The following is a 230,686-nucleotide window of genomic DNA, read 5'->3' as shown; positions in this document are numbered from 1 at the left end:
AAATTGAGCCATTGCAACTTCAATGCCTAATTTTAAGTGAGATAAATCATTATCAAATACCGCTAAAGTGCTATCAGGTTGCGAAACGAATAAGCTTTTTAAAGCGTAACTTAGTATTTCATTATCCTCTCCACAATTTCCTTTATGTGCAAATTTCTGCACTAAACTACCCGCTTGACAAGCCCCTGCGACTGCCACTGAAATATCAAAATAATTCGCCATTGTTTCATCTTCAAATTAAATAAACATAGCCTAAGAATATAGCATTTTTTATGCTTTTTTAGAATGGATGATTTGGTTTATTGGAAAAAATATACAAAATACACAAAATTAGTTAATACTTTTCTAAAAAGTGTCGCCTAGTATATTTATAAAACAAATGTCTTATGCTTAAGCATAATTTTAAGAAATGATCTCTGTTTATTTTGGAAAGGGCTCAAAGATAAATTTGAGCCCTACTTTTAACCTAACGCCGTTTTGAAGAGACAATATTTTCTGTTTACGGCTATTTACGACTTATTCTGCTTTCTCTTTCTCTGTTTCAACAAGAGGTTCTATAACCGTTTCTACCTCTTTAGGTTGTAACGCTTCTTTATTGTCTTCTAACTGAAGTTGTTCAAAAAGATCGATACTGTGAGTTTCAGGTAATAATTTTTCAGAACCATCCGCTAAGTGCGTGTATAATTTTTTATAATCTTTTGCAAGGGTTGATAATAACACTGCACTTTCAGAAAAATGCGTTTCCAACTGTTTTTTCTGTACTTCTTTTTCTGCTTTTACTTTTTTAAATTCTTTTTCAAGTTTAACATGTTGTTTTACATTTCCCTTAGTAAAATACATAACGAAGTAACCTAAAATTAAACCAATGACAAAAGCAATTACAACGGCTGTCCACATTTCATTTGTCCAGTTTTGCATAATATTCTCCTAAATTTAAGTATAAAAAATTAATAATCATCCCTCTATAATAACACTATTTACTTCCCTTATATATGCTTTATCTTTAATTCTATGATACAAATCACAAAAATCAAATGATATCACTTCTCTTTTTACATTTTGTTTACTTATCGGTTTATATCTTTTTGTTATTTCATATAAAAAAATTTTCCTAGTGAATAATTTAAGAAAAACGTATTATCTTTTGAAATTAAATAAAAAAAGGAACCACAATGAAAATCTACGAAGATAATTCTCTAACAATAGGAAATACGCCTCTTATTCGCTTAAAACACTTCGGAAATCAAGGTAATATCTTAGTTAAAGTAGAATCTCGTAATCCGAGTTTTAGTGTAAAATGCCGTATCGGAGCAAATATGGTATGGCAGGCTGAAGAGGATGGTATATTAACTTCAGATAAAGAAATTATTGATGCAACCAGTGGGAATACAGGTATTGCACTTGCTTATGTTGCAGCAGCAAGAGGGTATAAATTAACGTTAACAATGCCCGAAACAATGAGTCTTGAGCGTAAACGATTATTACGAGGGTTGGGAGTAAATTTAATCTTAACTGATGGTTCAAAAGGAATGAAAGGGGCAATAACAAAAGCGGAAGAAATTTTAGCTAGCGATCCTGCACATTATGTAATGTTAAGACAATTTGATAATCCTGCTAACCCCGATATTCACCAAAAAACAACCGCCCCTGAAATTTGGGATGCCACACAAGGCAATGTTGATGTGATTGTAGCTGGCGTAGGAACAGGTGGCACAATTACAGGCATTTCTCGTTATTTCAAACAAGATAAACACAAACAGATTATAAGTGTTGCTGTTGAGCCAAAAGAATCCCCAGTCATTACACAAACTTTAAATCATCAAGAAATTAAACCTGCTCCGCATAAAATTCAAGGTATTGGAGCAGGGTTTATTCCTAAAAATTTAGATTTAACATTAATTGATCGAGTTGAACAAGTGGACAGTGAAACTGCGATTGAAACTGCGCGTCAATTAATGGAAAAAGAAGGTATATTGGTAGGTATTTCATCAGGTGCAGCGGTTGCTGTAGCGGATCTTTTAGCAAAATTACCCGAATTTAAGGATAAGATAATAGTTGCTATTCTTCCTTCTGCTTCTGAGCGTTATTTAAGTACACCTCTTTTTGATGACGTGGATATTTAATTCAACAAAAAAGAAAGAGAGACAGAATATATTCTGTCTCTCTCGTGTCAATTAAATAATAATTATGCTGTAACTAATTTTACTAATTCTTTATCAATGTAATATAGACCTTTACTGTCTTGACCTAATAAATTCAATTTATCTAAAATGCCACCGAATAACGTTTCTTCTTCGTGTTGTTCGCTCACATACCATTGCAAGAAGTTAAATGATGCAAAATCTTTTTCTGCCAAGGTAATCTCTACTAATTCGTTGATTTTCTTAGTAATTAGTTTTTCGTGTTCAAAAGTAAGTTCTAATACTTCTTTCAATGATGAAAATTCTGATTTAGGTGCTTCAATTTCAGCAATGGTCGTATATGCCCCAGTTTCATTCAAATAAGTAAATAGCTTTCTCATATGTACCATTTCTTCTGTTGCGTGTTCACGTAAGAAAATAGCCGCACCCTCATAACCTTTATTTGTACACCACGCACTCATCTGAAGATATAAATTTGATGAATAAAGCTCCAAGTTTAACTGTTCATTTAACATTGTAATAATTTTATTTGATAACATATTTTTTTCCTCTTTGTAAATGGATTAATGGTTTGCACCAAGTGTTGCTAATTCACGATCAATTAAGTAAAGACCTAATTTATCACCACCAATCATATTAAATTTATCGACAATACCATTGAATAAAGTTTCTTCTTCGTGCTGCTCACTGACATACCATTGTAAGAAATTGAATGCAGAATTATCTTTACTATCAAAAGTCACCTCGACTAATTCATTAATTTTACTCGTAACAAATTTTTCGTGCTCTAACGTAATTTCAAAGATTTGTTGTAATGATTCAAACTCGGTACGAGGTGCTTCAATTGTACCTAGCAATGGTAAACCACCCGTTTCGCTCACATAATCAAAAAGTTTTTGCATATGCTCAAGCTCTTCATCCGCATGACGTAATAAAAATTCAGCCGCTCCTTCATATCCGTGATAAGCACACCACGAACTCATTTGTAAGTAAATATTTGAAGAGGCAAATTCTAAATTTATTTGCTCATTTAATTTGTTGATAATTGATTGTTTTAACATTTTGGTTTCTCCATTTGTTCTATTCAATAGGTTGTAACGTTGAATACATTGTAAACCAAATTCTCAATAACATCCACATTGTTGATAATCAAATAAGAACCATTATTACCTAACTCTTTGATTTATTATAATAAATTCAATCTATTCGCATTAGTATATGTTGATATATAAAGCATAAAGATAGGAAATAAAAGGCTTCAAACGAATAAAGATTATCCTTAAAAAGACATTTTGATAGGTTTTGATTATTGATTTAATAGTTAAATATAATGTAAATAATATTTTAAGGAGACAACAAGCGGTATGATTTTGTCTATTTTTTGCAAAATTTATAGTTTCTCTATTGATAGTAACGCAAGTTATTATATAATAAGTAACTAAATTATGACCAACAGGATTTATATTTTGAATAATAAATTTGATAAACAACTACAAAATATGCGAACAATGATCAATGCAAGTAATAAATATGCACCCATTGATGAGATTGTGCTATCTCGATTAATGCTACATACAAATCAACTTTTTTTGGATAATCGTAATCGTTTATTAAAAGAATTTGGTTTAAACCATACGCAATTTTTAGCACTGGTCATTATTTATTACCAACCCAATCAGGAAATTCAGCCCTCTAAATTAAGTGCAATATTAGGTTCTTCTCGAACCAATATTACTCGTATTTCAGATGAGTTGGAGAAAAAAGATTGGCTATTTCGTCAATTGATAAAAGAAGATCGCCGCGCTTTCTCACTAAAATTAACAGAGTTAGGTAATCAATTTATAGCGGATTTTTTACCTAGTCAGTGGAAACTGATTAGTGAAACATTTTCTATTTTAAATGAACAAGAGCGGTCAGATTTAATGAAAATTTTGCAAAAATTGGCTATGCATATTGAAAATCAAGCAAAAGAGTAAGGATAAAAAAGATGTCAGAAACAGGATCAGATTTATCAAAGAAAAAGCAAAGAACAAAAGCATTTAGTCTGTTCTTTGGGCTATTGTTTATTATCATCGTTATTGTTTCAATATGTTGGTTGTTCTTTTTTAAAGGCTATGAAACCACTGATGACGCTTATGTAGTCGGTAATCAAGTGATGATCACCCCTAAAGTTGCAGGTAATGTAGTACAAATTAATGTTGAAGATATGGATTTTATACACAAAGGTGATGTTTTAGTGGTATTGGATAACAGTGATAAAAAATTGGCATTAAAACAGGCAGAAACTGCATTAGCAAGTGCAGTACGCAATATTCAGCAACTCAACTACAGTGTAAAACAGTTACAAGAAACGGTGAAAGGCAAACAAATCGCCCTTGCTCAAGCTAAAAGTGATTTGGCTCGTCGCCAAAAATTAGCCAAAACCCATTCTATCGATCAAGAAAGCGTACAACACGCTAAAGATAAAATGACAATGGCGTATGCGAATTTACAGCTTGCTAAACTAAAACTTGCTTCTAGCAAAGCTTTATTGCAACAAACTCCCCTAATCGAACAGCCAAGTATTCAAAATGCCATAGCTTCTATTAAACAAGCGTGGTTAAAATTAAAACGTACTAAAATTTTAAGCCCTGTAGAAGGATATGTAGCGAAACGCAATGTACAACTTGGAGCAAGTGTGGGTACAAACTCACCATTAATGGCAATTATTCCACCACATCAGTTTTGGATTGACGCTAATTTTAAAGAAACACAATTAAAAAATATACGGCTAGGACAACCTGTTAAAGTCACTGTTGATATGTATGGCGATGATATTGAGTTTGATGGAAAAGTCACAGGTATTGCACTTGGTACTGGCAGTGCGTTTTCTCTATTACCTGCTCAAAATGCCACTGGAAACTGGATTAAAATCACCCAACGAGTACCTGTAAGAGTTGAATTAGATCCAAAACAGTTAGAAAAATATCCTCTGAGAATGGGCTTATCCGCCAGTGTAAAAATAGATATAACCAATAAAAAAGGAGACGTATTATTGCAACAAAAACGTTCAACACCTCTTTATACAACAGATGCACTTGAATACGAACAATCTGAAATTGAACAACGTATTTCACACATTATTAAACAGAATATAAATGAACACTAGTATGCTAAAAGGCGTAACATTAGTTATCCTCACCTTTGCATTGGGGTTTGCCACTTTTATGCAGGTGTTAGATTCTACCATTGCTAATGTGGCTATTCCCACTATTGTCGGTGATTTGGGTTCTTCAAGTTCACAAGGCACGTGGATCATCACTTCTTTTGGCGTTTCAAATGCGATTTCTATTCCGATTACAGGTTGGCTTGCAAAACTAGTGGGGGAAGTAAAATTATTTTTAATTTCAGTGTCACTTTTTACCTTTGCCTCTTGGTTATGCGGAATCTCAAATAGCTTAGAAATGCTCTTAGTTTTTCGTGTTTTTCAAGGGCTGGTTTCTGGTCCATTAATTCCACTTTCTCAAAGTTTATTACTTAATAATTATCCCCCTGAAAAAAAATCAATGGCATTAGCGTTTTGGTCTATGATTTTAGTGATTGCTCCTGTTTTGGGTCCTATTTTAGGCGGTTGGATCAGTGATAATTTTCACTGGGGGTGGATTTTCTTTATCAACGTTCCTATTGGAATTTTTGTTGTTTTGACCTCAAAAACACTGCTTGCTAATAGAGAAAGTAAAATCGTCCAGCAGCCGTTAGATACCATTGGTTTAGTGTTATTAGTGTTGGGTGTTAGTTGTTTTCAGTTAATGTTAGATCAAGGTAGAGAGCAAGATTGGTTTAATTCAAATTTAATTATTTTATTAGCCGTTCTAGCGGTCACATTCTTTATTATTTTTGCAATTTGGGAATTTACCGAAAGCAACCCGATTATTGATATTACGCTATTCCGCTCACGTAATTTTACTATCGGCTGTTTAACCACCTGTATGGCGTATTTGCTTTATATTGGCTCAGTGGTACTTATGCCTATTTTACTGCAAACTGTCTATGGTTACTCCGCCACTTGGGCAGGTCTTGCCGCCGCCCCAATTGGGCTATTACCTATTTTAGTCACCCCAATTATTGGAAAATTTGGTTATAAAATTGATATTCGCTACTTGGTAACATTTAGCTTTATTATGTACTCTTTTACATTTGGCTGGCGAGCCTTAACCTTTCAACCTGAAATGGATTTCAGCAATGTGGCATTTCCTCAATTTGTGCAAGGTTTAGCCGTAGCCTGCTTTTTTATCTCACTCACCACCATTACTCTATCAGGCTTACCCGCTGAAAAGATAGCCTCTGCTACCAGTTTATTTAATTTTCTTAGAACGCTAGCAGGCTCAATAGGAACCTCTATCAATATTACAATGTGGTATAACCGAGAAGCCCTGCATCACGAACGTTTTGTTGAAGCAATCACACCTTATACCCCAAATGCTCAGCAATATTATCAACAAATGGCTGAAATTGGACTTAATGAAATGGCTGCTTCAGGGCAACTTGCAAGGGAAATCACCAAACAGGGATTAATTATTGCCGCCAATGAAGTCTTTTGGTTATCTGCAGTTATTTTCTTAGGATTAACGGTAATTATTTGGTTTGCAAAGCCGCCTTTTAGTTATAGGCGGTAATGTGTAGTTATTAAAAAAAGTAAGCATAAAAATGGTAAATTTTGAACTGGATGTAACCGCTATATTTTGATGAGGGAATAATCGGACGTTATGAATAATATAATTGTTCAAAATACATAGAAATCAAATAAGCGGTATGATGTGACAAAAAATTTGCAAATTTCGATCAACATCGCACCGCTATTAAATGTTATTTGTTAGCTAAAATCTAATCTAACTGCCCAGTCAAATTCAGTTTCATTTAAGCGATATTTACCTTTTAAATTTGGTCCACAAGAATTTGAGCCAATACCACTCATTTTATAATCAATATATAAATGATTAAATGGTGATTCTTTCAAATCATAGTTATGTGCTTTACTCGTTAATTCTTCAAGGGAATAAGGCGAGTAGTTAAAGCTAAATGGTTGATTAGCACTAATCAATAGATTATCGGTTTTCACATAATGACACCCATAGTGGCTACCATTTTCTTGTGGTTTGAAATAATCCGTATGATTTTGAGTTGCAGTGGTTGTATAACGCCCGAGCTTTGTTGAATAGTGCTTATCAATATAGCTTTCTCCTTCGCCATAACCAAAAAATTCCACATTTTCACTTTGTTTATTCAAGCTAAATGCGAGTCCAAAACGTGGTAAATAAGGTAAGTGGGCTTTTCGCTCTGCAAGTACCACTATCTCAACGTAATCAGGGTGAATATGATATTGCACGTTAAAGGTGACAATTCTTTCTCGTGCCGTTGCTACGATTGCACAATCAGCAAAAACCACTACTTTATCACTAAATTGTTCTACTGAAACTTGATAAGCTCGACTATCAGCATTGTGATAGCCTGCATTTTGCCATAATTCTCGGACAAGGCGATCGTTATCCGTTGGGGCTCGCCATACATTGAAATTGAGTGGTTGCTCGATAATGGCTTTGCCTTGATGTTGTAACTGAGCCAAAATCCCTTTATTTTTATCAAATTCACAATAAAGCTGGTCATTTTTAATGACAAGGTTTTTTGTGGTTTCTGTAATCGTAAAATCATTCGGCTGATGTTTATTAAAAATCGGTGTGACCATAACGTCATCAAAAAGTGAAATTTGATCGAAGCCTAATTCGTGATTACAAGCGGTTAATTCTGTTGCATTTTTTGTAAAATAAGTAATATCCAACAGCCATACATTACCATTGCGTTTTGGTAACACGAAAGGCACACAAGTGGATTGATGAGGCTCACAATTAAGTTCAAATTCCCCTTGTTTAATCGCATAACCATTTTCTGAGAGACAATATTTAACTGTAATTTCAGAAAGATTAGTAAAATCAAAATGGTTGGTAAATTCAATTTTTCCGTCTCTCAAACAGGCTCGCACAGGACGATTGACGTTTTTCAGTTCAAGCAAATTACTGTGTGGAACACGTGTTGGCGACACTAAACCGTCCACACAGAAATTACCATCGTGCATTGTTTCTTTGAAATCGCCACCATAACCTAATTTTTGTGGCTCATTTGGTAGCTGATTGGCGTGATCGCACCATTCCCAAATAAAGCCACCGCAAGCCGTGTCATATTTTTGGAAGGTTTGCCAGTAGTCTTCAAGATCGCCGTTGGAATTGCCCATTGCGTGGCTATATTCACAGATTAAAAATGGTTTGCTTTGTGGTTTTGAGCAATACTCTTCGACCACGTCGGTGTCGCTGTACATTTCACTGTAAAAATCTAAATTTGTGAGATCATTTTTATGCTGTGAATGTTGGTAGATTGAGCTTTCATAATGTACTAGGCGTTCAGGATCACGATCTTTTACCCATTTTGCGGCCTCTTCAAAGTTTTCACCATAACCACTTTCATTACCAAGTGACCAAACGAGGATCGAGGTGCGGTTTTTATCTCGTTCAATATTGGCAAAAGTACGATCTAAAATCGCCGCTTTAAAGCTTGGATCCCTTGCAAAATAGCAGAAATTATCGATCGTATCTTGTTCAATTTGTTTATCCCAGTTTTCATTCGACACATTTAAGAAAATACTATTTTCAGGTTGTGGCACAGGCAACATTACTGGTCCGTGACTTTCAATGTCACTTTCACTGATCACATAAAATCCGTATTTATCACAAAGCTCGGTAAACCAAGGGGCGTTAGGGTAATGAGCGGTGCGGATCGCATTGATATTATGTTGTTTCATCAAAGTAAGATCTTTGATCGCTTGTTCATAACTAATGCTATAACCTGTTTTTGGATCACTGTTGTGGCGGTTAACCCCTTTGAATTTAATCGGTTGGTTGTTGAATAGTAACACGCCATTTTCAACGGCAATTTTTCTAAATCCGATTTTTTGCTCAATCCATTCGTTCGCATAGTGCAATCTTAGGCTGTATAACGCGGGATTTTCTGCATTCCAGAGTTGTACATCAGCAATCTGAAAATTTGCAAATTCTTCTAATAAATAGACCGCTTGCTGTTCAAGAATTAGTTCGCCCTGTGGGTTAAATATCTGAAAATCAATAGACTGAGCTTGTTCTAAGAAAGAAGTCTCAACCGTTAAAGTAGCAGATGAAAGATCATCTGATAATTTTGTTTTAATAAAAAAATCTTGTAGATAATTTTGTTCACGCTCTAAGAGGTAAACATCACGGAAGATCCCCGACATTCTGAATTTATCCTGATCTTCTAAATAGCTTCCGTCACACCATTTTAGTACTAAAACGGCGATATGGTTTGTGCCATTTTGTAGCACGTCACTAATGTCAAATTCACTTGTTGCGTGGCTAACTTGGCTGTATCCAACAAATTTTTGGTTAACATATAAGAAGAAACAGCTATCGACCCCTTCAAAGTTAATCAAATAACGCTTATCCGATTTGAGGTTAAGATCAAATTCTCGTTGATATAATCCACAAGGATTTTGCGTTGGTACATAAGGTGGATCAAACGGGAACGGGTAATTGATATTGGTGTATTGATGTTGATCATAACCGTGATTCTGCCAGTTTGATGGCACGGGAATGCTTGCCTGTGCTGGCTGTGCTAAAAAGTTTTCAGGCAAATCTTGATAGCTTTCAAAATAGCTAAATCCCCAGTCGCATTGGCTTAATAAAGTTACATAAGCGGACGAATTTCTATCACTTTTTGCACATTTTTGCCCATTTTCAAAAGGAATAAAATAAGCGTGATGTGGCGTGGTATTGATATGAATCACTTCGGGATCTTGAAAATTATTTGTGAGTAACATTGTAATAATTCCTTATTTGTTCATTTATACTAAGCTTGTTCTGGTGTTAATTTTTTTCCTGTTAAAGCAAACAGAGAAAGAACAGTAAAACCAAAAGCGATACAACCAAGAATGAAATAGGTATCTTGGTAGCCGTGTATGTCATATAATTTGCCCACAATTGGCGATTCCACCATACTTACCACTTCTTTGATAAACTGACAAGCCACTAAGTACACGGTTGCTGAAAAATGCACTTCAAACACATTCGAAATATATTTGAATAAGCCCACTAAATAGAAGGGTACTTCAAACATATGTAAGGTTTTTAATACCACGACGTGCCACGCTTCCGTTGCATAAGACGAGCCTGTGATACGAATACTCATAATTACCCCCGCAATCAATAACGCATTTTTTGCACCGATAAAGCGGTTAATAATCACAGGCACGAAGAACATAATAATGGCGTTTAATGTTTCCCCAAGCGTTGTGACGTAGCCAAACATTTCAATCCCTTTTTCTTTTGATTCAAAGAAAGTATTAAAGAAATTACCAAACTGTTGGTCAAAAATATCATAGGTACAAGCCACACCCACAACATAAGCAATTAAAGCCCAAAATTGTGGACGTTTTAATAAAGCAAAAGCCTGCTTTAAGCTTACAGGATTTTTGTTCTCGCCTAATTTATCAATAACAGCAGAAGTTGAACTATTTGAAGGTTTCATCATTGCGACTAAAACTAATAATACAAGAGCGGCAATAGAGCCTAACCAAAAAACAGAATTAGGATTTGAACTATACAAGTTGCCTGCCAAAGAGGCACAAATTCCCCAACCAAACATACCAAACATTCTCGCACGTCCATATTCAAAACGACTTAAACGGCTAATACGTTCAATATAAGCTTCGGAAGCTGGTGCCCCACTTTTAAACACAAAGCCCATATAAGCCCCACCAGATAATGCCCCTAAAAAGACATTGACTTTTAAGAGTGGTGCAAAAATATAGATGAAGAAAGGGGCATAGAAAAGCAAGGTAACCGCAAGCACCCACAACATATGTTTTTTAATACCGAGTTTATCAGTTAAGTAACCAAAAATAGGTTGGAAACAGATAGCTGAAAATGACATTGATGAAAAAACTAAACCGATGTCTTCGCCAGATAAACCGTTGATATCGCCCAACCAAATCCCAAGAAAAGGAAAACAGGTTGCCATAATAAAAAAGTATGTGAAGAAATAAGCACCTGATACCCAATAATTTCTATTGGTAAGATAATAGTGCTGTTGACCTTGATTAGATAGTGTTTCTGACATAGAAAACTCCTTATTTAAAATATATAAATTTCGCCAAATGTTAACGTTATCAAAAAACTTATCAAGCCATAAATACTTATAAATGTGATCTGTCTCACAAATGTTAAGGTTATCATTTTAATTTTGTGAACCAGATCACACTTTTTGCGGTTAACGTTAACAAAAAAGAGAGTATTACAGGTAAAATAGAAAAAAATAAGAAGGATAATAAAAATGGCATCATTAAAACAAGTCGCAGAATTGGCAGGGGTTTCTTTAATGACCGTATCTAGAGCATTAAATAATCCTGAGAAATTATCTGCAAAAACTTATAAACACGTAAAAAAAGCAATTGATGAACTGAATTATGTGCCTAATTTTTCTGCAAAAAACATTCGAGGATCAACTGGTAAGACGATCGGTGTGCTATCTTTAGGTACAGCAACGACGCCTTTTTCTGTTGAAATCATTCTTGCAATTGAAAAAACGGTACGACAACACGGCTGGCACTCTTTTGTGATCAATACCTTTGAAGACGATAAACAAGAAATGGAACAGGCGGCTGAGCGTTTGTTATCTTATCGTCCAGCGGGAATTATTGTGGCAAGAAATGGTTTAAAAGAAGTAAAAATTCCTCAAAATTACATAATATTCCGATGGTGTTATCAAATTGTGTGACGAATGATATTGATGTAGCAAGCTATATTCCTAATGATTTTCAAGGGCAGTTTGATTTAACTGAACTATTGGTTAAAAAAGGCTATAAAAAGCCCCTTTGTATGTATATTCCAGAAAAAGCCATCGCAGCCAAAGAGCGTAAAAATGGTTTTGAAAAGGCGTGGTTTAATCAATTAAGCCCGCAGATTCCTGAACAACATTTTATGATTGGTACACCTCATACTTACGAAAATGGGGCAAAACCGCTTGAAAAGTTGTTAGAGAATAATCCTAATAAATTAGATTTTGATATTATAGTGTGTGGTAATGACCGTATTGCATTTCTCGCTTATCAACTCTTATTAAGTAGAGGTTTTCGTATCCCAGAAGATGTGGCAGTGGTTGGTTACGATAATATGGTTGGTGTTACACACTTATTTCAACCGTCACTCACCACTGTACAACTCCCCCATTATGAAATGGGAAAACAGGCTGCACTACATTTTATTGAGGGAATAAATTCGATAGGAGAAAATTTGATTACTTGTCCATTAATTATTGGACAGTCTTGTTAAGAAAAAATAAGCGGTATGATCTAATCAAAAATTTGCAAATTTCGATCAACATCATACCGCTTTAATTCTTATAAATTATTTCAATCCAGCGTCAACACGCAGAATATCTGCTTTATCTGTTTTTTCCCAAGGGAAATGTTCACGTCCGAAGTGTCCGTAAGCGGCAGTTTCACGATAAATGGGTTTAATCAGATCTAACATTTGAATTAAGCCATAAGGACGTAAATCAAAATGCTGACGCACTAAGCGAACTAACACTTCATTACTTACTTTACCTGTTCCAAAGGTTTCTACCATTATTGAGGTTGGATCTGCGACACCTATTGCATAAGAAAGCTGAATTTCACAACGATCTGCTAAACCAGCGGCTACAATATTTTTTGCCACATAACGAGCGGCATAAGCAGCACTGCGATCAACTTTTGATGGATCTTTACCAGAGAATGCACCGCCACCGTGACGAGCCGCACCACCGTAAGTATCAACAATAATTTTACGTCCTGTTAAGCCACAATCTCCCATTGGACCGCCAATAACAAAACGCCCTGTTGGATTAATAAAATATTTGGTATCTTTACTTAACCATTCACTTGGCAAAATAGGTTTGATAATTTCTTCCATTACCCCTTCGTGAAGATCTTTTTGAGAAACGGTGTCTGAGTGCTGAGTTGAAAGTACTACGGCATCAATGCCTTTAATTTTGTTATCTTCATAAATAAAGGTTATTTGGCTTTTTGCATCAGGACGTAACCAATTTAATTTACCACTTTTACGTACTTCTGCTTGTTTTTGCATTAATAAGTGAGCATAGGTAATTGGTGCTGGCATTAATACGTCAGTTTCATTGGTCGCATAGCCAAACATAATGCCTTGATCTCCTGCTCCTTGTTCAAAAGGATCGGTTCTATCAACACCTTGATTAATATCAGGAGATTGTTTACCAATTGCATTTAATACAGCACAAGAATGAGCATCAAAGCCCATATCAGAATGGGTATAACCAATATCACAAATCACTTCTCGAGTTAGATTTTCAATATCGACCCAAGCCGTTGTGGTAATTTCACCGCCCACTAATGCCATACCTGTCTTTACGTAAGTTTCACAAGCTACACGTGCTTTTGGATCTTGTTTTAATATTTCATCTAAAACTGCATCAGAGATTTGATCTGCAATTTTATCAGGGTGTCCTTCTGAAACAGATTCTGAAGTAAATAAATTTATCGCCATTAAGTTTTTCCTTAATATCAAGTAGGTTTACAAAATACCTAAGCGGTAACATTTTGCAAAATTTTTACAATATCTTACCGCTTATTTATAATTTTTAGAGGTTTAAACATCTAGACGTCTATAATATATTTTTTTACCCAAAATCACAATCTATTTTTTAATCTATTTTAAATATTGTCCACTGTTTATATTTTTCACCTGCTTTTATAATCCCACCATATTTCTGCCATTCAGGATGATTAGGTGTATCTGGTAATGCTTGATTTTCTAGTGCAATTCCTGAATAATCATTATATTTTTCATTACCACGATTCGGTGTTCCCGCAAGATAATTTCCAGTATAAACTTGTAATGCAGGTTGTGAGGTGAATACTTGTAATTGCAATGAGTTATCTGAAGCCGTTAAAATCGCACAAGGTTGCTCGTCTTGATGATTTAATAAAAAAGAGTGATCGTAACCTTTTGTTAGCTGTTGCTCTTCTTTTAGAAAATCTTTACCAATGCTTTTTTCATTACGAAAATCAAAACTGGTATTTTCAAGGGCTTTTAGCGGTGCATTTGGGATACCTTCATTATCCACAGGTAAAAAATAATCCGCATTCAGCTGTAATTTATGATCACGAACATCACTACCAATTTCAGCATTATCTAAATTAAAATAACTATGATTGGTTAAATTCAATGGCGTATCTTGATCAGACTCACCTTCAAATTCGATTTTGACTTCATTGTTTTCTGTTAAATGATAGGTCACAAAAACCGTTACATTTCCGCCAAACCCTTGATCACCATCTTCTGAAAAGAGTGAAAAGGTCACCCTATTGTCAGTTTTTTGTTTAATGTTCCAACGTCTATGGCTAAATCCGTTTCCGCCGTGTATATGATGCTCACCTTGGTTTGCAACTAATTGATATTCTTTGTCATTTAATTGAAAACTGGCATTAGCAATACGATTAGCATAACGCCCCACCGTTGCCCCTAAATAAACCTGTTGAAGTGGATAATCCTGTATTTTACAACCTAATAACACTTCTTTTAGTTGATGATTAACTGGCACTTTGCACGATACCCACGTTGCTCCCCAATCCATTACTTGAATGGACATTCCATTGCCATTCGTTAAGATAAAGAGATGAAAAGGTTGGTTATCAGGTGCTATGCCCGTTACGGTTTCCGTTAGCATACTGATACCCCTTGTGACGCAGTGCAAACATAGAAAGTCTCTTTTAAGCCTGTTTGTTTTTGATAGTTATCTGCAATAATTTTACGTACTTCTTCTACTTTTTCAACAGGTGCAACTGCAACAATACATCCACCAAAGCCACCACCTGTCATTCTCGCACCACCACTTGAACCGATAACGACTTGAGCAAGTTCTACTAAGTAATCTATTTCAGGTGTGGTAATTTCAAAGTCATCACGCATTGAATCGTGAGAGGCATACATCAATTTACCCAATAAGGTTAAATCACCCTGCTCTAAGGCTTTTACTGCATCAAGTACACGTTGATTTTCAGTCACTACGTGTCTGGCTCGTCTCATCATTTCAGGATCACAAGCGGTAAGATCTTTCTCTTTTTTTGCAAATTCTTCAATAGACACATCTCGCAATGCTTTTACGCCGAAAAATTCCGCTGCTTTTTCACATTGTTGGCGACGAGTATTGTATTCCCCTGTCACTAAATCGTGTTTCACATTTGAGTTTACAATCATCACGGCAACATCTTTTGGCACGGGTGTTGGCTTGGTTTCTAAACTACGGCAATCAATCATCAATAAATTATCTTTTTGCCCTAATGCTGAAATTAACTGATCCATATTGCCACAATTTGCACCCACAAATTTATTCTCGGCTTTCTGCCCGATTAACGCAATTTCAGTATGAGAAAGTGAAAGATTGCCTAATTGCTGACAGAATTTTCCTACCGCCACTTCTAATGATGCCGAAGAACTCAAACCAGAAGATAAAGGCACATTGCCACTAATCACTAAATCTGCCCCTTGTTTAAATTCAGGGCAACGCTCTTGAATAAATTTAACTACTCCACGCACATAGCCCGTCCATTTAGCCTCGCTGTTTTTTGTGATCGGTTGGCTTAAATCAAATTTATCAAACTGATCTAAATCTGCCGCATAGACGTTAAAAATACTATCACTACGTTTAGTACCACTGATTGCTGTTCCATAGTTGATCGCACAAGGCATCACAAAACCGTCATTATAATCGGTATGTTCGCCAATCACATTGACTCGCCCTGGAGCATAAACACATAAGGTTGGTTTTTGATTAAATTTTTCAACAAATAACTGTTTCGCTTTTTCGATTGGTTGCATAATATTTCCTTTTTTGTAAATTTTAACTCACAAGTAACCGCTATATTCAATATCACTTCATTTTATAATGTGTATCTGACAACTCTCTTAAACGTATTGCAGCTTGCTCTGCGGTTAGATCTCTCTGGCTCTCCCCTAACATCTCATAGCCAACCATAAATTTACGCACGGTGGCAGAACGTAGTAAAGGTGGATAGAAATGAGCGTGTAATTGCCAATGTTCATTCTCTTTGCCATTAAAAGGTGCAGCGTGAAAGCCCATTGAATAAGGGAATGATGTATTAAATAAATTATCATATTTTGTTGTTAATTTTTTTATTGCTAAAGCAAGATCTTTTTCTTGTTCTGTATTTAAATCCGTTAAGCGTTTAATATGCTGTTTTGGAAGTAGCAAGGTTTCAAATGGCCATACCGCCCAATAAGGCACAACCGCTACCCAATATTCTGTTTCTACCACAATGCGTTCTTTAAGTTCTAATTCTTTATTGACATAGTCCATTAAAAGCACCGAATTATGTTTTTTAAAATATTCAGCTTGTGCTTTATCTACTTGGGCAACTTCATTTGGTAAGAAATTGCTTGCCCAAATTTGACCGTGTGGATGTGGATTTGAACAGCCCATTGCCGCCCCTTTATTCTCAAAAATTTGCACCCATTGATATTTTTGACCTAATTCTTGTAATTGTTCTTGCCACGTTTTGATCACTTCGGTGATTTCTTCAACGGTCAATAAAGGTAAGGTTTTACTGTGATCAGGTGAAAAACAAACTACTCGGCTCTCGCCCTGTGCCTGAGAACTTTGAAAGAGAGGATCTTGTTGTTCTTGTGGAGCTGGTGTATCTTCTAAAAGGGCGGAAAAATCATTTTTAAACACGAAAGGTTGAGTATACGCTGGATTTTGTTCACCAGTAATGCGTTTATTACTTGGACACAAATAACAACTTGGATCGTAACTTGGTTTATTTTCTTCCACTACTTTTTCTTGTTGACCTTGCCAAGGACGTTTTGCTCGATGTGGGGAAACCAAAACCCATTGTTCGGTTAATGGATTATAACGTCGATGTGGATGCTCAGTTGGATCAAATACATTATTCATTTTTCCTCTCCTTTTTATTTCTTTTTAAAAATGTAAACGATTACACCCCTATTTTAACCCAGCAAAATACAATTACTGTGATCTACATCACAAATTTAAAATAATCATAGTAAATTACATTATTTTTTGTGAGCTAGGTATCATTTTTAAAAGTAACCGCTTTCAAAAAAATATATTTTTTATATGATGTTTAATGTCAAAACAGATCAATTAAAAGGAAAATTATGATTACAATTCGTGATGTTGCTACTCTCGCAGGCGTTTCAGTTGCTACCGTTTCTCGAGTTTTAAATAATGCTTCCTCTAGTAATAAGTCTCGCCAATCTGTTTTACACGCTGTAGAAACATTAGGTTATTGCCCTAATGCTAATGCTCAAGCTCTCGCACTAAAAAATACAGATACTGTTGGCGTTGTGGTCACAGATGTAACTGATCCTTTTTTTGCTATTTTAGTGAAAACTGTCGATCAAGTTGCCACTGAATATGGTAAAAGTATCTTAATTGGTATCGGTTACCATAACGCAGAAAAAGAACTTAATGCCATTGAGAGTTTATTACGTAAACGTTGTAATTGCTTAATTGTTCATAGTAAAGCGCTTGATGATGAAATATTAAAACATTACCTAGAAAGTGTTCCTAGTATGGTGATCATTAACCGTGTCATTGAAGGCTATGAGCATCGTTGCGTTGATCTTGATAATGAAAAGGGCACTTTTTTAGCCACTGAAACATTAATTAAATTAGGGCATAAACATATAGGTTACATTGGTTCTAATCATTATATTACCGATGAGTTTGATCGTAAAAATGGCTATTTAAAAGCATTAAAAAAACATCAACTTTCACAATTAAAACACGCTATTGTACACACCTCTCCCGATTTTGAAGGCGGTGAAGAAGCAATGATAGAACTGCTTAGCTATCACTCTGATTTAACAGCTATTGTCGCATATAATGATAATATTGCAGCAGGTGCATTATCGGTTTTAAATGAAAACAATATTAAAGTTCCTGAGCAATTTTCAATTATCGGATTTGATGATGTTCCTATTGCAAAATATTTAGTACCAAAACTCACTACAATCAGATATCCTATTGATTTAATGGCAAGTTATGCAACCAAATTAGCATTAAACTTAGCAAATAAAGAAATTGAGCGTCCCACTTATGTACAATTTAAACCTACTCTAGTTAAACGATTTTCAACTAAAAGCGTGTTTACTAAATAATAAAAAATGATATTTTAACCAAAGCACAAAATCACTTAAAATATTATAAAATACATTAATTTTTCCCCTATATAATAATTATTCTTTATTTCTAAAAATCAGTGAGTAAAAGTTTACGGTTACCTACTACATAAATTCTTTCTTAATTTACCTTTCAAGCTACATTTTTTTAATAATTTATGAAACCGTTTTCATAATTGTGAAATAGATCACAGAATTATATTGTAAATTTCTGTATGATCGTCACGATTATCCAATATGCTATATATGGATAAATTCAATTATTGATAATAAATTTTACTATCAATAAAAACTCAATATACTTTGTTTTACAAAGATTTTTCAATGGAGAAACACATTATGAAAAAAACGCTTTTAAGTGCTGTGGCATTAGCAGTTGGTTTTGGTGCAGTAGCAACAGCATCTGCGAAAGATATTCCAATCGGTGTAACAATTTACAAATACGACGATAACTTTATGGCATTAATGCGTCAAGAGATTGAAAAAGAAGCACAAGCTCTTGGTAGTATTAAATTAAGTATGAATGACTCTCAAAATCAACAATCGATCCAAAACGACCAAATTGATGGTTTGCTTTCAAGAGATCCTATTGTTAAAGCATTAGCAATCAACTTAGTTGATCCAGGTGCTGCAAAAACAGTTATCCGTAAAGCAAAAGGTGATAATGTACCAATCGTATTCTTTAACCGTGATCCAGGTAATAAAGCACTTGCCACTTATGATAAAGCTTATTTTGTGGGAACAGATCCTAAAGAATCTGGTGTAATGCAAGGTCAATTAATTGCTAAACAATGGAAAGCACACCCTGAATTTGACTTAAATAAAGATGGTAAAATCCAATATGCTTTATTAAAAGGTGAACCAGGACACCCAGATGCAGAAGCTCGTACTAAATTTGTAATTAAACAGTTAAACGATCAAGGTTTTAAAACTGATGAGTTGTTTATCGATACAGGTATGTGGGATGCTTCAATGGCGAAAGACAAAATGCAATCTTGGTTATCTAACCCTAAAGGCAAAAACATTGAAGTTGTTATCTGTAACAATGACGGTATGGCAATGGGTGCATTCAATGCAATCAAAGCAGCAGGTAAAAAATTACCAATCTTTGGTGTAGATGCTCTTCCTGAAGTTTTACAAATGGTTAAAAAAGGTGAAATTCTTGGTACCGTACTTAACGATGGGGTAAATCAAGGTAAAGCAGTTGTACAACTTTCTAAAAACTTAGCAGAAGGTAAAGCACCAACTGAAGGAATGACTTATAAACTTAATGGTAAAAGAATCAATGTTCCTTATGTTGCTGTTGATGCAGATAACTTAAACGAATTTTTAAAATAAATCGTAATATGTTAAGGGGGATTTCTCCCCCTTTTTTTGATAGAGGTTGAATATGACAGCACAAAATATAGCATCAAAACCTAAAGGTGAAGTGCTACTAGAAATGACAAATGTCAGCAAAACCTTTCCCGGAGTAAAAGCACTTGATCGAGCAAATTTAACTGTCCGTTCTTATTCTGTTCACGCATTAATGGGTGAAAACGGGGCAGGAAAATCCACTTTGTTAAAGTGTTTGTTTGGTATTTATGCCAAAGATGAAGGGGAAATTCTCTTTTTAGGAAAACCTGTAAATTTTGCAACATCGAAAGAAGCCCTTGAAAATGGGATTTCGATGGTTCACCAAGAATTAAACTTAGTTCGTCAACAAAGCGTTATGGATAATATATGGCTGGGACGTTACCCTACCAAAAGTGGCTTTATCGATCATACCAAAATGTATAACGATACGAAAGTTATTTTTGATGAGTTGGATATTGATGTTGATCCAAAGGAAAAAGTAGGTAAATTATCTGTTTCACAAATGCAGATGGTTGAAATTGCCAAAGCGTTCTCCTACAACGCTAAAATCGTTATTATGGACGAACCCACATCGTCTCTTTCTGAAAAAGAAGTGGATCACTTATTTAAAATTATTAAAAAATTACAAGATCGTGGCTGCGGTATTATTTATATTTCTCACAAAATGGATGAAATTTTTAGAATTTGTGATGAAGTCACCGTTTTACGAGATGGTAAATGGATAAATAGTGTGTCTGTAGCAGATTCTACTATTGATGATATTGTTGCAATGATGGTTGGACGTGAATTAACTCAACGTTTTCCTCCAAAAACAAATATACCAAAAGAAGTTATTTTAGAAGTAGAAGGACTCACTGCGACCAATCAACCATCAATTCAAGATGTCAGTTTTAACCTTCATAAAGGTGAAATTTTAGGTATTGCTGGCTTAGTGGGAGCGAGACGAACAGATATTGTAGAAACTATTTTTGGGGTTCGTCACCGTCAAAGTGGCACAATTAAATTACACGATAAAGTCGTCAAAAATAACACAGCCCTTGAGGCAATCAATCACGGATTTGCTCTTGTAACAGAAGAACGTCGTGCGACTGGTATTTACGCAAATTTAAGTATTGAGTTTAATTCATTGATCTCAAATATGAAATCCTATTTAGGTAAGTTTGGACTACTAAGTAATCAAAAAATGAAAAGTGATACTCAGTGGGTCATTGATTCAATGAATGTTAAAACGCCTTCTCATCAAACGAATATTGGTTCATTATCTGGTGGTAACCAACAAAAAGTCGTTATTGGCCGTTGGTTATTAACTCAACCTGAAATTTTAATGCTTGATGAACCTACTCGAGGTATCGATATTGGGGCAAAATTTGAAATTTATCAACTTATTATGGATCTCGCTAATAAAGACAAAGGTATTATTATGATTTCATCAGAAATGCCTGAACTTTTAGGAGTCACAGATCGCATATTAGTAATGAGTAACGGAACGGTTGCGGGGATTGTCAATACAGCAGAAACCTCGCAAGAAGAAATTTTACAATTAGCGGCTAAATATCTATAAAAGGAACAGTATTATGTCAGCCTTAAAAAAAATAAATCACTTGATTTTTTAAAACAAAACGCCATTTACTTTGTCTTGTTAGTATTACTTTCTGTTATTATTACACAAGATTCAAGTTTCTTAAGTTTGCGTAACTTTAGTAATATTTTAACGCAATCATCGGTACGTTTAATTATCGCACTTGGAGTTGCAGGTTTACTTGTAACACAAGGTACAGACTTATCAGCGGGTCGCCAAGTAGGTCTTACTGCGGTGGTTTCTGCCACACTTTTACAATCACTGGATAATGTAAACCGAGTATTTCCTAATTTAGGTGAAATTCCAATTCCTGTTGTTATCTTAATTGTATGTGCAATCGGTGCAATTATTGGATTATTAAATGGTTTTATTATCGCAATCCTAAATGTAACGCCATTTATTGCTACATTAGGGACAATGATCATCGTTTATGGTATCAACTCTCTATATTATGATGCCGTCGGTGCTTCTCCAATTGCTGGATTTAGTGATGCATTCTTAGATTTCACACAAAACTTCTTTAGAATTGGATCCTTTAAACTCTCCTACATTACCATTTATGCTGCAATTATTACGGTCTTAGTATGGATTATGTGGAATAAAACTCGCTTTGGTAAAAATATCTTTGCTATCGGTGGAAACCCAGAAGCAGCACGTGTATCTGGTGTAAACGTCACTCGTAACTTAATTGTTATCTATATGATTGCAGGAATGTTATATGCTTTCGCAGGTATGCTTGAAGGTGGACGTGTAGGAAGTGCAACTAATAACCTTGGTTTTATGTACGAACTTGATGCAATCGCAGCCTGTGTGGTTGGGGGTGTATCCTTCGCTGGTGGTGTTGGTACTGTTGCTGGTGTTGTGACTGGGGTATTAATCTTTACTCTTATCAACTACGGTTTAACTTATATCGGTGTAAACCCATATTGGCAATATATAATCAAAGGTAGTATTATCATTTTCGCTGTTGCAATTGATAGCTTGAAATATGCGAAGAAAAAATAACGCATAAAAAAGAAACTACTCAAAATTACTAGAAATAAAGTAACCGCTTATTGATTAAAATAAGCGGTTACTTTTTACGCAAAATTTACAAATGTTAACATAATGTAAATAACAAGTTCATTTTTAATTCTATTTTAGATAGAATAATGAAATTATACTAAATTAAATTGAAATCAGTACTGGACATTTACATAAATAGTTATTTGGATCGTAGGGGTGGCATTAGCAAACGTTAGTTTGCGTATATCCACCCGTTGCTCGAGATAAAATAATCTAAAGTCTAAAAGAGAGCGGTCAAATAAAATGAATAATTTGCAAAATATGTTATCCCGTGCATTTGGGAGCATATACGTAAACTACGTTTACTAATGCTCCTCTACAAAATCATAGTACTAATTTAAGTTTAATTTACTATATTTATATAAAATTTAAATTATGCAATACAACAAGGAATTTATATGTCTAGTACAATTTTAGAATCTATACCATTTGGTAAAAAAGTGGGAATCGCATTTTCAGGCGGTTTAGATACCAGTGCCGCGTTACTTTGGATGCGTCAAAAAGGAACGGTACCCTATGCTTACACAGCAAATTTAGGTCAACCAGATGAAGAAGATTATGATGAAATCCCTCAAAAAGCAATAGAATATGGTGCAGAAAAAGCTCGATTAATTGATTGCCGTAGCCAACTTGCTCACGAAGGTATTGTTGCCATTCAATGTGGTGCATTTCACATTTCTACAGGTGGAATGCCTTATTTTAATACCACGCCTTTAGGACGTGCAGTTACAGGAACAATGCTTGTTGCCTCAATGCAACAAGATGGTGTAAATATTTGGGGAGATGGTAGCACTTATAAAGGAAATGATATTGAACGTTTTTATCGCTATGGTCTAATCACTAATCCTGATCTCAAAATATACAAACCTTGGTTAGATGAACTGTTTATTAACGAATTAGGTGGACGTTCTGAAATGTCACAATTTTTAATCAAAAATGGTTTTGATTATAAAATGTCCGTTGAAAAAGCCTATTCCACAGATTCTAATATGCTTGGAGCCACTCACGAAGCAAAAGATTTAGAAGATTTAGACACCAATATCAAAATTGTAAAACCTATTATGGGTGTTGCGTTCTGGGATGAAAATATAAAAATTGAAACAGAAGAAGTAAAAATTAGTTTCGAAGAAGGCATTCCCGTTGCATTAAATGGTAAACGTTTTGATGATTTGGTTGAATTATTTTTAGAAGCAAATCGTATTGGGGGTAGACACGAATTAGGAATGTCAGATCAAATTGAAAACCGTATTATTGAAGCAAAATCTCGTGGCATTTATGAAGCGCCAGGAATGGCATTATTACATATCGCTTATGAACGTTTAGTGACTGGTATTCATAATGAAGATACCATTGAGCAATATCGTATCAATGGTTTACGTCTAGGACGTTTACTCTATCAAGGTCGCTGGTTTGATTCACAAGCATTAATGTTGCGAGAAACCGCACAACGTTGGGTTGCCAAAGCAATTACTGGTGACGTCACATTGGAATTACGTCGTGGTAACGATTATTTAATATTAGACACTCAATCACCAAACCTAACCTATCAAGCAGAACATTTAAGTATGGAAAAAGTAGTGGATGCACCCTTTACAGCGACAGATCGTATTGGTCAATTAACTATGCGTAATCTTGATATTAAAGATACTCGTGACAAACTCAGGCTTTATACCCAAACAGGATTAATTTCCAGAAAAGATAATGTTATTCCACTTTTAGATTAGAACGAAATTAATTGATGTAATACAGAAATAAAGGCTGAATAGTTTCAGCCTTTATTTATTTTTTCTTTAATTGCATATTCTTGATAATTTTGTATGTAGTCGATTAAATGTATCTGCAAACATTTTTTTATCTTTATCAGAAAATGGTTTTTGTTTACCCATTTGAGAAGGTTCAAGCACGCCCGTACTACGCATCATATCCATAAAATCACGCATCCCTAGATTTTGCTTAATATTATCCTTATTGTACTCTAGTCCTTTAAAATTAATTACCGCCACACCTTTGTTAATAAGATCATTCGCCAAAGGAATATCACTGGTTATCGCTAAATCATTTTTCTTAGCTTGTTCGACAATATAGTTATCCGCAATATCAAAGCCTTTTTCAACTACTTTAATGCTAATAAAAGGCGAACGTGGTAAATTGATAAAACTATTACTTACAAATATTGCAGTGGTTTTAGTTCGTACCACAGATTTGCAAATAAAATCTCGTAATGTTTTCGGGCAAGCGTCAGCGTCTATGTAAATTTTCATTGTTTTATTTTTCTAATATGTAATTATTAATACAGGGTAACAGTAAAATTTTACCCATTGATGTTTATGTTTAAAAATCAACAATTATTATGTAGATACTATTAAGAAAAGCAAGCATAAGAATTGTAAATTCTGAACTAAATGTCACCGCTATATTTATGCCTAATAATGTTTTGTGAAGATTTCTATATCAAGTAACGGGCGAATATACGCAAACTACGTTAATAATATAGTTTATTGATTTTAAGTACTATCTTACTCTAATTAAAGTATGATCTTGCTCTATATCCTAACTACAGTTAAAATCTCTTCCAAATTAATTTTGAATAAAAAGATGTAATATAAGGAAACTATGAGTATAAATGTAACAGAAATTGTTCTCCACCAATTGACACAAACTGAAAGCGAAACACCTGAATTAAAAACAATTTTAAGAGAAAAATTATTAGAGGTTACGCCTGAAGTTGAGCAGATGATGTTACAACTTCATCAAGCCTATCAAGGAAAAGCCAAAGGCTATGGCTTATTTCAAGAGAATTCAAATTTTGCTCAGGAGTTAAATCGTTTATTAGAACAAGAAAATTATTTTTTACCCTTTAGTTATAGCTGTACCAAAATGTTAGCAACGGAATTGGTAAAATATCCATTTGCCAGTGGTGGTTCTTTTATTTTGTGTCGTTATAATTTTTTAGCAACTGATTATCTATTTATTGCATTAATTGATAACCGAACCTCTATGTTAGTGGATGAACAATTAGAAATTAAACGTACTCAATATTTAGAAATGGCACAATATGACATTGCTTGTCGTATTAATTTAACAGAATTAAAGCTAGATGCACAATCTAACCGCTATTTAACCTTTATCAAAGGACGTGTGGGACGAAAAGTAGCAGATTTCTTTATGGATTTTTTAGGCGCAGAAGCAGGGCTTGATCCGAAAGTACAAAACCAAACCTTGTTACAAGCAGTTCACGATTATTGCGATCAAGGTGAACTAAGTGCAGATCAAACCAAAGCAGTAAAAACACAAGTTTTTGATTATTGTAAAGGTCAAATTAACAGTGGTGAAGAAATCGCTATTCAAGAATTAGCCAATGAAATTCCTACCTTAAATGATCAAAATTTTGCACAATTTACTCAAACTCAAGATTATGATTTAGAAGACTCTATTCCCCCTATTCGCAATACATTAAAAGCCTTAACTAAATATTCAGGTTCAGGAAAAGGGGTTACTCTCAGTTTTGATGCTCAATTATTAAACGAGCGAGTGATTTGGGACGAACTAAATGACACTTTAACAATCAAAGAAATACCCGCAAATTTGCGAGATCAACTTCAACGCAATAAATAATGGTATTTAAGTGTAAGTTTAGGTATTATTTACCCAATATTATAAAATGAAAGGTTTAAAAAATTATGAAAATAAAATCACTTTTAGCAACAATCTTACTTATGATGGGCGTAACAGCTTGTTCAACATTAGAAAAAGTCGTGTATCGTATTGATGTACCTCAAGGTAATTATTTAGAGCAAGAAAAGGTCGATCAATTAAAGGTAGGAATGAATCAAGAACAAGTACTCTATTTACTTGGCACACCACTATTAAAAGATATATTTGCACAAAACCGCTGGGATTATGTTTTTATCAAACGTAAAGGACATCAAGACCCTGTTCAACGTACTTTATTTATTTACTTTGATCATAGTGGACTGGTAAGCGATATCCAGCTAGATAAACCACTTGAAGAGAAATAAATACTAACCCGCTATACTTCAAAATAGAAATTGATGAATAAAAATAAGCGGTCATATTTTTTTAGAAATTTACATATTAGCTATTATAAATACATAATAGCTCTAAAATATGTTACTAGAAATGCAATTTAACTATTTCAACATACATCAATAAAGTTTGTCACCAAATCAGAACTTCTGCTTTATTATTTTTCCCGTCTCAAGATAGGTTTACATAAAAGAGACCTGTTCATAAAAATACAAAAAAATAGCGAGGAAAATCATTAAAAAAATAGTGATTATATGGTCTAATATGAAAAAATCCCCTTATAAAAGGGGATTTTTGAAAATCTATTTAATTGCTAAAAGCGAATTAGATAATTTTTACATCTACTGCTGATGGACCACGTTGACTATCTTGAACTTCAAATTCAACGTTATCATTTTCGTTTAATGTTCTGTAGTTGTCACCAACGATTCCAGAAAAGTGAACGAAAACATCTTTTCCACCATTAGATGGAGTGATGAAACCAAAACCTTTTTCAGAATTGAACCATTTTACGATACCAGTTAATTTAGACATATGTCTTCCTTATTTTAAAAATTTATTTGAATGCTTGAAAATTCAAGCGGTAACGCTAATCACTTTATAAATAGAGATGGATATTAACAGGACTTTCAAGATATAAAGTAAAAACTTTGTAACAATGAGGAAGAACTATAATAACTAACTTCTTAAACTGCTCTTAGTTAGGGCTTCATTAGAACATAATATTTTAATTAAAGCAAATACTTTCTATTATTTAGAATAATTATCACTACTATTTATTTAAGAACATCAAAATGCCACTATGGTAGCTTAAATTACATACCTTTTAAGTGGTGAGATTTTTTTACACATCTATGCGTAGCGTAAATCTTGGTTTCACAGGCATTCTCTCTAAAATTCTTGCTCTATTTACTTCAATCGCATTCACCGTTGGAATATAATCTAGCCATAAATTTTCATCTTCTGGTAAGTTTTCTGACCAGATATATTTCACATTAAATTGTCTTGCTTTGCATTCTTCATATAAATCTTGATAACGTTTTTTTAAAAACATCAATTTATTAAAGAAAAAGCGAACGTGTCCTGTTCCAAGCTTATAATCATCAGGCATTCCAACTAAATTGTATTTCCCTTTTGCAACCGCATTAGGAATTCGAGTAAGTTCTCTAAACTCTGCGAGTAGGTGTTGATCGCAGAGCTCTTTTGGGGGGATTAGGTTTATTCTTGTCATAGTTAATATTTTTTTATTCAAATAGTTTTTAAGCGGTCATATTTTTATAAAATTTTACGATTCGTAAATTATTTGGCGGATTCAAGTTTGAAGTGCAACGCACCCAAATCTAGATTTTACCTCAAGAGGTGTTTGATAGCCTAATACTTTTCTTGGTCTATTGTTTAAATTATCTTCAATAGCTTTAATCTCATCATCAGTTACTTTATCTAAAGTGGCTGATTTTGGTAAAAATTGCCGAATAAGCCCATTCGTATTTTCATTTGTTCCACGCTCCCAAGAGTGATATGGTTTTGCAAAATAAATCGTTGTCTTTAATGACTTTGCAATCTCTTCGTGTTGTGCAAACTCTTTACCATTATCAAAGGTAATACTTAATGGATTTTCACCTAAAAGCATTTCAATACAAGCTTCTTTAACTCGTTCAGCCTTACGGTTAGGTAAACATTTTATTTTAGTTTCTCGACTTACCCTATCAACCAAGGTAACTAGCACTCCACGATGATGTTTACCTACAACGGTATCACCTTCATAATCCCCTAAGCGTTCTCTATTATCAACAGAAGCAGGACGTTCTGTAATATCAATTCTATTTGCTATTTGACCACGTCTATCTTGATTAGCGTAACCTCGTTTTCTGTAGGTTTTCTGACAACGTAGGTGCTGATACAGCTTTCCTCCTGCTTGTTTATCCGCATAAATATATTGATAGATTCTTTCGTGACTAGGCACATTAGTCCACCCAAGAAAACGTAGTCTCCCTGTAATTTGTTCAGGAGAGTATTTCCTTGATAATAACTCCTCTATATATGCCCAGCCAAAATCACTAATTGTTTGAGCATTATTTGCTTTTCTAGAGACAGCGAGGTTATTTGCTTGTTTAGGGCGGTAACCTCGTTGTCCAGTATTACGTTTTAGTTCACGGTATATCGTTGCTTTGTGAACGCCAATGATTCGAGAAATTTCACTTTTTGAGATTCCTGTTTTCATTAGAGCAGAAATTTGATATCTTTGTTCTTGTGTAAGATGTTTGTAGTGTTTCATAACGTTTTGATATGTGGTAGTTGAAAATCGAAGTGCAACACTGCACATCTTACATTTCAATTACTATTTTTCAAACGTTGCACTTCGTTTTTGAATCTAAGTTTAATAAAAATAACCGCTTTATCCATTAAGAACTAATAACCTGTTTAGTTAATGCTCTTTTCTGTTCTGAATATAAAACAACATCTTTTATTACAAGTTTTTGAATGGCTTTGATAAAGATTTCCATTATTTGATAGTTTGGTTCATTATTTAATAATGGTAACTTCATTTTAAAATTTAAACTTTGCGAACTTCTTAATTTCTTACCATAAGAAAATTTACCACTTAAAGATCTAGCCATTGAAGTTGCAAAAAATAGCATCTCTTCTTTGACATAATCTTTTTTATCATTCCAATAAGCACCTGTATCATCACCTGCACCATAAGAAAAACTTCTATAAAAAGTATTACCAAAAATATCTATGGTTATTGAATTTTCAGGAAATATAGAAATAGGATTAGATATGTAATTGACCACACCTGTATTAGTTATACCTGACATCACAAATGGAATATTACCATCTAATTGATCATCTTTTTTCAACCTTCTTCCTTGCTTTATATTATTGAAAATATCTCTATATTTAAACTCACCCCACTTAATTTCATTTTGCTCAAAAGATCGTAAAACATCTTTTTCTTCTTCGGTTAAGTGATAATCTTTTAAATTTGTAACGCTTAGGTAAGCCTCTAGCTCCGCTAGATGGCTCGCCTCTAGCTCCGCGATAAATTTTTCCATAAAGGAAAAATTTATCAATCCATTACTAGTAATGGGAAGTGTAATTTTCTGCTCACTAATAATACTCACATTAAAACTTGAACTTCCCCAAGAAAAACAACTAAATGCTTTACCCATCACAGATATAAAAAATTGAGCATTATTCTTACTAAATTCATCATATTTAGATTTTAATATTTTTATTTTATCTCCTGTAAAATAAGGTTTTTCTTGATAGAACATTGTAGCTGTATCTTGACCAAAAGAAATTGTATTCCCATCATTTAGATACTGCTTATCTTCATTTATATAACCTTTGAGTCCATTATTTAATGCTGTTCTAACTATATAAGGATAGCCTGTTTCTAATAAAGTAACTTTATTTGCATCAAATCTTTTTTTATAAGATTTTATTTCAAACAAATCCCCAATCCTAAACTCGCCCCACTCAACACTTTCTAACATAGCATTCAGTGGGGCATTTATTTTCCCAAACTGTCATTTCCCTGATTTTTCAATAAGTTCGATACTTCCCACGCTAAATAATCACTTACCGTCTTTTTAAAATCTTCAAGGGTTGGCTTGGTGTCAATAGGGGCTGATTTATTCCAATCTGCTCCATTTTCTGGGTCAATAGTATCTTCATAATATTCTTGCTCGGTAAAAATATTTAATTTAGATTTACCAAATCGCACAAGATTAACTAATTCTGCATAACGCTCTTTTGCTCTATCCGTATCTTTTAAATTATTACTTGCTTTTTTGCGGTTCGTTCTTGTGTATCCATCATTTGAAAAATCAATAAATTTAACCATTTCATCTTTATTGTGCTTTTCATTGACTCTAAACACATAAATATAAGTTTGAACACTAGATTTACCTACGAATAAATCGATCGGCATTTTGATACTTGCTAATAAAGTATTTCTTTGTAAAATTCTCTTGTTAAATTCAGCCGCTTTACCACTTCCTGCACTGCCTTGAATAATAATTGACGCATAGCCTTTGTTCATCATTGAAAGAGCCTTTTCCACAAAATTCATACCATTTCCACTTGCAGAATAAGGTGGGTTTAGAATAAACGCATCAGCAGGGAATGCAGTGTCTGTTTTACCAAAGCCATATTTTCCGTCAAAGTCAATTAAAGAGTCTTTATTAAGAATGTTTGAACTGCCATCGTCCATTAAAATCATATTTAATATCGCAAGCATATAAACGCTAGAAAGTAGTTCTAGCCCTAATAACTGCTCTGCTTTTATCATCGCTTCTTTTTTTATGAGTTCATTTGGTGAAGTAATGGTATTTTTTGCATCAATAAGCATTTCATTCATCGCAGCAACTAATAAACCTGCTGAACCTGTCGCAAAATCCCACACATAAGAATCTTTATTTACTCGTGCAAGTTTCACCAAAAGTGTGGCAACATAAGATGGCGTTAAAACAACATCATTAAGTTTATCTTGTGAAAAGCCAAGCCAGCCATACATTTCATTGAATAATTTTCCTGTAAAATCAGTTGTTAAACCAATTTTGTAATAAATGCCTAAATCATCAACAATTTTAGAGAATACACGTTTAAGCTGAGTTTCTCCATCTTTAACTTTGTTGATATTATCTGTTAAAAGTGTATTTGATAATGTTCTAACAATGAGATCTTTTTTATCTTTTGGAATATTCTTTTCATTTAAGAAAGCGTTAATTTTTCGCATAATAATGTCGCCATCAGTATTACCTTCCTCGCTTGATGATTTTAAATCAGCCTTTTCAAGCGGTGCAACTTTCCCCGCTACACCTAAAGTTGCGATAATAGATGCGGCAACTAAATAAACACGATCATTTTCGCCTAATCCTTTTTCTTGTTGGTAAATGTCATTATTAAGCTTTACTAAACTTGCATCAATTTCTTTTTCACGCTGTGATTTTAATAATTCAAGCTCTTCATTTGAAAGCGTAAGTTTTTTTACTTGTTCAATAAAGGCATCAAAATTATTATCAGCTAAAAAAGATAAATCTGAAAATTCACCAACTTTTTGTCCAATCCCTAAATTAGATTTAGATACATAGTACACGCCAATTTGATGAATAATCTTACCGCTTTCATCTTTGTAGCCTGTCATACCAATTGAAATAATATCAGTATAACTTGTATGATGTAAAAGAGCGTTAGCATAATGAACCGCACCATTGACCGCATAATCTTTAATATTTTTAAAGTTAGGCTGATTTTTAGCGGTCATATTATCAACTTGACCATTTGCATTTAATTTTTCAAGTTTATCTTTATACCCTTTATATTCGATTAAAATAGGATAGAAATCTAAGTTTTTATCTTGTTTAAGAAGTTTTGCATCAGGGCGATTTCCGCCTTTTCCACCATTTTTTGAATGATAATCATCAAGAGCATTATCTATTTCTGTATTTAAACTTTCTTGTTCTAATTTATAATCTAAACCGTATTCTTTTAACCACCCATTTGCTAAATCTGCAATGTTTGGTTCTATTGATTGTGCTTTCTTTGTCATTCTATTTTTCCTTAAAATTTGTAAATTCTTAATAAGACCGCTTTAATGTGCTTCGTCCCAATTACTCCCAACCCCAACATCTGCAATCAAAGGTACTTTCAACTCAAACGCTTTTTCCATTTCGGCTTTAATTAACTGGCTGTAATGCTCTACTTTGTCAGCTTTGACTTCAAACACTAATTCATCGTGGACTTGCATAATCATTAGAATATCATCGCAATCACGGATTTGTTTATCAATGCTGATCATTGCAACTTTGATAATATCTGCGGCTGTACCTTGCATTGGGGCGTTGATGGCGACACGTTCGGCAGCTTTTTTACGCATTTGGTTGCTTGATTGAATTTCTGGCAAGTATAAACGGCGACCTAACAAGGTTTCAACATACCCCTGCTCTGCGGCTTTTTGTTTAATATCTAACATAAATTGTTGGACGTTTGGATAGCGTTTGAAATAGAGATCCATATAGTTTTGGGCATCATTTCGTGAAATACCAAGTTGATTTGACAGTCCAAAGGCTGACATTCCGTAGATTAAGCCGAAATTAATCGCTTTGGCACTGCGACGTTGCTCGCCTGTGACTTCATCAAGTGGCACACCAAAAATCTCACTTGCGGTTGCTTTGTGAATATCTTTGCCCTCTGCAAAAGCGGTAATCATTCCTTGATCGTTCGATAAATGCGCCATAATTCTTAATTCAACTTGCGAATAGTCAGCAGCTAAAATGACATAACCCTCACGAGCAATAAAGGCTTTACGAATACGTCTGCCTTCTTCGTTTCTAATTGGGATATTTTGCAAGTTTGGATCGCTTGATGAAAGGCGTCCTGTTGCGGTGACCGCTTGATGATACGAAGTATGAATACGCCCTGTTGTTGGGTTAATCATTTGTGGCAATTTGTCGGTATAAGTCGATTTTAATTTGCTTAAACCACGATGTTCGATAATCAATTTTGGTACGTTATGCCCCATATTTGCTAGGGTTTCTAATACTTCTTCATTGGTTGAAGGCACACCTTTTGGCGTTTTTTTGATAACAGGTAAGTTTAATTTATTAAATAAAATTTCTTGTAACTGTTTTGGTGAGGCGAGGTTAAACACTTCGCCCGCTTCGTTATGCACCTGCTCTTCTAACTCGATCAAACGTGCTGAAATTTCGCCCGATTGCTCTAATAAAAGATGATCATAAACCAACACGCCGTTACGCTCAATGTGTGAAAGCACATTAACCAATGGCATTTCTACTTCATTGAATAATTTGACTAATTCAGGAGATGTTTGCAATTCAGCGGATAATACTTGATGCAATTTCATTGTAATATCAGCATCTTCCGCTGCATATTGCGTTGCTTGTTCTAGCTCAATTTTATCAAAAGTAAGTTGATTTTTACCTTTGCCTGCGATTTCTTCAAAGCTAATAGTTTTATGCCCTAAATAACGATCCGCCAATGCGTCCATATTGTGTCGCCCTGTGCTGTTTAGGGTGTAAGATTCTAGCATTGTATCAAAGGCAACACCTTGTAATTCAATGTTATTTTGAGCAAAAACTGTTAAGTCATATTTAATATTTTGCCCTATTTTTAGAATTGCTGGATTTTCTAAAATTGGTTTTAATTGAGTTAAAACCTGTTGTTTTTCCAACTGTTGTGGCACGCCTAAATAGTTGTGTTCAAGTGGAATATAACAGGCTTCGCCATTTTCTAAACCAAATGAAATCCCGACTAAATTTGCCGTCATTACATCAAGGCTATCCGTTTCGGTATCAACCGCAAACACATTCACTTTTTGTAGTTTTTTAAGCCATTGTTGTAACAATTCTTCGCTATCCACTTGCTGATAAGCGGTACGATTTATTTCTATTTTTGCAAATTTTTGCTCTGATGTAACCGCTTGGTTTGACGTTATTTGATAATTATTTGGTACATTTTCTTTTTGTTGTTGAGTAACAGGATTGGCATTGCCTTGTACTTCACTTAACCAACGTTTGAATTGATAACGTTCAAATAACTCAACTAATAAAGATTGATTTTGTGGTTCAGTAACCAGTTGATCGTGGGTTACATCAAGCTCCACATCAGTTTTAATAGTCGCAAGGGTATAAGAAAGCTCCGCCATTTCTTTTTCAGCTTCCATTTTTGGTGCTAAGGTTTTTGCTCCACGAAAGCCTAATTCAGCGATTTTATCTAAATTTTGATAAATTTCTTTCAGCGAGCCAATGCCTTGCAATAAACCTAATGCGGTTTTCTCGCCCACACCTTTTACGCCCGGAATACCGTCCGACGCATCGCCACGCAATGCAAGATAATCAATAATTAATTCAGGTGGAATACCATATTTTTCAACCACGCCATCACGATCTAATAAGGTATTACTCATCGTATTGATCAGCATTATATGATTATCAACCAGCTGTGCCATATCCTTATCACCCGTACTGATCAAAACATCTTTACCCTCTTTTGAAGCTTGCAAAGCTAATGTTCCAATCACATCATCAGCTTCTACGCCTTCAACTGAAATCAACGGAATGCCCAACGCTTTGATAATAGTGTGAAGTGGTTCAATTTGAGTGCGTAAATCATCAGGCATTGGTGGGCGGTGGGCTTTATATTGCTCAAAAAGTGCATCACGAAATGTCTTACCTTTGGCGTCAAATACTACGGCAATATGGCTTGGTTCAACCTGTGCGATTAAACTTTTTAACATATTCAACACGCCATACATCGCCCCTGTTGGCTGACCGTCTTTGTTGGTTAACGGTGGAAAGGCGTGAAATGCACGATAAAGATAAGATGAACCGTCCACTAAAACGAACGGATTTTTTGCGATTGTTGTCATTGAAATCTCTTAATTTAGTTTAAAAATCTGTGAGGGATTATACCTTATATTCGGCTATTTCGCATTGAGAAAAGAGTAAATAACTAGCTGTATTATAGTATGGTTATAGCGGTATGATTTTAATAAAAATTTACAATTCTAAAAATAGCAAAATTGATAATTATTATTTGCGATCTTTTAAAATTTCATTAATATAAAGAAAAGTATAATTATTTTATATCTATGGAGTATTATTGTGTCAAATAAATTTAAAAATTTTTCTAATATAAGAACATTACGTGCAATTGCTCGTGAAACTTCGTTATCTCAACTTGAATTACTATTACAAAAATTAACTCAAGTCATTGAAGAAAAGAAAGAAGAAGTAGCAAAGCAAGAAGCTAAACATCAAAAATATCTTGAGAATTTAAATAAATACAAACAGATGTTAGAACAAGACGGTATCAATCCTGAAGATTTAGTTACCGCTTTACAACCAACAATAAAAAATAAACAACGTAAAACCACAAAACTCCGTCCTGCTAAATATAAATATATTGATGAAAACGGAAATGAAAAAAAATGGACTGGACAAGGTCGTACACCCAAAATAATTCAAAAAGCTTTAGATAAAGGACAATCACTTTCTGAATTTAAAATTTAATATTTTGTCTATTTTTGTAAGCCTATTAACCCCTTAAATTAATAGGCTTTTCTATTTTATAACCTTGGAAATTAATAATGATTGAAAATAAGATTTTATTAACAGAATGTCCTGATGCAAAAGGATTAGTCTCTAAAATTACCAATATTTGCTATAAATACCAATTCAATATTATAAAAAATAATGAATTTGTAGATAATAATGAAAAATACTTTTTTATGCGGACAGAATTACAAGGTATTTTTAATGATGACGATTTTCTTACAGAATTAAAAGATAGTCTTCCTGAAGGCGGTTTTTATCAATTAATTCCTAAGAAGAAAAAGCGAATTGTTATTTTAGTCACAAAAGAAGCACATTGTTTAGGTGATATCTTAATGAAAAATTATTACGGAGGCTTAGATATGGAGATTGCCGCGGTAATCGGCAATCACGATACTTTGCGAGATCTCGTAGAACGTTTTGATATTCCTTTTCATTTTATTAGTCATCTTAATTTAACTCGTGAACAACACGATAAACAACTTGCAGATAAAATTGATGAATACTCTCCAGATTATATTGTACTGGCAAAATATATGAGAGTGTTAAATCCACAATTTGTAGAACGCTATCCTAATAGAGTTATCAATATTCATCACTCTTTCCTACCTGCATTTATAGGTGCAAAACCTTACCAGCAAGCCTACGAGCGTGGAGTGAAAATTATTGGTGCAACGGCACATTTTATTAATAATGAACTGGATCAAGGTCCGATCATTATGCAAAATGTGATTAATGTCGATCATAGTTACACGGCTGAATTAATGCAAAAAGCAGGTAGAGATGTTGAAAAAAATGTCTTAACGCAAGCCTTAGAATATGTACTAGATGATCGAATATTCGTACATAATAATAAAACAGTGATAATGTAATTTTAATAATATGAGAATATAGCGATGACATTGTTATGAGAATTTACAAATTTTAGCTTAAATGTCACCGCTTAATTATCTGCAAATAATTTATGCCAACATTTCGACAGGAACTTTCACCACAATTTTTTATTTCCATTAACTGAATTTACTGGTTTATGAGGTTCATTCGGCATAAAAATAGCAAAAGAATTTGGCGTTAAGAAAAGTTGGTTCTTATCTTCAATAACCGCTGAAATTTGATAATCATCTGCTTCATTATATTCGTTATACAAACTTAAATCAGGTGAAATCAGACCATATTCAATCATCTCTTCACCTTCAATTAAAAGATGAACATCAATCATTTTTCGATGAATTTCCGCTACTTTCCCCTCTGCTGGTGTACTTTCTAATTCCATTACATTCATTCGAATGCCCTCTTCAAGATCTTGCCAACCTAAAGGTAGGTTGACTAAATCTAAAGATTTTAATTTCCCACACAAACGTGCAAACACAGAAGGTAAACCTACTGCGTAATCATCACGACCTAAATGCCCAAATAACATAATCACTCCTTAAAGTTAAAAACTTGAATAAATAATAAATTTTTCTTTCATAAACCTCAAGAAAAAATAAAGTTTTATTTCAAATAATTCACACAAAATTGATTTAGTTAAAAAATAAGGATAAAATCCCCTCCTCTTTCAACACATTAAAGCATTATGAATACTTTTGAGCAACAAGTAAAAGCAGTATTAGAAGCAAATAAAGGACAACGAATAACTTCTTTTGAATTTGAAGGTAATCGCTATTGGCTGAAGCAAACCGAAAAATTACAAGGTGTTGAACATTTTTTAAAACCTTTTCCTCAAAAAGCATTACAACGTGAAATTGAGCAATTAACCTATCTCAATAAGCACAGTGTTTCTACAGCTAAATTAATAATGACAGGAGAGGATTACTTTGTCACAAATGATGTTGGCAGATCTATCAGCTCATTAATAAATGACAAAGATATTACCCCTGAAAAAACGCAATTTTTAGTAACATTAGCCGCCACCGAATTACAAAAAATACATCAACAGGGGTTTGTACACGGTCGTCCTGCAGTACGAGATATCACATTATTAGAGGATAAAATTTATTTTATTGATTTTGAAAATAAAGTTTCCAATAAGGCTCTTGAACATCGTCAAGTTCGAGATTTACTGATTTTTATCCATAGTTTATACCGTGAAAAATTATCTCAACAATGTGTTGAACAAGCAGTAGAAAGTTATGTTCAAGCAGGAGGTAATGAGATTTGGAAAGCCACTATTGACTATATAAAAAATAAACGTTGGTTATATTGGCTATTGTCTCCTTTTAAACCGATTGCAAGAACAGACTTAATCGCCGCTTTCTGTATTTTTGAATATATTTTAAATATCAAGTAATTATGCGTAAATTAGTGATTGTTACTACACCATTTTCTGCTCAACCTTTAGGTGGAAATGGCGTATTTTTAAGTGAAACCGTCACTGATTTAAACCTGAATATTGCCACTCTTTCTTTTAAAAATGCCAAAAAATTATTGGGTCAAACCCTTGATTATGCTATTTACGATATGCAAGCTAAAGAGGGGGTTTGCTTTAATTTAGATGCATTAGCAATCGCTACAGGTACTATTATAGATAACGGTTATCTTATTATTATTTGTCCTCAATGGTATCATTTAACGCAACAAATAGATCAGGATGCGATCCGTTGGAGTGAACAAGGAAAGATAAAAAGCCCGAACTTTTTTAATTATTTTCAACAACTTGTTGAACAGTTTCAATTTGAGATTGTAGAAAAATTTGATTTTAATAAATTCAAAAGCGGTACGATCTTTTCAAAAATTTGCAATTTTTCATCACTTACCATACAGCAACAAAATATTTTTGAAGAACTTCCACAACATTCAGCTGATATTCATTTAATTACCGCACCAAGAGGACGTGGAAAATCTACATTATTAGGAAAATTAGCACAATATATTCAACAAAAACAAAAGGTTATTATTACCGCTCGGAGCCACTCTGCTCTACCCACTTTTTGGCAAAATGTAGATAAAGACAAAATATTATTTTTTTCTCCCGATCAACTTATTCAACAAATTGAAAATCAACAGTTAACTAATGATTATTGGCTTTTTATTGATGAAGCGGCAAGCCTGCCTTTACCAATGTTACAGCAATTTTCACATTATTTTAAAAAAGTCATATTGGCTACTACAACTCAAAATTATGAAGGGACAGGACGAGGCTTTAGTCTTAAGTTTTTGCCTCAATTAAAACGTCCTTACCAACAATGGAAATTAACAAAAGCCCTACGCTGGAAAAATAATGATTCATTAGAAAATTTTGTTAACCAACTGCTTATTTTAGATAATGTTGAAAATAGTGACCCAAATAGCAACCAAGCCTTTTACCAACTTTTAGCCAATGCTCATTATAAAACTACACCGACGGATCTACGCCGTTTGTTTGATGCACCTCATCAATATTATTTAAAACATATTGAAAATCATCAACTTATTGGTGGTATTTGGGCAATCTTTGAAGGCGGATTAGATAAAGGTTTAGCCGAGGAAATTTGGCAAGGAAAACGCCGTCCACAAGGTAATTTAGTGGCTCAATATCTCTGTTTTCAAGGAAACCTGATCGAAGCTTGTCTATTACGTTCAATTCGTATTTCTCGCATTGCCGTGACTCCTGAAAAACAGCAACAAGGTATCGGTAAGCGGTTAGTTTCTCAATTAATTTTGCAAATACGAACTCAACAAAATGTGGATTTTATTTCAGTGAGTTTTGGATTAAATGAAAAGCTTTTTAATTTTTGGAAAAGCTGTGGTTTCCAATTGGTTCAAATTAGCCCGTCCAAAGAAGCCAGTAGTGGTTACCACAGTGCAATGATGTTATATCCAATCAGCGAAAAGGGGCTAACTTTTGTAAAGCAAGCCCAAATGCAATTTCAACGAGACTTCCCTCTTTTGCCTTTTTTACAAAATTTGCAAAAAATAGTAAAAATCGTACCGCTTGAACATCAACTTGTATTTATGGAGAACGACCATAAAAACCTACAGGGTTTTGCTTATTATCATCGTTCTTTAACTTCGTGTTATGCAAGTTTAAAGCGTTTACAGAAACGCTACGCCATAGAACTAGAACAATTAAAAAATATGCCAAATTCAGATAATTTACAACTCCCCAATCATAAAAAATTGTGGTTGAAACAGTTTAGAATAAGTGTTGCAAATATTTTAAATTACCATTCAAATACATAAAATAAATTTTATACTACTTATTGAATGTGTATATATTCACCTGCTAGCGATCCACCACCACGACAATAAGTCATCATTCTAAAACGCTCTTCAAAATTTAATGTAAATACATCAACGGCAGTATTATTTTTAATGGGTTTAATATACATTAAAACTTCTTTTTGCTCTTCTGGTAAACGAATATCTAACCATAGTTGATTGTCTTTTAATTTGGCGACACCAGAAAAAGAACAATTTGCTCGTCCTCGAATTTCTGAGGCAGAAAAAGTCACAAAATAATGATTATTTTGAGGCTTAATAGATAAGGTTTGTTTATATCCTCCTTCCATATTTGAGACTGTTGCGTAATCTCCAACATAATCAAATGTTGAAGTGTTCACTTGAAAAGCGGTTAATGTAATTGCTGATAAAAATAGTATAGATTTCTTCATTCTTTACTCTGGAATAATTGGCATTAAAAGCCGTGTTAAAAAGGTAATTATCAATAAAATAATTACTACATATTTTGAGGGAATAAAGTGTTCAGGTATAAATACACAAAGAATCGAAAAACAAAAGATCACAATTAATTCTATTAAATTTGCTAAACTCTGTGATCCAAACCCCATTCCTGCTAAGAGCAACCAAAATACTGAGGGTAATAGTAAAAATATCTTCATATCATAAATCACTTGTGTTGTTAGTTTGTGTATTCTTATTTCCTAAAACACTCTTACCTAACTCTACTATTTTAACTGCAATATAACCTACAACTAAAGCCAACAAAATATCTAATACAAAAGCTGAAAAAGGAATATTCTCAATAGTATGGTTGAAAGCGGCAAATAAATGTGTTTGATGTGAAATAATATTACCTCCAACGGCTAGCATTGCAATGGTTCCTATAATACCAATGCCTTTTATAAGTACAGGCATTGCTTTTATTAATATATCGCCAAGAGATTGAGATGATTGACTTTTTTTCTTTTTAAGATAAAAACCAATATCGTCTAACTTAATAATCAAACCGACAATACCATAAACCACAATAGTAGAGATCATTCCTATTAAAGTTAAAACAAATAGTTTTATCAGAAAATCACTTTCTTGCACCAAGCCTAACGTAATAACGATAATTTCAAACGATAAAATAAAATCCGTTTTAATGGCACCAGCAATTTTCTTTTTTTCAAACTTTTCAGATGTTAAGTTAAGATTTTGTGGCTGTGCATTATGCTTCTTATGGTGTAATCCTAATTTTGCTAAAATACTTTCAACACCTTCATACGCTAAATATATTCCCCCAATAATCAGAATTGGAGATATCAGCCAAGGAGTAAAGGCACTCATTAGTAACACTAAGGGAATAATAATAAATTTGTTTTTAAAACTGCCTTTAGCAATTTTATAAATGATGGGAATTTCTCGCTTTGCCGCATTTTCTGTGGCTTTTTGTATTGCTTTTTGTCTTAAATGAGTGAGTTCAGCCAATACTTCTCTTTTTTCATTTTCGGGTAATGTTTCAATATGTTGCTTTAATTCTTGACTACTTTTAACTTGAGATAATTCCTTTTTTAGAATTTCAGAGGTGGTATCATTCGTCATACTGGCAATGGCTGCCAAATCATCCACAATTAGACCTGTTGATTTTATACTTGCTACTTTTGTATAAGTAACTATATCATCAAATAAGAGAGCAACATCATCAAAAGAGGTTGCGATAGTTTTTGTTGTAGTTGCGACTGCTTTACTTGCTAAACTGCCGATATCATCTGCTAAAAGAGATAAATATCCTAGTAATCCTGCCATAAAATAAATTCCTTAAAATATGTTATATCAATGTAATAATTTTATTTCTAATACGATAGGTGATTTACTCACCCTCATACTTTTGATGCTGGAAATTTTACAAGATAATAATCTGTTTGAGTAAGGATAGATAATGTTTTTTTATATCCATTAATTCCTATTTCATACTTTCCAGCATAATCAAAATATGATATACCAATTGGCAAGAAATTATACTAAATTAAACTGAAATCAGCACTTAAAAATTTACATAAAGAGTGATTTGGATTGTAGAGGCGAGATTAACAAGCTTGCTTGCGTATATTCGCCCGTTGCTCGATATAAATAGTCCAATATATTATAAAATCTAAAGGATAGCGGTCAAATAAAATGAATAATTTTCAAAATATTTTATCCTGTGCATTCGGGAGTATATACATAAAATACGTTTACGAATACTCCTCTACAAAATTATATAGTGCTAATTTCAACTTAATTTACTATAATAAAAATACTGCTAACAAAAAAGTCATTTTTTTATTTTTATTCTGGAATAATTGGCATTAAAAGCCGTGTTAAAAAGGTAATTATCAATAAAATAATTACTACATATTTTGAGGAAATAAAATGTTCAGGTATAAATACACAAAGAATTGAAAGACAAAAAATAACAACTAATTCTATTAAATTAGCTAAACTTTGGGCACCAAAATTTAATGCTGTTAATCCAATCCAGAATAGTGAAGGCAATAAGACAATGCCTAGTTTTTTAAAAAATATTTCCATAAAAGCCTCTTAGATTTGGGTATTTTACTTAAGTAATAACGCATCTTTCTTTTCAGATGTCGTACTCCAAACTCTATATTTCACGCCATATCCTTTTGGAGAATAAACAACAAGCGGTAACTTACTGTTATAATTTTGCAAATATCCTTGTGAAAGTACTTCGCCTTTTTTCGCTTTACTTTCAGGGCAAGCCATCATCGTACTTCTGATATTACCATCTGTTGCTACTTGATAATAAGAATAGCCCCAACCCTTAACATCTTTTTTTACAAAAGTGGCAGGTAGTGAATGATAATTACAATCTAGCATCATTTCTTTGGCTAAAAAGAGTTCCACTTTGTAATTTTCTTCATTCTTTAATGGTTCAAGTGTTATGGTATGTTGAATTTGATTTTTCTCCGCTTTAGGATACATACTAATATCTAAATTATTAGGTTGAGAAACGCCGCAACCACTGATACCTAAAACGATAAAAGCCATTATTTTTTCATTATATTCTCCGTTACTAATTATTTCATTACATTGCTTTGACTAATGTTTTTATTAATGCAATGCGTTCACAATGTAGTCCTGTTAACACATTCCAAATACTATCTTCATCTAACATTGCATAATCTCGATCAAAGGTATTTTGATTATCAAAATCTTGCATATATTGTGAGTTATAATATTTGTCTAGTTTTTTACAATTTAATTCAATTTTTTTAATCTCTTTATGGATATTTTGTAATCGTTTTAAATCTTCTTCACATTGAAACAGTAATTGTTCTATCTCTTCAAGCCTTTTTGTCATTTCTTAGACTCCTCTTCCCATTGATTTACTTTATCTAAAAATACTTTTCCTAATGCTAAAGCATTACCTGTAAATAAGGTATTTAATCCATTTTGCTCAATTATTTTTCTACGTAAATTTAATCTTTCTTGATGATTTTCTGCTAAACGTAAGGTGCAATCAATATACTCTTCAATAGTATGAGTAACCAACCAATCAGGCAAACCTAAACGTTTAAATAATCCTTCATCAATATGCTCGTGAACCTCATTTCCTGTTTTACATACACCCACTAGTCCAAGTGTTACCATATCAATAATTCCATTCGTATTACCAAAAGGAAAAGGATTGATCATCATATCGCAATGTCTTAGATTTTCTAAATATTGAGTATAAGGTGCATAAAAATACATCGTAGCATTATTTCCTAGATAACTTTTAATAAAGCGTTCTACATAAGGTGTATTTACACCTGATACGATACCAAACGCAAAATGAAAATGAATTTTCACTTTTGAGCGCTCTAAAATAGTTTGCAAAGTTTCTAAGAAGTGATAATTAAGCTTCATTCCTGTCGTTGCAATACCTATATTTACTACTTCAGGATTTTCATTCAATATATAATCCACTTTTTCAGGCGCTAAAGAAGAAGGAACATAAGGAAGTGCATCTTTTGGTAATCGAATTAATGTTTCGCTAAAACAATCTTCACTTCCCACATAATCGTCCTCGACTACAACATATTCAATAAATTTAGAATGAGTTGTAGCAGGGTGACCTAATGCGATAGCTTGAATAGGCGCCATTCGAGTATTACTGGCTAAAATAGTAAGTTTTTCCATTCCAATACTTGGCATATAAAATATAGCTGCTTGATGTTCTTCACAAATTTGTTTAATTTTATCTAATTGTTTTAACAGCGTATTTTGATTTAAAACGTGAAACTCATCAAATACGGCTCGACCTACTGCATCCACTTTTTCATAGCCTAAACCGATAATGTGAAAATGTTGTTTCGCTGCAATTAAAGAGGTAGAGTGAGTACGATAAATCGAATGAAATGCGTGAAAATGTTCCAATAACACCACCATTACTGGTTTATTGTTGGTTTTTTCAATTTGTTTAATATTTCGATCTTCCCAGCCAATTCTTTCTAAGAAGTTTCTCATCACCTCATTAATAGCACCTTTGATATCGTGTTTGTTTTTAGCCATGTCATAACTACAGTGCATATAAACATCAAGGAATAAACTATAAGCAAAATTATCTAAATATTTAATTTCTTTTAACTTCTCAGGAAACCATTGTAAAAGGAATGCTCGTTTTGAAAATGCTTTTGGAGTAGCAATAAATCTTGGCGTTTGTAGTGCAAAACATAATGAAGCACATAAACTAGGATTTAAAGCCCAAAAAGCATCAAAGTTTAAATCTATATTTGATTCTAGCGAGTACAAAAGACAAAATTTAATCAGTATATTGGTATCATTTGGTAATAATAATTCATCACGTTTTTCAGCGTCTTTATTTAAATTATAAGAATACAATATATGATCAGTATTAATATAGGGAGAACTAGCAAAAATAAAGCTTATCCAACGATGATATTCAAAAAATTGATCAATTTTATCTTCTGGCACAATAAAATTAGGATCTTGAAATAATGTAGCAATCAAGTTCGCCATTTTAGTGCAAAAATAGAGCACCTTTTCATTTGGAATATCATCTAATTGAATAGGATAACGTCCTAATTCTACACCTTCTATCATTCCATAATCACCATCAACTCTTCTTAAAATAAGAAATAGTTCATCACAAGCAAGCTGATAATTTTTATTTTCAACCGCTTGTTCAAATCTTGCTAAATGTGGAGTCGATTTTTCTTGCAACATAATATTCTCTCGTATAATAAAAAGTTATTCTTTATATAAAAAACAATCTGTTTGATGATCATTTACCATTCCAACTGCCTGCATAAAAGCATAAATAATAGTTGAACCAACAAAACTCATTCCTCGTTTTTTTAGGTCTCTGGATATTTTATCAGAAAGTGGTGTCATTGCAGGGGCTTGAGCATAATCTTGTATATGATTTTTGCTTGGTTTATGGTCAACAAAAACCCAAATATAATTAGAAAAACTGCCAAACTCTTGTTGGATATCTAAAAAAACTTTCGCATTTTTAACGGCTGAATTGATTTTGAGTTTATTTCTTACAATTCCTGAGTTTTGTAAAAGTTCTGCAATTTTCTTTTCATCATATTTTGCGATTTTTTGAGGATCGAAATAATCAAAAGCGATCCGATAATTTTCTCTTTTATTTAGAATCGTATTCCAAGATAATCCTGCTTGAGCCCCTTCTAATATTAACATTTCAAATAACTTGCGATCATCAAATTCAGGCTTACCCCATTCTGTATCGTGATACTGGACTGATAATGAATTATCTAAGTTCACCCAAGAACATCGTCTTTTAGTTTTCATTATTGAATAGCCCTCGCTCTTGTTCTAGCTTCAACAAACGCTTTTTAACGGGCAAACCACCACCATAGCCCCCTAAATTTCCATTGGACTCAATTACTCGATGGCAAGGTACAATCAATGCAATCGCATTAGCTCCGTTTGCTGAAGCTACCGCTCTCACAGCTTTAGGATGATTAATTTTTGTTGCCACATCTAAATATGAAACCATTTTCCCATAAGGGATAGTCATTAAAGCATTCCAAACTTGCTTTTGAAAGTCGGTTCCTAAAAATAATAATGGAACATCAAATGCGGTTCTTTGCCCTTGTAAATATTCATCAATTTGTTTTTTTGTTTGAGAAATAACATCATTTTCCTGCTCGACAAAATCAGCATTAAGGTATTTTTTTATTCTATTGTCAACAGTCTGTCTCATTTTGCGATAACAAAAATCTAAAATACAAATTTTATCCTCAAAAGAACCAATAATCAGTTCACCTATTTTAGTTTTATGGTATGAAATATTAACTGTATTTTTCATCTAATTTCCTTCTAAGTTAGTTTCTAAGCTTTATTATCTGAAGTAATATTCCCTTTTTCAGATAATAAAATTGCCACTTTTTGTGTTGATTTAAATTGAGATAAAATAATAATCATAATAACGGTAATTGGCACACTTAATAACATTCCAACCACTCCCCATAATTTTCCCCAAATAGCTAATGCAATAATAGTGACTAACGGACTAATATTTAAACTTTTTCCCATCAATTTTGGTTCAATTAAATTACCGACAATTTGTTGAATGGCTCCAATAGATAATAAAATAGCAATAAAAGGAATAAAGCTACCAAATTGTAATAGGCTAAATACTGCAGGAAAAACCGTTGCAATCAGTGAGCCAATGGTTGGAATATAATTCAGTAAGAAAATTAAAAAAGCCCAAAATATAGGAGAGTCAACCTCTATAATAGATAACACAATAAAACCTAAAAATCCTGTTAATAAGCTCATTAATGTTTTGACTCGGAAATAACTTGAAAGGGATAATTCAATTTTAAGCAATGTATCAATAAACTTCGCTCTCCCCTCTTCCTCTGGAAATAATGCACTGATTTTTAACTTAAAACTATCGGTTTCTAAAAAGATAAAGAGTAAATAAATCAATATCATCATAGAGTTAGATAAAATACTGGATAAACTTGTCGCTAACTGGGCTAAGATATTTTTAATATCTAATGAACTCAGCATAGCACTAATTTCAGCTTGTAAATCAATATGAAATAATGTCTCAATTTTCACTGCGATAGCGGTTACATTCTTTTCATAATTTGCAAAAGAGGTTAACAAATTAGATAAATTACCTATTACGGCATCCAGTACTAAATACACGATAAATAAAAGTAAGGTTAACACTGCAATGGATTGTAATTTTTAAGGAACAACACGGCTAAATAGGGGGATTTTATTGGCTGTTTTTTTCAACTGCATTGTGGCAAACCACAGAAGGGAGGCAATAATAAATTGCACTAACATACTTTGACCATAAATTAACGTTAATATTGTGCCGATTGCGACGACAAAAAAATAGGCAATATTTCTCATACTAAAAACCTTTGTCAGTTTGTTTGATGGTTATTATATAGCATTTATAGAGTAAAATGGTAAAGTATTAAATTTGCAAATTTTAAAGAAGATGTTACCGCTATAACAGGGTAACCGTAAACTTTTAGTTATTGATTTAAAAATTAAATGCCCCCACCCTAGCCCTCCCCCGCAAGCGGAGGAGGGAATTTGGGGTTTAGTTATTCTTTTTTTAAGTGGAGGAGGAGTTTAGGTTGTACACCACTTGCGGGGGGAGGCTAGGAGGGGGAAAATTTCAAATACGACCTTGACCTAACGACTATAAAAATTAAACAACCTTAAATCAAATATTTCTTACTCTAATATACAAATTTAGTTATAATTCCTCTTACTTTTTAGAGCCATTTATTTCAAAAATAGAGAATAAAAATAATGTTAAAACAAAATATCGTGAAATTTTCTTTACTATATAAATACAATTTCTTTTTAACTACTCTGATATTTCTTAGCTTTCTTATTTTTAATAGCAACTATACTGCTCTTTCCCTTACATTAAGTATTTTAGGGGCAATTTCTAGTGCTGCTATTTTATATGCGTTGTTATACCTTGCTCTTTTTCTTTTTCAATTTTTAGGGAAAAAAGGGCTCTATTTTATTGCGTTATGCTTCTTAATTGTTGATATTGCATTAGTTACTGACTTCTTTATTTATCGTTTATATCATTTTCATATTAATGCAATGGTATTAAATATTTTAATGAGTCCAAAGGCGTTTGATTCTATTCAGTTGGGAATGATGCCTATCATCTTTTCTATATTGTGTGTAGGAATAGGCATTCTATTTGAAATTTACTTAGTCAATAAACTATCAAATAATACTCAATCACTAGAAAAATTACGCACCAAAAATAAAAAAATTAATAAATTTATTTTATTACCATTGCTATTAATTATTCTTACTGAAAAAATTTCTTATGGTTTTGCTTCACTTTCATCAAAAAATGAATTGATACAGCCATTTAAAGCCATTCCTCTATATCAACCTTTAACATTTAAATCTTTTGCTCATCGCTATTTAGGATTTAAAGTAGTAAAACAAGCGGAGAATTATATATCTCAAACAACAAGTTTGAATTATCCAAAATCACCTCTAATTTCTACAGACAAATTAAATAAAGTGAATATCTTTATTATTGCGAGTGATTCAATTAATGCTCAATATATTACTCCAGAAATTACACCAAATTTGGTTCAATTTCAGCAAGATTCATTGGTTTATAATCAACATTTTTCAGGTGGGAATTCAACAAGATTTGGAATTTTTTCATTACTTTACGGTTTAAATTCAAGCTATTGGTTTTCTTTTTATCCAGCAAGAAAAGGTACCGTTCTATTCGACTATTTAAAATCACAAAATTACAACATTAATATTGTTTCAAGTACCAACACTTCCTGGCCAGAATTTTTAAAAACGGCTTATGTTAATATTCAACAAAGTGTTTATGATAAATTTGATGGTGAACCTTGGGAAAAAGATCAACAAAGTTCAACTAAACTACTTGAATTGATTGATAAAATTGACCCGAAACAACCACAATTTGCATTTTTATTTATGGATGCACCACACGGAAATTCTTTTCCTGAAGAAAGTCATAAATTCCCAACAAAAGGGGAAATCAATTATTTAACATTAAATAAAGATAGTAAAGATTTACCTTTTGTTATCAATGGCTATAAAAACTCTATTTACTATAATGATATGCTCTTTGCAAAGATTGTTGATAAACTGAAAGAAAAAGGGCTATATGATAATTCAATTATCATATACACCAGTGATCACGGACAAGAATTTTTTAGCCACGGAAATTTTGGACATAACTCCAGTTTCTCTACCGCACAAACACAGGTTCCTTTTATTGTAAAGATGCCAACGAAAGAGCATAAAGAAATTAATAAACTCACTTCTCACTTAGATGTTGTCCCAACATTATTAAGTTATATTGGCGTAAAAAATGATCCGAAAGATTATTCAAATGGCTATAATTTATTTGCTAACGATTTTCATCGAAACAGTGTGTTTATTTCTAATTGGAATAATAATGCTATTTTAACAAAATCATATACTTATGTTTTTTCAAACTTACCAAATAAAATGTTTCAAAATGAAGTTCGTCAAAATAGTGATTATAGTTTAGTTGAGGATCACGAAGTTGATCATAAAGAATTGATGAAAACTATCGAGCAAAATGCTTGGTTTCATCAATAACTGATTGATTAATAAAATAACTAAAAATAGACAGGATATGTGAACGGCCCCAAATTTTGGACGGTTTATAATTAAGAAGCTAAACATAAGGGACTGAGTTCTGTATTCAACAGGTGTCAGTCCTTTTAGTTAAACCTAGATTCTTTGCTAATTATCCAACAACTTTTGGTAAATAACCTGCTTGAATTAAGAATGGTACACTCATAATCAATAAACCTAAAATCAGAGCTATGACTAATGAAATATTTCCACCAAATACTCGATATGGTAGATCTGGATAAAGTTTTCTCATTCTCCATACCATTCCGATTGGTAATACCAACCCATAGAAAGTAAACATTTGTCCTGCGTAACCCAATGCCATAATAAAGCCTTCTGGATAAAATAATGCAAACGCAAGTGGTGGCAAGAATGTTAATAGACTTAATATGGTTTGACCTGCTTCAATATTTACTCGTTTCAACAGATCATCTAAACAATGTAATAAACTTAATGCAACGCCTAAAAATGAAGTGACTAATGCTAATGTGGAAAATAAACGTACCGCTTCACCAATAAAATTACTGCCTGTAATATGTTTAGTGGCATTTACTAAACCATTTAATGTTGGTTCATTGGTTAAAATTTTCACAAATTCTGCTTGGCTTAACGCTCCGTGAGTCGCCATTTGCCATAAAATATAGGCGACCAATGGAATACCGGTACCAATAATAATCGCGGAACGTAAACGCTTTACATTTCCCTCAAGATAGCGATTTAAACTTGGAATAACCACGTGAAAGCCAAAAGAGGTGAAAAATACAGGGCTTGCGGAAATAATGACAAAATCTTTTAATGGCATTGCACTTAAATTTTCTGTTGTCACTTTTGGCAACATCATTAATAATACAAAAAAGAAGGCAATTAATTTTATAATAAATAGCACACGAGTAAGAAAATCAACGCTTCTAGTTCCAATACTGACAAATAAGCCTAAAATGATGGTAAATACCACAATTGCAACAGGTGTTGCTTTATCCCCTAAAAAAGGCAATAAGCCTGAAAGAAGTGAGCCTCCACCAGAGACGTAGGCGGCAATAATTGCATACATAAAAACCACTAATGCAATAGTTGCGATCACACGACCTGCTATACCAAAATACTGTTCTGCAAGAGTCGCAATTCCTGCATTTGTTCTGGGTGCTTTTTGATACACTTCCACAAAAAGTAAGCCACTATAAGAGAGTAAACCCCATAACAAAAAAAGTAAAATAAGCGTATAGCTAAATCCCATTTCAGCAGAGGTGAGTGGCATTGCCAACATTCCTGCTCCTATTGTGGTGCCTGCAACAATTAAGGCACTTCCAAATGTATTGCTCTTCATAAATTCTCCCGAAAAACACAAAATATGTAAGTTTTTAACCCTAGCAGAAAATTTTATTTCTCGCAATACTCTGACTGCAACAATTTTTTATTTTTATTGATTAAATTTACAATAAACACAAAATTGTACTTGAATTAAATAATTTCACCCTTATTATTAGAGAATAACTTTAGAAAAAGAAGAAATAATTAATGAGTAAAAAACGAAGTGCAAGTTCATCACGATGGCTTGCTGAACATTTTAAAGATCGATTTGTCCAAAAAGCACATAAACAAAAGTTGCGTTCACGTGCTTATTTTAAAATTGACGAAATTCAACAAACCGACCATTTATTCAAACAAGGAATGACTATTGTTGATTTAGGAGCAGCACCTGGTGGCTGGTCACAGTATGCGGTTTCTCAAATTGGAGGAAAAGGGCGTGTCATTGCCTGTGATATTTTAGATATGAACCCTATTGCAGGTGTTGATTTTCTACAAGGTGATTTTCGAGAAGAAAGTGTCCTCCACGCATTACTTGAAAGAGTAGGTGCAAAGAAAGTCGATGTAGTAATGTCTGATATGGCACCTAATTTTAGTGGCTTACCATCAGTGGATATTCCCCGTTCAATGTATTTAGTCGAACTTGCCCTAGATATGTGTCGTCAAGTTTTAACTAAAAACGGAAGTTTTGTTGTGAAAGTGTTTCAAGGAGAAGGCTTTGATGAATATTTAAAAGAAATTCGGACAATGTTTACGAAAGTTAAAGTACGTAAACCTGAGGCTTCTCGTGGACGATCTCGTGAAGTTTATATTGTCGCAATGGGATACAAAGGATAGATTTTGCAAATTTTTAAATAAATCTGACCGCTTAGCATAGTTTAAATATGCATTTTGTAGTACCCTTATACATAATTTATTACATATAGAGGAAATTAACCTTGAACGATATGGTTAAAAACGTTTTACTTTGGGTGGTAGTCGCCGTTGTTTTGATGACTGCTTTTGAAGGATTTAATTCTATTAATACTTCTGCCAATACGGTGGAATATTCTACCTTTATCAAGGATTTAGACAATCATCACTTAAAAGGTGTTGATTTTAAATCAAGCGATGAAACTATTTTAGTCACGAAAAAAGACGGCACTAAATATCAAACTGTAATGCCTCTTCCTGATCGTGATCTATTAAATGAACTTCTTAAAAAAGATGTTGTTGTTTCAGGGCAACCACAAGAGCAAAGAAGTTTCTTATCTCAAATCTTTATTTCTTGGTTCCCAATGATGTTGTTGATCGGCTTTTGGCTATTTTATATGCGTCAAATGCAAGGCGGTGGTGGTAAAGCAATGGGCTTTGGAAAGAGCAAAGCTAAAATGCTATCTCCTGATCAAGTAAAAACAACTTTTGCAGATGTAGCAGGTTGCGATGAAGCAAAAGAAGAAGTCAGTGAAGTCGTTGATTTTTTAAGTGATCCTTCTAAATTCCAAAAGCTGGGTGGACGAATTCCAAAAGGTATTTTAATGGTTGGTCCACCGGGAACAGGTAAAACCCTTCTAGCAAAAGCTATCGCAGGTGAAGCGAAAGTGCCATTCTTTACTATGGCAGGTTCTGACTTTGTCGAAATGTTTGTTGGTGTAGGGGCGTCTCGTGTTCGTGATTTATTTGAACAAGCGAAGAAAAATGCACCTTGTATCATCTTTATTGATGAAATTGATGCAGTAGGTCGTAAACGTGGTGGAGCGGGCTTTAGTGGTGGACACGATGAACGTGAACAAACCTTAAACCAGATGTTAGTTGAAATGGATGGTTTTGAAGGAAATGAAGGCGTCATTGTTATTGCTGCCACCAACCGTTCTGATGTGTTAGATAATGCATTAACTCGTCCTGGTCGTTTCGACCGCCAAGTGATGGTTGGGTTACCTGATGTACGTGGTCGTGAGCATATCTTAAAAGTACATATGAGAAAAGTGCCAATCGCTGCTGATGTTGATCCAATGATTATTGCTCGTGGTACTCCAGGTTATTCTGGGGCTGACCTAGCAAACCTTGTAAATGAGGCGGCTCTTTTTTCTGCTCGATCAAATCAAAAAACTGTGACAATGGAAAATTTTGAAAAAGCAAAAGATAAGATCAATATGGGTCCTGAACGTCGTTCAATGATTATGACGGAAGAACAAAAAGAATCGACGGCCTATCACGAAGCTGGACACGCTATTGTTGGGTATTTGATGCCTGAACACGACCCTGTTCATAAAGTAACTATCATCCCGCGTGGACAAGCCTTAGGAGTAACCTTCTTCTTGCCTGAAGGTGATCGTATAAGTATGAGCCATAAACAAATTGAAAGTAAACTTGCAAGTGTTTACGGTGGACGTTTAGCGGAAGAAATTATTTATGGTAAAGAAAATATCTCAACGGGTGCATCTAGTGATATTCAGGTCGCCTCTGGTTTAGCTCGTAGAATGGTGACTGAATGGGGATTTTCAGAAAATCTTGGTCCTATTCTCTATAAAGATGATGAAGGTTTTGGTGCTCCAAAAGTCGTCTCAGAAGAAACGGCTAAACTTATTGATGAAGAAGTCCGTAAAATTGTTGAACGTAGCTACGAACGAGCGAGAAAATGTCTATCTGATAATATGGATATTCTTCACTCAATGAAAGATGCATTAATGAAATATGAGACGATTGATATGCCACAAATTAAGGCATTAATGGAACGTCGTCCAGTTGAAGATCCTGAAGGTTGGAATGATGATAATAATTCCACATCATCAAATAATGATTCCGATGAAAAAGGACAATTAAAAGATATAGAAGCAGAAGAAAGTTCAGATAATTCTGTACCTAATATGTTATAAGATAATGGTTTTAAAGCCCTAACTAAGTAATTAGTATAGGGTTTTTTATAAAAATTAATCACTTAAACATAATTTTCAGATCTAAATAAACTTTTAGCTGAAAAGGTAAACTAATTCGATTATAATCCGTAATCATCATCAAACTAAGGAAAAAATTATGTCTGTTGAAATTCTTGATCAATTAGAGAAAAAAATTAGAGAAACGGTTGAAACCATTCAACTGTTACAACTTGAAGTTGAAGAGTTCAAAGGAAAGAACAACGAACTAAATTCAATCAAAGAAAAACTCACTCAAGAAAATGAAGCGTTAAAAGCAGAGCAAGACAAATGGCAAGATCGTGTACGCTCTCTACTTGGGCAAATTGATAATATCTAATATTATTTACTATTAAACGGCTGATTATTATTAGCCGTTTTTTTACATACAACTCTTTTTTACATATAAATTATTATGGCAAAACTCTATTTTTACTATTCATCAATGAATGCAGGAAAATCAACGACCCTGCTACAATCATCTTACAACTATCAAGAAAGAGGAATGAGTACCCTTGTTTATACTGCTGCGATTGACGATCGCTTTGGAGTGGGAAAAGTCTCTTCTCGTATTGGTATTTCACAAGAGGCGTTATTATTTAGATCAGACTCTGATTTATTTGAAGAAATCGCTCAATATATTAAAGAAAATCCACTACATTGTGTACTCATTGATGAAGCACAATTTCTAAGTAAAGCACAAGTTTATCAGTTAACAGAAGTGGTAGATAAACTCAAAATTCCTGTTCTTTGCTATGGCTTACGCACCGATTTTCAATCTGAATTATTTGAAGGAAGTCGTTATCTCCTTTCTTGGGCGGATCAACTTAAAGAGTTAAAAACAATTTGTTATTGCGGTTCAAAAGCAAATTTTGTTATCCGAATGAATGAGAAAGGGGAAGCTATTACCCAAGGCGCTCAGATCCAAATTGGTGGTAATGATAGCTATTTAGCGGTCTGTCGTCGTCATTATAAAGAGAAAACAGGTCAGTTATAAAAGTCAATTATACTTTTTATTAAATAGGGCATTTATGCCCTATTTTGCAAATTCTTAAAGTAATGTAACCGCTCTTTTAATCTCTAAATCCAGCGTCTTACTCTTTTTTTGTATTGGCGATACATTTCACCAAATTGTTTTTCTAAATAACGTTCTTCAGGGTAAATCTGAAAATAGGTAATATAAAGGCAAAACAATACAATACCAACTAAGCTTACACTATTTCCAAGCCACAATCCCCAAGCAAATAAATACATTGCAAGGCTTAAATACATTGGATTTCGAGTAACACCATAAATACCATAAGTAACTAAAGTTGAGGTTTTATTTGGATTAAAAGGACTCGCCGTTGTTTTTTCTTTGAAAAAGACCCATAAACTCATCATATCAATAATGATAGCAACACAAATAACCACAATAATTATGCTGATATGACAATTAAACACCCCTAATTTAGGCATAAACTTCATTAATAATGCACAACTTAAAAATATCACTGGTGGTGGGAGTTTTAATTCCATTTGTTTCCTTAAAATAATTGTTTTACAAAACGAAAAGGGATTATGTGAACTCCCTTTCTCCAATACTATTGTTGTAATGCTTTATCTATTTTTTCAAAAAGTGCATCAGATAAGTTATCTATATCCAATAAACGTTTTAAGCCTCGACGCATTAATGTTTGACGTTGAGTATCGTAACGAGAAAACTTAATTAACGGTTCAATCAAACGAGCCCCCACTTGTGGATTAATTTCATTTAGTTTAATTAAAATTTCCACAAGGAAACGATAACCAGAACCATCAATTTTATGGAATGCTTTTAAGTTGTGTGAACACAAGGTTCCAATAAGCGATCTCACTCGATTTGGATTTTTAAAATTAAAACTACGATGTTCCAGTAAATCTTGAACAATCTCTAATACATTATCATCTGGACGGCTTCCTTGAATAGTAAACCATTTATCCATTACCAAACCATCGTGATGCCATTTTTCTTCAAAATCATTTAATAATTGATCTCTACAATCAAGTTGAGCTTTCGCACTTAAACTTAATGCGGCTAATGTATCCGTCATATTATTGGCTGATTGATAATGCGATAAAACTAGCTTATTTCCCTCTGAAGTAAAGGCTAAATAAGACAAGCACGTATTACGCAATGCTCGTTTTGCAATATCTTGAACAGTAACTTGATAAGTCTCTGTTCTGTTTTGGTGATAAGTATTGATTAATTCATTTCTTAAGTTTTTAGCAATAGTACGCTGCATAAATTGGTGTACCGCTGCAATTCCTTCAGGATCAATTACCGTAAATAACTCAGCAAATTCTGTTTCTTTTGGTAAAGTGAGCATTAAAGCAGTAAGCATCGTATCTTTTTGATCGGCTAAAACTAAATTTAATGCGTCTAATATTGTTTCAGATAGAACTAATTCTTCATCCTGTTGGTAACGAATTAAGTTTTGATGTAATTCATTATTAAACAATGTTTGTATCGTATTCCAACGCACAAAATCATTTTCTGTATATTTTAGCAATGTAATAAGCTGTTCATCAGAATAATTATACTCTAATCGTACAGGTGCTGAAAAATCACAAAGTAGTGCTGGAACTGGCTGATGTTTTACATTATGAAACTCAAATACTTGATGATCTTGAGTGATATCTAATACATCATTTACCCTTTTCCCATTATACTGTAATTTAATTTTTTTCCCTTTTTCTTGGGAGTATAACTGTATTTTAAGTGGAATATGTAAACACACTTTATCCAATTGATCCGCTGTTGCAGGTGTTTTTTGTGTCACTTTAAGGCGATAAATATAATTTCTTTCATCATACTCATCACTAATCGTTAATTCTGGGGTACCAGATTGACTATACCAACGTCGGAATTGTGTTAAATCGATACCTGATGCTCGTTCCATTGCAGAAACAAAATCTTCACAAGTTGCCGCAGTACCATCATTTTCGCTCACATAAAGTTGCATTCCTTTTTGAAATAATTCTTCACCTAATAACGTATGGAGCATTCGAATTACTTCTGCCCCTTTTTCATACACAGTCACGGTGTAGAAATTATTCATTTCAATTACTTTTTCAGGGCGAATTGGATGAGACATTGGGCTAGCATCTTCAGCAAATTGGACTAAGCGTAATAAACGCACATCTTCAATACGTTTCACAGGGCGAGACCATAAATCTGAGGTAAACTCCTGATCTCTAAATACGGTTAATCCTTCTTTTAGACTAAGCTGGAACCAGTCACGGCAGGTAATACGATTGCCCGTCCAGTTATGAAAATATTCGTGAGCAATCACACTTTCAATATCAATATAATCAGTATCCGTCGCAGTTTGCGAATTAGCCAACACGTATTTAGAGTTAAAAACATTTAAGCCTTTGTTTTCCATCGCACCCATATTGAAAAAATCGACGGCTACAATCATATAGATATCTAAATCATATTCTAGTCCAAAACGTTCTTCATCCCATTTCATTGCACGTTTTAAACTTTCCATTGCCCAAGAGGCTCGATCTAAATTGCCACGATCCACATAAATTTCTAATGCAACCTCTCGTCCACTCATTGTGGTAAAAGTATCTTGAAGTAAATCAAAATCCCCCGCCACTAAAGCAAAAAGATAACTTGGTTTTGGATAAGGGTCTTGCCATTCAACCCAATGACGCCCATTCTCTAACTCACCCTGTGCAACACGATTCCCATTTGAAAGTAGGAAAGGAAATTGTGATTTTGAAGCGGTTACTTTTGTCGTATATTTTGCAAGTACATCAGGGCGATCAAGCATATAAGTAATTTGACGAAAACCTTCAGCTTCACATTGTGTACAAATGCCATCACCAGATTGATATAGCCCCTGTAAAGACGTATTTTGTGCAGGGTTAAGTTTGGTTTTAATTTCTAGTTTAAATTCCCGATTTGGGTAATCGGCTAAATCTAATGTAAGAGATTCTTTATCTTGTGTAAACTGTTTAAATTCAGCATCATTATATTTTAATGATAAAAATTCAAAACTATGACCATCTAAACGTAGCTGTATTGCCTGTGGATTTTTACGCTCAACAGTTAAAGTAGAGGTCACGACAGTCTCAATAGAATCAAGTTGAAAATCAAGATAGATTTCATTAATAGTAAAATCTGGATATTGATAATCCTTTCTATGTTTCGCTTTAGGTTGCATACAATTTCCTTAGAAAATTAGATTATATGCCTAGTTTAAATATATTTGAGGTAAATTACAAAAAATTTAATAAAAGTGACCGCTTATTTTTGTTTTTCTCTTTCATCATTCGCTCCGATAGAATAGAATATAGTCAATACTGGTTCCACTTGACTATTGAGCAAAAAATGAAGTTAAACTTACCGACCTACTTAACTATTTTTAGAGTGATTTTAATCCCTCTTTTTATTATTACGTTTTATTTGCCATTCAAATATGCCCCTGAAATTACGACATTACTCTTTTTTATTGCAGGGCTTACAGATTGGTTTGATGGATATTTAGCTCGAAAATGGAGTCAGGTGACTCGTCTGGGGGCTTTTTTAGATCCTGTTGCAGATAAAGTATTAGTTGCTGCAGCACTAGTGTGTGTGGTTGAACATTATCATACTTGGTGGATTACTATTCCTGCGATTGTGATGATTTCCCGTGAAATTATTATTTCAGCATTACGTGAATGGATGGCTGAAATTGGAGAGCGAGCAAATGTTGCAGTCTCTTGGATGGGTAAAGTCAAAACGACGGCTCAAATGCTCTCTTTAGGCGGATTATTATGGCGATACAATTTTGCAATGGAAGTCGCTGCTTTTATTGCTCTGTATATAGCCTCTATTTTAACAATATGGTCAATGATGCAATATCTAAAAGCATCAAAAAATAGTTTAATCCAATAAAAATAAAACGGTGGTCAAATAAGCCACCGTTTTTTTATTCTTCAAACAACCCATTTCGAACTATTCAGAAATTAATCCTCTCATCACTTTATACTGTTCATTAATTAACGGCATTATATCTGCCCAATGTAATATCAGTTCTTTTTGTCCGTCTGCATACGAACCAATTTCATAAACAGGATAGACTAAATTAAGTCCCACTCCTGAAAAATAGAAATTTTCAGGTAAATATAATTTCTGCTTAGTGGTAAAGAAAAAGCCCATATTCCCATCTGCTTTACGATACTGTGGTTCATAACGTTCCCATAGCATTTCTTTTAATTTAGTTTGATTTTCTTTATTAAATAAATCATCAAGAGAAAGAACTTTTTTACTGTTTAAGTCAAAATTGAGATAGGTCACATTATGTATGCCATGAGCACCACCAATATAATTAAAATCATATAAAGTGAAAGTAGCAATATTTTCTCTTTGTCCAACATAATCAATATTAGAATGATATATCGCACTAAAATAAGTACCGCTAATTTTATCTTGTGGTGTATCTGCAAAAATATCTTTAGCTTCTGTTAATTCACTTTGATATTTTTGTGTAAATTCATCTATTAATTGCTGTTTCGGATTATTTATTTTTAATGTGTCTTTGTTTTTTGAATGATGTTTTAACAACGCAACCAAAAGCTGGTTGTTTAGCCATTCTTTATTGGTTTTAAGTGTAAAGATAGAAAAATCAAGAGGATATTTGGTATCTTTTTTATCAAACACCACTTCATTTTCTACCTTGATCATTTGTGACTTTTCTAACAATTTAATTTGAGATTTAAGATCTTTAATTTCTTGCATTGTTTGTTCATCATTACATCCAACTAAAAAGAATGCCAGTATAAGTAAAGGACTTAAAAATATTTTTTTCATTTATATCTTCCTTATTTGAATTTAAAAGAAAAACGTTCTAATTCTAACCAAATTTCATCACTAAAATCTTTTTTGATTTTACGCTCAAGTTCGGCTAATTGCTGACATAAGTGAAATAATTGATAATAAGTTAATCGACTTATTGCACTTTGATAAAAACTTCTCTTATTTTGCCATATCTTTAAACGATCAAATTCCATACGCAAATTATCACTTATAAGCGGTTGGTTTAAAGCAACATTTTGCAAATTTGTTCCAGTAAGATCAAGTAAAATTAATAATTCTTTTTGAATAATACGCAATAAAATAATAGGAGAAACATCTTCATTTTTTAAATGTGACAGAATACGTAAAGCTCGACTTATTTTTCCTTCCAATAGTGCATCAATCCATTGAAATGGCGTAAATTGAGCAGACTGCTCTATCACTTCTTTGACTTTATTAAAACTAATTTTTCCCTCAGGAAAACGAAGCTGTAATAACTGTAATGCCTGTTTTAATGCTAATAAATTTCCTTCATAGCTATAACACAGCAATTGATTAGCCTCACTATCTAACTGCAAATTCATCACTTTTGCTCGTTGAGTCAGCCACGCTGATAATTTTGTGCCATCAGGCGTTTGACAATTAATCGCAAGAGGAGAAATTTGTGCTATCCACGGCTGTTTCTCAATTGTTTTCGTAAATCGAGGAAAATGAAAAATAATCAATAAATCAGAATGAATTAAAGAAACAAATTCCTGTAATTTTTTTTGATAAGCTGCATTGATATTTTCAGGCAAATTTAAAATAACAATTTGACGATTAAAAAATAGTCCGATTGATTGCATTTTTTCAAATAAATCTTCCCAATTTGTTTCATTAGAGACCGTCATTTCAATTTGCTCGTCAAAATCATTTTTTCGAGCAAATTGAATAATTAACTCTTTTGTTTCATTTACCAATAGAAGATCTTGACCTATCAAAAAATAAACAGGTCTTAATTCTTTATTTAATATAACCTCTAACGCTTCAGGTAAGATTTTTTGCATATTTTTAACTTATTTTATGCTTTTATGTAATGCAACCATTTTTATAGTAATACGACGAGCCGCCTGCTTATACATATCGGTAACCATCATCTCTTGTTCAGCTGATTTTGCAAGCGCTGCACGTGAGTCATCAAAAAAGGTTCTGTGAACAACCACCTCAAGTGGATAAACTCCTTTATTTGGGATATTCAGACTTGCAGAAACTTTTACACTTAAAATCTTCTCAGCTTCACGAGCGTGCTTAAAAACAGAAGCAACGTGAGAACTATTTGAGGTAGAATTCAAGCGTAATACTGGAATATTTTTTTGTAACGAAACTAAATTAACATTCTGTAATAATAACTCATTACGTAATGCTCTTGCCATATCCCCATAAGGATCACTAGTAGCAAACGTAAGCGTTTGTAATTCTTTTGGCAGTACTTCGGTATTTTTAAAGTGCCAACCACAAGCAGTGAGCATTGTTGCCATAAAAAATACAACAATAAACGAAAGTTTTTTATACATAATTTTACCTATTTTTAATCCATAATATAGCGACAGGGTTATACCCTGTCGTATATAAATTTACAAAATTATCTTATGGTTTCACAACCACATTTAATAATTTACCTCGTACATAAATGACTTTGACAATGTTCATTCCGTCAATAAAGCGTTTTACATTTTCATCACTTAAACCGATTTCTTTTACAGTGTCTTCATCCGCATCGGCAGCAACAGTGACTTTACCACGTACTTTACCGTTTACCTGAACCACAACCAATTTTTCATCTTCCACCATTGCAGATTCATCAAAAGTTACCCACTCTGCATTATCAATGGTGGTTTCATTACCTAAAACTTTCCATAATTCAAAACAGATATGAGGTGTGATTGGGTAAAGCATACGCACCACAGCGCTTAATGCCTCACCCATAATCGCTTTATCTTGCTCATTTTCAAGGGATGCTTTGGTTAATTTATTCATCAACTCCATTACTGCGGCAATGGCAGTATTGAATGTTTGACGGCGACCAATATCATCACTCACTTTTGCAATGGTTTTATGAACTTCACGACGTAATGCTTTTTGTTCTGCATTAAAGGTAGCAGGATCTAATTCTACCGTTGCAGGCGATTGTTGATAGCTAAAGACTAAATTCCAAATACGCCCTAAGAAACGTTTCGCCCCTTCCACTCCAGATTCTTGCCATTCCAGTGTCATTTCAGCAGGAGCTGCAAACATCATAAATAAACGTACCGTATCTGCACCGTATTTTTCTACCATCTCTTGTGGATCGATACCATTATTCTTAGATTTTGACATTTTTGTCATACCAGTATGAACTAATTCACGTCCTTCTTTATCAACAGCTTTAGTTATACGCCCTTTTTCATCACGTTCAACCGTTACTTCTGTTGGGGAAACCCAAATGCGTTCATTATTTGTTCCTGTATAATAAAAAGCGTCCGCCAATACCATACCTTGACATAATAATTTCTCTGCAGGTTCATCACTGGTTACAAAGCCTGCATCACGTAATAATTTATGGAAGAAACGGAAATACAATAAGTGCATTATTGCGTGTTCAATTCCACCAATATATTGATCCACTGGTAACCAGTAATCCGCCTCATCAGGATCAAGCATTCCACTTTCATAATGTGCAGAAGTATAACGAGCGTAATACCAAGAGGATTCCATAAAGGTATCAAAGGTATCCGTTTCACGTGTCGCCGCTTGCCCATTAATGGTCATTTTAGCCCATTCTGGATCGGCTTTAATTGGGCTTTTTACACCGTCCATTACAACATCTTCAGGTAATTCTACTGGCAAATCTTCCATTGGAATAGTGACCGTTTCACCATTTTCTAAGGTTGCCATTGGAATAGGTGCACCCCAATAACGTTGACGAGATACACCCCAGTCTCGTAAGCGGTAGTTTACTTGGCGTTTTCCACAGCCCAAATGTTCTAATTTATCTGCAATGGCATTAAATGCAGCCTCAAATTCTAACCCATCAAACTCACCTGAATTAACCAGTTTGCCGTGTTCAACAAAGGCGTCATTATTTAAGTCAATTTCAGTGCCATCAAGCGGTGCGATAACTTGATTTATTTGCAAATCATATTTTTTAGCAAACTCAAAATCACGCTGATCGTGTGCGGGTACTGCCATTACCGCTCCTGTACCGTAGTGCATTAACACAAAATTTGCCACCCAAATTGGTACTTCTTTTCCTGTTAAAGGGTGAATAGCATATAAACCCGTTGCCATTCCTTTCTTTTCCATTGTAGCAAGTTCAGCTTCTGCCACTTTGGTATTTTTAATATCATCCACAAATTTTGCAAGTTTTGGATTAGATCCTACCGCTTGTTGTACTAATGGATGTGCTGCCGCTACGGCAACATAACTGACACCAAAGAAAGTATCAGGACGAGTGGTATAAACAGGTAATTCTTCATCACTGTCTTTTACTTTAAAGGTAATTTCAACCCCTTCTGAACGCCCAATCCAGTTACGTTGCATAGTTTTAACCATATCTGGCCATTGTGGAAGATTGTCTAATCCACCGAGTAACTGCTCTGCATAATCTGTAATTTTAATAAACCACTGTGGAATTTCTTTTTGTTCTACAGGGCTATCACAACGCCAACAACAACCATCGTGTACCTGCTCATTTGCGAGTACAGTTTCATCATTTGGACACCAGTTTACTGTTGAGGTTTTTTTATACACTAAGCCTTTTTTATATAATTCTGTGAAAAACCACTGCTCCCATTTGTAATATTCAGGACGACAAGTGGCAATTTCACGATCCCAATCATACCCAAAACCTAACATCTTAAGTTGGTTTTTCATATATTCAATATTGCTATATGTCCACGCTGCTGGAGCTGTTTTATTTTTAATTGCCGCCCCTTCAGCAGGTAAACCGAAAGCATCCCAACCAATAGGCTGTAACACATTTTTACCTTGCATTCGTTGATAACGAGCGATGACATCACCAATGGTATAATTACGCACGTGTCCCATATGTAGACGACCAGATGGATAGGCAAACATTGAAAGACAGTAATACTTTTCTTTTGATGCATCTTTCACTGCTTTAAATACTTTATTTTCTGCCCAGTAATGCTGAACATTTTTTTCAATTTCTTTTGGGTTATATTGTTGTTGCATAATGATTTACTACCTTAAAAATTTAATAGAAAAAATTATCTGATAGAATAGCTTAAATTTCGTTTTTTTTAAATAAAAAGCAATGAGTTTTACTTAATTTTGCAAAATCTTATTAATAACTTACCGCTATAATTTACATAAAATTATATAAATATCTATTCATCACTACTACGCGCTTTACACTTCTCAATATTTTTTTTCATTTGGATATTCAAGAGCTCTACGATGACCGAGAATCCCATTGCAGTATAAACCGCTATTTTAGGGATATGAGTCTCAAATCCTTCACCGATCAGAGCCAATCCAATTAAGATTAAGAAGGCTAAAGCTAAGTTTTTAATGGTTGGATGACGATCAACAAAATCACCAATGCTATTTGCCGCTAACATCATTATTCCCACAGCAATCATTATTGCTAACACCATTACAGGAATATCGTTTGCCATTCCAATTGCAGTAATGACGGAGTCAAGAGAGAATACAATATCAATAATCGCAATTTGAATAAGGGTCATTATATAATTAGCTTTTTTAGCCTTATAGGAAACATTACTATGAATTTTACCACTAACTGCCTCTTTCAATTCACTCCCACTTTTTATAATTAAGAAAAATCCACCTAAAATTAAAATGAGATCTCGCCCTGAAATATCTATATTTAAAAATGAGAATAAAGGATCAACTAAACGAGCCATCCAAGCTAATGAAAGCAATAATAAAATTCGGGTAATCATTGCTAATCCCAAACCTAAAATACGAGCTGAGCGATGCTGGTGTTGAGGTAATCTTGATACCAAAATGGTAATAACAATAATATTATCAATGCCTAATACTATTTCTAACGCTGAAAGTGTTAATAATGCAATCCACGCTTCTGGATTAGCCATCCATTCAAACATATCTATTCCTTTTAATTAAAAAATTGTTGTAAAATTTTTGAGGTAAATTCTTTTCGTAAATAAAAACCTAAGGGTAAGGATTGTACCTGTTCTCCCCTTTGATTAAAAGCATTTGCGAGAGAACGACTATTTTTTCCTTTTGGACGTAATTGTAATACTTCCCCTATTTTTGCATTTATTTCATTTAATCGTCCTAATACGATTAATTCCATTAGTTCTTCCCAATCTTGTTTCAGTTGTTTTTCTTGTTCTGGCGTGGGTGACCATAGAATAGGTTGTCCAATACGACGTTGTGATAATGGTATTTGTCGCTCCCCTTCAATTGGGATCCACAATACACGTTGTAATTTATGACAAACGTGGGAACTTTGCCAAGTGATACCACTATTATGTGTCAAAGGAGCAAGGCTCACAAAAGTGGTTTCTAATGGTTTACCTTGTGAATTGATGGGGATTGTTTTTAATTCAATCCCTAAATGTGCAAAATCCTGCTCTGCCTTACTGCCCGCTTTTGCCCCCAATGCTGTTTCAATTAACATTCCAACCCAACCTTTATCACGTCGTAAATCAGGAGGAACAATGATATTTAAAAGTTCAGCAACTTCACCCAAGCTAAAGCCTGACAACCATTGTGCTTTTGCTAATAGTTCTTCTTCTGTGTTGGAAAATTTTGTTAAGCTCATAATGTATTTTGATCTGTAATATAGAGAATATCCAATAACTAATTAAAGAGAATTCTACTAAAATTCTTCTATTTATGGTATCTTTATACATAACTTTATCTTACAACAAGCGGTAAGATTTTATTTAAAATTTACAAATTTGAGAAACATAATGTCAAAACACCTTACAGAACAACAATTTAAAGATCTTTCTATTCATCAAGATGTGCTCACAGCACTTGATAATAAAGGTTTTAATTTCTGCACACCCATTCAAGCACAAACCCTTCCTCATACTCTTTTAGGTAAAGATATTGCAGGGCAAGCTCAAACTGGTACAGGTAAAACTATTGCTTTTTTAGTTGCCACTTTTCATCATTTATTAAACAATAATGTTGAAGCAAAACCCAATCAACCCAAAGCATTAATTTTAGCCCCAACTCGTGAACTTGCTGTTCAAATTGGTGCTGATGCAGAAATTTTCGTACAAAATTGTAATTTAAATGTTGCTCTTGCTTATGGTGGTGACGGTTATGATAAACAATTAAAAGCTATTGAAAATGGTGTTGATATTTTAGTAGGAACAACAGGACGTGTCATTGATTATGTAAAACAAGGCATAATTAATTTAGAGCAAATTCAAGTGGTCGTGCTGGATGAAGCAGATCGTATGTTTGATTTAGGTTTTATTAAAGATATTCGCTATTTAATGCGTCAATGTCCTGCTCCATCAAACCGTTTAACAATGCTATTTTCTGCCACTCTTTCAGAGCGTGTAAGAGAACTCGCTTATGAAGATATGAATGAAGCTACCTATATTGAGATTGAACCTTTACAACGCACGGGGCATCGTATTAAAGAAGAACTTTTCTATCCTTCTAATAAAGATAAAATGGCGCTGCTTTTAACTTTAATGGAAGAAGAATGGCCAGACCGTTGTATTGTTTTTGCAAATACAAAACAAAAGTGTGAAGATGTATGGCGTTTCCTAAAAGCAGATAAACATCGAGTAGGTATCTTAACTGGCGATATTGCTCAGAAAAAACGTTTAGCATTGCTAGAAAGCTTTACCAAAGGTGATTTAGATATTTTAGTTGCAACGGATGTTGCCGCTCGTGGTTTACATATTCCACAAGTTACACACGTCTTTAACTATGATTTACCTGATGATTGTGAAGATTATGTACACCGTATTGGACGAACAGGTCGTGCGGGTGAAAGTGGGCATTCAATCAGTTTTGCCTGTGAGCGTTATGCTACTAATTTAACGGCAATTGAAGAGTATATTGGGCATCAAATTCCAGTCAGTCAATATGACCCTGAAGCGTTATTGCCTTTACCAAAACGCCCAAGAACTCAACGTTACAATAATAAAAATCGTAGAAGATAATTTATTCTCATTTTTTAAAATGTCCTAAATGTTTTAGGGCATTGCACACGACGAATAAATATTTTTTATTTTGATTGTCTGATCATTCGCTAGAAAAACAAAACCCCACAAAAATGTGGGGTTTATCATATAAAACTAAATTATTTCTTTCCGCCTAATACAGCAAAACGTTTGTTAAAGCGTTCTACTCGACCACCAGTATCAACAACACGTTGTTTACCAGTATAGAATGGGTGACATTTACCACACACATCTAAGTTTAAGTCTTTGCCCGCAGTTGAACGAACTTTAATAACATTACCACAAGAACAGTTTGCAGTAATTTCTTCATAATTAGGATGAATACCTTGTTTCATTATAGAAAACCTCTGTTGAGACCGTATCGCCATTGAGCCATACAAATATATTTGTACCTCAACACCATACGTATTAAAAAACACTGAGAATATCTCAGCACCAAAGAAGTCGGAATTTTACCGAAAATAGTGCTAGATAACAAGTTATTTATTTACTCAAAAAAAATGTTTTATTATTATCAAAAGAGACTCCAAAGTGATTTATTTTGATTATTTGTGATTTTATAATCATTGATGAATAATTGATGTGATTTAGATCACACTTTATTTGAATATAATGATAAATTTATTATCAAAAATAGTGTAAAATTACGCTATTATACGTTAAATTCTAATGGTTAATTCAAATTATCAAAAAGGAGTAATAAATATGACTGATCGTAAACAACTAGCAAACGCAATTCGTGTGCTAAGTATGGATGCCGTTCAAAAGGCAAATTCAGGTCACCCTGGAGCACCAATGGGAATGGCCGATATTGCAGAAGTATTATGGCGTAAATTTTTATCTCATAATCCAACTAACCCCAAATGGGCAAACCGTGATCGTTTCGTTCTTTCTAACGGACACGGTTCAATGCTTATTTATAGCTTATTACATTTAACTGGTTATGATCTTTCAATTGAAGATTTAAAACAGTTCCGTCAATTACATTCTAAAACCCCTGGACACCCAGAGTATGGTTATGCACCAGGTGTAGAAACCACAACAGGTCCATTAGGTCAAGGTATCACTAATGCGGTGGGTATGGCAATTGCTGAGAAAACCTTAGCTGGTCAATTTAACCGTGAAGGTCACGATATTGTTGATCACTATACTTACACTTTCTTAGGCGATGGCTGTTTAATGGAAGGGATTTCACACGAAGCTTGTTCATTAGCGGGAACATTAGGATTAGGAAAACTGATCGCATTCTATGATGACAATAACATTTCTATTGATGGTCACGTTGATGGTTGGTTCTCTGATGATACTGCACAACGCTTTGAGGCTTATGGCTGGCAAGTTATTCGTAATGTTGATGGACACGATGCAGAACAAATTCAATTTGCAATTGAAAATGCAAAAGAAGAAAAAGATCGCCCAACCTTAATTATTTGTAAAACAATTATCGGTTATGGTTCACCAAATAAATCAAACTCTCACGACTGTCACGGTGCACCATTAGGCGAAGCTGAAATTCAAGCAACACGTGAATTTTTAAACTGGGGGCATAAACCTTTTGAAATCCCTGCTGATATTTACGCACAATGGGATGCAAAAGCAAAAGGCGAAATGGCAGAAAAAGAATGGAATGCAAAATTTGCAGCTTATGAAGTGGCATACCCTGAATTAGCAAAAGAATTCAAACGTCGTGTGAATGGCGATTTACCAGAAAACTGGGCAAAAGATTCACAAGCATTTATTGAACAATTACAAGCTAACCCTGCAAGTATTGCAAGCCGTAAAGCATCTCAAAATGCAATTGAAGCTTATGCTCATATCTTACCTGAATTCTTAGGTGGTTCAGCAGACTTAGCAAGCTCAAACTTAACATTATGGTCTGGTTCAAAACCAATTCGTGCGGATAAAAATATTGATGGTAACTACATCAACTACGGAGTACGTGAATTTGGTATGTCAGCAATGATGAACGGTATTGCATTACACGGCGGTTTCATTCCTTACGGTGCAACCTTCTTAATGTTTATGGAATATGCTCATAATGCAATCCGTATGGCTGCATTAATGAAACAGCGTGCATTATTCGTTTATACCCACGATTCTATCGGTTTAGGAGAAGACGGTCCAACCCACCAACCAGTTGAACAAACAACTGCATTACGTTTAATTCCAAACTTAGATACTTGGAGACCTTGTGACCAAGTGGAATCTGCAGTTTCTTGGAAATGTGCAGTTGAACGTAAAGATGGTCCAAGTGCGTTGATCTTTACTCGTCAAAACTTAGAGCAAATGGATCGTAATACTCAACAGTTAGCGAACGTTTCTCGTGGTGGTTATGTATTAAAAGAGTGTGAAGGTACACCTGAGCTAATCTTAATCGCAACAGGTTCAGAAGTTGAATTAGCAGTGAAAGCAGCAGAACAATTAACAGCAGAAGGTAAAAAAGTACGTGTGGTTTCAATGCCTTGTACTAATATCTTTGATCGTCAAGATGAAGCATACCGTGAAAGCGTATTACTAAGCTCAGTAACTAAACGTGTTGCGATTGAAGCGGGTATTGCAGATTTCTGGTACAAATATGTTGGCTTCGGTGGACGTATTGTTGGAATGAACAGCTTTGGTGAATCTGCACCAGCAGGCGAATTATTTAAACTATTCGGTTTCACTGTTGAAAATGTAGTAGCAAAAGCAAAAGAGATTTTGTAATTTTTTACTAAATAGCGACATACAAAAAAGAGAGTAATTAAATTACTCTCTTTTTATTATCTTTAGATAAAACTAAATTATTAATTAAAGTTTAACAATTTCAACGCTTACACGACGGTTAGGCGCTAAACATTTCACTAAACCTGCTTTTGGTGTTTTAGCACATTGCTTAACTGGTTGTTTTTCACCCATCCCTAAAGTTGTGATATTAGATAATTTCACCCCTTTCATCACTAAATAACGACCAACACTACTTGCACGTTTTTCAGATAATTTTTGATTATATGAATCACTGCCAATATAATCTGTATGTCCAACTAAACGTACTTTAGCTTTATTACCAAAACTTGTGATGTGTGTTGCTAATTTATCTAATTTTTGCTTACCTGCAAGTTTAATATCTTTTACTCCACTACGATCGAATGGGAATAATGCATCTGCAGCTAAATCAAATTTCTCTGTTAAACAATCTTTTGGTAACCAATAGAAGCGTTGAGCCACCATATTATTATCGAATAATACTTTATATTGACAAATTTTTACACTACGATCTGCTTGACGGAATTTCATAATATAGTTCCACTCTCTTACTCCGTGAGTTTCAGAGAAATGAGGACGTTCAATCAGATAATATAAATCTTTCTTCGTCACTCCAGGACCAATATGATCTAAATTTTCTAAATTAGGAAAAATCCCTTCTGGTTGTGTTGCATCATCGATCTCTGGCCAAACAAGATCTGCAACATTAGTATTCTCTAAAGCACCTGTATCATTAATATTATTTAATGTGCTTGTACATGCCATTAAAGATAGCACACCTACGGTTAAACCCGCATATTTTAGTAGTTTCATTTTTTAAACCTCTTATTAAAAATTGATTACATTATAGCTAACTGGTATATTTAGTCAACCAACAATTATTAAAAGTTGAGCTTCTTTGAAGCTCAACTTAACAACAGAATCTCTGATTACCACTGATAATTCACACTTGCTCCTGCACCTGTGTGATTTTGTGTATCGTGAGTTACCATTCCTTTTAAAATCCATTTACCATTATCAGAAATCGTTGAAATACCCAATGATAATGCAGATTCTCCTTGGAAATTACCTACTGCCACACCCACCGAGCTAGCACCAGGATCGTGTGGTTGTCCTAAAGCAGCGGCGGCATAAGCACCAGCAACTCCAGCACTCATTCCAGATTTTATATTTCCTAATTTATTGGAAAGTTTAGCAACTTCTCCATTAGTTGCGTGAAGTTGGCTACCATTAATGGCATCTGTTGAAGTTTTAGATATTTCACCTGCAGCAACATTTTGAATACGTCGTTCATTTCCCGAGGCTCCCACAGAAACAACGCCATTTGCTTGAGCACCTGCAAAACCACCATAAGTAATACCATTTACTGTAGCTGTTTCAACTTTACCTTTATCACCAGCTGTAGTTGTTTTTCCTTTTTTACCTTGTTTATCTAAGTTTTGTGTACCTGCGCTATTTCCTTTAGTTGCAGTAGTTTGATTACCTAAATAAACAGAATTTTCAACAGTATCACCTTGAGCAATCGGTTTTCCATCAACATCTTTCTTTCCTGAATTATTGACGTTATTACCTAATACAGAAGTATTTTAACTATTAATAACATTATTATTACCAATAGAGTAACTTCCTTCTACATCATCACCCTTACCATCTTTACCTGCTTTTGCACTGATATAGCTTGGGTCGCCAAATGTACCTGATTTTTTAGCATTAACAATATTACCCGTACCTATGGCAATTGAATTTTCAGCTGTTGCTTGAGAACCATGACCAAAGGCAATCGTATTTTCGGCTGTTGCTGAAGCTTGACGACCAATTGCTGTAGAATTTTTCCCTGAAGCACTTGAATCTTCAGTATTAGCTACTACACCATCAATTTTTTGACCACTATCATCATTTGTATGGAAGTATTTAATGCCACCTTCATTCATATTTTTGATAGCTGAAACAACCGTATTATTGGTTGCAGTTTGCCCTTCTACATCATACGTTTTTAAATCATCAGCAACATCAATAGGTTGTCCATTAGCATCTGTTCCACCAACAATTTTATTAAGATTATTAATGTTTGCAATATTATCATTTACATCATCCTGAACATTAGCCAAATCACCTGCATTTACAGCATTTGTTGCTACGGCTTTACGTGGTTCTGTAACAGTTTTCCCATCTTTATCAACTAATCCACTAGCCACATTGGTTAATTTAGTACCAGTTTTTGTATCTCCCGACGGAGACTGTATTGTTACTTTTACATCTTCTGGTTTTATCTGTGCTAAATCTAATGAACCATTGTCATTCAGTTTATACCAGAATCCATCTTTACATTTCGCAACTTTGTTACCCACTTTATCAGTATAAACAACAGGTAATTGTGTTATATCAACATCAACTTTAATTTCATTGGTATCACTAATGGTGACTTTAGTTATATTACCGTCAACAAAGTTTACTGTGTCGTAAGCTTTCACAAAATCTCTTGCTACATCATTCACTGTTAGGTTAAAGCCTGCATTCATCACGTCATTGACAGTGGCTACATTTTTACCATTAACTTCATTTGTATTTGGAGCAGCTTGTTCTTGTTTACCTTCGGTTGGAACAAGATTATCTGCTAAACCAGTAATTGATTTACCGCCTAAATCTAATGCTGGTTGGTTATTAATACCATTCACATTGGTTGTTTTAGCTGATGCTAACGTAATTGAATCAGCGCCTTCACCAATCATTAACTCTTTCTTAGCAACAACAGTATCAAGCTTAATATCTTTTGCTAAGTCGTAATTAACTTCTTGTCCAACAACTTTACCCGCCTCAACAATGTCTTTATGAGAAATAACAAGATTTCCATCTATATTTTTCATATCTACTTTGTTACCAGATTTGATAAGTTTAGCATCCGTACCATTAGTAGATAAGTTAAAGCCTGTACCATTAATCGCATCTGCCACATCTTGTGTTGTTACAAAACCCTCTTTTTCTGGTTTGACAATTACATTACCATTAGCATCTGTTTCTAACTCACCTTTCTTAATACCAATCTTGATATTTTGCTTACCGTTTTTCACTTCGTGAGTAACAGTTACAGGGCCTTCACCTTCAAAATTAACGGTATCATAAGCGGTTACTAAGTCTTTTTCTTCTCCTGCAACTTCTAAGTTCCAACCAGCATTCATCAAGTCATTAATTTTTGCTGCATCTTTACCTGTTGTTGCCAAATCAGTCGGTTTAACACCTTGCTTAGTTGCATTGGTTACAGGCGATAAATGATCGTCTAAACCTGTTACTTTCTTAATATCCGTTAAAGTATCAGTAAGTTTAATCGTTAATTTATTATCTTTCACTGTTGTTAAGATATTACTATCAGCACCAACAATTTCAATAACATTATCAACCATTTTTTCAACTTTTTTGCCGTCAGCACCTTTTAAACCAAATGTCTTGCTATCAGCATAATTTTCACCTGCTTTCTTAACTTGAATATCATCAAGCATCAACTTCTCTTTTATTTCTGCTTGAACTCTTTTTAATTGTGATACGTTAACTGCATCAGTTCCTTGCTCACCTGCTTTAACACCGTGAATTTGTAAACCACTTGCATCAATATCAGTCTTAGTAAATTTAGGACCATCTTTAATTTCTAAACCATCTTTATCAAGATTAGTTCCATTAAAATTGACGCTACCATCAGCTGTAAGTTTCAAGTCTTTAGCTAACTTAATCCACATTGTATTATCAGAGAATGTTGCTACTCCAATATTTCCTTCTGTTAATTCGCTAGCTACGGTTTTTCCGCCCTTAACAACTAAACGCTCACCAGGTTTACGTTTTAAGAATCCATCTACATCTGAAGTATCCGCAAAATCACCTTGGAATTCGTGACCTTTATCTAATTCTGCACCTAATTCTCTTAACGCATCACCAACATTATCAAATGGTCCACCTGCTAATCCTGGAACACCAAACTCAGTTGATACTGTTCCATCTGGATTAACCACTTTCCTACCACCAAAGGTATCAGCGACTGAATTAGAGATGTCTTTAATTTGACCTAAATTTACACCATCAGCATTTTCAGTTCCTTTCTTAACTCCCTTTATTTTCTTGTCATTTAAGTTAATTCCATCTTTATCTATTGCTGTTCCACCAATATTTGCAGAATTAAACTCAACATTATCCTTAGTTGTATAAACATACTTAACACCATTAGCAGTATTAACTTGTTTCACTTTCATATTTTTACCAGATGTAAATTCTACTTTACTTCCAGTTTTAACTTTAACTTCATCTGCTGGTTCAACTACGCCACCGTCTTCTGAAGCTCCTGTGCCTGTTTTCCAGAATGCTGAGTTAATCGCATCTGCCACTTGTAAACCTGATACAAATCCATATAATTTCTCTGTTTCTGCAAATCCAGTATCCGTATTGGTTGTAACATCACCTTTAGCTATTGCTATTTCAATCGTTGTTTTGTTATCCGTTGAACCTATTTTTTCAGTAACTGTCACACCCTCTTTTCCAACAAAGTTTACCGTATCATAAGATTTAACAAAATCTGCTGATGCTCCTGCAACTTCCAAATTCCAGCCAGTATTTAACACATCACCTAATGTCGCTACATTTGATCGTTGTGTAGGTGAAAAATTAGGGTTAGCGACTATGTTTTCATTTATTACTGGTGCAACATTACTTGCAAGCCCTGTAAATGTTGAACCTTTCATATCTACTGCATTTACTGGTCCTTGATTTCCTGTTTTATTTATTGCAGTGGTTTTTATTGGAGTCATTTCAATAGCATCATCACCTTTACCAATAGTCATACCTTCTGTTGCAGTAACATTCTTGAATTCAGGTTTTTCACTCATTGAAATGATTATTTTGCTATCTTCAACTTTTGTTTTTAAGTTCTTCGTAGAAGTCTCTGTGGCATTACCTGCAAGAATTTCAAACTCTGAACCAAGTTTTTGTTGAGAACCATCAGCCTTTGTATCTGCATATTCATCCGCTTTAAACGTGATTGGTGCATTTACTGCTGTATCCAATGCAATTAAAGCATCATCTACAGTATCATACACTTTCTTGGGGTTACCCTCTGCTGGCATTCCATTAGTTAAACTAAATCTTGGTGCAGAAATAGAACCATCGGGATTAACAGTAGTATTGCCACCCAATGCATTAGCAATCTCTGTTGTTCTATCTATCAACTGTTTGAAGTTAACACCATCTGTACCTTCAGTTCCAGTAGCAACATTAGTAATTTTATTACCACCACTATCTAACCCTTTATCCGTTAATGACACTGGAGCAGTGCCATTTTCTGACGTAATCGTTAAACCTTTACCATTTTGAACAGTTTTATTACCAGCAGCATCTATAGTTTCAACAGAAGTTAAACCTTTCAACTCTTTCGTAAGTTGTACTTTTAACTTACCATCAATCGCATTTACACCAATGTTATTTTCCGTTAATTTGGTTTTGTCTGCTCCACCGACAACATCCAGTTTTTTACCTAATTCTTTATGAATAGTCACAGCTCTATTATCACCCGCAAAATCTAAACCTGCTTGTGCTAAAGTCTGTAAATCACCTGCTGTGGCTGCTTGATTTAAGTCACCTGTTTTGGTCAATAAATCACCTACTGCAGTTTTTGCTTTATCCGTAGTAATTACACCATCACCATTGTTATTACCCATTACACTCTTAATGTTTTTTAATGGTTTAGCATTTCCCTTAGCGGATACATTTACACCATTTTTTGCAACTTCTTCTGTAGTTGGTTTTCCATCTGAACCAGCTTTAAAGTATTTATCACCTACTTTAACTAATTTATCTCCATCTACATTGGTATATTCAAATGGATTATTATCTGCAGTTTGATTAGCAACATCTTTTAATTGAGATACATTTACTGCATCTGTATCATCATCGCCCGCTGCAACATTAGTAATTGTATTTCCACCATTATCTAAACCATCCTTCGTTAATTTAACTGTTGAACCTTCAATAGATAATTTTTTAAATTCTGGTTTCTCATTCATTTCGATTAAAATTTTACCGTTACCATTTGAATCTTTTATGTATGTAGTGGTTAGATTTTTCTCCGAATAAGTTTCGCCAGCAACTTTATCACTCGCAACCACTTCAAAGGTTGATCCTAATTTTTGGTTGCCTTTGGTGGAGTTGCCTGCACCGAAGTTGATTCCTTCATTAACTTTTGCTGTTACTTGATTTATACTCTCAACCAAATTAGTTGGTGTAACTGATTTTGTTCCATCTGCATTTTCTAATTGAGTTAATATTGGTGTCACAAAAGCATTACCTGTTGCATCTGGTGTTAAACCTAATTGATCCGCTAAGTCTTTAAGTTGTGAACCATTTACTGCATCCGTTGAGTTATCTCCAATTGTTGCTGGAGCAACTCCTGTAATTTTCTTATTACCTGCATTAATACCTTTAGTTTTATCTAATTCAATATCACCAACTTTCACCTTGTCAAATTGAACCGTATTTTTTGTTGCAATCTCAATAACACCTTTTTTCTGTGTTATTTTGATATTTTTATCTGCTTCAATAATTACTTCATCATTTGGATTGATAAGCTCGTGATCAGTCTCTGTAGTACTAGATGTACCCAGCTCTCCATCACCTTTTTGAGCTTTTAATTTAAAGCCAGAATTATTGATTGCTTCAGCGACTTGAACTCCTGTTACAAAACCATTTGTTCCTTGTGCATTTGGTGAGGAAACAATTTCACCTCGCTCTAAACCAATTTCAATATTTGTTTTAGTGCCTGTTGAATCAGCTTTTTCATTAACAGTAATACCACTGTTCTCTTTTGCAACAAAGTTTACAGTATCATAAGGTTTAACAAAGTCTGCATTCGCACCTTCAACTTGTAAATTCCAACCTGCATTAATTATGTCACCAAGTGTTGCTGCTTGACCTTTTTGAACATTGGTTAATATTGGTACAGTGGCATTGGTATCCCCTGTTGGCAATGTACTATCTAATCCAGAAATTACATTTTTACCATTTTTGGTACCAATAGTAATCGGACTATCTTTTTTACCTGCTTGAATTTCTTCAAACAAAGATTTATCTTTCATTGAAATGGTAACTATTCCGTCTACAACTTTTGTTTCTAAATTATCACCAGACGTACCATTAGATGTTTTACCTGTTAATATTTGAAGTGTTGAGCCTAATTTTTGTGCACTTGATTGTTCTTTTGCCGTTCCTGATAATACATCTGCTTTTACATATAACGGATTATTAACTGCATCACTTAGATCTTTAACTGCCTCTGCAACAGTTGTCGGTGCTGTATTATTTCCAGTGACTGGGTCAACCACTTCAAGTGTCGGTGCGATAATAGAGCCATTAGGATTAACGGTTGAACCACCGCCTAATATATTAGCGATTGATTTTGCATTATCCTTTAATTGTTTAAAGTTTATTGCATCTTTATCATCAGTTCCTGCTCCTAAACCTGTGATTTTATTTGTTGCACTATCTGTTACAACATTACCTACAGTTGTTTTATCAAACTCAACTTCTCTTGCAGTAGATAATTGTAACTTCTTACCTGCATCAGCTTTAAGCACCAAGTTTTTACCTGCTTCAATTTCTAAAGTTTCACCCGTTGCAATTGTCGTCACACCATCTTGTTCAGTGACTTGAAGTTTAGAGTTTGAGACTTTAACTTTATGACTTGCTTTGTTGATCGCATTTGCTACATCACCTGCTATCGCAATTTTAGTTGCTTCTGCTCCTATCGGTGTGATGACTTTTCCAGTTGGACCTGTTAGCAAAGTAGTGGTTGCAACTTTTACTTTATAGGTTTTTTGTCCTGTTATTGAATCTACTTCTGGAGCAGACACATCAACACTGTTATCCGCCGCTTCAACAATAGTTCCTAACTTAGTAATATTTTTCTTACCATCATTGGTAATATTTGATAAATCATTATCCGCTTTATCAGATAAATTTTTATTTTCATCTAATTTAGCTAATTTATCTTTTGTTGCTTGATTTAATTTAAGTACAACTTTATTGGTATTTTTGGCTTCAGTTACAATCTCACCACCGTTTTCACCTTCAATACCAAACTTGATGCCACCTTGTTGGTTAAGCAGATTAGTTTTTGTTTCACCATCATTTCCTGCTAACTGAATGGTATTATTCCCTAAATTATCAACTACACCTGCTAACTGAATGGTATTATTCCCTAAATTATCAACTACATCAGTTAAGTCTTTTTTAGCCGCTTTTAATTCTTTAACATTAACCACTGCATCATTATCACTTAAATCAACATTTTTAACTGTTGCATTTTCAAATTCTGGTGCATCAACGGTTGAGAAAGTAAATTTACCGTCTTCTTGCTTGATTTTGATATTTTTACCTGCATCAAATTGTAATGTTGTTCCTGTTGCAACTTTATGCTTTCTACTACCGTCTACTTTGCCTTCACTTTTTGTCGCTTTGGCAATAAAGCCTGAATTATTAATTGCCGTTGCAATATCGCCCGCTGTCGCTAGAGCATCTTCATTATCAGCTGCGACTGTACCATCAGTACTAGGATCAAAGTCTGTTGTTTTGGCTTGAAGTTTATTCTTCGCAATTTCAATCGTTTTATCATCCACCAATACTTTCAGTTCAACTTTATCATCTAAAGCATTAGTTTGGATTGCACTGTTTGTGCTTCCAACAATATCAAACTTGATATCCTTGCTTAATTTTTGTTCATTTGTTTCAGAATTTGTATCCCCACCCAATGAAATTTTTCTTTCTTTTAATGTGGTAACATCCGTTTCAATAGTATTAACTTTATCAATCTTCGCTTTTGTTTCAGTATCAAGTTTAATTTTAACTTGATTACTTCCTGCGACTGCTTTAGTTTCAATACCCTCTCCACCAACAAGTTTAAAGTCTAAGCCACCTTCTTTATTTAGTGTCTGCGTTGCCGTTGAGTCACCAGATTGATCGGTCAGTTTAAAGGTATTACCTAATTGATCATCAAGATACTTTTTATTAATCGCATCTTTTCCACTTGTTGTAGCATTATTTATCGTCACTTTATTCGCTGTTACTTCTTCAAAAACAGGTTTATTTTTCATACTAATAGTAACAGTGCTACCATTCACTTCTGTTTTTAGATTTTTGGTTGAAGTATCATCTGCATTACCTGCTCGGATATTAATCGTATCCCCTAATTTTATTGATTGTTCTGCCTGATTATCCGCATTTAAGCCAAATACTTTTTTACTCAGTGCATTAATTTTCTTTTGTGTATCCTCATTTAATGAAATTTTATAATCGTGATCAAAACCATTATTACTTGGGAAATATTCAACATCGATCATATCTCCTCTAGTGATAGTAGTTTTATGTCCATCAACAGTATAAATCGTATTCCCTGCCTGACCATCAAATTCAGGTGTTACTTCAATGTTTTTACCTTCAGCTACTTTTGTTTGAGGTAATTCTGTTTGATCAATATCAAAAGTAATAGTATTCACATCTGGTTTTCCTGCTTTTCCTTCCTCTTTAGTAATATTAACAACCACACCATTGCCTTTTGCAAAATTGACAATATCACCCGCCACTTTATCTACATCTTCACCCTCTTTTTGAAGTGTCCACGCTGATTTTTTGGCGACTGCGTGTAATTGAGAACCATTGATGGCATCGGTTGATGTTGCTGAAATTTCACCAGCTGCGACATTTACAATTTGTCTTTCTTTTCCTACATCGCCCACAGACACCACACCATTTTCTGGTGCACCAATGCCAGCAAAATTGCCATAAGTCACACCATTAATAATTCCTTCTATCACTGCAACAGCAACTTCATCTTTAGAAAGGTTACCTAAAACAACAGAATTATTCGTAACCGTTGTCACTTCATTCCCTAATACAAAAGTATTCGTATTTGCAATAGTATTATTATTACCAAAACTATAAGAATTATCGCCACTTATGATACTTGGATCCCCAAAGGCACCTGAGTTATTACCGCTTACCGTATTTCCAGAACCAATAGCAATAGATTTTTCACCTGTAACATTCGCTCCACGTCCAATTGCAATACCTTCAACCGCCGTTGTTTCAGTTTTTGCACTGGTGCCTAATGCGATAGAATAATTTCCATCGGCTTCGGCTAATTTATCATTAGAATTAAGCGTATTACCACTACCGATAGCAATTGCCATATTTCCTGAACTTGCTGAGTCATTAACAGCATCATAGCTATCAGTTCCTCTTTCACGACTCCCTATAACAATGGTTCTTTCTCCATCAGCGTGTACATCATTCCCTATCGCAATACTCTGAGCTCCCGCTGCTTTAGTAAATGACCCCACTGCCAAACTCTCTAATCCTTCAGCCCAAGCCATTTGTCCTAATGCCGTACTAAGCCTATCACTGGTTTTTGCTTGAAAACCAACAGCAGTACTACCGCCACCAACAACATTGGTCAGTTTTCCCACAGCAACAGAATTATCCCCTATTGCTACAGATTGATAACCAACAGCAATCCCACTTAAACCTTGCGAGTGAGATTCATTCCCCATTGCAATACCACTATTCTCGGATACCGCTTTTCTTCCTAATGCCATCGCCCCAATATTAGCTGCTGAAGTGTCATACCCTATTGCCACGGAACTGGCACCCTTAGATTTCGATTCTTGACCAATCGCCACAGCACCATCTTCTGAAGAAGAAGCTTGATACCCTAAAGCCATTGAACCGTAATCTCCTGTTGCTTTTGCATCAACACCTGCGGTTACAGAATGTGTGCCTGTCGCACCTGCTTTTTCATTAATAAAACCTAAATTGGTATTAGCATCACCTGTAGCTTGAGTTGTTGTGCCATCATTAGTGTGGAAATACCCTTCTGTTGTATTTGCCACCGCTTTTAATTGAGCAACATTTACTGCATCTCCATCTTCTGAACCTGCTGCAAGATTAATAATTTGACGCTTTCTGTCAGCACTACCAACGGAAACAGCGCCTGTATCATTAGTACTAACGGTATTAACAACACCTGTTTTATCTCCAGCAAGTGCTGAACGCATTGCATAAACTTTATTACCACCAAAAGTGGCATTATCCGCAGTTTCTACTGTTACTCCGCTTGCAAAACCTTCACGGTCAGCATTTGAATTCGCACCAAGCGCTACCCCTCTTTCAACAGAAGCATTTGCTGAAGGACCCAGTGCAACTGCACCAACGTTACTTGTCTCTGCATACGAACCAATAGAAACGCCATATTCTTCCGTAGCCGATGAATTAGATCCCAATGCAACACCATTTCGTTTTAATACAGAACTTTTATAACCGAGACTTATCCCAAACTTTTCACTAGCGACGGCTTCAACACCGCCAGTTATAGAATAATTACCTTTTGCCCCAGCTTTATCCCTAATACCACCTAAGTTCGTTACAGCATCTCCCTCTTTTTGACTTCCTTTACTCTCATTTACGTGAAAATAGGTCTCGATATTATTAATTTCTTCTGTTAGTGCTTGACCAAGAGAGACCAACTGAGAACCATTTACTGCATCTGTACTATCTCTATCTACTTTCCCTGCTGCTACATTTTTTAATTGTCTTTCATAACCTTCTTGACCAAAAGATACATAATCCCCCGGTTGTAAATTCTCTGCTCCACCAGAAAACCCTTTATAATGAATTTCTTTTCCTGTTGGTTTACCTTTACTGTCTAATACTGCAACAATTGCTTCTTTATATTTTCTTGCTTCAACATCTGTTTGGGCTCCAGATCCAATGGCAACAGCATTCATTTTAGATACGTGAGCACCTGCACCTAATGCTAAACCTAAATGAGCATCTTCCTCAATTTTAGTTCCAACCCCAAAAGCAGTCGATAACGTACCTAGTGCTTCTGATGATACACCAACTGCAACAGCTCCTGCACCTGTTTTAGTTGTTGGATAAGCGCGATTCCCAATTACCCCAGATACTCCCGTCGCGTCCTCAAAAACATCTTTTACTGTCTTTGAGGCTTGACCTATTGAAGTACCATTTTTATCATATATTTCATAGGTAACGCGTTCTCCTCCTACTGTTACAGTATCATCACCACCAATAGCAACTGAAGAACGTCCCTGTGCAATTACATTTCCACCAATTGCAATACTTTGCCCACCAATTGCCTGAGTTCTATTTGGACAATTTCCATTTTTGTCATCTGTTCCCCCAATAGCAACTGACTGTCCTCCAGCCGCGTTCGCACAGTTACCCACGGCAATTGATTGTTGAGCAGCATTAGAAAGATCACCTACAGCAACAGCAGAGTGACCAGCTTGAGCACGCCCTTGCTCTGCCCACTTTACACCAGTTTTCTCTGTATTAGTTCCAACAGCAACAGTTCCAGCCATTACTTGTCCGCTAAAAAGGGTTAATAATGCTAAACTCAATGTCGCCAATTTGAAATTTGGTAAAATAGAACGCCCCACACTTCCCACTGTTGTAGTGGATGATTTTCCTTTTGCTTTGCTTAGCTCTGATACAGCAACGAATGTTTGTGTAGCATTGCACCAAATAACTTTGTAAACTTTGTTCATAGTTGTTCTCCTGAAATGAACGTCCTAACACCAATAACGGCACTTTTTAGTGTCTAAAATAAACACTGTGCTTAACATCTATAACAATTACATAGCAAATAAAAACAACATAAAAAGAAAATAAAAACGACAAAAGATGCTTAATTAATCATTCTATTTAGGTTAAATTATTGTTGATTACATTTTTAGAGACGTAGCATGCTACATCTTTACTATAACTACATCTCTACGTTAAATATTGAATTTGCAAATTTTAGAATTAATGTGACCGCTATGTTTTTTTGTAGAATTAAAATATCGTAGAGACAAGATATGCCTTGTCTAATTGTCTTGCCAGGGCAAGATCGCACTTTTCTTAAAAATATGATCTAATAGCACCTATTATTCAATAACAAATAGGTGTAAAAATGAATATATTATCAGCTTTTAAAGATTTGGAAGACCCTCGCAAAGATATAAACAAAAAACATGACTTCTTAGATGTTATTTTTCTTGTCGTAAGTGCGGTAATATCAGGTGCAGAAGGATGGAGTGAAATTCATCAGTTTGGTAAATTGAATATAAAATGGTTACGAAAATACCGAGATTTTGAAAATGGTATTCCTGTTGATGATACGATTGCTCGTATTGTAAGACGGATAAATCCTGAGAAATTAAATTATATTTTTATTAATTTTATCAATGAGATACGAAAATCACAAGGCAAAGAGTGTATTGCAATAGATGGTAAAACATTAAAAAACAGTTCACATTTAGAGCCTCATAATGCCCTACATAGTATTACGGCTTGGAGCTGTTCAAGAGGATTAATTTTAGCTCAAAATAAGTCCAAAGGTAAGAAAAATGAGAATGAAAGCATTCTAGAAATGATAGATATTTTAGAGCTAAATCAAGCCGTCATTACGGTAGATGCGATGAATACGCAAAAGAAAATAGCGAAGAAAATCATAGAAAAGAAGAGCGATTATGTGATGCCATTGAAAAATAATCATAAGAAATTTAGAAATGAAATAGAAAGTTATTTTCATAAAGTAGTGCGAGAAAAATCAATAAAAATAGATAAATTTCAAGAAGTTAACTGTGAAAGAAGTCGAATAGATCAACGGTATTATTCAAAATTACCAATAAGTGATTGGCTTTTGGAATCTCAAGGTTGGACAGGAATTAAAAGCCTTATTCAAGTTCATAGGATAAGAGAAGACAATGGCAAGAAAAGTGAAGAAAAAGTATTTTATATCAGTAGCTTAGATGTTCCTTGCGAAGACTTTGCGAAATATATTAGGGGTCATTGGGAAGTTGAAAATAAAGCGCATTGGGTACTTGATGTTGTTTTTAAAGAAGATGATAGTACGATTTATTTGGGGGATGGCGTTGAAAATATGGCAATAATTAGGCGTTTAGGGCTTAATTTAGCACGACTACATCCAACTAAAAATAGTATGAAAAGCAAGCTGAAATCAGCTGGCTGGTCTGATGAAATGAGGTCTGAGCTTATTTTTGGTGTGTGTGATTAATTTATAGACAAAGTACGCGGTTGCCCTGATTGTCTTCAGGGCAAAATCATACTTGAACAATAATTAACCAAATATAAGTTGCTCTCTTATTTTATCTGACCATCCAGCTCGTTGTAGTTTACTCTTCATACTATCTTTGATTGGACTTAAACGAGCTAAATTCATCGCAAAACGCCTAAATATCGCCATATTTTCAGGGGCATTTTCTCGACGAATTCTTGATTCATCTTCTTTAAAAATCACATCAAGTACCCAGTGTGAACTGTTTTCAATACTCCAATGACTTCTTATTGCTTTTGCTACTATCTCAGGTGCAACAGGCAAAGAACTTATATAATAAGAGACTTCTTCACTCTTTTTTTCTTTGATTGTTCGTTTTCTAACAACTTCTATAATTGAATTTAAATTTGACCAACCATTTGTTTGTTCTAACCAGTCAGTTACAGCTAATTGTGTATAGGTTCTTTCTTCTAATCGCCCATGTTCACCATCAATCTGTTCAAATTTATTTTGTTCAATTAAAACAGGTGTATCTCGACGAGTTTTATGATAAAAACTTTCTATTTCTTGCAGTAGTTTTTTTTGATTATCTTTTACTTGAAGGACATAATCACCGCCTTTTTTATCAATTGCTTTTGTCACTTTTTTCAAGCAATGCATAGCATCAGCAGTAACAATATTTCCTTTTATTTCTAAGATTTCAATCAACTCTAAAACCGTTTCAACTTCATTCTTTTTACCTTTAGATTTACTTTGACTCAGCACTAATTTCTGGTCTGTTGCATAGGCTGAAACACTATGTAATGCTGTCTTTCTATCACCATCAAAGGAATGACGAAGTGTTTTTCCATCAAATGCAATGACACTTTGTCCATTGGCTTCTCGTATTTCATTAACCCAACGCATAAAACAATGAGTTAACTCTTGTGGGTCTAGGGAACTTACAATCCTAGCAATCGTATCATCGACTGGAATACCATTTTCAAATGCCCTAAATTTACGTAACCACTGGAGTTTTTCATCACCAAATAACTTAATACCTTTCCAACCTTCCGCCCCTGATAAAATGGCGGTTACTGTTAGAAATATAATATCCAGTAAGTCATGTTTTTTATTAATATGTGAACGAGTATCTTCTAATTGATTAAAGTGCTCAATAAATGCCATTTTATGTCTCCTTTTATATAAAGGAGTATTTGATCATAAATTAAAGTTATATTCAATTAAAGTATGATCTTGCCCTGTGATTGTCTTGCAAAAAATAATTATAATTCAACATTAATAATATTGGTTATGCTATAATGCACGATCATATTTTATAAAAATTACATTAAAAATAACTCACTAACAGAAAATACTATGGCTCATAAGAAAAAAACACGCAAAATCAGTGATATTATGCCCGCAAGAAAAAGCGATAATGCTTGCTCTTTAAACGCTTGTCACATAAGTAAAAAACAGAAAAATCGTTATGAATTAGATGCTCAAGCTCGTCTTGACAAAAAAAAGAAAAAGCATAAAGGATTAAGTTCTGGAGCTCGTCATAATGTGACTTTAGAGAACAAAAAATTGACTTCACAGGAGAAAAAAGATCCTCGTGTAGGCAGTAAAAAGAAAGTGCCGTTAATGGTGGAATTTGTGAATAAACCTGAAAAAGGAAAAGTTATTCCGCCAATGAAAAAAACGCCAGAGCAGGTGGAACAAAAACCAACCCTTGCCCCTGAATTAGAATTAACACAATTAGAAAATAATGAATGTTTACATCAACTTCTGGATGATTTAGAAAAAGGGAAAACATTATCTGCAGAAGATCAAAAATTTGTGGACGAATGTTTAGATCGTGTCGATGAATTGATGACTGAATTGGGTATTAAGGAAGAAGAACAAGACGATAATGCACTACTTCGTCAATTTGAAACCGCTAACTTGAATGAATTTCGTTAGGAAAAAGTGATGTTTAGATTTTTTGTGATTATCCTTGCTTTGTTGATTATTTTAGCATTGATTGGCTATGCATTATCATTGCTATTTAAATTACATAAACAGAAAAAATTTATTCAAACCGCTAAAAAAGAGCGTTTTTTAAATATAAAAAACAGTATTGATATTATTGCTCGTTCAATGCTTGCAGACCAATGCAATTTATCTGAAGGAGTTCGTCGCTTAAAGCCTTTATTAGATGTGTTAGGGCAACCAAAATTGCAAAATTTTACTTCAATGTGGGCGCTATTTAAAGTTGTCGAAGAGATGCCAATTTTAGAGGAACGTAAAAATCTTGCGCGTAATCAAAGAATGAAATTAGATTTAGAACGTGAAAATGCAGAAATAAAATATCAAGATAACATTAAGCAAGAATTACGTAAACTTTTGATTGAAATGGAAAAATTTTAATGACGGATATTGTTTGGGATCACGATCTGATCCAAAAATATAATCATTCAGGTCCTCGCTATACTTCTTATCCAACCGCATTGGAATTTAGCGAAAATTATACTGATGATAATTTTAAAACCGCTGTCGCACGTTATCCTAAACGTCCGCTATCCCTTTATGTGCATATTCCATTTTGCCATAAACTTTGTTATTTTTGTGCGTGTAATAAAACCATTACTCGTCATCGTCATAAAGTCGATATTTATTTAGACTATCTTGAAAAAGAAATTTTAGCCCGTGCAACGCTGTTTAAAAATCGTAATGTCACTCAAATTCATTGGGGAGGGGGGACACCAACCTACTTAGATGAAGCTCAATCTACTCGTTTAATGAATTTATTAAAAGAAAATTTCAATGTAAGTGACAATGCCGAGATCAGTATTGAAATGGATCCTCGTGAAATTGAACTGGATATGTTAGATCATTTGCATTCCATTGGGTTTAATCGTCTTTCAATGGGTGTACAAGATTTTAATAAAGAAGTACAAAAATTAGTTAATCGTGAACAAGACGAAGATTTTATTTTTGCTTTGGTTAAGCGTGCTAGAGAGTTAGGTTTTGTTTCTGTTAATTTAGATTTAATTTATGGCCTACCAAAACAAACACTTGAGAGCTTTTTACATACTCTTAAAAAAGTGGTGGAATTAAATCCTGACCGTATGAGTGTGTTTAATTATGCTCACTTACCTAGCCGTTTTGCAGCACAGGTTAAAATTAAAAATGAGATGTTGCCTTCACCTGAAACAAAACTGGCTATTTTCCAAAATACGATTTCATTTTTAGGAAAATCAGGCTATCAATTTATTGGAATGGATCACTTTGCCAAACCGGATGATGAATTAGCCATTGCTCAAAAAGAGGGGATACTACACCGTAATTTTCAAGGCTATACTACACAAGAAGAGTGTGATTTATTAGGACTTGGTGTCTCTGCCATTAGTTTATTAGGCGATAGCTATGCTCAAAATCAAAAAGATCTTAAAACCTATTATGCAGAAGTAGAAAAAAATAATATCGCTTTGCATAAAGGGTTAATGATGACAAAAGATGATTGCATTCGTCGAGATGTTATCAAAGCGTTAATTTGTAATTTTTCATTAAAATATGACCGCTTGGAAGAAATCTATAATATTAATTTTAAGGATTATTTTCAAGAAGACCTACAATTACTGACTCCTTTAGTAGAAGATCAGCTACTGGAAATTACTCAAACAGGCATTTCGGTATTACCGAAAGGACGTTTACTTATTCGCAATATTTGTCTCTGTTTTGATATATATTCAAGAGGCTCCGCAAGAAGACAACAATTTTCAAGAATTATTTAGGATAAATTATATGAAGCCAAACAATTATACTTTACTCTCTATTGCTATTATGTTCGCATTACATAGTCAATATGCTCAAGCCGATCTTAAAACACAGTGCTTACTGAATGTGCCTCATTTTACTGGTGAGAAAGTAACAGGGGATCAAAGAAATTTACCTGTTTATATTGAGTCTGATTCTGCCACACTTAACCAACATAAGAATGCGATTTACTCGGGTGATGTCATCATCAAACAAGGTAATCGAACCATTAATACTCAACAAATTACGGTGAGCCAAAATCAACAAGGACGTTTTGTTAAACTTGATGAACAGTTTGATTATCAAGATGGAGGAATCAATGCCTCTGGTAAAACGGCATCATTAGATTTAGCGACAAAAAATGCCAATTTATCTGATGTCGATTATCATCTTATGGAACGTCAAGGACGAGGAAGTGCGAAAAAGGTTAAATTACGTAATAATACGCGTATTTTAAAAAATGCGACTTATACCGCTTGTTTGCCTAATGATAATTCGTGGCAAATTGATGCCAGTGAAATGACACAATACATAGATAAAGAATATGCTGAAATGTGGCACGCGCGTTTAAAAGTATTAGGTGTTCCTGTATTTTATACCCCTTATTTACAAATTCCGCTTGGCGATCGTCGTCGCTCAGGATTACTGACTGCAAGTTATAGCCATTCTAGTCGAACAGGGCTAATGTTAAAAATGCCATTTTATTGGAATATCGCACCCAATATGGATATGACAATTACCCCAACTTACTACTCTCATCGTGGTTGGCAAATTAGCCCTGAGTTTCGTTATTTAACAAAATTAGGGCAAGGTACTATTGCGGCTGAATATATGAAAAAAGATCGTTATCATAACTGGGATAACGAAGATCACTCGCGTCACCTATTTTATTGGAAGCACAATGTCAGTTTCCTTTCTGATTGGCGATTAAGTATGGATTATACCAGAGTGAGTGATAAACAATATTTTTCTCATTTTAATTCTGCTTATGGTAGTAGTACCGATGGACACGTCGCCCAAAATATTAAATTAAGCTATTATCAGCCTAATTATAACCTCTCTATTGCAGGGAAAAAATTCCAAATTTTTGATGAAGACGGGGCAAAACCTTATCGTGCATTGCCACAAGTTGAATTTAATTATTATCAAGATGATATTTGGAAAAATGCTGATTTTAGTCTTTATTCTCAGCTCACTTATTTTGATAATGACAGCAAAGAAATGCCAACTGCTTGGCGTTTACATATTGAACCAAAATTAAACCTGCCATTAAGCAATAACTACGGCAGTATTAATCTTGAAACCAAACTTTATGCCACTCAATATTGGCAAAAATCAGGCAAAAAACAAGCGGACACAATGAAATCTCATATAACACGTGTTTTACCGCAATTTAAAGTCAACCTTAAAACAGTTTTAGAAGCAGATAAACAATTGTTTAAAGGCTTTGAGCAAATCTTAGAACCACAAATTCAATATTTATATCGTCCTTATAAAGATCAGCATAAAATCGGTACAATAGCACGTCGTAGTTTAGGATTAGGCTATGATTCAATGATAAGACAGCAAGATTATTTTTCATTGTTTAGTGATCGTCGTTATAGCGGTCTAGATCGTATTGCATCCGCCAACCAAATTACACTGGGTGCCACTACTCGCTTTATGAAAGAAGAAACTGGGCAAGAACACTTTAACTTAAGCTTAGGACAAATTTATTATTTATCTAACTCTCGTATTGATAATTTAAGTCCCAATAGTCATACCAATCGTTCAACATCTTGGGCATTGGAAACAAACTGGCGATTTGATCAGAATTGGAACTTAAATGGAAGCTATCAATATGATACTCGTTTAAAAGAAACTTCACTGGCTAATCTTTCTCTACAATATAAGCCTGATCACGATAAAGTAGTACAGCTAAACTATCGTTATGCAAGTCAGAATTATATTGACCAAAACTTAAGCAAAGGTAGAGGAACATATAATCAAGATATCAAGCAGGCAGGTATCGTACTCGGTTGGAATGTGACGAATAATGTATCCGTAATGATGAGTCATTATCAAGATTTAGCCTTAGATAAATATGTGGAAAGTCAACTCGGGCTTACCTATAACACTTGTTGCTGGAAAGTGTCAGGTTATATTTCACGTCATCTAGTACCAAAACCAAGTAGCACTGCAAGAAATCAAGATGATATATATTATGATAATAGCGTTGGGGTCAATTTTGAACTTCGTTTTGGTTCAGATTATAGCTCTGATGTATCTAAAATGTTGAAAAAAGGTATTATTCCTTATACTGAAGAATTTGATATTAATTAATTTTTAAGAGGTATGATTTGATCAAAAATTTGCAAATTTTAAAAAAGATCATACCGCTTGTTATGAGTTTACACTATGGCTAAATATTCATCGAATAAATCAACAGATAAACAAATAGAGCAAATCAATATTGCTCCCCACTCATTAGAGGCAGAACAAGCCATTCTAGGCAGTATTATGCTAGATAATGCCCACTGGGACAATGTGGCAGAACGTGTTCAAGCCAGTGATTTTTATAATTATGCCCACCGTCTTATTTTTGAACAGATGGTAGAATTGGCTCGTCATAATCAGCCTATTGATATTATTACCCTCGATCAAAATTTAAAAAGTAGAGGTATTTTGGATGATGTAGGGGGGTTTGCTTACCTTGCTGAACTTTCCAAAAATACCCCCAGTGCGGCCAATATTCTGACTTATGCAGATATTGTCAGTGAAAAGGCGATTTGTCGAGAGCTGATTACTGCCAGTAACAAAATTGCAGAAAGTAGCTATAATCCTAGAGGAATGAGTGTTAAAGATGTCCTTGATGAAGCAGAACGCTCTATTTTTCATATTGCGGAAAAACGCACTTCAAGTGATGAAGGACCTAAAAAAATTGATGACATTCTGAACTCAACCTTAGAGCGAATTGAAATACTGTCTAAAAACAAAGACAATGGTGGGGTCACTGGTGTTTCAACTGGCTTTACGGATCTGAATAAACGAACCGCTGGTTTACAACCTTCTGATTTGATTATTGTGGCTGCTCGACCTTCTATGGGTAAAACCACCTTTGCAATGAATTTATGTGAAAATGCCTCTTTGCTTGATATTGAAGAGAAAGATGAAAATGGCAATATGGTGAAAAGACCCAACAAACCCGTGCTTATTTTTAGTCTTGAGATGCCATCGGATCAAATTATGATGCGTATGCTGGCTTCTCTTTCACGAGTAGATCAAACAAAAATTCGTACTGGTCAGCTAACCGATGATGAAGACTGGGCAAAAATTTCGAGTACGATGGCAATTTTACAACAGCGTAAAAATATCTTTATTGATGATAGCTCAAGTTTAACGCCAACGGAAGTGCGTTCTCGTGCAAGACGTATCTATAAAGAAAGTGGTGGTTTAAGTTTAATTATGGTGGATTATCTTCAATTAATGAAAGCACCCGGTTTTGCAGATAACCGAACCCTTGAAATTGCAGAAATATCTCGCTCATTAAAAGCCTTAGCTAAAGAATTACAAGTTCCTGTTGTTGCACTTTCTCAGTTAAACCGTAGCTTAGAACAACGAGCAGATAAACGCCCTGTTAACTCAGACTTACGTGAATCAGGCTCTATTGAGCAAGATGCCGATTTAATTATGTTTATCTATCGAGATGAGGTTTATCACGAAAATTCAGAACAAAAAGGCATTGCTGAAATTATTATTGGTAAACAACGTAATGGTCCTATCGGTAGAGTTAAACTTGCTTTTCAAGGGCAGTACTCTCGCTTTGATAACCTTGCACCAAATTTATACAGTAACTATGATGAATAATAGGAAAAAACAATGATTTGTGCGATTTATAGAAGCTCAAAAAAAGAGGGGATGTATTTATATATTGAGAAAAGAGAACAGTTTGATGCAGTTCCTAAAGCATTATTACGCACTTTTGGTAAACCTCAGTTTTCAATGTTATTTAATCTTAAGGGAGATAAACAGTTAAAAATCGCCCCAAATCAAAAAGTACTAGAAGCAATCAAAGAGCAGGGATTTTACTTGCAAGCACCTCCGTTACCAGAAAGTTTATTGAATACTGAATATTAAAGACAAATAAAAAATCCTTATTTAACTAATGCTAAATAAGGATTTATTCACTTTAATTACAATCAGTTAATTAAAATTCGTATTGTACGTTAAGTTTGAAGTTTCTACCAGGTGCTGAGAATCTTTCAATACCTTGATTTGCTGTATTACACCCTAATGCAGATGCAACATTTTTACAAATCATATTACTTGTTCCGAATGAACGGATAGAACGAATGCTCTCCCAAGTTGCATATTCTTTGTTAAATAAATTATAAATACCAGCTTGTAAGGTTAAGCCTTTAATTGGTTTATAGAAACCGATAACATCAAATAAATCATATGATTGGCTCAAATGCTTCGCATAAATACCTTCATCTGGTGCTTCAAAAATACCTTGATCAGCACCGTGATAAGGATTATATGTTGCCGTTTTTTTCTTCGCTGATGCGTGAGTATAGAAAATATCAAATCCATAATTATTTTCAGGCGAAACATAACCGACACTGAATATTTGTTTCTTAGGTTGAATAGCGTTAATAGCGTGCCAAATCTCTCTTTCATTACCTGCACCGTCAGTATCAATTCCTAAGGTTTTCCCTTTTTGGTATTCAAATTTATAACCAAAATTAAATCCATTTGGCTTATCTAATAAATCAGCTAGATAAACTTTTGCTTCAACACTGAAACCTTTTACATTTGCCTCAGAGTTATTACGGTTTTGATACGTACGGTAAGGAATACCGCTTGTATTACCCTTAGCATCTGTGAATGATTTATACCCTTTGAAAGCTAATTCAATAAAGTTTGTATAATTCGTTCTAAATGCACCAAATCGGATAAAACTATTATCTTTATGGAAAGTTAATGCAATTTCTTTTGTTCTCGCTTCTTCTGATTCTAAATCAGGATTCGCAATAATTGAGAAATAAGGGTGTTTAAATGTAAAATAAAGTTCATCCGATGCTGGCGATCTAAATCCTTTTGAATATTTTAATTGTACACGCATAAAATCAAGCGGATCTAAGGTTGTACCTAAGCTATAAGAACGCTGTGTAAATTTACGATTACGTTTGACTAAATACTCAACATTCTTTTGAGGATTATTTTCATAAATATCTAGATCTTTTTTATACTGTTCTTTATCTTTCTCAAATAAAGCTTCCCAATTATCTAATCGATCATAAGTACCTGGTTTGTAATATTTATTACTCCATTTACTTGGCTCTTGTGGTTTATTGATAGGTCCTTGAACATACATATCTCTCAATAACTCTTTTGGAATCTCTGGATCTTTATTAGGATCAAAGTGTGGTTTATGATCAATTCGATCGTAGCGATAACTTAAATCAAATCCAATTTTATCATTTACACGAATTTTATCTGTTAAATACAACGCTCCTGTTTTGGTTTTTACAGGAATCAGGAACGAACTTGGTTTTCCTTCATAAGGGCAAGTTCCACTATTGACACAAACTGGGTTTCCATTTTCATCAATATTTTCAAAATATTGTGCCCACCAATGAATATCTGTTGGTTTATATCCTGCTCTATTTACCATTGATTTATCTGTTTCGCTATACATTCCTCCGTAAGCAAGCTGATTTTCAATACCTTTAACATCTACAAACTTTTCAAGATCTAGCTTAATTTGTTTTGAATCTGTATTTAACTTACGATCCGTCCACATATCCGTACTATATCCTGGCGAATCAGGTTTGATAAATGTAAAAGCCTGAGATGTGGTATAACCTATTTTTTTTCCATCAATATTCACTTGATCAGAAGCCCAGCCTTCAAAATTTTTATCTAAGAATGAATCGCCTTTTTTAACCCAACGTGTTTCACCAACCGTCACTTGTTTCCAATGTTTTCCGCCACGTTTGATGTCTTCAACATTAAAGCGTGTTTTAATTTTTTTATCATTTTCCCAAGAGAATTGAGCTTTTTTAATTTCATCAATATCTCTTCCATTAGAATTCAAATCAATGACCACAGCTCTATGTTTATCATCTTTTCTAAACTGATATTCTCCCCAAGACCCCTCAAAACGATAGAATGTTAATGTTGAATTACAATTTTGAACATCGCAATTTAACCAAACATCATTTTTCTTATTTGAGCTATCCCAGTAATCAGCTTGTCTTTTTTTATTTCCATAATTATCTAGCTGAGGATAAGGCACTTCTTTACCTTTTGCATCGACCAACGTTAATAAAGGTACTTCTTTTTTCTCATATTCCCAAGTTGTGGTATTTAACACATCTTTTAACGTTGGAACTTCTTTTAAAGACAATTCACTACCATTTTTATCATACAGTTTGCCATCTTTTAATTGTAAACCTAATGGATTAGACACGGCTTCACAACGTTCTCCACCATCACACCATTCATCTGTTTTTGCTCGTTGAGTAATCCGTTGTTTAGAAACACTTACTTTTAAGCTATCCCATAATGGTGTCTCAGAATAATTTTCAAAAGAAAATGCGATATTTCGACGTGTACTGGAATCATTTGTATGACGAGTTTCTTTTTCTGGTTTATCTCTATCCGTTTGGATTGGTGCTAAAGTGTAAGACCAGTCTGTTCCTCTACTATGATTTTTATAATCGTCATACATTACTGTGAAACGATTATTTTCATTTGGATTATAAGATAATTTAAGTAATGTACTGCCTTTCTCTATTGTATAAGGATCGGCTTTTTGTCTTGCTCGACCTTGTGAGCCCAGTTCAGGAATATCAGGATAGTGTTTATAACCAAAATTCTCAAAATTCGTACCATCACGATCAGTTCTCACTAACAACGCATCAAAATCTTTATAGCGCCCTGCAAGAGTATGTGAGAACATATCCTCATTATTTGCAGAAGCATAGCCCGCTTTAAATTTATAGTAAAAATCTTTACCAATTAAAAAATCACGTGCATCTTTGGTTTTAAAAATAACTGCTCCACCTAACGCCCCACTCCCCACTTTGGTTGAGTCTGAACCTTTGGCTAGGTTTACCTGTTTAACCGTTTCAACTTCAATGCCATTACGTGTGTTGTTAAAATTTCCATAACCTTCAAACAGCTCTTTAAAGCCTTGTGATGAAAGGGTTTGAGCTTGTTGTAAACCATCAATCGTAATATTTACACGGTTTTCATCAACACCACGTACCGAATAACCACTTGCTCCCATTCGCCCTTTTTCAACCACAGAAATCCCTGTTTCATATTTCACTAAATCACGCGTATCTGAAACTTGTTGTTTTTCTAAGGTTTTTGCTGTTTTAACCGTTTCACCTACTTTTTTATTTTGAATACTTTCAGGTGTATCGATAACATTAATGGTACCTAGTGTTGCTTCTTCTGCGAGTGCATTAGTGATAGATAAGGAGAGTAAAGAATAACAAAAAAGCTTAGTTCCCCCCCCTTTATTGATTATTTTTTGAACATATGTTTTCTGTATTTGCATAGAACTTCCCTCAAGATGAATAAATAAGATAAAAATTAGAAAAACAAACAACAACTGTTCGCATTTCTATTAATTATACGTGAATTTATTAAGATAAACTACCATCTCTCTTGATTGAGATTTATTATTTTGTTGTGAAACAATTCAAGCGGTTACTTTACCATCACTTTTTGCAATTCTTTTCCAAATTCTTCCCGCCAGCCTGTCAATAATTCAGGTAATTGTTGAGGCTCTTGTCCTTTTTTGATCCAACCAAATAGCTGGTTTAATTGACGCTTACTTGCCAGTAAACCTTGATCTAAATTATCAGGACAAATCTGTTTGAGTTTTTGTTGTAAAGCTTTCATCGTCTGTTTATATCCCTCTTCATCCACCAATCGTGTAATTTTAGGGGGATAGTTTTCAGGAGCGACTTCTCTGCCCTGTTCAACTAATTTTAAAATTTTCTTACCGTGAATGCGTACTTCATTGGGGTGCATAAATTCAAGTAAAGTAGCGGTATGTTTCGGTTGTAATTCTGCAATTTTCCATAAATGCTCTGCTTTTATCACAAAATTTAAAGCAAGATCACGTTTTTTCGCCTCTTCATATCTCCATTTCGCTAATAGCTGTAATACCGCCAATTGTTGTGGTTCTAATCGCCACGCATTGGTAATCTTTTTATACAATTTATCTACATCAAGGGGTTGTTTACGTTTATCTATCTCTGCTTGGCATTCTTGAATAATCGCTTCTCGCCAATCACTTTTTGCAAATTCTGTTTGTAGTTGTTGATAAACGGGCAATAAATACCATACATCAGCGGCAGCATATTGTAATTGTATTTCACTTAATGGGCGTTTTAACCAATCGGTTCGAGAAGCCCCTTTATCTAATTCGATATCTAAATAATGTTGTACTAATTTGGCAAAACCTGTTGATGTACCTAGCCCTAAAAATGCTGCCATAATTTGTGTATCTAACATTGGTTGTGGCATTTGATTGAAATAGTGTTGAAAAACCTCTAAATCTTCACTACAAGCGTGCAAGACTTTAATAATATTTTGGTTAGCTAATAATTCTACAAAAGGACTAAAATCATCAATACTCATAGGATCGATTAAATAAACCGTTTTTCCATCAAAAAGTTGAATAAGCCCTAATTTAGGATAAAACGTGCGAGTACGCACAAACTCAGTATCAAGCATTACTGCTGTTTGTAAACTGGCTTGATTGCAAGCTTCTTGAAGGGCTGTGTGAGAATTAATCCACTGATAAGTTATTTTTTTATTCATTCTATTTTCACTTTTAGTTAGTTTTTGTAAATTCTAAAGGTTATCCTACCGCTTGCCAACCTAATTAAAATCATCAACCTTGATCTAGGACATAACCTACATTTTATTTTTTCGTTAAAATATTGTTAATTTTAGTAAATTAGGAATAAAAAATGGCCTCTTTATTTATTGCAGGTACAGATACAGGTGTGGGTAAAACGATTGTTACTCGAGCATTATTACAGCTACTTGCACAGCATAATATTTCTGTCGCCCCTATAAACCCATTGCTTGTGGGACTGATGATGATCATCTTATCGATCCCAATAGTGATGATTATATTTGTGAGAATAATAAAGACGTATTAATTTTGCAATCCAGTTGTGCAAAATTATTCGCTTATCAAGAAATTACTAGCTACTCTTTTAACAGTTTTAGTATGCCCATTTTTAGCGCATTAGGTGAAATTAATGGTATAAATATTGATAAATTATATGATGATTTATATCACTTAGAGCAATTGCATCAAAATGTGTTGGTTGAAGGGACACACGGTTGGTTAACCCCTATCAATAAGGAATATAATTTTGATGATTGGGTCAAATCAACCAATATGCCTGTTGTTTTAGTCGTTGGTATTAAAGAAGGTTGTGTCAATCACGCTCAGCTTACTACTCAAGCTATTCGTCAAAAAGGGGTAAATTTGATCGGTTGGGTAGCAAATCGGATTAATCCAGGATTACGTTATTACCCTAAATTAATCGAACTGTTAGATCAGAAAATCGATGCACCATTATTAGGAGAAATTCCTTATATTCGACATCCAGCAAAACAAATGCTGACTAAGTATATTCAAAATCCACAACCACTGTTACAATACTTCGATAAACCGTGTAACTAATTGTAGATTTAATGAAATTAGAACAAAAAATTATTGAATCCTTTGATGCCAATGGTGTGTTAAGCAAAAATATCAAAGGATTTTCTCCTCGTGATGCCCAATCTAAAATGGCAAAATTAGTGGGGGTGGCGATCACTTATAAAAATTCTGTGGTGGTAGAAGCTGGCACTGGAACAGGTAAAACTTTTGCTTATTTAGTCCCTGCTCTACTTTCAAAAAAGAAAACCATTATTTCTACAGGATCAAAAAATCTACAAGATCAACTCTTTAATCGAGATCTACCCACTATTCAAAAAGCCTTAAATTACACAGGAAAAATTGCGTTATTAAAAGGGCGAGCCAATTATTTATGTTTGGATCGTTTAGATCAATTAATTGCAATGGGGGTGGCTGGAGATCGTTCTGTTTTAGCTGATTTATCTAAAGTTCGTAAATGGCAAACTGCAACAAAAACAGGCGATTTAACAGAATGTATTAGTATTGCAGAAGACAGCCCGATTTTACCACAATTGGTAAGCACCACCGATAATTGTTTAGGTTCTGACTGCCCTCAATTTAAAGAATGTTATGTCGTCAAAGCTCGTCAAAAAGCAATGAGTTCCGATATTGTCGTGGTGAATCACCATTTATTTTGTGCAGATATGGCAGTAAAGGAAACAGGGTTTGGTGAGCTTATTCCTGAAGCAGAATTAGTTATTTTTGATGAAGCTCATCAACTGCCAGATATTGCCAGTCAATATTTTGGAAAATCCCTCACCTCTCGCCAATTGCTGGATATCTGTAAAGATAGCAATATCGTGTATCGTACTGAATTAAAAGATGCCAAACAGCTAGGTACAGCTTCTGATCATTTACAAAAGGTCGTTCAAGATTTTCGCTTATTACTTGGTGGCATAACAGTAAAAGGAAATTTAAGAGATTTATTTAAAAATCAACAAGTCACAAGCGGACTAAATAAATTGATTGAAAATATTGAATTTCTAAGTGAAGTAGTCAAAAAATCCCTAGGACGTTCAGATACCTTAGATAAAATTTTTGAACGTTTAGCCGAAGTAAAAAACTTTCTTAAAGCTATATCTGATACTTCCGTTACTGGATACTGTTACTGGTATGAAGGAAATGGGCGTTATTTTGGGTTACATATTACCCCTCTAACGGTGGCAGATAAATTTGGGGATCGACTTAATCTACAAAAAATTGGCTGGGTCTTTACCTCTGCAACCTTAGAGGTAGGGGGAAAATTTGACCATTTTTGCCAACGTTTAGGAATTGAAAGTGCCCATAAAATGATTTTACAAAGTCCCTTTGATTATCAACAACAATCCTTACTTTGTGTTCCTCGCTACTTGCCTGCAACCAACCGTAATAATACCCTTTCTGAATTAGGAAAAATGTTACAACCCGTAATTGAAGCCAATAAAGGGCGATGTTTTTTACTTTGTACCTCTTATTTTATGATGCGAGGATTAGCCGATTTCCTACGAGAAAACAGTAACCTTAATGTGTTATTACAAGGTGAAACCAGCAAAAGTGAATTACTTGAACAATTTACGAAAAAGAAACATAGCGTATTAGTCGCCACTCAAAGTTTTTGGGAAGGCATTGATGTACGAGGAGATGCCCTTTCTCTTGTTATTATTGATAAACTCCCCTTTAGTTCCCCTGATGAGCCATTATTAAAAGCGCGAATGGAAGATTGCCAATTACAAGGAGGCAATCCTTTCAATGATATACAAATTCCAGAAGCCGTAATCACCTTAAAACAAGGGGTTGGACGACTTATTCGAGGTATCAAAGACCGAGGGGTTATCTTAATTTGTGATTCTCGTTTAGTAAACCGCCAATATGGTGCAACCTTTTTAAAAAGTTTACCTAGATCAAAAAGAACACGAGATCTTCAAAAAGTCGTTAATTTTTTAAAAAATAAGCGGTAAGATCTTCAAATAAATTTGCAAATTTTTATCAACATCATACCGCTTAGGAAAAGCAATGTTACAGTCAATTATTAAATTTTTTATCTCTTTAGCTATTCTTTTTGCAATGTTGCATTTAGGGGAAAGTATTAATCAGCTTATTCCTATTGGTATTCCGAGCAGTATTTGGGGAATGATATTACTCTTTCTCTGTCTGACGGCAGGTATCATCAATGTGGAATGGATTATTCCTAGTGCCAGAATACTTACTCGTTATATGACGTTATTTTTTCTCCCTATTTGTGTCGGTATTATTGAACACAAATACCTGTTTAGTCACTATTTAAATTCTTTCTTTTTGGCTATTTTTTTAAGTACTGTTATTTCTTTAATTGTGATTACGTATTTCTCACAATGGTTATTAAACAAACAACTTAAGAAAAAACGTTATTTACATCATCAACTTAGAAGAGGAAAAGACAATGGCTAATATTTATCTCTATTATTATGTATTTCTAACCATTATTGTTTTTATACTCAGTTTAAAATTAAGTCAAAAAATTAACATCACTCTGCTCAGCCCTTTTTTGATTGGTTTAACCGTTTTGGCAATAATTTTGATTACCACAAAAATACCTTATCAAGATTATTATCAAGGTAATGAAATTTTAGTGAAATTACTCAATATTTCCATTGTGGCATTAGCCTACCCTTTTTATGAACAGCTTTCGCAAATTCGACGTTATTGGAAAAGTATTTTGATCATTGTGATTTTTGCGACGACTTTTTCAATGCTCACAGGTGTAGTCTTTACGTTATTACTCGGCGGCGATACTGCCATTCTCGCCTCTGTATTACCAAAATCTGTGACAACACCTATTGCCGTTGCCATTTCTAAAGCAATCAACGGTGAACCTGCGATTACCGCTGTTGGAGTGACTGTTGCTGGATTAATTGGTTCAAGTTTTGGCTTAACCATTTTAAACTGGTGTAATATTAAAAATCCTAAAGCCATCGGTTTAGGAATGGGGGCTGTAAGCCACGCATTAGGTACCGCTCGTAGCTTAGAAGTGAGTTTAAAAATGGGCAGTTTTTCTTCCATATCATTAGTCCTATGTGGTGTTTTATCTTCTATTTTTGCTCCTTTCGTGATGAAAATTATTCTATTATTTATAGGCTAATCACTCTAAAGCAAGATAATATTTAAAATCTAATAAAAATCAATAAATTACATTAATTAATGTTGGGGAATTAGCCAATACAGTTTGTGTATATCCCACCCGTTGCGATATAAAAATCCTCACAAAACATAATTAGGAATAAATATCGCAGGTAGCGGGTAGATCAAAGTGAAAATTTACAAATTTAATTCCTCACATAGACAGAGCATGCTCTGTCTCTACAATATAACTATATATCAATAGGTTATATTAACATCCATAGATAGAAATTGATGATTGCCCTGCTAATCCTCTCACACTTGCAAAAAAAGTGAATATCATTCATACTAAGTACAAAATAATGACAAAACAGGTACAAAAAATGGCAACAGTTAATTATCAAATTAGATTAAATAAAGAATTAAAAGAAAATGCAATCAAAATATTTGATGACTATGGTCTAAGTTTATCACAAGGAATTAAGATGATTTTAACGCAGGTGGTTAATACCAAAGAAATCCCTGTTAATCTCACTTATTGCAATACTGTAAATGAAAAAACAAAAATAAGCTTACTGACCGCAATGCAAGAACTTGATAATGATAATTCTAATGAAATTCAGGCAGAAAGTATTGATGAAGCATTAAAAAAATTGGTAGAAATAGCAAATGAAGAATAAATTAAGAATATTAAAGCCATCTAACCAATTTAAACGAGATTTGAAAAAATATCTAACAGAAACTATATCCTCTGATTATCTAGTAGTAATGTCCTGTTTACTCAAGGATGAGATAATCCCTGAAAAATATAGAGATCACGCTTTAACAGGTGATTTAAAGGGGTGTCGAGATTGCCATATAAAACCTGATTTGGTTTTGATATATCGTGATACTGGAGAAAGAATAGAGCTATTACGATTGGGAAGTCATAGCGAATTATTTTGATATAATCTATTATTTATAAACTAAAGCATTTACAATATACTATAAAGGTAAAAATACCGTAATTTAATAAACGAGAACTTATGACGAAATTATCCTCTTTTGATTTGGATAAAATTACCCAAGATCAATCTACGTGGAGTACATTTAAACGCCTTTGGCCAATGATTACGCCTTTTAAATGGGGAATTATTGCCTCAGTTATCGCCTTAATTATCAATGCAGTAGTTGATGGTTATCTTATTTCTATGCTTAAACCTCTTATTGATAAAGGATTTGGAACAGAACAGAGAGATTTCCTAAAAATGATGGCATTTATCGTAGTCGGCTTAATATTTATGCGTGGTTTCAGTAGCTTTGCTGCCACTTATTGCCTTGCTTGGGTAAACGGTAAAGTGGTAATGAGTATGCGTCAAAAAGTCTTTAAGCATTTAATGTTTATGCCCGTGGATTTTTTTGATCAAAACTCATCAGGAAAACTGCTCTCTCGTATCACCTATGATTCAGAACAAATTGCAGGGGCTTCTGCCAGTGCATTACAAACCATTGTTCGAGAAGGGGCTTATGTCATATTCTTAATGGGAACAATGTTTTATTACAGTTGGCGTCTGTCTTTGGTGCTACTTATCATTGGACCTATTATTGCCATTTTAGTCCGTCTCATCTCCAAACGTTTTCGTGAAATGAGCCGTAATATGCAAAAATCAATGGGTTCAATGACAGAAAGTGCCGAACAAATGCTACGAGGTCATAAAGTTGTTCTCTCATTTGGAGGACAAAAAGTTGAAGAACAACGCTTTAACCATACCAGTAATGATATGCGTCGTAAGGGAATGAAGTTAATGGCAGTAAGTGCTATTTCTAATCCTATTATTCAAATTATTGCCTCTTTAGCATTAGGTGTAGTCCTCTATCTTGCGGGTTCACCTGAAATTATGGGGAATGACCTTACTGCAGGAGAATTTGCTGCAGTACTGGCTTCTCTACTTGCAATGATGCGTCCTTTAAAAACCTTAACAGAAGTTAATGCTCAATTCCAAAAAGGGATGGCTGCTTGTCAAACCTTATTTACGTTGTTTGACTTACCAACAGAAAAAGATAATGGCACACATTGTGTGACACAAATAAAAGGTGATATCTGTTTTGATGATGTCACTTTTACTTACAGTACCAAAAATGAACCAGCATTAAGTCACCTTTCTTTTAATCTTCCAGCAGGAAAAACTTTTGCATTAGTCGGTCGTTCTGGTTCTGGTAAATCAACTATTGCCAATTTAATTACCCGTTTTTATGACATTGATAGTGGAAAAATTACCCTTGACGGCATTGATATTTGTGACTATAAATTAAACAACCTTAGAGAACAATGCTCTATTGTTTCTCAACAGGTACATTTATTTAATGATACGATTGCAAATAATATTGCTTATGCTGCCAAAGATAAATATACCCAAGAACAAATTATTCAAGCAGCAACCGCTGCTCACGCAATGGAATTTATTGAAAAAATGCCACAAGGATTGGATAGTATTATCGGAGAAAATGGCGTCAGCCTTTCAGGAGGACAACGCCAACGTATTGCAATTGCACGTGCATTATTACGCAACTCACCCATTTTAGTGCTTGATGAAGCAACATCAGCCCTTGATACAGAATCAGAACGTGCCATTCAATCAGCCCTTGAGGAGCTACAAAAAAATCGTACCGTACTAGTGATTGCTCACCGTCTATCAACAATTGAGAAAGCCGATGAAATTTTAGTTATTGACCAAGGGAAAATTATTGAAAGAGGCTCACATTCTAAACTTATTGCAAAAAATGGTGCATATAAACAATTACATAGCTTACAATTTGAGCAATAAGGATTAATTATAAAAAATAAGCGGTTAGATTTGATGAAAAATTTGCAAATTTTTCTAACAAAGTAACCGCTTGATTTTTAGGTTTGGTTTAAAATTAAATTATAAATTTAAAAGTACTTGATTAACCACATCAGGAACAAATTGGCTGACATCTCCCTTATGATAATAAATTTCTCTAACTTGCGTAGAAGATAAATATCGCCATTCAACCGATGGAGGAAAAAAAATGGTTTCTAATTTTGGAAGTAATTTTTCATTCAGTTGAGCAAGCTGTATTTCATACTCAACATCATTACTGTTACGAATACCTCGAAGAAGTGCCTTTGCTTGGTGTTTTTGAGCCAGCTCAACAAGTAATCCATCAAAGCCTATCACTTCCACATTACTTAAATGTTTAATACTTTGTTGTACTAAATGAACGCGTTGCTCTAATTCAAAAAGAGGTTCCTTTGTGGGGTTTTTCGCTATAGCAATAATAATTTTAGAAAATAATCTTGAAGCTCGTTCAATTTGATCTAGGTGACCATTTGTTATTGGGTCAAAGGTTCCTGCATAAATAACTTTCATTCTGTTTTCTCTTGTAAATAAGGAGTGAGTAAACTTAAGTGACGCTCTAATGCCCCTTGATTTTCTTTGAGTACTTGAAAACCTGCATCACCTATCTTTTTACAATAAGTTGCATTTTCTAATAAAGATCGTACCGCTTGAATGAGAGATTGTGTATCACTTGGAATTTCAATAAAACCATTAATATCTTTTAACTTTTCATAGATTTCAGTAAAATTATAAGTATGGATACCTGAAATAACGGGCAGTTTAAATGCAATAGGCTCAAGGGGATTATGCCCACCTTGTTTTATCAAACTTCCCCCTACAAAAGCAATATTTGCTAATCCATAAAGTAACATCATTTCCCCCATTGTATCACCCAGTAAAATAGAAATTTCAGGGGTAAAAGATTGCTGATGCGATCGCCGAATAAAATTCATTTCCGTTTTTTTAATAATATTGGCGACACTTTCAAAACGCTCGGGATGACGAGGAACGAGAATAAGAATAAGATCTGGATAATCTTTTAATAATTCCTGATGTGCATTTAAAATAAGTTGATCTTCGCCTTCGTGAGTACTAGCTGCAATCCAAATTGGACGTTTAATTACATTTAATGAATGCTTAAGTTGTATAATTTGTTGATGTAATGCTTCATCAACATTAAGATCAAATTTTAAATTACCTGTATTAATTAAATATTGTTCCTCAATGCCTAATTCTAAATAACGATCAGCACTTGTTTTATCTTGTGCCATAATCAACGTAATACTATCTAACATTGGACGAAGTAACTTTTTAACATAGCCATAGCGTTTTGTTGAACGAGGAGATAAACGTGCATTCGCAATAATAAAGGGAATATTTCGTTGATGAGTATAATGAATTAAATTTGGCCACAATTCTGTTTCAACCACAATTATTACCTTTGGCTGAACAAAATTTAAAAACTTGTTTATTAAATAAGGAATATCATAAGGTAAATAAAAATGGGAAACGCTATCACCAAAAGCCACTTTCACTCTCTCTGAACCTGTTGGTGTCACCGTGGTAAAGGTAAGCGGTAAATTTGGATAATCTTTTTGCAATTTTTTGACTAATGGCGTAATGGCTATCACTTCGCCCACTGATGCTGCGTGAATAACAAGACCATTTTTTTTAATTTTCTGTTGTTGATTATAAATGGCATAACGTTCACCTAATCTTTGTCGATATGCAGGTTGCTTTATGCTACGTCTTAACATTTCAAGTAAAATCAATGGTTGTAGTAGATAGCTAATAATTGTGTAACATTTTAATATCATTATTCTTCCTGTGTAGCTATTCTTTGTAAGCTAAGTAAAAGGGTCACACCAACAAAATAAAACATTGTTCCAGAGTTATGAGATAAAAAAGATTGTGTTAAACAGTAACCCATTGTTGCTGTAATATGGGTAATCCCTAAAATACCTAAAAGCTGTGGTAACGGTTTAGCACTCTGTTTTATTCCTTTTAAAAATAAGCTAAAAGGCACAAAAAATACTGCTAATAAAGCGAGTAAACCAAATATTCCACGTGCCGAACCATCGTGTAAAAATTGATTATGGGCGTGATGATATTTTGCTGCCAGTCGTGAAATATAACCTTGTTCAGCATGTTGTTTACGCATTTTTTTTACACCTTCGAGCCCCCAACCCAAAAGAGGTTTTTGATCTATACCGTGTAATGCACTTTTATACATATCTAATCTTGTACCCACAGAAGAACGACATTTATTTTTATTAATACACAAAGAAGCTTCCGTATAAACTATATTCCACTTTGTCTCAGTCGTGTTATAACTTATATAACCAAATAAAATAGCAGCAAGAAAAACAATAAAGAATGCTTTTTTTGAAAAGAGATGACGATAAAACCAAAGTATAACCGGTATCGCAATAAGAAAACCAATAATAGCTCCTCGAGAAAAACAAAGAATACTTGCTATAAAACCAAGTAAAAATGCGATGCCTGCAAAGATTGCAAATAACTTATTTCTTATTTGATAAAAATAAAGACAAATACAAAGTGAAAAGAGTGCTAGGCTTATCGCAATATCACTGGCTTGAATTTTATTGTGCTGCGGAAATAGAAAAGAAATATGTAGATAATATTTTTGGATAATAGCAACAATACCTGCAACAAAACTAGCTGTCACAATCGCATAAATTATCCAAAGAGGTTTAATTTTTATATGAGAAAATAAAGTTAAAAAAGGTAATATAAGTAATATACGACTAGGTAGATCCAATTCTCTCAACTTTCCCTGATGTATAATCAATGAAAGAATAAACAATGCAAAGTAACCAATAAAAGAAACAATAAATAGTTTATTTTCAGGGTTAATCTTAAATGTCTTATTTTTAAGATTAACAATAATAAAATAAAGTCCCGAAAAGAATAAAATCGCAGGAATAATAGTATAACTTGCTCTAAAGTGTAAAGTTAATATAAAAAATGCACCTGTGAGTAAAGTATAAATATTGATACGATTTAATATTGATAACATAATAATATCTCCTACTCGGGTATAACTATTTAAAAAATTGATAAGCTAAATAACATTTTAATTACCTTATTGTTGTAAATAAAGCAAACAGTTCATTTACTTTTACTCTTGATTTCGGATTTTGTCCAATAAAACGTTGTACAGGAAAACTAAATAATTTAGCATTCTGGTAAATTTCTCGTGTAAATTCAGTATCGTGATTAGAAATCAAAACAGAAATATTTTTGCTTGCAAGTTGTTTTGCATATTCAGCTAATTGTTTTTGTTGTTCAAGGTTAAAGCCGCCACTAGAATAACTAGTAAAATTAGAATCTTGTACTAAAGGTGCATAAGGTGGATCACAATAAACCACATAATCATCTGGGTGTTGATCTAAATATTCAAATGTCTGTTTAAAGTCTGCACAAATAAATTCAGCTTTTTGGGCTTTTTGAGAAAAGAAGTGTAACTCTTTCTCTGGAAAATAATGACTTTTATAATCGCCAAAAGGAACATTGTATTTATGTTTATTATTATAACGGCATAATCCATTAAAACCAAAACGGTTTAAGTATAAAAAAAGAACAGAGCGACGAAATGGATCTGTGGAAAGATTAAATTCATTACGACACTCATAATAAAAAGTTTTAGAATTTGCATTTTTATCTAAGAAAGTGACCGCTAGTTCCGATATATAATGTTCAACATCATTTTTTACTATATTAAAAAGATTGATTAAATCTGGATTGATATCTGCGAGTATATAATGATCATAATCCGTATTAAGAAAAACCGAACCAGCACCAACAAAAGGCTCTACTAAACATTTTCCTTGAGGTAAATGTTTACAAATTTCAGGTACGAGGCGATATTTCCCGCCCGCCCATTTTAAAAAAGGACGCTGTTTTTTAACATTCATTGATATTATTCTTAAAAAAAGAAACCTCAGAACAACGTGCAATAGACTCAACTACCAATTCTTCACTCACATCTGCATTAATATAGGCTTGACCTAATGTTTTTAATAAAACTAAACGTAATTTTTTAGTTAGCATTTTTTTATCACGCCACATATAAGAGAGATAATCTTGAGGTTGCATCCCTTCTGGCGAAACCGTTGGTAAAACGGCACGTATTAATAACTTTTCAAGACGAGCAATTTCCTGTTGTGTCATATATCCTAATAGATTTGATAAGACCGAAGCCTCTAACATACCAACAGCAATGGCTTCACCGTGTAGCCAGTTTCCATAACCTAAATGGCTTTCAACTGCGTGTCCGTAAGTATGTCCAAAATTAAGTAAAGCACGCTTGCCTTGTTCTTTTTCATCTTCTGCCACAATGTCTGCTTTTAATTGGCAACACCGCTGAATACAAAATTCCAGTGCAGGTTGGTTTAAAGTAAGAAGATCATCAATATGATTTTCTAGCCACTTAAAAAAATTAACATCTAAAATAGCACCATATTTAATAACTTCCGCCAATCCTGAACAAAATTCTCTTTTGGGTAGCGTGTGCAATGTGTTGGTATCAATAATTACTGCGATTGGTTGATGAAATGCACCAATCATATTCTTTCCTAAAGAATGATTAACGCCTGTTTTCCCTCCCACAGAGGAATCAACCTGAGCCAATAATGTTGTGGGAATTTGAAGAAAGCGGATACCTCGCTGATAAGAGGCGGCTGCATAGCCCGCCATATCACCGACAACGCCACCACCTAATGCAATAATCACAGAATTACGATGATGGTTTTTCTCCAATAGTGCAGAAAAAATTAAATTTAACGATTCAAGCGTTTTAAATTGTTCACCATCTGGCAGTAGAACGCTATCAATTTGGCTACAACCTAATTGTTCAAGTGCCTTTGTAACTGTTGAAAGGTAATGCTGAGCAATGGTTGGATTTGAAACAATCATTACTTTATCACCAGCTTTTAACGGTGCATAACTTTCAGGTAACGCTAATAAACCTGCCCCAATAGAAATTGGATAGTTAGGCGTACTACGCTGTTTATTGAGCTCTACCATTACCTTTAACATATTTTATCCTTTCTAATCTGCTTAAATTACAAATTATCCATTAAATCAATAATTTGAGAGGCCATTAATCTCGCACTTTGTTGATCTGTTTGTAGCGTGATATCTGCAATTTCTTCGTATAATGGATTACGTTGTTTCGCTAATTCCTCTAATACTGCTCTTGGATCTTCATTTTGTAATAATGGACGTTTTTTATCACGCTGTGTACGTTCGAACTGCTTATCTACTGTTGTTTCAAGGTAGATCACAATTCCACGAGCAGACAACATATTGCGATTATCTTTAGAAACAATAGTACCCCCACCTGTAGAAAGCACCACGCCTTGTTGTTGTGTAAGTTCATTGATGATCTTTTCTTCTCTTTTTCGAAAGCCTGCTTCACCTTCAAGATCAAATATCCAGTCAATATCAGCACCTGCACGCTGTTCAATTTCTGTATCAGAATCGACAAAATCCATTCCTAATAATTGTGCGAGTTGGCGACCAATAGTGCTTTTCCCAGCCCCCATAGGACCAATTAAAAATATATTACGTTTTTCAGCCATTTTTTGCCTATATGATTATCAAATTAATATAAAACTTGATTTGTAAATTTTTGCAAAAAACTAACCGCTTGCTATGGGAATGCAAGCGGTCTGTTCTTATTCTATTTTTGCAAAGTTAACGGAGTGGTTTTTAAAAATCACTTAAAAAATACTTTGTACCTACAAATCACCCAAATAAATATGATGCTAATTATCTCAAGAAATGCCCCCTCATTTCAACAGTTAATTGCGAAAGAAAGATAAAGATTGCTTAATATTCCCTTTTTTGATCAATTTACGTTAGAATATTAGGGATTTTTAGATTATTTAGGAAATTGAGAATGCAATTTTGGGGTAAATTTTTAGGTTTTATTATTGGCTATAAATTAGGAGGCGGTTTTTTCAGTGGGATTTTAGGTTGTATTGCAGCCCATTTCTTAATGAAAAAATTGTATGAAAATCAAAAAATTACATCGAGTTTTTTTAAAGATAAATTAACTCGCCAGTCACTCTTTATGCACACAACATTTGCAGTATTAGGGCATATTGCAAAATCAAAAGGGCGAGTCACTCAAGATGATATTCAGCTTGCTCAACAGTTAATGCAACGTTTACAACTTGATGAAACTAACAAAAAACTAGCAAAACAAGCCTTTAGTCGAGGAAAAGAAAGTGATTTTCCTCTTCGCCAAATATTACAAGAATTTCGAGATGGTTGCGGAAAGCGTCGTGATTTATTACGCTTTTTTATCGAAGTACAAATGCAGGCGGCCCTACAAGATGGTAAATTAGATAAGCAAGAAGAAACCATTTTATACACTATTGCTGAAATATTAGGCTTATCAGCCTTTCAGTTTCAACAAATGCTTGCTATGGTTGCGGCTTCTCAACGGTTTAGATCGGGCAATTTTGAAGGGTTTTACGAAGAACATTATCAACAATCAAGTGGATACAATGGTCGCTACCAACAAACAAATCAGCCTAGTATAGAAGATGCTTATCTTGTCTTAGGTGTCTCTAAAGATGATGATCAAACAACAATTAAGCGTGCTTATCGTAAATTAATGAATGAACATCACCCTGATAAATTAGTCGCAAAAGGATTACCTCCTGAAATGATGGAAGTAGCAAAAGAAAAAGCACAACAAATTCAAGCAGCTTACGATCTTATTTGTAAATCAAAAGGATGGAAATAATGAAAGCACAATCACCTCAATCTTACGGCCTTCCTATTTTTCTTTTTATGATCATCACCGCCATCGCAATTTGGTCAGGATTATCTCCAATAGATAGAACAGTTTGGTATGCAGAAACTGCGCCTATTTTTGTGGTATTTGGATTACTGATTTTAACTTATCCTTTCTTTAAATTTAGTGGATTGGCTTATCTTTTAATGTCTTTTTGGTTAATTTTACATCTAATTGGAGCAAAATATACTTTTGCCAATGTCCCGTTTGATTGGGCAAATCAATACCTTGAACCTTTTTTAGGGGAAGGTCGTAATCATTTTGACCGAGTCGCACATTATATTATTGGTTTTTATAGTTTTCCTGTGGCTGAATTTGTTTTACGCAGAGGTAAATGCACCTTAGGTGTTGCACTTTGTTTAGGATTATTCTTTATTATGTCTCTCGCCGCCACTTACGAGATAATCGAATGGCAATATGCCGTGATTGAAGGGGGTAATGCTGGTACTGAATTTTTAGGCTCTCAAGGTGATATTTGGGATGCTCAAAAAGATATGTTGGCAGATACTTTAGGGGCAATTACCGCATTGATTATTTATCTTATCGCACGTCCAGATTTAAAATTCAAAAAGAATTTCTTCTAAACAAGCGGTAACATAATGTGAAAAATTTACAACTCATTCTTGCACCAATGCAAGGGGTATTAGATCCTCTTGTACGTCAATTACTGACATCCATTAATGAATATGATCTTTGTGTTTCAGAATTTGTACGAATTGTAGATAGTTGCTTACCTGCAAAAACCTTTTATCGCCTTTGTCCTGAGTTGCGAAATAATGGATTTACCCAATCGGGTACTCCTGTTCGAGTACAACTGTTAGGGCAACACCCACAATGGTTAGCAGAAAATGCTCAAAACGCTATAGCATTAGGTTCTCAAGGAATAGATCTTAATTGTGGTTGTCCCTCAAAAACGGTTAATGGCAGTATGGGTGGCGCTTCATTATTAAAAGATCCAGAACTTATTTATCAAGCCACTAAGTCGATAAAAGAAGCTGTGGGTAAAGAAAATATCGTCTCCGTAAAAGTACGCTTAGGATGGAACTCTTGTGAACAAGCCTTTGAAATTGCAGATGCAGTGCAACAAGGTGGAGCAAACGAAATTACTGTTCACGGACGTACCAAACAAGACGGTTATAAAGCAGAAAAAATTAATTGGTTAGCTATTAAATATATCCAACAACGACTTAATATTCCTGTTATTGCCAATGGTGAGATCTGGGATCACCAATCTGCAAAAAAATGCTATGAAGTCACCGCTTGTAAGCATTTAATGATTGGTCGAGGAGGATTAAACACACCAAATTTAAGCAAAGTAATAAAATACAATGATGAAAAATTAAATTGGCAAAAAGTATTAGAATTACTCTACTGCTATCTCAATATGGAAAATCCATTTGATTCTGGTTTTTATCACATTGCACGAATTAAACAGTGGCTTAGATTTTTATTAAAAGAATACAAAGAGGCTCAGATTTTATTTGAACAAATCAAAATAGAACAAACCCCTCAAGGCATCAAAAACCATATTGAGAAAGCACTATATTATAAAGCTTAGCAATCAAAATTATAAAGCTTAGCAATCAAATCATAATTCAGTATAAATAAGCGGTAAGATAATTATCAATATTTACAAATTTCTAAAAATATCAAAAAACCTTAATCGTCAAATAGTTTATTATGATAGGATATTGCCTAATAAAGATTAAACTAATAACACACTTTTAAATATTATGGCAATTATTTTAGGTATCGATCCCGGCTCTCGTGTCACAGGTTATGGTGTTATTCGCCAAACTGGACGACAGCTTGAATATTTAGGCAGCGGTGCAATTCGCACTAAGGTGGAAGACCTCCCTACTCGTTTAAAACGAATTTATGCAGGTATAAGTGAAATTATCATTCAGTTTCAACCTGAAATGTTTGCCATTGAACAAATTTTTATGTCTAAAAATGCCGATTCCGCCCTTAAATTAGGACAAGCTCGTGGTACGGCTATTGTTGCTGCTGTTAATCACGATTTACCTGTTTTTGAATATGCGGCGCGTTTAGTAAAACAAACGGTGGTTGGAAGTGGTTCTGCGGATAAAGTTCAAGTACAAGATATGGTCACTCGCATTCTAAAACTTTCTGCGACACCACAAGCCGATGCTGCTGATGCCCTTGCGATTGCCATTACTCACGCTCATTCTATTCAACACTCCTTAACGGTCGCAAAGCAAACCAAACAAAAAGTAGGAACGGAAAAAGAAGAAATTTTAGCCTTAATGAAAACTCGCTATTCACGTGGTCGCTTTCGGTTAAAAGGTTAGAAAAATAGAATGCGATTTTTTGATACTCACGCTCATTTAGATTTATTAGCTTCAAAAACACAACACCCACTGGCAGATCTTATTCAAAATGCACAAAAGGTAGGAGTTGAAAAAATCCTGATTCCCAGTATTTTTGCAAAAAGTTTTAAAGATGTGACCGCTTGTTGTGAGCAGTTTCCACAACAATTAGTTTATGGATTAGGTCTGCATCCTTATTTTATCGAACAACATCAAAATACTGATTTAGAGATATTAGAACAACAATTAAATCAACAGAATCTCCAGTGTGTTGCTATTGCTGAAATTGGTTTAGATAAACGCTTACCGCCTGAGCTATGGCAAAAACAGTGTGATTTTTTAATTGCCCAACTTGAACTGGCAAAACAATTTCATTTACCTGTTAGCTTACACAGTGTCAAAACACACAGCGAACTTTACCATTTTTTAAAGCAAGCACAATTGCCTAAACAAGGGGTTATTCACGCTTTTAATGGTAGCTATCAACAAGCTAAGCATTTTGTAGATTTAGGTTATAAAATTGGGGTGGGCGGTTCGATTACTTATCCAAGAGCAAATAAAACTCGCCAAGCTATTGCAAAACTTCCCTTAGATTTTTTAGTATTAGAAACTGATAGTCCTGATATGCCCATTTATGGTTTACAAGGTGAAACTAATCGCCCTGAAAATATCGCTATTATTTTTAATACCTTGTGTGAATTAAGAAATGAAAAAGCAGAGGAAATTGCAGAAATTATCTGGAATACCAGTTGTGGTATTTTTTCTCATTCTAAATAATATCTATCTATTGTAGGGGCGAATTAGCAAACGTAGTTTGCGTATATCCGCCCATTATTACGTGCTAGCTTTTCCTTATCACTAACTTTGTAAAAAATTATCCCCTGTACATTGCGGGAGCATATTCCATTCGCTACGCTCATTCAATGCCCCCTACAATACTTATCTCACAATAATTCTAATAGTTTAGTGTACAGGTTTAATCATCTAACATCACTTTATAAGTCGGATCTTCCATCACATTAACATCAATCACACTTTCCGCATTTTTAATTAATGCTCGACAATCTGAACTTAAATGACGTAAATGTACTTTTTTACCTAGTTTTTTATAACGTTCTGTTAATTTATTCAAAGCTTCAATTGCTGACATATCAGCTACTCGGCTATTTTTAAAATCAATCACCACTTCTTTAGGATCGCCCGTAACATTAAATTTTTCAATAAAAGTGGTGGTTGAAGCAAAGAATAATGGACCTGTGACTTCATAATAACGAATCGCTTTGTCGTCCACATATTTAAGTACTCGAATATGTTTTGCATTATCCCAAGCAAACACTAATGCAGCAATAATAACACCCACCACAACGGCTAAAGCAAGATTATGCAACATAATAGTCACCAATGTCACCAATACCATTACTAAAATATCGGATTTAGGGAATTTAGTGAATACTCGCAAACTTGCCCATTCAAAGGTACCAATTGAAACCATAATCATTAACCCTGTTAATGCCGCCATTGGAACTTGTTCAATCAAACTACTTCCAAACATAACAAACATTAAGAGCATTATTGATGCCACAATACCTGAAATCCTCGCTCTTGCTCCGTTTGAAATATTGATCAGGCTTTGTCCAATCATTGCACAGCCCCCCATTCCTGAGAATAAGCCTGATAAAATATTTGCAGTACCTTGTGCAATTGCTTCTTTATTACTTTTACCGTGACTCTCTGTGATTTCATCAACGATATTTAAAGTTAATAAACTTTCAATCAATCCAACGCCTGCAACAATCGCCGCATAAGGGAAAATAACCGTTAAGGTTTCCCACTCAAAAGGCACATTCGGAAGATGGAAGGGTGGAAATCCACCTTTAATTGATGCAATATCACCAACGGTTTTGGTATCTAAATTAAATAAAGCAACCAGACCAAATACCACAAGAATAGAAGCTAAGGAAGCAGGTATAGCTTTAGTAAATTTTGGTAATAACCAAATAATTGCCATTGTTAATAGTACTAAGCCTAAAAAGACATATAACGGCGTACCTGTCAGCCAGTTACCTGCATCATCTTGAAATTGGGTAAGCTGTGCCATAAAAATCACCACTGCTAAACCATTTACAAAACCAAAAATAACAGGGTGAGGAACAAGGCGAATTAACTTACCTAGTCGAAATGTACCTGCTAACACTTGTAAAATTCCTGCTAAAATAACGGTGGCAAAGATATATTCCACACCGTGAGTTTTAACTAATGCCACTAATACGACCGCAACCGCTCCTGTCGCCCCTGAAATCATACCAGGGCGACCACCTAAAATTGAGGTAACTAATCCCATCATAAAAGCAGCATAAAGCCCTGTTAATGGCGACAATCCTGCAATTAAAGCAAAAGCAACGGCTTCTGGCACTAATGCTAACGCAACGGTTATCCCTGATAATACTTCTGTTTTATAATCAATCTGACCATTTTGATTGAATAAATTTATCACTTTTTTCATTTAACTCTCATTTATTTAATGTATATTCTATTTATCGCAAAGGGGCGAAACTATACGCCATTTTACACGACATTTCAATAAAGTGGATAAAGTATGTACAAAATTATCAGGGCAAGATCATACTTTAATTGAATATAACTTTAATTTATGATCAAATACTCCTTTATATAAAAGGAGACATAAAATGGCATTTATTGAGCACTTTAATCAATTAGAAGATAGTCGTTCACATATTAACAAAAAACATGATTTACTCGATATTATATTTTTAACAGTAACTGCAATTTTATCTGGAGCAGAGGGCTGGAAAGGGATTAAATTATTTGGTGATGAAAAACTTCAATGGTTACGTCAATTTAGAGCATTTGAAAATGGTATTCCAGTCGATGATACGATTGCTAGGATTGTAAGTTCCCTAGACCCACAAGAGTTAACTCATTGTTTTATGCGTTGGGTTAATGAAATACGAGAAGCCAATGGACAAAGTGTCATTGCATTTGATGGAAAAACACTTCGTCATTCCTTTGATGGTGATAGAAAGACTGCATTACACAGTGTTTCAGCCTATGCGACAGATCAGAAACTAGTGCTAAGTCAAAGTAAATATAAAGGTAAAAAGAATGAAGTTGAAACGGTTTTAGAGTTGATTGAAATCCTAGAAATAAAAGGAAATATTGTTACTGCTGATGCAATGCATTGCTTAAAAAAAGTGACAAAAGCAATTGATAAAAAAGGCGGTGATTATGTCCTTCAAGTAAAAGATAATCAAAAAAAACTACTGCAAGAAATAGAAAGTTTTTATCATAAAACTCGTCGAGATACACCCTTTTTAATTGAACAAAATAAATTTGAACAGATTGATGGTGAACATGGGCGATTAGAAGAAAGAACCTATACACAATTAGCTGTAACTGACTGGTTAGAACAAACAAATGGTTGGTCAAATTTAAATTCAATTATAGAAGTTGTTAGAAAACGAACAATCAAAGAAAAAAAGAGTGAAGAAGTCTCTTATTATATAAGTTCTTTGCCTGTTGCACCTGAGATAGTAGCAAAAGCAATAAGAAGTCATTGGAGTATTGAAAACAGTTCACACTGGGTACTTGATGTGATTTTTAAAGAAGATGAATCAAGAATTCGTCGAGAAAATGCCCCTGAAAATATGGCGATATTTAGGCGTTTTGCGATGAATTTAGCTCGTTTAAATCCAATCAAAGATAGTATGAAGAGTAAACTACAACGAGCTGGATGGTCAGATAAAATAAGAGAGCAACTTATATTTGGTTAATTATTGTTCAAGTATGATTTTGCCCTGACAAAATTATTTATTCTAAATGATCTATTTTTCTTTGTTTGCTACACTCAATGTCATAGCTTTAGGGTTAAAGTCTTTCATCAATGAGAAACCAAAGACCTTTTTACCTAAATCTTTTAAACTTGCTCCAATATGATAAACCTCTTCATCATCAATAATTAAAAATCTATCGTGAAATTGTTTATTTATTTTTACTGTTATTTTTTTATATTGTTGATTATATTTTTCTAAATCTAATGCTAATGTTTTGGTGATACGTTGAGTATAGATAACCACTTCAACATTTTGATTTTTATGAAAAAAAGTGAGGGTTTTATCATCAATATAATTATCAATTAAAACAATGTTATTTTTTGCAGAGCGAATTAAATCTGAAACAAAATTATAAGCATCAAATATTTGTCCATTAAAGAAAATACCCTGTTTTTGAATATCTTTTTTATTCTCTAAAGCTTGAAAAATTTTATCTATATTGGTATCAGTGACTAATTGATGTCGTTCTAATGTTTCCAACCGTTGAAAAATGGACGCATTTTGCAAAAGAAATTTTCTCATTTCTACAAATGCTCGCATTATTTTTATATTCACTTCAATGGCAATTTTATTTGTTAAGACCCCTGATAGACTTGCTACTCCTTGTTCTGTAAAAACATAGGGAAGACTTCCTCCTAAATGTTTTTTTGATGGTATCGCATTTTGCGATACCATATATTCAACCTCTTCATTAGTCAGTTGAAACATAAAATCATCAGGAAATCGCTCAATATTTCTCTTAACTTGCTCCCTTAATCGTATGTTTTTCACTCCATATAAAATTGCCAAATCTTTATCTAACATTACTTGTCTATTTCTTATGGTGTAAATTTTTGTCTTAATATCTAAATGAGTTAAACTTTGCAATTCCATATTTTTCAATCCAAATAAGCGATATGATTTTGCTATTTTCTTACAAATACTAAAATATGCTGGAATTAAATGTTAATTTTGCGATAAGGATCGAAAAAGCAGAAATATTGATCAAGTATTATTTTCTACAGAACTAAGTAAAATCATATCATTTTACTCCATACCAAGCGGTCACTTGTAAATAAAAATTTGCAAAAAATTAACAAAATCGTACCGCTACCCCTTGATATTTATTCTCATTACCCTAATCTATGGAGTACTTTCGACAACATAAGGAACAAGAATGTCAAATCCACTTTTACAGAATACTGAATTGCCTCAGTTTTCAAAAATTAAAGCAGAACATATCAAACCAGCAATTGAGCAGTTAATCAAAGATTGTCGTGAAACCGTTGAGCGAGTGGCTCAAATTGAAAATCCGACTTGGGATAGTTTTTATATGCCATTGTCAGAAACAGGGGATAAATTAAGCCGTGCGTGGTCGCCTGTTGGACACTTGAATTCGGTTAAAAATAGCCCAGAATGGCGTGAAGCTTATGAATCTTGCTTGCCGTTATTATCGGAATACAGCACTTGGGCAGGGCAACATCAAGGGTTATATCAAGGTTATTTAAAATTAAAACAAGGTGCTGAATTTGCCAATTATTCTATCGCACAACAAAAAGCGATCAACGATAGCTTGCGTGATTTTGAATTATCCGGGATTGCATTATCCCCTGAAAAACAAAAACGTTATGGCGAAATTTCAGCTCGTTTATCAGAGCTTGGCTCGCAATTTAGCAACAATGTGCTTGATGCGACAATGGATTGGGATATTATCATTGAAGATGAAAGCGAGCTAAAAGGCTTGCCAGAATCGGCGTTAGAGGCAGCGAAAGCATCAGCACAAAGCAAAGAGAAATCAGGCTATCGCTTTACCCTTGAATTTCCAAGCTATTTGCCAGTAATGACCTATTGTGAAAACAGTAAATTACGCAAAACAATGTATGAAGCCTTTGCAACTCGTGCGTCGGATCAAGGTGTGAATGCAGGCAAATGGGATAATTCAGCAAATATTGATGAAAAATTAAAATTACGTTTAGAACTTGCACAATTATTAGGTTTTAATAATTATGCGGAGTTGTCACTGGCAACAAAAATGGCAGAAAGCCCAAAACAAGTGACGGATTTCTTAGAAGATTTAGCGACTCGTTCAAAAGCACAGGGCGAGAAAGAGCTACAAGAACTTTATCAATTTGTTGAAAAAGAGTTTGGTATCACGGAATTAAATGTGTGGGATATTGCGTTTTACAGCGAGAAACAAAAACAAGCCCTTTACTCAATCAACGATGAAGAATTACGCCCTTATTTCCCTGAACAGCGAGTGATTTCAGGTTTATTTGAACTGATGAAACGCCTGTTTAATTTACGCATTGAAAAACAACAAGGCGTTGATGTGTGGCACGATGACGTGCAATTTTACAAAATCTTTGATAAAAATGACCGCTTGTGTGGTTCGTTCTATTTAGATTTATACGCACGTGAAAACAAACGTGGCGGAGCGTGGATGGACGATTGTGTGAATCAACGCCGTTTAGCCAATGGCGAACTACAAAAACCAGTGGCGTATTTAACTTGTAACTTCAACAAACCAATAGGCGATAAACCAGCCTTATTTACTCACGATGAAGTAACGACTTTATTCCACGAATTCGGACACGGCATTCATCATATGCTGACTCAAATTGATGTGGGCGATGTGGCGGGTATTAACGGTGTACCTTGGGATGCGGTGGAATTACCAAGCCAATTCTTAGAAAACTGGTGTTGGGAAGAAGAAGCTCTTGCCTTTATTTCAGGGCATTACGAAACAGGCGCTCCATTACCAAAAGAAAAATTAACCCAATTATTAAAAGCGAAAAATTTCCAAGCGGCGATGTTTGTGCTTCGTCAATTAGAGTTTGGGTTATTTGATTTCCGCTTACATTTAAGCGAGCCGAGAGAAAATATCGTGTTAGACACGCTGCATAAAGTAAAAGAAGAAGTGTCTGTGATAAAAGCTCCAAAATGGAATCGCTTCCCACACAGTTTCAGCCATATTTTTGCAGGCGGTTATGCGGCGGGCTATTACAGCTATTTATGGGCAGAAGTACTTTCTGCTGACGCATTCTCTCGCTTTGAAGAAGAGGGTATTTTCAATCAAGAGACGGGGCAATCTTTCTTAGACAATATTTTAAGTCGTGGGGGAAGTGAAGAGCCAATGGTACTGTTTGAGCGTTTCAGAGGACGTAAACCAACCTTAGATGCGTTATTGCGTCATAAAGGAATAGCATAACAACAGAGTAAGCCTAGAAGTTAAGTATAACTTCTAGGTTTTTATTGCAATATTAACCCCTGATTATCTAAAATAGCGGTATGATTATATAGATAATTTACAAATTGTGTAATTTACAAACAAAATATGGGCTCACTCTAAACAATTATCTTATTTTTTGTTTTTTCTACTTGCGAAAAAGAGAATGTGTTTCTATAATTAGCAAGTTTTCACACTGCCTGGGTGGCGAAATTGGTAGACGCAGCGGATTCAAAATCCGCCGATGAATAATCGTGTCGGTTCGAGTCCGACCCTAGGCACCATTTTCTTATTTATTCTCTTTTATTTTCTTTCATTCTCTTACGCAAAACCATTGATACAACAGGCTTTAACGCACTTTTATATTTTATTCTCTTTCGTATTCTTACGCATTAATACGTTTACAGTCACAGATTTTAGGCATACACTTAGGCATACAGAACAAGAAAAAACAGTGTTTCTTTAAAATATTAAAAACGGTATGCCTAAAAATCTCGCAAGCATTGAAATATAAGGCTTTAACGCACTTCATTTTTGCAGGATTTATAGGTTTTAGGCATACAATTTACAAGTTTTAGGCATACCGAAATAGCCGTATGCCTAAAAATATTAGACAGATTACTAAAACATTATGGCAAGAATAACAAAACCGCTTACTAATACCGAAGTAGAAAGAGCCAAAGCCAAAACTAAGGACTATTCTTTATATGACGGCAACGGGCTAACAATACTCATTAGACCGAATGGGGCGAAATTGTGGCGTTTTCGCTATACTAGACCATTTTCAACCAAAAGGGCTTTAATAGGCTTAGGGCAATATCCAGCCGTTACCCTAGCACAAGCAAGAAGTATCAGAGATGAATATTTATCTTTGCTTGCTCAAAATATAGATCCACAAATCTACCGTCAAAAGCTAGAAGATGAAACACTGGCAAAGCAAGATAACACTTTGTTAAATGTTGCTAGAGATTGGCGGAATAAAAAAGCGACTGAAGTCAAAGAAACGACTTTAAGCAAAAACTGGAAGCGTTTAGAAAACCACTTATTCAAACATCTAGGGCATTACCCAATTACAGACATAAACCCAAGATTAGTGATTACTGCTCTCACTCCGTTATACAAGCAAGAAAAATTTGAGACATTACATCGTTGTGTTAGCTTATTAAATGAGATTATGAAATTTGCTCTTAATTGTGGCATTTTAGAATTTAATAAATGCGGTGATGTTGGCTCATTCTTTCCAAGACAAGCGGTGATACATAATCCAGCAATACGCCCTGAAGAATTACCGCAGTTTTTAACCAAATTAAGACATAGCAACTTATCCGCCAAGCGAAAACAGTTAATCTTATGGCAACTTTTGACAATGGTTCGTTCAAGTGAAGCCGTTACAGTGGAATGGGCTGAAATTGATTTTAAAAATAAGTTATGGACCATTCCAGCTGAAAAGATGAAAGGGGGCAAGAAATCGCATACTGTACCGCTTTCAACCCAAGCATTAAACGTTTTGGAAGTAATGAAAGAAATATCTAACTATAGCCGTTATATATTCCCTTTTGGTGATAAGCAACCAAATAGACCAATGAACAAAGAAACCGTTAATAATGCTATACGCTCAATGGGATACGGTGGCAAACTCGTAGCACACGGTTTACGCTCTATTGCTAGCACTTACCTTAATGAAACCTTTTTAGAACAATACGACGTTATAGAGGCGTGTTTATCACACGAAATAAGCAACGCAGTAAGAAAGGCTTACAACCGCTCAAATTATTTAGAACAAAGAAAACCTTTAATGCAGTGTTGGGGTGATTATGTGGAAAGTTGCTCAACAGGATTATAAGCGGTCAGTTTTCTTTGAGTATTTACCAACCACCAAACACAGTATATACACCATAAAGGCATAATCTACAGGCAAGGGGTATCCACCAATGGTGTACACCCTGTAATGTACAGAACGCAATTTTGCGTTTTGTTCTAAAAATAAACAATTATTCGACACGGATAAGAAAGCCTTTTACCCACCACTATCACACAATAACCGCATAACATAACAATATACATTCTTTTATATTCTTCCATTCTCTTTTATTTTCAACTTGCAGTCTAAATAAAAATCACTGATAATATATACAGTGACTTTAAATATCTTACTATTATGAAACTACTTAATGAAATAGACCGCTTAAAAGCTGAAATTCAAGAATTAAGACCACTCTCACCAGCTGAACTAAAACGCTTGCGAGATGAATTTATTATCGAAAATAGCTACAACTCAAATGCTATTGAGGGTAATACCTTAACCTTAAGAGAAACTGCCTTGATTTTAAATGAGGGCGTTACAATCGCAGAAAAGCCACTCAAACACCATTTAGATATTATCGGTTATAAAGACGCATTTAATTATTTATTTGATGTAGTGACAGATAACGAAACATTAAGCGAGAGAATAATCAAAGATATTCATAGCTTAGTTTTGATGAACGATAGTCAAAATAAAGGTAAGTATCGACAAATACAAGTGCGAATTATGGGAAGCCATCACGAACCAACCGAACCGCATTTTATTAAAGAGCAAATAACTAATCTTATTCAACACTACCGTCAAGAATTAAAGCTAAAACACCCCTTAGAAGCAATTAGCGAGTTTCATTTAGCTTTTGAAAGCATACACCCATTTATTGACGGAAACGGACGTACAGGGCGGTTATTATTGAATTTTGAGTTATTAAAGAATGGTTGCTGGCCTATTGATATTAAATTCACAGATAGAGCCAAATACTACGCTTGTTTTGATGACTATCACGAAACTAAGCACGCTAAAATGTTCACGCAATTAGTGGCGGAGTATCAAAAATCAGAACAGGAAAGATATTTAAAAATTGTTAATGGTTAATACCTAATTTAGGTAATTTATACCTGATTTCGGTATTTTTTACCTGATTTAGGTAAATGAATTTGAGTGGCTAGGCGTGGATTAATTACCCAAGCCGAAAGAGTAAAACCCTATTACTTTGCCACTCTCTTATCTTAGGGAATGCGCTAGGGGGCGTTATGAGTGAAATAAATCAAGATAGAGATGATTATGTAAGTCTTTATGATTTAATGGAATACGCTAGAACTAAACATAATTCAGATAGAGCAGCCGCTCGTGATTTACTGATTTTAGCTGGAAATAAAAGCATTCCATTATTTAAACAATATGGCGGAATAAGACCTAGAATAGAACCATTGACCAGCACAAGCTTGATAAAGGAGCTTAACACTGTTGTTAAAAATAATGATATGGAATTGCCATTTTAAGGAGTATGTAATGTCGTGGCTTAAAGAATATTTAATTACCAAAGAAGACGCAAAAAAATATTTTGATTTTGAAATAGAAACTGAACAAGGAATAAGTAAAAAAGAATATGTTGCTCATTTGTCTATGTTCCCTGATTTATGTATTGATGATGTAATTTCTTTATTCTTAGATTTAGATCCTAGAGATTATAATAAAAATAAGAAGCACCCTAGATACAATATTATTTATGACGCCATCTATGGAGCAGTCGAGAAAGGGAATATTAAATGCTACTACGAAGCAGATATAAACGGACATATTTGGGATAATACAATCAGAATACCGCACAATATAGCTAAACAATGGGCAGATACTTACGGCTTAAAATGGAATGTTCCTCCCTATAAAAAATTTAGCAATAAAGCTGATGATATTGATGAGCAAGAAATACAACTACAAACAGAGTTAATAGACAAATCACAGCTAGAAGAATACATTAGTCAATTAGAATTTAATAATTTTCAATTAAATGACACCATAGTATAGCAACAAAAACAAATGGAAGCATTACAGACTGAAAAAGAAAGTTTAACTGTTAAACTATCAGAATATGAAAATAAAGAAATCTGTACTGAACCGCAAGAGTATAGTTCACAGGAAAGAGAAACACACTTACAAATGATTGTCGCACTTAGCTACAAACTAGCAGAGAGGAATATAAACCTAGTCAAAGGAAAAGGAAATATAAATAAAAGTCAATTATCTACTGTAATAGTAAACGCAATTAAAGAATTAAATATAAATAATGGAAGAAGTACAGAAACAATCAGAAAAGTTTTAAAACCCTTAGAGCTAAATTTAGAGCAATAAAACAAATAGGCGGATAATAACCGCCTTTTTTATTCCCCTTAGAAAATACCAAAATAAAAAAATGGTATTCTTAAATTTATAACCATTTGATTTAAAATAAAATACCAAAATCACAACTCAACTTACCAAAATAAAATGGTAAGTTTTCACAATACCAAAATCAATCCTTTAAATTACCCCCAACGCAAGAAAGCGTTACAAATTAATCTTAATTAAAAAAAGGTAATTTAAAATGGAAAAGATAAACCAACCTACAACAAAAAAACTATTGCTTGATATTAATGATGTAAAAGCAATCACTGGTTTTTGTACAACTACCATTTATCAGCACGTTAAAAAAGGAACATTCCCAGCACCTAAAAATTGTGGTGGGCGTTCTGTTCTCTGGCGTTTAGCTGATATTGAAAACTATGTTAATTCTTAGGGGGCAAGTATGACTAACAGTGTTACTAAACCTCAAAGACAAACACAATTCTTGAAGGTATTACATCGCTTAATAGTAGCGAATTTTACTCACCTAGATAAAGATTTTTTAAATATTTCTAGTCCACGTAATTACATTTACAAAATTGAGAAAAATCACTTATTGGAAGATGAAAAAATCAAACGCACTAAAGTGAGAAATCCTAATTGTGAGCATTGTGTACCTTATTCAATTTACAGCATACCTAACAAGTCAATGATGAAACGCTTAATTGCTTTATACAAAGCCAAAGGAGGCGAACTAACAGAGATTGAAGAACAGTACGCTTTATCAAGATTTGATAATAAAGAGGAGGCAAAAAATGAACTCTTTAACTAATCCATTACAGGGCTTTTTACCAGTCACACAAGACTACCATCAAGGTATAGCGGTTCAATATGTTAATGCTAGGGATTTACATTCATTTTTAGAAAGTAAAAAAGAGTTTGCTAACTGGATAAAAGAACGTATCAAACAATACGAATTTAAGAAAGGTAAAGATTATTCTACGTTTGACAAAATAGTCAAACGAGAAACAGGAGCTACTAAGCTAAAAGAGTACAAAATCACTTTATCAATGGCTAAAGAATTGGCAATGGTAGAGCGTAATAAACAGGGAAAACTAGCTAGACAGTATTTTATTCAATGTGAAGAAGCATTATCACAAATCGCCCCAAGTGTGGCGGAAGAATTACGCAAGCAGTGGCTTATTGAAAGACAAGCAACTAAAACAGCTTATCAAAGAATGTGTGACGCTCTTTATAAGCACCGCCAAAGACAAGGAAAAATAACCAACCCTTGCCATTATTCAAATGAAGCTAACTTAATCAACCGCCTTGTGTTAGATATGCCACTAGTTAAATGGAAGCAGGCTAATAATATCACTGACGATAAAGACCTAAGAAGCCATTTTAACGCTGAGCAGTTATCTAAGGTTGAATATTTAGAGAATGCTAACGGCTTTCTACTCGATGATAATCAACCGTTTGATGTACGCAAAGCAAAATTAAAAGCAATGCTAAATAATAGATTTATAGGAGCGTAAGAAATGACTGAGCTCACACTGAAGCAAGAATTATTTTGTAAAAAATATATTGAATTAGGTAACGCAAGCGAGGCATATCGACAAAGCTATAACGCTGAAAATATGAAAGATGACACAGTACACCGTAAGGCATTTGATTTACTTGAAAACGGCAAGATTACGGCAAGGTTGAACGAATTAAGGAAAGAGCATTTAAAACACCATAACATTACCGTAGATAGCCTTGTTTTAGGTTTAGATTTAGACCTAGATTTAGATTTAGATTTAGAAAGGATTAGAAGTGATGGAGATAACCTTTTTTCGGATTTAGAGCGAATTTTAAAAAGCGACTAAATGAAGCCGTAGAACAGGGTTTGTATCAAGTAATACGAGCAAAAAAAGGCTCTATTAAGCGTAGAGAGAGAATAACAGGCAACAAAAAGCCCTATCATACACAACAGGGCTATTAAACAGTGTTACTTAATTTTGACTACTTACATTTACGGATTGTTATCAAAGCAATCTTAAGGAATTAATAATGAAATTATCTAAGCACCTTGATAACGCTATGAATTATAGCAAATTATCATCAAAAAGTAACCGCTTATCACTGGAATATTTAGCGTATGCTTTATCAGTGTTGGCGGATAGAAATCAAACAACCGTTAGAAATATTGATTTATATCAATTTACAAATCAAGGCGAGTTAAGTTATATTATTAACGTTGTAGCAAAATCTACAACCGAGCCTGAGAACTCGAATAACTTAACCGTGGCGAACAGTAGCACGCCTTTTCATCGTGCTTTTTTTGTTCGTAGCATACGCACACCAAAAGAAAATAATCGCTTAAATTTAGCGGTTAGCTTTCTCTCAATGGTAGCGTGTAATGGGAAAGGTTCGCCCTTTGCTACATTCCACGGTTTTGTAGTTTCTCAGCCCGTTACACGTTACCGCCCAAACCTGAGAAATAAAGCGGTAACTTCAAATAATTTAATCGTGGAGTTATTAGCAATGATCTATTTATTACTATGTGTCAATCGCACAAAACCAACCTTTAATACTGAAGTAGTACGCATTAAAGCACCAAATGAAGATGAAGCACGTTTTAAACTAACGGCAGATTATCAGCTATTGGCAGTATGTGGGCGTATCAATTCACACAAAGCACAAAATTTAGTCGCTCAAATTGAGCCACTAAAATTTAATCATAGAACCCAACAAAGCCCAAATCTAAATACGATCACCCCTATAGGCATTGATAATAAAGGCATTAGGTCAGATTTGCCTCTCAATACGATCACCCTTAAAAACCAACCATCAATGATAGATAACGTATTCCAGCTACAAGGAGGAATTTATGCGTAATTCAAGCCCAGTTAATGACATTCAAAATATTTATTGCTCACTTGAGCAAGCTAAGTCAGTAATAGAATTAATGACAATTTATTACACAGACACAGGAGATTTAGATATTCCTGAAGATGTAAAAATCAATCTATTATGGACGGTTCAAGGCTTATTAGAGAAAAGCATAGAGCAAACTAAAAAAGCAGAAGAGAAAGCAATCACAACAGAAAGAAAGGCGGTACAAAATGGCTAATTTAACTCTTAAACAACAGGATTTACTATCACAAAATATTGACCAAGCACACTCAACCATTATGTTTTTACTTGACCATTTCGAAGAAAACGATCACGAGTTTAAATTTACAGGTGAGATAACGCATAATCAGTTATGGCTTGTTCAAACCTTATTAGAAAACGCCCAAAAAGCAATGAGAGGGGGTGAATAATGACAAAGCAAGCAACTAAAAAGCCCTTGAATATTCTTAGCTTTAAAATGGCACAGCTAAACAGGCAATTTGAGTTAACCAATCAAGCAAAAAAGCGTTGTAAAGAGAATTACCCTGATGACTATCATCACAAAATTAAAATGCGTGGTGAGTGTTTAGAATTGGTTAAACGCTTGAAAGCAGGTAAAGAGATTTACAAGCAATTAGCACAAGGGAAAACATTATCAAAAAATGAAGCCAAAGCATTTAAAGAATTTAAGCAAGCCCTTAGTTATTTAATCTATCATTATGAAAATGTGGCGGACTATGTAACTAAATGCGAGGATAAAAAATAGCAAAAGGTGGTTATATGGGAAAAACGGCTCAAGATAGACGATTATCAGTTAAGCGTAAGCGACAAGATGAGTTTAGCCGTTCTGTTAATGGTGCTACTTTTACACCATTTAGGCACGACCTAGCAAGGAGTGAAGAATTTAAAAACCTTTCACCCACAGCGGTCAAAGTATTTACTATTTTGCTAGGACAATACAACGGTAAAAATAACGGTGATTTATCCGCACCGCTTACCCAATCAAAAGAAGTGTTTAATCTATCTAACAAATCATTGCTGAAAGGCGTTAATGAACTGATTAAATACGAATTTATAGAGTTGACAAGGCAGGGCGGTAAAAATCAATGTAATCTTTATGCCCTGACTTGCTTACCGATTAACAGCCTAAGAAGTAAGATTGACTTAATTCCTAGTCAAAGACCCAGTGACAAATGGAAAAAAGCTAATTAATCAAATCAAAGGAGTGTAATTTCTTTACATTCCTTTTTATTATCCATTTAAACCGTCCTAAATCGAGCATAAAGACAACAAAACTACTCTTCCCTTGCTATTGTATTGGTTAATCAAAAAATCCCTGTATAAGCCGTTAAATTCGTTTTTGTGTTCAATCAATCATTACGCTAATTTTTTATTCTTCTTTGCCATTTTTTTGGCTAAAATGACCCAAATTATTTTATCACTCTATTTTTGACTATTTTTTATCATAAAAATATAAAAAGTGTCATTGTTAAAATAAGTATATGGTATAAGTTATATAAAGGTGTGTAAATTTTACATATCAGAAATAGTAAAAAATAGGCTGACTTGTGTAAATTTTACATATCAGAACACCAAAATAGAACAAATAATAGACAATGGTGTGTAAAATTTACATATCTGATGTGTAAAATTTACATATCAAAAAATCGAAATTATTTAAAATAAAGAAATATCTTAAAGAGGATTTTATATGGTAATAACACCATTAATACAATTTGCGATTGATTTTGATAAAGGCAAAGTATCAGCTTTTGATTTCTCAGACCAATATCTTGATATGTGGGATAGTAATGATAGAGAGCTTGGTCAAAATGACCAAGATACTTGGGAGCAAGCTGCCAAAATCAGAACCGCCTGCGATGACTATTATCCAGGTGATGATTATGAAATCAACGAAGCTGAATTTAGACAGCTAGTTAGAGGATATCTAGCAGAAATCAATCATTAGAATTTAAACAATTTAAAATTAACCGACCGTTTACATAGAGATATGTAAGCGGTTTTTTATGCTCACTTTTTGGAAGAAACAAATCAATGAAATAAGTTGCTTAGAAAGAGGTTTTTGAACATTATAAAAAAAGAGAATATTACTAACTGTATAGTATCGCTTTCTAAACGAATATAACGAAGTAAAGTCATTTTTTATTTTGATATTTTAAGTTTTTAGTTATAAGATAAAAATACCCCACCAAAACCAGAGATGAAAACAAATAAAAACTAGCATTTTTATAGGTGACTTTTGATTTTAGGCATACATTTAGGCATACGGTTTAGATAACAGAAAAACAAATTACAACATTATCAATTACTTAACCATTCAAATAGAGTCCGACCCTAGCACCATCTCCTTATTTATTCTCTTTTATTTTCTTTCATTCTCTTACACAAAACCATCGATACAACAGGCTTTAACGCACTTTTATATTTTATTCTCTTTCATATTCTTGCGCAATAATACGTTTACAGCCACAGATTTTAGGCATACAGAACAAGAAAAAACAGTGTTTCTTTAAAATATTAAAAACGGTATGCCTAAAAATATTAGACAGATTACTAAAACATTATGGCAAGAATAACAAAACCGCTTACTAATACCGAAGTAGAAAGAGCCAAAGCCAAAACTAAGGATTATTCTTTATATGACGGCAATGGGCTAACAATACTCATTAGACCGAATGGGGCGAAATTGTGGCGTTTTCGCTATACTAGACCATTTTCAACCAAAAGGGCTTTAATAGGCTTAGGGCAATATCCAGCCGTTACCCTAGCACAAGCAAGAAAAATTTGAAACATTACTCCATTATATCTTGCTAAATGAGATTATGAAATTTGCTCTTAATTATGGCATTTTAGAATTTAATAAATGTGGAATGGGCTGAAATTGATTTTAAAAATAAGTTATGGACTATTCCAGCTGAAAAAATGAAAGGGGGCAAGAGGTCGCATACTGTACCGCTTTCAACCCAAGCCTTAAATGTTTTGGAAGTAATGAAAGAAATATCTAACTATAGCCGTTATATATTCCCCTTTAATGATAAGCAACCAAATAGACCAATGAATAAAGAAACCGTTAATAATGCTATACACTCAATGGGATACGGTGGCAAGCTCGTCGCACACGGTTTACGCTCTATTGCTAGCACTTACCTTAATGAAACCTTTTTAGAACAACGTAAACCCTTAATGCAGTGTTGGGGCGATTATGTAGAAAGTTGCTCAACAGGATCATAAGCGGTTAAATTTCTTTTAATGGTTACCAGTAGATAAAACAGGGAACGGTTATTATAACCTTACCTTTTGAAGTACTGTCATAATGACCTTAGTAGAAAATTAGTATTGAGTAACCAAACCAAATTTGGATCGGTTGACAATAATAGGGTATCCGCCAATGGCGTACACCCCTTTTTGATACTTAGAAATAGAGATAATAAATAATTATTACTTGCCAAGATTAAACAAAAATATAATAATGCGGAAAACAACGCAATTATTTAAAATTGAGAAATGATATGAAGATACCTAATCCACCAAAAATAAAAGCTTTATTTGAAGAAGTAGAGCCTACCCAACTTTTTGGCTATATGGAAGAATTTAAAGCCACTGATGAAAGAGGTCATTATCTAAGTTGGGATAAGTTCAAATACACTTACACTAAAGACACTAAGACTAAATGGTTGGCGGTTAAGCTTAATCGTAGTTCATTGATGAACCATTTACTACTAAATGATTTTAACTTTTCTTTTTGTGTTCCTGATAGCTTACAAGGGATATTACACTTTATAGATAAATCAACAGGTGGGAATATCGGCACAAGTAATTTGACAGGTTTTAGCAAAGGCGAACAAAATAAATTCTTATTGAAATCTTTAATTATTGAAGAAGCAATTACATCGGCACAGTTAGAGGGTGCGGTTACTACCCGAAAGGTGGCAAAAGAAATGCTTAAAACGGAAAGAAAGCCGACCAATAAAGATGAAATAATGATATTAAATAATTATTATTTAATGAAAGAAGTGATCAAGCTAATAGATAAACCGTTAAGCATAGAGATGATTTTAAAACTTCACCAAATTGCGACTGATAAAGCAATTAATAATAAAGCAGTTGCAGGTGAATTTAGAAAAAATGATGAAATTTATATTGCTGATTATGACGGTAATATTATTCATCGACCGCCAAGCTATGAAAAGCTAAATGATTTAATGATTGCTTTTTGTGACTTTGTAAACACTAACCATAGCAATGAAAGTGATACTTTTATCCACCCAACTGTTAAAGCAATTATTATTCACTTCTTAATCGGTTTTATTCACCCATTTGGTGATGGAAACGGAAGAACAGCAAGAGCATTATTTTATTGGTTTATGCTTAAAAATGGGTATTGGTTATTTGAATATGTCTCTATTAGTAGATTATTAAAACAAGCTCCTAAAAAGTACGCAATGGCTTATTTGAATACAGAAACAGATGATCTTGATATAACATACTTCTTATATTATCAAGCTGATATTATCAAAAGATCGATTACTGATTTAGAAAATTATATTGCTGATAAGCAGAAACGGTTTAATGAGTTTGTAGGTGAAGTAGCAAAATTTACAGCGAGAAGCACCAAAAAAATCAATAATCGCCAAATTCAGATTTTACAAAAAGCAGTAAAAGAAAGTGGTTATATTTTCACAGTGAAAGAAATCTGCAATGAATATGACGTATCAGAAAATACTGCAAGAAAAGATCTGAAAGCACTCTCTCAATTAAACTTGCTAGGTACATTTAAAAATGGGAATACCACAGCTTATATATCACCTAGTGACTTATTGGAAAGATTAAAAGCCCTTTAATTGATAATGAAAGGGGTGGAAAAGATACACCCCTTAATATACAAAACGCCATTTTGTGTTTTGTCCTAAAAATAAACAATTATTCGGTACGTATAAGAGGGTTTTACCGAGACTGCCTCCTAAACTGTGTAACTGCAATTTAGTTAAAGATAATCAGCAAGCGACCATCAAACTCAATCATAAACTTATTGAGTGCTAATTTCCAGTCTCTAATTGGCATTGTCCATTTTTTAGACAGGGCAAGATCGCACTTTTCTTAAAAATATGATCTAATAGCACCTATTATTCAATAACAAATAGGTGTAAAAATGAATATATTATCAGCTTTTAAAGATTTGGAAGACCCTCGCAAAGATATAAACAAAAAACATGACTTCTTAGATGTTATTTTTCTTGTCGTAAGTACGGTAATATCAGGTGCAGAAGGATGGAGTGAAATTCATCAGTTTGGTAAATTGAATATAAAATGGTTACGAAAATACCGAGATTTTGAAAATGGTATTCCTGTTGATGATACGATTTCTCGTATTGTAAGACGGATAAATCCTGAGAAATTAAATTATATTTTTATTAATTTTATCAATGAGATACGAAAATCACAAGGCAAAGAGTGTATTGCAATAGATGGTAAAAAATTAAAAAACAGTTCACATTTAGAGCCTCATAATGCGCTACATAGTATTACGGCTTGGAGCTGTTCAAGAGGATTAATTTTAGCTCAAAATAAGTCCAAAGGTAAGAAAAATGAGAATGAAAGCATTCTAGAAATGATAGATATTTTAGAGCTAAATCAAGCCGTCATTACGGTAGATGCGATGAATACGCAAAAGAAAATAGCGAAGAAAATCATAGAAAAGAAGAGCGATTATGTGATGCCATTGAAAAATAATCATAAGAAATTTAGAAATGAAATAGAAAGTTATTTTCATAAAGTAGTGCGAGAAAAATCAATAAAAATAGATGAGTTTCAAGAGGTTAACTGTGAAAGAAGTCGAATAGATCAACGGTATTATTCAAAATTACCAATAAGTGATTGGCTTTTGGAATCTCAAGGTTGGACAGGAATTAAAAGCCTTATTCAAGTTCATAGGATAAGAGAAGACAAAGGCAAGAAAAGTGAAGAAAAAGTATTTTATATCAGTAGCTTAGATGTTCCTTGCGAAGACTTTGCGAAATATATTAGGGGTCATTGGGAAGTTGAAAATAAAGCGCATTGGGTGCTTGATGTTGTTTTTAAAGAAGATGATAGTACGATTTATTTGGGGGATGGCGTTGAAAATATGGCAATAATTAGGCGTTTAGGGCTTAATTTAGCACGACTACATCCAGCTAAAAATAGTATGAAAAGCAAGCTGAAATCAGCTGGCTGGTCTGATGAAATGAGGTCTGAGCTTATTTTTGGTGTGTGTGATTAATTTATAGACAAAGTACGCGGTTGCCCTGATTTTTTAGAGGCATTTTGAATAGCCAGATAGACAACTTTTTTTGCAGAGTTATCCGTTGGGAATAATTTTCTTTTATTGATGACTTTGCGAATAACACTATTTACAGACTCAATAGCATTCGTCGTATAAATGGCTTTTCTTATATCCTCAGGGTAGTTAAACAAGGTATTCAGCTTATCCCAGTGTTTATACCAAGACCGTGATATTTACGGATATTTATCATCATAAGTATTCGCAAAATTATCTAATTTCTGCAAGGCTTCATCTTCTGTCGCAGATTGATAAATTTTCTTTAAATCTCGAGCAACTGCTTTATAGTCCTTATAAGGCACATATTTCATAGAATTACGCACCATATGGACGATACAAAGCTGTATCTTAGTTTTTGGATAAACAGCATTAATCGCATCAGGAAAGCCCGTTAATCCATCAACACAAGCAATAAGGATATCTTTCACACCACGATTTTGTAATTCAGTCAGTACCCCTAACCAAAATTTAGCTCCTTCATTTTCAGATATCCACAAGCCTAGAAGCTCCTTTTGTCCTTGCATATTAATGCCTAAGGCGAGGTAAATAGCCTTGTTAATCACACGTTTATCTTGACGGACTTTAACAACGAGATAGAAAATTTACCTTCTTCGGTATATACCGTTTTGGTTGTAACGCCATTTCTGGCATTGCTACCTTTACGTGTACCATTCTTTTGATAGCCTAGATGTGCATCTAATTCAGCATTGAGTGATTTCTCAAAGAAACGTTTGTGCAATAACTGAGTTGCATTTGCGATATCTTCTTGAGAATCTAGTTGTTCAAGTAGAGCGTCGATTTGGTTGGTTAAATTTGCTTTTTTCATATTGGTATCCACCTTAATGTTTTTTGTATATTAAAGCAGATACACAGTTATTTTTATAGTCTTGAGAATAATCACATCTATTTAACCATCAATTTAAAAATCAATGGTGATGAGTTACAAATTTTAAACAAAATCAACCCGCTATCTATCCAACAAAAAATGCCCCCTTCAAATGAAGAGGGCATTTTATTTTAGATTAAGATGTAATGATTACCCATTAAAACTACCAACGATAGCCAGCACCAAATCCTGCACCAACTTTACCTTCAGTATTCGTATTAACCGAACCTTTAATAATCCATTTTCCATTATCTGATACTGAAGATAACCCTATAGCAATAGAGGTTGCCTTATCATAAGTTGCCCCTGCCAATGAAATCATACTATCACCAGCACTATAGGCTTGAGGTAAATGAGCTGCCGCCATCGCACTTGATGTTCCACTACTCGCTCGTTTTTCAACGTTATCTATTCTATTAGACAATGTATTTTTTACCTTAATAAGCTGAGAAACATTCACCGCATCCGTTGGTTTTGTTCCTGCTGCGATATTATGGATTTGGTTTCCTCCCATATTAATATTCACATCTTTCTCAACTTTAATCGTTGAACCAGTTTGAAGATGGAGGTTTCCGCCTTTATTAATAGTAATGCCTTTGTTGCCAATTGTAGTATTGCCAATTTCAATCTTATCTGCATCCTTAAGCTCTACTTTGCCAACCGTTGCTGCTGAAAGTGTTAAGCTTCCGTCTTTTCCCACTTTTGCATCTAGGTTTTTACCAAAGTTAAGTTTTAAATTGCCATTTGCATCTAGTTGAATTTTTCCACTGTTTCCAACAGTTTTTTCTCCATTTTCCAGTTTGCTTGCATCGACATCATTATCAACAAGTTTGATTTTAGCAATATCAATTTTTGTGTCATTCTCAATACCTAATTTGAGATTACTAACGGTATCTTTTAAATCATTGACTTTACCATCCACCACTTTTAATTGACCTTCCGTTGCCGCTCTGTCGTCAACAACCTTGCTTGTATCCCAAGTGGTATTTGTTAAACCTGTGATACTTTCAATTCCTGTTAAGTTTTTCGCCAGTTTAATTGCTAAACCATTTGCACCTGCTACCACTCCAATGTTGTTGCCATCAGTCAGTTTATTTGTTTCAGTAACACCACCTTTGATATTTAAAGTTTTATTTAACTTAATACCTTTGTTGGTTCCCGTATCACCTGCAAAGATTAAACCATCATCCAGTGTGGCAACTTCTTTTTTGTCTTCTGTTGCTTTATCAACATAAACGATTCTGTCGGTTGTGGTGCCATCTAAGTCATTTTTTCCATTTTGGATACTGATGTCATAGAATTTACCGTCTGCTCCATTTTTACCTGGTGCTCCTTGAAGCCCTATAACACCGTGATTACCATTTTGACCATCCTTACCAAGAGTAACCAATGTTTTACCATCTTTACCTTTAATACTGATGCCATCATCACCGTGGATTGATACGCCATCTTTTCCATTTTTACCATTTACCGCAATGCCATCTGCACCTTTAATCGACACGCCGTCTTTTCCATCTTTTCCTTTGATTGAAATACCGTCTTTTCCATTAATCGCAACCGCATTTTCACCGTCTTTACCGTTTAAGCCATTTGCTCCATCTTTCCCTGCAATACTTAAACCGTCTTTACCTGCAATGCCAATACCTTCAACACCTTGCAGTTTCTTCGCCAGTTTGATTTCTAACTTGCCATCTGTTGTGGTATCGACAAAGATATTGTCTGCAGCAAACTCAGAGTCTTTCGTTAAGTGTTTAGCTGGATCTGTGGCTTTTTGTCCTTCAATCACCAAGGTGCCATTAAGGGCTGTCGTCACTTTCTTCGACTCATCATTACCTTGGAAAGCTAAGCCATCATCCAGTGTGGCGACTGTATGCGTTGTGCCAGTTTCATCTTGGTAAATCACTCGTGTTAAGCTTTCGCCGTCTTTTCCATTAACGCCTGCTTTTCCATTAACCACTTTGATGTCGGCTGAAACAGCTTTTTGATCTTTACCATCGATTCCATCGTGACCATTGAGTCCGATTACACCGTTAGTTCCATTGGTACCATCTTCACCTTTGATAGTGACGCCGTTTTCACCGTCTTTACCCGCAATGCCAATACCTTCAACACCTTGCAGTTTCTTCGCCAGTTTGATTTCTAACTTGCCATCTGTTGTGGTATCGACAAAGATATTGTCTGCAGCAAACTCAGAGTCTTTCGTTAAGTGTTTAGCTGGATCTGTGCCTTTTTGTCCTTCAATCACCAAGGTGCCATTAAGGGCTGTCGTCACTTTCTTCGACTCATCATTACCTTGGAAAGCTAAGCCATCATCCAGTGTGGCGACTGTATGCGTTGTGCCAGTTTCATCTTGGTAAATCACTCGTGTTAAGCTTTCGCCGTCTTTTCCATTAACGCCTGCTTTTCCATTAACCACTTTGATGTCGGCTGAAACCTCTTTCGCTGGTTTTCCGTCGATGCCATCGTGTCCATTGAGTTTGATTACACCGTTTTTTCCAGCACTACCCTTAATAGATTCTAAGAATTTATCCATAGTAAGTTCAGAATCCGCTTTCCCTTTACCTTTCTCTATTTCTTTCCAGCTTTCAAAAGCAGAAGCTCCAGTATCTCCTTTATCACCTTTAGCTCCAGCTACTCCAGGGTCACCTTTGTCCCCTTTAGCTCCAGCCACACCAGGGTCTCCTTTGTCACCTTTATCTCCTTTAGCTCCAGCTACTCCAGGGTCACCTTTGTCCCCTTTAGCTCCAGCCACACCAGGGTCACCTTTGTCACCTTTAGCTCCAGCTACTCCAGGGTCTCCTTTGTCACCTTTATCACCTTTATCTCCTTTAGCTCCAGCTACTCCAGGGTCTCCTTTATCACCTTTATCTCCTTTAGCTCCAGCCACACCAGGGTCACCTTTGTCACCTTTATCTCCTTTAGCTCCAGCTACTCCAGGGTCTCCTTTATCACCTTTATCTCCTTTAGCTCCAGCCACACCAGGGTCACCTTTGTCACCTTTATCTCCTTTAGCTCCAGCTACTCCAGGGTCTCCTTTATCTCCTTTGTCACCTTTGTCACCTTTAGCTCCAGCTACTCCAGGGTCTCCTTTATCACCTTTATCACCTTTATCTCCTTTAGCTCCAGCTACTCCAGGGTCTCCTTTATCACCTTTATCACCTTTATCACCTTTATCTCCTTTAGCTCCAGCTACTCCAGGGTCACCTTTATCTCCTTTAGCTCCAGCTACTCCAGGGTCTCCTTTGTCTCCTTTGTCTCCTTTAGCTCCAGCTACTCCAGGGTCTCCTTTGTCTCCTTTGTCTCCTTTAGCTCCAGCTACTCCAGGGTCTCCTTTGTCTCCTTTGTCTCCTTTAGCTCCAGCTACTCCAGGGTCTCCTTTAGGTCCAGTTGGTCCAGTTGGTCCAGTTGGTCCAGCATATGGGTCAGAGTCACCAGATCCGCCTCTAAGGTATTCAGGGCCTCTAGTTACACCAATTGGTCCTTTTAAACTAGGATCATTTCGAATAGCATCTTTATCTAAATCTAAAACAATCGATAAAGTTTGTTTATCATCGATTGATGGCGTATCCGTAATCAATAAGGTTCGTTTATCATCGATTAATGGTGTATCTTCTACTTTTAGTCCATCTCCAAAATCAAGTTTACTTAAACCTGAACTTCCAACTGAATTTCCTGGAACATAACTATCACTTAATTTAAAGCCTCCACTAGAAAATTCCATAGTAGGTATATCGACGTTTGCTGCTACTCCAGTACTAGCAAATATCACAGATGATATTAGTGCTATTTTTGATAGACTAAAAACCATTTTTTTATTTTTTTTGAGAATTGAAGACTGAGATTGGTTTTTTGTTCTGCCTTTCGCCAATTCTGAAACGACTGTATAAACTTGAAGTTTTCGGTTGAAAACAATTTTGTAGATTTTGTTCATAATTAAGGACCTTTAAATTAGATAACCTTTCCTTAGGATTTTTTTAAGAGGATATAAAATCTTTTCATTACCCGTTAACATTTTGTAAAAAATGTGTTTACCCTTCCCAAGAGTAAAAAAAAAATGCAAGAAAAAATTGCAAAAAATAGAGACAGATTGATTAAAAAACAAACAAAAATAAGAATTGTGATAGATAGTTTTTTATTTTCCTCTCTTTATCCTATCTCCAGTGCATAGGTATCTACACAAATCGAACTGTGTTCAAATATGAAAATGATGAAAAATATATTTTTAAAAAATACCAAAGGTTGCGTAGTCGTTACTTTTCCCTAGTAACACACATGACACAGTAAGGAAAACATACGAATTCTATGAAAACACCTTTTGATAACAATAAGACACACACTCATACTCAAGGGTTATACCGTTTTTTGAAAAATGATAATGTCACTATTTCAGATTTATCAGAGCCATTGGTTTCTAATGCAAAATCAGGGGTTAGCTCGTTTTGTTTGGACTATGCTCTTGTGATGCACGATTGGTCTCGCCTAGCCCTTAGTCATGCGAACAAAACGGATAAACTAAAGATGACTCACAAACATGATGTGGGTTATGAGTTACAAAGTAGCTTGTTGGTTAGCGACTCGACGGGATACCCATTACCTATTGCTCAAAATTTGATAACAGCCGATGGACAACTAAAACGTGCTTTAATTGTTGCTTAAAGTTGCATAATGATATGGTGACTCATGCTGGACGATTCAAAAAAAGCACAAGAACTCAAGATGTTACTTATGCGACTTTCTGGACGACGAACCAAACGAACACGACCAATTACAGTACCAGCTTTACTTGACGGCTACCTTATTTTACTGGAAGCTTACGAACTGATGCAAACCATGTCTCCTCAGAAAATCGCTGAGTCGTTAACCCTCTTCCAGACTGGCGGATTTGTGTGATACCTATGGATATCAATGCAGGGAAAACCTCTGTGCCATAAAGCTCTGACACGGTTTCAGTGATTTCTCGGGTACTCATTCCTTGTGAATATAAATGAATGATTTTTGAGTCTAGTGTCGGTACTCTAGTTTGTCGTTTTTTAATGATTTCAGGCTCAAAAGTGCCTTCTCTATCACGTGGCGTACCGATAGAGAACTTCCCCTCTTCAGAATATACTGTTTTGGTTGTAACGCCATTCCTAGCGTTACTTCCTTTACGCATAGTGTTCTTTTGATAGCCTAGATGTACATCTAATTCAGCATTGAGTGACTTCTCAAAGAAACGTTTGTGCAATAGCTGAGTTGCATTTGCGATATCTTCTTGAGAATCTAGTTGTTCAAGTAGGGCTTCGATTTGGTCGGTTATATTTGTTTTTTCATGTTAGTATCCACCTTAATGTTTTTTGTATATTAAAGCAGATACACAGTTATTTTTATATTCTTTCATTCTCTTTTATTTTCAACTTGCAGTCTAAATAAAAATTACTGATTAATATATACAGTGACTTTAAATATCTTACTATTATGAAACTACTCAATGAAATAAACCGCTTAAAAACTGAAGTTAAAAAATTAAGACTATTCTCACAGGCTGAATTAAAACGCTTGCGAGATGAATTTATTATTGAACATAGCTACAACTCAAATGCTATTGAGGGCAATACCTACATTACGACCCTCCGAAAGTACTGTATGCCTCCAAAACAAATTCAAGTACCCCAAAAAAGGCTAAGATTATCCCAATAATCGCAATTTTATAATTAAATTGATCATCTATTTTTTGTTTTTGTTCTTTAGCCATTTGCTCTTTTTGATTTTTTTGCCAGTCTAAAATATGATGAATATTTTCAATTTTCTGAAGTAACTCTTTGTTTATGCTATCAATATCCAGTATTTTATTAATATTTTTCCACGTTTCTACCAAACTAGTATTTTTATGTTTCACTGGAAGGAAAAAGAAAAAACGAGCGTTAAATTCTGTTGCCTGTATATATAATTCCGTTAATTTTTTTATATCATAATTTGTCTTAGTAATTTGATGTGTTTCTTCTGCAAGTTGATTACTTAAATCTTCCATTACATTTAAGTAAGCATAACCCAATGCCATTAACAGAATACGTCGTTCAAATTGATCTTGCTGTCCCTCAAGACAAGTAATAAATGATAATCCCTTACCATCAATATGTTCACTTGTTGTTCTTTATAAATACGGACTAATACATTATTCATTTCACTCTCCTCCTATCACTGATTACTAGAATAATAATAGATAATATTATTTTTTTAAAGATCTGTAATATCAAAAATAAACACTTCACAAAAAGCTCTCAAAAGCATATCATTTGTACCTTGTTTTCATTCCTAAATTTGGTAAATAATGAATTTGAATACGACTCTCTTTATTGCACTTCGTTATTGGCGATCAAAAAGTGCTGACCGTTTTGGTCGATTAGTCACTAATCTGGCGAGTTTAGGGATTATTCTTGGTGTAATGGCGTTGATTATTGTACTTTCTGTGATGAATGGATTAGAAAATATGCAAAAGCAGAATTTACTTTCTGATCTCCCTCACGCTATTATTTCACCCATTGAGGGACATTTAGAAAAAAAACAAGCGGTTACATTTCCTTCATTTATTGCAAAAAGTGTACCGATCAACCGTACAAATGTTGTTATTCAAAGTAAAAACGGTATTAATGCAGGCGAGTTGATTGGTGTGGAAAATAACACCGATGATCCCGCTATTGAGTATTTAAACATTTCATCACTTCTTCCCACTTCGTCATTTAATGTTATTGTCAGCTATTCTTTAGCTAATCAATTAAATATTAAAGAGGGAGATAAAATTCGCTTAATGATTACTGAAAATAGTCGTTACACACCTTTTGGTAGAGTACCTATACAACGCTTATTTACTGTTTCAGGTATTTATTTTAGTCAGAATGAAAATAATACGCTCTTTGCTAATTTAAGTGATGTAGGGCGTTTACTCCATATTCAACCAGATAAAGTTCAAGGGTATCGTTTATTTTTAAATGACCCTTTTCAAGTATCGGATTTAACTCATTATTTTGACCATTCCAAATGGAAAATCAATGATTGGCGAGAACAAAAAGGTGAATTTTTTCAAGCAGTTAAAATGGAAAAAAATATGATGGGGCTGTTAGTCAGCTTAATTATTGTGGTTGCCATTTCTAACATTATTACCTCACTCAGTTTGATGGTTGTGGATAAACAAGGGGAAATTGCCATTCTCCAAACGCAAGGATTAACTAAATCACAAGTAATGCAATTATTTATGTGGCAAGGTTCTATTGTTGGTGTAATGGGGGCAATATTGGGGGGAATATTTGGTCTTTTAGCCACGCTTTATTTAAGTGATTTAATTAGTTTAATTAACCCTGTAGGCATTGCGTTACCTTCTGAAATTTCTACCCCACAGGTCGCAATTATAATAGTCACATCAATTTTACTGTCGTTACTTTGCACGCTTTATCCTGCTTATCAAGCTTCAAGGATTGAGCCAGCGGCTGCGTTAAGGTATGAATAACCCACCCTAGCCCTCCCGCGAGCGTGGTATGCACCCCAAAAGTTGGACACAACCTTTGGGGTGCATACCACTTGCAGGGGAGGGAGGTTAGGAGGGGGGAATCCCAACAAGTAAAAATTAAAGCGTTGCCGCTACCTCATCACTGATCTCACCATTGTGATAAACATTTTGAACATCATCACAATCTTCTAGCATATCAATTAAACGCAATAATTTTGGTGCAGTTTCAGCGTCTAAATCCACTGAGGTTGAAGGGATCATCGTCACTTCCGCAGATTCTATTTTAAAGCCTGCTTTTTCAATTTCATCTTTTACTGAGCTTACGTCTTCCCACGCTGTATAGATTTCAAAAGAGCCATCGTCTTGTGGCTGAATATCGTCAGCCCCCGCTTCAATTGCTGCTTCGGTTAAACTATCTTCATCTGCTTCTGCAATTAAAATTAAGCCTTGTTTAGTAAATAAATAACCTACTGAACCTTCTGTTCCTAAGCTACCACCACATTTTGTAAAACTTGGACGCACTTGTGAAATGGTACGGTTTGCATTATCACTTAAACACTCAACCAGCACCGTAACCTTCATAGATTTTGGTTTCCATATTCGTGTCATCACCACCACCGACACCACGCTCAATCGCACGGTTGATCGTATCACGTGTCATATTACTTGATAATGCTTTATCGACTGCCGCACGCAAACGAGGATTGGCAGCAGGATCGCCCCCCCCTATTTTTGCTGCTGTTACTAATTCACGAATTAATTTTGTAAAAATTTTACCACGTTGTGCATCTTGTGCTGCTTTGCGGTGTTTGATGTTAGCCCACTTACTATGACCTGCCATAAATTTTCCTTTTTTTAATTTAATTACTTTGATTTAAAAATTGCTGTATCGCCTGTGCATTATTCGGCGATTTGGTTAATTGTATTGCATCATTCATATTTAGCCACTGAAAAGCCAAATGTTCGGTTAATGCTGGCTCAATTTCTTGTTCAAGTGCCAATAAAAACCAATGTTCGGTACAATGCGTTACATCTGGGGCATATTTATAACGGAATTGAGGAAAAATCTCAAATTTTATACTCTTTTTTGTGTCATAAAGTGATAAATTTTGAGCAATAATATCAATTCCTGTTTCTTCTTTGACTTCTCTTAATGCTGTTTGAAAAGGTTCTTCACCCTTTTCAATCGTGCCTGTTACTGATTGCCAAAAAGTAGGATCATCTTGGCGTTGTAACATTAATACTCGATTAGTCGTTGTTGCATAAATAACCACAAGAACAGACTGATTATTTTTATATGCCATTATAAACGCTCTTTAATGCCACCAAATTCTTCAATTAAATTTTGAGTAAATTGCTTTAACTCACCTGTCATCAACACAAAATCAGCATCAAAACGTTGTGCTATATCTTCTTTTAAAATATCATCATTTTTTTCTTTGATGTCATCGGCATATTTTACACGAGAAAGGGTCGCATCATCATTGAGTACAAAAGAAAAATGTTCTTCCCATTCCAATGCTAATTTGGTGACATATTTGCCTGCAGTTAAATGTAAACCAATCTCTTCAGTTTCTAAATCTTGGCGTTTACAACGAATAACACTTTCAGTATCAAAGGATTTTAACTCTGCTTCTTCTAACAACGTGAGCCAATTTGGTGTATGTCCTTTCGCAACCCAATTTGTCATTACTTCACTAGGTTGTAAAGTAAACGAGATTGGCACAACGGGTAAAGAACCTAGGGTTTTGCGTAATAATGCTAAGGTATCTTCCGCACGCTTACTTGAAGCACTATCCACGTAAACTAATTGGGTTTCTAAATCTAACCAAATTGCCGTATGTTGATGTTTACTAAATGCACGAGATAATAACATTGCGACTACATCATCTTTAATTGCTTGTTTCTCTGTTTTTTTCAATTTACGGTTTTCTTTTTCTTCCAACACAGCAATGCGTTCTTCCATTTCTGCTTTAATTACAGGAGCTGGTAAGATTTTCTCTTCTTTATGTGAAACTAATAAAAATTGCTTTTGTAAATTAAAATGTAATAAATCACTTGTTACCAATGGCACTCCCCACCCAAATTTACTCATCTCACTTTGAGAGCAAGGGTGATATTTATTTGCTTGCAGTTTTGTTTCCAACTCATCACTGTTTATTTCAAGCGGTGAGGTTAAACGATAAATCATCACATTTTTAAACCAATACATTTTTATTCCTTGAGGTTATCTTTTTATGGGATATATAGTAACAAAGTTAGTGAAATAACGCATAAAAAATTTATATTATTCTGGTTATAGAATTAAAAATATCTATGTTATACTGCTCGATTGTATCAGAAGGATTATCTGATTTTTTATTTCAAAACACATTATAATTATATGGATAAAATTATAAGAATAGTACAAAGATGTTTGTCTCTACCACTATCTTCAATAAAAAACATTTCCTTTTTAGGAGGAATGACAAACCAAAATTATCTAGTTTGCACAAAAAACAAACTAAATTATGTACTTCGTGTCCCTGGGGCTATGACAGAAAGACTTATTGAACGAGATTATGAATCTGTTAATAGTTTATTAATGTCAGAACAACAATTTAATGTTGAAACCTGCTTTATTGATGCTAATTCAGGTATCAAGATTACTAAATATTTATCAGATAGCACAGCATTAGATCATATCACAATCAAAGCATATTCTAATTTAGATCTTATTGCCAAAACTTTAAAAAAGTTACATTGTGACACCGTTAAATTTGCTAATGAATTCAATGTTTTCAATGAATTAGATAAATACATTAGCTTGTTAAAAAATAAGCACTCATTTTATGAATATAGTAAAGATATTCCTGATTTACTTCTATTTTTGAAGTCTATTAGTTCTTACTTAACTAATAACAAAGTACTGGTGCCTTGTCATAATGATCTTGTGCCTGAAAATATTTTACTTAAACAACAATCCGTTTATTTTATTGATTGGGAATATTCAGGAATGAATGATCCTATGTTTGATATTGCTGCTTTTTTACTTGAATCAAAATTAAATGAAGAAGAGCAAGCCTTTTTCTTACACCACTACTTTGATGGAAAAGAAGATGATGAGTTATTGAAAAAAATTCATTTATATCAATTTACACAAGATATTTTATGGTTTATTTGGACGTTAGTAAAAGAAGAAAATAATGAATTTTTTGATGATTATGGACAAATCAGAATTGAGAGAGCCATTCAATTTATGAAAAACTGGAAAGAACAAGAGAATTGTGAATGGTAAAATATCACGGTTATATATTTGGACTATTATCAGGCTTATTATGGGGAATAACCGGTATTTTATATGAAGTATTAAATAAAGATTATCCCTTTGTTACTTCCTTAGTGATTATATTATCTCTGCTTTTTTTAATTGAAAGTGGTTCTTTACTATTAGCAGGGTTACTTTGCTATAAAAAAGTACCGCAACATCGTAAATTAATAACGCATAAACAAGTGAGTATACTAGCAGTAATTGCTGGCTTAATCGGTGGTCCAGTTGGAATGTTTTGCTACTTACAAGCAATCAGTTATATTGGTGTAGGCTATGCAGCACCTATTTCATCTCTTTATCCTGTATTTGGGGCATTATTATCTTTTCTATTTTTAAAAGAGCGTATGACAAAGTTGGGAATTATCGGCTTTAGCATAGCGATATTTTGCACACTTTTATTAAGCCTTGATTTGAGTTCTTCACAAATTTTATTATTCGGCGTAGGGCTTGCCTTTATTAGTGCATTAAGTTGGGGAGCAGAGATTGTGCTTTCATCTTATGTAATGCAGTTTTTGCCCTCGACAGTTGTGTATTTTTTGAGACAACTAGGTGCAAGTTTAGGCTATTTATTTTTATTACTCTTTTTTGAATTGGATACCGCCACACTGTTTAAATCCTTTACAGAGTTTCATTTTATTTTGCTGTTATGTCTTATATTTGCTTCTTCAATGTTCTCTTATTTGCTTTATTATCAAACCATTTATTTGATTAAACCAATTAGAGCAATGATGTTAAATATCACTTATGGATTTTGGATTATGTTACTAAATGTGATATTGGGAAGAGCAGAAATGAATATCTCAATAGTACTGCTCACAATAGGGGTTATTGTAGGTACAACTATTACCCTCAAAGATAAGCGAGAAGAATTATGAATGCAATTATATTAGCGGCAGGATTGGGCAGTCGCTTTAAAGATATTACACAAAAAACACATAAAGCACTGTTACCTATTAATGAAGTACCAAATATTGAAAGAACGATTATATATCTACACGAAGCAGGAATCACGAATATTTATATTGTTACAGGACATCTTGCAGAGCAATTTAGTTATTTATCCGATAAATATGGTTGCCACTTGTTAAAAAATGATAAATACCGTGAATATAATAATATTTACTCTTTCTATCGGGCAATGAATTATTTTAATAATAGCTATGTGATCGATTCCGATGTTGTGTTATTTAAAAATATATTTAAAAAACAACGAGATCAAAGTTGTTATTTTGTAATAGAACGCCCTGATAGTAGTGATAAAGAGTGGGTACCAGTATTATCATCAAACAAGGTAATACAAATTAAAGTAACCAACGAGTGCGAACCAAGTTTACTCGGTATTTCTTATTGGGCAAAGCCCGATTGTGACAAAATAAAGGACGAGTTTATAAATTATCTTGAAAAAGAGACCTTATTAAATCCTAAACTTTATTGGGATAATATTCCAATGGAAATAATTCAAGATCTTAATGTCACGACTGAGCAAATACCGTTATCAGAAGGATATGAAATGGATAACTTAATTCAATATCATTTTATTTTAGATAATTTAGCGAGGAAAAAGAATGAAAAAAATTAATTTAAGAGAGCATCAATTAATTGCATTAGATATATTAAAATATTTTGATGTGATTTGTAGAGAGAATAATATTACCTATTCTTTAGCTGGAGGAACCTTAATAGGAGCAATTCGTCATAACGGTTTTATTCCTTGGGATGACGATATTGATGTTTATATGTGTCGTGATGAATATCAAAAGTTTGTGGATATTTGGCAAAGTCAAAATGACCATAAACAGTATAGTATTTCTCTTGCGGAAGATATTGAAGGTCAATTTTGTGGAGAGATGACTAAAATTTTTGATGAAAACACCCTCTTAGTTGATCCTAAAGGAAGAAAATCAGGTATTTTTATTGATATTTTTATTTACGATGCTGTACCAAATAATCCAGATATTCTTTATAAAATGATGAAAAAACACAGACGCCTTAAATTACGATTTTCTTCTTGTAAAAAAAGATGGAAAAGAGCAAAAGAGGGATCTATAAGCGGTAAGATTTTTTCAACTTTATCCCATTATTTATTTAATAAAATGACAGAAAATTTAACTCTGTTTCAGAAAACCTATCCTATTGAAAAAGCTGAATATATAGGTTTAGTATTATCTGATTATGGTGGTTGGAAAAAATCTTATATGCCGAAAAGCTATTTTGATGATGTTATTTATGTTGACTTTGAGGGTGAAAAATACCCTGTAATGAATGGGTATCACGAACATTTAACAATGTATTATGGAGATTATATGACCCTTCCTCCAGAGGAAGAACAGAAGCCTCATCATACAACGGAAGTTTATATTTTAGAATAATATTTCCCCTCCCCCACCCTAACCCTCCCCCGCAAGCGGAGGAGGGAATTTGCAGTGTATGTTATTATTCCCCCCTCGCTTGCGGGGAAGGGAATTTGCAGTGTATGTTATTATTCCTCCCTCCGCTTGCGGGGGGAGGCTAGGAGGGGGGGAATAACACTACTTCATCACAAATAACCCCAATATCAACCATTGTTCCAATAGGAATATCCTGACGATGGTAAGCGGTAAGATGTAACTCATTTATTGCAATATTATAGCGATATTGTTGCCCTAGAAATAATTTTTTAATCACTTTCCCTTTGCCTTGAGAATTAAGATTTATAGCGATTTGTTCTGGACGAACTAACCATTGATATTTTCCTTTTGAATAAGTAATTTTGTCAAAATAGTGTTTATCTAAAATGGTATTTAAGTGATGTTCATCTATTACTTCGCAATCTAAATAATTCGTTTCACCTAAAAAGTCAGCCACAAATTTATTATGGGGTTTACTATAAAGGGTTGTTGGCGTTTCATATTGTACAATTTTACCTTGATCCATAATCGCAATCCGATCCGCAAAAGCAAAAGCCTCTTCTTTACTGTGAGTCACAAAAATAGCGGGGACATTTTGACTTTTTAAAATCGCTTTAATTTCATCAATCATCTCATAACGAGTTTGGGTATCAATATTGGAAAAAGGTTCATCAAGTAACAGTAATTTAGGGTTACAAACCAATGAGCGAGCAATCGCCACTCGCTGTTGTTGTCCGCCTGATAACTCGTAAGGATAACGTTTTTCAAAACCTTGTAATTTAACGGTTTCTAACACTCGCTCAGTAGCAAATTGTTGCTCTTTTTTGGAAAGTTTGCTTAATCCAAATTGAATATTTTCAGCGACCGTTAAATGTGGAAAAAGTGCATAATCTTGAAAAATAAAGCCAATTTGTCGATTTTCCACCGCAACAGTATTCAAATTTTGATTGGCAAGAGTAATAGTGCCTTGCTTGATTTCCAGTAAACCTGCAATAGCTTTTAAAAGCGTTGTTTTTCCACAGCCACTCGCACCAAGTAAACAAATAATTTCATTTTCTTTTACTTGTAAATCTAAGTTTTTTAATACTTCTGTTGTACCAAATTGATAACTAAGTTGTTGAATATCAAGTAATTTCATTGTAATGCTCTTTTTGTGATTGTGAAATAAGGGAACGAGTTAGCCAAATAACGGGAATGATACCAATAATGACCAAAATTACTGCAGACAGTGCTGCTTCTTCCAGTTGCTCTGTTGAAGTTAAATTAAACAAATAAGTGGCAAGGGTTTCAAAGTTAAAAGGACGTAATAATAGTGAAGCATTAAGCTCTTTCATACACTCAATAAACACCATTAAACCTGCAGTAATAATGCCTTTTGATATAAGGGGGAAATGCACTTTTGTGAGCATTTTAATCCCATTTTTACCCATTGTTTGGCTTGCCATATCTAAAGAGGGTGAAATCTTACTCAGGGAGTTATCGATACTCCCAATTGTCATTGCTAAAAATCGAATAACGTAAGCAATAATTAACGCAAAAATTGAACCTGAAAAAATTAATCCAACAGGCGGAAGATCGAATAATTTAAGTAACCAATGCAATTTATGATCCGCCAAATTTAAAACCGATAATAACCCTATTGCCAAGACGGTACCAGAAATCGCATAGCCCATTGAGGATACTTGTAATGATAATCGAGATAAATTCTGTTCAACAGGGGTTCTTTGTGAAAATCGTGCAGTAAAATGTAAAATTAATGCCAATATAATCGCAATTATCGAAGCGATAGCGGATACTTGTAAACTATTTTTTGCAAATTCTAAAAAGCCTGAGTTCCAAGACTGCTCAAAATAATGAAATGACCAATAAAGTAAACGTCCAAAAGGAATAAAAAAGGCAAGGCTTAGCAATGAACCACACCATAAATAGGCAAAAAATAACCATTTACCACGCAACTGTTTTTGATGCACTTTTTGTTCATAACCACGTTGATAAATTTTTTGTTTACGGCGACTGTAATTTTCTACTGAAATCAGTAAAAAAATAATAAATAACATAAAAACAGCAATACGACTTGCCGTACCAAAATCACCAAAACCTAACCAAGAATCATAAATGGCGGTGGTTAAAGTGGAAACAGCAAAATAAGAAACAGTGCCAAAATCCCCTAAGGTTTCCATTGCAACTAAACTTATTCCTACCACAATTGCTGAACGAATAAGGGGGAAAGTCACTTTTGTAAATAAACGTAATTTTTTTGCCCCTAAAATTTTAGCACTTTGTAATAAGTTTTCAGACTGCTCAAGCAGTGCTACTCGTACCACTAAAAAAATATAAGGATACAACACAAGGGCTAAAATAAAACACGCCCCATACATTGTTCTCGCTTGTGGAAACCAATAATCCTGAGCATTTTGCCAACCAAAAATATCTCGCAATAGGGTTTGAATTTCACCTGAATAATCTAATAAATCCGTATAAATATACGCACTTAAATACGCTGGAATAGCAAGAGGCAAACACAGAAGCCATTGTAAACTTTGTTTACCTTTAAATTGATAACTAGAAACAATCCAAGCAGAGGGAAGCGCAAAAAAGAGGGCAAATCCTACCGTTCCAAGCACTAATAAACCAGAATTAACCACATAAATACCCAGTGTGGTATTCCATAAGTGAATAAGATTATCGATTTCACCATCAAAGGAGTTATAAACAATGGCAAGCAAAGGTAGCAGAACCATTGTGGTAATAAGAAGAGAGCTAAATTTCCAAATAAAATTATGGTTTTTCATAGTGTTTTAAAACAATTATGTGAGATCTAGATATAACCTAGCTCTCACATATAGATAAATTATTGATAATAATTGAGTATAGAGCAAACTCAATCTTCCGAATTTCAATTTTATTCTATCATTATTGTAGTAAAAAATATATTCCACTATTTTTTTAGCTGAAGCAAATAATAATTAAGTCTTTTTAAGATAATATTATCTTAGATAGTAAGTATCTACAGAAATTACATTTCTTTTAAACAACCATAAATTAATTTAGCCAATTCATCTTGACCTTGTTTAGATATTAAGTAATCTCGGTCTGGTGGATTTGTGAAAAAACCTACATTTATTAGAATTGCTGGTGATTTAGTTTTTCTTAAAACAGCTCCATCGAAAGAGTCGTTACTATCTTTTTTTAATTTACCCTTTCCTAAACAGTTCAACATCTTTTGTGAAAGTTGTTGTGACTTTTTGGCAACAATACTTTTTTTAGAATAATAAGTTCCTATGCCATTTCTTCTCCTATCAGGATACGAACCAACATGTAAGGAAATCGCAAAATCAGGTTTAATCTTATTGATTTTATCTACTCGTTCTTGAAGTTCTATAAAACGATCAAAGATTCTTGTTGAAATAATTTCAAGGTTTTGATTTTTATTTAATTCTATAATTTTATCTGCAAGTTTCAGAGCGAATGAACTTTCTGTTTCATTTGATGTTTTACTTTGTGCTCCAACATCTGCTCCTCCGTGACCGGGATCAATAACAATCGTTTTTTTAGGTTGTTGAACACAACCTGTTAAAAAACTAAGAGCTAAACAAGTTATAAATGTTGCATATATTTTATGTTTCATAAATTTTTCCTTCTTCACTTAACATTGTCTTTTAGGCATCAGTAATTTAAACAAGCGGTTATATCAATGGTAAAATTTTCTTATATCAGCATATTTGATACTTTTCTTCTCTACCATCTTTTATTGCAATAATTACCACTAAATTTTCAAGTGGGTAATATCTATATAAAGCAATACAAGTTCGCTTCTTACCAACGGTGATAACAAGTTCTCTGTAGAAATTATCATATTCATATTCTCTGCCTATTTGTGGATTTTCTCTTAATAAACTCCACGCCTCTTCAACTGCATTAGCCAAAGTATTAACTGTAGTTTGATAACCACCATTAGCAAGAATATAACGTTTTAATCGCAACAAATCATCCAATGCTTGTTGGGATAATTCAACTTTTAGCATTATTCTGCTCTCAACATTTCTAGGGCTTTTTCAATTGGCACAAGATTTCCGTTTGCTTTATCTTCTTCCATTGCTCTAACACGGCTCTTAAACCATTCTCGCTCTGCGTCTTCTTGTTGAATAAAACGCTCTATTGCTCTTTTCATCAAAGAGTGGGGCGTGCGATCCTGAATTTTTGCAATCTCATCAAGACGCTTTTTGATATCGTCTTCTAATCTTACACTAACACTACAACTCATAGAATCCTCCGATGCATTAAAATGTAACAATTTGTAATACATTGTAGTGCTATAGAAATAAAAATCAATTTTTATTTACAAACAATATTTAATTTTCCATACATATTAGCTTTATCTATTTTAAATGGTGTTATGGTTATGAAGTAAATGTACCATTTGTAAATTTCTGACAAAATGTAGCCGCTTTGCATTTTATTATTAACCTGAATATTCCATAAATTTACGTTTAAATTTTTTAGGGTTTGCAATATTATGAAATAACTATTTAACTGGGGTTTAGTTTCAAAAATAACTTTCTTGCCTTTGATTAAATTATTTTCAACATACTTTCCTATTTAAACTCTACTCATTAACTCTGATTTTAACAATTCAAGTTGTTATGTACTTATAAAACCTGATGTAAAAGTATGTTTATATTTTCTCCCATTAGCAGTAATAATGATAAGTTTATGTCCACCGTTAAATATACCAAATATTAAAAAAATAAAAAAACATAAGGCATAAATTATAATTACCCACCAAATAAATGGTAATTCTCTATATAAATAATCACCATTTTGACAAAAAAGAAGAAACATACCAATGAAATAATGAATTAATAAGCCAACTGGTATTGCAAAAATAATAAACCCCAATCTCTAGTGAATTCAAAAGAATCTATACTACTTATACGAATAGTTAACTTATCTAAAACCAAATTATCACCATCAATAGTCCATCTTTTTGTCCTTTATGCCTATATTTTCATTCATTTTAAATAATCTCTATAAAAATCTTAGATATAACAGGTAATCATATTTAATTACTATAGGGAACATATGATGTGCCATTAAGTTCATAATTAAACTTATTTAAAAAATATCTACCACCACCACTATTGAAAATATCAAAAAGTGAAACATTATATTTAGCTGATATTGTATTTTCTAAACGATTTAGATTTCCCATAAAGAACTGTTTAAGATTTTTCCTAACCTCATAGCTTAAACTATCATCATTATCAAGAAATGCTATGTATTCATCAAGTTGTCTTTGTTTAAATATTGAAAGAAGCAAGCTTTTATCTACATAAAGTTTAGTATTTAACTCCTTAAAATATAAATGTTTCAACATTCTCTCTATATTAATAGTTTTATTATCACAGCTACGATCTAATATACAATCTGATAATTCTTTTATCATTTTTTCTGAGTTACTATCTCTATTCACTTTTATACTAGTAAAGAAAGAATTATAATTCGGATTACTACTAGTAGAATCTTTTTCTTCTATACTAAATTCAAGAGTATTTTCTCCTGTATATTTAGAATATTTCAAATAAAGAGCTAATGATAAAGGTTTTTTAGATAATCGTTCTATTACGGCTTGAGCATTTTTAGATTTCATATGTGCATTTATAGCTCCTAAGTTTGTAATATTATCTATTCTAATACCAATATTAGAGTAATTAAGATCAAAAGCACCCACTTTATACTTCATTAGTTCATCAATGCCAAAAATAGTTATTAAATTAAATGTAATTATTTTATTTTCATTCGTATCTTCAAGTGAAAGATCTTTTATACTACAAGATGTGCTATAAGTATCATCATTAAAGCATTTTATTCCAGAATAACTTATATCTACTGATTTACTGGATGATTGTAATTTAGATATTTTGTACTCTAAATATTCTTTAGCAAGATACTCTTTTGACTCTGAAACTTTTTCTTTTAATTCATATTTAACTTCATTAATAGACTTGTCTTCAATAATTAATTGATATCCTAAAAAACCTAAAATACCAATTATGATCAACCAAAATAAATCTTTTATTGTTTCCTTCTTAACTATTTACAATTTTTAGACAAAGTTGCCATTACCAAAAAATCCATTCCAGGATCTGATGTCCAATAATTATTTTCATCTCTTACATAAACCCGTCTTACGCTACATTTCCCTGTATTCTTATTAAATTCTTAGATTCAAAAACGAAGTGCAACGTTTGAAAAATAGTAATTGAAATGTAAGATGTGCAGTGTTGCACTTCGATTTTCAACTACCACATATCAAAACGTTATGAAACACTACAAACATCTTACACAAGAACAAAGATATCAAATTTCTGCTCTAATGAAAACAGGAATCTCAAAAAGTGAAATTTCTCGAATCATTGGCGTTCACAAAGCAACGATATACCGTGAACTAAAACGTAATACTGGACAACGAGGTTACCGCCCTAAACAAGCAAATAACCTCGCTGTCTCTAGAAAAGCAAATAATGCTCAAACAATTAGTGATTTTGGCTGGGCATATATAGAGGAGTTATTATCAAGGAAATACTCTCCTGAACAAATTACAGGGAGACTACGTTTTCTTGGGTGGACTAATGTGCCTAGTCACGAAAGAATCTATCAATATATTTATGCGGATAAACAAGCAGGAGGAAAGCTGTATCAGCACCTACGTTGTCAGAAAACCTACAGAAAACGAGGTTACGCTAATCAAGATAGACGTGGTCAAATAGCAAATAGAATTGATATTACAGAACGTCCTGCTTCTGTTGATAATAGAGAACGCTTAGGGGATTATGAAGGTGATACCGTTGTAGGTAAACATCATCGTGGAGTGCTAGTTACCTTGGTTGATAGGGTAAGTCGAGAAACTAAAATAAAATGTTTACCTAACCGTAAGGCTGAACGAGTTAAAGAAGCTTGTATTGAAATGCTTTTAGGTGAAAATCCATTAAGTATTACCTTTGATAATGGTAAAGAGTTTGCACAACACGAAGAGATTGCAAAGTCATTAAAGACAACGATTTATTTTGCAAAACCATATCACTCTTGGGAGCGTGGAACAAATGAAAATACGAATGGGCTTATTCGGCAATTTTTACCAAAATCAGCCACTTTAGATAAAGTAACTGATGATGAGATTAAAGCTATTGAAGATAATTTAAACAATAGACCAAGAAAAGTATTAGGCTATCAAACACCTCTTGAGGTAAAATCTAGATTTGGGTGCGTTGCACTTCAAACTTGAATCCGCCATTGTAAAAAAGCCCCAAATTCAGTAAAAACTATATTTAACTTCATTAAAGCTAACGCATATTTATCACTACAAGAATACATATCTGCCGACATTAATCCTTCATTCATTGAGTCTACAAAATTTCCACCTTTAATATAAATATCTTTGTCAGATACTCCATATTCACACTTACCTAAAGTATCAGCAGCAAAAATATTTGTGGATAAAACAATAAAACTTAAAAATAATAATTTTTTCATCTTTTTTCCCCTTTTAGTATAAAAAATATTAGCTAATGATATTTTCTTTTTACATCAAATAACACAAACAACCCTTACCCCTAACCCACCCAAAAACCGAACATTACCCACACAAAATCTAAATCAGTTTACTTTTACAGATGAATTAAATACAATGCAAAATGCTGATTGATATACATAAAGGGCAATACAATGAAAGTAAATGAGAAAATTCGAATGGTGCGTGAAACACATAATTGGTCACAGGAGGATATGGCAGATAAATTGGCAATGTCTACCAATGGTTATGCCAAAATTGAGCGTGGCGAAACAGGATTACATTTAGATAAATTAGAAAAAATTGCCAAAGTGTTTGATATGGATTTAGTCGAATTATTATCAGTGAGCGATAAAAGTGTTATTTGTTTAGTTAATGAAAATAGTACTAATAGCAGTAATTATTATGGCTCATCACAAGAGTTAAGTACAGAAATTGAGAAACTAAAACTTACCCTTATTCATAAAGATGAATTACTGAGCGAAAAAGAGCGTGAAATTAAAACTTTACAAACTTTAGTTGAAGCATTACAAGTTAAAAAATAAAACAGAACCACTATTAAATAATGGTTCTGCTTATTAACAAATTATAAAGACCAATAAGGAGGATAATCACAACCTTCTACTTTAGTTTTGTTTTTAAAGATTTTTTCACGGATTTCATGTTCACGGGCGATCACATCTTGTTTAGTTTTACCCGTAATCCACATTTGTTGTAACATTACACCCGCTGCGGTCATATCTTCTGCGGTTAGCACGTCATCTTTTTGACGAGTATGACGAATTAACACGCCTTCTTGCTCTAATTGTGCAACATAGTCGTAATCTAAAATATCACTTACGTTACCCATTTCATTTGAGGTAATTAACACGATTAAGGTATAAAGGAAGTCGCCACCGTGTCGCCATTTTGTCCAAGGGGTTTCATCAGAGACTTTTTTACCTGTCGCAGCAAGTTTTAAGTTATCTTCATAAAGCGAATCGCCAAATGAATATAGGTAATTATAGTGGTAGCTGTGTGCTGCACGAGGGTTAATTTCTGTTAAGGCAATAGTACCATCTGGCATAATCCAAAATTCTAGGTTGAAGAATTGTCCTTTATAACCAAGATCAGCAAAGCGTCCCATATAATCATCAACCCACGCTTCGATTTTGTTTGCCATATCAGAATCAATGCTGATCGGTGGTGTGACATAACCTAATGCTTGGTGATTTGAGAAATACACTTCTTCGGTTAACGCATAATGAACAATTTCGCCTTCTGCGGTGATATAACCTTCGTAGCAATATTCAATCGCCACGTTCATATCAACCATATGTTCTGCGATAAATGGTGGGATGACAGGAGGTAATTCACTTTCAGGAATGCCTTTCATATATTCTTTATTTTGATAAGCAATCAGTTCTTGTAATTCTTTATCTTCACGGTAGCTTTTTAAAACCGCACGTAAATCATCTTCATTTTTGATTTTGAAAATACCACGACCTAATGAAAGTGAGGTATTTTTCAACATAAATGGCCATTCTGTAATTTTAGCGATAATTTCTTCATCAGTTTCTGTTAATGGATCAACATAATCAAACCAGAATGGATTTGCTTCAAGGGTACGCATTAAATATTTGTTCATACAATATAAAAACGCAAGACGTGAAGGCACTGGATTGCCTAAACGTTCGTTGATTAAAATATGATGAAACGCATCTTTTTGTGCAAAACCAGCAACAGCAGTAATATTTTTATCACGACACTTTTGTGCAATGGCTTCCATTTCTTCATCTTTCCAAGTGGTTGGATTTAGTTCGTGTACCACAAGGTGTTTATTCATTTCATCGATTGCCTTTTTCATATAAGGCTGTGGACCTAAAAATCCAATATGCGGTTTAGACATAAGATACTCCTTCGTATTGTTAAAAAATTTTTAAATTCGTTAAAGAAGTTTAGCAAATAGTCGTATAAATTGCACATTGTGAAGTGTATTTATGTGAACAAGATCAATTTTAAGCAATAAAAAAAGCTGTTTTTGTAACAGCTTTTTGGTTTTTTATCGGTGTTTGTTTACGCTTACATCACATTTAATGTAGCAAAAAGCATATCCAATAGACCTGTAATTTTAAGTAATAAAATAGCGGTTAATACCCACACGACAGCATTAATTTCTTTATATCTACCTGTCAAAACTTGTAGTGCCGTATAAGATATAAAGCCAATAGTAATACCATCTGCAATAGAATAAGTAAGCGGCATTGTAATTGTACAAACAACGGCAGGAGCAAATTCTCTAATATCTTTCCAATCCAGATCAGTTAATGATTCCAACATTAACACCGAAACATATAAAATTGCACCAGCCGTTGCATAAGCAGGAATCATTCCAGCTAAAGGTGCAAAAAATAGACTTAATAGAAAGAGTATACCAACAACAACAGCCACTAACCCTGTGCGACCACCCGCAGCAACACCAGCATTACTTTCAATGTAACTGGTCGTTGATGAAGTACCATATAATGCTCCAGTTATGGTTGCGGTTGCATCTGCTAATAATGCCTTATCTAAATTTTTGATTTCTCCTTCTTCATTCATCAATTCAGATTGTTTGGCAACGGCGATGAGCGTTCCACTGGTATCAAATAAATCAACAAATAAGAAAGCAAAAACAACGCTGATCATTCCTACATTAAATGCACCTGCAATATCAAGTTGTAATAGTGTTGGCATAATAGACGGTGGCATAGCGATAACGCCAGAATAATTAGTGTAACCTGCCAATAAACTAATAATTGCAATAGAAATAACACCAATAGTGACGGCACCAGTAACACGAAAATGGCTTAACGCCGTAATGAGCAGAAAACCGAGTAATGCCATTGATGATGAAAAAGTAAATGGTCCAAGTCCAACAAGTACGGCAGGATTATCGATAATAATACCCGAGTTTTGCATTGCAATGAAAGCAAGGAATGCACCTATCCCAGCCACAATTCCTTGTTTTAAACCTCTTGGAATAGCATTGATAATCCATTTACGAACCTTAAATATCCCCAATAATAAGAATACACAGCCTGAAAGGAACACAGCACCTAATGCAGTTTGCCAAGTATATCCCATTCCCAGTACGACGCTATAAGTAAAGAACGCATTTAAGCCCATACCTGGTGCTAATGCAACGGGCAATTTAGCCACAAATCCCATAATAAAACAGCCTGTTGCCGCAGCTAAACAAGTGGCAACAAAAACCGCCCCTTTATCCATTCCAGTGGTAGATAAAATATTCGGATTAACAAAGATGATATATGCCATTGTTAAAAAAGTCGTTAAGCCTGCAATAACTTCTTTTTTAACTGTTGTGTTTTTGCCATCAATACCAAAATAGGACTTAATAAAATTCATAATGTTTTCCTGTTTAAGTTAAAGATTAAGTGAAGAAAGTTGAATTTTACTATAAAAAAAATAAAAAGCAACCGTTTGCGTAAACGTTTGCTTATTTTTTATATCTATTTGGGAAATAAACAGAATGTTTAAAATTTGTAAATTTTTTCGTAAATGTACCCGCTTAAAAAGTACTACAAATCTGCTTTCCAGTCTATGTGAAAAATAAATAAAAAACACCCCAGAAGTTGTGTTCAACTTTTGGGGTGCATACCTCAAATTTTAATAAAGATTACCAGCTATACCCAGCACCTGCACCGACCATTGTTTCTTCTCTTAAGTCGGAACTGACGGAACCTTTTAAGATCCATTTACCATTATCCAAAATCGTTGATAGCCCTAGAGAAACGGCAGTTGTACCACGATAATGTGCCGTACCCACTGCTACCATTGAGCGACCCGGTAAGTATTCCTGTGGTAAGTTTGCCATTGCACCAGCAATAGCTGCACCTGAAATAGCTCTTTTATTTAACTTATCATTAGCTGCTTTTAATTTAGCAATCTCCGCTTTATTTACAGCAATATTTTGTGTATTTGTCGTTACATTTTTTACATTTAGTTCAGTTTGTTTTAACGCAGCTTTTGTTTTTGCTGATAAATCAACGACAAACTTTTGATTATCTGTATTTGCTTTAACTTTTGCAGGGGTAACAGTTAATGCATCACTCCCTGGTACTACAGTTTCACGAGATTTTGCTGTAAATTTCTTGACAGTTTCATTAGCAATTTTAGCTTCTGTGATTGCTTTATCTGCAACTTTCGCTGTAGTAATCGCCTTATCAGCAATACCTAATTGTACATTTGTAAAGGTTGATTTTTTACCATTTTTGACCGTAATACCAGTTCCTGAGATAGTTCCGTCTGCTAAGCCTTCTTCCACTTTATCTAAAGCTAAGCCAACAGTATAGGAATTTGCGACAGTATTGGTAGATTCTGTTTTATTTATTGTTAAATACTTTCCTGTTACATCAACTTTTGTTTTAGCACCGCTGATTGCAGTATAAACGGTATCACCCGTCACTGTATTTTTATTATCTTTTACAACTTGTCCTTTTCCTACTTTATTAAGAATATTGTTTGTTGTGGTGTCAAGTTGCGTTGAGCCAATGCTTCCATTAACCACTGAAAATTCTGTTTTCCCATTTTTTTCAGTTAAAGCAACGGTATTACTTCCTTTCAAATCTGCTTTAGAGATTTTATTATTAATATTCGTCTGATTTGTAGTAACTTGATTTAAGATAGTTTGAACATCACTAGAAAGCTTTTCCTTGGTAACATTTCCATTTTTAATCTTTGATGTTGTAATTGCATTATTAGCAATAGTCAATATCACATTTTTAAAAGTAGCATTTTCTCCACCTGCAACCGAGATTCCATCTCCTGTAATATTACCTTTTGCTAAGCCAGTTTTAACTTTTGTAAAATCTAGCCCAATAGTATATTCATTGGCAGTAGTGTCAGTAGATTCAGTTGAAGTTAGTGTAATATATTCTCCTGCCTTACCAGTTGCTTTACTAACTTTTGTTTTTGCACCACTTACTGCAGTATAAATATCTCCACCAGTAACCGTATTGGCATTTCCACTCGCAACACTTCCTGCTCCTACTTTATTAAGAATATTAGTCGTTGTGGTATCAAGTTGTGTTGAGCCGATGCTTCCAGCTTTAACTGAAATTATTTTTGTGTTTGGTGTTGTACCATCATCCGCTATATCTACAGTTGTACTGCCTTGAATATTTGTACTTTGGCCAGCTGTTGGAAGTTTTGTTTTGTCTAAATTGATTTTATAATGTCTATGATCTGTTATTGTTGCATCGAGTATAACAGTAATAGCAGAGCTTAGGCTCCCAATTGTTGTCACTTGCGAACCATTAATCGCATCAAGTGAAGTATCAGAAATTTCTCCGTTTTTAACGTGCTTGATATTTCTTGGTTTTGCTGTTGTTCCTACTGAAACCGCATCGGTCACCGCAGTTGAACTGTCACCTAAAACAACCGCTCTTGTGGCATTACCTGCATCAATATTTGAGCCTAAGATATACACTTTTTCTTTATTTATAGTATTGTTATTCCCAAAAGTATAAGAAAGATTTCCTACAATTGTATTCTTGCCACCTATAACAAAAGAGTTATTTCCTGAAACAGTATTACCATATGTTGTATCAACACTCTTTTTTCCTGCGTTCGGTTTGCTACCACCGATAACATAAGAACCATTCCCTGTAATATTATTACCAACGCCACCAATTGAACCACTGAGAGAGCCATTCACAATACTTTTTACACCACCTATAATAAAGCCATCTTTCGTATTTGAATTGATTTCATTATGATGTCCACCTAATATAACATTATTATCTTGCCATTTCCCATCACTAATAATTTTACTTGCATACCCACCTATAATTACATCATTATCTCCTTTTCTAATTTCATTTCCATCAGCATTTCTATCACCACCACCGAGAATAAAATTATCATAACCTGCACCACCGTGTATCTTTGATTCTGCTCCTCCAATAATAACATTTCCTTTATTAACATTCTCAATAGTATTGTTTTGTCCTACAAAAATAGCATTAGATATTCCACTATTTGTAATGGTATTTTCCTGCCCACCTAGAGTTATAGAATCCTCACTAGATACTCTATTTTTCCACCCACCAATAACACTAGAACGCAAACCTGTTTTATTTATACTATTTTCAACTCCACCAATAACAGAAGAATTTAATCCTGCAGCTTTATTTCCTACAACTTTTCCATTTTTATAAAAGCCACCGCCAATAACAACAGAGGCTTTTCCGCTTGCGATATTTTTAGTTCCACCCAATGAAACAGAATTTTCTCCACTTGCTGTGTTGCTAGTCGCACCACCAACAATAGCATTTTTTCCATTTGCTATTCCATTGTTTAAAACAATCGAACCTGTGCCTGTACCCGCTTTGGCTGGGTCATCAGTACTGTCAGGTGTCGCAGTTGCATAAGTTTGTATTTTCGGTTGTGCCGTTAGCTTTTGCAGTTGCTTTTGCAATCCTTCTACTTGTTTTCTAAGAGCATCTATCTGATCTTGTTGACTTGGTTCCGCAAAAACAAAACTCGTTGTGAGTGATAAAAATAATAGTGTTGCAACTGTTGTTTTCTTGTTATTTTTAGTATTCATTATCTATCTGAAATTCCTTGATTTTGGGTATTGACAATTCGAACTGACCATTCTACCCCCCCCCTGTCTAATAATTCAACTAAAAAATCTTAAAATGGTCGTATATACTTCAGTGATTTTTGTTATAATGTCGAACTATTAAATAAACTATAAAGGTAAAAATCTATATGACTCCTGTTATTGCGCTCGTTGGGCGTCCAAATGTGGGGAAATCCACACTTTTTAATCGCTTAACCCGTACTCGTGATGCGTTAGTTGCAGACTTTCCCGGTTTAACCCGAGATCGTAAATATGGTCAAGCTCATATCAATGGACACGATTTTATCGTAATTGATACTGGCGGTATTGACGGTACGGAAGAGGGCGTGGAAGAAAAAATGGCGGAACAATCGTTACTTGCGATTGATGAAGCCGATGTTGTTTTCTTTATGGTGGATGCCCGAGCGGGTTTGGTGCCTGCTGATATTGGTATTGCACAATATTTGCGAGCTCGTGAAAAAACGACTGTTGTGGTAGCAAATAAAGTTGATGGTATTGATGCAAATTCACATTGTGCCGAATTTTATCAACTGGGCTTAGGCGAAATTGAACAAATTGCCGCATCACAAGGGCGTGGCGTAAACCAACTTATCGAACAAGTACTTATTCCTTTGGCTGAAAAGGTTGAACAAGGCGTTGAAGCGGAAGAAGTAGAAAGCCAAGAAATTGATGAATGGGAACGTGATTTTGATTTTAATAATGAAGAAGATACGGCATTATTAGATGAAGCGTTAAACGAAGAGCAAGAATATGATCAAAATATTAAAATTGCAATTGTTGGTCGTCCAAATGTAGGGAAATCAACCTTAACTAACCGAATTTTGGGTGAAGATCGTGTGGTGGTTTATGATTTACCGGGTACAACACGTGATAGTATTTACATCCCAATGGAACGCGATGATCAGAAATACACTATTATTGATACTGCTGGTGTACGTAAGCGTGGAAAGGTCAATTTAGCGGTTGAAAAATTCTCTGTTATTAAAACCTTAAAAGCCATTCAAGATGCGAATGTGGTGTTATTAACCATTGATGCACGTGATGGTATTTCAGATCAAGATTTATCACTGTTAGGTTTTATTTTAAATGCAGGACGTTCACTTGTGATTGTGGTCAATAAATGGGATGGAATGAGCCACGATGATAAAGAATTTGTAAAATCAGAACTGGATCGCCGTTTAAATTTTATTGATTTTGCTCGAGTGCATTTTATTTCTGCATTGCACGGCAGTGGTGTGGGTAGTTTATTTGGTTCAATTAAAGAGGCTTATGGTTGTGCAACCCAAAAAATGACGACATCTATGCTGACTCGTGTCTTAAAAATTGCCATTGATGATCATCAACCTCCATTGGTCAATGGTCGCCGAGTGAAATTAAAGTATGCTCACCCCGGTGGTTACAATCCGCCGATCATTGTGGTACACGGCAACCAAGTAGAAAAATTAGCAGATTCTTATAAACGTTATTTATCAAACTATTTCCGTAAAAGTCTGAAAGTAATTGGTACGCCAATTCGTATTCAATTCCAAGAAGGGGAAAATCCTTTTGCAGGTAAACGTAATAAATTAACACCAAACCAATTAAGAAAACGTAAGCGTTTGATGAAGTTTATTAAGAAAAGCAAAAAATAAAAAGTAAAGAACGAAAAAGGTAAGCGGTACGTTAATTGTAAATTTTTACAAGAATGTAACCGCTTATCTCTCAAATTAAGTAAGGAGAAAAGAATGTTAGATCCTAAAAAATTAGAAAATATCGCTCAACAACTTCATAATTCATTACCGCAAGGCTTAAAAAATGTGGGTAGTGATTTAGAAGAAAAATTCAAACAAATTTTACAAGCGCAATTATCAAAATTAGATGTGGTGACTCGTGAAGAATTTGATGTGCAATCACAGGTTTTATTGCGTACCCGTGAAAAATTAAATGAATTAGAAAAACGTTTGGATGAAATAAATTCAGCAGAGCAGAAATAAGCGGGTAGATTTTTTGTAGAATTTACAAATTTTAATATATAGATGGGGTATGCCCTGTCTATATTTTTTTATAAAAATTCACGTCAATATCCTTTAGTAATGAAAACCCAAACACTTTTTTACCCAAATCTTTTAAACTTGCACCGATAAGGTAAATTTCTTTATCATCAATAATTAAAAATCTATCGTGAAAATTTTTATTAATTTGAATGTCTATCTTTTTGTATTGCTGATTATATTTTTCTAAATCAAGTTTTAAGGTTTTGTTAATTGAATGAGTATAAATAGTGACACCTATACTTTGGTTTTTCTGAAAAAGTGTCAAAGTTGAATCATCAATATAGTTATCAATGAGTACAATGTGTTTTTGTGATTTTCTAATTAAATCAGATACAAATTTATGTGCATCAAAAATTTGACCATTAAAGAAAATACCTTGCTGTTGAATAGGATCTTTATTTTCTAGGGCTTTGAAAATTTTATCAATATTCGTGTTGGTAATAAGTTGGCTTTGTTCTAGTGTTTCAATTCGTTTAAAAATATCGCCATTTTGAGAAATAAATTTTCTCATTGTAACAAAGCTATCAATTATTTTTATGCTAACTTCTATTGCTGTACTACTTCTTAAAACAGCACTTAGCATTGACACACCTTGTTCGGTAAAAACATAGGGAATATGTCTGTCTCCACCGTGTTTATTTTCTAATTCAAAACTTGAAGTCGCAAATTGCGACTTCAAGTTTTCATATTCTTGTTGAGTGAGTTGAAATCTAAAATGTTCAGGAAATCGAGCAATATTTCTTTTAACTTGTTCTGTTAATCTTTTGAGTTCTACGCCATAAAGTGAGGCGAGATCTCTATCTAGCATTACTTGTTTATTTCTTATGGTATAGATTTTGGATTTAATATCAAAGTGTTCAGCCATTTTATTCATCGGATTATCCTTAATTTTTTAATGACAGTATATCTAAAAGCTCAAAAAATATTTTTTTAGTTTTGCGATCATCGTCGCATTTTTACTTTTTGATTCTATACGATAATCATTTCATCAAAAGAAGAATGATGATTGAATTAATACCTTACAATTATGCTTTAATTCGGATAAAATTACGCACTATCAAAATATAAGTACCAATTTCAATATTAAATCTCGTATAAGGAAAATAAATGAAAAATATCAATCCAGTTCAAACGGTTGCGTGGACTCAATTAGAGCAACATAAAGCAGAAAATTTAACGATTGCAGAGTTGTTCGCACAGGATAGTCAGCGTTTTGATAGTTATTCACGTCAATTTGAAGATCAAATGTTAGTGGATTTTTCAAAAAATGCGATCAATCAAACAACCTTAGATTTATTATATAAATTAGCCGATGAGTGTCAGCTTGAATCTGCAAAACAAGCGATGTATTCAGGTCAAAAAATTAACCGTACCGAAGATCGTGCCGTGTTGCATACCGCATTGCGTAACCGTGCCAATACGCCAATTATGGTGGACGGTAGTGATGTAATGCCAGAAGTAAATGCTGTGTTGGCAAAAATGAAAGGTTTTTGTGAGCGTGTAATTTCTGGCGAGTGGAAAGGTTATACGAATAAAGCGATTACTGATGTGATTAACATTGGTATCGGTGGTTCAGATTTAGGTCCTTATATGGTTACCGAAGCGTTACGTCCATATAAAAATCATTTAACAATGCACTTTGTGTCTAACGTGGACGGTACGCACATTGCAGAAACTTTGAAAAAATGTAACCCTGAAACGACTCTTGTGTTAGTGGCGTCAAAAACCTTTACGACACAAGAAACAATGACAAACGCACATTCAGCACGTGATTGGTTATTAGCCAGTGCGAAAGAGGAAAGTGCGGTAGCGAAACACTTTGTGGCACTTTCAACCAATGCAACCGAAGTGGCAAAATTTGGTATTGATACTGAAAATATGTTTGAATTCTGGAACTGGGTTGGCGGACGTTATTCATTATGGTCAGCAATCGGGCTTTCTATTGCGTTATCTATTGGTTTTGAAAACTTCGAGCAGTTGCTTGAAGGGGCGCATAAAATGGATCAGCATTTCTTAACTGCACCTGTTGAGCAAAATATCCCAACACTTTTAGCCTTAATTGGTATTTGGAACAGCAATTTCTTAGGGGCTGAAACGGAAGCTATTTTACCTTACGACCAATATTTACATCGTTTTGCGGCCTACTTCCAACAAGGAAATATGGAATCAAATGGTAAATATGTAGGACGTGATGGCAAAGTGGTGACACACCAAACTGGTCCAATTATTTGGGGCGAACCTGGTACAAACGGTCAGCACGCGTTCTATCAATTAATTCATCAAGGCACAAAAATTATTCCTTGTGATTTTATTGCACCAGCACAAACACATAATAACGTGTCGGATCATCACAGCAAATTACTTTCAAACTTCTTCGCACAAACTGAGGCGTTGGCTTTTGGTAAATCAAAAGAAGTAGTTGAAAAAGAATTTTTAGATGCAGGTAAAACTCTTGAAGAGGTGGCGGAAATCGTACCATTTAAAGTGTTTGAAGGTAACCGTCCAACCAACTCAATTTTAGTACAAAAAATCACACCTTATAGCTTAGGGGCATTGATTGCGATGTACGAACACAAAATTTTCGTACAAGGCGTTATTTTCAACATTTATAGCTTTGACCAATGGGGCGTAGAATTAGGTAAACAATTAGCGAACCGTATTCTCCCAGAACTTGAAAATGATGAAACGATCGCAAGCCACGATAGTTCAACCAATGGCTTGATCAATCAGTTTAAGGCTTGGCGTTAATTATTTAAATAATAAGCCTCAATTATATTAAAATAGTTGAGGCTTTTTTATGCTCATTATCCAAGTAGTGTTTTATTTGGTTTTCCCGCTTCTTCTCTTGCGAGCTTTGGCACAAGATAGCCAGATGAAATACGTTGTAGCTCCTTATAAATCTTAAAGGCTTGATTATCATCAATATAAAAATGACTTGCTCCTTCAACCTTGTCTAATACGTGTAGATAGTAAGGTAAAATAGACATAGAAAACAATTTATCGCTTAATGCTTTAAGAATTTTTGCATCATCGTTTACTCCTTTCAACAATACCGATTGATTAAGTAAAGTGACATTCGTATCACGTAACATTTTCATTTTTTCTGCGAAATATTCATCTATTTCATTTGCGTGATTGATATGGGTAACTAATACAATATTTAAATGAGTTTGTTTAAATATATCGCATAATTTTTCAGTAATTCGATTTGGAATAACCACTGGTACACGAGAGTGAATACGCAGTGTTTTAATGTGAGTTATCTTTTCTAATTGAGTGATCAGCCAATCAAATTCTTCATCTTTTGCCATCATCGGATCACCTCCAGATAGCACGACTTCTTCGATCTCACTCTGCTCTCGAATATAGTTTAAACTTTCTACCCATACCGTTTTTCCATTTTTTACTTCATCATAAGGAAAATGACGACGAAAGCAGTAACGACAATTAATAGCACAACTATTTTTTATCATAAATAACAGTCGGTTATGATATTTATGTAAAATATTAGGTGCGGGAGATTCCTGCTCTTCAAGTGGATCGGTAGTAAATCCTTCCATTTTTGTAAATTCTTCAAAAGATGTGACCGCCTGTAAAAATAGTGGATCATTTTTATCTTTTTTTTGCATCTTTTGGGCAAAAGGACGTGGTATTCGCATTGCAAAGAGTTTGCGAGCTAATAAATCTTGTTCAAACTCTTTAGGATCGAACTCTAAATAGTTTAAGAGATCGATAGGATCATTAAATGCTTGTGCTAAATCCTGTAACCATAGCGGTTTTTTTTCGCCAATTTTTATATTTTGATGTATCATATATACGTTAATATTTTAGCTTTCATTCCAAAAGCATAAAGTTTATACTAGCTGTATAAACTAAGATAGTATTAATAATAAATTTTTATATATTTAGATAGTTAATTTTGAGGATAAAATGGCAACTTATAGTACAACTGATTTCAAACCAGGTCTTAAATTTATTCAAGACGGTGAACCTTGCACCATCGTTGAAAATGAATTTGTAAAACCAGGAAAAGGACAAGCTTTTACTCGTACAAGAATTCGTAAATTGATTTCAGGTAAGGTTTTAGAAATCAACTTTAAATCAGGTTCAACAGTGGAAGCGGCAGATGTAATGGATACTAACTATAATTATTCATATAAAGATGAAGATTTTTGGTATTTTATGCACCCAGAAACATTTGATATGATTGCTGCCGATGCAAAAGCTGTGGCGGATAATGACAAATGGCTTGTAGATCAAGCTGATTGTGTGATTACTTTATGGAATGATAGCCCAATTGTAGTTACACCTCCAAACTTTGTTGAATTAGAAGTAATTGAAACAGATCCAGGTTTGAAAGGTGATACCGCAGGAACAGGTGGCAAACCAGCAACCTTAAGTACTGGTGCTGTAGTTCGAGTTCCATTATTTATCCAGATTGGAGAAGTCATAAAAGTAGATACTCGTTCTGGTGAATATGTATCTCGTGTAAAATAGTTTTTTAGGTTGAGTATGAAAATACTCAACTTTATTTTTATTAAACAAAAAATATAGCACGAGTATTTCTATTCGTGCTCTTTGATGTTGATTCCTTTTAAAAGGATTTTATATGTTAAATTCACTCCCATTCCGAGCGATTGTTTCAGATTTAGATGGAACACTTCTTAATACTCATCATAAAATAGGTAATTTTACTACTGAGATTCTTGAACAGCTGGCTCAAAAAGGTGTAGATATTTTTTTAGCAACAGGACGAAATTATCCTGATGTAAAACACATTATTAGTAAAATTAATCTTGATGATGCAATGTTAATTACCTCAAATGGAGCGAGAACAAATAAATTATCTGGTGAGGTTTTATCTAACGAATATCTGCTTGAAACAATTGCTTTTGAATTAATGAATATTGATTTTGATGAAACAAAAGTATGTATTAATAGTTATCAAGGTGATAATTGGTTTATTAATCGTGATATACCAGAATTAAAACAGTTTCATATAGAATCTGGCTACTGTTATAAAGTCGTTAATTTTGCCACACACCATAGTAAACAAACTGAAAAAATATGTTATATAGCAAAACAAGCAGATGACTTAAACCAAATTGAACAATATATTATTCAACAATATAGTAACCAAGTACAAATTACTCGCTCATTACCTTATTGTTTAGAAGTAATGAATAAAGGGGTTTGTAAAGCCAATGCTCTTGAAAAATTAGTTAAATTAAAAGGTTATACTATGGCAGATTGTATTGCATTTGGAGATGGATTAAATGATATTGAAATGATCTCAAGAGTAGGTAAAGGCTGTATTATGAGTAATGCAGATCAAAATTTAAAAATCAAACTCCCTCAAAACGAAATTATTGGTTCAAATAAAGACGAAGCAGTGGCACACTACTTACAGAAATTGTTTTACTAATTAAAGCAACAAAGCTATGAAATACTAGATAAATTGGGAACAAAACCTAAAGTGGAAAGCTAATATCGACACTATGCCACAAACTGTGTAAGTTCTAAAAATAGGGTTCAGGGTTGTCCTTGAATCCTATCTCCAAAAATAGTCAAAAATTGATTTAAAATCAAGCCTCAATTTCTATCCATTTTTGTCCTTTATACCCCATTTTCATTGTCTTTTAAATACAAAAAAGCCGTAACTATTTCTAGTTACGGCTCTTCCTTCTTATAAAACCCTGATGGTGTCCTACTCTCACATAGGGAGACCCTACACTACCATCGGCGTTACAACTTTTCACTTCTGAGTTCGGTATGGAATCAGGTGGTTCCGCTGCACTATGGCCATCAGGAATATTCTTTTCTGTTAATGTCACTTCTACATAACACTAACTCTATGTTCTCTAAATTAAAAACAAGCTTCTACTTTAACTTTCTTAAACTTCAAACTCCAACCTTACAGTCTTCTGTCTTCCGTCCTCTGTCTTCTGAAACAAAAACACTTGAGTGTTGTATGGTTAAGTCTCTCGGGCAATTAGTACAGGTTAGCTCAACGTCTCACAACGCTTACACACCCTGCCTATCTACGTCTTAGTCTCAAACAACCCTTACAATCTTATAGATTGGGAGAACTCATCTCAAGGCTAGTTTCGTGCTTAGATGCTTTCAGCACTTATCTATTCCGCATGTAGCTACCCAGCAATGCTTCTGGCGAAACAACTGGAACACCAGTGATGCGTCCACTCCGGTCCTCTCGTACTAGGAGCAGCCCCTTTCAATTCTCCAACGCCCACGGCAGATAGGGACCGAACTGTCTCACGACGTTCTAAACCCAGCTCGCGTACCACTTTAAATGGCGAACAGCCATACCCTTGGGACCTACTTCAGCCCCAGGATGTGATGAGCCGACATCGAGGTGCCAAACACCGCCGTCGATATGAACTCTTGGGCGGTATCAGCCTGTTATCCCCGGAGTACCTTTTATCCGTTGAGCGATGGCCCTTCCATTCAGAACCACCGGATCACTATGACCTACTTTCGTACCTGCTCGACATGTCCGTCTCGCAGTCAAGCTTGCTTATACCATTGTACTAACCTCACGATGTCCGACCGTGATTAGCAAACCTTCGTACTCCTCCGTTACTCTTTGGGAGGAGACCGCCCCAGTCAAACTACCCACCAGACACTGTCCGAACACCCGTTTCGGGTGCTTCGTTAGAACATCAAACGTTAAAGGGTGGTATTTCAAGGTTGACTCCATAACAACTGGCGTTGCTACTTCTAAGTCTCCCACCTATCCTACACATTAAAATTCAAGGTTCAGTGTCAAGCTATAGTAAAGGTTCACGGGGTCTTTCCGTCTAGCCGCGGGTACACCGCATCTTCACGGCGATTTCAATTTCACTGAGTCTCGGGTGGAGACAGCCTGGCCATCATTATGCCATTCGTGCAGGTCGGAACTTACCCGACAAGGAATTTCGCTACCTTAGGACCGTTATAGTTACGGCCGCCGTTTACTGGGGCTTCTATCAGAAGCTTCTCTTTCGATTACATCATCAATTAACCTTCCAGCACCGGGCAGGCATCACACCCTATACGTCCACTTTCGTGTTTGCAGAGTGCTGTGTTTTTAATAAACAGTTGCAGCCAGCTGGTATCTTCGACCGGTTCAACCTTCACCCGTAAAGGGCTACAATCTACGCCGGCGCACCTTCTCCCGAAGTTACGGTGCTATTTTGCCTAGTTCCTTCACCCGAGTTCTCTCAAGCGCCTGAGTATTCTCTACCTGATCACCTGTGTCGGTTTACAGTACGATTTATAATAACCTATGCTTAGTGGCTTTTCCTGGAAGCGTGGTATCAGTTACTTCATCTCCTTAGAGATTCGTCATCACTTCTCGGTGTTATACAGAATTCCGGATTTGCCTAGAATTCCCACCTACCGGCTTAAACAGGGATATCCAATACCCTGATAACCTAACCTTCTCCGTCCCCACATCGCAGTTATTACAAGTACGGGAATATTAACCCGTTTCCCATCGACTACGCTTTTCAGCCTTGCCTTAGGGGTCGACTCACCCTGCCCCGATTAACGTTGGACAGGAAACCTTGATCTTCCGGCGAACGAGTTTTTCACTCGTTTTATCGTTACTTATGTCAGCATTCGCACTTCTGATACGTCCAGCAAACCTCTCGATTCACCTTCATCCGCTTACAGAACGCTCCCCTACCCAACAGGCGTATCACAAATATTCCTCAATCCTTACTTTATTCCAACTCGACGTATGGAACGCTTGGACGTCTTTCACTTCGTGAAAGCCGTCAATCGTAAATTATAAGGCGTATTTGTGATACGCCTGATGCCGCAGCTTCGGTGCTATATTTGAGCCCCGTTACATCTTCCGCGCAGGCCGACTCGACTAGTGAGCTATTACGCTTTCTTTAAATGGTGGCTGCTTCTAAGCCAACATCCTAGCTGTCTAAGCCTTCCCACTTCGTTTCCCACTTAATATAGACTTTGGGACCTTAGCTGGCGGTCTGGGTTGTTTCCCTCTTCACGACGAACGTTAGCACCCGCCGTGTGTCTCCTGAGTATCACTCTTTGGTATTCGGAGTTTGCATCGGGTTGGTAAGCCGGGATGGCCCCCTAGCCGAAACAGTGCTCTACCCCCAAAGGTGTCCGCTCAAGGCTCTACCTAAATAGATTTCGGGGAGAACCAGCTATCTCCCGGTTTGATTGGCCTTTCACCCCCAGCCACAAGTCATCCGCTAATTTTTCAACATTAGTCGGTTCGGTCCTCCAGTTAGTGTTACCCAACCTTCAACCTGCCCATGGCTAGATCACCGGGTTTCGGGTCTATACCTTGCAACTAAACGCCCAGTTAAGACTCGGTTTCCCTACGGCTCCCCTATTCGGTTAACCTTGCTACAAAATATAAGTCGCTGACCCATTATACAAAAGGTACGCAGTCACAACTCGAAGTTGCTCCTACTGCTTGTACGTACACGGTTTCAGGTTCTATTTCACTCCCCTCGCAGGGGTTCTTTTTACCTTTCCTTCACAGTACTTGTTCACTATCGGTCAATCAGGAGTATTTAGCCTTGGAGGATGGTCCCCCCATCTTCAAACAGGATATCACGTGTCCCGCCCTACTTATCGTTAGCTTAGTTCCACAATTGTATTTTCAGATACGGGATTATCACCCTCTTTGATTGAGTTTCCCAACTCATTCTCTTAATACTAATGCTAAAACTAACTGGCTCTTCCACTTTCGCTCGCCGCTACTCACAGAATCTCGGTTGATTTCTTTTCCTCGGGGTACTTAGATGTTTCAGTTCTCCCGGTTCGCTTCAATGACCTATGTATTCAGTCATTGATAATAGGTTCTTCACCTATTGGGTTTCCCCATTCGGAAATCTTGGAATTATCACGTTTCTTATCAACTCTTCCAAGCTTATCGCAGATTAGCACGTCCTTCTTCGCCTCTGATTGCCAAGGCATCCACCGTGTACGCTTAGTCACTTAACCATACAACCTCAAGTATTCTTAAAATAAATCAAAGAAAACCTAACGTTGTTACATTAAACAACTCAAGTTCGTATGTTGCTTTTGTTCAACATACTATTTTTTAGTTTCTTACTCAGACTTCTTCTCAAAAAACAGCCACTTTAACAAATTACAGTTTTAATTCCTGTCATCTGTCTTCCATACTCTGTCTTCTGAACTTGAAAGTCTTCAGTTTTCAGCTTGTTTCCAATTTTTTAAAGAACAATAAGATAATAAATATCTTTAAATGGCGTCCCCAGGGGGATTCGAACCCCCGTTACCGCCGTGAAAGGGCGATGTCCTAGGCCTCTAGACGATGGGGACAACATTTAGAGATACTCTTATCTCTCTTTTGTCTCTTATTTCTCTATCAAACAATCTGTGTGAGCACTCATTGTCGCTTATTCAGGTAAGGAGGTGATCCAACCGCAGGTTCCCCTACGGTTACCTTGTTACGACTTCACCCCAGTCATGAATCATACCGTGGTAAACGCCCTCCCGAAGGTTAAGCTATCTACTTCTGGTACAACCCACTCCCATGGTGTGACGGGCGGTGTGTACAAGGCCCGGGAACGTATTCACCGCGACATTCTGATTCGCGATTACTAGCGATTCCGACTTCATGGAGTCGAGTTGCAGACTCCAATCCGGACTTAGACGTACTTTCTGAGATTCGCTTACCATCGCTGGTTCGCCGCCCTCTGTATACGCCATTGTAGCACGTGTGTAGCCCTACTCGTAAGGGCCATGATGACTTGACGTCGTCCCCACCTTCCTCCAGTTTATCACTGGCAGTCTCCTTTGAGTTCTCAGCATTACCTGCTAGCAACAAAGGATAAGGGTTGCGCTCGTTGCGGGACTTAACCCAACATTTCACAACACGAGCTGACGACAGCCATGCAGCACCTGTCTCATAGTTCCCGAAGGCACAAGACTATCTCTAGTCTCTTCTATGGATGTCAAGAGTAGGTAAGGTTCTTCGCGTTGCATCGAATTAAACCACATGCTCCACCGCTTGTGCGGGCCCCCGTCAATTCATTTGAGTTTTAACCTTGCGGCCGTACTCCCCAGGCGGTCAATTTATCGCGTTAGCTACGGGCGCCAGGCTTAAAGCCCAACCCCCAAATTGACATCGTTTACAGCGTGGACTACCAGGGTATCTAATCCTGTTTGCTACCCACGCTTTCGCACCTCAGCGTCAGTCTCTCTCCAAGGGGCTGCCTTCGCCTTCGGTATTCCTCCACATCTCTACGCATTTCACCGCTACACGTGGAATTCTACCCCTCCCTAGAGGACTCTAGTCGCCCAGTCTCAAATGCAATTCCCAAGTTAAGCTCGGGGCTTTCACATCTGACTTAGACAACCGCCTGCGTGCCCTTTACGCCCAGTTATTCCGATTAACGCTCGCACCCTCCGTATTACCGCGGCTGCTGGCACGGAGTTAGCCGGTGCTTCTTCTGCGACTAACGTCAATGTTTGCACCTATTAGATACAAACCCTTCCTCATCGCTGAAAGAACTTTACAACCCGAAAGCCTTCTTCATTCACGCGGCATGGCTGCATCAGGGTTTCCCCCATTGTGCAATATTCCCCACTGCTGCCTCCCGTAGGAGTCTGGACCGTGTCTCAGTTCCAGTGTGGCTGGTCATCCTCTCAAACCAGCTAGAGATCGTCAGCTTGGTGAGCCTTTACCTCACCAACTACCTAATCTCACTTGGGCTCATCTCGTGGTATATGGTCCGAAGATCCCATACTTTAATCTTTCGATATTACGCGGTATTAGCTACAGTTTCCCGTAGTTATCCCCCTCCACAAGGCAGATTCCCAAGCATTACTCACCCGTCCGCCACTCGTCAGCAAGAAAGCAAGCTTTCTCCTGTTACCGTTCGACTTGCATGTGTTAAGCCTGCCGCCAGCGTTCAATCTGAGCCATGATCAAACTCTTCAATTAAAAGTTTAATCGCTCAATAAACTGACATAGAATTTTTATTAAATAAATTTTCAGTGACACTTATTAAGACTTCTTTATTTCAAATATTTTTTTCAAATAAGTCAATCAACAAGTGCCCACACAGATTGTCTGATAAATTGTTAAAGAGCAAAAAACAACGACGCACCTAGCAAAATCTTTCACAACAGTGCGTCGTTGTGTGTGGCGTATTATAGAGATTTTTAAAGGCGACGCAAGTACTTTTTGGAAAAATATTTAATTTTTTTGCTATCCGATGTTTTTTAATTCAATTTGAATGTTTTTTGTAAATTTTTATTAAAATGTGACCGCTATTTCTAACTGTGATGAAATAAAATTTCTTCCCTAAAAACAAAAAACGTCCTGATATTAGGACGTTTTAGCTTATATCAAAAAAAATTATTATTTTTTCTTCGCTTTTGGATTCGGTAAGTCAGTGATTGATCCTTCAAATACTTCCGCGGCTAATCCAACTGATTCGTGTAGCGTTGGATGTGCGTGAATAGTAAGTGCAAGATCTTCCGCATCACACGCCATTTCAATCGCAAGACCAATTTCGCCTAATAATTCTCCACCATTAGCACCAACAATCGCACCACCAAGTACTTGATGGGTATCTTTATCAAAGATAAGTTTTGTCATTCCTTCTGAACATTCAGAGGCAATCGCACGACCTGATGCAGCCCAAGGGAATTTAGCCACTTCAAAGTTTAAGCCTTCTTGACGACACTCTTTCTCAGTTTTACCAACCCAAGCCACTTCTGGTTCAGTATAAGCGATTGAAGGAATAACTTTAGGATCAAAATAATGTTTTTTCCCTGCAATCACTTCTGCGGCAACATGACCTTCGTGAACCCCTTTGTGTGCTAACATTGGTTGCCCTACGATATCACCGATAGCAAAAATATGTGGTACGTTGGTTCGTAGTTGTTTATCTACATTGATAAAACCACGTTCATCCACTTCAACACCCGCTTTACCAGCATCAATTAATTTACCATTTGGTGTACGACCAATGGCAACTAATACAGCATCATAACGTTTTGTATCGTTACAGGCTTTACCTTCCATTGTAACGTAAATACCATCGTCTTTTGCCTCAACCGCTGTCACTTTGGTTTCGAGCATTAATTTGAATTTTTTCTCAACCTGTTTGGTATAAATTTGCACGATGTCTTTATCTGCTGCAGGGATCACTTGATCAAACATTTCTACTACATCTACTTCTGAACCTAGTGATTGATACACTGTTCCCATTTCTAAACCAATGATGCCACCACCCATTATTAATAGGCGTTTTGGTACTTCTTTTAGTTTAAGAGCATCCGTTGAATCCCAAACTCGAGGATCTTCGTGTGGAATAAAAGGTAATTGGATTGGACGAGAACCCGCTGCAATAATGGCATTATCAAATTTAACCGTTGTTGCATTCCCTTTACGATCACGTGCCACTAATGTATTCGGATCAGTAAAAGAAGCTAAACCTTCAACAATCGTTACTTTACGTGCTTTTGCCATTCCTGCAAGACCACCTGTTAATTTAGAAACAACGTTTTCTTTACCTTCACGCACTTTATCTAAATCAATTTTTGGCTCGCCAAATGTGATGCCGTTACGCTCAATATGTTTTGCTTCTTCAATTACCTTTGCAACGTGAAGTAATGCTTTTGATGGTATACAACCTACGTTTAAACATACACCACCAAGTGTTGAATAACGTTCAACAATCACAGTTTCTAAACCTAAATCTGCACAACGAAAAGCAGCTGAATAACCTGCTGGACCTGCACCTAATACCACAACTTGTGTTTTAATTTCTTTACTCATATTAACCTCTTTATCAATAGGTTGTGTAGCGGTAAGATAATACTAAAAATTTGCAAATTTTTGCTGTGATCTTACCGCTTCTTTTATTATTCTACATTGCTAAACGGCGTAAATCTGCCAATACACTACTTAAGAATGTAATAAATCTCGCACCATCAGCACCGTCAATCACTCGGTGATCGTAAGATAATGATAATGGTAGCATTAAACGTGGTTCAAAATCTTTACCGTTCCATACTGGTGTCATTTCAGATCTTGATACACCTAAAATCGCCACTTCTGGTGCATTTACAATTGGAGTAAAGTGAGTACCACCAATTCCTCCTAAACTTGAAATAGTAAAGCAGCCGCCTTGCATATCTGATGCAGTGAGTTTTCCTTCACGTGCTTTTTTAGAGATTTCTGAAATTTCACGAGAAAGCTCCAAAATACCTTTGTTATTCACATTTTTAAATACTGGTACCACTAAGCCGTTTGGTGTATCTACGGCGATACCAATATTTACGTATTTTTTAAGTGTTAAACGCTGACCATCTTCTGAAAGTGAACTGTTAAAGCGAGGGAATTCTTCTAACGCTTTTGCGGCAGCTTTCATAATGAATACAAGTGGCGTGATTTTCACGTCTTGTTTGGTTTTTTGTAAGTAAGCATTTTGCTCTTTACGGAATGCTTCAAGGGTTGTGATATCCGCTTTATCCCATTGTGTTACGTGAGGGATCATTACCCAGTTACGGTGTAAGTTTGCCCCTGAGATTTTTTGGATACGACCTAATTCAACTTCTTCGGTTTCCCCAAATTTGCTGAAATCAACTTTTGGCCAAGGTAATAAACCTAAACCAGAACCGTCTGCCACGCCTTTGCCTGCTTTACCTGATGCTTTGTTTTCAAATACTTGAACCGCATTTTTCACATAAGCTTGTAAATCTTCTTTCACAATACGGTTTTTGCGACCTGTACCTTTCACGTTATCTAGGTTTACCCCAAACTCACGTGCTAAACGACGAATCACTGGTGTTGCGTGAGCAAAACTTGCACTTTCTTCTACTTTATCTTGGCTTAAACCAGATTCATTTTTCGCAGAAGAAGTTACTGGTGCAGGTGCTGCTTCTTGTTTTGGTGCTTCTGTTGGTGCTGCTTGTGGTTGAGCTGGTGTTTCTACCGTTGCTGGTGCAGAAGTTTCAAAACGCATCACTAATTTACCGGTAGAAACCATATCGCCTTCGGCAATTAAAATTTCTTTAACCACACCCGCCATTGGTGCAGGTACTTCCATTGAGGCTTTGTCGCCTTCAACGTTTAAGATTGATTGATCGACTTCAACACTGTCACCAACTTTAATCATAATTTCAGTTACGGTTACTTCATCACCACCGATATCAGGTACGTTTACATCAACGACTGCTGATGCTGTTGTCACAGGTGTAGCTACTGGTGTTTCTGCTTTTGGTTCTTCTGCTGGTGTAGGTACTGTGTCAGCAGATTCTAACACTAACATTGGGCTACCCGTTGTTACTGCATCACCTTCTTTTACAAGAATTTCTTTTATCACACCCGCTTCAGGTGCTGGTACTTCCATTGATGCTTTATCGCCTTCAACGTTAATTACTGATTGATCCACTTCGATGGTATCGCCTACTTTTACCATTATTTCTGTAACAGTAACTTCATCACCACCAATATCTGGAATTTGAATTTGTTTTGCCATTGTATATTCCTTAAATATTTAAGCGGTAAGTTCTTATGTAAAATTTGCAAATTTTATGCTCAATCTTACCGCTTGGTTTTACTATAATTTTATGAATTATGCGTAAAATGGGTCTGCTTTTTCAGCATTAATACCAAATTTAGCAATTGCCTCTGAAACTACTTTTTTCTCAATACTCCCTTGTTTTGCAAGCTCTGTTAAGGCAGCAATCACAACATAGTGAGCATCAACTTCAAAGTGATCTCGTAAGTTTTCACGGCTATCTGAACGACCAAAACCATCTGTACCTAATACCGCATAGCTTGATGCTGGAATAAAGGCACGTACCTGTTCAGCAAAGAGTTTCATATAATCTGTTGCGGCTACGGCTGGTGCATTATTCATTACTTGAGCAATGTAAGGTACTTTTGCTTCTGCTTCTGGGTGCAATAAATTCCAGCGTGTTACATCATTACCTTCACGAGCCACTTCTGTAAATGATGGTACACTATATACATCAGAAGAAATACCGTAATCATTTGCAAGAATTTGTGCTGCTTCACGTACGTGACGGAAAATTGCACCAGAACCTAATAACTGAACTTTCACTTTGCCTTTCGTCTGACCTTCTGCTTCAATGGTTTCAAATTTATAGATACCTTTACGGATACCTTCTTCTGCACCTTGTGGCATTGCTGGTTGATCGTAAGTTTCGTTTAAAGTAGTGATGTAGTAGAACACGTCTTCTTGGTCACCATACATACGACGTAAACCGTCTTGCATAATTACCGCTACTTCATAAACGTAAGCAGGATCATAAGAAACACAGTTAGGAATAGTTAATGATTGAATATGGCTGTGACCGTCTTCGTGTTGTAAACCTTCACCATTCAGTGTTGTACGACCAGAAGTTCCGCCAATCATAAATCCTCTTGCTCGTTGATCGCCCGCTGCCCACATCAAATCGCCGACGCGTTGGAAACCAAACATTGAATAATAGATAAAGAATGGGATCATTGGTAAATTATTGGTTGAATATGATGTTGCAGCGGCTAACCAAGACGATGTTGCACCTAATTCATTGATACCTTCTTGCAATACTTGACCATCAGCGGCTTCTTTGTAGTAGGCAACTTGTTCACGATCTGATGGAGTATAAAGTTGTCCTTTAGGATTATAAATACCCACTTGACGGAATAAACCTTCCATACCAAATGTACGTGCTTCATCCGCTAAAATTGGCACGATATTTTTACCAATACCTTTATCTTTCAATAAAGTATTTAAGAAACGTACAAATGCCATTGTGGTTGAAATTGGACGTTTCTGTTCTTCTAATAATGGTGCAAATTCTTCTAAAGTTGGAATATTAAATTCCGTGGTAAATTTAGGTAAACGTGTTGGCACATAACCTTTTAAATTTTGACGTTGTTTGTGCAGATATTCATATTCTGCTGAACCTTCTTCAAATTTCACATAAGGGTAGTTTTCAATCTCTTCATCTTTAACAGGAAGATCAAAATAATCACGGAATGAACGTAAGCTATGCTCAGACATTTTTTTAGTTTGGTGTGCGACATTTTTACTTTGTGCTTCTTCAATTTTATAACCTTTAATAGTTTGCACTAATAACACAACTGGCTTACCTACTGTCTGAGCTTTATGATAAGCGGCATACATTTTAATAGTATCGTGTCCACCACGAGTTAAACGCCAAATTTCATCATCTGTCATATCAGCAACTAATGCCGCAGTTTCAGGGTAGCGATTAAAGAAATGCTCACGCACATAAGCACCGTCTTTTGATTTGAATGTTAAGTAATCACCATCAACCACTTCCATCATCAGCTGTGCTAATTTTCCTGACGCATCTTTTTCAAATAATTTATCCCAACGTCTGCTCCACATTACTTTGATCACTTCCCAGCCAGCACCGCTGAATAAACCTTCTAATTCTTGAACAATTTTACCATTACCGTTTACGGGACCATCTAAACGTTGTAAGTTACAGTTAACCACAAAAATTAAGTTATCTAAATTCTCACGACCAGCAAGGGTTAATGCACCTTTTGATTCGATTTCATCCATCTCACCATCGCCAAGATACGCATAGACTTTTTGCTCAGTCGTATCTTTTAAGCCACGGTTATGTAAGTATTTTAAGAAACGTGCTTGATAAATGGCATTTACAGGACCTAATCCCATAGAAACCGTTGGAAACTGCCAGAATTCTGGTAATAATTTAGGGTGTGGATATGAAGATAAACCTTTACCGCCCACTTCTTGACGGAAGTTATTCATTTGTTCTTCTGTTAAACGACCTTCAACAAATGCACGAGCGTAGATACCTGGAGCAGAGTGACCTTGAAAGAACACCAAATCGCCACCATCTTTGTCATTTCTTGCTCTGAAAAAGTGGTTAAATGCTACTTCGTAAATTGTTGTTGCGGCTTGATAAGAAGAAATATGTCCGCCTAATTCAAGATCTTTTTTACCTGCTTTTAACACCATCATAATCGCATTCCAACGGATTGCACTACTAATACGGCGTTCAAGTTCTAAGTTCCCTGGATAAGTTGGTTCATCTGCCACATCAATAGTATTGATATAAGGAGTGGTACAACCAGAAGAAACAGCAACACCATTTTCACGTGCTTGCTGAATCACTTGTTCAATAATAAATTGAGCACGCTCCGTGCCTTCCGCTTTTACTAATGAATTAACTGCAAGTAACCAATCATTTGTTTCAATTGGATCTACGTCATTTTTGATATTTTCTGACATACTTTATTCCTATGGGTTTATTAATTACAACCGAATAACATTTTTTTAACAAAACATATTATTCGACGAAATTTTAGACAGACATAAGCATATATTCAATGCTATTTTAATCATATATTTTTATTATCCATCTAGGTTGAATAAGCTATCCGATTGATATTAAACAAATTTTTAAAATATTAAAAAAATGTTTAAATTGTACAGATAAATTTGCAGAACAAGATAACAAAAACAAGCGTATTTGTCCATTGAGCAAGTAAAGATTAATGAATAATTTTTAATTTTGATTAATTGCAAATATTAAAAAAGAAGTAACCGCTTGTTTTATTAAATTTTGCGACTTAAATCGAAAAAATTTATTTCTAATCTGATTTTTTATTACTCATTTTTTATAGTGATGACTATTTTACAACAAATGAGATTATTCTTTATGTGGCGATTATTCTTCCTATTTATTTTTATACCTAATTTAGTAGCACAACCCCTTGATTTAATGTTATTAGAAAAATACCAAAATCAACATATTGAAGGATGGGTGGTAAGTGAAAAATTAGATGGCATACGAGGTTTTTGGGATGGTAAACAGCTTCTTAGCCGACAAAACTATCTCCTTTCTGCTCCTGATTATTTTACTAAAGATTTTCCTCCTTTTGCCATTGATGGTGAGTTATTTAGTGAGCGTAACCAATTTAGTCACATTTCATCTATTGTTCGAGGATCTAATGCGGAGGATTGGAAGGCATTAAAGCTTTATGTCTTTGATGTTCCTAATGTAAGCGGTCACTTATTTGATCGTTTACGCAAATTAGAAAATTATTTAAAGTTACATCCAACACCTTATATTAAAATTATAAAGCAGATTCCCATTAAAAATAAAAGCCAGCTCAATCAGTTTTTTACTGAAGTACAAGGTTTAAAAGGTGAAGGCGTCGTTATTCGTAATCCTCAGGCTTCTTATATTAATGGTCGCTCGTCACAAATTTTAAAATTTAAAGCCGTTTATGATGATGAATGTACGGTAACTGCTCATCATCTTGGTAAAGGAAAATATCAAGGAAAAATGGGGTCTGTTAGCTGTTCAAATAGCTACGGTAAATTTAAAATTGGATCAGGTTTTTCAGATAAAGATCGAGTAAATCCACCTGCTATCGGCTCTGTAATTACCTACAAATATCGTGGATTTACATCAAAAGGTAAACCTCGTTTTGCAACATTTTGGCGAATTCGACAAGACAAATAAGCTTAAAAGCAGTACAATATTACCTTTATTTTTAACTTAATATTAGTTTTTAAGGATTATTTATGGAATTCCAAATTTGCCCAAAATGTAGTAGTGAACATACTTATCACGATTCAATTCAATTTGTTTGTCCCGAATGTGCTTATGAATGGACTGGTGAAGAAGTAGAAAATAATGATGAAGACCAGTTAATTGTAAAAGATAGTAATGGTAATCTACTCGCTGATGGTGATGATGTTATTTTAATCAAAGATTTAAAATTAAAAGGTTCATCACAAGTATTAAAAAAGGGGACAAAATATAAAAAAATTCGTTTAGTGGATGGCGATCACGATGTAGATTGTGGCAAAATTATGCTGAAATCAGAATTCTTAAAAAAAGCATAGTTTAGGTTGAGCAATAAAAAAACCTACGATCAAAATCGTAGGTTTTTTATTGTCTATTTTTAATTAAACATCAAATGGGTCACTAAATATCATCGTTTCTACACGATCTGGACCTGTTGAAAGAATGGCAATTGGTACACCAACCACTTCTTCAATACGTTTAATATAATCTATCGCTGCTTGTGGTAACTCATCACGATTAGTTACACCGAAAGTATTTTCATCCCAACCTGGCATTGTTTCATAAATTGGCTCAACACCTTCCCAGTCTTTCGCTGCCATTGGTGCGTATTCAACAACTTTGCCATTTGGCATTTTGTAACCAACACAGATTTTAAGCTTTTCTAAGCCATCTAAAACATCAATTTTTGTCATACAGAAACCTGAAATTGAGTTAATTTGTACTGCACGACGCACTGCCACCGCATCAAACCAACCACAACGTCTTGCACGACCTGTTGAAGCACCAAATTCATTACCACGTTTGGCAATGGTTGCTCCCACATCATCAAATAATTCAGTTGTAAATGGACCACTTCCAACACGTGTACAATAGGCTTTAATAATACCTAATACATAATCAAGATTACGAGGACCAAAACCAGAACCTGTTGCCACGCCACCTGCGGTCGTGTTTGAGCTAGTAACAAATGGATAGGTACCGTGATCGATATCTAACATTGTTCCTTGTGCTCCTTCAAATAGGATATTATCGCCATTTGCACGAGCGGTGTGTAATAACGTGGTAATATCTTCTACCATTGCGGTGATGACATCTGCAACAGCAAATACATCATCTAAAGTTTTTTGATAATCTACTGGATCAGCTTTGTAGTAATGGACAAGCTGGAAGTTGTAATAATTTAAAATGTCTTTTAATTTTTCAGCAAAATGTTCTTTATCGAAAAGATCACTTACTCGTAAACCACGACGTGCCACTTTATCTTCATAAGCAGGACCAATTCCACGTCCTGTCGTACCGATTTTATTTTTACCTAACGCATTCTCACGCGCATTATCCATTGCGATATGATAAGGTAAAATCAATGGGCAAGCCTCTGAGATTTTTAAACGTCCACGCACATCAACGCCACGAGCTTCTAATTCTTTCATTTCAGTCATCAATGCTTCTGGTGAAAGCACGACACCATTAGCAATAATACAGGTCACATTATCACGTAAAATACCTGATGGTATTAAATGAAGAACGGTTTTCTCTCCATCAATAATTAGGGTATGCCCTGCATTGTGTCCACCTTGATAGCGAACAACGTATTTTGCACGATCTGTCAATAAATCAACTATTTTGCCTTTTCCTTCATCGCCCCATTGAGCACCAAGGACTGCTACACTTTTTCCCATAATAAACGCCTCCGTTTAATTTATTCTATTGGTTTTATTTACCATAAATTTTTAATTACATAAAAAATGACAATAAAAAACCCAATGCTATTTTCATTGGGTTTTAAATACTTTTACTCTGTAGGTAGTTGCATAAAACGGAAAAATTCGCTATTTGGTTTAATTAGCATCATATTATTTTTCCCTTCTCCAAAACTATTTTCATACGCTTTTAGACTGCGAACAAAACTATAAAATGCTGGATCTTGTCCAAAAGCATTCGCATAAATTTTTGCAGCTTTTGCATCCCCTTCCCCTTTTAATTCTGCCGCTTTCTTATTCGCATTGGCTAAAATTAAGGTTACTTTTTTATCTACATTCGCACGAATAAACTCTGCTTTTTCTTGCCCTTGTGAACGATGTTCTTTTGCTACCGCATTACGTTCTGCACGCATACGCTGATAAATAGAAGAAGAAACTTCATTTGGTAGATTAATTTGTTTTACTCGTACATCAATTACAGCAATTCCTAGTTTTTCAGCACTATCACTACCGATATTTAATGCTTTTTGAGCATCAACCATTAATTCTCCTCGAGAGCCAGAAACAATATCTTTAATGGTACGAGAACCAATTTCAGAACGTAAGCGGTCATTTACTTTACGTTTTAATAAGCTCGCTGCTTTATGATAATCGCCACCAGTAGCCATATAAAATTGTCCAAAATCACTAATTCGCCACTTAACATAAGAATCAACTAACAAGTCTTTTTTCTCAACAGTAACAAAACGATCTTCTGCACCATCTAAAGTTAAAATTCGAGCATCAAGCACTTTTAAGTGATCAAAGAAAGGGACTTTAAAATGTAAACCTGGTGTATAAACGACGACTTTATTGTCTGCATCACGGTGTACTTTATTAAAGCGTAACATTATGCCGCGTTGTCCTTCTTGAACCACAATAAGAGATTGGAAAAGAGTAAAGACAATAATAGCAATGATTGGTAATAATAATTTACGCATTATTCAAATCTCCCTTTACGACTAGACACTTCTCTGACTTCATCAGCACTATAAGGTACTGTTGCCACTTTAGATTCTACCATTTTTGTATTTTCTGGTAATAATGTGACCGCTTGTTGAGTTTGAGATTCTGTCATTTCTGGTAATGATGGTTTGTTCATCAATTTATCTATTGGTAATACCATCAAATTATTTGATTTCACATCATCCATCATTAGTTTAGGCGTATTTTTCATTACCTTTTCCATTGTTTCAAGGTATAAACGCTCTTTCATTATTTGTGGTGCCAATTTATATTCAGATAAAAGCTGAGTAAAACGAGAGGTTTCCCCTTTTGCATTCAAGACAACTTTTTCTTTATAACCACTTGCTTGTTCTAAAATACGTTGAGCATTACCACGTGCAATTGGCTCTTGACCTCGAGCATAGGCTTCAGCTTCACGAATTAAACGTTGTTCATCTTCCTGTGCTTTAATTGCGTCATCAAAAGCATCTTTCACTTCTTCTGGAGGACGAGCATATTGGAAGTTTACATCCGTTACTAATAATCCCATATCGTAAGTTTTGATAATTTCACGTAATTCTTTCCACGTTTTTTCACGTACAACTGCACGTCCAGTGGTTAAAATATCATCCATTGTCATATGACCAATAACATAACGTAATGCACTATCTGTTGCTTGCTTTAAACTATCATCAGGATTGACTACACTAAATAAATATTTAGCAGGATCATCAATACGGTATTGCACTGTCATTTCAACTGAAACCATATTTTCATCTTGTGTTAACATTGAACCACGAGTATTTAATTCAGACACTCGTTCAATATTAATTGGAATAACTTTATCAATGAACGTTGGCTTCCAGTTAAGACCAGGCATAACAATATCATTTACTTTACCAAAACGAGTAACAACGCCACGTTCAGCTTCTTTAATTGTGTAAAATCCAGATCCTGCCCAAACTAAAATACCTAAACCTAACACAAAAGGAAGTAATTTTGTTAACTGAGGCACTGGATTATTTTGGTTATTATTCCCTTCACCTTTAAAGTTCCCTAGTTTTTTTAATAAATTATTAAACACCTCTTCCAGATCGGGCGGTTGCTGATCATTTTTGGGTTTTTGAGGTTCTTGTTGATTTTCAGGCTTTTTGTCACCTGGTTTTCCCCAAGGATCTTGATTACCTGATTCATTCCACGACATAAGTTTCTCCGTTGAAATATTACTTGCTACAAACGATTGATTGTACCTATTTAATTTTGTTTTGGCTAGAGGGTAAAACATATAAAAAATGAATATTAGAAACACTAACCTTAGATGACTAAAAAAGCATTAAACAAACGCACTAAACACATCACTAAATACCCATTTTCAAGAAAATATATTTATACTAAAAAAATAGTCTCAACTCAAATGAGAGGGTTATTCATATTCTAACTACTACTATTTCATTTTTGCAAAAAGTTGCTATTATCTTACCGCTTTGTTTAAGCTAATCCAATAAATAAAGGCAGTAATATAAGTACTAATATATTAATAATAAATCCAAAACTGATAGCAATTGGTACCACTTGCATTCCACCTGTTTTTTGAATAATGGGTAAACTGACATCAAGTGAAGTTGCACCACCTAATCCCACTGCAGTTGAAGGAAAACGTTGCATAAAAAATGGGATAGTCAATAAACAAATAAGTTCACGAGAAAGATCGTTAAAAAAAGCAGTTGAACCCGCTACGGTTCCCCAAGCATCACCAATCAATACACTTGAAAGAGAATACCAACCTAAGCCTGATGCAAAAGTTAATCCTTGCACTAATGAAAAATTGCAAAAAACACTAATGATCATACCGCTTATCATTGTACTAACTAACATTACGATAGAAAGTTGAATACCCCTTTTATTAAGAAAAACATCTCGTAACGGAATACCACTATTTCTTAATTGAACACCTACACAAAAAATCATTATCACAAGAGGATAAACACTTAAATGAGATGAAAGTCTAACTATATCTTTAATTAAAAAACCGACTAAACCACCGATAAATACAGCTAAACATAACAATGTAGATTCTAATAATAATTTTGAACGAGATAGCATTACTTCATTACTTTGTGTTTCTAAACGAAAAGGAATAAGTAAATCGAATAGCAGTAAACAAATTATATTACACAACTGAATGATTATCGCCATCAGAAATGCGGTATAACCAATAGTAGGCAACACCGTTCCAAGATCATTGAGTTGCCCTAACGAGGCTCCCATTAAAAAAAGAATAAGATAAAGGCAAGAGGTTGAAAGACGGTTTATTCGATTTAACCACTCTTTTTGATTAATTAGAATCAAATAGCCCACAAAAAGTGGCACAAACACAATTAATAAACCAGATAACATTTATCATTCCTTATAATTTTAACAATAAATTGGCTAATGTTTTGACACCAATTCCTGTTGCTCCAGTTGCCCATAATTCATTTGGTGATTTACGGAAAGTCGCTGAACAATCAATATGTAGCCAATTTTGTGCATAGTTTTTTACAAAATAAGACAAAAATGCCGTTGCCGTACTTGCACCAGCACCAACACCAGCAGGCAAAGAGCCCACGTTTGCAATATCAGCAAAAGAAGAAGCGGTTTGATTACGATGAAATTCTTCAAAAGGTAATCGCCAAAATTTTTCATTTTCTGCTTTAGCTGAAGTAAGCAATTGCTCAATTAATTGATCATCAATAGAAAGGATACTATGATAATCATTGCCAACCGCCATTTTTGCTGCACCCGTTAAAGTCGCACAATCAATAATATAGTTAGGGTTTTGTTTATCCGCTTCAATTAGACCATCCGCCAAAACTAAACGCCCTTCAGCATCTGTATTTAATACTTCAACAGATACCCCATTGCTATAATGGATAATATCACCCAGTTTCATTGCTTGACCACTGATTGAGTTTTCAGCACAGCATAAATAGAGTTTTACACGTTGTTTTAAACCTCGAGCAATAGCTAATCCTAATGCACCCGTTAATAACGCAGCACCTCCCATATCAGTACGCATTGTTTCCATCGAGTTACTTGGCTTTAAGCTATAGCCACCAGTATCAAAAGTAATCCCTTTGCCGACTAAACAAGCCAAGACAGGTGCTTTTTCATCATTAGTTGGGTTGTAATCTAACTGCAGCATTGCGGGTGAATTAACGGCACCTTTACCCACAGCCCAAATGCCCTGATAATTTTGCTCTTTTAACGCTTCGCCACTAATTACTTTCACAGAAATTGAATTTTTTGCAAATTCTTCGATAAATGTAACCGCTTTATGAACCAATACTTCAGGTGTTACTACATCAGAAGGAGCATTAATCAATTCTTTAGTAAACTGTGTGCATCGAATACGAGCGTCTAGTTCAGATTGCTCTTGTTTTGTTAATTTGGGGAAATTAATTTTTCCACAATTTTTTACACTGACAAAACCTTGTTGAAATGCCCAGCATTCTTCCAACATCCACGCATTACCAATTAAAGAAACGGTTGTAATACCTTGATTTTTAATCTTTCTTGCTGCTTGTTGAATACTATTTAATGCGTTGTCTCTTAAATGAATAATAATACCTTCATCATTAAATGAAATTAAGGCATTGTTACCCCATTGCTCTGGAGCAGGTTGTGTTGATAAATAAATTTTCATTATGTGTCCTTTTTATTTGACTGTTCCACAATTTAAACAATATAAATAACTCTGTTTTGGATCATTTAATTTGGGCATAAAAGGTGTTTTTTGTTTTATTTGTTCTATAAAAGGAATATCCAACCATTGTGTTAATTTTAATTGTACATTCATTTTAAAATTTCTGGTAAAACTACTAAATAAGCCTTTTTCTTGTGGTAAAATCCAAACTGCTCGAAGATTTTCCAATTTTTGTTTTCCCTGCTCTGCTCTTTTTTCATTAATAAGCACCATCAGTTCATCATAAGCTGTTTCAAAATCCCCTAGTTTATCTACTAAACCATTTTTAGCGGCTTGCTCTCCTAACCATACTTGCCCTTGTGCAATTTTATCTACTTGTTCTTTGGTCATTTTACGACCTCGACTCACTAAATCAAGGAAATGATCATAACCATTTTCAATACTCAATTGGATAAGTTCACCTTGCTCTTTACTTAAGGTTTTAAATGGACTTTGATTAGCAAGTAATGATGTTGCAATACCATCTTCATTTATTCCTATATTTTTAGCTGTTTTTTCAACACTCATCGCTAATCCAAAGATACCAATCGAACCTGTGAGCGTATTAGGGCTTGCAATAATTTTATCTGTTGTGGCAGAAATCCAATAACCACCAGATGCTGCCATTCCACCCATCGACGTCACTACTGGCTTGCCTGATTTTTGAATGGCATCAATTTCTTGACGAATAAGCTCAGAAGCTAACGCACTTCCACCAGGACTATTCACTCGTAAAATCACACCTTGCACGCTCTCTGAATTTTTTGCTATCTGTAATTGTTCGATAATAGTATCACTACCTGATGTTTTATTATCGCTCTCACCCCAAACAATTTCACCTTCTACATTGATTACTGCAATTTTATTCCCTTCAACATAAAAGCGACTAGATAATAAAGTTGCATAATCAAAATAGTCAATATGCTGATACCCCCTATCCTCATCCTCTCCAAACATCTCTTTTAAAATAGACAATATTTGAGGTTTTGTAACTAACTCAGTGACTAACTTTTGATTAAGGGAAAAATCTGCTGAATTACCTTTCGCTTTCTTAAATTGTTCAAGATAGTTTTTAAATTTAGGTAACACATTTTCTTTTTGAATTTGTCTGTTATCTGCTATTTTTTGTTGAATATTACTCCACAACCCATCTAACCATAGTGTTGCATTTTGTTTCGCTTCGGGTGACATATCATCACGCATAAAGGGTTCAACCGCCGACTTATAAGTTCCTACTCTAAAAATATGAGGCTGTACGTCGATATAATCCAATAATGATTTAAAATATAAATTAGAATAGCTTAATCCGTGTAAATCAACCACACCTGCTTTATTGAGATAAACTTTATCGGCAAAACTTGCTAAATAATATTGCTTTTGAGTGTAATATTCTCCTATTGCAATCACTGGCTTATTACTTACCTTTTTAAATTCTTTTAAAATTTCCCCTACGTATTCAATAGAAGGAAAGTCGCCCCCCGAAAATTGTTGCAAATCTAATACGATACCTGTTACTTTTTTATCATAAGCTGCACGTTTAATCACTCGTGTCACATCAAAAACAGATATTTTGATTGGTTGCTCTTTACTTCCTAATTCAGATTCCAATAAATGATAAAAATCTCCCAATTCATCGTGGTTATCTGCTAAATATCCATTTAGATTTAATACTAATGCACCAGATTGAAAACTAGCCACTTGCTGGCTCTGAGGTTTATCACTTTGTATCAGTGAAAAAACTGAAAGACAAATAATAATAAATAATACAAAAAATAAATTTATTACCATTTCTCTTAAAAAACGAAAAATTTGATATATTTTTTTGAAAAACGTTACCATAAGTTACTCCTTAACTATCAGATATTAAGATCTCGTCTTCCTACAAAGGAATGCGAAAGTGTCGTGCCATCAACCATTTCAAGCTCACCTCCAACAGGAATACCGTGTGCAATACGTGTTACCTTGATATTATAAGGTTGACACATTTGCGCAATATAATTTGCCGTTGCATCACCTTCAATAGTGGGGTTGGTTGCTAAAATAATCTCATAAAAAGATTCTGTTTCTAGACGCTGCTGTAATATCTCTAATCCTATTTCACGAGGACCAATACCATCCAAAGGAGATAAATGTCCCATTAGAACAAAATAACGTCCTGAAAATTGTCCCGTTTGCTCCACTGCTTGAATATCTGCTGGTGTTTCAACAATACATAATTGTCCATTAGATTGTCTGCGTGGATTTTTACAAATATTACAGATTTTTTGTTCTGTAAAAGTCCGACAAGATTCACAATGACCGATATATGTCATTGCTTCTTCTAATGCCTTCGCTAAATTCCCCCCCCCAGAACGATTACGTTGTAAAAGTTGGTAAGCCATTCGCTGTGCTGATTTAGGACCGACGCCAGGTAATACTCTTAACGCTTCAATTAAATTTTCAAGTAAAGGACTAATTTGCATAAATTGTTATCACTTAGATAGAGAAAAGACGAATAAAATTTATCCGCCTTTTATTAATTATTATTTTATAGAAATAGAATAAGTAACATAAGGAGTGATTAAAATGGCATTTTCATCCCTGGTGGTAACTGCATCCCCGCAGTGACACTTGCCATTTTCTCTTTTTGTAACTCTTCTGCTCTGCGTACTGCATCATTAAAAGCTGCTGCAATTAAATCTTCTAACATTTCTTTGTCATCTTCCATTAAAGATGGATCTATTTCAATACGACGACAGCTATGTGCACCATTTATAGTGATCTTAACTAAACCAGCACCAGACTCACCTGTTACTTCCAATTTAGCAATCTCTTCCTGCATTTTTTGCATTTTGGCTTGCATCTGTTGTGCTTGTTTCATTAAGCCACCTAAACCGCCTTTTCCAATCATTGATTTTTTCCTCTTAAATTTATAATAAAAAACGGTATCATTTTACTGAACACCGTTAATTAAGGCAAGCTATTTCTGTAATGAAAATCGAATTGGTACCGAGGTAATATGCAATACCCCTCCTGGTGGAGCAGAATTCATTTTCGTCCTTTTTGCTGCTTTTACTGCTGCATTATCAAAATTACGATTTCCTGATGATTTAATAACTTTAACATCAACTACATTTCCAGATGAATTTACCGTAAATCCAATAATAACAGTCCCCTGTTTGTACATCCGTTTTTCACGAGTAGGATAACTTCGCATTGCCTGACGTTGTAAAGCTCTTTGTAAACGTGCTTTATAAGCATTCACAATCCCTGATGAAACCTTACCTGATTGTACGGAGTGACCATTTTTCGCTCCATCATTCTTACCCGCTTGATCTTGTTTGCCTTGATTAAATTTTGCTTTCTCAACAACCCCTTTTCTTGCAACCTTACCCACTTCTTTTGCTTTAATTGATTGATGTTTTTTATTTTTATGCTGTTTTTTTGGTTTCTTTTTTGGTTTTTTTGTCGGTTTTTCCTTTGGTTCTTCTTTCTTTTTCTCTTTTTTCTTCTCTTTCTTTTCTAGAGGTTTAACTTTTTTATCAGGTACGGGTACTACAACTTTCTTTGGCTCAATAACGTCTTCAATAACTTTCTCAGGCTCAGGAGGTGGTGTCACTTCAGTTCTTACCGCCACTTGCTGTTGCTCTAAGCGAGCTGTCATCATTTCCATAGAGATACTAGTCATCTGCTCTTCTACATAATTAACAGGTGCCGCGTTCTCTATTGCAACAAAAATAGCGGCAAAAACACCTGAGTGAATAAGTAGTGATGAAATTAAGCCAATACGAGAGTTATTTTTCATTATTTTTGCTCTTTTCTCGTCACAATAGCTACATTTTTAATTTCATTTTTTGATAACAAATCCGTTAATTCAACAAATTTATCAAAAGTAACGGCAGAATCGACTTTTAATGTCACTTTTTGGGTCTTATCCCATATTGAAATTTCTCTCTCTAATTCCTCTTTAGTAATGATTTTATCATTAAAATAAAATTCATTTTTATCATTAATGGTCAATAATTTAGCAAGGTCATCTGCTTGAAAAGTGGTTGTCGTACTTGCTTGAGGTACATTGACCTGTATCTTCCCTTGAGAAATAAATGAAGCAGTTACTAACACAATCGCCAGTAACACCAACATAATATCAATAAATGGAATAATATTTATTTCATCAAACTTTTTCATTCTTTTCCTAAAATTTGTAAATTTTCGTTATAAAGTAACCGCTTGTTTCTTATGATGATTTTTTCTGCTGAGCTAACCACATCAACTTATTTGCATCCACTTTACGATTAAATCCGTTATAAAACATCATCGCAGGAATAGCGACTAAAATCCCTAAAGCAGTTGCCTTTAAGGCTAAAGACAAACTCACCATAATTGAACCTGCATCTAAATCACCACCTGCGTGTCCAAGATTATAGAAAGTTAATAAAATACCGATTACTGTACCTAACAAACCAATATAAGGTGCATTAGAACCAATAGTCGAGATGGTAGTAAGATTATGAGTTAAATCAATCTCCAATTCTTCAATAGTTGAATAATCCTTTACATTCACATTCTTATAAAATAAAACTCGCTCAATCACTTTCCAAACTAACAAAATACTCATCAAAATTAAGAGACCAAAAATAATATAGTCACTGTTATAATGCAAAAATTGAAATAAAGATTCCATAACATTCCTCAAAAAATAAAAAAGTCATCAAATAATTTTGATAACTGTTATCAATTATAATCAATCTACCTCAAATTTCAATATAACAATACTAAAATTTTTATCTTTCTGTTATCTCGCTTTTACGTTAAAATAAACTAAACTTAAACTAACCGACTCTCTATGAATACCTTTACTGAAATTAGTCCTGAACAGGCTTGGGAAAAAATTGAAAATAACACCGCAATTATTGTTGATACTCGAGATAGGATTCGTTATGAACAAAGTCATCCAAAAACAGCCTTTCATTTAACCAATCAAAGTTATGGTCAGTTTTTAGACAATTATGATTATGACCAACATATTATGGTGCTTTGTTACCACGGAATCAGTAGTCGTAATACGGCACAATTTTTAGTTGAACAAGGCTTTGATAATGTCTATAGCATTACTGGTGGCTTTGAAGCGTGGCAAAAAGCAGCACTTCCAACTGAAACTCGTTGTTAGATCAAAATTTTGACTAATTTTACATATTTTTTCTAGAATCAAGGATACGAATAAGGTAATCTTTACAGTATTTCGGATTTTAATAAATTTAACTCTATTTTTAAGGATATTTTATGATTAAAAAAATTGCAATTTTAACCAGTGGTGGTGATGCACCAGGTATGAATGCCGCAATTCGTGGGATTGTACGTGCAGGGCTAAGTGAAGGCTTAGAAGTTTATGGTATTACAGATGGTTATTATGGTTTGTATCATGATCAAGTGATCAAACTAGAGCACCATTCAGTTGCAGATAAATTAAATCGAGGCGGAACATTTTTAGGTTCTGCCCGTTTTCCAGAATTTAAAGATCCAGAAGTTCGTAAACAAGCAGTCAAAACTTTAGAAAAACACAATATTGATGCGTTAATTGTTATCGGTGGAGACGGCTCTTATATGGGGGCTAAACTTATTACTGAAGAATTTGGTTACCCTTGCATTGGTTTACCCGGTACTATTGATAATGATATTCCAGGTACAGACTACTGTATCGGATATCAAACCGCATTAGAAACCGTGTTAACCGCAATTGACTATCTTCGTGACACCTCAACCTCACATCGCCGTATTTCACTAGTAGAAATTATGGGACGTTATTGTGGTGATTTAACCATTAATGCAGCAATCGCAGGAGGTTGCGATTATATCGTTACCGCAGAAAAAGAATTTGACAGAGAAGATCTAATCAAAAATATTGAAACAGATCTAAATGAAGGAAAACGTCACGCAATTGTCGCCATTACAGAACACAAATGTAATGTTCACGAATTGGCAAAAGAAATTGAAGCACGATTAGGTAATGAAACTCGTGCAACTATTTTAGGACATATTCAACGAGGCGGTTCACCTTGTGCATTTGACCGTATTTTAGCCTCTCGAATGGGCGTTTATGCTGTTGAATTATTACTAGAAGGACACGCAGGACGCTGTATTGGGATGCAAAAAGAAGAGCTTGTTCATCACGACATCATTGAAGCAATTACTACAATGAAACGTCCATTTGATGAAAAACTCTTTGAAGTCGCAAGAAAACTATTCTAATTAGTTATTTGAGGCTGGCATTTGTCAGCCTTTATTTTTATATAACAAATAAAAATGATAAAAAATAAACCTGTTATTTCAAATCAATATGGTGCATTAGTGATGGCATTTATACCTCTTTTATACGGTATAAGTCTCACTCATTTTCATTTTATTTATATTTTTTTTACTCTTTCTTGGTTATTTTTATATCTTTTTTCTTATCCATTTCTTGCCCTATTTAATAGAAAACCTACGACTAGAAACAAAAAATGGGCAATAATTTATGCAATTATCAGTGTTATTTTTGCTCTTCCTGTCATTTTTTATCAACCTAAAATTTTGCAATTTTTTATTCCAATGATCCCGCTTGTACTAGTCCAAATTTACTATACAAAACAAAAAGATGAACGCAATCTAATTAATGATATTGCAGGCTATTTAATTTTTGGTATTGTAGGGATGGCAGGCTATTATTTAACCACTCAGCAATATAATATCGATATATTAATTCATCCAACACTTTTTTTTACTGTTACTACATTTTATGTTAAAAGTGTTGCCCGAGAACGAAAAAATCCGCTCTATAGAAAACTGAGTATAAACTCACATATTTTATTGATGATCAGTTATGCGTTATTTAGTTACTATTTTATTGCTTTTGCTTATTTATGTGGATTAATTCGAGCCATCATATTGCCAAGAAAAAATCTTAATATTAAACAAATAGGAATGTGGGAATTACTAATTATTACAATATTTACACTCTGCTTAATCGCTTCATAGCTTTAATTGTTTGAATAATTGGCGTTTTTCATCATCATTTAAAATGCGATATTCACCACTACCTAAGCCATTTAACTTAAACACACCCAAACCAACACGAATTAAACGTAACGTAGGAAAACCAATATGAGCGGTCATTCTTCTTACTTGGCGATTTCTTCCTTCTGTAATTGTTAATTCGATCCAACTCGTTGGAATATTTTTACGTTCACGTATTTTAGGTGCACTTTTCCAATTAAACTCAGGAGGTTCAATACACTTCACTTTTGCAGCTTTAGTTAATCCATCTTTTAATACTACACCTTGTTGTAATTTCTCCAAATCTTCTTGCGAAGGTTCACCTTCCACTTGTACCCAATACGTTTTCGCCTTCTCAAATTTAGGATTAGCTAAACGGTGTTGAATTTGACCATTATTGGTTAATAATAGCAATCCCTCACTATCACGATCTAAGCGACCAACAGGATAAATATTCGCAATATCAATAAAATCTTTTAAGGTTTTACGACCAGAATCATCACTAAATTGTGTTAATACATCATAAGGTTTATTAAATAATACTATTGTTGTTTCTTCAAGAGAGGGTAAAGGTCTACGAGCCTTTATTTTAGTTGTAGTCGCCTTAAGATTTGTTTTCGTTTTTATTGAATTAGGTTTAAATTTTGGTTTAATGGAAGTCATTGATATACTCAAAATGAGGAAAAAAGGGTGAGGGCATTTCCAGCAACTCCTCGGCACACAGTAACTTAATTCTGGCTGCTTTCTTCCGAATCTGACCAAGTAAACTAAACACCATTGCGAGGTACCAAAAACGCCCTCATTGATTTGTATTACAACACGATGTAACACAATAGATGCGAATTATAAAGAAATTCCATCTAATACACAAGTAAGAAAAACGATCAAATCAATCTTTACTTCAAATTTACAGATTTTATCTTTAATGTGACCGCTTACTTGGAATAACTAATGTAATCAAGACACTTAAATAGCAAAAAAATGCGTAAGGTAAGTAATCAATCACACTTACATTTAATTGCTGAGCAATAAACACCCCACATACACTCCAAGGTACAAGTGGATTGACCACCGTTCCCGCATCTTCGAGAGTACGAGATAAATGTTTACGCTCTAAACCTAAACGATCGTAAATAGGTTTAAAGGTTTCGCCTGAAAGCAGAATACTTAAATATTGTTCTCCAATTAAGACATTTACCCCTACGCTAGTCATTGCAACGGCAATAGTTGCTCTCAAACGGTTATTTAACCAGTCTGCTATTTCTTTTAATAGACGAGGAATAACACCTAATGCAAATAATAACCCCCCATACTCACAGCTAACAGTACAATAGTTAAAGTAAAGAACATACTTTGTAAACCACCACGACTAAACATTCGTACTAAATCAGGTGCCCATTCAGGATTTGGAACAAAACCAGCAAAAAAGTATGTACCATACTGAGAGAAATCGTTATAGCCTAAAAATTGTGCAATCACTACTCCCAATAATGATGTGTAAATCATTGCCATTATTGCAGATACTCGCATTACAGCTAAACAAATAAGTAATACAAAAGGTAATAAAGAAACTAAATGGACTAAATTGGTTTCCTTTAATGCTTGTCTAAATATTTCAATACGAGCAATATTACCTACTTCACTATGGTTAAAGGAGGATAAACCAATGTAAATTACACAACAAAGTATCAATGCGGGAATTGTGGTACGTAACATATTTTTGATATGATCAAAAAGGTCAATATCTACAGTTGCAGCTGAAATGGTGGTTGTATCAGAAAGTGGTGACATTTTATCGCCTAAAAATGCACCTGAAACTATTGCCCCTGCTGTAATCATTGCATTGGCATCAAATGCCTCTCCAATCCCCATAAAAGCGACACCTAAAGTTGCCACAGTAGTCAAACTGCTTCCTAATGAAATCCCAATAATTCCAGTAATTAAAAAAACTGACACATAAAAATAATTGGCACTCATCAATAATGTACCGTAATAAATTAAGCTGGGAATTGCTCCGCTCATTAATAATGCAGTAACCAAAATACCAATAAAAAAGAATAGATATAATGCTCCCACACTAGACATTAACGAATCTGCCATTGCTTGTTGCATTTTGTTATAAGAAATTCCTTTTACTCGCCCATAAATCAATAAACAAAGCATAACAAAAGCAATGCCAATATGTGGTGCCCAACCTGTTCCAATAATTAAAAAAGAAAGCAACGCAACTGTTATTACCGATACAATACTTGCCTCTAAAAAAGAAGGTTGATGCAAAAAATTTTGCTCTTCAAGATTTTCTTGTTGTGCCATAAATAATTCCTTATTTTTGTTATAATTTACCTAAGTACTTTTTTATAAACTAAAAATCCCTTTTCTGCAACAACAGAAAAGGGATTTTTTTTAATTATTTTACAATCTGTTACGAATCACACTTTTTGACGCATTGCTGGGAATAAAATCACATCACGAATTGACGGTGCATTTGCAAAAATCATTGCTAAACGGTCAATCCCTAAACCTTCACCCGCTGTTGGTGGTAAACCGTGTTCTAATGCCACTACGAAGTCATCATCATAGAACATCGCCTCATCATCGCCCGCTTCTTTTGCTGCTACTTGATCTTTGAAACGTTGTGCTTGATCTTCTGCATCATTTAATTCTGAGAAACCATTACCGATTTCACGTCCACCAATAAACAACTCAAAACGATCCGTTACTTCTGGATTTTCATCATTACGACGTGCTAATGGCGAAATTTCCGCAGGGTGTGAAGTTAAGAAAGTTGGTTGAATCAATTTATGCTCCGCCACTTCTTCAAAAATGGCATTAACGACTGAACCTAAACCCCAAGATTTTTGAATTTCAATACCTAAACCTTTTGCGATTTCACAGGTTTTCTCAAAATTATCTAAATCTGAACGCTCAATACCATTGCCATATTTTACAATTGCATCGTGCATTGAAATACGCTCAAATGGCTTACCAAAATCAAAGGTATATTCGCCATAAGGTACGGTTGTTGTACCTAAAATATTGATAGCTAAACGGCGTAATAATTCTTCGGTATTATCCATTAAATCAATGTAATCTGCATACGCTTGATAGTATTCAATCATTGTAAATTCTGGATTGTGGCGAACTGAAACCCCTTCATTACGGAAGTTTCTATTAAGTTCAAACACACGCTCAAAACCGCCCACCACAAGGCGTTTTAAGTATAATTCAGGCGCAATACGTAAATACATATCCACATCTAACGCATTATGGTGCGTGATAAATGGACGTGCGGCTGCCCCTCCGGGAATCACTTGTAACATCGGCGTTTCCACTTCAATAAAGTCTTTTTCTAAGAAATATTGACGGATTTCACTAATTACTTTTGAACGAATTAAGAAAATATTACGAGAATCTTCGTTTGAAATCAAGTCTAAATAACGCTGACGATAACGTGTTTCTTGATCACTTAAACCGTGGAATTTACCAGGAAGAGGACGTAATGCTTTGGTTAAAAGTTGAACTTCACGACAACGAACTGTTAATTCGCCAGTTTTGGTTTTAAATAATTCACCTTTAACCCCAACAATATCGCCAAGATCCCATAATTTTACTTTGTCGTTATACTCACCTTCTGGCAAATTATCACGAGCAATATAAAGCTGGATTTGTCCACTGACATCTTGAATAGTCATAAAAGAGGCTTTACCCATCACTCGACGTAACATAATACGTCCAGCTACTTTGACTTCAACGTGCAGTTCTTTTAATACTTCGCCCTCAATTTCAGCATAAGTACCTTGTAAATCTTTGGCTAAATTTTCACGACGAAACGTATTTGGAAATGGATTTCCTTGCTCACGAATATGGTTTAATTTCTCACGACGAGCTAACATCTCACCGTTTAAGTCTAATTCTTGATTTTGTTGTTCAGACATTTTGTTTCCTTCAAATTACAATACATAAAATTGTGGAGGATTATACTGTATTTTCCATAAAATTGATATTTCAAAATAAAAATAAGCGGTCAGATTTTGTAAAAAATTTGCAATTTTTAAATTACCACAAAAAAAATATGGGATTTTTAATATTATTTTGATAGAATTCACGCCCCTAATTTTTTTATGGTTTTAAACTCGGACAAATTATATGAAAAAAAATTTTTCTCTTACATTAATTTCTTTATCGATCTATTTAGTATATCCACCTTATGGATTCACACAAAATAACTCACCAATTACACTTAATGAGATTGTTGTGATAAGTGATAAATTAGATCATTCCAGTGAAAGCTTGCTTGGAGGTTCACGTTCATTTATTAATAGAGAAAGTGATTCTTTAAATACAAGTCTTCAAAGCCAAAAAGCTGTCTCTTTAGGTCAAACTACTGAAAAAATCAGTGGTGTTCAGAATAATAGTTTTGGACCAAATAATGGTATTCCACAAATTAGAAGTTTGACTAATTCTCGTGTGCAAATTAATAACAATCGTCTAGCGATTTCAGGACTAGCTGCAATTAGTGGGAATCTACCAACAGCAGTTAATCCGTCTTTAGCATCAGAAATTGAAGTACATAAATCCTCTGCTTCTGTGTTATATGGTGGAAACGCTATTGGTGGGGCTGTAAACGTAACTACTGCTCAAATTCCTAATCAATTAACAGAGGAATCATTTAAAGGAGTTATTGAAGTTAGTGGTGGTGAAAATGTAACTAGCGATCAATCATTTAGTTTAAATGGTAATATCAATAATTTTGTATGGCATATTGATGGAATGAATAGCTATATTGATTCTTATAAAACAAAAGGTAATCCTAAAGCTGATGCTTGTTATAATATTCCTAACATTTGGCGTCTAGGTAAAAATGGTATGGGGATTAATTCTGAATTAGCTAGAGCTTGCCAAGTAGAGCCAATATTTAGTGAAACACATTTTAATAAAAAATCACGTCAATATATTAATGCTCAATATCTAAAAGCTATTAAAAATGGTTCTGAGAAAACATATCTTGAAAATTTAGGTTTAGGTGATGATCAAATCAAAGATTTGTATTTTCAATATGCACCTAATTGGAGTAAAAAATGGCGTAAAAAATCTGATGGTAAAGGATGGGAACAGTACATTGATCCTGAAAAAATTGTCGAAAATCCTGATTATGTAGCAGGAGAAAAAGAGCAAATAAGAGACTTTTTAGGTATTAAAGATATTGTTGATATTGAAAATGGAAAAATTTCAAATAGTCATATGCACAATCAAAATATTTCTACAGGATTAAGCTATATCGTGGATAATGGATATATTGGGTTCGGTGTTAGTTATTATAAAAATGACTATGGTGTACCTGGCTATGCCTCATTAACGACCAACACAGATAATAAAAAGATCAATCTTAAACCAGTCAATATTAAAAGTCACCAAACCGTTTATTCCTTAGAAGGAGCCTATATACCAGAATCTCAATATTTAGAAAATATAAAAACCAAATTAACTTATATTGATTCAAAAAATGAAGAATATTTAGGTAAAACGTTTGCGGATAGTTTAAATGCAAAACAAACTCAATTAAGAACAGAAATCAATCATCAATTTAATCATTTTACCTCTGGTACAATCGGCATTGATTTAAGTTCAAGAAAAATTGATAGTGAAGGAAAAGATAGATTTATACCTGACACAAAATCTAAAAAATACGGTCTCTTTGCAATGCAAAATCTGACTTGGAAAGAATGGCTAACAACATTTGGTTACCGAAATGAAATAGTTAAACATCAAGCTTTTTTTGGTGATGGATATACCACCTCTCAAGGTAGCGATGGTTCTACAGGAAAATACGGCAAAAATTTAAGAAAATTTAATCTTCATCATTATTTTATTGATACAAGCTGGCAACCTGTACAATTTTTAACATTAAATGGACGTTATAGCTATTCACAACGAGCACCAGAAGTAAATGAGCTATTTGCCAGTAATTTACATTTTGCAACTTTAACTGATGAACGAGGTAATCCATTGTTAAAAGAAGAGACTGCAAGAACATTAGAATTTGGTAGTAAAATTCACTGGCAAGATACAACATTTACTGTTAATTATTTTAAAACAAATTACAGTAATTATATTTATCTAGGTAATACAGGAATTAGTCGTCAAGCACTTGAGGTAAAAGAGTGGCGACAATCTGATACTATTATCAATGGCTGGGAACTAGAATTAAATCAGCAGATAGAGTTAGCAGATTATGGTAATCTAGATGTTCGTTTATTTGCAGACTTAGTGAAAAATAAACCTAAAATGAAAAATAGTTTTCAAACTAGACACGATGGAAATTATATGTCCAATATGCCAACCTCTCGTTATGGTATAGGACTAAGTTACAATAAAAATAATTGGAAGTTAGGCTCAACATTAACACATTATAGAGTGCAAAAATATCCAACAAATACTAATATGGAAAAAGGGATAAATTTACCAGGCTATAATTTAGTGGATGCTTATGCTGAATATGATATTGATCTTAATCCCAAAAATAAAATTGAATTATTTTTAGATATTCGTAATTTAACTAATAAAAAAGCTCATCCAAATAATTCAACATTAAAATATTTAACTCCTATTGCAGGACGCTCTTTCCGTTTAGGATTACGTTACATTTTTTAATGCGAGGAACAATGGCAGAAATTATTTTCTGCCATTATTTCATATAACAAGTTCATCAAAATTGATCAATTAAATCCAATACTTTCTCAAAACGACTAAAACCATGGTTACCATCATTAAAAATAAGTTGGTTACAATCTTTATAAAGTGTCAATGCTAATTGATAATTTAAGATTTCATCGCCTTTTTCAATCATTAACAAAAAATTATTTGGTTTAGTGATTTCACGCACATCCATATTATTTAAAATATCAACATCTCGCTGTGTAAAAATAATATTGCTATTAGAATGCCACGCCTTATGTGAACCAATTCTACTTTCCAATACTTTACCTACTTTTACGGCTGGATTAATAAGAATAGCCTTTAAATCAAACTCTTCGCTTAAAATAGTAGCATAAAATCCACCTAACGAACTTCCTACTAATTTAATTGGTTTCTCAGTGTGAAAAATCAATTCTCGAAGTTGTTGCATTGCGAGTTGAGGGTTAGGTAATAAATCAGGACAAAACCATTCTTCTTCTCTGCCCTGCTGTTGTAACCATTTTTTTAACTGCTGAGCTTTTGTTGATTTTGATGAAGATAAAAAACCGTGAATATAGAGAAACATAATCAGATTGCCAATAAATATAATATTAGTTTTAAAGCTTATACTTTTAATTTAGATGATCAATTCTTTTCATCACTTTTTTGTTGTTTTTGAGAAAATTTTAATTTGGATGTAATATCTATTTATTTCTCCTTTATAAAAAAGTGTCTGACCATAAATCAAGGTTATCTTCAATTAAAGCGTAATCTTTTCCTGAATAGAAAATAAAAGATTTATAATTTAACATACCCAAAATAGTCATTTTATGGTTTAATATTACATCGTTTTCTCAGAGAAATATAAAGGTTAAAAAATGAGCTGGATTGAAAGAATTTTAGGTACAAAATCATCATCTCAAAGTAGTAAAGCAAGTATTCCTGAGGGAGTATGGACAAAATGTACAAGTTGTCAGCAAATTTTATATGTTGAAGATTTAAAACGTAATATGCAAGTGTGTCCTAAGTGTGATCATCATATGCGAGTGCCTGCTCGTTTGCGTTTATTAAATCTATTTGATGAAAATAGTACGGAAGAGTTAGGTGCAGAATTAGAACCACAGGATATTTTAAAATTTAAAGATTTAAAAAAATATAAAGACCGCTTAAATGCCGCCCAAAAGCAAACAGGAGAGAAAGATGCTCTTATTGCAATGAAAGGCGCTCTTTATAAAATGCCGGTCGTCGCCGCTGCATTTGATTTTGAATTTATGGGTGGTTCAATGGGTACAACCGTTGGGCAAAAATTTGTATTAGCGGCTGAAAAAGCACTAGAAGAAAATATTCCTTTCATTTGTTTTGCAGCTTCTGGTGGTGCAAGAATGCAAGAGGCATTATTCTCACTTATGCAAATGGCAAAAACCAGTGCAGTATTAGCAAAATTAAAAGAAAAAGGCGTGCCTTTTATTTCTGTAATGACAGATCCGACCTTTGGTGGTGTATCTGCAAGTTTTGCAATGCTTGGTGATATTCATATTGCAGAACCAAAAGCATTAATCGGGTTTGCTGGTGCTCGTGTTATCGAACAAACCGTGCGTGAAACCTTACCAGAAGGCTTCCAGCGAGCGGAATTTTTATTAGACCACGGTGCATTAGATATGATTGTACATCGTAGCAAAATGCGAGATACCTTAGCAGGATTAGTCGCTAAAATGACAAATCAACCTTCGCCTTTTCAAGAAGAAGTATTGCTTTTGACTGAGCAGGTTACAGAAGAAACAGCCTAATGACAATAATGAGTTCTCCTCAAGCCACGAATTCTTTAGAAACGTGGCTTTCCTATTTAGAAACAAGTCATTGTAAAGCCATTGATTTAGGTTTGAAGCGAGTAAAATCTGTCGCTTGTACGTTAGATTTACTTAGACCCGCTCCTTATATCATTACTGTTGCTGGAACCAATGGCAAAGGTTCAACCTGTAAATTTTTAGAAACTGCATTACTTAAAGCAGGGAAAAAAGTAGGTGTTTATTCTTCACCACATTTAATACGTTATAACGAAAGAGTACGGATTAATGGTGAATTGTTAGATGATGACGCACATATTCGTTCTTTTGTAAAAATTACAGAACATAAGAAAGTATCATTAAGTTATTTTGAATACAGCACTCTTTCAGCATTAGATCTGTTTAAGCAAGCAAATTTAGATGTAGTGATTTTAGAAGTAGGATTAGGTGGTCGTCTTGATGCGACTAATATTGTTGATCCTGATTTTGCAGTGATTACCTCTATTGATATTGATCATATTGCATTTTTAGGAGATAACAGAGAAGATATAGGACGAGAAAAAGCAGGTATTTTTAGACCAAATATTCCTGTTGTAATAGGAGAGAAAGATTGTCCTCAAAGTATTATTGAGCAAATTAAATTACTAGAGTGCCAAGCATTTATTTGTGATAAAAATTACAAATTTTCAATAAAATCTGACCGTTTTATTTGGCAATCTGATAAAGTTTGTTTTGAAAATCTTGCTTTACCAAAAATTCCCTATCCAAATGTTGCAACAGCACTCGCCGTTTTAACTCATTTACCTTTTAAGATCAGTGAAACCATTATTGAAGAAGCGGTTATAGAAACTCAATTAACAGGACGATTTCAATTTTTAACACAACAAGATTTTGTAAATTTATCAAAAAAAGTACCGCTTGCACAAGTTATTGTTGATGTAGGACATAATCCTCACGCTACTCGTTATTTAGCTGAGCGATTAATTCAATTAAAACAACCTCATCAAAAAATTTATGCGCTATTTAGTGTCTTGGAAGATAAAGATTTAAATGGAATTATTACACCACTACAAGATATTATTAATGAGTGGCATTGTGTAACTTTAGATTGTTTTAGAGGACAAAGAGGTCAAATAATTTTAGAAAAAATGGTAAATTTCATACCAAATGTAACCGCTTATCATTATGAAAATATGGAACAAGCGACAAACAAAGTATTTGATATTGCAACTGAAAAAGATGTCATTCTTGTTTTTGGTTCGTTTCATACAGTGAGCGATTTTTTATTATCAATTAAACATTAAAAAAGGATACAACACATTATGTGGAAAGAAGTTTTATTAAATTACGGTATTTTCTTATTAGAATTATTAACTGTATTTGGCGTCGTCATTGCAATTGTAATGATGGTATTAGAAAGTAAAAAACAAGGACAACAAGGTGAAATTTCAGTTAAAAATTTAACGGAAAAATATAAAGAAAGCAAGACCGCCTTAGGTAATTTCTTTTTAAGTGAAGCAGAACAAAAAGCGAAAGAGAAAGCAGAGAAAAAAGAGCAAAAAGCAAAGGCAAAAGCAGAGAAAAAACGTTTAAAATTAGCTAAAAAATCTAAAAATCCAGAAGTTGAAAATGAACAGAAAGAAGAGGTAAGGTCTCGTCTTTTTGTATTAAATTTTAACGGTGACATAATGGCAAGTGGTGTTGATTGCTTACGTAAAGAAATTGATGCAGTGGTTGCCTTAGCCAGACCTGAATATGATGAAGTATTATTAAAGTTAGAAAGCCCAGGGGGTGTTGTTCACGGCTATGGCTTGGCTGCATCACAATTAGCACGCTTAAAAGAACGACATATTCCGTTAACTATTACTGTTGATAAAGTCGCGGCAAGTGGTGGATATATGATGGCCTGTGTGGCAGATAAAATTATTTCAGCTCCTTTTGCGGTAATTGGTTCAATTGGTGTAGTTGCACAAGTACCAAATATTCATCGTTTACTGAAAAAACACGATGTCGATGTTGATGTAATGACGGCTGGTGAATATAAGCGTACGGTTACCTTAATGGGTGAAAATAGCAAAGCGGGTAAGAAAAAATTCCAACAAGAATTGGAAGAAACCCATAAATTATTTAAACAATTTGTCACACAACATCGCCCACAATTAAATATTGAAAAAGTGGCAACTGGCGAACATTGGTTTGGACAACAAGCATTAGACCTAAAACTAGTTGATGAAATTTCAACCAGTGATGATGCGATTTTAAACGTCATTGAAGAAAAAGATGTTATTGAAGTGAAATTTACTCAAAAGAAAAATGTCTTAAAACGCTTTGGTATCGAACTTGAACAAAGTGCAGAAAGATTAATTGCTAAATTGCTGAATAAATCACACTCTTCAATGTCATAAATATTATTATTTTATAAGCGGTAACTTAAAACTAAAATTTTGCAAAAGCTTTTATCTAAGTCACCGCTTAAGTAAATAATTCTTTAGATCACTCACATTGAACTAATTTTTTCTGCTCGTTCTTTATCTATTTTTCTTAACTGAATTAATGCGTTGTTCATTTGAGTATGGTTTTTCTCACCTTTAGCACAAAGTATAATATTTTCTAGCGTATCAGCTTGGTGATAATAAGATTGTTTACTTGTTAATGCTTGTTCAAATAAATTATAAGCTTGTTTAAATTGGGCTTGTTTACATAAAAAAGTTCCATAATTATTTAATATATCAGGACGAGGTTGGTGATCTTTTGTAAATTTTTGACTTAATGTAACCGCTTGTTGATAGGTTTGTGATGCATCTGAAACTTTACCTGTCTGTTGATAGTAATAAGCAAGTACTGAATAAGGTAAATAGTGCTGATTGTTATGTTCCAGTGCTTTGTCGATATTTAATTTTGCTTTTGGAAAATTATTTTCTTTTAAATAAGCAAGTGCAAGGTTGAGTCTTGCTTGCATTGCCTCTGTTTTGTTTATTGAGTGTTCTGTTGATGTAGAAACACAACCTGTCAAAGTCAAAGCAATTATACAAGCGGTAAGATTTGAATAAAAATTTGCAATTTTCATCATAGTTTCCTTTTTAATGTGTTTGCTGTTCTTGAATATTGATACTTTTCCCAAACTTATGCTTTTCAGCGGTTCGTTTGGTTCGATCTATCACCTCACCTGCAAGCTGTCCACAAGCAGCATCAATATCATCTCCTCGTGTTTTTCTTACGATAACAGTAAAACCATACTCCATCAATGTTTTTTGAAAACGATCAATACGAGAATTAGAACTTTTGGTATAAGGTGCTTCAGGGAATGGGTTCCACGGAATTAGATTTATTTTACAAGGGGTATTTTTTAATACTTCAGCCAGTTGATGGGCGTGTTCTATGCCATCATTAATATGAGACAACATTACATATTCAATGGTTACTTTGCCGTGATTCGCATTCGATACTTTTAAATATTCATTCACAGAATTCATCAACATTTTAATATTATATTTTTTGTTGATTGGCACAATTTCATCACGAATTTCATCGTTTGGGGCGTGTAAAGAAATCGCTAGAGCAACATCAATTTGTTCACGCATTTTATCCAATGCTGGAACGACTCCAGATGTTGAAAGGGTGACACGACGTTTTGATAAACCATAAGCGAAATCATCTAACATTAGTTCCATTGCGGGTACCACATTATTCATATTTAATAATGGCTCACCCATTCCCATCATTACTACATTAGTAATTGGTCGCACACCTGTTACACCAAAATTACCAATGATTTTAGCGGCTCGCCATACTTGTCCAATAATTTCAGACACGTTTAAATTACGATTAAAACCTTGTTGGGCGGTAGAACAAAAAGGACACTCTAACGCACAACCTACTTGTGAAGAAACACACAATGTTGCACGATCCCCTTCTGGGATATACACTGTTTCAACTTGTTGATCGCCTACCTGCATTGCCCATTTGATTGTTCCATCGGCTGAACGCTGTTCAACGGCAACTTCAGGCGCTTTAATTTCCACAATTTGTTTTAATTTTTCACGCAAGACTTTGTTAATATTGGTCATATTATCAAAATTATCTTCACCAAAATGGTAAATCCATTTCACCATTTGATCGGCACGAAACGGTTTTTCACCCATTTCTTTAAATAAATCTCGCATTTGTGAACGCGTTAAATTCATTAAATTGATTTTATCGGATTTTGGATGCTGCACTGCAACCTTCGTGGATTGAGCGGAGCTGTTTTGTGTGTTTTGTTGTGACATTAGGCCTCGTTATTACACGGATTATGGCAAAAATTGATTATTTTGCAAAAGCATTTAAAGAAGGGGATTTTACCTACCTCAATAATTTTATGCTAGTCTTTTTTATGATTAATTTTAAGCAGTCACATTATTTTTAAAATTTGCAAATGTAATATAGAGGGATAGATACTCCCTATATTTTAAAAAAATAGTTTTTAATCCATTTTTGACGTAAAATGGTCACAATGTTTTTTTATATTTAGGATTCATATATGGCATATACAACATTTTCACAAAATAAGAACGATCAATTAAAAGAGCCAATGTTTTTTGGTCAAAATGTCAATGTTGCTCGTTATGATCAACAAAAATACGAAATTTTTGAGAAGCTGATTGAAAAACAACTGTCATTTTTTTGGCGACCTGAAGAGGTGGATGTTTCACAGGATCGTATTGATTATAATGCCCTTCCAGAACACGAAAAGCATATTTTCATCAGTAATCTAAAATATCAAACGCTATTGGATTCTATTCAAGGTCGTAGTCCAAATGTAGCATTGTTACCTATTGTTTCTATTCCTGAATTAGAAACTTGGATTGAAACTTGGACTTTTTCTGAAACTATCCATTCTCGCTCATATACACATATTATTCGTAATATTGTTAATGATCCATCAATCATATTTGATGACATTGTGACTAACGAAGAAATCATTAGACGAGCAAAAGATATTTCTATTTATTATGATAACCTAATTCGTGATTCACAGCTTTATAGCTTATATGGAGAAGGTACCTATAAGGTTGATGGTATAGATCATAAAGTTTCACTAAGAACGCTAAAAAAACAACTTTATCTCTGTATGATGAGTGTAAATGTATTAGAAGCTATTCGTTTTTATGTCTCATTTGCTTGCTCTTTTGCCTTTGCGGAACGCCAATTGATGGAAGGTAATGCTAAAATTATTAAATTTATTGCACGTGATGAGGCATTGCACCTAACGGGTACTCAACATATTTTAAATATAATGGCATCAGGAGAAGATGATCCTGAAATGGCAGAAATTGCTAAAGAGTGTCGTCAAGAGGCTTATGATCTATTTGTTGCAGCCGCAGAACAAGAGAAAGAGTGGGCGGATTATTTATTTAAAGATGGTTCAATGATTGGTTTAAATCGAGATATTTTAGTTCAATATGTGGAATATATTACTAATACTCGTATGCAAGCCGTAGGGTTAGATCTTCCGTTTAAAGTACGTTCAAACCCAATTCCGTGGATTAATTCGTGGTTAGTGTCAGACAATGTACAGGTAGCACCACAAGAAGTTGAAGTGAGTTCATATCTTGTTGGACAAATTGATTCAAAAGTCAGTACTCAAGATTTTGATGACTTTGATTTGTAATGCAAATTCGGTTAATTCATAGCCAAGTGATACTGGAACATAATAACAAAAACTCATTACTTGAAACCTTAGAAAAAAATGGATTTTTTCCTGAATATCAATGTCGAATGGGTTTTTGTGGTTCTTGTCGAATAAAAATAAAAAGTGGCAAAGTCTCTTATAAACAACCTCCTTTAGCGATGCTAAAAAGTAACGAAATTCTTACTTGTTGTTGCGTAGTTGAAGAAAATTTAGAAATAAAGTTTTAACTTTACTTAAAGCGGTAGGATGTTGTAAGAAATTTACAAAATATTACTAACTAAGCATTATCGATGTAACATACTTTCACTCTTAGGAATAACCTTAAAATGATAAAACGTACTATATTCTTAGGCATATTTATGCTCTCTTTTTTATCGGCTTGTAGTTCTGTTAAATATCATCCTGTTGAAACGATTAATCAAATTAATACCAATAATGGATATCGAGTTTATAATGTATTATCCAAAAATAAACAACATAAAAATCTTATTATTTTGATGTTTTCAGGCGGAGGAAATCGAGCCGCATCTTTAGGTTATGGTGTCTTAGAACAATTTGCAAAAACCTTCATTAATCCTACCGCTAAAGGGAAGACTTTATTAGACAATATTGATTTAGTTTATGGTGTTTCTGGAGGATCCGTGCTGGCAAGTTATTTTGCGTTGGAAGGAAAAGACGTCATTCCTCAATTTGAAAAGCAATTTTTAAAAAATAATTTTCAGCAACAAATAGTCAAGAAAGCACTTTCTGTATCTACAATATCTCGATTAACTTCACCTCAATTTGGACGGGGTGATTTACTTGCAGAACAGCTTAATTCAGCCCTTTTTAAAGACAAAACTTTTGACGATCTCCTTCATCATCGTAAAGGTCCTTTTGCTGTAATTAGTGCCACAGATATGAATATGGGACAACGTCTTAATTTTACTCAAGAAGATTTTGATCTTCTTTGCTTAGATTTAAAAAAAGTAAAAATTGCCAGAGCGGTTGCGGCGTCTAGTGCTGTACCATTAATTTTTAGCCCTCTTACTTTTAACAATAATGGGGGTAGTTGCTATCCTTCGAAAAAAACTAGCGTAATAAAAGCAACAGAAGCGGGGAAAAATAAAAATGAAATACAAACTAAAAAAGATTTATATAAAAATAGTCAAAAAAGACCTTTTATTCACTTAGTCGATGGTGGATTAACAGATAATTTAGGATTACGCAGTTTACTTGATACCTATAATTTATGGGGCTTTCAAGGTATTAAAAATAATTTAAAAAAATCTAATATCAAAAATGTCATTGTCATTAACGTAAATGCTCAAAATCAAATTACGAGTAATGTAGATTTATCCGCAGATATTCCTAATACTTCTGATATTGTGAATGCGATTATCAATGTCCCTATTGATAGTAACACACAAAATACCCTGAATAGTTTTAGAACCTTGGTTGATGAATGGAATAAAAAGCAACAAAATATTAAGATCTATTTTGTGAGTTTAAACTTAAAAGATTTACCGACCTCTTCATTACGAGATGAAGTACTAAATATTGACACTTCTTTTTATTTACCTAAAGAAGATGTCAATAAATTAAAACAATCTGCCAAAATTCTTCTAGATCAATCCGTTGATTATCAGGAAGTATTAAAAGTATTACGATAATTTCAGTAAAGTGGTGATTTTTAACTATTCCCGAGAGAGTGCATCTACTGGCTTTAAGCGAGCTGCATTTTTTGCGGGGAAATAGCCAAATATAATGCCAATTGATGATGAACAAAAAAATGCAATAACAAATGATGAAAAGGTAAATTGCATTTTAATTCCTTCTACTATTAATGAAAAAATACTGCCTATAAAAAGAGAAAAGAGCACGCCTATTATTCCACCAATTAAACTGACAACTATCGCTTCTATTAAAAACTGCTGTAGAATGTCTTTTTCTTTCGCTCCTACTGCAATTCTAATACCAATCTCTTTGGTTCGTTCAGTTACAGAAACCAGCATAATATTCATTATCCCAATTCCTCCAACAACCAATGAAATAAAAGCAATCGCTGAAATCATTAATGTTAATGTTTGTGTGGTTTTATTTAAGGATTGTAATAATTTATTACTATTAAACGTGAAAAAATCCTTTCGTCCATGACTTGCTGTTAAAAGATCAGTTATTTTTAGTTCAGCCATTGCTGGTGTGATATTTTTGTTTAGATGAACTGAAATTCGCTGAAAATAGTCTTGATTATTAATGCGACTATTCATTGCACTATAAGGAAGCCAAATATGTGCAGTTTGACTGTCTGAAAATAAAGAGGGAGATTTGACTACTCCTATAATTAGAATGGGGACATTCTCAATAAAAACAATATTATTGATAGCTGTCTTTTTCCCAAAAATGGCTGTTTTTGATATTTCATCAATAACACCAACTGCCTGATTAGAGCTAATATCTATTGGTTTTAATAAACGTCCCGATAATAGTTTATATTTTTTCAGTGAGAAAAAATCCTGACTTACACCATTTACAGAAACAGGAATTGTTTTATTTAGGAAACGCATCTTTGAAAAAGATTGTAATCCAGGACTGACTCCAAGAATATAAGGCTGTTTACTTAATAGATCTAAATCATTAATAGTGAGGGTTTGAATTTTAGCGGGATCACTCTCTTCCCAATTTTTACCTGGAAAAATACCAATAGTACTAGCTCCTAAAGAACTAAATTCAATTAATACTTTATGTTTTGCCCCCTCTCCTAATGCAATAATACTGACCACAGAAGCAATCCCAATAATAATGCCAAGCATTGTTAGAAAGGATCTCATTTTATGTGCTTTCATCATACTTAGTGCCATAATAAGTGACTCATTGTAATGATACAAGATATCAAGAAATGTTATTTTTGTACTGTTTTCTACTAATGTTTGTTTTATTCTTGTATATTTAGGAGAGGGATTTTGTTTTTTATCGGAGATAATCTCACCATCTTTCAGTGTAATTATACGTTCAGTATGTTTAGCGATTTGCATATCGTGAGTAATTAAAATAATGGTATGCCCTTGTTGATGTAATTCCTTTAAGACCTCCAAGACTTCGTTACTACTTTGACTATCTAAAGCTCCCGTAGGCTCGTCGGCTAAAATAACCTCGCAGCCATTTATTAGAGCCCTAGCAATACTTACTCGTTGCTGTTGTCCTCCTGAAAGTTGATTTGGTTTTTGCTCTAACTGTTTTTGTAGTCCTAAACGGCATAATAGGTTTTTTGCTTGGATTTTCCTTTTTTCTTTATCCATCAAAGAATAAATTGCGGGAATTTCTACATTTTCAATTGCACTTAAATGAGGCAATAAATGATAACGCTGGAAAATAAAACCAAAATGATTACAGCGTAATTTTGCTAATTCTTCATTTGATAAATCCGTAATACGACGTCCTTGAAATAAATATTCTCCTTCATCAGGAATATCTAGTGCACCAAGGATATTCATTAACGTCGATTTTCCAGAACCTGAACTTCCTACAATCGCAATCATTTCGCCACGATAAATTTGTAGATCTATGGATTTAAGTACAGTCGTTTCAATATTTCCATTACAATAACGACGTGTGATATTTTTAAATTCAATTAATGGTTGATTTATCATAATATTTTATACTCATTTTCATTATTATTTGAAGATAAAATATCTGTTGATAATACAACACGCTCTTTCAATGATAGTCCCTTGACTACTTCAACTTGTGAATTATCTTGTAATCCCGTTGTAATAAGTCGTTGCTCTTGGTTTCCATTTTCTTGTAATACGGTCACATAATATTGATTGGGTTGAATCATTTTCCCTAATACTGATAAAGGGATAGTCAATACATTTTCTTTTTTATCTAACAAAATTGAAACAGAAGCAGTCATTGCTATACGTAGTTTATGTTCTGGATTAGGGACTTTAAAAGTGGCGTAATAATAAACCGCTTTTTGATCGTTTGCTGTTGGAATAAGTTTTATATTATCTAGTTTAGAATAGTGCTTATTATCAGGCTTTCCTAATAAAGTAAATGAAACCGGAGCTCCTATTTTAATAGAAATAACGTCCGCTTCTGAAATGTTAGTTTCAATTTGCATTGTTTCAATATCAGCTAATTGCATCAGAATAGGTGCTTGTTGTGTGGTAACTAAAGTTTGTCCACTTTTGGCAGTAACAGAAACAACGGTTGTATCCATTGGCGAGCGTATTTCAGTATAACGTAATTGAGTTTGGGATTTCTCTACTTTAATTTGTGCACTCGCTAAATTACTCTGTGCAATTCTCACTTCAGCTTTAGTAATACTTAAATGATGTTTAGATGTTTCAAAGAGTTGTTTTGATGTTGCATTTTTCTGCATTAAAGTATATTGACGCTCAACATCCATTTGTCGTTGTTTTAGCTGTTCTGATTTAATAGCTAAATTTCCTCGGAGATTTTCTAATTCTGCCAGTGCTAACTTTAGTTCTGTTTCCGCTAATTGAGGATCGATTATAGCTAATAAATCACCTTTTTTAACTTTTTGTCCTTCTTTCACCAAAATTTGTTTTATTTGACCAGAAACCTGTGCACCAACATCAATTTTTGTCAATGCTTGTACTTTACCAGTTGCTAGAATTCTTTTTTCAATTTTTCCCAATGTGACTGGAAAAATAATATTTTGAGGTTCTTCATTATTTGGTAATAAGTAGAAGCCAATTACTACAACTAATAACAAGAGGATAATGGTGTGCTTTAATTTTTTATGAAACTTCAAAATACGATTCCTTATGTTATTTGAAGATAAGATAGATAGGTTATATTCTTTATATGACTAGTCCATATATGACTAGTCCATTTAGTCAATAGTTCCCAAAAAAATTATTTATTTCAAAAGAGTAAATTTTTATCAAAATCGTACCGCTTATGATTAACTATTCGCAATAATCACGGCACGTTTCGGTGCTGAATAACCTTCGATCGTTTTAGAATGATCCTGTGGATCTAAAAAATATTCGAGGGATTCAGTATCGATCCATTCAGTGCGACGTTGTTCTTCAATGGTCGTTACTGCCTCATCAACACAACGCACATTTTTAAAGCCTGCTTTTTCCAACCAACTAATCAGAGCTGGGACAGACGGGATAAAATAGACATTTCGCATTTTGGCATAGCGATCGCTTGGCACAAGCACATCATTAATACCCCCATCAATCACTAAGGTTTCAAGCACTAGCTCGCCCCCGTTGCGTAACTGATTTTTCAGCTGTAAAAAATGGTCAAAAGGTGATTTACGATGATATAACACCCCCATTGAAAACACCGTATCAAAAGCTTTCAGCGGTTGCATTTCTTCAATCCCCATCGGAATTAAATGTGCTTGGCGGTTATTGTTTAATAACTTACGCACCGTCTCAAATTGACATAAAAATAAGTCTGTTGGATCAATACCGACAACCAATTTTGCCCCTTCGCCAACCATTCGCCACATATGATAGCCACTGCCACAGCCCACATCTAAAATAGTACGATTTTTTAATGGAGATAAATGAGGCAACACACGATCCCATTTAAAATCAGAACGCCATTCGCAATCAATATGCACATCATACAAATGATAGGGACCTTTTCGCCACGGTTTAAGCAATTTTAAATTATGGATAAAACGCTGTCTTTCCCCTTGTGATAATAAAGGCTCACTTTCAATGGCTTCTACTTTATCTTTTAAATTAATAGAGGCTGTTTTCACAGGTAAATGTTTTAGGGCATTTTCCCACTTTTCAAAATCACCGTGAGCTTGGGTTTGCCACTGTTTCATTTGTAAAGGTAAGGTTTCAAGCCAGTGAGAAAGCGAACTTGTCGCTAATTGTTGGTAAAAAGGACGAAAATCTATCATTGTTAATTATTTTATTGGTTGTATGAAAATCGTAGGTACAGAGTAAAACCCTGTACCTACCGACTAATTTTGCAAAAAATTAAAAAAATTTGACCGCTTATTTTACAGTAACACGAGCAAATTTACGTTTACCGACATTATAAACTGCCGTTGTGCCAGCCTTGATCGTTAAACGTGGATCTTCCACTTTCTCGCCATCAATTCGCACACCGCCACCTTTTACAGAACGCATTGCTTCTGAGGTTGAAGGCGATAATCCCGTCTCTTTCAATAAGGTTGCTAATCCCATCTCGCCTTCAAAGGTAAATTCAGGCATTTCATCTGGCATTGCCCCTTTTTGGAAACGGTTGATAAACTCTTGTTCCGCAGCATCAGCGTCAGCGTCTGAATGGAAACGAGCGATAATTTCTTTGGCTAACAGAATTTTCACATCACGAGGATTACGACCAGCGGTCACTTCTTCTTTAAATTTTGCAATTTCTTCTAATGAACGGAATGAAAGTAAGTCGTACCAACGCCACATTAACTCATCAGAAATTGACATCACTTTACCAAACATCTCGCTTGGCGTGTCAGAAACACCAATGTAGTTACCTAATGATTTAGACATTTTTTTCTCGCCGTCTAAACCTTCAAGCAATGGTAACGTCATTGCAACCTGAGGTTTTTGACCGTTCGATTTTTGCAATTCACGTCCTACTAATAGGTTGAACGTTTGGTCTGTTCCGCCTAATTCTACGTCCGCCTCTAATGCCACTGAATCGTAACCTTGTAATAATGGATACATAAATTCGTGAATGGCGATAGATTGATTATTTGCAAAACGTTTTTTGAAATCATCACGTTCTAGCATACGAGCAACGGTATAGTTAGATGCAAGGCGAATCATTCCTTCTGTTCCCAACTGGCTTAACCATTCTGAGTTAAACACTACTTTGGTTTTTTCAGGATCTAAAATTTTGAAAATTTGCGATTTATAGGTTTCCGCATTGCGTAACACATCTTCTTTGGTTAAAGGTGGACGAGTCGCATTTTTACCTGACGGATCGCCAACCATACCCGTAAAATCCCCAATTAAGAAATACACTTCGTGACCTAACTGCTGGAATTGACGTAATTTATTTAACACCACAGTATGCCCTAAATGGATATCTGGTGCGGTTGGATCAGCCCCTAATTTAATACGTAATGGACGATTTTCTTTTAATTTTTCAATTAAATCATTTTCTGAATAAATATCTTCTACGCCACGTTTTAATTCGGCAAGTTGAGTTTCAATAGACATATATTTCCTTTATGTAAGAAGTTTAAAATGAACATTTGGTTATTATAACGAGAATAGAAAAAAAAAGCGAAAAAAAGCACCTTATCTTGTGGGGGTGATAAGGTGCAAAGAGTTGGAGTGATTACCTATTACTTTTTAAGTGCGGTAATGATAACAATTATCATTAGTTAAGCAATGTAATTTACAATTCTTTACAAAATTGGTAATTCTGTATCTAACAATAAGAAATATTGTGATGTTTATTTTTAGTCAAAAAAATGTTAAGGTTCTTAACTAGTATTTTAAATCAATTACATTTATTACGTTTTATTTTAGGAGTGAACAATGACATACATACTGCCAGCATTAGATTATGATTACGATGCATTAGAGCCACATTTTGATAAATTGACAATGGAAATTCACCATTCAAAGCACCATCAAGCTTATGTAAATAATGCCAATGCTGCTTTAGAAGCAACACCTGAATTATTAGCATTAACGCCAGAAGAACTTGTTGCTAATTTAGATAAAGTGCCTGAAGAAAAACGTACAGCCGTGCGTAATAATGCAGGTGGACACGTGAATCATAGTTTCTTTTGGAAAGGTTTAAAAACAGGTACTGTGTTAGGTGGAAAACTAAAAGAAGCCATTGAGCGTGATTTTGGTTCTATTGAAACATTTCAAACCAAATTTGAACAAGCTGCTGCTACACGTTTTGGTTCTGGTTGGGCGTGGTTAGTGATTGAAAATGGTAAATTAGCCGTTGTTTCAACACCTAATCAAGACACACCACTAATGGGTAAAGATGTTGCTGGGGTTTCTGGTACACCAATTATTGGTTTAGATGTTTGGGAACACGCCTATTATCTCAATTATCAAAACCGTCGTCCAGACTACATTAAAGCATTCTGGAATGTTGTAAACTGGGATGAAGCAGAACGTCGTTTTGAAACGTTAGCATAATTAAGTAATCATTAAAATTACTAACAAGGGTCTAGATAAATGTCTAGACCTTTGATCTAAATATAGGGAAATATTTCAGCCAAATACTCTTTTTATAAAAGATAAATAAAATGACATTTATTGAACATTTTAATCAACGAGAAAATACTCACTCATATATTAATAAGTTACCCTAAAATATTCTCAGGGCAACCGCGTACTTTGTCTATAAATTAATCACACACACCAAAAATAAGCTCAGACCTCATTTCATCAGACCAGCCAGCTGATTTCAGCTTGCTTTTTATACTATTTTTAGTTGGATGTAGTCGTGCTAAATTAAGCCCTAAACGCCTAATTATTGCCATATTTTCAACGCCATCCCCCAAATAAATCGTACTATCATCTTCTTTAAAAACAACATCAAGTACCCAATGCGCTTTATTTTCAACTTCCCAATGACCCCTAATATATTTCGCAAAGTCTTCGCAAGGAACATCTAAGCTACTGATATAAAATACTTTTTCTTCACTTTTCTTGCCATTGTCTTCTCTTATCCTATGAACTTGAATAAGGCTTTTAATTCCTGTCCAACCTTGAGATTCCAAAAGCCAATCACTTATTGGTAATTTTGAATAATACCGTTGATCTATTCGACTTCTTTCACAGTTAACTTCTTGAAATTTATCTATTTTTATTGATTTTTCTCGCACTACTTTATGAAAATAACTTTCTATTTCATTTCTAAATTTCTTATGATTATTTTTCAATGGCATCACATAATCGCTCTTCTTTTCTATGATTTTATTCGCTATTTTCTTTTGCGTATTCATCGCATCTACCGTAATGACGGCTTGATTTAGCTCTAAAATATCTATCATTTCTAGAATGCTTTCATTCTCATTTTTCTTACCTTTGGACTTATTTTGAGCTAAAATTAATCCTCTTGAACAGCTCCAAGCCGTAATACTATGTAGCGCATTATGAGGCTCTAAATGTGAACTGTTTTTTAATGTTTTACCATCTATTGCAATACACTCTTTGCCTTGTGATTTTCGTATCTCATTGATAAAATTAATAAAAATATAATTTAATTTCTCAGGATTTATCCGTCTTACAATACGAGCAATCGTATCATCAACAGGAATACCATTTTCAAAATCTCGGTATTTTCGTAACCATTTTATATTCAATTTACCAAACTGATGAATTTCACTCCATCCTTCTGCACCTGATATTACCGCACTTACGACAAGAAAAATAACATCTAAGAAGTCATGTTTTTTGTTTATATCTTTGCGAGGGTCTTCCAAATCTTTAAAAGCTGATAATATATTCATTTTTACACCTATTTGTTATTGAATAATAGGTGCTATTAGATCATATTTTTAAGAAAAGTGCGATCTTGCCCTGAAAATATTCTGATTTTAAACCATAAGATAGTTGCATAATGGTCTTAAATACCTTAAAATCAAGACGTTTATTTTGCCATTTAACTCTTTATTGATTAAATGAGCAAAAGGGATTCATTTCTTCTGCATAGTGAAGAAAGTGATTTTGTTAAAATTTATTAGAGGAATAATACTATTAAACCAGTAAAACGTGTTCAGACAAGTCGAGCCCATAGAATTAACGATGAAATTCGTGTAAAAGAGGTTCGTTTAACCAATCAAGACGGTGAAGCAGTGGGAATTGTGTCTATTCAAGAAGCTTTGAATTTGGCGGGAGACGCATCTTTAGATCTTGTGGAGATAAGTCCAAATGCAGAACCACCAGTTTGTCGTATTATGAACTATGGTAAGTTTATTTACGAAAAAACGAAATCATCTAAAGAGCAGAAGAAAAAACAGAAAGTCGTACAAGTGAAGGAAGTCAAATTCCGTCCAGGTACTGATGTGGGCGACTATCAGGTAAAACTACGCAACCTGATTCGCTTTTTAGAAGATGGAGCAAAAGTAAAAGTAACGATCCGCTTTCGTGGTCGTGAAATGGCTCACCAAGAAATTGGACGTGAAATGCTAGACCGTGTTAAAGCGGATACAGCAGAGTTAGCCGTTGTAGAATCTGCACCGGGTAGACTTGAAGCGCGTCAAATCGTAATGGTACTTGCTCCTAAGAAGAAATAATTAGTGCTTACAAGTAATTAAGCGGTTAGATTTGTTTAACTTTTTACAAATTTTTTGCAAAATTTTATAACAATGTTACTGCTTATTCGCCTGATTATTAGTGATTAATCAAAGGTTTTATACCTTACAACAATGCGGAGTTATTAAACAATGCCAAAAATTAAAACAGTACGTGGTGCTGCTAAGCGTTTTAAAAAAACAGGCTCAGGCGGTTTCAAACGTAAACAATCTCACTTACGTCATATTTTGACTAAGAAAAGCACTAAGCGTAAACGTCATTTACGTCATAAATCTATGGTTGCGAAAGCAGACAAAGTTTTAGTCGTAGCGTGCTTACCATACGCATAAGCATTCGTTTTAGTATTTATTTTTAGTTAATTTTATAGACATAGGAGATTAATAATGGCTCGTGTAAAACGTGGTGTTATTGCAAGAGCACGCCATAAGAAAGTTCTTAAGGCTGCTAAAGGTTATTATGGTGCACGCTCACGTGTATATCGTGTTGCGTTCCAAGCAGTAATTAAAGCTGGTCAGTATGCTTACCGTGACCGTCGTAACAAAAAACGTCAATTCCGTCAATTATGGATTGCACGTATCAATGCTGCGGCTCGTCAAAACGGTTTATCTTACAGCAAATTCATCAATGGCTTGAAAAAAGCTTCTGTTGAAATCGATCGTAAGATTTTAGCTGACATCGCAGTATTTGATAAAGTAGCATTTGCTGCTTTAGTAGAAAAAGCAAAATCAGCACTTTAATTGTTTGATTAAATTGAAAAAGGACGCCTTAAGCGTCCTTTTTTGTATCTGTTTATTTAAAACAAGCGGTCACATTTCTGAGAAATTTTACAAATTTATTTTTTCATTGCACCCAAAACACCACGGACAATTTGTCTTGCGATTTGGTTACGAATATTACGTCCTACCGCTTTAGTTATGCCACTAACCATTTGTTCTGTTGCATTTTGTTCACGGCGTTTTTTCTTACCAAAAATAGAAGCGATAATTCCTCCCAGTAAGCTATTGCTCTCTTTTTGCTCTTCTTCAATCTGATGCTGTTTTATTTCTTGCTGTTGTTTTAAATTTTCGTAAGCAGATTGTTCATCAACATATTCATTGTAGTACGCATATAAATCATCTTGTTTTACAAAGCGATCTCGTTCACTTTTTGAAATGGGATCAAGTTGGCTTTTAGGTGGATAAATATACGCAATTTCAACAGGTGTCGGCATTCCTTTTTCATCTAATACGGAAACTAACGCTTCACCAATGCCTAGCTGAGTAATAGCTTCTTTAACATCAATATCAGGGTTGATGCGGAATGTTTCTGCTGCCGCTTTTACGGCTTTTTGATCACGAGGCGTGAAGGCTCTCAATGCGTGTTGAACTCGGTTACCGAGTTGCCCTAAGACACTATCTGGTAAATCAAGGGGGTTTTGGGTCACAAAGTAAACGCCTACTCCTTTAGAGCGAATTAAACGTACCACTTGTTCTACTTTATCTACTAAGGCTTTTGGGGCATCATCAAAGATAAGATGTGCTTCATCAAAAAACATCACAAATTTAGGTTTTTCAGGATCCCCCACTTCAGGTAAATTTTCAAAAAGTTCTGACATCAACCATAATAGAAAGGCGCTATACAGTGTTGGAGAATTGATCAGTTTTTCCGAATTTAAAATATTGATAACACCTCGACCATCACGAGTTTGTAACCAGTCATCTAAATTAAGGGAAGGTTCGCCAAATAGCTGTGTTGCCCCTTCATTTTCCAAAGAAAGTAGAGAGCGTTGAATTGCACCAATACTTGCTGCAGAGACATTGCCATATTCCATTCTAAATTGTTTGGCATTTTCACCAATATATTGGAGCATTGCTCGGAGATCTTTAAGGTCAATCAGCAGTAACCCTTGATCATCTGCAACACGAAAAACAAGGTTCAACAAGCCTTCTTGGGTATCATTCAAATTGAGCAGTCGGCTTAATAAAACGGGTCCCATTTCTGAAATGGTGGTTCTAAGAGGAATGCCACTTTCTCCAAATACATCCCAAAAAGAAACAGGTGAGGCAGAAAAATAATTTTCAGCCCCTAAATTAAATTTCTCAACACGTTCTGCCACTTTACCTTGCATAGTGCCTGCTTGCGTTAAGCCAGAAATATCGCCTTTGACATCAACTAAGAAAACAGGGATACCATCATTACTAAAATGTTCTGCGAGGGTGCGTAGCGTGATTGTTTTACCGGTTCCTGTTGCTCCAGCAATCAAACCATGTCGATTTGCCATTTTCGATAAAATTGAAACTGTATTGCCTGATTTGGTTTGAGCGATAGTATAATTTGTCATAACTTAATCTCTTTTTGGTGTAATATTGCATAGTATTATAGAGATTGTCGCTCTTTCTGACTAGTGTAGGATTTGTTTTTGTATAAATTTTAATTGAATATTCAGACTAGAGTTGCTATTTTTCTTTAGAAGATGAATAATATCTACCGTCGTTTTTAAACAATATATTATGTTATAGGGTGATTTATCGCCCTTATTTTATTTAAGTAGGAAATATAAAATGCAACAAATACCAATGACTGTACGTGGTGCAGAATTATTAAAAAAAGAATTAGAGCAATTGAAGAATGTGCGTCGCCCTGAAATTATCAAAGCCATTGCAGAGGCTCGTGAACACGGTGATTTAAAAGAAAATGCGGAATATCACGCTGCTCGTGAGCAACAAGCTTTTTGTGAAGGGCGGATTCAAGAAATTGAAGGCAAACTCGGTGTGGCTCAGATTATTGATGTCACCACTATTCCAAATAATGGCAAAATTATTTTTGGCTCAACCGTTGAATTAGTCAATGTTGAAACGGATGACGAAGTCACTTATCGTATTGTCGGTGATGATGAAGCAAATATTAAACAAGGCTTAATTTCTGTTAATTCGCCTATTGCTCGTGGTTTAATTGGTAAAGAAGTAGATGATAGTGTGATTATCAAAACACCAGGTGGTACTGTTGAATTTGATATTGTCGGCGTTGAGTATATCTAATTATTCATCAATATGGACAATAAAAACTGCCAATGACATTAACCGATATTTATACTCAATTTAACAATTGCAAAATTTGGGAAGAAAGATACCGCTTGTTAATTAAATTAAGTCGCCAACTTCCTAAACTAACAGAACAAGAATTATTAGCCATACCTGAAATTCACGGTTGTGAAAGCCGTTTGTGGTTTTCTTTTCAAGTTAAACCTAGAGAAATCAAGGCATATAGTGATGCTCGTTTAATGCAAGGGCTATTAATGATTGTAATAGTTGCATTATCTGAAAAATCTCACAAAGAGTTACAACAACTTAATTTACAATATATTTTTGATGAGTTGCAAATTACCAAACATTTGACCAGTACCCGTTTGAATGGGTTACAACAGATTGAAAAAATAGTTAAACAGCAATGTTGATATTCCATTGGCAGAGCTGGCTCTATTGCTACGTGAAAATTAATTATGACTTAAATAAATATCAAATCGGTGATTTTTCGTTTTTTGACTGAAATCAGGTTTTTGATCTGCTAGGAAAGGAGCATAATCAGGACGTTTAACAACCACTCTTTTACTGGCAAGATTTTTTGCCGTTTCTAAAAATTGATCCGCATCTAAATCTTCTCCAACAAGATGTTGAAAAACGCGCATTTCTTTTTTAACTAATGCTTTTTTCTGTTTATGGGGATACATCGGATCAAGATAAACCACATCAACTTTACTTATTTTGGGATTTAACTCAGCAATTGAACGTACAGAGAGTAGTTGCATTTGTTGTCGCATCAATTGACCAATTTCATCATCAATATAAGCGCGCTGTAAACCATCTTCAAGAAGTGCCGCAACCACAGGATGACGCTCGACTAACTGTACTTTACAACCAATAGAAGCAAGGACAAACGCATCTCGTCCTAATCCTGCGGTTGCGTCAATCACAGTAGGCAATATATCTTTTTTTATTCCCACTGCTTTTGCAATCGCTTCACCTCGTCCGCCACCAAATTTACGACGATGTGCCATCGTTCCTTTGACAAACTCTACTGCAATCGCCCCAAGTTTTGGTTCATCTAACTTACGTAATTCAAGTTGTTGTTCTGTTTGAGCTAAGGCTAAAATAGCTGAATTGTCGTGAATAAGTTGCCATTTATCGCAAATATTTTGAAATTTCTGTTTGTTTTCTGTTTCGCAAACAAGTTGGATTTTTGTCATACAATATAATCGTCAAAAAGGGTATCTAGATTTTTTATTAACGTTGCTTTCCCTGCAATGTTTTCATTATGCCAAGCTTGTTCTAATATTTCAGGGGTAAACAATTGCTGATATTTATCACTTAGTGGACGATAACTAATATGCCACGGTTCAAGACCGATTTTCTTTTTTGTATTTAAAAAAGGTAAATAGAAATCAAAGCAAGCGGTATGATCTTGTAAAAAATTTGCCAATTCTTCAAAATATCCACCCGCTTGATATTCCCAAGGTTCAAGTTGTAAGCGTTGATTAGGTGGCAAAAGATGAGGGTCAAAGACATCAATTTCTGTTCCCCAATGATGGCGACTTGCACCTGGTGTGGCAGACCAACGTAAAATAGCTTGGCATTTTTGCCATTCATTCATTTGGGATAAATCTAAGGCTTCACTTTTATCATTATGTACCTTTCGCTCGCCATTGAATTTTGCATTCCAAATTGACTTTTGGCGTTCAAAACTACGAAATGAACTGGTGGATTGAAGGTTAAAACCTGCTTGTTTTGCTTTTTTTTGTAAACTCATAAAAGCCACTACCACCTCTTGTTGTAAGAAATGGTTTGTAGACAGTGCATTAGGTAAGGAAACTAAATGTAACCTTGACTTCCCTGTTAATAGATTAGCTAACTTATACATTTTGAGTAATGTCCTTAGGTAAATTTACTGTCTCACCAGTAGTTTGATTTTTAATAAATATATCCAGTTGATTAAAGGCAATTTCAATACCATTTTCGGCAAATAACTGGTCAATTTTACGATTAAGAGCATCAACCGTGGTATTTCTGTCTGCAAGCTCACCAACATAAACACGTAACTCGTGATCCAAGGTACTTGCACCAAAGCTAAGGAAATAGACAACAGGTGCGGGATCGTCTAAAACTGTTTCGGTCTCTTCTGCTGCTTGTAATAGCAGTTTTTTAGTCAGATCCAAATCAGAGCCATAAGCAACACCAATACTAATAATGACACGAGTGGTAGCACTAGATAATGCCCAGTTGGTTAAACGTTCAGTGACAAAGTTTTTATTTGGCACAATTACTTCTTTTCCATCAAAATCCATCAAGGTTGTAGCTCGAATACGAATACGGGAAACCGTTCCTGAAAACTCACCCACAGTAATCACATCACCAATTCGTACTGGACGTTCAAATAGGATAATAATACCTGAAATAAAGTTAGCAAAAATTTCTTGTAAACCAAATCCTAACCCAACAGAAAGGGCGGCAAATAACCATTGTAGTTTTGCCCAAGACATCCCTAAGGAGGAAAATGCACTGGCTGAACCAATGGCAACGATAGCATAAGTTAATAATGTAGTAATGGTATAAGGCGTACCTTGTGATAGTGTCACTCTTGAGAAAACAAAGATTTCAAGAATACTGCGAATATTACGTACTAACAGATACATTACTGTTAAAATAATGGTGGCGATCAATAGATTGAATAATGTAATAGTTTCTACTTCAATCCCATTTTCGGTAGTGACACTCTGTTTCCAAAGAGAGATGTTATTAAGATAATCAGCAGAAACAATCAACTCAGACCAAACGTTATAAAGCAAACTTGCAACAATTACCCACAAAATAATATTAGTAATATGGATAATTTGAGATTTTAAAATACCAACTTTAATACTCTCACTTTGTTGCGGAATGGAGATAATATCATCTGCGACACTCACTCCTTCCATCACTTTATTTCGACGCTGTTCTTGTAAACGACGATAGGCTAAACGACGAGATGCAACTTGTACCGCACGGTAAATAACATATCTTACAAGTAACCAAAGTACGATAATAATATAGGATGTAATGGTTAAAGAAATCAATTTTAAGGCGGTGTAGTAGTAACCTATTAAAATTAAGGCAATAAGTCCTATTGGTGTCAGTTGAATAAGCAAACGTAGCGTTGTCAGTAAAATATTTTCTGTTTTATCTACTTGAGTATTTTTATTGTGTACATTTAAAGCACGTTTAAAACTTGGTGCCAATATCACAATACAGAAAATAAGAGCAAAAATACTAATAATTTGTCCAATAACGTCATCACCAATTCCATTTTCAGTCACATTGGTAAAAATAGAGACATTCAATAAAATAATAACAACCATCATTCCTTTAAGGATGACCTTTTTAAAAGTTTGACAACTTTCTTCGGATAAACCAAAGTGTTTTACCGCAATGCCTTTTTTACTAAATAATGAAAGTATAAAGCTAAATAGCCATAAATACCCTGCTATCTTTAATGACCATTTCCAAATCTCAAGAGGTGAAGAGAAGCAGAAATAACCGACAAGTAACATTATCACCAAAAACCATAGTATTCGAGGCAAAGTAAGAATAGTATTGTAAAAGAGAGTGATAGGTGTATGCCACTGGCTATCTGCATTTAATGAGTTAATTTGTCCATTAATCAACGCCAAATGTTGTTTTATTTTTGAACCAAAATAATAAATAATCAAGATGATAAAAATCAAAAAGCCGATGATAATAGATAAAGAGGTTAAATATTCACCGTTATTTGAGAAGTTAAATTTTTGAATAATATTTTGAAGTTGATAACTGAGTTGTTTTGGCAAAGATTTCAACCATTTAGTATTTATGGGTGCATTACTCTTTACCCAGAAACTTTGTTGTACGAGAGTGTCTTCGATTTGTTGACTAATTTCAGACACTTGTTTTTGTACTAATTCTAAATTAATAGATAAATTTAATTGATTATTTAAACTCGTTAGGGAATCAGATAATAATCTTTTACGTTCAGCCAGCACTTTATTTAACTGTTGAATTTCATCATCACTAAAGGTTACTTGATTTTTTTTTTGTAATTCTTCAATGTACTGATTAGGAACATAAAGTTCGTTACGTTTTTGGGTCATATCAAAAATACGTACCCGTAGTTCAGAAATCTGATCGGGTAAATCTTTGATTGTTGTGCTGAGGGGTAATTTTTGTTTTTGTTTTTGAATAATACGAGATAAAACAAGTGTTCCTTTTAAGGCACTAATTTGCTCTTTTAAGGTACGTTGCGTTTGGGTTAAATTATCCAAAATATTATGTAATCGTAATTCAGCTTGAGATAAGGTATTCGTCTCTTTTGTTTGACTAAGCAATTGCTTACTTAATTCTGTATTTATATTAAGTTCCGTTTGAATAGTTTGACTATGTTCTGTATTTAATTGTTGGTTCTGAACTTGTTCAAACTGCTCTTGAGATTGTTGGAGACGCTTTTTATTAATATGAGCTTGAAGGGTTGTAATTTTATTTTGTAATATTGTTTCTTTGGATTGCAGTAAATCATATTGAGTTTGATAAAAAAGTGTAATTTTATCATTATTTTTAAGTAATTCTTTACTAAGACTACTTTTTAAATGTAATAATTTTTGTTCAATTAAATATTTATTTTTCAGAGAAGTGCGTAGGCTTTTATCTGATATAAGAGCATTAATTTTTTTACTAGATTCCGTATTCTCGGTTAAAATAGTTTGAGCATTCGTAGAGAGAGTATTTTGTTGAACTAAATTTGAATTAACTTCTGCTAACTTTTCTTGCAGTGTTTTAAGATGATGAATATTTTCTTCTAACTCTTGTTGCAGTTCATCGATCGTTATTTCACTCTCAACCTCAGCATTATTTTGAGGAGGCTGTTGTGTCTGAGAAGCAATCTCTTTCTGTCCCTGTTGTATCTTAATATCAATATCAGTAAGTAATGTTTGCAAGGCTTGATTTTCTTGCTTTTGTAATTGAAGTTCTTCAAGTAATGTAAGAGATTCTTCCAAATCTTTAATGACAGCAGATAAACTTGAATCATTAACACTATTTTTTTTTGCTTCTTTTAATTGAATATTTAATTCTGCTTCTGTTGGCAATGCTGCTACAGCATTGTTACTTAAAAAACTAAATAACGTAAAAAAAAGAGTGATAAAAAAAAGGGACTTTCGCATTGTATTTGGTATTCCTAAAGTAAATAGGCGGTAACATTCTTTTGAAAATTTGCAAATTCTTTATACAAAGTTACCGCTATAAATAGTTAAATTATTGTTGTTTCTTGTTAATGTTTAGCCAATCAGCCATCATTTTTTCTGTTTCTTTTAAAACAAAATCAGGGGCTTCATAATCTTTTGGCAACGCCTCTAAATTTTTCAATGGTTTTTTACCTTCTCGTTTAAAACGTGCATTTAGATGACGTAAATCACGCTGTTCATCTGCTTGGCGTCTTTTTTGACGTGCTTTTAAATTGAGCGATAAAAATTTTTCATTATCTTCTTCACGTTCAATGGCAATATCTTCTGCTAATGCAATAAATTCAGGATCTTTAGCAATTCGCTGAAGATGATTTTTCGTTAAGTAAGGCACTACATCACGTGCATTTGATGTAATTTTATACTCAGCTGGTGTGATTTTATCCCAAGGAAGAGCATTATCTTCAAAACGTTCACCGACTTCTTTCGCATTGATAATTTCAGGGTAATGAATATCTGGTTCTACCCCTTTTTGCTGCGTACTTCCGCCATTAATACGATAGAATTTTTGAATCGTATATTGTAACATTCCAAGTTGTTTATTTGCTGTATCAAACATACTCTTTAAGGAGCGTCCTTGTTGTACTGTTCCTTTTCCAAAAGTTGTTTGTCCAACAATAATAGCACGATTATAATCTTGCATTGCGGCTGCAAAAATTTCTGATGCCGAAGCACTATGGCGATCGATCATCACGATAATTTTTCCGTTGTATAAAATACTTGGATCACTATCCACATAAACTTTAATACGATCAAACGCATCTCGTACTTGTACAACAGGTCCTTGTTCAATAAACAAACTAGTCAAACGGATAACTTCTTTTAATGAACCACCACCATCCGCACGTAAATCAATAATTAATCCATTAATATTTTTTTCATTTACTTCTGTTAATAATTTCTGTACATCTTTGGTTAAACCCATATAAAACGTTGGAATTTCAATCACCGCAACTTGTTTACCATTAATTTTATTCGTAGTCAGTTTTGCTGCACTTTCTTCTAAGCGGATAGTATCACGAATAAGGGTCACAATATGGTTTTTCCCGCCTTTTGCTGGCTCAATTTCAAGACGTACTTTGGTGCCTTTTTTTCCTTTAATTTTATCCACCACATCATTGATCCGCCAACCTACAACATCTTCAATTTCACCCGTCGCTTGTCCAACACCGACAATTTTATCATCAATATGAATTTGTTTACTACGTGCAGCTGGCGCACCTTTTACTAAAGATCTAATTGTGGTGAAATCATCATCCATATAAAGTGTTGCACCGATGCCTTCAAGAGACAACTTCATACTTTCTTCAAAACGTTGTGCACTACGAGGAGAAAGATAAGTCGTGTGCGGATCAATTTCTCTTGTAAAAGAATTTAAGTACGTTTGTAAAATATCATCTGCATTGGTTTGAGTTAAACGACGAATAGAAATATTGTAACGTTTGGTTAATTTTTTTTGTGTTTCTTTCCACGTTTTATGTTTAAGATATTGAGTGATCACATCATATTTATAACGCTGTTCCCATAATTTTTCAGCATCTTCGGTTGTTTTTGGAAACGGGGCTTTTTCACGATCTTTTTCAATTTTATCATTCGTGGTTAAATCAGGCTCTTTTTCAACTAATTTGAGCAAATAACGGTAACGTTGATAACGACGTTTTGCCATTAGATCATAAATTTTATAAGCCGCATCCAGTTTTCCATAATAAAGTTCATCATCAAGTTGATCAGCATATTTTGCACGTAGCATATCCACATCAGATTGTAAAAAAATCTTATGACTACCATCTAACCAATCAATATAACGATCAAATATTTGATTTGAAAAATGATCATCAAGCTCAAATTTACGATAATGAGATTGAACCAAACGGCTCGTCACTCGCTTCGTAGAAACGAGGTGATCGTCTGTTGGTTGTGGAGTGATAATATCACTCTCTTTAATTTGAGGTTCACCAGCAATACTCAAGTTACTCGCAAAAGTAGTAAAACAACAAATTAATGTGAAGGTTATTGTTTTAATCAATTTCATAGTGTGAATTAAACGAAGAGAGTATTAAAAGTAACGTTTAATATAAGCCCTGAAGTAAGTTGTACTCTCGCTTCTTGTTTTTCAACAGCTAAGACTGTTGCTGCTTGCACCGTACTTCCAATTTTCACTTTAACTTTTGTACCTTTGGTGATTTCTGTCGTATCTATAGCGGTTAGATTTTCAGGTTTTTTTACCTTTTCAGTACGAGGTTTTCTTTGTGCTGTTGCATTATCATTTTTTCTTTCTTCAAGCGTTTTTTTCTTAAAAAACTCTTTACGCTCTGCTTTACGTTGTTGTGCTTTACGCTCCGCCACCATTTTCTTTGATTCCGCCAACGTTTGGGCAGCGTGTAGAGCTTGATCAGCATCAATAACACCAGCAGGATTACCCTCTAAATCAACACGTTCTGCCCCTTCTTTACAAGCATTCAAATAACGCCAACCCATAGTATAACCACGCATTGCCTGACGGAGCATTGTTTTACTTACTTTTTCATCACCTTCTAATGCAAGTGCAAGATCTTGGAATAAACCTACTTTAAGTGGTTTTGCTTCACCTTCAATAGAAAAGCAAAGAGGAAATTTTTCAGCTAAGTATGCAATGGTTTGTTTTACACTCATCGTTGTTTTGGTGGTTTGGGTTACTTGTTCTTCAATTTGTTGTTCAGACATAGTTTTTCCGTTAAGTTATAAGTAATTTATTTAAACTTGTGCAATTATATTTTATTTGTCTTCATTCATCTATATAAATTCAAAAGAAATGCGAATTTTATCAAAATAAAACCGCTCACAGAAATGTAAGCGGTATGATACCTTTAATTCTTTGCATTTTTAGATTAAATTCGGCATAAATGTAAATTATGCAACAAATCCGACCGCTTGATACACTTCTTTTAAAGTCTCCTGTGCTTTTGCTCTCGCTTTTTTTGCACCATCACGATAGATTTGCTCTAATAATGCTTCATTATTACGAAAATGATGGAAACGCTCTTGTAAATCAGTCAGCAATGTAGAAACCTCATCTGCCACCGCTGTTTTTAAATGACCATACATTTTGCCTTCAAATTCAGCTTCCAACTGTGCAATAGTCTTACCTGTAATTGCCGATAAAATATCTAATAAATTAGACACGCCTGCTTTATTTTTTACATCATAACGTACCACAGGTGGCTCATCACCGTCCGTCATTGCTCGTTTAATTTTTTTTGCTACAGCTTTTGGATCTTCTAATAAACCAATCACATTTTTACGGTTATCGTCCGATTTTGACATCTTTTTGGTTGGTTCAAGTAATGACATTACTCTTGCACCTTGTTTTGCAATAAAGACTTCTGGC

General features: G+C 34.4%; 193 protein-coding genes, 2 tRNA genes, 3 rRNA genes, 1 other RNA gene and 7 pseudogenes (2 of these 206 running past the window's edge). 97 read left to right on the top strand and 109 right to left on the bottom strand.

The window, feature by feature from the left end:
- On the bottom strand, positions 1-222 hold the 5' portion of the coding sequence (hflD, locus tag KGI96_RS02125; protein WP_211598482.1) for a high frequency lysogenization protein HflD. Its footprint begins 414 nt before the window's first position; the window shows 222 of its 636 coding nt (coding positions 1-222); its start codon is at positions 220-222; its stop codon lies off the left edge, out of view.
- Between the two features lie 294 nt (positions 223-516).
- Positions 517-918 carry a Z-ring associated ZapG family protein gene (locus tag KGI96_RS02120; RefSeq protein ID WP_229577201.1) on the bottom strand — a complete coding sequence of 134 codons (402 nt, stop codon included), beginning with the start codon at positions 916-918 and terminating at the stop codon, positions 517-519.
- A gap of 254 nt (positions 919-1,172) precedes the next feature.
- Between KGI96_RS02120 and cysK the strand changes: the two genes are divergently transcribed.
- Positions 1,173-2,123 (top strand): cysteine synthase A, encoded by a 951-nt coding sequence (gene cysK, locus KGI96_RS02115; RefSeq protein ID WP_211598484.1) that lies wholly within the window; start codon positions 1,173-1,175, stop codon positions 2,121-2,123.
- Between the two features lie 62 nt (positions 2,124-2,185).
- Here cysK and ftnA (KGI96_RS02110) read toward each other — a convergent pair whose 3' ends face one another.
- Positions 2,186-2,680 (bottom strand): non-heme ferritin, encoded by a 495-nt coding sequence (ftnA, locus tag KGI96_RS02110; protein ID WP_211598486.1) that lies wholly within the window; start codon positions 2,678-2,680, stop codon positions 2,186-2,188.
- A 24-nt stretch (positions 2,681-2,704) separates the two neighbouring features.
- Positions 2,705-3,202, bottom strand: a complete 498-nt coding sequence (ftnA, locus tag KGI96_RS02105; protein ID WP_090920331.1) for a non-heme ferritin — start codon at positions 3,200-3,202, stop codon at positions 2,705-2,707.
- A gap of 405 nt (positions 3,203-3,607) precedes the next feature.
- Here ftnA (KGI96_RS02105) and KGI96_RS02100 point away from each other — a divergent pair, with 405 nt between their 5' ends.
- The 3 genes from KGI96_RS02100 to KGI96_RS02090 are packed head-to-tail and all read left to right on the top strand — an operon-like array spanning position 3,608 to position 6,796.
- On the top strand, positions 3,608-4,117 hold the full coding sequence (locus KGI96_RS02100) for a MarR family transcriptional regulator (RefSeq protein ID WP_211598488.1): 510 nt from the start codon (positions 3,608-3,610) through the stop codon (positions 4,115-4,117).
- 11 nt (positions 4,118-4,128) lie between these two features.
- Complete coding sequence (locus KGI96_RS02095) at positions 4,129-5,289, top strand: EmrA/EmrK family multidrug efflux transporter periplasmic adaptor subunit (protein WP_211598490.1); 1,161 nt, start codon at positions 4,129-4,131, stop codon at positions 5,287-5,289.
- On the top strand, positions 5,279-6,796 hold the full coding sequence (locus KGI96_RS02090) for a DHA2 family efflux MFS transporter permease subunit (protein WP_211598492.1): 1,518 nt from the start codon (positions 5,279-5,281) through the stop codon (positions 6,794-6,796). The genes KGI96_RS02095 and KGI96_RS02090 overlap by 11 nt, the downstream gene beginning before the upstream one ends.
- A gap of 197 nt (positions 6,797-6,993) precedes the next feature.
- Here KGI96_RS02090 and KGI96_RS02085 read toward each other — a convergent pair whose 3' ends face one another.
- Both KGI96_RS02085 and KGI96_RS02080 read right to left on the bottom strand, forming a co-directional pair.
- Positions 6,994-10,017: a glycoside hydrolase family 2 TIM barrel-domain containing protein gene (locus KGI96_RS02085; protein ID WP_211598494.1), complete on the bottom strand. Its 3,024-nt coding sequence runs from the start codon at positions 10,015-10,017 to the stop codon at positions 6,994-6,996.
- 29 nt (positions 10,018-10,046) lie between these two features.
- Positions 10,047-11,315: an MFS transporter gene (locus KGI96_RS02080; protein WP_211598496.1), complete on the bottom strand. Its 1,269-nt coding sequence runs from the start codon at positions 11,313-11,315 to the stop codon at positions 10,047-10,049.
- 213 nt (positions 11,316-11,528) lie between these two features.
- Between KGI96_RS02080 and KGI96_RS11180 the strand changes: the two genes are divergently transcribed.
- Both KGI96_RS11180 and KGI96_RS11175 read left to right on the top strand, forming a co-directional pair.
- The gene (locus KGI96_RS11180; RefSeq protein WP_267873276.1) at positions 11,529-11,972 is read left to right on the top strand and encodes a LacI family DNA-binding transcriptional regulator; all 444 of its coding nucleotides are present in this window, start codon (positions 11,529-11,531) and stop codon (positions 11,970-11,972) included.
- Entirely contained in the window at positions 11,969-12,526 is a 558-nt protein-coding gene (locus KGI96_RS11175; RefSeq protein ID WP_267873275.1) for a substrate-binding domain-containing protein, read from the top strand. Before KGI96_RS11180 ends, KGI96_RS11175 begins: the two co-directional genes overlap by 4 nt.
- A 75-nt stretch (positions 12,527-12,601) precedes the next feature.
- Here the strand turns inward: KGI96_RS11175 and metK are convergent, their stop codons facing one another.
- From metK to galT, 4 genes are all read right to left on the bottom strand, one after another.
- Positions 12,602-13,756 carry a methionine adenosyltransferase gene (gene metK / locus KGI96_RS02070; RefSeq protein WP_211598499.1) on the bottom strand — a complete coding sequence of 385 codons (1,155 nt, stop codon included), beginning with the start codon at positions 13,754-13,756 and terminating at the stop codon, positions 12,602-12,604.
- 157 nt (positions 13,757-13,913) lie between these two features.
- Complete coding sequence (gene galM / locus KGI96_RS02065) at positions 13,914-14,939, bottom strand: galactose-1-epimerase (RefSeq protein ID WP_211598502.1); 1,026 nt, start codon at positions 14,937-14,939, stop codon at positions 13,914-13,916.
- Complete coding sequence (galK, locus tag KGI96_RS02060) at positions 14,933-16,090, bottom strand: galactokinase (protein ID WP_211598504.1); 1,158 nt, start codon at positions 16,088-16,090, stop codon at positions 14,933-14,935. The genes galM and galK overlap by 7 nt, the downstream gene beginning before the upstream one ends.
- Positions 16,091-16,142: 52 nt before the next feature.
- Entirely contained in the window at positions 16,143-17,186 is a 1,044-nt protein-coding gene (gene galT / locus KGI96_RS02055; protein ID WP_211598506.1) for a galactose-1-phosphate uridylyltransferase, read from the bottom strand.
- A 224-nt stretch (positions 17,187-17,410) separates the two neighbouring features.
- Here galT and KGI96_RS02050 point away from each other — a divergent pair, with 224 nt between their 5' ends.
- From KGI96_RS02050 to argG, 5 genes and pseudogenes are all read left to right on the top strand, one after another.
- A complete protein-coding gene (locus KGI96_RS02050) occupies positions 17,411-18,415 on the top strand; it encodes a substrate-binding domain-containing protein (protein ID WP_211598507.1) in 1,005 nt (334 codons plus the stop codon).
- A gap of 360 nt (positions 18,416-18,775) precedes the next feature.
- Complete coding sequence (gene mglB, locus KGI96_RS02045; RefSeq protein ID WP_211598509.1) at positions 18,776-19,774, top strand: galactose/glucose ABC transporter substrate-binding protein MglB; 999 nt, start codon at positions 18,776-18,778, stop codon at positions 19,772-19,774.
- A gap of 52 nt (positions 19,775-19,826) precedes the next feature.
- Positions 19,827-21,353, top strand: coding sequence for a galactose/methyl galactoside ABC transporter ATP-binding protein MglA (gene mglA / locus KGI96_RS02040; RefSeq protein ID WP_211598511.1), 1,527 nt, complete (start codon positions 19,827-19,829; stop codon positions 21,351-21,353).
- 18 nt (positions 21,354-21,371) lie between these two features.
- Positions 21,372-22,376, top strand: a pseudogene (gene mglC, locus KGI96_RS02035) (galactose/methyl galactoside ABC transporter permease MglC); the annotation flags it as partial.
- Positions 22,377-22,834: 458 nt separating this feature from the next.
- Positions 22,835-24,160 carry an argininosuccinate synthase gene (gene argG / locus KGI96_RS02030; protein ID WP_211598513.1) on the top strand — a complete coding sequence of 442 codons (1,326 nt, stop codon included), beginning with the start codon at positions 22,835-22,837 and terminating at the stop codon, positions 24,158-24,160.
- A gap of 66 nt (positions 24,161-24,226) precedes the next feature.
- On the opposite strand, the gene KGI96_RS02025 is transcribed toward argG, so the two are convergent.
- Positions 24,227-24,697, bottom strand: coding sequence for a YaiI/YqxD family protein (locus tag KGI96_RS02025; protein WP_211598515.1), 471 nt, complete (start codon positions 24,695-24,697; stop codon positions 24,227-24,229).
- A gap of 352 nt (positions 24,698-25,049) precedes the next feature.
- Between KGI96_RS02025 and yejK the strand changes: the two genes are divergently transcribed.
- Entirely contained in the window at positions 25,050-26,051 is a 1,002-nt protein-coding gene (yejK, locus tag KGI96_RS02020) for a nucleoid-associated protein YejK (RefSeq protein WP_211598517.1), read from the top strand.
- A gap of 65 nt (positions 26,052-26,116) precedes the next feature.
- Complete coding sequence (bamE, locus tag KGI96_RS02015; protein WP_211598519.1) at positions 26,117-26,455, top strand: outer membrane protein assembly factor BamE; 339 nt, start codon at positions 26,117-26,119, stop codon at positions 26,453-26,455.
- 352 nt (positions 26,456-26,807) lie between these two features.
- Here bamE and cspE read toward each other — a convergent pair whose 3' ends face one another.
- The 6 genes from cspE to polA all read right to left on the bottom strand — a co-directional run bounded on the left by cspE (position 26,808) and on the right by polA (position 34,878).
- Positions 26,808-27,017: a transcription antiterminator/RNA stability regulator CspE gene (cspE, locus tag KGI96_RS02010; protein ID WP_211598522.1), complete on the bottom strand. Its 210-nt coding sequence runs from the start codon at positions 27,015-27,017 to the stop codon at positions 26,808-26,810.
- 310 nt (positions 27,018-27,327) lie between these two features.
- The gene (locus tag KGI96_RS02005; RefSeq protein ID WP_211598524.1) at positions 27,328-27,714 is read right to left on the bottom strand and encodes a pyrimidine dimer DNA glycosylase/endonuclease V; all 387 of its coding nucleotides are present in this window, start codon (positions 27,712-27,714) and stop codon (positions 27,328-27,330) included.
- Between the two features lie 81 nt (positions 27,715-27,795).
- Positions 27,796-28,758 (bottom strand): IS30 family transposase, encoded by a 963-nt coding sequence (locus tag KGI96_RS02000; RefSeq protein WP_213156442.1) that lies wholly within the window; start codon positions 28,756-28,758, stop codon positions 27,796-27,798.
- A gap of 127 nt (positions 28,759-28,885) precedes the next feature.
- Positions 28,886-29,983 (bottom strand): restriction endonuclease subunit S, encoded by a 1,098-nt coding sequence (locus KGI96_RS01995; protein ID WP_213156529.1) that lies wholly within the window; start codon positions 29,981-29,983, stop codon positions 28,886-28,888.
- A 17-nt stretch (positions 29,984-30,000) separates the two neighbouring features.
- A complete protein-coding gene (locus KGI96_RS01990; protein ID WP_211598444.1) occupies positions 30,001-32,040 on the bottom strand; it encodes an HsdM family class I SAM-dependent methyltransferase in 2,040 nt (679 codons plus the stop codon).
- A gap of 42 nt (positions 32,041-32,082) precedes the next feature.
- A complete protein-coding gene (gene polA, locus KGI96_RS01985) occupies positions 32,083-34,878 on the bottom strand; it encodes a DNA polymerase I (RefSeq protein WP_211598442.1) in 2,796 nt (931 codons plus the stop codon).
- 235 nt (positions 34,879-35,113) lie between these two features.
- Between polA and KGI96_RS01980 the strand changes: the two genes are divergently transcribed.
- Together KGI96_RS01980 and purU are read left to right on the top strand one after the other, a co-directional pair.
- Positions 35,114-35,521: an H-NS family histone-like protein gene (locus tag KGI96_RS01980; RefSeq protein WP_211598440.1), complete on the top strand. Its 408-nt coding sequence runs from the start codon at positions 35,114-35,116 to the stop codon at positions 35,519-35,521.
- A gap of 77 nt (positions 35,522-35,598) precedes the next feature.
- Positions 35,599-36,435, top strand: coding sequence for a formyltetrahydrofolate deformylase (gene purU / locus KGI96_RS01975; protein ID WP_211598438.1), 837 nt, complete (start codon positions 35,599-35,601; stop codon positions 36,433-36,435).
- Positions 36,436-36,551: 116 nt separating this feature from the next.
- Here purU and KGI96_RS01970 read toward each other — a convergent pair whose 3' ends face one another.
- The gene (locus KGI96_RS01970) at positions 36,552-36,983 is read right to left on the bottom strand and encodes a YhcH/YjgK/YiaL family protein (RefSeq protein WP_211598436.1); all 432 of its coding nucleotides are present in this window, start codon (positions 36,981-36,983) and stop codon (positions 36,552-36,554) included.
- Positions 36,984-37,139: 156 nt separating this feature from the next.
- Here KGI96_RS01970 and KGI96_RS01965 point away from each other — a divergent pair, with 156 nt between their 5' ends.
- Together KGI96_RS01965 and KGI96_RS01960 are read left to right on the top strand one after the other, a co-directional pair.
- Positions 37,140-37,853, top strand: a complete 714-nt coding sequence (locus KGI96_RS01965; protein WP_211598434.1) for a BUD32 family EKC/KEOPS complex subunit — start codon at positions 37,140-37,142, stop codon at positions 37,851-37,853.
- 2 nt (positions 37,854-37,855) lie between these two features.
- The gene (locus tag KGI96_RS01960) at positions 37,856-39,724 is read left to right on the top strand and encodes a GNAT family N-acetyltransferase (protein WP_213156528.1); all 1,869 of its coding nucleotides are present in this window, start codon (positions 37,856-37,858) and stop codon (positions 39,722-39,724) included.
- Positions 39,725-39,741: 17 nt separating this feature from the next.
- Here KGI96_RS01960 and KGI96_RS01955 read toward each other — a convergent pair whose 3' ends face one another.
- From KGI96_RS01955 to KGI96_RS01910, 10 genes are all read right to left on the bottom strand, one after another.
- A complete protein-coding gene (locus KGI96_RS01955; RefSeq protein ID WP_211598430.1) occupies positions 39,742-40,155 on the bottom strand; it encodes a hypothetical protein in 414 nt (137 codons plus the stop codon).
- Positions 40,156-40,384: 229 nt separating this feature from the next.
- Positions 40,385-41,512 (bottom strand): DUF808 family protein, encoded by a 1,128-nt coding sequence (locus KGI96_RS01950; RefSeq protein ID WP_211598428.1) that lies wholly within the window; start codon positions 41,510-41,512, stop codon positions 40,385-40,387.
- A gap of 522 nt (positions 41,513-42,034) precedes the next feature.
- Entirely contained in the window at positions 42,035-42,277 is a 243-nt protein-coding gene (locus KGI96_RS01945; RefSeq protein ID WP_211598426.1) for a hypothetical protein, read from the bottom strand.
- A gap of 24 nt (positions 42,278-42,301) precedes the next feature.
- The gene (locus KGI96_RS01940) at positions 42,302-42,757 is read right to left on the bottom strand and encodes an ecotin family protein (RefSeq protein ID WP_213156527.1); all 456 of its coding nucleotides are present in this window, start codon (positions 42,755-42,757) and stop codon (positions 42,302-42,304) included.
- Positions 42,758-42,794: 37 nt separating this feature from the next.
- Positions 42,795-43,070: a DUF4298 domain-containing protein gene (locus KGI96_RS01935; RefSeq protein ID WP_211598422.1), complete on the bottom strand. Its 276-nt coding sequence runs from the start codon at positions 43,068-43,070 to the stop codon at positions 42,795-42,797.
- Complete coding sequence (locus tag KGI96_RS01930; protein ID WP_090921022.1) at positions 43,067-44,935, bottom strand: UDP-glucose:protein N-beta-glucosyltransferase; 1,869 nt, start codon at positions 44,933-44,935, stop codon at positions 43,067-43,069. Before KGI96_RS01930 ends, KGI96_RS01935 begins: the two co-directional genes overlap by 4 nt.
- 27 nt (positions 44,936-44,962) lie before the next feature.
- Entirely contained in the window at positions 44,963-45,529 is a 567-nt protein-coding gene (locus KGI96_RS01925; protein WP_211598420.1) for a DNA-3-methyladenine glycosylase I, read from the bottom strand.
- Positions 45,519-46,049, bottom strand: coding sequence for a methylated-DNA--[protein]-cysteine S-methyltransferase (locus tag KGI96_RS01920; protein ID WP_211598418.1), 531 nt, complete (start codon positions 46,047-46,049; stop codon positions 45,519-45,521). The genes KGI96_RS01925 and KGI96_RS01920 overlap by 11 nt, the downstream gene beginning before the upstream one ends.
- Before the next feature lie 23 nt (positions 46,050-46,072).
- Complete coding sequence (locus tag KGI96_RS01915; protein WP_211598416.1) at positions 46,073-46,924, bottom strand: AI-2E family transporter; 852 nt, start codon at positions 46,922-46,924, stop codon at positions 46,073-46,075.
- 18 nt (positions 46,925-46,942) lie between these two features.
- The gene (locus KGI96_RS01910) at positions 46,943-47,113 is read right to left on the bottom strand and encodes a hypothetical protein (RefSeq protein WP_211598414.1); all 171 of its coding nucleotides are present in this window, start codon (positions 47,111-47,113) and stop codon (positions 46,943-46,945) included.
- A 411-nt stretch (positions 47,114-47,524) separates the two neighbouring features.
- Between KGI96_RS01910 and KGI96_RS01905 the strand changes: the two genes are divergently transcribed.
- On the top strand, positions 47,525-49,357 hold the full coding sequence (locus tag KGI96_RS01905) for a sulfatase-like hydrolase/transferase (RefSeq protein ID WP_211598412.1): 1,833 nt from the start codon (positions 47,525-47,527) through the stop codon (positions 49,355-49,357).
- A 151-nt stretch (positions 49,358-49,508) separates the two neighbouring features.
- Here KGI96_RS01905 and KGI96_RS01900 read toward each other — a convergent pair whose 3' ends face one another.
- On the bottom strand, positions 49,509-50,720 hold the full coding sequence (locus tag KGI96_RS01900; RefSeq protein WP_211598410.1) for an aromatic amino acid transport family protein: 1,212 nt from the start codon (positions 50,718-50,720) through the stop codon (positions 49,509-49,511).
- 191 nt (positions 50,721-50,911) lie between these two features.
- Here KGI96_RS01900 and rlmE point away from each other — a divergent pair, with 191 nt between their 5' ends.
- From rlmE to KGI96_RS01880, 4 genes are all read left to right on the top strand, one after another.
- A complete protein-coding gene (gene rlmE, locus KGI96_RS01895; protein ID WP_211598409.1) occupies positions 50,912-51,538 on the top strand; it encodes a 23S rRNA (uridine(2552)-2'-O)-methyltransferase RlmE in 627 nt (208 codons plus the stop codon).
- A 101-nt stretch (positions 51,539-51,639) separates the two neighbouring features.
- On the top strand, positions 51,640-53,556 hold the full coding sequence (gene ftsH, locus KGI96_RS01890; RefSeq protein ID WP_211598407.1) for an ATP-dependent zinc metalloprotease FtsH: 1,917 nt from the start codon (positions 51,640-51,642) through the stop codon (positions 53,554-53,556).
- A gap of 157 nt (positions 53,557-53,713) precedes the next feature.
- Entirely contained in the window at positions 53,714-53,932 is a 219-nt protein-coding gene (zapB, locus tag KGI96_RS01885; protein WP_211598405.1) for a cell division protein ZapB, read from the top strand.
- A 75-nt stretch (positions 53,933-54,007) separates the two neighbouring features.
- Positions 54,008-54,589: a thymidine kinase gene (locus KGI96_RS01880; protein ID WP_211598403.1), complete on the top strand. Its 582-nt coding sequence runs from the start codon at positions 54,008-54,010 to the stop codon at positions 54,587-54,589.
- A gap of 83 nt (positions 54,590-54,672) precedes the next feature.
- Here KGI96_RS01880 and KGI96_RS01875 read toward each other — a convergent pair whose 3' ends face one another.
- Both KGI96_RS01875 and pepN read right to left on the bottom strand, forming a co-directional pair.
- Complete coding sequence (locus KGI96_RS01875; protein ID WP_211598401.1) at positions 54,673-55,110, bottom strand: methyltransferase family protein; 438 nt, start codon at positions 55,108-55,110, stop codon at positions 54,673-54,675.
- Between the two features lie 65 nt (positions 55,111-55,175).
- Complete coding sequence (pepN, locus tag KGI96_RS01870; RefSeq protein ID WP_211598399.1) at positions 55,176-57,788, bottom strand: aminopeptidase N; 2,613 nt, start codon at positions 57,786-57,788, stop codon at positions 55,176-55,178.
- Positions 57,789-57,955: 167 nt separating this feature from the next.
- Between pepN and pgsA the strand changes: the two genes are divergently transcribed.
- Positions 57,956-58,501: a CDP-diacylglycerol--glycerol-3-phosphate 3-phosphatidyltransferase gene (pgsA, locus tag KGI96_RS01865; RefSeq protein WP_211598397.1), complete on the top strand. Its 546-nt coding sequence runs from the start codon at positions 57,956-57,958 to the stop codon at positions 58,499-58,501.
- Positions 58,502-58,561: 60 nt separating this feature from the next.
- Here the strand turns inward: pgsA and KGI96_RS01860 are convergent, their stop codons facing one another.
- From KGI96_RS01860 to mutH, 6 genes are all read right to left on the bottom strand, one after another.
- On the bottom strand, positions 58,562-59,416 hold the full coding sequence (locus KGI96_RS01860) for an RsiV family protein (protein ID WP_211598395.1): 855 nt from the start codon (positions 59,414-59,416) through the stop codon (positions 58,562-58,564).
- An 11-nt stretch (positions 59,417-59,427) separates the two neighbouring features.
- On the bottom strand, positions 59,428-60,447 hold the full coding sequence (gene holA, locus KGI96_RS01855; protein ID WP_211598393.1) for a DNA polymerase III subunit delta: 1,020 nt from the start codon (positions 60,445-60,447) through the stop codon (positions 59,428-59,430).
- Positions 60,448-60,456: 9 nt separating this feature from the next.
- Entirely contained in the window at positions 60,457-60,954 is a 498-nt protein-coding gene (locus KGI96_RS01850; protein WP_211598391.1) for an LPS-assembly lipoprotein LptE, read from the bottom strand.
- Positions 60,955-61,027: 73 nt separating this feature from the next.
- Positions 61,028-63,613, bottom strand: coding sequence for a leucine--tRNA ligase (gene leuS / locus KGI96_RS01845; protein WP_211598389.1), 2,586 nt, complete (start codon positions 63,611-63,613; stop codon positions 61,028-61,030).
- A 155-nt stretch (positions 63,614-63,768) separates the two neighbouring features.
- Positions 63,769-64,512, bottom strand: coding sequence for a TerC family protein (locus KGI96_RS01840; protein WP_211598387.1), 744 nt, complete (start codon positions 64,510-64,512; stop codon positions 63,769-63,771).
- An 11-nt stretch (positions 64,513-64,523) separates the two neighbouring features.
- Positions 64,524-65,195 (bottom strand): DNA mismatch repair endonuclease MutH, encoded by a 672-nt coding sequence (gene mutH / locus KGI96_RS01835; RefSeq protein ID WP_211598385.1) that lies wholly within the window; start codon positions 65,193-65,195, stop codon positions 64,524-64,526.
- A 151-nt stretch (positions 65,196-65,346) separates the two neighbouring features.
- On the opposite strand from mutH, the gene rhlB reads away from it, so the two are divergent.
- Complete coding sequence (gene rhlB, locus KGI96_RS01830) at positions 65,347-66,564, top strand: ATP-dependent RNA helicase RhlB (protein ID WP_211598383.1); 1,218 nt, start codon at positions 65,347-65,349, stop codon at positions 66,562-66,564.
- A 140-nt stretch (positions 66,565-66,704) separates the two neighbouring features.
- On the opposite strand, the gene rpmE is transcribed toward rhlB, so the two are convergent.
- Entirely contained in the window at positions 66,705-66,920 is a 216-nt protein-coding gene (rpmE, locus tag KGI96_RS01825; protein ID WP_211598381.1) for a 50S ribosomal protein L31, read from the bottom strand.
- Between the two features lie 370 nt (positions 66,921-67,290).
- Between rpmE and tkt the strand changes: the two genes are divergently transcribed.
- Positions 67,291-69,288 carry a transketolase gene (tkt, locus tag KGI96_RS01820; protein ID WP_211598379.1) on the top strand — a complete coding sequence of 666 codons (1,998 nt, stop codon included), beginning with the start codon at positions 67,291-67,293 and terminating at the stop codon, positions 69,286-69,288.
- 84 nt (positions 69,289-69,372) lie between these two features.
- On the opposite strand, the gene KGI96_RS01815 is transcribed toward tkt, so the two are convergent.
- The 3 genes from KGI96_RS01815 to KGI96_RS01805 form a co-directional block, all read right to left on the bottom strand.
- Positions 69,373-70,140, bottom strand: a complete 768-nt coding sequence (locus KGI96_RS01815; RefSeq protein ID WP_211598377.1) for an OmpA family protein — start codon at positions 70,138-70,140, stop codon at positions 69,373-69,375.
- A gap of 116 nt (positions 70,141-70,256) precedes the next feature.
- Positions 70,257-70,637, bottom strand: a complete 381-nt coding sequence (locus KGI96_RS01810; protein ID WP_211598375.1) for a YadA-like family protein — start codon at positions 70,635-70,637, stop codon at positions 70,257-70,259.
- A 276-nt stretch (positions 70,638-70,913) separates the two neighbouring features.
- Complete coding sequence (locus KGI96_RS01805) at positions 70,914-81,917, bottom strand: ESPR-type extended signal peptide-containing protein (RefSeq protein WP_213156526.1); 11,004 nt, start codon at positions 81,915-81,917, stop codon at positions 70,914-70,916.
- 407 nt (positions 81,918-82,324) lie between these two features.
- Between KGI96_RS01805 and KGI96_RS01800 the strand changes: the two genes are divergently transcribed.
- Complete coding sequence (locus KGI96_RS01800) at positions 82,325-83,431, top strand: ISAs1 family transposase (RefSeq protein ID WP_213156525.1); 1,107 nt, start codon at positions 82,325-82,327, stop codon at positions 83,429-83,431.
- Positions 83,432-83,494: 63 nt separating this feature from the next.
- Here KGI96_RS01800 and KGI96_RS01795 read toward each other — a convergent pair whose 3' ends face one another.
- Positions 83,495-84,598 (bottom strand): ISAs1 family transposase, encoded by a 1,104-nt coding sequence (locus tag KGI96_RS01795; protein WP_213156405.1) that lies wholly within the window; start codon positions 84,596-84,598, stop codon positions 83,495-83,497.
- Between the two features lie 192 nt (positions 84,599-84,790).
- On the opposite strand from KGI96_RS01795, the gene yihI reads away from it, so the two are divergent.
- The 6 genes from yihI to KGI96_RS01765 all read left to right on the top strand — a co-directional run bounded on the left by yihI (position 84,791) and on the right by KGI96_RS01765 (position 91,327).
- A complete protein-coding gene (gene yihI, locus KGI96_RS01790) occupies positions 84,791-85,375 on the top strand; it encodes a Der GTPase-activating protein YihI (protein ID WP_211599272.1) in 585 nt (194 codons plus the stop codon).
- 9 nt (positions 85,376-85,384) lie between these two features.
- A complete protein-coding gene (locus KGI96_RS01785) occupies positions 85,385-85,822 on the top strand; it encodes a DUF2489 domain-containing protein (protein WP_213156524.1) in 438 nt (145 codons plus the stop codon).
- Entirely contained in the window at positions 85,822-87,189 is a 1,368-nt protein-coding gene (gene hemN, locus KGI96_RS01780) for an oxygen-independent coproporphyrinogen III oxidase (protein ID WP_211599274.1), read from the top strand. The genes KGI96_RS01785 and hemN overlap by 1 nt, the downstream gene beginning before the upstream one ends.
- 10 nt (positions 87,190-87,199) lie before the next feature.
- Complete coding sequence (gene lptD, locus KGI96_RS01775; RefSeq protein WP_211599275.1) at positions 87,200-89,533, top strand: LPS assembly protein LptD; 2,334 nt, start codon at positions 87,200-87,202, stop codon at positions 89,531-89,533.
- Between the two features lie 75 nt (positions 89,534-89,608).
- A complete protein-coding gene (locus KGI96_RS01770; protein ID WP_211599276.1) occupies positions 89,609-91,057 on the top strand; it encodes a replicative DNA helicase in 1,449 nt (482 codons plus the stop codon).
- Between the two features lie 12 nt (positions 91,058-91,069).
- A complete protein-coding gene (locus KGI96_RS01765; protein ID WP_211599277.1) occupies positions 91,070-91,327 on the top strand; it encodes a YcgL domain-containing protein in 258 nt (85 codons plus the stop codon).
- Between the two features lie 70 nt (positions 91,328-91,397).
- On the opposite strand, the gene KGI96_RS01760 is transcribed toward KGI96_RS01765, so the two are convergent.
- Positions 91,398-94,763 (bottom strand): TonB-dependent hemoglobin/transferrin/lactoferrin family receptor, encoded by a 3,366-nt coding sequence (locus tag KGI96_RS01760; RefSeq protein ID WP_211599278.1) that lies wholly within the window; start codon positions 94,761-94,763, stop codon positions 91,398-91,400.
- A gap of 152 nt (positions 94,764-94,915) precedes the next feature.
- Positions 94,916-96,037, bottom strand: a complete 1,122-nt coding sequence (gene rnd / locus KGI96_RS01755; RefSeq protein WP_211599279.1) for a ribonuclease D — start codon at positions 96,035-96,037, stop codon at positions 94,916-94,918.
- A 152-nt stretch (positions 96,038-96,189) separates the two neighbouring features.
- On the opposite strand from rnd, the pseudogene bioD reads away from it, so the two are divergent.
- The 7 genes and pseudogenes from bioD to msbA all read left to right on the top strand — a co-directional run bounded on the left by bioD (position 96,190) and on the right by msbA (position 102,793).
- Positions 96,190-96,917: pseudogene (gene bioD, locus KGI96_RS01750) on the top strand (dethiobiotin synthase).
- Positions 96,918-96,928: 11 nt separating this feature from the next.
- Positions 96,929-98,851, top strand: coding sequence for a DNA repair helicase YoaA (gene yoaA, locus KGI96_RS01745; protein ID WP_211599281.1), 1,923 nt, complete (start codon positions 96,929-96,931; stop codon positions 98,849-98,851).
- Between the two features lie 55 nt (positions 98,852-98,906).
- On the top strand, positions 98,907-99,320 hold the full coding sequence (locus tag KGI96_RS01740; protein ID WP_211599282.1) for a CidA/LrgA family protein: 414 nt from the start codon (positions 98,907-98,909) through the stop codon (positions 99,318-99,320).
- On the top strand, positions 99,313-100,011 hold the full coding sequence (locus KGI96_RS01735; RefSeq protein ID WP_211599283.1) for an LrgB family protein: 699 nt from the start codon (positions 99,313-99,315) through the stop codon (positions 100,009-100,011). The genes KGI96_RS01740 and KGI96_RS01735 overlap by 8 nt, the downstream gene beginning before the upstream one ends.
- Before the next feature lie 361 nt (positions 100,012-100,372).
- Positions 100,373-100,669: a type II toxin-antitoxin system RelB/DinJ family antitoxin gene (locus tag KGI96_RS01730; protein WP_211599284.1), complete on the top strand. Its 297-nt coding sequence runs from the start codon at positions 100,373-100,375 to the stop codon at positions 100,667-100,669.
- On the top strand, positions 100,659-100,934 hold the full coding sequence (locus KGI96_RS01725) for a type II toxin-antitoxin system YafQ family toxin (protein ID WP_211599285.1): 276 nt from the start codon (positions 100,659-100,661) through the stop codon (positions 100,932-100,934). Before KGI96_RS01730 ends, KGI96_RS01725 begins: the two co-directional genes overlap by 11 nt.
- 80 nt (positions 100,935-101,014) lie before the next feature.
- Positions 101,015-102,793, top strand: coding sequence for a lipid A ABC transporter ATP-binding protein/permease MsbA (msbA, locus tag KGI96_RS01720; RefSeq protein WP_211599286.1), 1,779 nt, complete (start codon positions 101,015-101,017; stop codon positions 102,791-102,793).
- A 99-nt stretch (positions 102,794-102,892) separates the two neighbouring features.
- On the opposite strand, the gene coaD is transcribed toward msbA, so the two are convergent.
- The 6 genes from coaD to aroK form a co-directional block, all read right to left on the bottom strand.
- Entirely contained in the window at positions 102,893-103,360 is a 468-nt protein-coding gene (gene coaD, locus KGI96_RS01715) for a pantetheine-phosphate adenylyltransferase (protein WP_211599287.1), read from the bottom strand.
- Positions 103,357-104,646, bottom strand: coding sequence for a lipid IV(A) 3-deoxy-D-manno-octulosonic acid transferase (gene waaA / locus KGI96_RS01710; protein ID WP_211599288.1), 1,290 nt, complete (start codon positions 104,644-104,646; stop codon positions 103,357-103,359). The genes coaD and waaA overlap by 4 nt, the downstream gene beginning before the upstream one ends.
- Complete coding sequence (locus tag KGI96_RS01705) at positions 104,646-105,869, bottom strand: O-antigen ligase family protein (protein WP_211599289.1); 1,224 nt, start codon at positions 105,867-105,869, stop codon at positions 104,646-104,648. Before KGI96_RS01705 ends, waaA begins: the two co-directional genes overlap by 1 nt.
- A 61-nt stretch (positions 105,870-105,930) precedes the next feature.
- Positions 105,931-106,767, bottom strand: coding sequence for a Dam family site-specific DNA-(adenine-N6)-methyltransferase (locus KGI96_RS01700; protein WP_211599290.1), 837 nt, complete (start codon positions 106,765-106,767; stop codon positions 105,931-105,933).
- The gene (gene aroB / locus KGI96_RS01695) at positions 106,757-107,890 is read right to left on the bottom strand and encodes a 3-dehydroquinate synthase (protein ID WP_211599291.1); all 1,134 of its coding nucleotides are present in this window, start codon (positions 107,888-107,890) and stop codon (positions 106,757-106,759) included. The genes KGI96_RS01700 and aroB overlap by 11 nt, the downstream gene beginning before the upstream one ends.
- Positions 107,891-107,916: 26 nt before the next feature.
- Complete coding sequence (aroK, locus tag KGI96_RS01690) at positions 107,917-108,435, bottom strand: shikimate kinase AroK (protein ID WP_211599292.1); 519 nt, start codon at positions 108,433-108,435, stop codon at positions 107,917-107,919.
- Between the two features lie 320 nt (positions 108,436-108,755).
- Here aroK and djlA point away from each other — a divergent pair, with 320 nt between their 5' ends.
- The 5 genes from djlA (at position 108,756) to KGI96_RS01665 (ending at position 112,768) form a co-directional block, all read left to right on the top strand.
- The gene (gene djlA / locus KGI96_RS01685; protein WP_211599293.1) at positions 108,756-109,610 is read left to right on the top strand and encodes a co-chaperone DjlA; all 855 of its coding nucleotides are present in this window, start codon (positions 108,756-108,758) and stop codon (positions 109,608-109,610) included.
- Positions 109,610-110,245, top strand: a complete 636-nt coding sequence (locus tag KGI96_RS01680) for a DUF2238 domain-containing protein (RefSeq protein ID WP_211599294.1) — start codon at positions 109,610-109,612, stop codon at positions 110,243-110,245. The genes djlA and KGI96_RS01680 overlap by 1 nt, the downstream gene beginning before the upstream one ends.
- Positions 110,246-110,262: 17 nt before the next feature.
- The gene (gene dusC, locus KGI96_RS01675) at positions 110,263-111,219 is read left to right on the top strand and encodes a tRNA dihydrouridine(16) synthase DusC (protein WP_211599295.1); all 957 of its coding nucleotides are present in this window, start codon (positions 110,263-110,265) and stop codon (positions 111,217-111,219) included.
- Positions 111,220-111,394: 175 nt separating this feature from the next.
- Positions 111,395-111,973, top strand: coding sequence for a crossover junction endodeoxyribonuclease RuvC (gene ruvC / locus KGI96_RS01670; protein ID WP_090921484.1), 579 nt, complete (start codon positions 111,395-111,397; stop codon positions 111,971-111,973).
- 9 nt (positions 111,974-111,982) lie between these two features.
- Positions 111,983-112,768, top strand: coding sequence for a TatD family hydrolase (locus KGI96_RS01665; RefSeq protein WP_211599296.1), 786 nt, complete (start codon positions 111,983-111,985; stop codon positions 112,766-112,768).
- Between the two features lie 199 nt (positions 112,769-112,967).
- Here the strand turns inward: KGI96_RS01665 and KGI96_RS01660 are convergent, their stop codons facing one another.
- The gene (locus KGI96_RS01660; protein ID WP_211599297.1) at positions 112,968-114,494 is read right to left on the bottom strand and encodes a SulP family inorganic anion transporter; all 1,527 of its coding nucleotides are present in this window, start codon (positions 114,492-114,494) and stop codon (positions 112,968-112,970) included.
- A 184-nt stretch (positions 114,495-114,678) separates the two neighbouring features.
- On the opposite strand from KGI96_RS01660, the gene KGI96_RS01655 reads away from it, so the two are divergent.
- Positions 114,679-115,782 (top strand): ISAs1 family transposase, encoded by a 1,104-nt coding sequence (locus KGI96_RS01655; RefSeq protein WP_213156523.1) that lies wholly within the window; start codon positions 114,679-114,681, stop codon positions 115,780-115,782.
- Positions 115,783-115,833: 51 nt separating this feature from the next.
- On the opposite strand, the gene KGI96_RS01650 is transcribed toward KGI96_RS01655, so the two are convergent.
- Positions 115,834-116,715, bottom strand: a complete 882-nt coding sequence (locus KGI96_RS01650; protein ID WP_211599417.1) for an ORF6N domain-containing protein — start codon at positions 116,713-116,715, stop codon at positions 115,834-115,836.
- Positions 116,716-116,998: 283 nt separating this feature from the next.
- Here KGI96_RS01650 and prlC point away from each other — a divergent pair, with 283 nt between their 5' ends.
- The 21 genes from prlC (at position 116,999) to KGI96_RS01545 (ending at position 132,327) form a co-directional block, all read left to right on the top strand.
- The gene (gene prlC / locus KGI96_RS01645; protein WP_211599418.1) at positions 116,999-119,029 is read left to right on the top strand and encodes an oligopeptidase A; all 2,031 of its coding nucleotides are present in this window, start codon (positions 116,999-117,001) and stop codon (positions 119,027-119,029) included.
- A gap of 216 nt (positions 119,030-119,245) precedes the next feature.
- Positions 119,246-119,331 (top strand) — tRNA-Leu (locus tag KGI96_RS01640).
- A gap of 347 nt (positions 119,332-119,678) precedes the next feature.
- A complete protein-coding gene (locus KGI96_RS01635) occupies positions 119,679-120,890 on the top strand; it encodes an integrase arm-type DNA-binding domain-containing protein (protein ID WP_211599419.1) in 1,212 nt (403 codons plus the stop codon).
- Between the two features lie 315 nt (positions 120,891-121,205).
- Positions 121,206-121,943 carry a Fic family protein gene (locus KGI96_RS01630; protein ID WP_211599420.1) on the top strand — a complete coding sequence of 246 codons (738 nt, stop codon included), beginning with the start codon at positions 121,206-121,208 and terminating at the stop codon, positions 121,941-121,943.
- Positions 121,944-122,101: 158 nt separating this feature from the next.
- A complete protein-coding gene (locus tag KGI96_RS01625) occupies positions 122,102-122,350 on the top strand; it encodes a hypothetical protein (RefSeq protein WP_211599421.1) in 249 nt (82 codons plus the stop codon).
- Between the two features lie 10 nt (positions 122,351-122,360).
- Entirely contained in the window at positions 122,361-122,876 is a 516-nt protein-coding gene (locus KGI96_RS01620) for a hypothetical protein (RefSeq protein WP_211599422.1), read from the top strand.
- A gap of 12 nt (positions 122,877-122,888) precedes the next feature.
- Positions 122,889-123,200: a hypothetical protein gene (locus KGI96_RS01615; RefSeq protein ID WP_211599423.1), complete on the top strand. Its 312-nt coding sequence runs from the start codon at positions 122,889-122,891 to the stop codon at positions 123,198-123,200.
- A 232-nt stretch (positions 123,201-123,432) separates the two neighbouring features.
- Positions 123,433-123,624 (top strand): helix-turn-helix transcriptional regulator, encoded by a 192-nt coding sequence (locus KGI96_RS01610; protein ID WP_213156522.1) that lies wholly within the window; start codon positions 123,433-123,435, stop codon positions 123,622-123,624.
- Between the two features lie 9 nt (positions 123,625-123,633).
- Positions 123,634-124,002, top strand: coding sequence for a hypothetical protein (locus KGI96_RS01605; RefSeq protein ID WP_211599424.1), 369 nt, complete (start codon positions 123,634-123,636; stop codon positions 124,000-124,002).
- Positions 123,986-124,708, top strand: a complete 723-nt coding sequence (locus KGI96_RS01600; protein ID WP_213156521.1) for an antA/AntB antirepressor family protein — start codon at positions 123,986-123,988, stop codon at positions 124,706-124,708. Before KGI96_RS01605 ends, KGI96_RS01600 begins: the two co-directional genes overlap by 17 nt.
- A gap of 3 nt (positions 124,709-124,711) precedes the next feature.
- Positions 124,712-125,041 carry a terminase small subunit gene (locus KGI96_RS01595; RefSeq protein WP_211599450.1) on the top strand — a complete coding sequence of 110 codons (330 nt, stop codon included), beginning with the start codon at positions 124,712-124,714 and terminating at the stop codon, positions 125,039-125,041.
- Positions 125,042-125,225: 184 nt separating this feature from the next.
- A complete protein-coding gene (locus tag KGI96_RS01590; RefSeq protein WP_229577146.1) occupies positions 125,226-126,053 on the top strand; it encodes a host cell division inhibitor Icd-like protein in 828 nt (275 codons plus the stop codon).
- Positions 126,046-126,288 (top strand): hypothetical protein, encoded by a 243-nt coding sequence (locus tag KGI96_RS01585; RefSeq protein WP_211599451.1) that lies wholly within the window; start codon positions 126,046-126,048, stop codon positions 126,286-126,288. The genes KGI96_RS01590 and KGI96_RS01585 overlap by 8 nt, the downstream gene beginning before the upstream one ends.
- Positions 126,281-126,481 carry a hypothetical protein gene (locus tag KGI96_RS01580; RefSeq protein WP_211599452.1) on the top strand — a complete coding sequence of 67 codons (201 nt, stop codon included), beginning with the start codon at positions 126,281-126,283 and terminating at the stop codon, positions 126,479-126,481. The genes KGI96_RS01585 and KGI96_RS01580 overlap by 8 nt, the downstream gene beginning before the upstream one ends.
- Positions 126,481-126,816 carry a hypothetical protein gene (locus KGI96_RS01575; RefSeq protein WP_211599453.1) on the top strand — a complete coding sequence of 112 codons (336 nt, stop codon included), beginning with the start codon at positions 126,481-126,483 and terminating at the stop codon, positions 126,814-126,816. The genes KGI96_RS01580 and KGI96_RS01575 overlap by 1 nt, the downstream gene beginning before the upstream one ends.
- Before the next feature lie 14 nt (positions 126,817-126,830).
- On the top strand, positions 126,831-127,262 hold the full coding sequence (locus KGI96_RS01570; protein ID WP_211599454.1) for an ArsR family transcriptional regulator: 432 nt from the start codon (positions 126,831-126,833) through the stop codon (positions 127,260-127,262).
- Positions 127,263-127,761: 499 nt separating this feature from the next.
- Positions 127,762-128,019, top strand: coding sequence for a colicin immunity domain-containing protein (locus tag KGI96_RS01565; RefSeq protein ID WP_211599465.1), 258 nt, complete (start codon positions 127,762-127,764; stop codon positions 128,017-128,019).
- 615 nt (positions 128,020-128,634) lie between these two features.
- Positions 128,635-128,859, top strand: coding sequence for an integrase arm-type DNA-binding domain-containing protein (locus tag KGI96_RS11310; RefSeq protein ID WP_211599458.1), 225 nt, complete (start codon positions 128,635-128,637; stop codon positions 128,857-128,859).
- 77 nt (positions 128,860-128,936) lie between these two features.
- The gene (locus KGI96_RS11305) at positions 128,937-129,302 is read left to right on the top strand and encodes a tyrosine-type recombinase/integrase (protein ID WP_211599457.1); all 366 of its coding nucleotides are present in this window, start codon (positions 128,937-128,939) and stop codon (positions 129,300-129,302) included.
- Between the two features lie 278 nt (positions 129,303-129,580).
- A complete protein-coding gene (locus KGI96_RS01550; RefSeq protein ID WP_211599456.1) occupies positions 129,581-130,912 on the top strand; it encodes a Fic family protein in 1,332 nt (443 codons plus the stop codon).
- 308 nt (positions 130,913-131,220) lie between these two features.
- A complete protein-coding gene (locus KGI96_RS01545; protein ID WP_213156520.1) occupies positions 131,221-132,327 on the top strand; it encodes an ISAs1 family transposase in 1,107 nt (368 codons plus the stop codon).
- Positions 132,328-132,344: 17 nt separating this feature from the next.
- Here the strand turns inward: KGI96_RS01545 and KGI96_RS11090 are convergent.
- Both KGI96_RS11090 and KGI96_RS01525 read right to left on the bottom strand, forming a co-directional pair.
- Positions 132,345-133,213, bottom strand: a pseudogene (locus tag KGI96_RS11090) (IS256 family transposase); the annotation flags it as partial.
- Positions 133,214-133,436: 223 nt separating this feature from the next.
- Positions 133,437-137,204, bottom strand: a complete 3,768-nt coding sequence (locus KGI96_RS01525) for a YadA-like family protein (RefSeq protein ID WP_213156519.1) — start codon at positions 137,202-137,204, stop codon at positions 133,437-133,439.
- Positions 137,205-137,575: 371 nt separating this feature from the next.
- Here KGI96_RS01525 and KGI96_RS01520 point away from each other — a divergent pair, with 371 nt between their 5' ends.
- Positions 137,576-137,929 (top strand): hypothetical protein, encoded by a 354-nt coding sequence (locus KGI96_RS01520; protein ID WP_211599350.1) that lies wholly within the window; start codon positions 137,576-137,578, stop codon positions 137,927-137,929.
- 241 nt (positions 137,930-138,170) lie between these two features.
- Here KGI96_RS01520 and KGI96_RS01515 read toward each other — a convergent pair.
- Positions 138,171-138,569: pseudogene (locus tag KGI96_RS01515) on the bottom strand (transposase); the annotation flags it as partial.
- Positions 138,570-138,872: 303 nt separating this feature from the next.
- Positions 138,873-139,310: a hypothetical protein gene (locus tag KGI96_RS01510; protein ID WP_211599351.1), complete on the bottom strand. Its 438-nt coding sequence runs from the start codon at positions 139,308-139,310 to the stop codon at positions 138,873-138,875.
- A gap of 270 nt (positions 139,311-139,580) precedes the next feature.
- Between KGI96_RS01510 and KGI96_RS01505 the strand changes: the two genes are divergently transcribed.
- Positions 139,581-140,753, top strand: a complete 1,173-nt coding sequence (locus tag KGI96_RS01505; protein WP_211599352.1) for a lipoprotein-releasing ABC transporter permease subunit — start codon at positions 139,581-139,583, stop codon at positions 140,751-140,753.
- A gap of 117 nt (positions 140,754-140,870) precedes the next feature.
- Here the strand turns inward: KGI96_RS01505 and KGI96_RS01500 are convergent.
- The 3 genes and pseudogenes from KGI96_RS01500 to rdgC form a co-directional block, all read right to left on the bottom strand.
- Positions 140,871-141,594: pseudogene (locus KGI96_RS01500) on the bottom strand (YebC/PmpR family DNA-binding transcriptional regulator).
- Positions 141,595-141,613: 19 nt separating this feature from the next.
- Positions 141,614-142,057 (bottom strand): dihydroneopterin triphosphate diphosphatase, encoded by a 444-nt coding sequence (gene nudB, locus KGI96_RS01495; protein WP_211599353.1) that lies wholly within the window; start codon positions 142,055-142,057, stop codon positions 141,614-141,616.
- Positions 142,057-142,965 (bottom strand): recombination-associated protein RdgC, encoded by a 909-nt coding sequence (gene rdgC, locus KGI96_RS01490; protein ID WP_211599354.1) that lies wholly within the window; start codon positions 142,963-142,965, stop codon positions 142,057-142,059. The genes nudB and rdgC overlap by 1 nt, the downstream gene beginning before the upstream one ends.
- 171 nt (positions 142,966-143,136) lie before the next feature.
- Here rdgC and KGI96_RS01485 point away from each other — a divergent pair, with 171 nt between their 5' ends.
- The 4 genes from KGI96_RS01485 to KGI96_RS01470 are packed head-to-tail and all read left to right on the top strand — an operon-like array spanning position 143,137 to position 146,432.
- Positions 143,137-144,030 (top strand): choline kinase family protein, encoded by an 894-nt coding sequence (locus tag KGI96_RS01485; RefSeq protein WP_229577196.1) that lies wholly within the window; start codon positions 143,137-143,139, stop codon positions 144,028-144,030.
- The gene (locus KGI96_RS01480) at positions 144,024-144,938 is read left to right on the top strand and encodes a DMT family transporter (protein ID WP_213156518.1); all 915 of its coding nucleotides are present in this window, start codon (positions 144,024-144,026) and stop codon (positions 144,936-144,938) included. The genes KGI96_RS01485 and KGI96_RS01480 overlap by 7 nt, the downstream gene beginning before the upstream one ends.
- Positions 144,935-145,642 carry an NTP transferase domain-containing protein gene (locus tag KGI96_RS01475; protein ID WP_211599357.1) on the top strand — a complete coding sequence of 236 codons (708 nt, stop codon included), beginning with the start codon at positions 144,935-144,937 and terminating at the stop codon, positions 145,640-145,642. Before KGI96_RS01480 ends, KGI96_RS01475 begins: the two co-directional genes overlap by 4 nt.
- Positions 145,629-146,432, top strand: coding sequence for a LicD family protein (locus KGI96_RS01470; protein ID WP_211599358.1), 804 nt, complete (start codon positions 145,629-145,631; stop codon positions 146,430-146,432). The genes KGI96_RS01475 and KGI96_RS01470 overlap by 14 nt, the downstream gene beginning before the upstream one ends.
- Before the next feature lie 139 nt (positions 146,433-146,571).
- Here the strand turns inward: KGI96_RS01470 and KGI96_RS01465 are convergent, their stop codons facing one another.
- The 7 genes and pseudogenes from KGI96_RS01465 to KGI96_RS01435 all read right to left on the bottom strand — a co-directional run bounded on the left by KGI96_RS01465 (position 146,572) and on the right by KGI96_RS01435 (position 152,511).
- Positions 146,572-147,588, bottom strand: coding sequence for an ABC transporter ATP-binding protein (locus KGI96_RS01465; RefSeq protein WP_213156517.1), 1,017 nt, complete (start codon positions 147,586-147,588; stop codon positions 146,572-146,574).
- Positions 147,575-149,242, bottom strand: coding sequence for an ABC transporter permease (locus KGI96_RS01460; RefSeq protein ID WP_213156516.1), 1,668 nt, complete (start codon positions 149,240-149,242; stop codon positions 147,575-147,577). The genes KGI96_RS01465 and KGI96_RS01460 overlap by 14 nt, the downstream gene beginning before the upstream one ends.
- 15 nt (positions 149,243-149,257) lie before the next feature.
- Positions 149,258-149,404, bottom strand: a pseudogene (locus KGI96_RS11230) (IS3 family transposase); the annotation flags it as partial.
- Positions 149,405-149,466: 62 nt separating this feature from the next.
- Complete coding sequence (locus tag KGI96_RS01450; RefSeq protein WP_090921258.1) at positions 149,467-150,078, bottom strand: N-acetylmuramoyl-L-alanine amidase family protein; 612 nt, start codon at positions 150,076-150,078, stop codon at positions 149,467-149,469.
- An 85-nt stretch (positions 150,079-150,163) separates the two neighbouring features.
- Positions 150,164-150,475, bottom strand: a complete 312-nt coding sequence (locus KGI96_RS01445) for a type II toxin-antitoxin system RelE/ParE family toxin (protein WP_090921259.1) — start codon at positions 150,473-150,475, stop codon at positions 150,164-150,166.
- A complete protein-coding gene (locus KGI96_RS01440; RefSeq protein WP_211599362.1) occupies positions 150,475-150,714 on the bottom strand; it encodes a CopG family ribbon-helix-helix protein in 240 nt (79 codons plus the stop codon). The genes KGI96_RS01445 and KGI96_RS01440 overlap by 1 nt, the downstream gene beginning before the upstream one ends.
- Positions 150,715-151,512: 798 nt before the next feature.
- The gene (locus KGI96_RS01435) at positions 151,513-152,511 is read right to left on the bottom strand and encodes a hypothetical protein (protein WP_211599363.1); all 999 of its coding nucleotides are present in this window, start codon (positions 152,509-152,511) and stop codon (positions 151,513-151,515) included.
- Positions 152,512-152,772: 261 nt separating this feature from the next.
- Here KGI96_RS01435 and KGI96_RS01430 point away from each other — a divergent pair, with 261 nt between their 5' ends.
- Positions 152,773-153,735: an IS30 family transposase gene (locus KGI96_RS01430; protein WP_213156442.1), complete on the top strand. Its 963-nt coding sequence runs from the start codon at positions 152,773-152,775 to the stop codon at positions 153,733-153,735.
- On the opposite strand, the gene KGI96_RS01425 is transcribed toward KGI96_RS01430, so the two are convergent.
- A complete protein-coding gene (locus tag KGI96_RS01425) occupies positions 153,726-153,983 on the bottom strand; it encodes a hypothetical protein (RefSeq protein WP_211599374.1) in 258 nt (85 codons plus the stop codon). The two genes, KGI96_RS01430 and KGI96_RS01425, sit on opposite strands and share 10 nt — an antisense overlap.
- 192 nt (positions 153,984-154,175) lie before the next feature.
- Between KGI96_RS01425 and KGI96_RS01420 the strand changes: the two genes are divergently transcribed.
- Positions 154,176-154,565, top strand: a complete 390-nt coding sequence (locus KGI96_RS01420; RefSeq protein WP_211599373.1) for a helix-turn-helix domain-containing protein — start codon at positions 154,176-154,178, stop codon at positions 154,563-154,565.
- Positions 154,566-154,606: 41 nt separating this feature from the next.
- Here the strand turns inward: KGI96_RS01420 and KGI96_RS01415 are convergent, their stop codons facing one another.
- The 3 genes from KGI96_RS01415 to KGI96_RS01405 form a co-directional block, all read right to left on the bottom strand.
- Positions 154,607-155,908: an ATP-grasp domain-containing protein gene (locus tag KGI96_RS01415; RefSeq protein ID WP_211599372.1), complete on the bottom strand. Its 1,302-nt coding sequence runs from the start codon at positions 155,906-155,908 to the stop codon at positions 154,607-154,609.
- Positions 155,909-156,081: 173 nt separating this feature from the next.
- Positions 156,082-157,407, bottom strand: coding sequence for an NCS2 family permease (locus KGI96_RS01410; RefSeq protein ID WP_211599371.1), 1,326 nt, complete (start codon positions 157,405-157,407; stop codon positions 156,082-156,084).
- A 271-nt stretch (positions 157,408-157,678) separates the two neighbouring features.
- On the bottom strand, positions 157,679-160,609 hold the full coding sequence (locus KGI96_RS01405) for a YadA-like family protein (RefSeq protein ID WP_211599370.1): 2,931 nt from the start codon (positions 160,607-160,609) through the stop codon (positions 157,679-157,681).
- Positions 160,610-160,776: 167 nt separating this feature from the next.
- Here KGI96_RS01405 and der point away from each other — a divergent pair, with 167 nt between their 5' ends.
- Both der and ubiK read left to right on the top strand, forming a co-directional pair.
- Positions 160,777-162,279 (top strand): ribosome biogenesis GTPase Der, encoded by a 1,503-nt coding sequence (der, locus tag KGI96_RS01400; RefSeq protein ID WP_090923171.1) that lies wholly within the window; start codon positions 160,777-160,779, stop codon positions 162,277-162,279.
- Positions 162,280-162,372: 93 nt separating this feature from the next.
- A complete protein-coding gene (gene ubiK, locus KGI96_RS01395; protein WP_211599369.1) occupies positions 162,373-162,621 on the top strand; it encodes a ubiquinone biosynthesis accessory factor UbiK in 249 nt (82 codons plus the stop codon).
- 58 nt (positions 162,622-162,679) lie between these two features.
- Here the strand turns inward: ubiK and KGI96_RS01390 are convergent, their stop codons facing one another.
- On the bottom strand, positions 162,680-163,555 hold the full coding sequence (locus tag KGI96_RS01390; protein ID WP_211599368.1) for an ORF6N domain-containing protein: 876 nt from the start codon (positions 163,553-163,555) through the stop codon (positions 162,680-162,682).
- Positions 163,556-163,788: 233 nt separating this feature from the next.
- Between KGI96_RS01390 and pgi the strand changes: the two genes are divergently transcribed.
- Positions 163,789-165,429: a glucose-6-phosphate isomerase gene (gene pgi, locus KGI96_RS01385; protein ID WP_211599367.1), complete on the top strand. Its 1,641-nt coding sequence runs from the start codon at positions 163,789-163,791 to the stop codon at positions 165,427-165,429.
- A gap of 56 nt (positions 165,430-165,485) precedes the next feature.
- On the opposite strand, the gene epmB is transcribed toward pgi, so the two are convergent.
- On the bottom strand, positions 165,486-166,493 hold the full coding sequence (gene epmB, locus KGI96_RS01380) for an EF-P beta-lysylation protein EpmB (RefSeq protein ID WP_211599366.1): 1,008 nt from the start codon (positions 166,491-166,493) through the stop codon (positions 165,486-165,488).
- A gap of 118 nt (positions 166,494-166,611) precedes the next feature.
- Between epmB and efp the strand changes: the two genes are divergently transcribed.
- Positions 166,612-167,178, top strand: coding sequence for an elongation factor P (gene efp / locus KGI96_RS01375; RefSeq protein ID WP_090923181.1), 567 nt, complete (start codon positions 166,612-166,614; stop codon positions 167,176-167,178).
- Positions 167,179-167,290: 112 nt separating this feature from the next.
- Positions 167,291-168,106 (top strand): Cof-type HAD-IIB family hydrolase, encoded by an 816-nt coding sequence (locus tag KGI96_RS01370; RefSeq protein ID WP_211599365.1) that lies wholly within the window; start codon positions 167,291-167,293, stop codon positions 168,104-168,106.
- 269 nt (positions 168,107-168,375) lie between these two features.
- On the opposite strand, the gene rrf is transcribed toward KGI96_RS01370, so the two are convergent.
- The 7 genes from rrf to aceE form a co-directional block, all read right to left on the bottom strand.
- Positions 168,376-168,491 (bottom strand): 5S ribosomal RNA (rrf, locus tag KGI96_RS01365).
- Between the two features lie 161 nt (positions 168,492-168,652).
- Positions 168,653-171,666: ribosomal RNA gene (locus tag KGI96_RS01360) — 23S ribosomal RNA — on the bottom strand.
- Positions 171,667-171,932: 266 nt separating this feature from the next.
- A tRNA-Glu gene (locus KGI96_RS01355) sits at positions 171,933-172,008 on the bottom strand.
- 86 nt (positions 172,009-172,094) lie between these two features.
- Positions 172,095-173,635: ribosomal RNA gene (locus KGI96_RS01350) — 16S ribosomal RNA — on the bottom strand.
- Together the 16S, 23S and 5S rRNA genes with 1 tRNA gene alongside form the textbook arrangement of a ribosomal RNA operon.
- Positions 173,636-174,055: 420 nt before the next feature.
- Positions 174,056-175,480: a dihydrolipoyl dehydrogenase gene (gene lpdA / locus KGI96_RS01345; protein WP_211599130.1), complete on the bottom strand. Its 1,425-nt coding sequence runs from the start codon at positions 175,478-175,480 to the stop codon at positions 174,056-174,058.
- A 91-nt stretch (positions 175,481-175,571) separates the two neighbouring features.
- On the bottom strand, positions 175,572-177,185 hold the full coding sequence (gene aceF, locus KGI96_RS01340) for a pyruvate dehydrogenase complex dihydrolipoyllysine-residue acetyltransferase (protein ID WP_211599129.1): 1,614 nt from the start codon (positions 177,183-177,185) through the stop codon (positions 175,572-175,574).
- 96 nt (positions 177,186-177,281) lie between these two features.
- Positions 177,282-179,948, bottom strand: a complete 2,667-nt coding sequence (gene aceE, locus KGI96_RS01335; protein WP_211599128.1) for a pyruvate dehydrogenase (acetyl-transferring), homodimeric type — start codon at positions 179,946-179,948, stop codon at positions 177,282-177,284.
- Between the two features lie 397 nt (positions 179,949-180,345).
- Between aceE and KGI96_RS01330 the strand changes: the two genes are divergently transcribed.
- Both KGI96_RS01330 and KGI96_RS01325 read left to right on the top strand, forming a co-directional pair.
- A complete protein-coding gene (locus tag KGI96_RS01330; RefSeq protein WP_370685832.1) occupies positions 180,346-181,188 on the top strand; it encodes a DNA ligase in 843 nt (280 codons plus the stop codon).
- A gap of 62 nt (positions 181,189-181,250) precedes the next feature.
- Entirely contained in the window at positions 181,251-181,574 is a 324-nt protein-coding gene (locus KGI96_RS01325; protein ID WP_211599127.1) for a zinc ribbon domain-containing protein YjdM, read from the top strand.
- Between the two features lie 63 nt (positions 181,575-181,637).
- On the opposite strand, the gene KGI96_RS01320 is transcribed toward KGI96_RS01325, so the two are convergent.
- From KGI96_RS01320 to exbB, 11 genes are all read right to left on the bottom strand, one after another.
- Positions 181,638-182,936, bottom strand: a complete 1,299-nt coding sequence (locus KGI96_RS01320; protein WP_211599126.1) for an adenylosuccinate synthase — start codon at positions 182,934-182,936, stop codon at positions 181,638-181,640.
- 113 nt (positions 182,937-183,049) lie between these two features.
- Complete coding sequence (gene hflC, locus KGI96_RS01315; protein ID WP_211599125.1) at positions 183,050-183,937, bottom strand: protease modulator HflC; 888 nt, start codon at positions 183,935-183,937, stop codon at positions 183,050-183,052.
- Positions 183,937-185,145 carry an FtsH protease activity modulator HflK gene (hflK, locus tag KGI96_RS01310; protein ID WP_211599124.1) on the bottom strand — a complete coding sequence of 403 codons (1,209 nt, stop codon included), beginning with the start codon at positions 185,143-185,145 and terminating at the stop codon, positions 183,937-183,939. The genes hflC and hflK overlap by 1 nt, the downstream gene beginning before the upstream one ends.
- 284 nt (positions 185,146-185,429) lie before the next feature.
- Positions 185,430-186,338 carry a LysO family transporter gene (locus KGI96_RS01305; RefSeq protein ID WP_211599123.1) on the bottom strand — a complete coding sequence of 303 codons (909 nt, stop codon included), beginning with the start codon at positions 186,336-186,338 and terminating at the stop codon, positions 185,430-185,432.
- 10 nt (positions 186,339-186,348) lie between these two features.
- Positions 186,349-187,626 carry an aminopeptidase PepB gene (gene pepB, locus KGI96_RS01300; RefSeq protein WP_211599122.1) on the bottom strand — a complete coding sequence of 426 codons (1,278 nt, stop codon included), beginning with the start codon at positions 187,624-187,626 and terminating at the stop codon, positions 186,349-186,351.
- 12 nt (positions 187,627-187,638) lie between these two features.
- Positions 187,639-189,504 (bottom strand): signal peptide peptidase SppA, encoded by a 1,866-nt coding sequence (gene sppA, locus KGI96_RS01295; RefSeq protein ID WP_211599121.1) that lies wholly within the window; start codon positions 189,502-189,504, stop codon positions 187,639-187,641.
- A 17-nt stretch (positions 189,505-189,521) separates the two neighbouring features.
- Complete coding sequence (recR, locus tag KGI96_RS01290; RefSeq protein ID WP_211599120.1) at positions 189,522-190,127, bottom strand: recombination mediator RecR; 606 nt, start codon at positions 190,125-190,127, stop codon at positions 189,522-189,524.
- Between the two features lie 98 nt (positions 190,128-190,225).
- On the bottom strand, positions 190,226-190,555 hold the full coding sequence (locus tag KGI96_RS01285) for a YbaB/EbfC family nucleoid-associated protein (RefSeq protein ID WP_211599119.1): 330 nt from the start codon (positions 190,553-190,555) through the stop codon (positions 190,226-190,228).
- 69 nt (positions 190,556-190,624) lie between these two features.
- Entirely contained in the window at positions 190,625-191,449 is an 825-nt protein-coding gene (locus KGI96_RS01280; RefSeq protein ID WP_229577194.1) for a TonB family protein, read from the bottom strand.
- Positions 191,449-191,832: a TonB system transport protein ExbD gene (exbD, locus tag KGI96_RS01275; RefSeq protein WP_211599118.1), complete on the bottom strand. Its 384-nt coding sequence runs from the start codon at positions 191,830-191,832 to the stop codon at positions 191,449-191,451. The genes KGI96_RS01280 and exbD overlap by 1 nt, the downstream gene beginning before the upstream one ends.
- 49 nt (positions 191,833-191,881) lie before the next feature.
- Complete coding sequence (gene exbB, locus KGI96_RS01270; protein WP_211599117.1) at positions 191,882-192,328, bottom strand: TonB-system energizer ExbB; 447 nt, start codon at positions 192,326-192,328, stop codon at positions 191,882-191,884.
- Positions 192,329-192,490: 162 nt separating this feature from the next.
- Between exbB and glpE the strand changes: the two genes are divergently transcribed.
- The 3 genes from glpE to KGI96_RS01255 all read left to right on the top strand — a co-directional run bounded on the left by glpE (position 192,491) and on the right by KGI96_RS01255 (position 194,658).
- Entirely contained in the window at positions 192,491-192,814 is a 324-nt protein-coding gene (glpE, locus tag KGI96_RS01265) for a thiosulfate sulfurtransferase GlpE (protein ID WP_211599116.1), read from the top strand.
- Between the two features lie 113 nt (positions 192,815-192,927).
- Positions 192,928-193,893, top strand: coding sequence for a 6-phosphofructokinase (pfkA, locus tag KGI96_RS01260; RefSeq protein ID WP_211599115.1), 966 nt, complete (start codon positions 192,928-192,930; stop codon positions 193,891-193,893).
- A gap of 54 nt (positions 193,894-193,947) precedes the next feature.
- The gene (locus KGI96_RS01255; RefSeq protein ID WP_211599114.1) at positions 193,948-194,658 is read left to right on the top strand and encodes a YwiC-like family protein; all 711 of its coding nucleotides are present in this window, start codon (positions 193,948-193,950) and stop codon (positions 194,656-194,658) included.
- Here the strand turns inward: KGI96_RS01255 and KGI96_RS01250 are convergent.
- The 4 genes and pseudogenes from KGI96_RS01250 to lysS form a co-directional block, all read right to left on the bottom strand.
- Complete coding sequence (locus KGI96_RS01250; protein WP_211599113.1) at positions 194,653-195,339, bottom strand: pseudouridine synthase; 687 nt, start codon at positions 195,337-195,339, stop codon at positions 194,653-194,655. The two genes, KGI96_RS01255 and KGI96_RS01250, sit on opposite strands and share 6 nt — an antisense overlap.
- A 34-nt stretch (positions 195,340-195,373) precedes the next feature.
- Positions 195,374-195,469: signal recognition particle sRNA small type (gene ffs, locus KGI96_RS01245), an RNA gene on the bottom strand.
- 129 nt (positions 195,470-195,598) lie between these two features.
- Positions 195,599-196,839, bottom strand: a pseudogene (locus KGI96_RS01240) (Na+/H+ antiporter NhaC family protein).
- A gap of 266 nt (positions 196,840-197,105) precedes the next feature.
- Positions 197,106-198,611 (bottom strand): lysine--tRNA ligase, encoded by a 1,506-nt coding sequence (gene lysS / locus KGI96_RS01235; protein WP_211599111.1) that lies wholly within the window; start codon positions 198,609-198,611, stop codon positions 197,106-197,108.
- Positions 198,612-198,822: 211 nt separating this feature from the next.
- On the opposite strand from lysS, the gene KGI96_RS01230 reads away from it, so the two are divergent.
- A complete protein-coding gene (locus KGI96_RS01230; RefSeq protein ID WP_211599110.1) occupies positions 198,823-201,327 on the top strand; it encodes a TonB-dependent receptor in 2,505 nt (834 codons plus the stop codon).
- A 55-nt stretch (positions 201,328-201,382) separates the two neighbouring features.
- On the opposite strand, the gene KGI96_RS01225 is transcribed toward KGI96_RS01230, so the two are convergent.
- On the bottom strand, positions 201,383-201,937 hold the full coding sequence (locus KGI96_RS01225) for a YqiA/YcfP family alpha/beta fold hydrolase (RefSeq protein ID WP_211599109.1): 555 nt from the start codon (positions 201,935-201,937) through the stop codon (positions 201,383-201,385).
- Positions 201,938-202,229: 292 nt separating this feature from the next.
- Here KGI96_RS01225 and accD point away from each other — a divergent pair, with 292 nt between their 5' ends.
- The 3 genes from accD to sohB are packed head-to-tail and all read left to right on the top strand — an operon-like array spanning position 202,230 to position 205,540.
- The gene (accD, locus tag KGI96_RS01220; RefSeq protein ID WP_211599108.1) at positions 202,230-203,138 is read left to right on the top strand and encodes an acetyl-CoA carboxylase, carboxyltransferase subunit beta; all 909 of its coding nucleotides are present in this window, start codon (positions 202,230-202,232) and stop codon (positions 203,136-203,138) included.
- Positions 203,138-204,439, top strand: a complete 1,302-nt coding sequence (gene folC, locus KGI96_RS01215; RefSeq protein WP_211599107.1) for a bifunctional tetrahydrofolate synthase/dihydrofolate synthase — start codon at positions 203,138-203,140, stop codon at positions 204,437-204,439. The genes accD and folC overlap by 1 nt, the downstream gene beginning before the upstream one ends.
- Positions 204,440-204,457: 18 nt before the next feature.
- Positions 204,458-205,540 carry a protease SohB gene (gene sohB / locus KGI96_RS01210; protein ID WP_211599106.1) on the top strand — a complete coding sequence of 361 codons (1,083 nt, stop codon included), beginning with the start codon at positions 204,458-204,460 and terminating at the stop codon, positions 205,538-205,540.
- 92 nt (positions 205,541-205,632) lie between these two features.
- Here sohB and pilW read toward each other — a convergent pair whose 3' ends face one another.
- Positions 205,633-206,202 (bottom strand): type IV pilus biogenesis/stability protein PilW, encoded by a 570-nt coding sequence (gene pilW, locus KGI96_RS01205; protein ID WP_211599132.1) that lies wholly within the window; start codon positions 206,200-206,202, stop codon positions 205,633-205,635.
- Positions 206,203-206,215: 13 nt separating this feature from the next.
- A complete protein-coding gene (gene rlmN / locus KGI96_RS01200) occupies positions 206,216-207,319 on the bottom strand; it encodes a dual-specificity RNA methyltransferase RlmN (protein WP_229577254.1) in 1,104 nt (367 codons plus the stop codon).
- A gap of 335 nt (positions 207,320-207,654) precedes the next feature.
- Between rlmN and nrdB the strand changes: the two genes are divergently transcribed.
- From nrdB to KGI96_RS01185, 3 genes are all read left to right on the top strand, one after another.
- Entirely contained in the window at positions 207,655-208,785 is a 1,131-nt protein-coding gene (nrdB, locus tag KGI96_RS01195; protein ID WP_211599104.1) for a class Ia ribonucleoside-diphosphate reductase subunit beta, read from the top strand.
- On the top strand, positions 208,785-209,033 hold the full coding sequence (yfaE, locus tag KGI96_RS01190; RefSeq protein WP_211599103.1) for a class I ribonucleotide reductase maintenance protein YfaE: 249 nt from the start codon (positions 208,785-208,787) through the stop codon (positions 209,031-209,033). The genes nrdB and yfaE overlap by 1 nt, the downstream gene beginning before the upstream one ends.
- Before the next feature lie 99 nt (positions 209,034-209,132).
- Entirely contained in the window at positions 209,133-210,458 is a 1,326-nt protein-coding gene (locus tag KGI96_RS01185; protein ID WP_211599102.1) for a patatin-like phospholipase family protein, read from the top strand.
- Positions 210,459-210,482: 24 nt separating this feature from the next.
- Here KGI96_RS01185 and KGI96_RS01180 read toward each other — a convergent pair whose 3' ends face one another.
- The 4 genes from KGI96_RS01180 to tyrS all read right to left on the bottom strand — a co-directional run bounded on the left by KGI96_RS01180 (position 210,483) and on the right by tyrS (position 215,972).
- Entirely contained in the window at positions 210,483-212,435 is a 1,953-nt protein-coding gene (locus tag KGI96_RS01180) for a MacB family efflux pump subunit (RefSeq protein ID WP_213156515.1), read from the bottom strand.
- On the bottom strand, positions 212,432-213,568 hold the full coding sequence (locus KGI96_RS01175) for an efflux RND transporter periplasmic adaptor subunit (RefSeq protein ID WP_229577193.1): 1,137 nt from the start codon (positions 213,566-213,568) through the stop codon (positions 212,432-212,434). Before KGI96_RS01175 ends, KGI96_RS01180 begins: the two co-directional genes overlap by 4 nt.
- Positions 213,569-213,721: 153 nt before the next feature.
- Entirely contained in the window at positions 213,722-214,687 is a 966-nt protein-coding gene (gene cmoB, locus KGI96_RS01170; protein ID WP_211599100.1) for a tRNA 5-methoxyuridine(34)/uridine 5-oxyacetic acid(34) synthase CmoB, read from the bottom strand.
- 97 nt (positions 214,688-214,784) lie between these two features.
- Positions 214,785-215,972: a tyrosine--tRNA ligase gene (gene tyrS / locus KGI96_RS01165; protein WP_211599099.1), complete on the bottom strand. Its 1,188-nt coding sequence runs from the start codon at positions 215,970-215,972 to the stop codon at positions 214,785-214,787.
- Between the two features lie 324 nt (positions 215,973-216,296).
- Between tyrS and sodA the strand changes: the two genes are divergently transcribed.
- Positions 216,297-216,917, top strand: a complete 621-nt coding sequence (gene sodA, locus KGI96_RS01160; RefSeq protein ID WP_213156514.1) for a superoxide dismutase [Mn] — start codon at positions 216,297-216,299, stop codon at positions 216,915-216,917.
- A 212-nt stretch (positions 216,918-217,129) separates the two neighbouring features.
- Here the strand turns inward: sodA and KGI96_RS01155 are convergent, their stop codons facing one another.
- Entirely contained in the window at positions 217,130-218,236 is a 1,107-nt protein-coding gene (locus KGI96_RS01155; RefSeq protein ID WP_213156513.1) for an ISAs1 family transposase, read from the bottom strand.
- 246 nt (positions 218,237-218,482) lie between these two features.
- On the opposite strand from KGI96_RS01155, the gene infC reads away from it, so the two are divergent.
- The 3 genes from infC (at position 218,483) to rplT (ending at position 219,778) form a co-directional block, all read left to right on the top strand.
- Positions 218,483-219,022 (top strand): translation initiation factor IF-3, encoded by a 540-nt coding sequence (infC, locus tag KGI96_RS01150; protein WP_211599232.1) that lies wholly within the window; start codon positions 218,483-218,485, stop codon positions 219,020-219,022.
- A 150-nt stretch (positions 219,023-219,172) separates the two neighbouring features.
- Positions 219,173-219,370 carry a 50S ribosomal protein L35 gene (gene rpmI, locus KGI96_RS01145; RefSeq protein WP_211599201.1) on the top strand — a complete coding sequence of 66 codons (198 nt, stop codon included), beginning with the start codon at positions 219,173-219,175 and terminating at the stop codon, positions 219,368-219,370.
- A 54-nt stretch (positions 219,371-219,424) separates the two neighbouring features.
- Complete coding sequence (gene rplT, locus KGI96_RS01140; protein WP_090922547.1) at positions 219,425-219,778, top strand: 50S ribosomal protein L20; 354 nt, start codon at positions 219,425-219,427, stop codon at positions 219,776-219,778.
- Between the two features lie 95 nt (positions 219,779-219,873).
- On the opposite strand, the gene KGI96_RS01135 is transcribed toward rplT, so the two are convergent.
- Entirely contained in the window at positions 219,874-221,361 is a 1,488-nt protein-coding gene (locus KGI96_RS01135; RefSeq protein ID WP_211599202.1) for a helicase HerA-like C-terminal domain-containing protein, read from the bottom strand.
- A 220-nt stretch (positions 221,362-221,581) separates the two neighbouring features.
- On the opposite strand from KGI96_RS01135, the gene greA reads away from it, so the two are divergent.
- Positions 221,582-222,058 (top strand): transcription elongation factor GreA, encoded by a 477-nt coding sequence (gene greA, locus KGI96_RS01130; RefSeq protein ID WP_211599203.1) that lies wholly within the window; start codon positions 221,582-221,584, stop codon positions 222,056-222,058.
- Between the two features lie 32 nt (positions 222,059-222,090).
- The gene (locus KGI96_RS01125; RefSeq protein WP_211599204.1) at positions 222,091-222,474 is read left to right on the top strand and encodes a SufE family protein; all 384 of its coding nucleotides are present in this window, start codon (positions 222,091-222,093) and stop codon (positions 222,472-222,474) included.
- A gap of 39 nt (positions 222,475-222,513) precedes the next feature.
- Here the strand turns inward: KGI96_RS01125 and KGI96_RS01120 are convergent, their stop codons facing one another.
- The 6 genes from KGI96_RS01120 to trpS form a co-directional block, all read right to left on the bottom strand.
- Positions 222,514-223,263 carry a class I SAM-dependent methyltransferase gene (locus KGI96_RS01120; RefSeq protein WP_211599205.1) on the bottom strand — a complete coding sequence of 250 codons (750 nt, stop codon included), beginning with the start codon at positions 223,261-223,263 and terminating at the stop codon, positions 222,514-222,516.
- Positions 223,260-223,934: a M15 family metallopeptidase gene (locus tag KGI96_RS01115; RefSeq protein ID WP_211599206.1), complete on the bottom strand. Its 675-nt coding sequence runs from the start codon at positions 223,932-223,934 to the stop codon at positions 223,260-223,262. Before KGI96_RS01115 ends, KGI96_RS01120 begins: the two co-directional genes overlap by 4 nt.
- A complete protein-coding gene (gene mscK / locus KGI96_RS01110; RefSeq protein ID WP_211599207.1) occupies positions 223,927-227,241 on the bottom strand; it encodes a mechanosensitive channel MscK in 3,315 nt (1,104 codons plus the stop codon). Before mscK ends, KGI96_RS01115 begins: the two co-directional genes overlap by 8 nt.
- Before the next feature lie 91 nt (positions 227,242-227,332).
- A complete protein-coding gene (gene prc / locus KGI96_RS01105) occupies positions 227,333-229,351 on the bottom strand; it encodes a carboxy terminal-processing peptidase (RefSeq protein WP_211599208.1) in 2,019 nt (672 codons plus the stop codon).
- Positions 229,352-229,359: 8 nt separating this feature from the next.
- Positions 229,360-230,022 (bottom strand): RNA chaperone ProQ, encoded by a 663-nt coding sequence (gene proQ / locus KGI96_RS01100; RefSeq protein WP_211599209.1) that lies wholly within the window; start codon positions 230,020-230,022, stop codon positions 229,360-229,362.
- Between the two features lie 186 nt (positions 230,023-230,208).
- Positions 230,209-230,686 carry the 3' portion of a tryptophan--tRNA ligase gene (gene trpS / locus KGI96_RS01095; RefSeq protein ID WP_211599210.1) on the bottom strand. It continues 557 nt past the right edge of the window, so only the last 478 of its 1,035 coding nucleotides appear in the window; its start codon lies beyond the right edge, outside the window; its stop codon occupies positions 230,209-230,211.

Origin of the sequence: Phocoenobacter atlanticus subsp. cyclopteri, from assembly GCF_018343795.1 — a bacterium.
GTDB classification, from domain to species: Bacteria; Pseudomonadota; Gammaproteobacteria; order Enterobacterales; family Pasteurellaceae; genus Phocoenobacter; species Phocoenobacter atlanticus.
This window is presented reverse-complemented; position numbering and strand designations above follow the sequence as displayed.

Coding starts and splice junctions, on each gene's coding strand:
- KGI96_RS02005 (WP_211598524.1), bottom strand. CDS start 27,714: ATGACAAGAATAAACCTAATCCCCCCAAAAGAGCTCTGCGATCAACAC.
- KGI96_RS01965 (WP_211598434.1), top strand. CDS start 37,140: ATGAATACTTTTGAGCAACAAGTAAAAGCAGTATTAGAAGCAAATAAA.
- lptD (WP_211599275.1), top strand. CDS start 87,200: ATGAAGCCAAACAATTATACTTTACTCTCTATTGCTATTATGTTCGCA.
- galM (WP_211598502.1), bottom strand. CDS start 14,939: ATGCTAACGGAAACCGTAACGGGCATAGCACCTGATAACCAACCTTTT.
- KGI96_RS01180 (WP_213156515.1), bottom strand. CDS start 212,435: ATGATAAATCAACCATTAATTGAATTTAAAAATATCACACGTCGTTAT.
- KGI96_RS01330 (WP_370685832.1), top strand. CDS start 180,346: ATGACTATTTTACAACAAATGAGATTATTCTTTATGTGGCGATTATTC.
- KGI96_RS11310 (WP_211599458.1), top strand. CDS start 128,635: ATGGCAAGAATAACAAAACCGCTTACTAATACCGAAGTAGAAAGAGCC.
- KGI96_RS01600 (WP_213156521.1), top strand. CDS start 123,986: ATGAACTCTTTAACTAATCCATTACAGGGCTTTTTACCAGTCACACAA.
- rhlB (WP_211598383.1), top strand. CDS start 65,347: ATGTCAAAACACCTTACAGAACAACAATTTAAAGATCTTTCTATTCAT.
- KGI96_RS01900 (WP_211598410.1), bottom strand. CDS start 50,720: ATGAAGAGCAATACATTTGGAAGTGCCTTAATTGTTGCAGGCACCACA.
- KGI96_RS01320 (WP_211599126.1), bottom strand. CDS start 182,936: ATGGGAAAAAGTGTAGCAGTCCTTGGTGCTCAATGGGGCGATGAAGGA.
- proQ (WP_211599209.1), bottom strand. CDS start 230,022: ATGTCTGAACAACAAATTGAAGAACAAGTAACCCAAACCACCAAAACA.
- pgi (WP_211599367.1), top strand. CDS start 163,789: ATGAAAAATATCAATCCAGTTCAAACGGTTGCGTGGACTCAATTAGAG.
- KGI96_RS01485 (WP_229577196.1), top strand. CDS start 143,137: ATGGATAAAATTATAAGAATAGTACAAAGATGTTTGTCTCTACCACTA.
- KGI96_RS01550 (WP_211599456.1), top strand. CDS start 129,581: ATGAAGATACCTAATCCACCAAAAATAAAAGCTTTATTTGAAGAAGTA.
- pepN (WP_211598399.1), bottom strand. CDS start 57,788: ATGCAACCTAAAGCGAAACATAGAAAGGATTATCAATATCCAGATTTT.
- KGI96_RS01480 (WP_213156518.1), top strand. CDS start 144,024: ATGGTAAAATATCACGGTTATATATTTGGACTATTATCAGGCTTATTA.
- KGI96_RS02095 (WP_211598490.1), top strand. CDS start 4,129: ATGTCAGAAACAGGATCAGATTTATCAAAGAAAAAGCAAAGAACAAAA.
- rlmN (WP_229577254.1), bottom strand. CDS start 207,319: ATGAATTTAACGCGTTCACAAATGCGAGATTTATTTAAAGAAATGGGT.
- KGI96_RS01730 (WP_211599284.1), top strand. CDS start 100,373: ATGGCAACAGTTAATTATCAAATTAGATTAAATAAAGAATTAAAAGAA.
- tkt (WP_211598379.1), top strand. CDS start 67,291: ATGACTGATCGTAAACAACTAGCAAACGCAATTCGTGTGCTAAGTATG.
- prlC (WP_211599418.1), top strand. CDS start 116,999: ATGTCAAATCCACTTTTACAGAATACTGAATTGCCTCAGTTTTCAAAA.
- KGI96_RS01430 (WP_213156442.1), top strand. CDS start 152,773: ATGAAACACTACAAACATCTTACACAAGAACAAAGATATCAAATTTCT.
- KGI96_RS11180 (WP_267873276.1), top strand. CDS start 11,529: ATGGCATCATTAAAACAAGTCGCAGAATTGGCAGGGGTTTCTTTAATG.
- KGI96_RS01120 (WP_211599205.1), bottom strand. CDS start 223,263: ATGACAAAAATCCAACTTGTTTGCGAAACAGAAAACAAACAGAAATTT.
- KGI96_RS01440 (WP_211599362.1), bottom strand. CDS start 150,714: ATGAGTTGTAGTGTTAGTGTAAGATTAGAAGACGATATCAAAAAGCGT.
- pilW (WP_211599132.1), bottom strand. CDS start 206,202: ATGAAAATTGCAAATTTTTATTCAAATCTTACCGCTTGTATAATTGCT.
- KGI96_RS01620 (WP_211599422.1), top strand. CDS start 122,361: ATGTCGTGGCTTAAAGAATATTTAATTACCAAAGAAGACGCAAAAAAA.
- KGI96_RS02120 (WP_229577201.1), bottom strand. CDS start 918: ATGCAAAACTGGACAAATGAAATGTGGACAGCCGTTGTAATTGCTTTT.
- hflC (WP_211599125.1), bottom strand. CDS start 183,937: ATGCGTAAATTATTATTACCAATCATTGCTATTATTGTCTTTACTCTT.
- KGI96_RS01595 (WP_211599450.1), top strand. CDS start 124,712: ATGACTGAGCTCACACTGAAGCAAGAATTATTTTGTAAAAAATATATT.
- pepB (WP_211599122.1), bottom strand. CDS start 187,626: ATGAAAATTTATTTATCAACACAACCTGCTCCAGAGCAATGGGGTAAC.
- KGI96_RS01660 (WP_211599297.1), bottom strand. CDS start 114,494: ATGAAAAAAGTGATAAATTTATTCAATCAAAATGGTCAGATTGATTAT.
- cysK (WP_211598484.1), top strand. CDS start 1,173: ATGAAAATCTACGAAGATAATTCTCTAACAATAGGAAATACGCCTCTT.
- KGI96_RS01470 (WP_211599358.1), top strand. CDS start 145,629: ATGAAAAAAATTAATTTAAGAGAGCATCAATTAATTGCATTAGATATA.
- KGI96_RS01935 (WP_211598422.1), bottom strand. CDS start 43,070: ATGACAAAAAGGCTTGAAGAGATAGAACAATTACTGTTTCAATGTGAA.
- KGI96_RS02050 (WP_211598507.1), top strand. CDS start 17,411: ATGATTACAATTCGTGATGTTGCTACTCTCGCAGGCGTTTCAGTTGCT.
- nrdB (WP_211599104.1), top strand. CDS start 207,655: ATGGCATATACAACATTTTCACAAAATAAGAACGATCAATTAAAAGAG.
- KGI96_RS01735 (WP_211599283.1), top strand. CDS start 99,313: ATGGCTAATATTTATCTCTATTATTATGTATTTCTAACCATTATTGTT.
- nudB (WP_211599353.1), bottom strand. CDS start 142,057: ATGGCATATAAAAATAATCAGTCTGTTCTTGTGGTTATTTATGCAACA.
- greA (WP_211599203.1), top strand. CDS start 221,582: ATGCAACAAATACCAATGACTGTACGTGGTGCAGAATTATTAAAAAAA.
- KGI96_RS01960 (WP_213156528.1), top strand. CDS start 37,856: ATGCGTAAATTAGTGATTGTTACTACACCATTTTCTGCTCAACCTTTA.
- mglA (WP_211598511.1), top strand. CDS start 19,827: ATGACAGCACAAAATATAGCATCAAAACCTAAAGGTGAAGTGCTACTA.
- KGI96_RS01510 (WP_211599351.1), bottom strand. CDS start 139,310: ATGGCATTGGGTTATGCTTACTTAAATGTAATGGAAGATTTAAGTAAT.
- leuS (WP_211598389.1), bottom strand. CDS start 63,613: ATGCAACAACAATATAACCCAAAAGAAATTGAAAAAAATGTTCAGCAT.
- KGI96_RS01990 (WP_211598444.1), bottom strand. CDS start 32,040: ATGACAAAGAAAGCACAATCAATAGAACCAAACATTGCAGATTTAGCA.
- zapB (WP_211598405.1), top strand. CDS start 53,714: ATGTCTGTTGAAATTCTTGATCAATTAGAGAAAAAAATTAGAGAAACG.
- KGI96_RS01950 (WP_211598428.1), bottom strand. CDS start 41,512: ATGGCAGGATTACTAGGATATTTATCTCTTTTAGCAGATGATATCGGC.
- KGI96_RS01155 (WP_213156513.1), bottom strand. CDS start 218,236: ATGAATATATTATCAGCTTTTAAAGATTTGGAAGACCCTCGCAAAGAT.
- lysS (WP_211599111.1), bottom strand. CDS start 198,611: ATGTCTGAACAACAAAATCAAGAATTAGACTTAAACGGTGAGATGTTA.
- KGI96_RS01570 (WP_211599454.1), top strand. CDS start 126,831: ATGGGAAAAACGGCTCAAGATAGACGATTATCAGTTAAGCGTAAGCGA.
- KGI96_RS01115 (WP_211599206.1), bottom strand. CDS start 223,934: ATGTATAAGTTAGCTAATCTATTAACAGGGAAGTCAAGGTTACATTTA.
- KGI96_RS02090 (WP_211598492.1), top strand. CDS start 5,279: ATGAACACTAGTATGCTAAAAGGCGTAACATTAGTTATCCTCACCTTT.
- KGI96_RS01945 (WP_211598426.1), bottom strand. CDS start 42,277: ATGGAAATATTTTTTAAAAAACTAGGCATTGTCTTATTGCCTTCACTA.
- KGI96_RS01525 (WP_213156519.1), bottom strand. CDS start 137,204: ATGAACAAAATCTACAAAATTGTTTTCAACCGAAAACTTCAAGTTTAT.
- KGI96_RS01920 (WP_211598418.1), bottom strand. CDS start 46,049: ATGAAAAATACAGTTAATATTTCATACCATAAAACTAAAATAGGTGAA.
- efp (WP_090923181.1), top strand. CDS start 166,612: ATGGCAACTTATAGTACAACTGATTTCAAACCAGGTCTTAAATTTATT.
- KGI96_RS01590 (WP_229577146.1), top strand. CDS start 125,226: ATGAAATTATCTAAGCACCTTGATAACGCTATGAATTATAGCAAATTA.
- KGI96_RS01635 (WP_211599419.1), top strand. CDS start 119,679: ATGGCAAGAATAACAAAACCGCTTACTAATACCGAAGTAGAAAGAGCC.
- lpdA (WP_211599130.1), bottom strand. CDS start 175,480: ATGAGTAAAGAAATTAAAACACAAGTTGTGGTATTAGGTGCAGGTCCA.
- hemN (WP_211599274.1), top strand. CDS start 85,822: ATGACGGATATTGTTTGGGATCACGATCTGATCCAAAAATATAATCAT.
- ftnA (WP_211598486.1), bottom strand. CDS start 2,680: ATGTTATCAAATAAAATTATTACAATGTTAAATGAACAGTTAAACTTG.
- sodA (WP_213156514.1), top strand. CDS start 216,297: ATGACATACATACTGCCAGCATTAGATTATGATTACGATGCATTAGAG.
- KGI96_RS01700 (WP_211599290.1), bottom strand. CDS start 106,767: ATGAATGTTAAAAAACAGCGTCCTTTTTTAAAATGGGCGGGCGGGAAA.
- KGI96_RS01185 (WP_211599102.1), top strand. CDS start 209,133: ATGATAAAACGTACTATATTCTTAGGCATATTTATGCTCTCTTTTTTA.
- KGI96_RS01505 (WP_211599352.1), top strand. CDS start 139,581: ATGAATTTGAATACGACTCTCTTTATTGCACTTCGTTATTGGCGATCA.
- KGI96_RS01390 (WP_211599368.1), bottom strand. CDS start 163,555: ATGAATAAAATGGCTGAACACTTTGATATTAAATCCAAAATCTATACC.
- mscK (WP_211599207.1), bottom strand. CDS start 227,241: ATGCGAAAGTCCCTTTTTTTTATCACTCTTTTTTTTACGTTATTTAGT.
- KGI96_RS01815 (WP_211598377.1), bottom strand. CDS start 70,140: ATGAAACTACTAAAATATGCGGGTTTAACCGTAGGTGTGCTATCTTTA.
- KGI96_RS01955 (WP_211598430.1), bottom strand. CDS start 40,155: ATGAAGAAATCTATACTATTTTTATCAGCAATTACATTAACCGCTTTT.
- KGI96_RS01585 (WP_211599451.1), top strand. CDS start 126,046: ATGCGTAATTCAAGCCCAGTTAATGACATTCAAAATATTTATTGCTCA.
- aroB (WP_211599291.1), bottom strand. CDS start 107,890: ATGTTAAAGGTAATGGTAGAGCTCAATAAACAGCGTAGTACGCCTAAC.
- sppA (WP_211599121.1), bottom strand. CDS start 189,504: ATGGTAACGTTTTTCAAAAAAATATATCAAATTTTTCGTTTTTTAAGA.
- der (WP_090923171.1), top strand. CDS start 160,777: ATGACTCCTGTTATTGCGCTCGTTGGGCGTCCAAATGTGGGGAAATCC.
- KGI96_RS01580 (WP_211599452.1), top strand. CDS start 126,281: ATGGCTAATTTAACTCTTAAACAACAGGATTTACTATCACAAAATATT.
- sohB (WP_211599106.1), top strand. CDS start 204,458: ATGTGGAAAGAAGTTTTATTAAATTACGGTATTTTCTTATTAGAATTA.
- KGI96_RS01800 (WP_213156525.1), top strand. CDS start 82,325: ATGAATATATTATCAGCTTTTAAAGATTTGGAAGACCCTCGCAAAGAT.
- KGI96_RS01875 (WP_211598401.1), bottom strand. CDS start 55,110: ATGGAATTAAAACTCCCACCACCAGTGATATTTTTAAGTTGTGCATTA.
- KGI96_RS01425 (WP_211599374.1), bottom strand. CDS start 153,983: ATGAAAAAATTATTATTTTTAAGTTTTATTGTTTTATCCACAAATATT.
- glpE (WP_211599116.1), top strand. CDS start 192,491: ATGAATACCTTTACTGAAATTAGTCCTGAACAGGCTTGGGAAAAAATT.
- ubiK (WP_211599369.1), top strand. CDS start 162,373: ATGTTAGATCCTAAAAAATTAGAAAATATCGCTCAACAACTTCATAAT.
- KGI96_RS01925 (WP_211598420.1), bottom strand. CDS start 45,529: ATGAAAACTAAAAGACGATGTTCTTGGGTGAACTTAGATAATTCATTA.
- KGI96_RS01125 (WP_211599204.1), top strand. CDS start 222,091: ATGACATTAACCGATATTTATACTCAATTTAACAATTGCAAAATTTGG.
- KGI96_RS01285 (WP_211599119.1), bottom strand. CDS start 190,555: ATGATTGGAAAAGGCGGTTTAGGTGGCTTAATGAAACAAGCACAACAG.
- exbD (WP_211599118.1), bottom strand. CDS start 191,832: ATGAAAAAGTTTGATGAAATAAATATTATTCCATTTATTGATATTATG.
- prc (WP_211599208.1), bottom strand. CDS start 229,351: ATGAAATTGATTAAAACAATAACCTTCACATTAATTTGTTGTTTTACT.
- waaA (WP_211599288.1), bottom strand. CDS start 104,646: ATGATATTAAAATGTTACACAATTATTAGCTATCTACTACAACCATTG.
- KGI96_RS01420 (WP_211599373.1), top strand. CDS start 154,176: ATGAAAGTAAATGAGAAAATTCGAATGGTGCGTGAAACACATAATTGG.
- rplT (WP_090922547.1), top strand. CDS start 219,425: ATGGCTCGTGTAAAACGTGGTGTTATTGCAAGAGCACGCCATAAGAAA.
- KGI96_RS01785 (WP_213156524.1), top strand. CDS start 85,385: ATGTTTAGATTTTTTGTGATTATCCTTGCTTTGTTGATTATTTTAGCA.
- rdgC (WP_211599354.1), bottom strand. CDS start 142,965: ATGTATTGGTTTAAAAATGTGATGATTTATCGTTTAACCTCACCGCTT.
- KGI96_RS01805 (WP_213156526.1), bottom strand. CDS start 81,917: ATGAACAAAGTTTACAAAGTTATTTGGTGCAATGCTACACAAACATTC.
- KGI96_RS01405 (WP_211599370.1), bottom strand. CDS start 160,609: ATGAATACTAAAAATAACAAGAAAACAACAGTTGCAACACTATTATTT.
- epmB (WP_211599366.1), bottom strand. CDS start 166,493: ATGATACATCAAAATATAAAAATTGGCGAAAAAAAACCGCTATGGTTA.
- accD (WP_211599108.1), top strand. CDS start 202,230: ATGAGCTGGATTGAAAGAATTTTAGGTACAAAATCATCATCTCAAAGT.
- KGI96_RS02085 (WP_211598494.1), bottom strand. CDS start 10,017: ATGTTACTCACAAATAATTTTCAAGATCCCGAAGTGATTCATATCAAT.
- KGI96_RS01665 (WP_211599296.1), top strand. CDS start 111,983: ATGCGATTTTTTGATACTCACGCTCATTTAGATTTATTAGCTTCAAAA.
- KGI96_RS01880 (WP_211598403.1), top strand. CDS start 54,008: ATGGCAAAACTCTATTTTTACTATTCATCAATGAATGCAGGAAAATCA.
- KGI96_RS01860 (WP_211598395.1), bottom strand. CDS start 59,416: ATGAAAAAAATATTTTTAAGTCCTTTACTTATACTGGCATTCTTTTTA.
- tyrS (WP_211599099.1), bottom strand. CDS start 215,972: ATGTCTATTGAAACTCAACTTGCCGAATTAAAACGTGGCGTAGAAGAT.
- KGI96_RS02080 (WP_211598496.1), bottom strand. CDS start 11,315: ATGTCAGAAACACTATCTAATCAAGGTCAACAGCACTATTATCTTACC.
- rlmE (WP_211598409.1), top strand. CDS start 50,912: ATGAGTAAAAAACGAAGTGCAAGTTCATCACGATGGCTTGCTGAACAT.
- KGI96_RS01280 (WP_229577194.1), bottom strand. CDS start 191,449: ATGAAAAATAACTCTCGTATTGGCTTAATTTCATCACTACTTATTCAC.
- djlA (WP_211599293.1), top strand. CDS start 108,756: ATGCAATTTTGGGGTAAATTTTTAGGTTTTATTATTGGCTATAAATTA.
- mutH (WP_211598385.1), bottom strand. CDS start 65,195: ATGAGCTTAACAAAATTTTCCAACACAGAAGAAGAACTATTAGCAAAA.
- cmoB (WP_211599100.1), bottom strand. CDS start 214,687: ATGATAGATTTTCGTCCTTTTTACCAACAATTAGCGACAAGTTCGCTT.
- KGI96_RS01770 (WP_211599276.1), top strand. CDS start 89,609: ATGGCTAAATATTCATCGAATAAATCAACAGATAAACAAATAGAGCAA.
- metK (WP_211598499.1), bottom strand. CDS start 13,756: ATGGCGATAAATTTATTTACTTCAGAATCTGTTTCAGAAGGACACCCT.
- KGI96_RS01705 (WP_211599289.1), bottom strand. CDS start 105,869: ATGTTATCAATATTAAATCGTATCAATATTTATACTTTACTCACAGGT.
- argG (WP_211598513.1), top strand. CDS start 22,835: ATGTCTAGTACAATTTTAGAATCTATACCATTTGGTAAAAAAGTGGGA.
- KGI96_RS01740 (WP_211599282.1), top strand. CDS start 98,907: ATGTTACAGTCAATTATTAAATTTTTTATCTCTTTAGCTATTCTTTTT.
- KGI96_RS01970 (WP_211598436.1), bottom strand. CDS start 36,983: ATGTTATTTGGGCATTTAGGTCGTGATGATTACGCAGTAGGTTTACCT.
- KGI96_RS01725 (WP_211599285.1), top strand. CDS start 100,659: ATGAAGAATAAATTAAGAATATTAAAGCCATCTAACCAATTTAAACGA.
- aroK (WP_211599292.1), bottom strand. CDS start 108,435: ATGGCTGAAAAACGTAATATATTTTTAATTGGTCCTATGGGGGCTGGG.
- KGI96_RS01655 (WP_213156523.1), top strand. CDS start 114,679: ATGGCATTTATTGAGCACTTTAATCAATTAGAAGATAGTCGTTCACAT.
- cspE (WP_211598522.1), bottom strand. CDS start 27,017: ATGTCTAAATTAACTGGTATCGTAAAATGGTTCAATTCTGAAAAAGGT.
- KGI96_RS01255 (WP_211599114.1), top strand. CDS start 193,948: ATGATAAAAAATAAACCTGTTATTTCAAATCAATATGGTGCATTAGTG.
- holA (WP_211598393.1), bottom strand. CDS start 60,447: ATGCAAAAAATCTTACCTGAAGCGTTAGAGGTTATATTAAATAAAGAA.
- KGI96_RS01680 (WP_211599294.1), top strand. CDS start 109,610: ATGAAAGCACAATCACCTCAATCTTACGGCCTTCCTATTTTTCTTTTT.
- KGI96_RS01995 (WP_213156529.1), bottom strand. CDS start 29,983: ATGTTAGAAAGTGTTGAGTGGGGCGAGTTTAGGATTGGGGATTTGTTT.
- KGI96_RS01450 (WP_090921258.1), bottom strand. CDS start 150,078: ATGAAACATAAAATATATGCAACATTTATAACTTGTTTAGCTCTTAGT.
- rpmI (WP_211599201.1), top strand. CDS start 219,173: ATGCCAAAAATTAAAACAGTACGTGGTGCTGCTAAGCGTTTTAAAAAA.
- bamE (WP_211598519.1), top strand. CDS start 26,117: ATGAAAATAAAATCACTTTTAGCAACAATCTTACTTATGATGGGCGTA.
- aceF (WP_211599129.1), bottom strand. CDS start 177,185: ATGGCAAAACAAATTCAAATTCCAGATATTGGTGGTGATGAAGTTACT.
- pfkA (WP_211599115.1), top strand. CDS start 192,928: ATGATTAAAAAAATTGCAATTTTAACCAGTGGTGGTGATGCACCAGGT.
- KGI96_RS01445 (WP_090921259.1), bottom strand. CDS start 150,475: ATGCTAAAAGTTGAATTATCCCAACAAGCATTGGATGATTTGTTGCGA.
- KGI96_RS01910 (WP_211598414.1), bottom strand. CDS start 47,113: ATGAGAAATATTGCCTATTTTTTTGTCGTCGCAATCGGCACAATATTA.
- KGI96_RS01545 (WP_213156520.1), top strand. CDS start 131,221: ATGAATATATTATCAGCTTTTAAAGATTTGGAAGACCCTCGCAAAGAT.
- exbB (WP_211599117.1), bottom strand. CDS start 192,328: ATGGAATCTTTATTTCAATTTTTGCATTATAACAGTGACTATATTATT.
- KGI96_RS01415 (WP_211599372.1), bottom strand. CDS start 155,908: ATGTCTAAACCGCATATTGGATTTTTAGGTCCACAGCCTTATATGAAA.
- KGI96_RS01305 (WP_211599123.1), bottom strand. CDS start 186,338: ATGTTATCTGGTTTATTAATTGTGTTTGTGCCACTTTTTGTGGGCTAT.
- KGI96_RS01250 (WP_211599113.1), bottom strand. CDS start 195,339: ATGACTTCCATTAAACCAAAATTTAAACCTAATTCAATAAAAACGAAA.
- KGI96_RS01905 (WP_211598412.1), top strand. CDS start 47,525: ATGTTAAAACAAAATATCGTGAAATTTTCTTTACTATATAAATACAAT.
- KGI96_RS01610 (WP_213156522.1), top strand. CDS start 123,433: ATGGAAAAGATAAACCAACCTACAACAAAAAAACTATTGCTTGATATT.
- KGI96_RS01940 (WP_213156527.1), bottom strand. CDS start 42,757: ATGGCTTTTATCGTTTTAGGTATCAGTGGTTGCGGCGTTTCTCAACCT.
- KGI96_RS01760 (WP_211599278.1), bottom strand. CDS start 94,763: ATGCAAATACAGAAAACATATGTTCAAAAAATAATCAATAAAGGGGGG.
- KGI96_RS01230 (WP_211599110.1), top strand. CDS start 198,823: ATGAAAAAAAATTTTTCTCTTACATTAATTTCTTTATCGATCTATTTA.
- KGI96_RS01615 (WP_211599423.1), top strand. CDS start 122,889: ATGGAAGCATTACAGACTGAAAAAGAAAGTTTAACTGTTAAACTATCA.
- msbA (WP_211599286.1), top strand. CDS start 101,015: ATGACGAAATTATCCTCTTTTGATTTGGATAAAATTACCCAAGATCAA.
- KGI96_RS01605 (WP_211599424.1), top strand. CDS start 123,634: ATGACTAACAGTGTTACTAAACCTCAAAGACAAACACAATTCTTGAAG.
- KGI96_RS01225 (WP_211599109.1), bottom strand. CDS start 201,937: ATGTTTCTCTATATTCACGGTTTTTTATCTTCATCAAAATCAACAAAA.
- KGI96_RS01575 (WP_211599453.1), top strand. CDS start 126,481: ATGACAAAGCAAGCAACTAAAAAGCCCTTGAATATTCTTAGCTTTAAA.
- purU (WP_211598438.1), top strand. CDS start 35,599: ATGATTGAAAATAAGATTTTATTAACAGAATGTCCTGATGCAAAAGGA.
- KGI96_RS01410 (WP_211599371.1), bottom strand. CDS start 157,407: ATGAATTTTATTAAGTCCTATTTTGGTATTGATGGCAAAAACACAACA.
- KGI96_RS01565 (WP_211599465.1), top strand. CDS start 127,762: ATGGTAATAACACCATTAATACAATTTGCGATTGATTTTGATAAAGGC.
- KGI96_RS01840 (WP_211598387.1), bottom strand. CDS start 64,512: ATGTTTGAATGGATGGCTAATCCAGAAGCGTGGATTGCATTATTAACA.
- mglB (WP_211598509.1), top strand. CDS start 18,776: ATGAAAAAAACGCTTTTAAGTGCTGTGGCATTAGCAGTTGGTTTTGGT.
- KGI96_RS01135 (WP_211599202.1), bottom strand. CDS start 221,361: ATGACAAATTATACTATCGCTCAAACCAAATCAGGCAATACAGTTTCA.
- KGI96_RS02025 (WP_211598515.1), bottom strand. CDS start 24,697: ATGAAAATTTACATAGACGCTGACGCTTGCCCGAAAACATTACGAGAT.
- coaD (WP_211599287.1), bottom strand. CDS start 103,360: ATGAAAGTTATTTATGCAGGAACCTTTGACCCAATAACAAATGGTCAC.
- KGI96_RS01850 (WP_211598391.1), bottom strand. CDS start 60,954: ATGTATAAAAAACTTTCGTTTATTGTTGTATTTTTTATGGCAACAATG.
- KGI96_RS01625 (WP_211599421.1), top strand. CDS start 122,102: ATGAGTGAAATAAATCAAGATAGAGATGATTATGTAAGTCTTTATGAT.
- hflK (WP_211599124.1), bottom strand. CDS start 185,145: ATGTCGTGGAATGAATCAGGTAATCAAGATCCTTGGGGAAAACCAGGT.
- KGI96_RS01630 (WP_211599420.1), top strand. CDS start 121,206: ATGAAACTACTTAATGAAATAGACCGCTTAAAAGCTGAAATTCAAGAA.
- KGI96_RS01475 (WP_211599357.1), top strand. CDS start 144,935: ATGAATGCAATTATATTAGCGGCAGGATTGGGCAGTCGCTTTAAAGAT.
- ftnA (WP_090920331.1), bottom strand. CDS start 3,202: ATGTTAAAACAATCAATTATCAACAAATTAAATGAGCAAATAAATTTA.
- yihI (WP_211599272.1), top strand. CDS start 84,791: ATGGCTCATAAGAAAAAAACACGCAAAATCAGTGATATTATGCCCGCA.
- KGI96_RS01370 (WP_211599365.1), top strand. CDS start 167,291: ATGTTAAATTCACTCCCATTCCGAGCGATTGTTTCAGATTTAGATGGA.
- KGI96_RS01650 (WP_211599417.1), bottom strand. CDS start 116,715: ATGGAATTGCAAAGTTTAACTCATTTAGATATTAAGACAAAAATTTAC.
- folC (WP_211599107.1), top strand. CDS start 203,138: ATGACAATAATGAGTTCTCCTCAAGCCACGAATTCTTTAGAAACGTGG.
- pgsA (WP_211598397.1), top strand. CDS start 57,956: ATGAAGTTAAACTTACCGACCTACTTAACTATTTTTAGAGTGATTTTA.
- yejK (WP_211598517.1), top strand. CDS start 25,050: ATGAGTATAAATGTAACAGAAATTGTTCTCCACCAATTGACACAAACT.
- yoaA (WP_211599281.1), top strand. CDS start 96,929: ATGAAATTAGAACAAAAAATTATTGAATCCTTTGATGCCAATGGTGTG.
- aceE (WP_211599128.1), bottom strand. CDS start 179,948: ATGTCAGAAAATATCAAAAATGACGTAGATCCAATTGAAACAAATGAT.
- recR (WP_211599120.1), bottom strand. CDS start 190,127: ATGCAAATTAGTCCTTTACTTGAAAATTTAATTGAAGCGTTAAGAGTA.
- KGI96_RS01465 (WP_213156517.1), bottom strand. CDS start 147,588: ATGAAATTACTTGATATTCAACAACTTAGTTATCAATTTGGTACAACA.
- KGI96_RS01520 (WP_211599350.1), top strand. CDS start 137,576: ATGAAAACACCTTTTGATAACAATAAGACACACACTCATACTCAAGGG.
- rpmE (WP_211598381.1), bottom strand. CDS start 66,920: ATGAAACAAGGTATTCATCCTAATTATGAAGAAATTACTGCAAACTGT.
- KGI96_RS01460 (WP_213156516.1), bottom strand. CDS start 149,242: ATGAAAAACCATAATTTTATTTGGAAATTTAGCTCTCTTCTTATTACC.
- galT (WP_211598506.1), bottom strand. CDS start 17,186: ATGAATAATGTATTTGATCCAACTGAGCATCCACATCGACGTTATAAT.
- yfaE (WP_211599103.1), top strand. CDS start 208,785: ATGCAAATTCGGTTAATTCATAGCCAAGTGATACTGGAACATAATAAC.
- polA (WP_211598442.1), bottom strand. CDS start 34,878: ATGACAACAATCGCAAAAAATCCGTTCGTTTTAGTGGACGGTTCATCT.
- KGI96_RS01325 (WP_211599127.1), top strand. CDS start 181,251: ATGGAATTCCAAATTTGCCCAAAATGTAGTAGTGAACATACTTATCAC.
- ruvC (WP_090921484.1), top strand. CDS start 111,395: ATGGCAATTATTTTAGGTATCGATCCCGGCTCTCGTGTCACAGGTTAT.
- rnd (WP_211599279.1), bottom strand. CDS start 96,037: ATGAATAAAAAAATAACTTATCAGTGGATTAATTCTCACACAGCCCTT.
- galK (WP_211598504.1), bottom strand. CDS start 16,090: ATGCAACCAATCGAAAAAGCGAAACAGTTATTTGTTGAAAAATTTAAT.
- KGI96_RS01765 (WP_211599277.1), top strand. CDS start 91,070: ATGATTTGTGCGATTTATAGAAGCTCAAAAAAAGAGGGGATGTATTTA.
- KGI96_RS02000 (WP_213156442.1), bottom strand. CDS start 28,758: ATGAAACACTACAAACATCTTACACAAGAACAAAGATATCAAATTTCT.
- KGI96_RS01795 (WP_213156405.1), bottom strand. CDS start 84,598: ATGGCATTTATTGAGCACTTTAATCAATTAGAAGATACTCGTTCACAT.